This is a genomic window from Photobacterium sp. R1 (assembly GCF_054600795.1).
This window is the reverse complement of the sequence record NZ_BAAHZP010000005.1, coordinates 56427-287112: the sequence shown is the minus strand read 5'-3', so window position 1 is coordinate 287112 and position 230686 is coordinate 56427. Positions and strand designations below refer to the sequence as shown.

Genomic DNA, 230686 nt, shown 5'->3' with positions numbered 1-230686 from the left:
CGCATTCGGCCGTCTGCGGACCTGCTGTTCAAATACGGTATGAACACAATCCTCTGCCGGATAATCCGTTACTGTCTGATTCCAGGTTTCCAGTTGCAGGTGATATTCAGCCTCCGGCAGAATCTCCAGTGAACTCACAGGCAAAGCCGGTGTTTCTGACAATGCATGCGACAGCGACGTCAGTGCCTGAACCATATAACTACAGATTCGTTCCGCTTCAATTGGCTGACTAATCTGAGCCGTCAGACCCAGTGAATCTCCGCCATCTTCCACCGACATCACAAACGGGTAATTGGTCCGCTCCTCAGCACTCAACAGAGAAACGCCTTCAGGCAGAACCAGTTCATCCCCCATGTTATGCCGGTAATTCAGCAAGGCACTGAACAGTGGCGCCCCTGCAGCCATACCGCTGCAACGCTGCGCCAGAGCCAGTGGTGCATGCTCATGCAGCAGCAGGCCACTTAAGCGCTGATGCGCCTGGCGTACCGCAGACACAACATCCTGATCATCAATATTCAGACGCAATGGCAGCGTATTGATAAAGAGACCCATCGCCTGATCAGCCCCCTCACCGGCCTGCATCCGACCCAGTAAGACGGTACCAAACACCACCGCCGCTTTGTCTGTCACACGGGAAAGAACCTGCGCCCAGGCCAGATGACACAGACTTGCCAGACTCACCCCGAGATAACGGGCCTGCTCCCGCAGTGCTGCATTGAGTTCAGCCGGCACAACACAATGTGCTGTTGCAATGGCTTTGCCGTCGCCCCGAACGTTACTCAGCTCAAACGGCAACACGGGTTCCTCGATATCTGCCAGCATTTCCCGGAAGAATTCTTCATGGGCATCCTGACTCATCCCCAGACGAGTCTGAGCAATCACATTCCGGTATGGCGGTGCAATCGCGAGCGAATCCGCTTTCCCGTCCAGAATCGCCGCCACTTCGCTTTCAATCAGTGCTGAAGTGGAATGATCGCCGATCATATGATGCCATTGTTGCAGCATCAGCCACCGGCCCTGTTCATCTTTTGCAATCACCAGATTCAGGAGCGGTGCCTGTGTCAGATCCAGTCGTGAATGGCGCGGGTCAAACTGCGCCATCAACTGTTCGGCCACAGGTCCTTCTTGCGGATCCAGTGCCAGTTCGCGGACAGGCAATGTTGCTTTGCGCCATACAACCTGAACCGGCTCAGACAATCCCTGACTAAGAAAGGCTGAACGCAGGATATCGTGACGGTCCACAACAAGCTGCATGGCCGACAGCCAGGCATCAAGGCGAGTACGACTATCAAATTGCAGCATGGCAGACAACAGATAGGTATCGCCTTGCTCACTGAGCAGATGATGGAAAAGGATTCCTTCCTGCAACGGCGACAGACCATAGATATCCTGCACATTGCCGACCCCGCCCGAAACCCCGGCAACCACCTGATCAATTTCCTGCTGACTCAGATTCGCCAGTGGCAGTAACGCAGGAGTGATGTGAGTTGTTTCAGCCGTGATCAGATTCTCCGGCACCTGAACCTCATGCTGGGTACCCAGCGCCGATGCCAGCGCCGCAAGCGTGGGTGAAGAGAAAAGCGTGTTCACACCAGCCGAAAGACCGTGCCGGCGCAGTGCCGCCATCAGTTTCACCACAAGTAACGAGTGACCGCCCAGTTCAAAGAAATTGTCATGACGACCAATACCTTCCACACCGAGCACTTCAGACCAGAGTCCAGCCAGCAGGCGTTCCGTTTCTCCCTGCGGCGCTTCATACACCCGGCCAGCATCAGCATCCGGCACAGGGAGCGCACGGCGATCCAGCTTACCATTCGGGGAAATTGGCAACGCCTGCATGCAGACAAAGGCTGCCGGAATCATATATTCAGGTAAACGTGCCGACAGGAACTGTCGTAGCTGTTCGATCAGGGATGTCTGTACACTCGCTTCCTGATTGTCCTCTTCTTGTTCGAAGACTTTCGGAACAATCCAAGCCACCAGCCGTTTTTCGCCATTACTTCCGGGCAAAGCATCCACAGCCACATCACGCAATGCCGGATGTGCTGCGAGCTGGGTTTCGATTTCTCCCAGTTCAATCCGGAAGCCACGGATTTTCACCTGCTGATCATTCCGGCCCAGATATTCCAGACTGCCGTCGGCCAGATAGCGCACCATATCGCCGGTACGATACATCCGCCCACCCGGTTGGAATGGATCTGCCAGGAAGAGCTCAGCCGTCAGTTCAGGCTGATTCAAATAGCCCCGTGCCACCTGAAGACCACCGACGTACAGCTCTCCCACTGTGCCGCGAGGCACTGGCAGACCCGCTTCATCCAGCAGGTAGATCCGGGTATTGCTGACGGGTCGCCCGATGGAAGGCACCGCCGCATCCAGCGCTAACGTCGCAGACGTTGCTACGACGGTTGTTTCTGTCGGGCCATAGTTGTTCATTACGATCAGCCCTTCAGGTACCTCCAGCGGCCAATGGCGGAGACTGTCACCACCGATCAGCAATTGACGTAACGAAGGCGGCACCATCCCATTTGCCAGCGCAACTTCTGCCAGCGGCGTCACCATAAAGGAAACCTGTGCGCCACTGTGCTGCCACCAGTGCAGCAATGCTTCACTGTTCCCGGCAACCTGAGGTGGCGGCAGCAACAAGGATGCACCCAGCGACAGTGCCGGCCAGATCTCCCAGACACAGGCATCAAAGCCAAGGCCAGCCATGCAAGTCGTTTTCTCCCTCGCCTGCAGCCCGATCGCCTCTTCATGCCAGTGAATCAGATTCAGTAACTGACCGTGCTCGACCATCACCCCTTTGGGCTGTCCGGTAGAACCTGAGGTGTAGACGACATAGGCCAGATGCTCTGGACGAACCTCAACCAATGGCGCACCGACAGAGACAGGTGTCGACAAGAGCTTATCCAGTGACAGCACAGGCACATCAATGTCCCTCAGGGTCTGATCACCGATGGCTTTACAGCCGACGGAATCAGCCAGCAGCAGGGTTGGAGCACAGTCGCTCAGAATATAACTCAAGCGGTCACCGGGATAAGCCGGATCCAGCGGGACATAGGCACCACCGGCTTTCAGCACGGCCAGCAAAGCCACAACCATATCCGGTTTGCGTGCGGCGCAGACAGCGACTCGTTTTTCTGTGCCAACACCCCGGGCAATCAGGGCATGCGCCAGTCGGTTCGCCCGGCTGTCCAGCTGGCCGTAGCTCAGTACTTCATCGCCACAAACCAGTGCGAGTGACTGAGGAGAGCGCCCCACCTGTGCTTCAAACAGATGGTGGACTGCCTGATGCTTCGGATACACCCGCTCCGTCTGGTTCATGTCATTGAGTAATAGGTTACGTTCTGCTTCCGGCAACAGATCCACACGGGAAACCGGTATGGCAGAATCCGTCACCATCGCCTGAAGCACAGTTTTCAGATACTCGCTGAAGCGGTTGGCCGTGCCGGCATCAAACAAAGCGGTCGCATAGTTCAGAGCGCCCGTGATCTGATTGTCCGCTTCTCTCAGTTCCAGCGTCAGATCAAACTTCGCAATATCATAGGCCAGACCGGCCTCCGCAACAGCCAGCTCCGGTAAGCTGATGTCACGAACCGAACCCTCCTGCCAGGACAGCATGACCTGGAATAACGGTGTTCTGTCGAGCTGTCGCGGCGGGTTAATCACTTCGACCACTTGCTCAAACGGCAAATCGCTGTTTTCACGGGCGGCAAGGACAGACTGTCTGACCCGGGTCAGCAATGCACTCAATGTCGGATCATCCCGCAGATCAATATGCAGGGCCAGTGTGCTGACAAAGAAGCCCACCAGCGGTTCAACTTCCAGACGGCCACGATTTGCATCCGGCATCCCAATCACAACTTCCTGCTGACCGGCCAGACGCGAGAGGACAATCCCCCAGGCAGAGAGCACGGTCATAAACAGGGATGTTCCCTGACGCTGGCTTAACTGACGCAAGGCCTGAGTCAGCTCAGCATCAATCACAAGGGGTACTTCCGCCCCGGCGAAAGACTGCACCGGCGGACGGGGTCTGTCGGTTGGCAGCGTCAGCTGTACGGGGGCATCACCCAGTGTCGCTTTCCAGAAGCTGGCCTGTGCATCCAGTCGTTCCTGGCTGAGATGTTCCCGTTGCCAGTGCGCATAATCCGCATACTGCAAGGCCAGCGGCGGTAATGGATTAGCCTGTTGCTGGCGGAATGCGCCATACAACTCGCTCAGTTCCTGCAAGAGGATCTTCGACGACCAACCATCAGAGACAATATGATGACAAACCAGCAGGAACAGGTATTCATGGTCCGTCACCTGCCAGAGATGCGCAGCAACGAGCGGGCCATTTTCCAGATCAAACGGCGCAGCCATCACCTGACGAATCCGGGCCATGGCCAGCTCGCGGTTTCGGTTTCCATTGCTCAGCGTTTCCGTGCGCAGGTCATGCCAAACGTAAGGCATCGGTTCAACCGGAAGAATACGAACCTGAGGCTGATCGTCCTGCGTGACAAACACACTACGCAGACTTTCATGCCGTGCATAAAGCGCGTCCAGGCTTTGTCTGAATGCATCCGGATCCAGATCACCGGTCAGTTCCAGAACAAGCGGGATATGATAGGTTTCACTGTTGCCTTCCATCTGGCTCAGGAACCACAGCCGTTGCTGGGCAAACGACAGCGGCAAAACTTCATCCCGGGAAACCGGCACAATCGGTAACTGATGAACATCCTCATTCCGGTGGATCTGTTCAGCTAATGCATGAAGGACCGGCGCAGCAAACAATGCGGACAGCGAGAGTTGCCATCCGGCCTGTTCTACCCGGTTTGCCAGCTGTACCGCCAGCAACGAATGTCCGCCAAGATCGAAGAAGTTATCCTGGCGGCCAACTTTTTCAATGCCCAGCAGAGATTCCCACAGCGTTGCCAGCAGCGTTTCCCGTTCACCTCGGGGTGACTCGTAGGATTCGCGGATCCCGGCTGCGCTTTCCGGCGCAGGCAAGGCACGTTTATCCAGTTTGCCGTTGGTTGTGAGCGGCAACGCATCCAGCCAAAGATAAGAAGATGGCATCATGTAATCCGGCAAGCGACCCGCCAGGAACTGACGGAGTTGTCCTGCCAGCACCTCGCAGTCAGCCTGAGGTCCGGGAACAATCCAGGCTACCAGACGCTTGTCGCCATCCACCGCTTCCCAGGCATCCACCGCAACATTGAGAACCGATTCGTGCGCAAGAATTGCAGCTTCCACTTCTCCGCATTCAATCCTGAAGCCACGAATTTTCACCTGATGATCATTCCGGCCCAGATAATCCAGCTCGCCATTTGGCAAATAACGGGCTAAATCACCAGAGCGATACATGCGACAGCCCGGATGGAACGGATCATCCAGAAAACGTTCTGCATTCAGTTCCGGACGATTGAGATAGCCCCGGGCCACCCCTTCACCACCCACATACAATTCACCTACGGCGCCGTGCGGGACCGGCTGACCATGCGGATCCAGCAGATACACACGCAGATCCGAGATCCGGCGGCCAATCGGGCTGCCGCTGGACCGGACATCAGCCGGTGACATTGCCCTGTAAGTGACGTGAACAGTTGTTTCGGTGATCCCATACATATTGACCAATTGCGTTACATCGGCCGGATTGCGGGCATACCAGGGAGCCAGATCAGCCGGATTCAGCATTTCCCCGCCAAATACGATGGTTCTTAACTGATGCGGCGTTTCATCCTGGGCCTGAATGAAAGCTTTGAATGCACTTGGCGTCTGGTTCAGAACCGTCACGCCATGCCGGCAAATGAGCGAATAGAAATCCCGGGCCGAGCGTGCTGTCGCCTGAGGGACAACCACCAGGCAGCCACCGTGTCGCAATGCCCCCCAGATTTCCCACACCGAAAAATCAAATGCAAACGAATGGAAAAGACACCAGACATCATCTGCACAAAAACTAAATTCGGTCTCAGTCGCACTGAACAGGCGATCGACCTGCCGGTGTTCAACCATGACACCTTTCGGTTTCCCAGTGGAACCCGACGTATAAATCACATAAGCCAGACTGGCGGGCGTCAATCCGGTCACCTCCGGATTCCGGCTGTCTCCGTCAAAAGCTTGTTCAAGCGGCAACTGCAGCAGCTCTATCTCACCCAGTGCGGTACGCCCTTTTTCATCAGCCAGTAACAGGACCGGCTCAGCGTCTTCAAGGATGTACTGCAAACGATCACCAGAATAAGCCGGATCTAACGGAACATAAGCGCCGCCCGCTTTCAGAATGCCAAGCAAACCGATGATCAACGCCGGACTGCGTTCAGCACAGATTGCAACCCGGCTCTCCGGCTGAACACCCCGCTCAATTAACACATGAGCAAGCCGGTTTGCTTCGGTATTCAGCGCGGCATAGGTCAGACGTTGCTCACCACAGACCAGCGCAATCGCTTCAGGCGTTTGCACCACCTGATCTTCGAACCGCTGTGTCAGGCATAGTGACGCAGCATTGAGGGCGGGTGTCTGATTCAGTGTTTCCAGTAACAGACGAAGTTCACTGGGGGGCATCACATCCAGCTGACTGACCGGCAACTCCGGTGTCTCCGACAAAGCGTGCACCAGTAAGGCCAGCGTCTGCTCCATATAACCGCAAATGTGCCCGGCTTCAATTGGCTGACTGATTTGTGCCGTCAGTCCCAGTGAATCACCACCGTCTTCAACAGACATCACAAACGGGTAGTTGGTCCGGTCATCTACATGCAGCAGCGTGACACCTTCCGGCAGCTCCAGCTCATCGCCGTCATTGTGCCGGTAGTTCAGCAAGGCACTGAACAAAGGCATTCCGGGAATAATGCCACAGCAGCGCTGTGCTTCGGCCAGTGACGCATGTTCATGCTGCAACAATCCACTGAGTCTCTGATGCGCCTCGTGTACAGCGGCTTCAACTGTCCTCTGATTGATATCCAGACGCAGCGGCAGCGTATTAATGAACAGTCCCATGGCCTGTTCCGCGCCTTCCCCGGCCTGCATCCGGCCCAGCAGTACTGTACCGAACACCACAGCATCCTGTCCGGTCATCCGGGCAAGAACCTGCGCCCAGGCGAGATGACACAAGCTGGCCAGACTGACCCCCAGACGCCGGGCTTGCTGACGTAAATTCCGGTTCAGCTCAGCAGGCAGTTTCAGACTGGCTTCATTTATTGTCCGGCCGCCGCCCTGAACATCGCTCAGACCAAAAGGTAATGTCGGTTCGTCGATATCCGCCAGCATTTCGCGGAAAAATGCTGCATGATCACCCGTTCCGAACCGGGCCTGAGCCACTGCATGACGGAAAGGCTGTGCTGGCAGCAATGCGGCGCCCCGGCCAGACAGAATCGCCCTCACTTCCTCCATCATCAATGCCAGTGTCGAGTGATCCCCAATCAGGTGATGCCATTGCTGCAACAGACACCAACTGCCGTCTGTGTCTTGCGCAGCCGCAAACCGCATCAGCGGCGCCCGGGTCAGATCCATCCGGTTCCGCGCCGAATCAAAGCGGGCTTCAAGGGGTGAGGCAAGGGGTCTCTCCTCTGCTCCCTGTTCGGAATCCGCTTCTGAACGCAGCTGGAGGAAATCAACCTTCAAGTTGGCTTTGCGCCAGACCACCTGAACCGATTCCGACAACCCTGCACTCACAAAGGCGGTGCGCAGGATGTCATGACGATCAACCACCTGCTGCATTGCATTTAACCAGCCATCCAGTGTTGCACGAGATTCAAACCGCATCATCGCCGACAGCAGATAGGTATCACCGAGCTCATTCAGCCGATGGTGGAACAAAATCCCTTCCTGTAAGGGGGACAGACCATAAATATCCTGAATATTCCTGAGCCCCTCAGGAACCGTCGCCACAACACGATCAATTTCCTGCTGATTCAGACTGGCCAGAGGCAGCAGCTCTGGCGTAATTGCCTTCGTGTCCGGTGTGAGCTGATTCTCTGGAACCTGAACATCGTGTAATGTTGCCAGCGCTGCCGCCTGAGAAGCCAGAGTCGGAGCAGAAAACAACGCTTTCATCTCCGCAACCAGTCCATAACGGCGCAATTTTGCCAGTAACTTCACCACCAGCAGCGAATGGCCCCCCAGTTCGAAGAAATTATCCTGACGACCAATACGTTCAACACCCAGCACCTCTGCCCAGATGTCGGCCAGCAGCCTTTCCTGCTGCCCCTGTGGTGCCTCATAGCTGGCACGTTCCTGAGGATTTTCTTTGGGTTCAGGTAAAGCCCGGCGATCCAGTTTACCGTTTGGCGACAAAGGCAATGCATCGACCGCAGTCCATGTGACAGGCACCATATATTCCGGTAAACGTCCCGTCAGGAAATCCCGCAAGTCGGCCGGCACCAGCGCTGTGCCTGTTTCACACACAACCCAGGCCACCAGCCGTTTGTCACCACGGTCATCAGCACGCGCATCAACCACCACCTCACGAACCGCCGGATGAGTCGACAAGACCGCTTCAATTTCGCCACACTCAATCCGGAAACCGCGAATTTTCACCTGCTGGTCATTCCGGCCCAGATATTCAATGTTGCCATCAGGCAGATATCGAGCCAGATCCCCGGTACGATACATCCGCCCGCCGGAATGGAACGGATCAGCCAGAAACCGTTCTGCGGTCAGTTCGGGACGATTGAGATAGCCCCGTGCCACCTGAACCCCACCAATATAAAGTTCACCGGCTGCACCCTGCGGTACAGGTTGCCCGTATTCATCCAGCAGATAAATGCGAGTGTTTGCCACCGGACGACCGATCGGAACGGTCACCAGCTCAGGTTCGCGGGTACAATGCCAGGCCGTGACATCAATCGCGGCCTCCGTCGGACCATAAAGATTATGCAGTTCTGCATGAGGCATCTGACGATAAAACTCCGTCACCAGACTCGCAGGCAACGCTTCACCACTGCACATCACCCGGACAACGTGCTGACAGCGCGCAGTCGCTCCCTCAGATGCCAGAAAACTTTGCAGCATAGACGGAACAAAATGCATCGTCGTGACGTTGTCATGCAAGATGGCACAACTCAGATAATCCGGGTCCTTATGGCCTTCAGGACGCGCCATCACCAGGCGCGCACCATAAATCAACGGCCAGAAAAACTCCCAGACCGAAACATCAAAACCAAACGGTGTTTTCTGTAATACAGTATCTTCTGCAGTCAGACCATAAGTGTCCTGCATCCAGATCAACCGGTTGACGATCGCTCGGTGCTCATTCATCGCCCCTTTCGGTTTTCCGGTCGAGCCCGAGGTATAAATCACGTAAGCCAGATGATGGGCCTGCGATTGTGATAACGGATTCTGACTGCTGAGATCCGAAGAATATGCGCCATCCAGAGCCAGTACAGGCACGCTGTGTGTGCCAAGTGCCTGACGACCGGCAGCATCGGCCAACAATAGCACCGGATCAGCATCTTCCAGAATGTACTGAAGCCGCTCTCCCGGGTAAGCAGGATCTAACGGCACATAACCGCCGCCCGCTTTGAGGACCCCGAACAAGGCGACGACCATGGCCACACTTCGCTCAGCACAGACAGCCACCCGGCTGTCCGGACCAACACCGCGTGCAATCAGCACATGAGCCAGTTGGTTAGCTGCCGCGTTCAGCTCGGCGTACGTCAGACGCTCCTCTTCACAAACCAGTGCAATTGCTTCGGGTGAACGGGACACCTGCGCTTCAAACAATTGCTGCAGGGTCACATCAACCGGATAATGACGTTCGGTTTGATTTAAACCATCCAGTAACCACATCCGCTCAGTATCTGGCATCAGATTGAGTTGCGATGCAGGCTGCGCCGCATCAGACACCATCGCCAGAAGCACCTCACGCAAATAGCCGCCAAAACGCTCAACGGTAGAGGCATCAAACAGCGCGGTTGCGTAATTGAGCATCCCTTGAATCTGATTGCCCTGCTCAGCCAGTTCCAGCGTCAGTTCATACCGGGCTGTGTCATGAACCAGATTTGTTTCTTTTACCTGAAGACCTGGAACAGAAATATTCCGGACTGAACCGTCCTGCCAGGCCAGCATCACCTGAAACAAGGGTGTTCTGTCCAGCATTCTTGGCGGATTGATGGCTTCCACCACCTGTTCAAAAGACACATCATTGTTTTCTCGCGCAGCAAGTACCACCGTTTTTACCCGGGTCAGTAAATCAGCGACAGTCGGATCGTCACGCAGATCCAGATGCAGGGCCAGTGTACTGACAAAGAATCCGACCAGCGGCTCAACCTCCAATTGTCGCCGATTGGCCTCAGGGATCCCGATGACGACTTCCGGCTGCCCGGCAAGCCGAGACAGCACGATTCCCCAAGCGGTCAGCACCGTCATAAACACCGAGAGGTTGTGCTGTTCACTGAACTGACGCAGCGACGCTGTCAGTTCATCACTGAACACGACGGGGATCTGTGCACCGGCAAAGGATTGCACCGGCGGATGGGGCCTGTCGGTTGGCAATGTCAGATGTGTCGGGGCTTCACCTAACGTTTCCCGCCAGAATTGCGTCTGTTGTTCAAGCCGTGCCGGATTCAGGTGCACCTGTTGCCAGTTCGCATAATCCACGTACTGCAATTTCAGTGGCGGTAAAGGATTCACCTGTTGCTGGCTGAATGCCCCGTACAGCACACTCAGGTCTTGCAGGATGTTTTTAACCGACCAGCCATCTGACACAATGTGATGGCAAAGCAACAGGAACAGACATCTGTCGTCCGCCAGTTGCCAGAGATGCGCGCACACGACAGGGCCGGATGCCAGATCAAAGGGCTGGCCGATCACCTGAGAGGCCTGAGCCATTGCCTTCGATTCACTGTCTTGATCAGCACGCAGGTCATGCCATGTCAGTGGCATCGGCGAAACCGGCAGAATCCGGACTTCCGGCTGACCGTTTGTCGCGACAAAAGTACTCCGTAAAGCTTCATGGCGTTCATAGAGTGCATCCAGACTTTGTTCAAATGCAGATGTGTTGAGATCTCCCTGCAGCTCCAGCAACAGCGGAATATGGTAGATTCCGCTGCTTCCTTCCAGTTGCTCCAGGAACCACAAACGCTGCTGCGCAGACGACAACGGCAGTTTGCTCTCTCTGTGAACCGGTTCAATCGACTGGACAATTGCATGCTGAAGGCTTTCCAGTTGCTCAGCCTGTGCATGCAGCACGGGTTTGGCGAACAGCGCAGCCAGCGGCAGTTTCCACCCGGCCTGTTCCATGCGGTTTGCCAGTTGTACGGCTAAGAGTGAATGCCCGCCCAGTGCAAAAAAGTTATCCTGACGACCGACCGTATCAATTTTCAGGACTTCTCCCCACAACCGGGCCAGCAATTGTTCTTTCTCCCCTTTCGGTGGTTCATAGGCCTGACGGATCCCGGCTGCATTTTCCGGTGCCGGTAAAGCACGCTTATCCAGCTTGCCATTGTTCGTGAGAGGCAAGATGTCCAGCAGGACATAAGATGCCGGAATCATGTAGTCCGGCAGGCGATCTCCCAGTGCATCTCGGATTTGAGCCGAGAACTGACCCTGGTCAGCATTCGGATGCGGGACAATCCAGGCCACCAGCCGCTTGTCGCCATCCGGCGACTGCCATGCATCAACGGCCACGCTGGTCACCAGTTCATGCGCCTGAATTGCAGCTTCCACCTCACCACACTCGATCCGGAAACCCCGGATTTTCACCTGCTGATCGTTTCGTCCCAGATATTCCAGCTCACCATTTGGTAAATAGCGGGCCAAATCCCCGGAACGGTATAAACGGCTGCCCGGATGGAACGGGTCATCCAGGAACCGTTCTGCATTGAGCTCCGGCCGGTTCAGATAACCGCGGGCTACCCCTTCGCCACCGACATACATTTCTCCCACGGCGCCCAATGGCACTGGCTGGCCGTAAGGGTCAAGCAGATAGAGGCGAAGATCCGAAATTCGATGTCCGATCGGGCTGCCCGTGTTTTCAATATCTGCCGGGGACATCGCACGGTAAGTCACATGCACCGTTGTTTCCGTAATGCCGTACATATTTACCAGTTGCGGTGCATCAACAGCATTGCGTGCGTACCAGAGTGCCAGATCCGCCGGATTCAGCATTTCACCACCAAAAATAATGGTTTTCAGTTGGTGGGAAGTCTCATCCTGGGCCTGAATAAACGCCTTGAAGGCACTTGGGGTCTGATTCAGCACGGTCACACCGGTCTGACAGATCAACTGGTAAAAATCTGTCGCCGAACGAGCCGTTGCCTGCGGAACGATCACCAGCTGTCCGCCATGTCGTAATGCGCCCCAGATTTCCCAGACAGAAAAGTCAAAAGCATAGGAATGAAACAAACACCAGACGTCATCGGCACGGAAGTCAAAATCGGCATGTGTGGCATGGAACAACCGGTCAACCTGACGATGTTCGACCATCACCCCTTTCGGTTTGCCGGTTGAACCGGATGTATAAATCACATAAGCCAGATGGGCAGGCGTTAAACCTGCGACCTGCGGGTTCTGACGACTGCCTTCCAGTGACTGACCCAACGCAAACAGCGGCACATGTTGCTCTCCAACCGCCGCTTGACCGGCTTCATCGGCCAAAATCAGTACTGGCTCAGCATCCTGCAGAATGTAATTCAGACGTTCACCGGAATAAGCCGGATCCAGCGGCACATAGGCCCCGCCAGCTTTGAGAATTGCCAGAATCGCGACGATTGTATTCGGCCCGCGCTCGGTACAGAGGGCAACCAGACTGCCCGGACCGACGCCGCGCGTAATCAGATCATGCGACAGCAAATTAGCCTCGAAATTCAGTTGACCGTAAGTCACGGTTTTCTGCTGGTACACCAGCGCAATCGCCTCTGGCGTCCGGGCCGCCTGCGCCTCAAACCGGTGATGCAGACAGGCTGGCTGAACGTCATTCTGCGCTGTGACATTCCAGCGGTTCACCAGCAGATCAAACTCATCGTCAGGCAAAATTGACAACTCATAGGCCGGAATATCCGGCGTCTGCGCCAGAGCATTGACCAGTGCACCCAGCGTTTGCTGCATATAACCACAAACACGCGACGCTTCGATCGGATGAATCACCTGCGCTGTTAAGGACAGTGAATCCATGCCGTCGTCGACACAGAGGACAAACGGATAATTTGTCCGCTCATTGGCACTGACCAGACTCACTCCGTCCGGCAACGGCAGATTTTCACCTTCGTTATGGCGATAATTGAGCAATGCACTGAACAACGGAGCTCCCGCCGTCACGCCGCTGCAACTTTGTGCGAGCGCCAGCGATGCATGTTCATGGGCAAGCAACCCGCTCAGGTTCTGATGTGCCTGACGCGCAGCTTCTTCAATACTCCGGCTGTCGAGGTCCATACGCAGAGGCAAGGTATTAATAAAGAGACCCATTGCGCTGTCGGCACCTTCCCCGGCCTGCATCCGTCCCAGTAAAACGGTCCCGAAAACCACAGTGTCCTGTCCGCAGGTTCTCGCCAGTACCTGACCCCAGGCCAGATGACACAAACTGGCCAGACTGATGCCCAGCCGTTTGGCCTGATAACGCAACGCCTGATTCAGTTCCGGCGTTATTGCCAGACGGGCTTCATTAACTTGATGACCATCACTGTGAACATTGCCCAGCCCAAAAGGCAGCACCGGTTCTGAAATATCAGCCAGCATCTTGCGGAAAAATGCCTTATATTCGCTTTCGCTGACACCCAGTCTTGCCTGCGCAACTGCATTCCGGAAAGGTTGCGGGCGGCTCAGTGTCTTCTGATGGCCTGCCATCATCGTCCGAACTTCATCGACCATAAAAGCCAGTGTGGAATGGTCACCGATCAGGTGATGCCATTGTTGCAGGACGCACCAGCTGCCGTCCGTATCTTCCGCAACCACGAAATGCAGCAATGGCGCCTGCGTCAGATCCAGACGGGTATGGCGGGGATCATAACGTGATTCCAGCTGTGTACTGACAGGCCCGTCTGCGGGGTCAAGATCCAGCTCTGCCACCTGAAAGTCGGCCTGACGCCAGACCACCTGAACCGGTGATGCGGCTCCGGATCCAACAAACGCAGTGCGCAAAATATCGTGACGGTTCACAACCTGCTGCATGGCGTTCAGCCAGGCATCCAGACGAGCCCGGTTTTCAAAACGCAATGTCGCTGACAACAGATAAGGATCACCCTTTTCTGCCAGCAAATGATGGAAAAAGATCCCTTCCTGCAAAGGAGACAAGGCGTAGATGTCCTGGACGTTGGCGACACCGCCCGGGACTTTCTGAACGACGGCATCAATCGCTGGCTGACTCAGCTCAGCCAGAGGTAGCATCGCTGGCGTAATCTGCTGACTGTCTGGCCGGATCTGATTTTCCGGCACGATCACGTCATGTTGTGTGTTCAGCGTCTGAGCCAGTGCTGACAAGGTCGGCGCCGCAAATAAGGCCGGTAAATCCGTTGTCAGTCCGGCGCTTCTCAGCTTCGCCATCAGTTTCACCACCAGCAGTGAATGCCCGCCCAGTTCAAAGAAATTGTCCTGACGGCCAATACGTTCGATGCCCAGGATTTCCTGCCAGATCTTTGCCAGTAATTGTTCTGTTTCACCCTGCGGTGCAACATACTCGGTTCGGCCCCCCGTATTCAGTTCCGGCACAGGCAGTGCTCGCCGGTCCAGCTTGCCGTTCGGAGACAGCGGCAATGCGTCCAGACGAATATAAGCGGTTGGGATCATATAGCCGGGCAAGCGCTCCGCCAGAAACTCACTGAATTCTGCAGTTAAGCTCAGCCAGTCACAAGTCGCGGTCGGTACCACCCAGGCAACCAGTCGTTTCTCGCCGCTCTGGTCATCCGGGGCATCAACCACCACATCGCGGACTGCGGGATGAGCGCCCAGCTGCGCCTCAATTTCTCCCAGTTCAATCCGGAACCCCCGAATTTTGACCTGTTGATCGTTCCGTCCGAGGTATTCAAGACTGCCATCGTCTAGATACCGGACCAGATCCCCGGTCCGGTACATCCGTCCCCCCGGATAAAACGGATCATCCAGGAAACGTTCGGCAGTCAGTTCAGGCTGATTCAGATAGCCCCGGGCAACCTGTACGCCACCAACATATAATTCACCAATCGCGCCAAACGGAACGGGCTGCCTGTGCTCATCCAGCACATAAATCCGTGTATTCGAAATTGGACGACCAATCGAAGGAACAGCCGCACCTGTCTCCGGATTTCCTGACGTCGCGACAACCGTGGTTTCCGTCGGGCCGTAGTTATTCAGAAGCGTCAGCCCTTCCGATAAGGCCTGCGGCCAGCGACGGATGCTGTCTCCGCCAATCAGCAGCATGTTCAGTGCGGGCGGTAACGTCCCGTCCGCCAGTGCAATCTCTGCAAGCGGCGTCACCATAAAAGACACTTGTGCTTCACTGCGACGCCACCAATTGAGTAACGCATCGCTGTCACCCGAGACCTGAGGCGGTGGCATCAGCAGCGTGGCCCCCAGAGACAATGACGGCCAGATTTCCCAGACGCAGGCGTCGAAGCCCAATCCGGCCATACAGGTCGTGTAGTCTCCGGCTTTCAGCCCGGTTGCCTCACCATGCCAACCAATCAGATTTCGTAACTGATGATGTTCAACCATGACCCCTTTGGGCTGACCGGTTGAACCCGAGGTATAAACGACGTAAACCAGTTGGTCTGGCTGCACCTGTATCTCAAGATTTTCAGCAGACAACGTGGCAGTTAACGGGGCTTCCAGATCCAGTACCGGAATCTCTTGTTCACCCAGAGCAGACCGGCCTGTTGAATCGGCCAGCAAAAGCACCGGCTGGCAGTCGTGCAGAATATAAGTCAGCCGTTCACCGGGATATGCCGGATCGAGCGGCACATACGCCCCGCCCGCTTTCAGAACAGCAAGTAAAGCGACAATCAGGTTCGGTCCCCGGGCGGCACAGACAGCAACCCGGGTTTCAGCCTGAACACCACGCGTCAAAAGCTCACTGGCAAGACGGTTTGCCCGGTGATTCAGTTCAGCAAAACTGAATGCGGTATCTCCGCAGCACACCGCAATTGCATCGGGGGTTTGTCTGACCTGCGCTTCAAACAGCGTATGAACACCGTCCACTGCCGGGAAATCAATGGCAGTGCGATTCATCTCCTCCAGCAAGATGTGGCGCTCTTTTACATCCAGTAAACTCAATGTTCCGACAGACAATTCAGGATGGATACGGGCCTGCTCCAGAAAGTCGCGTAAATGCTTACTGAAGGTATCAATGTGCTGCGAACTCTGTACCGACTGATCATAAACCCAGCGGAATGTCTCTCCGTTTTTATCAATCTGGAACAAAGTGCTGACATGGCGTGCGCTTTCAGGGGCGGATGAAATATCGGAAATCAACTCAACCGCAAATGGCCATTGTGTGGTTTGCGTGATCAGTGCATGTAATTCTGGATGAAATGGGAGATGCGCCATCACCCGCTCACATTCACCCTTCAGCAGTTGCTGCGTACAGGTAAAGGTCTGGGTCATATCCAGAGAAATTTGTACTGGCAACACAGCATCGGGCAGAAGGCTGTTGGTTTTACGTTGCAACCAGCCAATCTGAAAATCGGTTTGCGCCCCCATCCGGGCAATGTAAACCGCTACCGCGCTCAAAAATGTCGATAAGGCCGTATGGCCCGTTGGCATCCATGCCGTGGTTTGCCAGTCTACTGCTGTCTGAGCCGCCCTTCGATGCGCCGGGAATGCAGATAACATGGGTTGTTTCAGTCGCGAATCCCAGAAAGACGCGTAACTGGCACCTTTGGCAAAGAGTTCAGCAAGTCGGGAGGCTTGTGCTTTCGTCAGAACTGGCAAGCGATGCCCAACTTCCAAATGGAACTGACGGGCAAGTTCCATCCCGGAACTGATTGCGCCCGATGCACTGAACCAGCCGCCAATACGCGCGATGCCCTGCGACGTTGCAATATCCCACCCTTGGTCATCGATATGCAGCAAAGTCCCCGGGGCTGCTTTGTGCACTTCCTCGCTCACAGTCAAATGACCTATCCCAACCACGCGATCAGGCAATGCCAGTTTCAGCGGACATCCATGAGACGGATGCGCAATCGCATAAAACAGACGTTCCAAATCCTTGGCAGGCTGATCCCAACGCAGTACACCGCCCGCATCAGGATCACGGCGGAAAACATAAAAGTTGTCATGAATGATTGCCGGGTCTTTTTCAGCGGCAATTTGCGTCAAATCCCCGAGCGTGATATCTGGCTGACGCCAACATGCCTGAAGAATAAACTGAAAGCGCTGCTGAAGATTTTCAAGCTGCGCTTTTGAATGAATATGGGGGGCATCGACAAACATCACATCCATTGCCTGCGCCTGCCGATCTTCAAAAAACAGAATCTGCAAATCACTGACCGAAATATTACCGCCGTAATGCCAGCGGGTTTTGCACTGCCAGAAACTGTCTCCGTTATCAAAAGACACGATATTGATTGCCGGGCCGAACCAGGATGCATCTGCTGTGTCTCTCTGACGGCGGATATCTTCTCCGCGATATAATTGACGGCGAACCACTTTCCCCATTTCTGCCGTCACCTGCCGGGTAAAACCGGCCAGCGTTTCCTCAGGGTTGATCTGCAGAATCAGTGGTACCACATTCGCAGTCATACCAATGCTGTTTCTTTCAAGTGTCCCGGTCACAGGCAAACTAAAGTTCAGTGCGGTTTCGCCAGTGATACTGTAAAAACAAGCAGCCACGGCGGTTGCAAAAATATGGGCACGGTGTACGCCAATCTGTGATGCGCATTGGTCAATTTGATCCAAAGCTTCCTGACCGAGAACATGCAGACTGCTGTTCATTGCGGAATATTGGACCGGCTTTTCTTTTCGGGTCAGCGTATGCGGGGCAGAAGCAATGTAATTCTTCCAAAACTGGCTGTCTTTACTGAGTCTGGTGGAAGACTGGTATTTTTTATCGTTTTCAGACAAACAGGTAAAACCACGGTTATCAAACTCTGGTGTCGGCGAATTGGAAGCCAGTGCATTGTAATAAAGGACAATCCGACGAGAAAACTCACCACCACTCAAACCATCAATCAGCATGTGGTGCGTACGGCGATAAAAAATAAACTTTTCCGGCGCTAATGTCAGTACGGCGAAATGGTATAAATCCGGATCCAGTGCGGATACGATTTTATCGGCATCATTTTGCATCCAGGCCAATGCACTTTCGAATGGCGACGTACTGGCACTGAAATCATAGAATTTTAAATGTTCAGTGGTTGATATCGCACGATATTGATAAAGTTCACCCTCTTTTTCAACAAAATGAGCTTGCATGGCAGGTGTATCATGAATAATCGCCTCTACGGCCTGACGCAATAACGCAATATTCAAAGGCCCTTCTATCGTGCCGTAACCCCAAATATTAAAGGGTTGATTTTCAGACATGCGTTCACTTAACCAAAGTTCATGCTGAGCCGTCGTTAATTCATGCAGCTCATTTTTTTCTGGAATGGTTAAAAATTGAGACTGACTTTCATTCCCATTTATTTGTTCCTGATTGTTCATTATATTCCCTATCATTTTGTCAATACGCAATAGAACTCACCGTCCGGTCTGCATACAAACAACGATGCGCCAACTGACAGACATGTGAAAAAGAAGTGTGGGATAAGATATATCCAAAAAATGACAAACGTGGTATCACGATTATTTTCTGAGATTCCTCACGTCATACACAGCGTGATAAATTGTAGAAAACAGTATTTCACTTGTCTAAATAACAAGAAGTGATAGAAGACATTTTTGCGTACGATAAGATGATGTGATGAAAATACTTGTAATTGAGAATATAGACAATTTAAAAACCAAATAAATCAATAGAGAATGTATGTTTAATAATTTTTTACTTCTCAATAAGTATTGATGAAAATTAAATCCAACTCTAACAAGCGTTTAATTTTCACTGTACCTGATGAATGGCCATAAAAAGAGTAATCACTCCAATTTTGTATGTTTGAAGCATTATATCAATTCGTTAGACAAGTGAACTTCAAACCGGTTTTTATTCACCCGAAAAGGTACTGCTGTGAAACCAGTGTTTCATGTTGAATATTTATTTATCTTAATTTAATGAAAAATAAATTTGCTCAAAAAGCAACCAGAAACAAAATGGCGAGTTTCTCACTCGCCATCTATTGATATATGTTGAAGCATCGATGAAATTTACATGAATAGAATCATCATCAACATTCCGATATTGCATTCCGGACACGTTTATCCGACACCGGATAAGGCGTGCCTAATTGCTGAGCAAAATAACTGACCCGCAATTCCTCCATCATCCAGCGAATTTCTTTCACCTTCTCCGGAACAGGCTGGCCTTTCGGGATCTTATTCAGCAACTCTTGATAGTCATGAGCCACCGACTCAATCTTCAGTATATGCATTCTGTCTTTATTCGGATCGATCGGCAGTTTCTCCATTCTGCGCTCAATCGCCTTCATGTAGCGAAGAATATCCGGCAAACGACGCCAGCCACTCTCGGTCGCAAAGCCTTTAAAGATCAATCCTTCCATCTGGGCTTTGATATCAGACAAAGCAAACGCCATCGTGAAATCGACTTTTCCTTTCAGCTTTTTATGGATGTTAAACGCTGTCGTCAGAATCGATTCAACCTGCTTGGCAATGTCAACGACAGTATCTCCCAACTCGGCACGGACATACTCTTTCAATTCCGCGAAAGCTTCCGTGTCCCAAACCAGACCGCCTTTCTGTTCAATCAGCTTATCCACCCCGCAGGCAATACAGTCATCGATCAGATCCATGACCCGTCCATACGGGTTGAAATAAAGACCTAATTTTGACTTGTTCGGCAGGTTCTCGTGCAGATACTTAATCGGTGACGGCACATTCAACAGGATCAGACGTCGCTGTCCCTGCTGCATGGCGGTATGCTGCTCTTCTTCCGTTTCAAACAGCTTAATCCCGACAGAGTCCTTGTTATCAATAATTGCCGGATAAGCTTTGACTTCAAATCCGCCACGCTTCTGTTGATAACGCTCAGGTAATGCGCCGAAACTCCAGGTCGTCAGTCCATTCTGTTCAATGTCATCATCCGCGACCTGAGACAGGGTTTCCTGAACCTTTTCTTTCAGACTCTCTTTCAGCGCATACAGGTCTTTGCTTTCACGCAATTTGCGGTTGCGGTGGTCCACAGCCCGGAATGTGATCTTCAAATGCTCTGGCACCTGATCCAGATTCCAGTCTTCACGCAAGACGGTGACACCAGTGATTCGTTTCAGTTCTTTTTCCAAAGCATCCAGCAACGGCGCAGACATCGCCTGAACACGAGCCAATACCGCATCAGCATAGTTGGGTGCCGGCACAAAGTTACGCCGTAATGTTTTCGGCAATGACTTGATCAGCGCTACGACCAACTCATGACGTAACCCTGGAATCTGCCAGTCGAAACCGTCCGGCTCAACCTGATTCAGAACAGGCAACGGCAGATGTACGGTCACACCATCGTTATCCTCGCCCGGCTCAAACTGGTAACTCAGTTTGAGTTTCAGGCTGCCCTGATGCCAGAAGTTCGGATAGTCCAGCTCCGTCACATGGCTCGCATCCCCTCTGAACAGCATATCGCGTTCAAAGTTCAGCAATTCCTTATCTTTACTTGATGCTTCTTTCCACCAGGTATCAAAATGGCGTCCTGAAACCACAGTATGATCAACCCGCTGGTCGTAAAATTCATACAGGGCGTCATCATCAATCAGAATGTCACGACGACGGGACTTGTGCTCCAGCTCTTCAACTTCACGCAGCAACTGACGGTTCTGATGGAAGAACTTGTGCTTGGTCTCCCAGTCCCCCTCAACCAGCGCGGAACGAATGAAAATCTCCCGGCTGATCACCGGATCAATCTTGCCGTAATTCACCTTCCGCTTCGGAACGATCGGAATTCCGTACAAACTAACCTTCTCAAAGGCCTGGACCGAAGCTTGTTTTTTCTCCCAATGCGGTTCACTGTAGCTGCGTTTGATCAGATGCTGTGCCAGTGGCTCAATCCATTCCGGCTGAATTTTGGCTGCAATACGTCCCCAGAGTTTCGAGGTTTCAACCAGCTCTGCCACCATGACCCATTTCGGCTGTTTCTTAAAAATGCCTGAGCCGGGGAAGATATTGAACCGGGCATTCCGCGCACCCTGATACTCATTCTTCTCCTGATCTTTCTGACCGATATGCGACAGCATCCCCGCCAGCAGCGCCGTATGTACAGCCGGATAACTGGCTGGTTCATCGTTATGACGCAATTTCAGCTCACGGACCACCTGGTGAACCTGGAAGTAGATATCCTGCCACTCACGGACCCGTAAATAATTCAGATAATCACTTTTACACTGCTTACGGAACTGATTGCCCGACAAGGCTTTTTGCTGTTCTTTCAGGTAATCCCACAGGTTCACAAAGGTCAGAAAATCCGAATCTTTGTCATAAAAACGGCGGTGTTTTTCATCCGATGCCTGTTGTTTTTCCAGAGGACGTTCGCGAGGATCCTGAATCGACAGCGCAGATGCAATAATCATCACTTCCTGCAAAGCACCATGCTTCGGCGCTTCCAGAACCATTCGTGCCAGACGCGGGTCAATCGGCAGCTTTGCCAGCTGACGGCCAACTTCCGTTAAACGCTTCCGCGGATCTTTGGCATTTGCATTGATAGCGCCCAGCTCTTCCAGCAGACGTACGCCATCCTGAATGTTGCGGTTATCTGGCGGCTCAACAAATGGAAAAGCCTGAATATCACCCAGCCCGATGGCTGTCATCTGCAGAATAACGGATGCCAGATTGGTCCGGAGAATTTCCGGATCCGTAAATTCCGGACGGGACAAAAAGTCATCTTCAGAGTACAGACGAATACAGACACCCGCTGCAACCCGGCCACACCGGCCTTTACGCTGGTTTGCACTGGCTTGCGAGACTGGCTCAATCGGCAATCGCTGAACTTTGGTGCGGTAGCTGTACCGGCTGATCCGGGCCGTACCCGGGTCAATTACATACCTGATGCCCGGAACGGTCAGTGATGTTTCAGCCACGTTGGTCGACAAGACAATCCGGCGGCCGCTGTGTGACTGGAACACCCGGTTTTGCTCGCTGGCAGACAGTCGTGCGTACAACGGAACAATTTCAGTATGTTTCAGGTTTCGTTTGCTCAGTGCATCGGCAGTATCACGAATTTCCCGCTCACCGTTCATGAAGATCAGGATATCGCCCATGCCTTCGTCACACAGCTCATCCACAGCATCAAAGATTGCCTGCAGTTGATCGCGATCGCTGTCATCACTGTCATCCATCACCGGACGATAACGGACTTCAACCGGATAAGTCCGGCCAGAAACTTCAATAATCGGCGCATTACTGAAATGCTTCGAAAAACGTTCCGGATCGATCGTCGCCGAGGTAATGATCACTTTCAGATCCGGGCGTTTTGGCAGCAGATTCTTCAGGTAGCCCAGAATGAAATCGATGTTCAGGCTGCGTTCGTGGGCTTCATCGATAATGATGGTGTCGTACTGATTCAGATACTTATCATTCTGAATTTCAGCCAGCAAGATACCATCGGTCATCAGCTTGACCTGAGTTTTATCAGAAACCTGATCGTTAAACCGAACCTTATAACCAACGGTTGAGCCCATTTCACAGCCCAGTTCCTCAGCAATACGGTTGGCAACGGAACGGGCCGCCAGGCGTCTTGGCTGCGTATGACCAATGGTACCAGTCGTCCCCAGACCCAATTCCAGACAGATTTTCGGCAACTGCGTGGTTTTACCCGAACCCGTTTCACCGGCCACAATCACGACCTGATGGCCACGGATAGCTTTCGCGATGTCGTCTTTTTTCTGACTGACCGGCAATTGTTCCGGATAAGTAATCGCCGGACAGCTGTTCCGGCGGATCTCAACGGACTGCATTGAACGTGCAATGTCCATCGCAATTTCATCGAACACGGCATGTCGGGCCTGTTCGTTCTTAATTTTTGCCGCGCCCTGCACTCGTTTGAGCAGACGGAATCGATCCCGGATCAGGCAATCTCGAATGGCGGCTTTCAATGTTTTTTCACTGTTGCGAACTTCTGTTCGCTCAGATTGAGGCGTTGTAGACTGAGTCAAGTGAATTCCTGCTTGTATCAGTAAGTCGTTCAGGTAAGGAAAACAAGAAGTAACCTGAACATGCTCTTCGTAAAACTGGCGCGATTCTACCACAGACTTCTGTATTCATCAGGCCAGCATCAACATGAAACTCAACAATCTCTTGCATTTTTTCTGACAGGGCTGCAATGATAAATAGGTAAGTAACTAAAAGGGAAATGGCTATGTTCCAGCAATTGCGTATTCTTTTTCGCCAGATCATGAATGATGGCAGTGATGATGGTGCTGTTGATACACCAGCCCTCCATCTTGCAATCGCGTCGTTGCTCTGTGAAGTTGCCAATGCGGACCATAACCGGGATCCCAACGAAGAGACTGCAAAAATCCACCTGCTAATGAAATTGCTCGAAACAGATGATATTCAGGCCAGGACATTGCTGCATGAAGCGCAGACCCGAAGCGAACAGTCGGTCTCGGTGTATGAGTTCACCAGCAAGCTACGTTCTTTATCCGCAGACGATCGCTATCGTCTGATTGAAGCTATGTGGCAGGTCGCTTTCGCAGACGGTATTTTGGATCCGCTGGAAGAAGCCGTTATCAGGCAGGTTTCAGAGCTGATTTACGTTGACCACGCAACGTTTATCAAAGCCAAATTCTCTGCCCAGGCTGGCGCCTCAGAATAGTCCCGCATTATTCTGTTGATGCGACAGAAGCAAACTGAACGGGTGAAGACAGAGTATATTTCTGACAATCACCCCAATAACCAACTGCAACGATACCAATCGACCTGAAAACAGCAAATTACCCCACCCAAGCAACATATACCGAACTTTTATTCTACAATATGGACAATTTTGTGCTGAACTTTGATTTGTTCAACAAAAGTTGAAAATGTTGATCATTTTAACAATATTTTTGAATTTTCTCTTTGAATATAGTGGTTGTTAGGACTACGATGTGCCACTCAATAAAAAGAAATGCCAAAATTTCAGCCGAAAACAGAGTCTATTACATGAAAGACGATAAAAGACCCCTATATATCCCCTACGCCGGTCCGGCCCTGCTAGAAACTCCTCTCCTGAATAAAGGAAGTGCGTTCTCAGTCGAAGAAAGAATGTTCTTCAACCTGGAAGGCCTGCTGCCAGAAGCCATTGAAAGTATTGAAGAACAAACAGAGCGTGCTTACCAGCAATACCTGAAGTTTGATAATGATATGGATAAGCATATCTATCTGCGAAACATTCAGGATACCAATGAGACCCTGTTTTATCGACTGGTTGAAAATCATATCACTGAGATGATGCCAATCATCTACACCCCGACTGTTGGCGCCGCTTGTGAGAATTTCTCCAACATTTACCGCCGTGGTCGTGGTCTCTTTATCTCCTATCCGAACCGTGATCGCATTGAAGATATGCTCAACAATGCATCCCGCCACAACGTAAAAGTGATCGTGGTGACCGACGGCGAACGAATCCTTGGTCTGGGTGATCAGGGCATTGGCGGTATGGGCATTCCGATTGGTAAGCTGTCTCTGTATACCGCCTGTGGCGGGATCAGCCCGGCCTATACCCTGCCAGTTGTTCTGGATGTGGGTACGAACAATCCGCAGCGCCTGTCTGACCCGATGTACATGGGCTGGCGTCATACCCGGATTACCGGCAAAGAATACGATGACTTTGTTGATGAATTTATCCAGGCAGTGAAACGCCGCTGGCCAGATGCGCTGATCCAGTTTGAGGATTTCGCACAAAAGAATGCGATGCCATTGCTGGAACGCTACAAAAACAAAGTCTGCTGCTTCAATGATGATATTCAGGGAACGGCTGCCGTCACTGTCGGCTCTCTGCTGGCTGCATGTAAAGCGGCTGGCAGCAAACTGTCTGAACAACGTGTCACCTTCCTGGGTGCGGGCTCAGCAGGTTGCGGGATTGCAGAAGCCATCATTGCACAAATGGTGTCTGAAGGAATTTCTGAGAAACAGGCGCGCAGTCAGGTCTTCATGGTAGATCGCTGGGGCTTACTGCTGGACGACATGCCAAATCTGGTCAATTTCCAGAAGAAACTGGTTCAGACCCGTCAGAGTGTAAGCGAGTGGGAAACCGATGACAGTAACATCTCCCTGCTTGATGTTATGCGTAATGGCAAACCAAACATTCTGATTGGCGTATCTGGTGTACCAGGCCTGTTCAGTGAAGATGTGATTCGTGAAATGCACAAACACTGTGAGCGTCCGATCATTTTCCCGCTGTCGAACCCGACCAGCCGTGTGGAAGCCATGCCTGCCGATATCATCCGCTGGACAGACGGACAGGCGCTGGTGGCAACTGGTTCTCCATTCGAGCCTGTCGTCTATAACGGCAAAACCTACCCGATTGCCCAATGTAATAACAGTTACATCTTCCCGGGGATCGGACTGGGTGTGCTGGCTGTCGGCGCACGCCGCGTCACCGATGAAATGCTGATGGAAAGTAGCCGTGCGCTGGCTGAGTGTTCACCGCTGGCGATTAACGGCACTGGCGCATTGCTGCCACCACTGGAAGATATCCAGAATGTATCTCGCCATATTGCATTTTCCGTGGCGAAGAAAGCGGTTGCACAAGGTAAAGCGCCGAAGAATACAGATGAGCGTATCAGAGAAAAGATTGAAACGAACTTCTGGGAATCCGGCTACCGTCGTTACAAACGGACATCATTCTGATAAATATGCTGCACGTTTGATGAAAAACCCGCCAATGGCGGGTTTTTTGTTGAATCGCTCACCAATCCAGCGAAATCGCCATCATGTATGACCAGATTTTTACACAACATTATCAACGGATTAAGGTACACTTAATGAAATAAATTGAGGTGATTTATGCATTTTAGACCATTATGAAGCTGCGTTCAGTTCTGCGATTTGCAGCCATCTTTCTCATCGTTCTCTTTGGATTGTTTCTGGTACTCGACCGTTGGGTAGCAGCGACAACAGCTGATCGTATCTACACAGAAACAGCGGAAGTGCCTGCACGGACCGTTGGTCTGGTTCTGGGAACCAGTAAATACATTGCCCACAACCTCAACCCTTATTACAACTTCAGAATGGATGCTGCTGTCCGGCTGTATCGGGAAAAGAAGATCCAAATCCTGTTGCTCAGCGGCGATAATGCACACCGCTCATACAATGAGCCCTGGACCATGAAACGTGACCTGCTGAAAGCCGATATTCCTGATGAAGCCATCGTCCTCGACTATGCTGGTTTCCGGACACTGGACTCTGTCATTCGCGCCAAAGATGTCTTTGAAGCCAGCAGCCTTACCTTCATCACCCAACAGTTCCATTGCGAGCGAGCCCTGTTTATTGCCGCCCACAAGAATATTGATGCTATCTGTCTCGCGGTCCCTCAGCCCCGCGGACTGGCTGGTTTTAAAATCAGACTCAGAGAAGTATTTGCCAGAGTGAAAGCCTGGCTGGACCTTTACATTCTGGACGAACAGCCCCGTTTCCCGGGTCCGAAGGAACCTATTTTCAGTCAGCCATCTTTTGCTGAACCTCAGCAAGAGCCGGCGTCACCCGAGCCAGTCCTGCCGCCGCTCCGGCAAGAGCCAGTCCCACCCGGTCAGCAACAGTAAGCGACGGAAATCGCTCAGGCTCAAGACGTTACACTTTTCGGCATGACCTGAAACAGTCAGAACCTGTCTGGCTTTCATCCAACCGGCAGCACCCCATAACTACAGTTTTGACAATAGTGGGTGGATTCCCACACATTCAAAAAACACCACGTCACAAAAGCTGCCTCTTCTCACCTGAGCGCCCACAAACGCGTTAACAAACGATTAAAAAAATGCAACATTTCACACCGACGACACAAAGTGATCACAAATTCGCTTCGTGAATAACCGACATATGATAACAACAGTCAATCTGAAGGAACCTCTATGACAGCCTTAGCACTCACACTGAAACAGTGGCTGTTTGATCGAAACAGCCTGATTCTGCTCGCAGATATCGCCCTCTTTTTTGTTCTGCTCAATACGCTGCCCGTTGATAAAAACGTCGCAATAGGTTTGAGTATTCTCGCCTTTGTCGCCGTGTTATGGCTGACAGAAGCCGTCCACGTCAGCATTACCGCTTTGCTTGTTCCCCTTTTGGCGATTGGTTTTGGCGTGTTCAACACCTCTGTTGCACTGGGTAACTTTGCCAACCCGATTATTTTCCTGTTTCTGGGTGGTTTTGCACTGGCTGCAGCACTGCGAAGCCAGGAACTGGATAAAGCCATTGCAGATAAAGTTCTGCTCATGGCAAAAGGTAAAATGTCTGTCGCTGTTTTCATGTTATTTGGTGTCACAGCCGGTCTGTCAATGTGGATCAGTAACACCGCAACGGCTGCAATGATGCTGCCGCTGGTGCTGGGTGTTCTGGCAAAGGTGGATGCTAAAAACCAGCGCAATACCTATGTATTCGTCCTGCTGGGCGTGGCGTATTGCGCAAGTATTGGCGGTATCGCAACACTGGTCGGCAGCCCGCCGAACGCGATTGCCGCAGCAGAAGCAGGTCTGAGCTTTACTGACTGGATGATGTTCGGCCTGCCAGTCACCATTGTTATGTTGCCACTGGCCGTCACGGTTCTTTACTTCCTGCTGAAACCGGATCTGAACCACACCTTCGAACTGGACCACAAACCCGTGGCGTGGACGAATGGTAAAAAAATTACGCTGGCAATTTTCATTCTGACCGTTTGTCTGTGGATTTTCAGTAAGCCAATCAATGCCATGCTGGGCGGACTCAGCAGTTTTGATACGCTGATCGCGCTGTTTGCTATTGCGCTGTTAGGTGCCTCACGGGTCGTGGAATGGAAACAAATCGAGAAAACCACAGACTGGGGTGTACTGCTGCTGTTCGGGGGTGGTATCTGCCTGAGCAATGTACTCAAACAAACGGGAACCAGTGTCTTCATGGCGAACAGCCTGAGCGGCTTCCTTGATCAGGCCGGTATGCTGTATTCCATTCTGGTGATTGCTGCTTTCGTCATTTTCCTGACCGAATTTGCCAGTAACACAGCCAGTGCGGCGCTGTTAGTCCCAGTATTCGCATCAGTCGCAGAAGCGCTCGGTGTATCTCCGGTTCTTCTCTCTGTCCTGATTGGTGTGGCTGCTTCTTGTGCCTTCATGCTGCCGGTTGCAACGCCGCCAAATGCCATTGTGTTCGGTTCAGGCCACATCAAACAGAAAGAAATGATGCGCGCCGGTGTTTACCTGAACATCGTCTCCATTGCATTCCTGACCGCCGTGGCTTACTTCTTCTGGTAACCACTTCGCATAGCATCATCACAAGATCCCCTGCCGTTTCGACGCAATCACATCGAATCGTCAGGGGATTCATACTCATGCTTTTAACAATCTCTTCGATTTCCGGTGGCCAGACGGCCACCTTTTTTAACGCCTGATTTCTATTAATCCGCTGGATAACGAACACCAATGATATCCCGGGCTTTCGTCATCACACTGTGAACAATACGGCTGCGCTCCAGTCCTGAATGCGCGTACATTTCATCTTCGATTAACTGGGCAAATGCCGCGGCTTCATACTGCATGGTATTTTTTGCCTGATATCGTGACAACGTCACCTCCGGTTCATCTTTCCGGTAAATTACGACCTTTTTGCAATCCGCGATCGCATCAATCACTAGAGTGCCCTGCTCGCCCTGAAGCTCACAAGGGAGCATACTGTCGCTGACCTTCGAGTGACTGATCACCGCATCAAAGTCGCCATAGTGCAAAACAAGTGTGCCATGCGCGTCCACTCCGGAGTCCAGTAATGTTCCCTGAGCGGTAAAACTCATCGGCTCGCCAAACAATGCAATCGCCACGCTCAATGGGTACACCCCAATATCCATCAGAGAACCATTCGAAAATTCAGGGTTAAAGGTGTTCGGATTTTCACCATTGAGGTATTTGTCATAACGGGATGAATACTGACAAAAATTAAAATAGGCTTTCCGCAGACGGCCGATTTTATTCAGACTGTTACGAATCACTTCAAAATTGGGAATATAGGTTGTTTTCAGTGCTTCAAACAGAACGACATTGTGTGCTTTCGCCAGTGCAATCAGTTTGTCCACTTCTTCAATATTCGAAGCCATCGGCTTTTCAACAATGACATGCTTCCCGGCCCGGATAAACAGCTCTGCCTGCGCGGCATGCAGTGAATTGGGGCTGGCAATATAGACGGCATCAATCAAATCACTGTTTGCCATGTCTTCAAGCTGGTCAAAGCAATGTCTGATGCCATGTTTTCTGGCAAAGTGCTCGGCATGCTCTATTGTTCTTGAATAAACAGCTGTCGGATTCAATTTTCCGGTTTGCAGCACAGCCTCAATAAAGCGGTCTGTGATCCAATTTGTGCCAATGGTGCCCACGCGTATCATGACTTCAAGGTTCCTGCTGACAATTTTATTCATTTCATTATGCATGGAAGACACTGCGCGTAAACGCCAACGCTTTGATAACGAGCACAAATCTCTGGCCTGATTGCTTGGAGTCACCCAGTGCTTGGAGTAAGATAACAAACTGCATGTAAACTCTTTCGACGATGTTCCTGCATTTTAGCGCAGAGAAGACACCCGAATTCATAATCAGGCTTATCAATTGCCTGAAACCATAATCAAAACAGAGAATCGCTATGTACCACGCTGAAATTACCGGTTGGGGCAAGTGCCTCCCTCCCGCAGTACTGACTAATGATGAACTCAGTCAGTTTGTCGATACCACTGATGAATGGATTCAGACCCGTACCGGTATCCAGGAACGTCGAATCAGTCATGTTGACACGTCCAAAATGGCCGAACTTGCAGCGACACACGCACTGGCGGCAGCTGGCCTGACTGGCAGTGACCTGGATTTAATCATCATTGCAACCTGTTCTCCGGATACCTTACTGCCAAACATTGCCTCTAAAGTCGCGCGTGAACTGGGCGCACAACGGGCTGCGGCATTTGACATAAACGCTGCATGCACCGGCTTTCTGTACAGTCTGGAAACCGCAACACGTCTGATTCAGCTGGGGAATTACCGTCATGCGCTGGTCATTGGTGCTGAACGTCTGTCCTGGCTGATTGACTGGAGTAAACGTGATACTGCCGTGCTCTTTGGTGATGGTGCCGGTGCGGTCGTCCTGAGCCGGACTGAAGAAAACACTGGTCTTCAGGAGTCGCAACTGGGCTGTGATTCTGAAGGGCGTGATGTACTGGCGATTCCAGATTTCGGGACATCCATGGATCGTTTTGATCCGGATCCGGGACACTTTACATTTAACTTTGTCGGCCGTGAAATTTTCCGCCGGGCTGTCCGCGGCATGGGCTCAGCCGCCAGCACTGTCCTGGAGCGTGCAGGACTAAGTAAAGAAGACATTGATGTTGTGATTCCTCATCAGGCGAATAAACGCATTATTGAAGCGCTCTGCGATCATACCGGCATTCCGTTAGAGAAAGCTTTTGTGAACATTCACCGCTACGGCAATACCTCTGCGGCCACCGTGCCGATTGCGTTGTGCGAAGCCGTCGAGCAAGGGTTCATCAAACCAGGTAATACGATCCTGTCTGCAGCTTTTGGTGCGGGCCTGACCTGGGGTGCCAGCATTATCCGCTGGGGCCAACGTGTCACACCAATCGCCCAGTCTGACGCGGCACTGCCGCCTTGCGAGCAAAGCGCCAGAGAAATCATGCAAAACGCAATTGATCATTGTACCGGTGTGAAATAAATCTGTTTCCGCCTCTTATAAAAAAGCCACTCAAATCTGAGTGGCTTTTTGCATGTTTCCTATCAGCATGGCACAGCCTAACGTCTTGCTGAGCGCTTGCCTCTGCCCTGATGGACTTTGAGCTGCTTCTTCATGCGACGCTTATCTGCCGAGCGTCCTTTCGGGGCATGCTCAGGCGGTGCAATCGAGGGATCCGGTTCATAGCCTGCCAGCCATTCCTGAGGCAAACGGGTATCCAGCAAATCTTCAATGGCTTTCAGCGCCCATTCTTCATCCAGACTCATCAGCGACACTGCCAGACCTTCACTGCCCGCACGGCCTGTTCGCCCGATACGATGCACGTAATCCTCTGCCTGAAACGGCAGATCGAAGTTCACGACATATGACAGCTGCTCAATGTCCAGTCCGCGCGCTGCAACATCAGTCGCAATCAGTGCACGGATCTGGCCTGATTTGAAATCATCCAACGCCCGCTGTCTGGCCCCCTGGCTTTTATCACCATTAATCGATGCCGCTTTGATGCCGTCCAGTTTCAGCTCTTTAACCAGCGCATCGGAGCCTTGCTTGGTTTTGGTAAACACCAGCACCTGATCCCAGTTTCGGGAACCAATCAGATAGGCCAGCAACTCAGCTTTACGATGCTTATCAACCGGATAAACAATCTGCTTCACGGTTTCTGCCGTGGTGTTGGCTGGTGTCACTTCTATGACTTCAGGTTCTTTCATCATCCGGTAAGCCAGTTCTTTCACGGCTTTCGAGAACGTCGCAGAAAACAGCAGTGTCTGACGCGGCGCTTTCATCCGTTTCAGAATCCGCTGGATCTCTTCCTTGAAGCCCATATCCAGCATGCGATCTGCTTCATCAAACACCAGGTATTTCACCTGACTGAGATCAAGGTTGCCCACATGCGCGTGATCCAGCAACCGTCCCGGTGTGGCAACCACTATATCCGGTCTTGCTCTCAGTGCTTTGGTCTGCACACTCATGCTGGTCCCGCCGTAGACGGCTACAGATGTCAGCGATAAATCATCGGCATAAGCGGCCAGATTATCCTGAACCTGCTGAGCCAGTTCCCGGGTCGGGGTCAGAATTAATGCCCGGACAGGTGCGGCATGGTTATCACGCTGTGGCAACTCAGACTGAATCAGCATTTGTTGCAGCAAAGGCAAACCATAAGCGGCGGTTTTTCCTGTGCCAGTCTGTGCAGCCGCCAGCACATCTTTACCTGCAAGCACCGCAGGAATCGCCAGTTGCTGCACCGGCGTCGGCTCGGAAAACCCTTGCTTTGCAATTGCAGATAAAATTTCAGCCTGAAGCCCTAACCCGGAAAACGCCATATTGCCGCCCTGAATACGAAAAAGCAGGGATTTTATCCCTGCTGGTTCAACTTGCCAATAAAAAAGCACCCGCCCGGGTGCTTTCAACCTTTACGAACTGCGATCAGGCTGTTTTGATATTCAGGAATGCCGCACCGCGAACACCACCAGCATCACCGTGTTTGGCTTTGATGATTTTCGGTACACGTGCCACAGACAGCAGATGTTTTGGCAGACGCTTCGGCAAGGCTTCATACAAATAATCAAAGTTCGACAGACCGCCACCCAGCACAACCACGTGCGGATCAAGGCCGGTCAGCAAGCCGCCCAGACAAATCGCCAGCAATTCGACAAACCGTTCCACGTGTTCAACAGCTTTCGCTTCACCTTGTCGGAAATGCTCAATGATCTCAATTGCCGGAACTTTTTCACCATAATAATGGGCATAGAGCTGTTCAAAGCCACGGCCTGACAGGTAGTTATCGATACAGCCCTTGTTATCGCAACCACAGGTGAACAACGGCGCTTTCTCACCCAAATGAAACCAGGCATCAATAGGCAGACGGGTATGACCCAGCTCGCCCGCCACATGATTCTTCCCGGAGAACACTTTACCATTGAATACGAGCCCACCGCCGAATCCTGTTCCCAGAATCAGCCCCAGCACGGATGGCTCATCACGCAGCGCTTCATCCCATGCCTCTGACAAAGCAAAACAGTTAGCATCGTTATCAATACTGACGCTACGGCCAAGACGGTTTTCCAGGTCCCGACGTAAATGACGGCCTTTGGCCGCAGGAATGTTCGACGTCAGCACCGTGCCATCTTCCGCATCTTCCATGCCGGGAATGCCGATACCAATCTGACCTTCACAGCCAAAGGTTTGATCTGCTTTTTTGATCAGCGCCACCAGCGTATCAATCAACGCTTCGTAATCATCGCCAGGCGTTGCAACACGCTCTGTTGCAACACGTTCCAATTGTTCGTTGAAAGCACCAAATTCAATTTTGGTTCCCCCAACATCGAAGCCGTAATACATTGTTGTCTCCATTATTTTACGCTGTGAAAATTATCCATACATCCGGGTCTACAGACTGTGATAGATGCCTTATTTAGTTATCAATCAATCAGCGTCAGCGCACATTTAGTGAAAGCAAGTCCTGAAAGCACGGGCAAAATTACTCCACTACCCTTGGCTGAAATTCCTGTTGTAACTGCCGGATAGCTGAATCCTCGGGTAACGGACGATTCAGCTTACCCGCCAGATAACTTTCCCGGAACACATCAAACCAGAGGTCCAGAATTCTGGCATTCTCCTGCTCACCAAAAACATCGACGATACGGGCCGCCACCTCTGCCGTTCCCAACTGATTATCTTTCACCGCTTCACGAACCTGATAACGGGACCGCGACTCCGGAGAAATTGACAGCATTAGGAATTGATTGAGATACGGACTTTTCCGGAACATCTTTTTGGCTTCCGCCCAGCTCCCGTCCAGCAGAATAAACAAAGGACGTTTTCCCGGTGCCAGCGTCACTTCTTCTGCCACACGTTCAGGCTCGCCATACTCCGCCGGAAAAATCACGTATGGCTGCCACTGCGGATCAGCCAGGACTTCAAGCATGGCCGGATCAGGCTCAGTGCGAGACCAAATGTAGGCAAATGTATCAGGAAACAGATCGGCAATCAGACGGCCAGTATTGCTAGGCTTCAGTACTTCGTCATCGTACATGATCAGCATGAAGGCAGCTTCAGATTCAAGCTGAGGCTTGAGCTCACAAATACACAGGTGCTCTCGGAGCATACAGAATTTACAGCGTGCGACCTTACCGCCCCGGGCCAGAAATGGACGGGTCGAACGCGCCAGGCGTGCGTCATAGAGGCTATGTACAGCGTGTATACGCATTGCAATATTATCCGGAAATAAAAAACGCCAGCATTCTACTGGCGTTGCTTATCCGGTGACAAGGCACTCAGAAAGGTTTCTGCGGTTGATCTTCCTGAATCTGATAACGGGTGAGCATCTGCCGTTGCTCACGGGCAATCGTGGCCACTTTGCCGGCTTCTTCAACCAGCGTCGACAATTGCTGGTTATTCAGATTCGCCTGAGCCGCAACGCCCTCTACACTACGGCCAACTTCGACAGAGGCATTTTCTTGTTGCTGCGTTGCCGCGGAGATCGTAATGACCTTGTCGGTGATTCGGGCAATCGCGCCCTGAATGCTGTGAATTGCAGATTCGACTTCACCGCTCAGCGAAATCGAAGCCGTCATTTCACTTCGGCTTTCCTGCATGGCCATATTTGCATCCCGGGCAGCCCGGTGCAGCTCTTCGATAGTCAGACGAATCGACTCCGTTTGCTGACTGGTCTGGCTGGCTAATTTGCGAACTTCATCCGCCACCACGGCAAAACCACGGCCCTGATCACCCGCCCGGGCTGCTTCAATAGCAGCGTTCAATGCCAAAAGGTTGGTGTTATTCGCAATCGCGCTGATCAGTTCGACCACTTCCGTGATTTTATTCACGTGCTCGTCCAGTGAAGACATGCAGGCTTCATTGCGCGCAAACTGAGCATCCAGCGCCTGCAAGCGATCGGTACTGCGGCTGATAATCGCCACGCCATCTTGTGCCAGCGTATTTGCCGCTTCCGCTTCCGCTTCCGACTCTGTTGTACTGAGAGCGATTTCCTTGATGGACGCTTCCAGCTCAGTAATTGCCGCCGCAATAGCACTTAACTGATCACTTTGCTGGCTCAGGGCCTGGCGCGACTGTGCTGAGGCCGTCTGACTGCGTTCCGCTGCCTGCATCAGCGTCTGGCTGTTATGATTCAACTGTGACATCGCATGGCTGTTCGTCCGGTTCGACTGATTCAGCAGACAGGCTAACTCTGCAAATTCGCGCGGTGCGTTCTCATCGGCAACGGCCGTCAAATCTCCCTGACTGTTTGCTTTCACCACATCATCCAGTCGCTGCAGTGACCGGTGCACGGTTTTACTCACCCAGACCCCACTGGCAACAGCAATCAGCAAACCAGCGACACTCAGCATGACAAAAATCAGTTTGGCATTTTCTCCCGCAGTCAGAACACCCTGTTCGCTTTGCTGCATCATCCGGGCTGCACCATCCTCCAGCGTATTCAACTGCTGCATGATTTGGCTGACCTGAGCTTTCGCCTGTCCTGCTTTCTGCGATTGTTCCTCAATCAGCCTGAGGGTTTGAAGCTTTAACGCAACCATACCCTGTTCTGAAAACAATCCCTGTACCATCTCGAACGGCACCGTCAGGCTGGCATATTCCGCGATTTCCGGGTTGACGCGATTGAGTTCTTTCCAGGCAAATTGCATCCCGGATAAGTTGGTACGTTTCAGATCCTTCGCAAGGTTTTCTGCTTTCGTCAGATCATTCTCAAAGAGTAAAGCAACCATGTTGGTTCCCATCTCCTGAGAATGATTGATAAAATTCGTGACATGCCCCATGGCCAACTGATCACCGGCATACAAGCCAATGCTGATCCGGCTCATTTCGGAGCGGACCGATGTGATCGCGTAGTTCATGGTCGCTTTGTCAGATTCTAATTTCGACTGGTTGGTAAGAATTTGTTGCTGGGTCTGATAAACCGAATCGACCAGCAGATGAAATGCAGCCAGATCCTTCCTGAAATCTTTTACATTATCAGACAGCCATTCAATGCTGTTTTCCGTTGCCAGGTTTTCCAGCTGAGCCACTGCGTCTTCAACTTTCTGTTCATGAGAATTCAAAGCTGCCAAAGCGGTATCCAGATTTTCCAGCGAAGTACTGTTCATCAACTCTGTAAGACTTTGCGCAGAAGCCAGCGAACCTTTCACCATTTCTGCATTTAATGTTGCAACTGGTAATGCCTGCTGGCTCAGCAGCCCAAACTGGGCTGAAACACGATTCAGACCCTGATTTCCGAAAAAAGACAGCAATCCGCCGATGATCACCAACAGCAGAAAAACTGACTGAATTAAAAACACGACAGACAGCCTTGCCTGATGTGAACGTTTTCTTGTCATGATGAACCTTTGTCGATGTCAGAATTGCTGGCTGTTCGCTTCTGGTGCATCACACGGCATCGGCCAGACAATTGTGATCTTATTCTCATTTATTCCCGTCGATAAAATACGCAGGGAATATGACAAACTCATGTCAACTGACAAAAAAGTACAATAAGCACGGATAGTTAGGACTTTGATAAAACAGAAAAAAGCAGCACTTGGCTGCTTTTTTGATACGTTTCTTAACAAATACGAGGAAAGATTTCAGGCGATTGAAGTTTGCTCACTGATGACACTGTCAAACAGGTTTTTCACCAGGCTGATATAGTCTTCCAGGAATGTAATCTGCTCAATACCCGGATGCTTGAGCCACAAGCCCCCCAAAATTTCTGTCATATCTTCCAGAACAGCATCCGCTTCCTGCATCAACTTGAACCGAAAATCTGGTTTCAGATCTGGGTTCTGGCCAAAAACAGCCATGAGGTTGGTAGCGATCAGATCCGTGACAACATTTTCTACGGTTTCTTCACACACATCCGTACCTGACGCTTCAAACACACTCAGGTGCTCCGTAAAGTACTCGATTAATGCGTGATAACCTTCAGACTCAACAACCATATTCTTTGCTTTGTTCATCCAACACTACCCCGGATCATAGTGTCTCTTCTCCTTTTTTCAAGCTTGCTGATGTCAACTGTGCACAAGTTAACTATTTTAATTATCAGTAAGAAAAGGCTAATTTAGCTGGCACAGAAATCATCAACAGAACGAGTAATTTCCCGTCCAATTCGCCAATACTTTGACACTCTCCGGCAGGTTTTCCCGACTCATTTACCCGGATGACGTAGCCGTGCGCATTGAGATACAATCCCGGCTTCAAAATCAGAACCACAGAGAAGTACAACACGATGAAAATGATTCGCTGGATTCTTGGCCGAGTGATCCTGTTACTCAATGCCCTCTTTTCCCCGAAAGCAATGAAACGAACACAAGCTGAGCAACAGTCCGTCAATCAGGCTATGGAACAGCTTCACCTGTATCAGTTTGACGCCTGTCCGTTTTGCGTCAAAGTCCGCCGTCAGGCAAAACGGCTGGCTTTACCGCTGCAAACCCGTGATGCCAAACAGCCTGAAATTGAACAGGAACTGGTCAATGGCGGCGGTAAACGAAAAGTGCCTTGCCTGCGTATCGAAAAAGAAGATGGCCAGATTGAATGGATGTATGAATCAAACGATATTATCCGCTATCTGGAACAACGCTTCGCCTGAACCTATTTATCCCGGCTCCTGGCCGGGATGAACTGCCACAGTTTTGACATCAGTCTGATACGTCCCCACCCGAACTTCAGTATTATTTCTTATACATTCAACCATTAGCAGTTTGCTACACTCAATTTGCCACGATGACTAGTAAGGAGTCCCCATGCGATTACATCGTATAGCCTGCTTCTTCGCCCTTTTTCTGAGTTCTGCGATCACGACGCCGACTTTCGCAGCACAGGATGAAAAAGCCGTATCAGAAACTTCCTCTCAGGCTGCAAGCGATGACAACGCAGAAAAAAGCATCAAGGTGGGCGATGTTCTGAGCGTGAAACTCGACGAAATTCTGCCAACACAGCCGGTTCTGGCCTACGACAGAATTTTTGCCAGTCTGGGACGCTATGAGGCACGTCCTGCGCAGCTTTATGATGACCTTTGTTTGACCAATGGCGGACAAGGCATACAAAGCTGGGATGATAATTCCAAACCCACAGATCTGGAGAGCTATCACTGTAAGAAACCGTTCGGCAGTCAGGAAGATGCCCTGCCGACCGTGCTGGTCGCGCCAGACGGAAAAACACTTTATCTGCTTTCCGGCCATCATATTCTCTCGACCTTCTGGGATATGCCCAATGGTGGAACCAGTGTTCCGGTGCTGGTCAAAGTGACACATAATCTGGCCGGGGATGATATTGATGAGAAATGGGATGCCATGAAACAAGCCGGGCAAATCTGGCTCTATAATACGCGCGGTGAACAAATCAAGCCTTCTGATCTTCCCCAGTACCTTGGAATGAAACAGCTAAAGCATGATAAATATCTGTCACTGGTGTTTTTCCTGCGCAATATTGCCTATAACGACCCAGATAAAGACTATCCGACCGTCAACCCGCTGATCCGGCCGATGTCGATCCCATACCTTCAGTATTACTGGGCACAGTACTTACAGAAGAAAATGAAAATTTCTCAGTATGATCTTGATGATCCTGAAGAATATGCCGAAGCGTTAAAGAAAGCAGCACACATCATCGTGAATACGCCGGCTGATGAAGATATTGCTTCCTCAGGAAAAACGGCCAAAGCACTGGGTAAATTTGATGAAGTGAACACGAAAGTTCTGGATTCCCTGCTCTCCCGGCCATCATCCAGCTGGGGTTACGCCATGGCTTACCGCTTAAGAGTGAAAGAAGAATCCACACCTAAGCGTGTACTGGAAGAGCAAAAAGCGAAAAAGGAAAAAGCTGCTGGCACTCAAAAGAACCCCGCAGAGAGTCAGTGACAATCCGGATAAGGCGAAGCATTCTTCGCCTTTTTCATTTTTCTGAAGTCAGGAACAACACTGTCATTAAGATCATCCCGATTAATACCGCAACAGAGGCAAGTGCAAGCACAGGATCAATGACTTCTATTGCAATGAAGTTCCCGTACAAAAGAAACAGGCCCACCACCAGCACCAGAACCCCAACCTGGTGAATCAGAAACTGAATTTTGGCTAATCTGCCGGATCCATTCGTCAGCCATAACCGGTGACATAAACCGTAAATGAAAGAAACCACGAAAGCTGCAAGCATGATGTGGGCATGAGTCACCATCTGACCATGATTATTGGAAGCTGCCATATAAATCCCCAGACTCATGCCCAGAATTGCGTATATCAAACCTGAAATCACATATTTTCTGTCCATCTTACCTCCGCCTATTCACCACAAGACGTACTCAGAAGCGCTCTGTTTTCCTGATACAGCTTAGATAGAAAACAGGACGCAGGCTGACTAATTTTTGATTCAAAAATCAACCAAACAGGTGGAACACAGACTAGGTTTCTCAGGACAGAAGCTTCAGAACGAGCGGTTAAAGCTTTCCTCAGAGAGGATGGGCTAAGTTAAGGCTGGTAAATATAAGGCACCGTTTCAGCAATCAGAGAAAAGCCATATTTTTCAACGATTGGCTTGCTCATTGGAGACGCATCGATCGTTAAATATCGTTTTCCACGTTTTTTTGCATCCTGAATCCGTTTTTGCAGTAAAGCGGTGTAGTAACCTTTACCCCGGCATACTTCCAGGGTGCTTCCTCCCCAAATACCAGCAAACGGGCTATCGTCATTAAAGATAATCCAGGCGGAGCTGACAGGAACACCCTGCTCATAAATGACATATATAGAAACGGTATCAGGTTGCGTCTGCTTCAGATAATGCAGGTTAGCCAAATGATGGCTCTGATCAGTTTTCCAGACCTTTTCCTGGACGGCCATTGCATCCTGAATCCCTTCAAGTTCATGCACTTCTGTAATGATATTTTGTGCACTATCCGCCACATTCACGGCAGCCAGATCCAATACCATGAAAGCCTCTGAGGTTTCACGCTGAAATCCATGCGTAATCAGGTGTTCACCGATATTCGCAGGCGTATCCGTGCTGTAAGTCTTCCATTCAAACGCAGCTGAATACTGTGAAAAATAAGCGACTTCCCTCTGAATGACGGTATCCAGTTCAGCTTCCGGTAAATCATAAAAAGAAATAAACCCACCCTGACCGGTATCGGAACGAAATCTGACCACACCATGAGATGAGGATTTGATAAACCCCGGTATCTCAATATCAATCCGCTCGCACTGATTGTAAACCGACATCACTTCCTTTGAATCCATAGCAACTTCCGTCATGCTTTTCTCTGAAAATGTTCACGCCAATCACCCCATTGAATGTATCGAGTCAGGAGGCAATAAAGCGGAGTAACTTATCCATGTCGTGATAATCATTAATCATCTGGGCATGTTTTACTTTTTGCCCGACAATCACTAAATTCACCCCCAGTTCCTGACAGGCTTTCAGATCCCATACCGCGTCACCAAAATAGGTCAGTGGTAAATCGTCTTTATCCCCTGCTTTTTCTCTGGCCATCAGCATAATCTGCGTGCGGGCATAATGATCATTTGAAGAAGCCAGATGCAGATTCTCTGTGTAAAAACCGGCAGATTGCAATTTCAGTAATGCGGTTTCCCCCCAGCCGCCCGTGGCGACGGACACCAGAAACCGCTCGTCTGCCAGCAAATGATGAAAGAATGCTTTCGCCCCACTCACTTCCTGCGCCGGACGATGATTCAGACGAGACTGAACGTTTTGAATGAATTCCACCTTCACTCGCTTTTCCAGGCTGATTAATTCTTCTTCCGGTGCCTGATTTGCAATGAATGTACGCAGAATACCCCGGTCTGTGATATGCGGATAGTTCTCCCATCTGCGGTTCAAATCCAGCCCGGTGACCGTTTTCACAGCCATCAGAAAGCAGTGCTCATCGAACTCACAAGACTGAATCAAAGTTCCGTCTACATCAAACATCACATGATACATACAAACAACAATTATCCTTATTTCACGCTGCATTCCGCGCTTGTTTATTCCGGGGCATATTCTAACCAGGTTACAGCGTCCTCCCGCTGATCCCGGCTGAATGCTTTAATCGTTAACCCGGGCATCAATGTGCCTTCCAGCTCACTGATTTTTTTGACCCAATTCTGATCAGACAACACTGCAGCCCGATCGAATTTTCGGATGAATCCCATCATGGCAGGAATTCGGGACAGTTCGACACCAATGGCACCCAGGGAAGGCAAATGGTAATCCACAACATCAAACAACATTTTACCGTGTTCAATTTCAGCAGATTTGTCCAGGAGCTCATCCAGTGCCAGTCCCATCGTCTGGGAATCCAGCTTGCCGCTCATTGCAATGTCCAGCCGATCATTCCCGACCTTTTCCACACTAAACATGCTGCACCTTTCTGTGGCTGTGAATTCAGTAAGTATGATTCATCACCACAAATCAGGCTATCGCTGACGCGTGAAAAACAAATTCCAGCCGATACAACGGCTTCAGGCTCAGGAATCAGATCTGACGTTGTGAATACCATTGTTTTGCCAGCAAACCAAATAATGCCGAGTCGGAAACCCGGCCATCGACAATCCATCTCTCAGGTAAATATCCTTCTTGCTCAAAGCCAAGTTTTTCTAGCAATCTGGCCGAGCCAATATTTTCCGGATCAATCTCTGCTTCAATCCGATTCAGTTGCATTGCCTCAAATCCGAAATGCAGTAACGCTGAAACAGCCTCAGAGACGACCCCTTTCCCCCAGGAGGATTGTGCAACACCGAAACCCACTTCTGCTCGGCGAGACGTGGGGTGGATATTAAATAACATGCATTTTCCCAGCAAATGATGATCCGATTTATCACAAATACCAAAGACCAGTTTTTCCGGTTCATCTAAAGAAGCTTTCGATGCCAAGATATAGTCATGCGCTTCTTCAATGGACTGCCATGGACTGCCATCCCAGTATTTCATAACTTCAGGGTCTGAAAAAATATCAAACAAAGGACCCGCATCACTCATGGTCAGCGGACGCAGCACCAATCTTTCCGTTGTTAACTGAAGCATTCCCTATGTCCTTCGCTCTATTTCTCTGTAAGGTGGTTTCTTACGGCTCAAAAATGAAACCTGTTGTATATCACAGAAGTATATTCAGCCTCAATTATCTGGTTCAAAAATTAAAGCTTAGCGAGAAATAAAAATATTGATGCTGCTGAAGTACAAAAAAACCGGAAGAGAAGATGTTGATCAACATTTCTCTTCCGGTTCTCGAAAATTAAAAGGCAATTTTAGAAAGTAAAGCCCAGATTCAGACCAAACCCACTGCCGTCATATGAAAGATCTGTGTCTTTTACTTCATAATCAATCTGGGTATAACGAGCGCCTATTACGAAAGCATTGTCATTTTCCAGAGGAACCCGGTATTCATAATGGACAATAAAGCCAAGGCTATCTTCAAACTCAACCGTACCATTTGAGCCAAAGCCATAACTATTTACATCCCACTCGTATTCAACACCCGTGTGGTAAGTTGCGCCAACACCAAACTGGTGCCGCCCGTACCCTTTTAACAGCAATAAATCCAACGGAAAACGGTCGAACGTGATATCACCATTTGACGCACTGGCACTGGAAAATTTATAGCCAATGGTTCCACGTAATTTCAGTTCATCTTGCAAAAAGTAATCTACGCCACCAAAAATTGACAGGCCTTCACCTGTTTTTACCTTGGTTGAATCACCATTGGTATAATAAGCTTCAACCAAGGTCTCACCACCAAAGTCGTAACCGGCTCCAATGATAAAATCAACTTTTGCCATGGATTGACTGGAAACCATGAACGCAGACATGCCGAGAGCGGCAATGAAAATATTTTTCTTGAGCATTGATAACCACATTTAAAATCATGAAAAAGATATAACCTGCTTGAAGTGTACTTTCCATAATATCCAGCATAAAATCCAGATACACCGCAAACACAAGCCCCGCTATTCTATCAAGAAACGAATATTTCAATCGTAATCATGATTAAAAATGTGGGTGTGCTCAAACATGCATAAAATACATTCAACATTCAGGCGCAAGTTATTTGCAGCCTGAATAAATCTTGTGAGCTATTATTTGTTTTTCGCAAGAAAACTATCAAGCTTGTTTGCGAACTGCTGACGGTCGGCCTGACTGATCGGTGCCGGGCCGCCAGTCTGAATACCACTGCTGCGCATGGTTTCCATAAAATCCCGCATTTGCAACCGCTGTTTAATTGTATCTTTCGTATACATTTCACCGCGCGGATTTAACGCATGTGCTCCTTTGGTGATAATCTCATCTGCCAGTGGAATATCTGCTGTAATGACCAAATCCCCCGGCTCGGTGTGCTGAACAATATGATTGTCAGCGACATCAAAGCCAGACATCACCTGAATCGCCCGAATATGAGGCGATGGCGGCACACGAATCGCATGATTTGCCACAAGCGTCGTAATGACACCAACACGGTTTGCTGCCCGAAAAATGATCTCTTTAATCACATTCGGGCAGGCATCTGCATCAACCCATATTTTCATGTCAAATCCTTACATCTTTTGTCTTGATTTGTCAGCATAGAAAAAAGCCGCCAACGCTGGCGGCTTTTTCATAATATCTTTTACTCAGCTCTCGATGCCTTGCTTGCGCAGGTACTCATCGTAAGTCCCGTGGAAGTCATTCACGCCTTCCTTGGTAATTTCGATAATACGGGTTGCAATCGAGGAAACAAACTGACGGTCATGAGAAACAAACATCAGTGTGCCTCGATAGTTTTCCAGAGCCAGGTTCAACGATTCAATAGATTCCATATCCATGTGGTTGGTTGGTTCGTCCATCAGCAGGATGTTTGGTTTTTGCATGATCAGTTTACCAAACAGCATACGACCCTGCTCACCACCTGAAATCACACGAACAGACTTTTTAATGTCGTTCTGGGAAAACAGCATACGACCCAAAATGCCGCGAACCGTCTGCTCATCATCCCCTTCATTCTTCCACTGGCTCATCCAGTCCAGCAGGTTGATGTCCATATCGAAGTCAGCAGAATGATCCTGTGCGTAGAAACCGATGTTGGCATTCTCAGACCACTTCACCATACCAGCCATTGGCGCCATCGCACTTGCCAGTGTATTCAGGAAAGTAGACTTACCGATACCATTCTCACCGATGATCGCAATACGCTCACCGACTTCAACCATCAGGTTAACACCATTGATCAGAATGTTCTCGCCGTAGCCTTGTTTCAGGCCTTCCACTTCCAGAGCATTCCGGAACAGTTCTTTTTCCTGCTCGAAACGAATGAATGGGTTCTGACGGCTTGAAGCTTTTACTTCTTCCAGCTGAATCTTATCAATCTGTTTCAGACGGGAAGTCGCCTGTTTCGCTTTCGAGGCGTTTGCAGAGAAACGGCTGACGAAAGTATTCAGTTCAGCAATCTGAGCTTTCTTCTTCGCATTGTCTGCCAGCAGACGCTCACGCGCCTGAGTTGCTGCGACCATGTACTCATCGTAGTTACCCGGGAACGTACGCAATGCACCGTAATCCAGATCCGCCATGTGAGTACACACCGTATTCAGGAAGTGGCGGTCGTGCGAAATGATAATCATGGTGCAGTTACGCTGCATCAGGACCTGCTCTAACCAACGAATCGTGTTGATGTCCAGGTTGTTCGTCGGTTCGTCAAGCAGCATGATTTCCGGGTCAGCAAACAGAACCTGAGCCAGCAGAACACGAACTTTCAGGCCCGGTGCGACTTCACTCATCAGACCAAAATGCAGATGCTCCGGAATCCCCAGACCCAGCAGCAGTTCACCTGCACGTGCTTCCGCGGAGTAACCGTCCATTTCTGCGAATTCAGTTTCCAGGTCAGCAACACGCATACCGTCTTCTTCTGACATTTCTGGCAGCGAGTAAATACGGTCACGCTCGGCTTTGATTTCCCACAGCTCTTTGTGACCCATAATGACGGTATCAACCACTGTGAATTCTTCAAATGCGAACTGATCCTGACCCAGCTTTGCCATGCGCTCGTTCTGATCTTTATTGACCACACCAGCCGAAGGCTCCAGCTCTCCACTCAGAATTTTCATGAACGTCGACTTACCGCAACCATTCGCGCCAATCAGACCGTAACGGTTACCCTCGCCGAATTTGACGGAGATGTTTTCAAACAGTGGCTTATCGCCAAACTGCATGGTGATGTTCGCTGTTGTGATCAAAATAGGTTCCTACAACAAAAAATCAGACATGAAAAAAGCTGCCAGATCGCCGGCAGCTTTTTGTTGGAAATTGGCGCCATCTTAACAGATGACGTGAGTTTTATCACGCTTTGTCTTCTTCAACTGAATCTTCCGGTGATGACCCAAAAGAACCAAAAACGAAACCAACTGAATATGAGCCGCTTGAAACGCTTCTTTTGCGTCTACATGGTGAAAAACCACCCAGGCAAACGATACCTTCAGTGAATTTTGCGACAATTTTCCCTTGTCTTGCAGGCTGCGACTGAAACAAGCTCATTTTTTTGTAAAAGAACTAACTTTTGTAAAGGATTGAGCGAGTGAAACCAATTTTTCTTGTTTTATTACAATCATCCTAATAATCCGCTAAAAATAAGTAATTTCTGACATCACAGTTTTTTCAGCATATCCCACTGCGTTAATGATAAAGATCACAAGTTACAAAAGATCAGGATCACAATTACAAGCAATTAATTTTACTAGGATAATAATGTAACGACCGTTACAATCCCTGCCCATAAAAACGATAACAGTTCACAGGATAAATCCCTGTTTTTCTTCCCTATATGTGAAAGGTCCTAAGTAAAGATGAGTCCGGAAAAATACCTCCTCGACTGGCAAACCAGCCAAACAAATGCTGAATCCATCTCACCAATTCTTGGCCAGCTATACCGGCAAAAAGGCGTCGAAGTTCTGTTGTTCGGTCGTCAGATCGTCAATGCTTCTGTCATTGAACTGATTAAAGCCCACCGTATCGGTAAACGTTACACAGAAACAGAAATTTCGCCTTCCCTGACTCTGCCAATCATTGAAAAACTCAACCATCTGGACCTGTCCCCTTGCCGTATTGATGTTGGCCAACTGGCGAGCACTTACTGGAAAGAACACCAGGATGAAAATGGCCTGGATGATTTTCTGCAAGCGGCTCTGGCTGACTCGCTAAGCAGCACAGAATCTTTGCAGTCACGCGATGTCGTGCTGTACGGTTTTGGCCGTATCGGCCGCCTGCTGGCGCGTCTGCTGATTGAAAAAAGCGGTGCAGGATATCCGCTGCGCTTACGTGCCATTGTGGTTCGCGGCGGTAAAAACGGTGACCTGGAAAAACGTGCCAGCCTGCTGCGTCGTGATTCAGTTCACGGCCAGTTCAACGGCAGCATCACCGTGGATGAAGAGCGCAAAGCGATCATTGTCAACGGTAACTACATTCAGGTTATCTATGCGAACAGCCCTGCAGAAGTGGATTACACCACTTACGGCATCAATAATGCGCTGATTGTTGATAACACCGGTATCTGGCGTGATGCTGAAGGCTTGAGCCAGCATCTGAAATGCCCGGGAGCTGCGAAAGTGCTGCTGACGGCGCCTGGTAAAGGTGAAATCAAGAACATCGTCTTTGGTGTGAATGAAACTGACATCCTGAGCGAAGATACAATTATCTCTGCGGCAAGCTGTACCACCAACGCAATTACTCCTGTCCTGAAAGCAGTCAATGACAAGTACGGCGTTCTGAACGGCCACATCGAAACCGTTCACTCTTACACCAATGACCAGAACCTGATTGACAACTTCCACTCCGGCGAGCGTCGCGGCCGTTCTGCGTCACTGAACATGGTTCTGACCTCAACAGGCGCAGCAAAAGCCGTTGCGAAAGCACTACCTGCGCTGGCTGGTAAACTGACGGGTAACGCGATTCGCGTGCCGACCCCGAACGTTTCGATGGCTGTTGCAAACCTGAACCTGAACACTGATGTGTCTGCAGAAGAACTCAACATCTATCTGCGCAATGTTGCACTGAATTCTGCCCTGTCAGGTCAGATTGATTACACTCAGTCCACTGAGATTGTCTCCAGCGATATCGTCGGTTCCCGCCATGCTGGTGTTGTAGACGGTGCTGCAACTATTGCTCAGGACAAGCGCTGCGTACTTTACATCTGGTATGACAATGAATTCGGCTATAGCTGCCAGGTCGTTCACTGTATGGAACAAATGATGGGTGTTCGCTATCAGACCTTCCCTGCACTGAAATAACGTATTCTACCTATAATAATTATTTCTCTTGCTGAACATTTGCCGCCCGGGATGAACTCACCCAGGCGGTTTTTTTTATTTCTGTTTAAAAGAAACACTGCCTGATTACCCTGAAAAATCTGCCAAGACCTTTCTATATCTGCTGTCCTATTTAATCTGAGCTGTTCAATCTGAGCTATCATCAAGAATATTTTCAATGTCTGGATTTCTTCCCTGTAAACCAGCATTTTCTGCAAGTATAAAATGCAGTGGTGCTGGTTTGTAGCTTGGGACCAGCCACTGAATATCACCGCGATAAACCGCCAGCTCGATTAATAAAAGAGCCTCAGCTTTACTGCTTTTTTGAAAATAGAAATACAAAAAAACCGCCCGGCATAACCGGGCGGTTCATTATTAAGACCTTCAAGTCGAACTGGCCTTAGAACTTCACCTGATAGTTCACAGTGTAAGTACGGCCACGGCCTTTATAATCAAAGATTTCAGCTGGGCCATAGCTGGCATACAAACCTGATGCACGCTGTCCCCAAATCGTACTGTATTCACGATCCAACAGATTCTGAATACCAAAACCCAGGCTACCGACAGGCAACTGATAACTACCAACCAGATCCAGGGTGGTGTAACCGTAAATTTCTTTGCCTGCGTCATCCTTCAAATTAAATGTTGTCTGGCTTTGCAGTTTCAGTGCATAGCTATCTTCGAACCAAGCCAGCCATGCACCTGCTTTCGAAGAGCTCGCATAGTTAATGGATTGTTTTACCCAATCGTCATTCGCATTCTGCACTTCAGATTTAACCAGGTGTCCATTCACACCCGCTTGCCAAGCATCACTCAACCAGTAAGAAGCCTGACCTTCCCAACCATAGACACGCGTCTTATCATCAGAAATTTCAATATTCAGCGTCTTCTTATTGGCGCTGACTTTCTTATCAGATTGTGAGTAATAAACGGCTGTCTGGATATTCAGGTCGCCGCTGTCATGACGATAACCGACTTCATAACTGTTGGTTTTAATCCCAGACAACCTGGAATCATCCACATTGATGCTGCCGGTCAGATTGTAATGACCATTGGCATCAGGGCCAGAATACGTGCCGACACCGTAATATTTTGCTGGATCAGACAGATCAAAGCCCTGTGCGAAGTTAGCCCAAACCTGATCCGTATCAGTCAGGTGATAGATAGTGCCTAAGTTCAACAAGCCAATATCGTAATCTGTTTCACCGCCGGGAACCGGATCAGCAGAAGTACCCGTGCCATGCGCAATAGCAACCTGCGTACCGGTAGCAACAAAGTCATCTACTTTATTCTTCATATACTGGAAGCGATAACCACCTTCCACACTCCAGTTTTCGGTGATTGCATAATCCGCCTGAACGAAACCAGCAATAGAAGACACTTCGGTGCCCGGATAACGGCCAATCATAGACGCTTTCTTGTTCACCAGACCGCCAGAGTTATAGCTCGTCTGACGATCGAACAGCATCTGATTACTATCTAGCTTGTCGATGTAACCGTCGACACCATAAGTTAGCGTCAGGTTTTCCAGCGACTTGATCATCGCCGCACGCAGACTGATCACGTCCGTTTCCTGCTCAGATGCCGCTAAATAGGTACTATAGATGAAAGGAATAAAGCTCAAAGTTTCATGACGGTATGATGCCTGAACCAGTAACTCGTGGCCCAGGAAATCCGAATGAATGTAGTCTGCATTGAGCATCCAGCGTTCTGTTGAACCTTGGCGATCCGACTCAAACCCATCCCGGACTTCAATCAGGCTCTTATCACCAGGATTCCCGGTAATATTTTTATTTACACCAGCCAGATCCTGACCAAAGTAAATACCATACGGGCTGTCTTGCTCGCTGCTGTAGTATTGCGCCAGCAGATTGATGGTCTGAGTGTCTGTCGGCGTGATAGACAATGTACCCAATACATCAATGACTTCATTAAACTGAACAGAACCCTGAGTAATGTCCGGCACAACGATATCGCCATTCGCGTCGTAATAACCTTGGGTTTCGCCATAAACCACAGAGGCACGACCTTTCACCAGATCATTGCCACCGCTAACTGACTGAGCCAGTTTGTAATCGAAATCATCACTGCTGTTAAAGCCAGATGTGGTGTTGACATAACTTTCAAATTGCAATTCAGTGCTGTCTGCTTTCTTCGTGACGATGTTAATCACACCGCCCGTCGCGCCTGCACCATAGATTGACGTTGCACCTGAAAGAATTTCGATGCGATCAATATTGAACGGATCGATAGAATCTAACTGACGGCTGATCAGACGGGAAGAGTTCAGAGAAACACCGTCAATCATGACCAGCATCGGACGACCACGCAGGTTTTGTCCGTAGTTAGTCCGGCCCTGGCTGCTGACATCCATTGACGGCACGGCTGCGGCAAGAATCTCACCCAGGTTTTTACCGCCCCGATATTCCTGTTCGATTTGCGCGCTGTCGACATACCAGACAGTGCCCGGAATATCGCTGATCGCTTTTGGTGCGCGGCTGGATACCACGACCATTTTCTCTTCGGTTGTCTTGTAGTCTTGAGCAAATACTGAACTGGAAACAAACGCTGAAGCGGCCACCGCAGCGGCCACTGTCGTCAATTGAAACATCCCTTTTTTCACTGCCATTGTAATCACTTTATATTTTTAGATAAGGTTTAAACAAATAAGTTTGATAATAATACTCATTTGCCACTTTATTTCCATATCTGACGTTAAAAAAGTTCAATTTATTTGTATGTTTTTAAGGCCTTATCTTTTATATGGTTATCAATAAGGCCTAAGCGTTTCTTAAGACGCTTTGGCATACTCAGTCACCAGGCTTTCTGTCACCCACTCAATCATGCCCTTGTCGCTGCCGATATCGAATACCGGTTTCTGGCAAAGCTGGTTGATGATTCGTGCGCTTCGCCACGCCATCAAACTCAGTTGAGGTTCTGCAATACCGTGGCTGTGCATACCGGCATTCACAGCAAAAATCTTGTTTTTCGCGCTGCCTTCCCACTTCAGTTCAAAGTTTTCCGTCATGCCATAGCGGCCATTTTCATCCAGTTCCAGCAGCGGCATGATGGATTTCAGGCACTGCGGGTATGGCGCACTAAAACCGGTAGCCAGAATGATAATGTCGGCTTCGTGCATTTCTGCCTGCTGACTCAGGGCATTCAATGCCTGAACAGAGAAACCACCCGCATGACTCTCCAGTGCACTCATGGAACGATGCGGCAGCAGACGCACCCACTTATCTTCTTTCAGAACATCAAATCTGTGGTAAAGCTCGCGGTAAATCGACAGTAACGCAGCTTGCGTAATGCCATCTGACGTCAGTTTTTGTGCGTCAATTTCTGACCGCTTCACAGAAGTATCTAATCCCACGAAAGTCTCGACGTACTCCGGCGTGAAAAACTCATTGGTGAAAGCAGCTTCATCCAGCGGCTGGAAGTTTGAGCGGCGAGACAGCCAATCCAGGCTTTTCACTTTGCCCCACTTACCATTCAGGACATTCAGGAAGATATCAGCGCCACTCTGGCCACCGCCGACAATCATCACGCGTTTTCCGGTAAAGTCGCGATCGCGCAAACCCATTTCCGCAGCATGGAACACTTTGTCACTGATGTGTGGCTTGGCGCATTCAGGAATCGATGGCACTTTCCCGGTACCAATACACAGGTTTTTTGCCAGATACGAGCCCTGACTGGTCTGAATTTCGAACGCTTCTCCGATGTACTCAATGTGCTCTACGCGAGAATCGAACTGAACATTCGACAATTGATGGGCTGCCCAGGCCAGGTAATCAGAGAACTCATGACGGCTGATACAATTCAGTTCGGCAGACAGGAAACGGTAAAACTTCTTCTGACTCACAAGATATGACAGGAAAGAATACGGACTTTGCGGATTCACCGCAGTCACCAGATCTTTCAGGAACATGGTCTGCATATTGGTGTTATCCAGCAGCAGTCCCGGATGCCATGAGAATGATTCACGACCTTCGAAAAAGCAGGTATTCAGATGCGTATTTGTCTCCAGCAGTGCCGCGACACTCAGGTTAAACGGCCCGACACCCACACCCGCCAGATCCAGACATTCTTTGTGATTATTCAGTTCCATGGTTCATTCCTTATTGTTCTTGGGCCAAAAATAGAGGGTTATCCAGCATGTCATCCATGTCCGGCAACATACGGGAAGCACTGCTGTCGGTGCTGTGTCTGAACTTTGCCAGATTCAGACCGATACGCAGGATACGCGGCTTAAACAGATCCAGTCGTTCAAACCGTTCTGCAAGTTCTGGGTGCTGGTTGATATGAGACTGAATCCGGTCACCCAGCAGGCGATAGAATTGCTGCTCGGTGAAACCAAGTTTTTCTACCAGTGGAGAGATAAACCGCAGCACAGTCACAAAGTGGCCTGTCTGAAGATCGTGAATAATCAGTTCTTCCGGCAGACGAACGGTGGCGGCTTTCACTTGCGGATGCAGTGATGCCTGCTCCGGCAATTCCCTTTCCACCAAGCGCATATCACCCTGGAAATCTTTCAGCAGAATGCGTTTCGGGGCATGATTTTCCATCACAATCGTAATGTTCTGACCATGCGCAATCAGCGAAACACCATACTTGGTCAGTAAGTGGTAGAACGGGATCACCACAGCATCAAACAGACGGGTCAGCCATGCTTCCGCAGAGAGTCCAGACGCCGCAATGTACTCACCAATCAGTGGATTCCCCTGTGAATCCGACTCCATCAGGGCTGCCATCAGAATGGCTGACTCGTTTTCTTTGAGTTTGGAAGCCAGCGATTCACGCCAGATCACACCCAGCAATTCATGGTAGCGGTAAGGCGCTTTTTCCAGTTGCCGGTAATCCACCTGAGCGGCATAAGCCGATGCCGGTTCCTGCAATACTTCAGCACCTTTGCTGACCAGTAGCGGATCCGTTTGGAAGACCTGATCAATCCAGTCAGACGCCAGCGGCCCCGCCAGAATATAACGACCCGGAATCCCGCGATAACAGGAAGTATTCATGATGGTCAGCGGCAATTTGATGTCATACCCCTGAGGGCGGGACACATTGCTCAGCGTCCGAATCGAGAGCTGCGGCAGGAAATAATCCCCGAACTCCCCCAAATAAAGCAGCGCTTTCTCCGCGATTTCACGAATAAACAGCAGAGAGAGTTTCTGAGACCATTGCCACGGGTGAACCGGGATCAGGGTATAGTTCTGCGGATTCACTTCAAACGCACTGAATGCCTGAGCCAGTTTTTCCTGCTCAACTTCAGTCATGGCTGAATCAATCAACTGCTCCCAGCGCGTCGTTTCATTGGTTGACTGCTGTAAAACAGACTGATGAACAGCCACCCAGCCCAGTTGAAATGCACGCTGTGATTCTGGCGCGTACAAATCCAGATCGTCGGTACCCCATCCTCTGCGGCCTTTATTGAAGGCGAATTTCGGATGACCGTTGAAATAAGTCTGCTGCAATTCACAACTCAGATTTGCCAGATCCTTGGCGGTCATGGCCTGCTTTTTCACGGCCAGTTTGCAATCACCCAGTAAAGTCGCATTCAGATCTTCAAAGTGTTCCGCCATGGCTTCATCCGGCATATTCAGCAATTGCTGAATATCCATCATGAACTGAGTTGCCAGTACCGGTTCGGTTGCAGGGAAACGGGTGACCGATTCAGGTTCAATAACAATCTGTCCCCAGATATTCGCTTTCCCCCGGAATTGATAGCTGACACCTTCATCCAGATTCAGCACAAAGCCCTGTGCCGTCTCTTCAAAGCGGAATGCCTGCTCGTATGCAAATTCACTGATCATTTTCGCCACAATCGCCCGGTTCGCCTGCGGCCAGTGTTGTTGTAATGCCTGCTGAATCATCACCACTGCTCCCCAAAGAATGCGCCGCGCTCCAGCATCAGAAGTGCCGAACGTTTGTGGGGGAAGTTGAACTCAAACAGCTTCCGGTAGCCGACGGCCTCAATACGGTTAAACAAGCGCTGGTTATCCGCACGGGGCTCCAGAACAATTCGGGTTGTACGCACATCATCAATGAACAGGTAATGGCTGATCGCACGCATCCAGCAGTTGAAAAAGCGCGGACCACGGAACTGTTCCTCACCCACAAGCAGGTGAATGCCCCGGTCATACGGCTGCACATCATAGTAAGGTGCCAGCCGGTCTTCGCTCACCCAGTAGGCTTCGATATAACCAAAGGCTTCTCCATTGAACTCACCAATCAGCGGAATAATATGCGGATCGTTCAGGCGCGATTGTGCGAACTCAGCCAGTTTTTCTTTGCTCCATGCCTGCTCCCAGAAGTGTGCAACCCGCGGATCATTCATCCAGCGGACAAACACATCCAAATCTCTTTCCATATCAAAGACCCGGAAAGACACTTCTGCATCGGCCTGATGGTCAAACCGCTTATAAACCGTCCCGGCCGGCATTTCGGGACGCATCGGATGGTGGCGATGCTGATTGTTCGACTGCACTTCAACAAACGGGAACCGGCTCGAAGGTGTATGCAGATGCCATTGCTCCGGCATCTGATAAAACACCGATTTGTACAGTAGATTGCCTTCACACAACGGCAGGATCGCCGACAACTGAGCCTGCAAATCCTGCGGTGCTTCCAGCAGGAAACGATCACGTTCCGGCTGGTGACTGAACTCAGCGTCCAGATCGGTCAGCAGTTGTGCTAATGCCTGAGGATTCTCCAGATCATGCGCCGACAATGTCAGCTGCAGGCTGTGCAATTTCTCCTGTCCTAGTTCTTCCATGACCTGAAATGTTTTTGCCTTAAACATGGATCGCTTCCTTTACGTTGATCAGTGGGTTTGGCAGGTCAAAATAAATCACCGCCGGATCCGGAATAGAGTTTTCATTGAAATTCTGCAGATAGCAGAAGAAGTTCCCTTTACAGCACAGGCCTTCATCATTCAGAACATAATCAAGACAGGCAGAATCGCGAACACCCCCTGCTTTCAGCGCTTCTAGTTGTTCGCGCAGAATGGCAACCAGTGCCATTTCGTCCACACCGGTACCGGCACAGATCGAACCAATCACGTTGAAGGTTGAATTGATGATCAGGTAATAAGCGAAATAACGGCGGACTTTATCCTGGTTCCAGTAGTTTTCGATATCCTGTCTGGTTTTATTGATCGAAGCATCGTTCAGGGAATCAGCAAATCGCTCAAACGCCAGATCGGTATAGCCAGTTCCCTGACAATCGCGGTAATACATACCCACCGGGAAACCGTTTTTCAGTTGCATCACGATATTCTGCTGATGCGCCAGAAACACCACACCGTAGTTTGCCTGAAGGTCAAACAGTGAAACGACACTGTGCTGACAGTAAGCGCTGAACCAGTCTTTGGCTGCCCGCTCTAAACTGATGCCCTGGCCTGCAGCATAATCAGACACACGTTTTGCCAGCAGACTTTGTCCGCCAAACGGGTTCTGCTGTGCCAGTGTTGCCAGCACCACAGCCTCTTCATCGGCCTTGGCAGCCAGCGGGTTATCGCGGAAAGCAACCAGAGATTCATCAATGGCTTTGCCGTTTTTGTCCACCAGTCCCAGATAAGCCGGTTCCTGCATCAGCTGGAAACCCTGGCCGTTACCCAGCACCTGCTGAATGTCTGTATCAGCAAACAGCTGATTCAGGCGGGTACCACGAATCACTTCTTTCACCGACAGGTTGCGGATGGAGTTGGTCAGTTTGACGCTCAGGGAGAACTTCAGCATATAAGGCAATGCTGGCGCGTACAGAGATCGCGTAGAAGACGTCGGGTACCAGTCACTACCGGCTTCACCCAGATCCTTGATCAAACCCTGTTCAAGATATTCGATCACATCCGGATACTGACTGAACACCTGCCACTGCCACGGGTGAGCCGGTAAAAGCACCTGATTTTCAGTTAGCTGCGAGACCAGCGTATTATCGAAAGCCGTATCTGCCTGCAGCAACTCCGCCATACGTTCAATCACGGTTTTATCTGCAGAACTGCCGGACACCAGAATTGATTTATCAACGGCCAGCCACCGCAGCGGGAAATGACTGCCAAATTCAGGAGAAAACTTCTTCGCATCTTCAGCGCTGAACTGTTCACGGCTTTTCGGTGCCGGATGGAATGAATGACCGATCAGCAATCCCTGCTCAGCCTGCTGGAAATTCAGCGCCTGATTAAACAGCGTTTCACCATACGGGCTCTGACTGACTGCACTGTAGGTGTTGTAATGACTTTCAAGCACACGATTCGTGAAAATCTGTTTCTGCTCTTCCGTCACCAGGCCTGCCAGAGACGGCTCTTCAAGAATGCGGGCAACCAGCTCCGGGTAGCTGAATGTGACTGACGTATCAGCCTCCAGAAAGGCCGGGAACTGATACTCGTGAACACCCAGAGAAGAAAAGTAACGCAATGGAATACGAATCCGTTCCTGATTCGCAAACGGGATCAGATAGCTGGTCCCCTGCTCGTCTTTCTCAAACTGAATCGCCGGACATTCCCGGGCAAGGGCATTGAAAAAACACGCCGCTGCAACATCATGTTGACCCGCTGGCGTAACAAAAGCGTGGTTCTGCGTTTCCATAGTTAACTCATTGCATCTGATAATTGCGTCAAATGCTAATGATTCTCATAAACATAATCAATAGCCTTTTGTTAATTCTTCTTTAAATAGTGAATATTTGATGTAAGTCAGTGGTGTGATTCCGTTACATTGCATAAAAAAAAGCCAGCGACAAATCGCTGGCTGAAAAATTTATGCGCAGATATGGCCTGCCGGTTACTTTCTCATCAGATACAGGAAATAACCGCCGCCGATGACAGACGCTAACAATCCTGCGGGAAATTGCCACGGAAACCAGAGGTTTCGTCCAATCCAGTCCGCAATCACCATCAGGCACCCACCAAGCAGTGATGCGACGATCAACTGCCTGCGTGCTGAGTACTGATTCAGCGTGCGCGCCATATGTGGCGCAAGCAAGCCGACGAAGCTCAGCGGACCAATCACAATTGTGCAGAGGGTCGTCAGGGCTGCAACCAACAACAACAGGACTTGTCGGACCCGCCTGCAATCCAAACCGACACTGGTGGCACTGACTTCACCTAACCCAATCAGATCAATCCACCGACTAAGTGACAGGGTCACAAGTAACAAGATCCCGACACCGACGGCCAAGAGCCCCACATCCTGCACTGACACCAGATACGTGGAACCAGAAAGCCAGGTCAGCAGCGCCCGGACGTTGTCCTGTCCTGAAGACATCGCTATCCGCAAAAAGGCATCCAGACCCGCACTAAGTGCGATTCCCGTCAGCAAGGTCTGTGTCGGTGCAAACTGATGTTTCTTGCCCATCAGCCAGATCACCCCGGTCGCAAGCATGGCACCTGCCGTCCCCAGCAACACCTGCTCATGGCGCTCTACGGAAACACCCAGCAATGCGCCAATCACTAATGCCAGTGCCGCACCTGAGCTGATCCCCAAAACTTCCGGGCTGGCCATCGGATTGGTTGTAACACGCTGAATCATCGTTCCGGCCAGTGCCAGCCCAATCCCGGCAAGCAGGGCGACCAGCACCCGGGGAAAGCGGTATTCCCAGATATGCTCAGACAGCGAAAAAGCCCAGCCCTGCTGACTTTGACCCACCGTCACCGCTAGGACGAAACAAACCAGTACGACCACAGTTAAAGGCCAAACCGTTTTTTTGAAGTCACGATGATGATAATGCGGTACGCCTTCTTCCCGGGCACGCAGCTCTGATTGCAGGGTCTTCCGCCTCAAGAGCCAGAGTAAAAAAGGCGCGCCAATCAGCGCCGTCATCGCCCCGGTCGGCAGCATTTCCCCGCCAACGCCGGAAAACGGCTGGATCAGTAAATCGGCAAACAACAGCATCAATGCACCAACCAGCCCGCTGTTCAGCAGATGCCGGTACAACTTGCGTGTCCCCATCATGCGGGCAATCGCCGGCGCAACAATCCCGACAAAACCAATCAATCCAACTTCACTCACCACACTGGCTGTCATGAAGATAGCCAGCCCGAGGCAAAGCACCTTGATTTGTTTCACATTCACGCCCAGCGATTTGGCAACGCCCTCCCCAAGCTGCAAAGACGCCAGCGGCCGCTGCAACAACAGCAAAATGGCCAGCGGTATCAGCGTCATCGGCAGTAATGCCTGAACGGTTGCCCAGCCATTCTGATTCAGTGTTCCCGCCCCCCAGACAAAAACTGAAGACAGCTTCTGCTCATGCAACAGCAGCAACATGGTATTGATGGAACCGAAGAACAGGCTGATGACCATGCCCGCCAGCACCATATGTACTGGGGCAAACCCGCGTTTTGCCGAGAGCAGGAACACCAGTGCCGTTGCCAGAGTGCCCCCCAGAAATGCAGGAACGAAAGACGACACCGAGACAGACGCTGGTAACAGCAATATCCCCAGTACCATCCCCAGTTCAGCACCGGAAGCTACCCCCAGTGTGGTGGGCGATGCGATTGGGTTGCGCAGAACGAACTGCATCACAGCCCCCGCAACCGCCAGAGAAAAACCGCAGAGAATCGCCACAGTCAGACGCGGCAGATAAGTCAGATGCACAATCAGATGCTGATAATTCGCCGGATCATAGTGGAACAAGGTCTGCCAGAGCAGCTGCAGCCCCTGTGCATAGGGAACCGTCCAATTGATCAGAGAACCCACGACGGCAATCAGGATTGCAAAAATGAAAAACGACCGGGCTGTCTGGCCCGATCGTGCGAAAGGATTGATTGATGAAACTTGGGACTGCATTAGTTCTGTATCAGTTGCTGGGTAATATGATCGCTGAAACGCTGAGCGGAAATCAGGCCGCCAAAGGTCCATATAGCCGGTAATTCATAAACTGAATCCGAACGGGTAAAAGCCATAGCCTGCCAGAGGGGTGAAGTCGTCAGTTTCTGGCGTTCTTCGGCCTTTAGCGGGCCAAAGATCATCACGTTACTGGACTGGTGTTCCGCCATTTTTTCAATGCCTGCCGTCGTGAAGCCCCATAAGTTGGTCGGTTCACGCCAGTCATTTTTCAGCCCCATGGCAGCGATCGTGTCTTGAGCCAGAGAGCCTTCACTATGAATGCGCAACGTTTTATCGTTAATAAAACGCACAAACATCAAGGGTTTCCGTCCCGCAGCAGATGCCAGCACTTTTTCACCATTTTGTTTCAGGCGCGCTGTCGTTGCTTCAATCACGGCTTTCGCTTGAGATTCCTGGTTCAGCACCTGACCTAACTGCTCGGTCACCGACACCGCATTTGCCATTGGTGTCTTGCTCTCGCTGTAAATAGAATACACCAGGGTTGGCGCAATCGCGTTGAGTTGCTGATAAACCGGGCCCATGTGTTTACTGATCAGAATCAGATCCGGCTTCATTTCCGCCAGCAATTCAAGATTCGGCTCCCGGCGGGAGCCGACATTCACCGCAGATTCAGGAAGCTTGGGCTCGCCAACCCAGGTACGATATCCGTCCTCGTCCGCAACCCCTTCCGGCGTCACCCCCAGGCTCAACACGGTTTCTGTGAGTGCCCAGTCCAGCGCGACCACTTTCTTCGGGGTTTCTGTCAGTTCCGTTTCGCCCAGCTCATGCTTCACTATCATTGCCTGACCCGGCAAGGCCAGTGCGGCCAAAAGAAATGCGATCAGTTTCTTCACAATCTTTCCCTGTACATGTTCTTATGGAATGTAGCTGATTGGCTGACCCGTTTGCGGATGAGCGAACAGCGCCAGTTCCATACCATAAATATTTTTGAGGACCTCTGGAGTCATCATGGATTCTGGTGTGCCTTGTGCAATCACCTTACCTGAATGCAAGGCAATCAGATGATCACTGAATTTGGCCGCCATGTTGACGTCATGCAGCACCATAATGACCGTCAGCCCTAAACTTTCATTCAGTTCCCGGATCAAATGCAGCAGTTCATACTGATGCGCCACATCCAGTGCGGAAGTCGGTTCGTCCAGCAAAATACACTGGCTCTGCTGAGCAAGCAGCATCGCGACCCAGGCTCTTTGTCGCTCACCACCAGAGAGTGTCGCCACAAAGCGATCGGCAAATGGAGTCAGACCAACCCGTTCAATGGCCTCATCCACCAAATCATAATCTTCCCGGCTGTAGCGGCCAAAAGCGCCCTTCCAGGGATAACGACCGAAACACACGAGCTCCCGGACAGTCACGCCATCGGTGATCGGCGGATGTTGTGGCAGATAAGCCACATTGAGCGCGAACGCTTTACTGTCGAGTTGATGAACCGGCTGATCATTCAGCAAGACCTGGCCGGACGCAGGCACATTCTGTCGGCTGAGCAGCTTCATCAGGGTGGACTTGCCGCAGCCGTTATGGCCAAGCAAGGTCGTGACTTTTCCGGTTTCAAACATCAGTGAAGTGGGATGGAGAATCCTTTTCCCTTCCACATCAAAGGCGACATCAATGAGTTGGTACATGAATGCGGTAATGTGTTGCACAACAAAGTGCACGAACTGTACCACAGCCTACTGTGAATGATAATAGTTTTCACAATCATTATTTCGATGTAGGATACCCGTCACTTCTTTTGGTGAGAACACGAATAGTTCTCTTTTGTTTCATAAATCTCTGATTTTCCAGCCAGGAAGGGACCATGACCCACGATGCCAGCCGTACGCCACATCGACTTCATCTGACACTGATCGGACTCATCGCAGCCTTGATGGGCATCGGGCAAAACGGCCTGCTTGTTTCACTCCCCTTTCTCGTTGAACACTCAGCGTTTGGCTTACCCACCTGGTCGATCGTGATTGCAATCGGCAGTTTCCTCTTTCTGCCCGCTGCGCCGTTCTGGGGCAGTTTCAGTGACCGGAACGGGCCAAAAACCGTTGTTCTTCAGGCACTTGCTGGGATGGCGGTCAGCTTCCTGTTGCTGCTGGTCTTCACTGCCCTCAGCAACGAATTCAGTGAACAGACTTATCTGTGGCTTGCCGGGCTTGTCGTTGCCCGTATCATTTATGGTTGTACCGTGGCTGGTATGGTGCCCGCCAGTCAGCACTGGGCAATTTTACTCTGCGGCAGCCAGAATCGCCTGCAGGCCATTACGTCAGTCAGTATCGGGTTGAGCACAGGCCGTTTGGTTGGCCCACTACTGGCAATGGGCGCTCTGAAACTTCATACCTACGCCCCGCTGATGCTGATGGTCGCATTTCCGGTCATTGCTTTACTTGGTGCCTGCTGGCTGCCGAAACCAGCTTTCACTCCGAAAACAGCCCAGACAACAACGGAACAGAAAACCCGCAAATTGCCTGACCTCACCCTAGTGCCGTTTCTCCTCACGGGATTGCTGCTCTGCGCCGTTGTGGCTTTACTGCAATACAGCCTGTCGCCCCTGATTGGTTCAATTACCGCATGGACCACAGATGAGATCAGTCAGGCCATTGGTTTATTACTGACGTTGAGCGCCGCATTTACCCTGCTGACACAGGTGCTGGTGATCAAAAAGAAAAAGCTGGACATCGAATCGATGTATCGTTTGGGCGGTATTGCCTTGCTGATCGGGTTTGTGCTTTTCCTCAACACCTCATTCTGGATCTTTACCATCGCTATGGTCGCCTCGGCTATTGGCGCAGCCTTGCTGGTACCCGCCTACACCTCCATGGCAACCCAGACCAACCCGGATCAATCAGGTAAAATCGCCGGTTTGATTTCGATGTCACATACCCTGGGTTATGGTCTGGCCTCTCTGCTGGCGAGTACTGTGGTGATTTCTCCACAACTCCCGGTTTGGGTCTGTCTCGGGTTTTCAGTTCTGGTCACCGGGATTGCCTTTACCCGGCGGAAGGAAAAAGCCGTGGTGCGTGTGGTTGAGGAGCGGTGAAATAAAACAATTAAATGAAACTTCAAATAAGTGCCATCCCCGCGCCTGCGGGGATCTAGTTGAAATGCTCAAATTTCGAAGTGAGGCTTGGTGATTTCAGCCGATAATCTTTTGAAAAAGGCAGTTTGAACTTTGCCTTATTTGGATTCCCGTTTTCGCGTGAATGACATTTAACGCTACATTGAAGCGATTTAATAAAAATTAACTAAATATATTCATTTTCAATTGAAGGTAAATGTAGCACTCTCAATATCAACATAATTGTAATCACCTTCATAATCATCTTTTGAATCATGAAGAGATAAGATACTTCTTTGCGTTGGAACATTCCTCCCAATGTAATCCCCACTATTAACGCCATTCCCCCAATAAAAAGCACGAATTGAGATGGGTGTGTTTCCATTAATGGATTTAACTAACCGCTCATATTCACTTACAGTAGTATCCATTTTTTCTTTTCTTTCAGATGAATCAAACTCAACCAATTCCAATTCATTAAGTATCTTAAATGTGAATACTGACTTCCCATCTTTCTTTGATAAATTAGAATACCCTAAGGTTGTGACCGGGAAATTTAATTCTGAGCCAATTTCTGCTTCATCAGTTAACCTATATTTACCAATACTAACAAAGTTTTCTTTCTCATTTTCATCAATAATTGTCGTAAAAAACAGGTCCCCTTCCTCATAAAGGTTTACATCACCTGAGTTATTCAAATCAAATAAAAACTCGATCCGAAATGCTCTCCCATTCTCAAAAGATGGGATCTCATTATAAAACTCAACCTGAACATTCAATCCTGCCGGTTTAGCAATTTCTTTAACCGCTTTTTTATCGTCGTCCGAGCCACAGCCAAACAGACCCAGTGATACCAGCATGACAACGGATAGTTTCTTTTTAAACATCTTTCTCTCTCGAAATGCAATGATTGAATAAAATCAGCAGAATACGCCTGCTGATGCACATAGGGTTTCACTGAGCAGATTGCATATCAATCTAGTACTTTTACCCTATGCATAAGGATCACACCGCTTAGATAATAAGTGTGATACCAAGGAGGGGATTTGCAGATAAATAATTGATAATAAATATAAAATGATGAATATTCACACAACTCTGATGCCTTGCTAGATGCAAGAAATCGATCACCGATACAGTCCAGTCATGCAATCTCATGACTTCGATGACTTTTAAAACACCCTCTGCATGATAAGCCTGTAAGCAAATAAGCCCGTATTTTCGGGCTTATTTTCACAATCACAAATTTAAATTAATCGAAACTGAAAGTAAAACGCTCGATATCAGCGTAATTAGCATCTTGTTGATAATCATCTTTCGGATCAAAGATGCTGTTAGAGTTCAACTGTACCACTGCGTCACCATTGATGAGATAATCTTCAGAACCTACTCGTGATGAATAATCTCTATAGCTTACTCCTGCATTCATCGCTGGCGCTTGTTTTGCTGCAGCTACTCTCGTCAGGTATTCATTCAGGGCTCGATCATCTTTATTAGAACCGATCAAAACATCCGTTTCTTTATCCTTCTCTGTTGCTAAAACTGGCTGTGGTAAAATATTGATGCTCACAACAGATTTACCATCAATCGTTTCTAACTTTGCCGTCCCCAGTTGTTCTACAACATAGTTTGAAGAAGAATCACCTTTCTTTTCTCTTATCGATGAATACTGATCAATACCAAACTCTATGCTAGATTTTTCGTTTGTAAATTTAGCAGTAATAGTAAAATCTTTTTCCGTTTCAATGAATCCTGAATTATCAATGTCAAAACCAAACCCAACCACCAGCTCTTGACGTTCAGTCAACAACTCCGGAACTTGATTATAGAGCTCCACCTGAACATTCAACCCTGCCGGTTTAACAACTTCCTCAGTCACATTCTCTTCAACCGCTTTTTTATCGTTGTCCGAGCCACAACCAAACAGACCCAGTGATGCCAACATGACGACGGATAATTTCTTTTTAAACATCTTTCTCTCTCGAAATGCAATTATTGAATGAAATCAGCAAGATCCGCCTGCTGATGCACATAGGGTTTCACTGAGCAGATTGCATATCAATCTAGTGTTTTTACTCTATGCATGCGGATCACATTGCTTAATCAACAAGTGTGATATCGAGGGAAAGATGAAATGATAAGTGATTGATAAGTAAAAGTAATATGATGAAAGATTGAACGCTCAGGATGCCTGTTTTCACAAGCATCGAAACTATTCATATAGAACGATGTATATCGAAACAATGCACATAGAAACCATGCATTCAACGATGACTTGAGTGACAAAAAAGCCCGCGACTGGCGCGGGCTTTGATTCTTTATTTCAGCTTAGCTGACTTGTGCTTATTTCTTACCCAAGTGCAGCCAGGTTTCAACCACGGTATCCGGATTCAGGGAAACAGAGTCAATGCCCTGCTCCATCAGCCAGTCAGCCAGATCGTCATGGTCGGACGGGCCCTGACCACAGATGCCGACGTACTTCCCGGCTTTACGCGCTGCTTTAATGGCCATCGACAGCATGGCTTTCACCGCTTCGTTGCGCTCATCAAACATATGGGCGATTTCACCGGAGTCACGGTCCAGACCCAGCGTCAGCTGCGTCATATCGTTTGAACCAATGGAGAAACCATCGAAGTACTTCAGGAACTCTTCCGCCAGAATTGCGTTTGATGGCAGCTCGCACATCATGATGACTTTCAGGCCATTCTCGCCGCGACGCAGGTCGAATTTCGCCAGCAGGTCAATCACAGATGCCGCTTCGCTCACGGTGCGTACGAAGGGAATCATGATTTCGACGTTGCGCAGACCCATGGTGTTACGCACACGTTTAATGGCTTCACATTCCAGTGCAAAACAGTCCTGGAACTGAGGTGACACGTAACGAGAAGCGCCACGGAAACCAATCATCGGGTTTTCTTCAACCGGTTCAAAGTTCAGGCCGCCAACCAGATTGCGGTATTCATTCGATTTGAAGTCGGACATCCGAACGATCACGCGCTTCGGCCAGAATGCTGCAGCCAGCGTTGAGATCCCTTCGGTCAGTTTCTGAATGTAGAACTCTACCGGATCCGAGTAGCCCGCAATACGACGCTCAATTTCGGCTTTCAGCTCATCCGACTGCGCATCGTAATTAAGCAGTGCTTTCGGGTGAATACCGATCATCTTATTGATGATAAATTCGAGACGCGCCAGGCCAACACCTTCATTTGGAATACAGGCAAAGTCGAATGCACGATCCGGGTTACCCACGTTCATCATCACTTTCAGCGGCAGTTCCGGCAGGTTATCGACTTCTGAACGACGGATTTCAAAATCCAGTTCGCCTTCGTAGATATAACCGGTTTCACCCTGTGCACAAGAAACGGTGACGGTTTGGCCATCCTTCAACAGTGACGTTGCATTGCCACAACCCACCACCGCCGGAATACCCAGCTCACGCGCGATGATCGCAGCGTGGCAGGTACGGCCACCGCGGTTGGTCACAATCGCAGCGGCTTTCTTCATCACAGGTTCCCAATCCGGGTCGGTCATGTCTGCCACCAGCACATCGCCAGGCTGAACCTGATCCATCTCGTCCAGATCGTTCACCACGCGAACCACACCAGTGCCGATGCGCTGGCCGATTGCACGACCTTCAACCAGAGACTTGCCCTGACCGTTCAGATGGAAGCGCTCCATCACGTTGGCGTCATCACGGGAACGCACAGTTTCCGGACGCGCCTGAACGATCAGCAGCTCACCCGTGATCCCATCTTTCGCCCACTCGATGTCCATCGGACGACCGTAGTGTTTTTCGATGATCATGGCTTGTTTTGCCAGTGATTCAATTTCGTCGTCAGTCAGCGAGAAGCTGTTTTGCTCAGCTGATGTGGTGTCCTGAATGACAACCTGAGTGCCCAACTCTTTGCCTTCGCCGTAAACCATTTTCTGCATTTTCGAGCCGAGTGTACGGCGAACAACAGCAGGGTTTCCGGCTACCAGCGTTGGTTTGTGCACATAAAATTCGTCCGGGTTGACTGCGCCCTGCACGACCATTTCACCCAGACCCACAGATGAGGTGATGAAGACAACCTGATCGAAACCAGATTCGGTATCCAGGGTGAACATGACGCCAGAAGACGCTTTGTCAGAACGCACCATGCGCTGAATACCGGCAGACAGTGCAACACCTTTATGGTCGAAGCCCTGATGCACGCGGTAAGAAATGGCACGGTCGTTGAATAGAGAAGCAAAAACGTGTTTCACAGCTTCGATGACAGACTCGATGCCGCGCACGTTGAGGAAAGTTTCCTGCTGACCGGCGAAAGAGGCATCCGGCAGATCTTCTGCAGTTGCTGAAGAACGAACTGCAACAGACAGCATGTCGTCGCCTTCACCTAACTCCACGTAGCATTTGCGAATTTCCTGCTCCAGTTCAGCTGGCAGCGGAGCTTCGTAAACCCATTTACGAATCGTTTCACCCGCCTGTTTCAGCGCATTCACATCATCAACATCCAGCGTATCCAGCAGATCGTAAATGCGATCATTCAGGTGATTGGCTTCCAGGAACTGGTTGAATGCATAAGATGTTGTTGCGTAACCATTCGGTACTTTCACGCCTGCATTCGCGAGGTTAGCGACCATTTCGCCCAGCGATGCGTTCTTACCACCAACTTTATCAACATCATTCATCGATAAAGCGTCATACCAAACAACATTCTGTTGCACGGGAAGTCTCCTTGTATTGGATCAGCTGTATTGTGTGGGCAAACTCTCAACGAAAACGATTGCTTTAGCATTCAAAAAAAACTTGCTTCAGAATAGATTCCGTTCGAGACAAACTACTGGCAAAAGCTTGCTCAGCAGAACACTTACCCTGTAGGGTTATAGTTATAAATTGTTTGTCAGCCCCAATCGTTACAGGATCATTTAAAGGACTCAACTTATTATGCGCCGCAAATCTGATTTTCGTGATGTATTTTACGTTTCTGACGGCACAGCGATTACTTCTGAAACACTTGGTCATGCTGTACTGGGTCAATTCGATCTGGAGATTCGTCAAACGACCCTCCCTTTTGTAGAAACGATTGAACGCGCCCAGCAAGTAAAAGACAAAATTGATGCCGCCTACCGGGAATCCGGCATTGAACCGCTGGTGTTTTTTTCCATTGTGCTGCCCGACGTCAAAGCGGTCATCAACCAAAGCCAGGCAAAACTTTACGATGTGCTGGACGCACTGGTACAGCCGCTCAGCCAGGATCTGAACATGATGCCGAATGCCATGCTGGGTCGTTCGCACAGTATCAGCCGCGATGCGGCAAGCTACCAGGATCGGATTGCTGCGATCGAGTATACACTCGCCCATGACGATGGAATCTCTCTGAATAACTTGGAAAAGGCAGATATTATTCTGCTGGGTGTTTCCCGTTGCGGTAAAACACCAACCAGTCTTTATCTCGCGATGCAGTTCGGGATCCGGGCAGTGAACTATCCCTTCATTGCAGATGACATGAACAGCCTGAAACTGCCGAAAGAAATCGAACCTTACCGTTACAAAACCTACGGCCTGACCATTGATACCGAACGTCTGGTTACCATTCGTAATGAGCGGTATGCCAACAGTCAGTATGCCAGTGAAGATCAATGTGAGAGCGAGCTTGCTAAAGTAGAAGCCATGTTCCGCCGGGAAGCCATCCCCTATCTCAATACCACTTCGCTGTCAGTTGAAGAAATTTCAACCCGCTTACTGGACATCAGCGGTCTCAAACGCCGCATGTGTTAACAAAGTGATATTGATAATGTTATAAAATTAACGAAGCCATAGACTGCAACTATGGTTTCGTGATTCTCTTTGTTCGTTCGCCATTCCCTATCCACCCACCAAACATCCGCTTTTTCTCTTGCCGATTGGGCTTGTCTCAGCTTTGAGAGCCAAAAAACCTCAAGAATTGAACTAATTAATGAAAACTTTTCTGACACCACTGAAATCCTCAAAAAAGCGCCATTCGTTGAAATATGCTTACTAATAAAAGAATAAATTAATCCCATTAGAGGTGGCAGACGATGAAGCCATTTTGGTGTTTCACTTTAAGTCTGGGGATTGCGCTCACAGTTTCAGCTTGTGGTGGTTCTGGCGGTTCGGGCAATGATGCAACCGGCAGCAGCAGCCAGCTGGATAAGCAGGCAAGACTGACATTTGTGAATACTGCGCGCGATCAGATTGATGTTTTTGTGAAAAATGGTTCTGATTCCGCGATTGCGGAGCTGTTCACGCAAGCCAATCTGAAACTTGGCCCGGTCAGTAACGAGTCCCATCGCGAGTATACCCATCAATGGGGCGGCAGTTCTGCTCTGGATATCAGCATCGGAATCTGGGACAGCAAATACCGGCTTGATGAAGAACCGGCACAAACCAATACCCTGCTGAACAGCGGTGAAGACTGGTGGGCTGTGGTCTGGCTCAACGGAGAAACCACCAACAGTTTTCAGGTGACATCCGTCCGCCGGGACCATGATGACGTCCCTGCCGACCAATACCGGTTCAGGGTCTTTTCGAACACAGATATTAAAATTGATTATGAATCCGCGACGGCTTCTGGTGCAACGAATGTCACGGCAGGCAAGGTTTCATCACCCATTTTGATGGCGAGCTGTAATGATCAATTTGAAATTTCGGCGACCAAAGGAGAAGCCGGAACCGGTCTTGAGCCCGTGCAGCTGGATTTGTGCGGCATACCGGATTTACAACCCGGCGATGCCTACCTGCTGATTACCAGTGATGATGAAATTCTCTATGCAGTCCAAGAATAAAGCGTAAAGCAGTCATCGCATCGCAGGGGTATCAAGAGTCTATACAACAACATCAATGCATCACCGATGACATTGAGTGAATAATAATAATTGGGAAACATTGCGCATTCGCCTGACCGGCGACGTTTCATCGCACGGAGAGCCTACACAAAATAACGCGGTTGGTGTGCAAAGCTGTTCTGGATTGCGTTTTATTTGGGGATAACAGAATAGCAACGCAAGCATATCAAGCCCACAGATTCAGTAGGCAGCGGTGGCAAGCCCCGGGCATTCAATGCCCGGGGCTCTTTTATTTTCGAATCTTGCAGCAGCAAGTGGTTTGCCGCTTTCTTTATGCTGTCGCTAACTGTGCTTCTTCCGTCCGTTTCAGGAAAGCATAAGTTACGCCGGTCAGAATCGTCCCTGCTGCGATGGCAACCAGGTACATCAGCACAGGTGTGATCGCATTCGGGATAAAGAGGACGAACAGACCGCCGTGGGGCGCCATCAGTTTTGCACCAAACAGCATCGATAATGCGCCTGTCAGCGCACCACCAGCCATACAGCTTGGAATCACCCGCATCGGATCACGTGCTGCAAACGGAATGGCACCCTCTGAAATGAAGCACAATCCCAGCACAAATGAAGCTTTACCCGCTTCCTGTTCAGGCAGACTGAACTTGCGCTTCGCCAGAAAAGTTGCCAGTCCCATGCCCAGCGCAGGCACCATGCCCGCAGCCATGACCGCAGCCATCGGACCATATGTTTGCGATGCCAGTAAGCCGACACCAAAAGTGTACGCCGCTTTGTTCACCGGGCCGCCTAAATCAAAGCACATCATGCAGCCCAGCAAAATTCCCAGCAGCACCGCGTTCGCAGATCCCATGTTATTCAGAAACTCTGTTAAACCTGTCATCGCCGCTGAAACCGGACCACCGACAATATAAATCATGACCAGACCAGTGATCAGACTGGCGATCAGCGGAATAATCAGAATCGGCTTTAACGCTTCCATGGATGACGGCAAACGAACCTGTTCCGCCACCAGTTTGGCACTGTAACCCGCCAGGAAACCAGCAACGATCCCGCCAAGAAAACCAGCTCCGGTCGAACTGGCCAGCATACCGCCAATCAGACCCGGTGCCAGACCCGGACGGTCGGCAATCGAATAAGCAATATAACCCGCCAGCACGGGAATCATCAGGGCAAAGGCCGAACCACCACCGATTTTCATCAGCGCTGCAGCCAGTGTGCCTTCTTCTTTAAATGCTTCGATACCAAAGACAAACGACAATGCGATTGCCAGACCGCCGGCAACCACAAGCGGCAGCATATGGGAGACCCCGGTCATCAGGTGTTTATAGGGTCCGGCTTTTTCTTCTTTCGCGGGTTGTTCCGATGATGAACCAGACGCTTTGCCCTGATACACAGCAGCCGAGGCAATTGCGTTATCGATTTCATGCCGGGTTTTCTTCAGCGCAGCCCCTGTACTGGTTTTGTATAATTTTTTGCCCTGAAAACGATTCAGATCGACCTCGATATCCGCGGCGATAATCACCAGATCGGCTGCAGAAATATCCGCTTCAGTCAGCTGATTTTTTGCACCCACGGAGCCACGGGTTTCAACCTTGATGTCATATCCCTGACGTTTGGCTTCTTCTTCCAGCGCTTCTGCAGCCATAAACGTATGCGCAACACCGGTCGGACAAGCCGTAATGGCGACAATCCGTTGTGTGGCGGACGCTGAAATCACGGTATCAACTGAAGCGACGACAGGTGCCTCTTCCAGCACAGTTGCACTGGCAACGGCCTGTTCAAGAAAACCTTTGGGATCGGCCAGACAGGCGGCCATTCCGCCCTGGTACAGTTTTTTACCCACAAACCGGTTCAGATCGACCGGGCAATCGGAGACCACCACCACAGCATCGGCCTGCGCAACCATTGCATCAGACAACACCTGTACCGGAAGGATACCGGACAGACACTCAATCTCTGCCTGCCAGTTCAGGTCTTTTGCCGCTTGTTCCATCAGTCCCGCCGCAATCACTGTGTTTGCGATCCCGCTTGGGCAAGCGGTCAGTATTGCTATCTTCATGTCGTCACCTTTGTCATTCAACGTTCACGTTTTGGCCAACAGGCTGCTCGTTAAAAATCCGAACACTTTCCAGCGTTTGCTGCAGCACAGCCGCATCCGGTACGCCCACCCCAATCTGGGTAACTGCCAGCGCGGACAGAGCCGTTGCAAACTTCAGTGTTTCTTGTTTATTCCAGCGATTGAGTTCTCCCCAGCACAAACCAGCCACCAGGGTATCCCCCGCACCGACCGTACTGACGACCGTCATTTTTGGCGGCTGCGACTGCAACCAGCCCGATTCATCCAGCCACATCACCCCGTCTGCACCCAGGGACACCACAACATTGCGGATATCCTGCCGGTGAATGATTTCTGCAGCGGCCTGCAACTGAGACGGGGTTTCCAGCGCTTTCCCGCAAAGCGCAGACAACTCTTCATCATTGGGTTTCACCAGCCAGGGCGAAGCAAGGACGCCTGCTTTCAGCGCGTCATTACTGCTGTCAAAAAATACTTTTTTTCCCTGTGATTTCAGTACTTTAATCCATTGCGCACAGGTCTCCGGACTCAAACCAACCGGCAGGCTTCCGGCAATCACGAATACCTCGTGCTGCTCAGCCAGTTCGAACAGTTTTTGCCCCATGGACGCAACATCATCTTCTGTCACCACGACACCCGGAAAATTGATGTCACTGACACGACCGCTGGCTTCAACCAGCTTGACGTTGATCCGGCTTGAACCCTGCACGCGGACAAAAGCATCTTCAATGCCAAACTGAGCAAAAAGCTCACAGAAGGGATCCTGATTCTCCGTGCCCAATAGTCCCGTCACGGTTACTGCGGCGCCAAGTTCAGCCAGAACCCGGGCCACATTGACCCCCTTTCCGGCCGGATGCAGAGAGCTTTGCGCGATCAGATTGACTGTGCCCGGCTCCAGCAAAGCAAGGTTGCCGGTTAAATCCAGCGCCGGATTCAAATTCACGGCCACGACTTTGGGCTTCGCTGCGGTTTTAGTTGTCTGGGTGTTCATTGATTTGCCCTCTCTTATTTGCCTTCACCCAGACCCGCCGCAATAGCATCACCAATCGCGTTCAGCGCCTGAGTTGCATCCGCACCGTCTGCAGTGAACTCCAGCTCATGACCATGTTTCACACCCAGCGCAATCACTTTCATCAGGCTTTTCGCATTCACAGCAGCCCCGTCCCCCTGAAGATTGCGAACCTGTATCGCCGACTCAAATTTCTTGGCGACGCTCACCAGCATTGCACCCGGACGGGCATGCAGACCATGCGCGTTGCGAATTTGATACACCGCGGAATTTGCATCCTCACCCGCCTGAACCCCGGATTCAGTGACTTCAGATTCAGTCAGGAGGAAAGGCAGTTTCGCAGCTTCGGTTTCAAACAAAACTTGCAGCTGCTGCTGATACAGCCATTTCGAAATCAGCTTCAGCGGCTTTTGATAAGTGCCGTTTCCGGCAGCAATCATCAGCAGACCTTTCACTGGCTTGTCCTGATGTGCTGTATCTTGTGACAGCGTCACAAATGACAATGTGGTGCGCGAAACATCCTGACTGCTTTTTGCCAGCCACAATCCCTGCCCCAGATACGACGGGTCACTGGCAATCACATCAGCCACGAATCCATGGCCCGCGGCCTGACGATTTTTAATCAAACCTGCTGCGACCGCTGTCAGCTGAAGTAAATCAGTCGCCGGAAAATTCAGCGCAATCAACCCGGCATCAAAATCCGCTTCAAGCTGAGTTTCGCCATTCAGCAAGGCAATCAGGGCATCTTCACTGCTGCACTGCTGAATTTGTTCAGCAACCCCATCGGCCGACAGCACCTTGGTCAGTTGCTTCAGAATGCCGAGATGTTCATCAGACTTCGCCGCAATCCCAATCGCCAGATACACAATGTTACCGTCTCCCCAATCGACCCCCTGAGGGAAATGGTGAATTTTCACTCCGGTCTGATTGACCAGAGCACGGGTATCGGTTGTGCCATGAGGAATCGCAATGCCGCTGCCCAGAAATGTGGAATTCTGGGCTTCACGGGCCAGCATACCTTTGACATAGCCCTCGGCCACCAGCCCCTGTCGGGTCAGTTCGCCCGCCAGGGCAGAAATTGCAGCGGTTTTATCATTGGCTGACTGATTCAGCGCAATGTCTTGTCGCGTCAGTGACAACATCGGTTCACTCCCCTCGTTTGCTGACCGGCTCTGTTGACCGGATTTACTGAGTGCTTCGCTTGAATCCACCGGAAGCTGAAACGATTCAGCAAGCCGGGAAATAAAAAGTTTCAGCGATGTACCAGTGAGTATAGAATAAGCTTGAATACAGTGCTGAAACCTTTCAGCTATCATGCTGGATCGATTCAGCAAGAATTGCAAACAATGGACTTTCGATCCGGTTTCAATCTATGATCCAAACCACACTTTCCCTGATTTTTCGAGTAAATACACAAGATGAAGCTAGATGAAATTGCCCGGCTGGCGGGGGTTTCCAAGACCACGGCAAGCTACGTGATCAATGGTAAAGCCAGTCAGTACCGGATCAGCGAGAAAACCCAGCAGAAAGTGATGGCTGTAGTCGAAGAACACAATTTCAGGCCGGATCACGCCGCCAGTGCCCTTCGGGCAGGCAGCTCCCGTTCTCTGGGCCTGATCATTCCGGATCTGGAAAACAGCAGTTATGCCAAACTGGCAAAGCTGCTCGAAAGAGATGCCCGTAAAGCTGGCTATCAGCTGATGATCAGCTGCTCCGATGATGAACCGGAGACAGAAATGAAAGTGGCCCAGACGTTAGTCGCCCGCCGGATTGATGCGCTGATCGTTGCCAGTAGCCTGCCTGCTGACCATCCCTTCTATCGCGAGATACAGACTGCCGGCGTGCCGGTGATCGCCATTGACCGGGGACTGGATGATGAGTTCTTTGCCTGCGTGATCAGCGAAGATCACGACGGTGCTTATGCACTGACCAAACAACTGATTCAACCACACACTCAATCCATCGGTCTGATCGGCGCCGTGCCCGAACTGGGCATTTCTCAGCAACGTGAGCTGGGGTTCAAAGCCGCCATCCGGGATCTGGGCAACACAGCGCTCTCGGCGAAAACCCTGTATGGCGAGCACTTCAGTCCGGAAGAAGGACAGCGCCTGTTACAACAGTGGATTCAGGAAGATGCCGTCCCCGACAGCATTCTGATCACCTCTTACACCCTGTTTGAAGGCATGCTGGACTGCTTGCTGTCTCACCCGGAGCTCATGAAAACCACTCAGCTGGCGACCTTTGGTGATCACCGCCTGCTGGATTTTCTGCCGATGCGGATTCATTCTCTGCCCCAGCAGTTCGAAGACATTGCCGACAGTGCACTGGAACTCGCCCTGAATGCCACGGCAGGACGTTACCGCGCCGGTGTGGAAGTGATTCCGCGCCAGTTAAAAGTGCGTTAAGTTTTTTCATCAGTAGCCCGTCAGCTCCATGAACCCCTGCCCGGTGTGACTGCCGGTTACCGTCACCGGGCCTTCCCAGTAGGGAAAAAGAAACGGCAGCAGCTGATCGTCGCGCCGGGCCTGAACATCCAGCTCGATGTGTTGTTCGGGCACCACCAGATGCCAGCGCACCGGAAATTCACGTTCAGTCTGGTTGTCGGTTCCCGGCGTTTCGGCGCCTTGGATTTCAGTTCCTTGGCTTGCGCTTCGTAATGTCGCCATTCGTATTGGTGTCATGCGGGCTTTTCCCTGAGTGATCCGGATGCTTCGGCCATCAGGCCAGCTCAGGCTGCCAAACACAAAAGGCGGATGTTTGCGACTGCGTAACTGATAGAGCATCAGTGCTCTGCCATCGTCCAGATGAATTGAAAACCAGTCCCAGCCCTGCTGGTGTTCAGACATCGCCTGGCTGCTCCACTCGCGGTCGAACCACCCTTCCCCTTTCACTTTGTACAGCTCGCCATCCAGGCGAATCTCACCATCGATGTTCAGAAAAGGCATACTGTAGTAGTAAGAAGCCAGCCGCGGATCTGCCGGATCTTTCTGGCTGTAACCGGCATCCCCTTGCAGGACCCGATTGCCAAAGCTGCGCATTTTCAGCATCACATCCATATTGTGATCACGGAAAGTTAAAGTCCCCGGGAACGGCGATGCCGCCTGTCTTTTCCCCTGTTCTTGCCCCTGCCACCGCCAGTTATCGAGCCACAAGGTGAATGGCTCCGCCGTCACACCCGCCTGCCCGATACCGCCGCGTGCAAAGCGTTCCGCCTGCCAGCGTTTCTGCGCCGTCGTGACCACAGCATGGGCCATAAATCGCTGCGGACTCTGCCATCCCGTCGCCTGGACATCGCCCTGATTCGGCCGGGCTGACGTCCGGAACAACGTCCATTGCACTGCGATCCACTGGCCGGAATCAGACATCAGATTGGCCGTCAGGTACCACCATTCCGTCCGGAAGCCGGGATGGCTGAGATGATCCTGAGGGAAAATCAGCGGCTTCCCTGGGGTCACCTGCTCAAATCCTGCATCGTTCTGCTGAGACAGTATGGCCAGTGAATTGTTTTTCCGGGAATCAGGCTCACAGCCGAACAATAACAGGATCAACAGGAACAGGCTCAGCAACCCGAACATATAACGCCTCAGCCAGATTCTCAGTCTCGGCATCAGAATGCCTCCCGCAACGATAACATGGCAGAGCGTCGCACCAGCCGCCAGACGGGCCACGCGCCAGCCAGCAGGAGAGCTGCCAGTGCGGTGCCAAGCGAAAACAGATACTGCAAAGGGAAGAAGCGAACCGGCATGGTCCAGCCAAAGGAATATTTCAGCACCACATCAATCAGCAACTGGGCCAGGAGCAAACCCAGCGGCAAAGCAATCAGCGCTGTCATGGCACCAATCGCCAGCAGCTGTCCACCCCCCAGTAATGCCAGTTCTTTGCCGGTCATGCCCATACAACGCAGTAAAGCAAACTGCCGTTGCCGGGAAATTTCACCCGCAATTGTGGCGATGAACAAACCGCCCACAGCAACGAACAGCGTCAGTTTGCCCAGCGTTGCTGTCACAATAAAAGTCCGGTCAAACACCGCCATGGCCTGATTCATGATCTGATTGTTATCACGCACCTGACTGGCCTTCAGACCGAAGCGGCCCAGAATGTGATTCATCACGCCCTGAATCTCTTTCTCGTTGTGAAGATGAATTGCCAGACTGACTTTCCCCTCTCGTTGAAACAGGGTGTGCCACACAGACTCAGCCACCACAATCTGCCCATAAGGGTTACCGTAATCGTAATACACGCCTGCGAGACGCCAGCCCAGCCCCAGTCTTGGTGGTAAATCGACGGTCTGGCCGGGCACCCACTGATTTCTCAGTGCAAGCGATTCGCTGGCAAGAAAGATTTTATCCGGTCCCTGACGGTGCAGTAACGACCAGTAATCATCCAGTGCCGCTTTGACTGGCAGAGCCTGTTTTTCTCCAGCCGATGACCCGATACTGAAGATCTGCAACGGTTGTTCATAGCGGTCCCCGGTGATTTCCTGACGCCATCGCCACCACACGGCTTTGACCTGTGGTTGTTTGACTGCCCAGCGGGCAATTGAAGCGGCCTGATGTGTGGACGGCTGAATATAAAGATCAGCGGCCAGCCGTTGCCCGAGCCAGTTTTGCGTTGCCAGCCGAAAACTGCCCACCATAGTATCCATCCCGATCGTGGCAGCCAGCGCCAGCATAAATGCCATGGCTGCGACGCCCCGGTAGCTCAGACTGGCTGCAGCATCACTGAAAAACCAGCGGACCCGTGGTGAACGAAGCCATTTCGCCAGCCCTTTAAACACGGCCCATAACAGAAATGGCATCAATAGTCCGGCCGCCGCCAGCAGACAGCCAATCAACGCAAACCCGGCGAACTGGTTGTGTTCCAGAAAATAAATCATCACAGCAGCCATGATGAACAATGCTGCCATCAATGCCTGCCAGATGAATTCACGCCAACTGCCTCTGACCATCGTCATATGTGCCGTCAGCCGGGCCGGTTGTGTGCGGATCAGCCGCACCAGTGGCCAGCCGCAGGCCAGCACAGTGCCGCCAAGGGCAATCACCAGACTGAGCGCCCCCCATTGCCAGTGCCATCCGGTCGTTAACGCAATATTGGCCTGATAAAGGTCGCTGAGTGTTGCTGCGACCGACGGCAACAGCTTCTGCGCCAGAAACAAGCCCAGCACATTCCCGCCCACCACACCAATCACCAGCCAGAGCATCAGCTCAATACACAAGGCTTTCGCCAGTTGCGAGCCGGATACGCCGTTCTGACAAAGCAGACCGACCAGAAACTGACGCTGCGTGAGTGACAGCGACATGGCCTGATAAAAGATAAACAAGCCCACGATGAAAGCCAGCATGCCCATGGCAAATAAGTTGAGATGAAAAGCCCGGGTCAGAGGTTCCAGATGCGCATGATCATTTTCGGTCAGGATCAGCCCGCCCGGCAGCAACTGACTGATGTCTTGTTGCTCATCCTGCGTTAACTGACCGCAGAACACGGCGGTAAACCCTGAGCGGGGAAACAACTGCCGCACCAGCCCCATGTCGGCCAGCAGACGTGCGCCATGAATCCGGTCATCATTGACAATCGCCAGCTGACCGACCTCACGCCCCGTATTCAGCGTGAGCCGCTGACCGTTGGTTAACTGTTTGATTTGTGCCAGTTGACGGCTGATCCAAATCTGCCCCGGCGTCTGACTCAAAGCGACAGACTGAGCCGATTCGCTGCGCGACGAAGCAAACGGCATCATGACAAAAGGATCAATGCCCACCAGCGTCAGGGGACCGGCTTCGGCTGTCTCGATGCGGTGCATTTCATAGGGCACGCATTGGGTATAGCCCATTCGCCGCAGTTGAATATACAGCCCCTGCGGCACTGTCATCCCGGCCTGCTGATGGCGAATGGCATACCGGAACGGCGTTTTGAACAGCATTTCTCCGGCCCGGTAACTTGTTCTGGCCTGCTGGTTGACCGCCAGTACCCCCACCAGCAGTGCAATCCCCATGACCAGTCCGAGCAGGAGCAGCACCATCTGCAAAGGATGACGCCGGTAATGGCCCCAGAGTGCATTAAAGACCGGGTTGCGCATTCAGCACGCCCCCTTTCAGCATCACCCGGCCATTCATGTAAGACGCCACCTGATGACTGTGCGTCACCAGTAGCAAAGAACAATTCAATTGCCTGGTCAGGCCCGTCAGCAGCCGCATCACCGCCTGTGCATTCCGCTCATCCAGGCTGCCGGTCGGTTCATCAGCCAGCAGAATATCCGGCTCCATATACAATGCACGGGCAATCGCGGCCCGTTGCTGCTGTCCGCCTGACATCTCTTCCGGATATCGCTTGAGTAAGGGTTTCAGATCCAGTGCCGACACAATATTGCGCCAGAGCTCCGGCTGATCCGGCAGTCCCTTCAGCTGGCGGCAAAACTGAATATTGTCCTGTGTGGTTAAGGTGGGCAGTAAATTAAACTGTTGAAAAATCAGCCCGATATGATGCCGACGGAAAGCCGTCCGGGCCCGTTCTGAGATTGCATGCAGCGGGGTGTCCGCCAGCCAGATTTCGCCCTGATCGACCCGATCCAGCCCGGCAATCAGATTCAGCAGCGTACTCTTGCCGGATCCGCTCTCGCCCATCAGCGCCACCTGTTCTCCCCGGTCGAGCGTCAGCGCAGCTCCCTGAAGTACGGAGTGAAACTCGTTGCCATCCTGATACCCTTTACAGAGATCAACAAGTCGTAGCATGCCCGCCTCCGTGGATGAAACAAAGATCGCCCTTTAGAACAAAGCTGCGGCTTATCAGCCTGAAATCCATGTATTTTCAGATAATTATTTTAGAACAGAAGGTTCAGGAAATAAGTGTAGTCCATCGCCTGATGCTCCGGCGGGCGATTGGGTCCGTAACATCTGTGCCCAGGACACTGATTCACAGCTTGTCTCACAGGCTCGACCGCATCCTCACGTTGAAGCCAACTATCCTTATACAGCAACTTCGGTATTCCAGATGAAATGACATCGACGCCGCCAGGCTGTATCAGGGGAAAGCAGAGATGGCTGTTCCGATTATCAAAAAACCAGCAAATGCCGCGACTGCCAATCTGGCCGACTATCAGCAATGCTGCAGCGAATTTACCGATTTCTGTTCGGACAATGCCGCTTCAGGTGGACCACAATTGAAAACGCTGCCGGGCGGCGGGCTGAATATCTGTTATCAGGCGCTAGACAGCCACTTGAACAGCCCGTTGGCAGACAAGCTGGCCATCCGATGGATCAGCAAAAATGATGAGATTCTTGATTACAGTTACCGCGATCTGTGTCAGCTCACCAGCCGTTTTGCCAGCATTCTTCACACGTTAAATTTACCAACCGGCGCACGTATTTTCAGTTTGCTCGGTCGCCGGCCGGAACTTTATATCGCCGCGTTGGCCACATTAAAAGCAGGCTGTGTTTTTACCCCACTGTTCTCGGCCTTCGGCCCCGAGCCGATTCAATCCCGGATGGACATCGGGGAAGCCCAGCTTCTGCTGACCACCCGCAGCCTGTACCGGAAAAAGGTAAAATCGTGGCGGCAATCCCTGCCAAGTCTGAAAGCGGTCATCCTGATTGATGGCGAACCGGATGACGAACCCGACTGTCATTTATGGTCCGAGCTTATGCAGCAGGCCGACCCTGACTTCCCTTGTGCGGAAACCCAACCTGAAGACATGGCGCTGCTGCACTTTACCAGCGGGACAACCGGTCAGCCCAAAGGGGTCATCCACGTCCATCAGGCGGTGGCCTATCATCAGTTATCCGCCTTTTGGGCGCTGGATCTGAAACCCTCAGACACCTACTGGTGCACCGCCGATCCGGGCTGGGTCACCGGTACTTCTTACGGCATCATCGCGCCGCTGTGTTTAGGCGTCACGATGATCATCGATGAAGCCGAATTTGACGTCGAGCGCTGGTATCGCCTGCTCCAGCAACAGCAGGTGACCGTCTGGTATACCGCGCCGACGGCCATCCGGATGCTGATGAAAGCCGGACTGGCGATCCGGAATCAGTACGATCTGTCCGCGCTGCGCTTTATTGCCAGTGTCGGGGAACCACTTAATCCTGAAGCGGTTCTGTGGGGACAAACCGCTTTCTCAATACCTTTTCACGACAACTGGTGGCAAACCGAAACCGGCGGCATCATGATTGCCAACCTGGCCAGTCAGGACATCAAACCCGGTTCCATGGGGCGCCCTCTGCCCGGGATTCAGGCCGCCATCATCGGCCACAAGGACGATGGCACCAGCCAGATCATCACCGCACCAATGCAGGTCGGTGAACTGGCACTGAAACCCGGCTGGCCCGCCATGTTTCGCGGTTACCTCCATCAGGAAGAAAAATACCGCCACTGCTTTGCCAACGGCTGGTACCTCAGCGGCGATTTAGCCATGAGAGATGAAGACGGCTACTTCTGGTTTGTCGGACGCAAGGATGATCTCATCAAGTCATCCGGACATCTGATTGGCCCGTTCGAAGTAGAAAGTGCGCTGATGGAGCATGAAGCCGTGGCTGAAGCCGGAGTAATTGGCAAACCCGATCCGGTTGCCGGTGAAATCGTCAAAGCCTTTGTCACCCTCAAACCCGGGTTTACGCCCGATGAAACCCTGCAAAAAACCTTACTTGGTTTTGCCCGCCAGCATCTGGGGGCGGCCGTTGCGCCCAAAGAGATTGTTTTTCGTCGCAACCTGCCGAAAACCCGCAGCGGTAAAATCATGCGCAGGCTGCTCAAAGCCCGTGAACTCGGCTTGCCCGAAGGTGATCTTTCAACTCTGGAGAGCGACGAACAATGACCAGCAGACTCCATATCAACCGCGCCCACTTACTGCGTCAGCTCAAACAGATGTTGCGGATCCGCCGCTTTGAGGAAAAATGTGCCGAACTGTATGCGCTGGAAAAAATTCGCGGCTTTCTGCATCTCTATATCGGCGAGGAAGCCATTGCGGTCGGGGTCATGAGTGTGCTCAGTGCCGATGATCAGGTCGTTGCGACCTACAGAGAACACGGCCACGTGCTGGCCCGCGGCGTCAGTATGGGCAGTGTTCTGTCAGAAATGTATGGCCGGACCACAGGATGCAGTCGCGGACGCGGCGGATCCATGCACCTGTTTGACCGCGCAACGCATTTTTACGGCGGAAATGCCATTGTCGGCGGTGGCCTGCCGCTGGCAACCGGGCTGGCACTGGCAAACAAAAAAATGCAGCGCACCGCCCTGACCGCCTGCTTTTTCGGTGAGGGTGCCGTTGCCGAGGGTGAGTTTCATGAAAGCCTGAATCTGGCAGCGTTGTGGCAGTTACCGGTGCTGTTTATCTGTGAGAACAACAACTATGCCATGGGCACCGCACTGACCCTGTCTGAATCGGAAACCAATATCGCCAGAAAGGCCGACAGTTACGGCATCGCCGCCGCACAGGTAGATGGCATGAATGTGGTGGATGTGGAAGCCGCCACCCTTGAAGCAACTGAGTACATCCACACACAACAGAAACCTTATCTGCTTGAATGCAAAACCTATCGTTTTCGGGGCCACTCCAGCTTCGACAGCCAGCTCTACCGTGCAAAAGAAGAAGTGGCGCTGTGGGAAGAAAAAGGCCCGGTCAGACAACTGGTGCAATGGATGAGAAACAACAGTCATTTGCTGGACAGTGAGCTGGATGACATCGAAAAAGACGTCGACAAAGAGATTCAGGCTGCGGTCCGTTTTGCTGAAGCCGGTGAGTGGGAACCGGTGGAAGATTTGTCCCGGGATGTCTACAGCCCCCGTCAGACCCACCGTTAAGTCGATTTACGGGAAGGACATTTATGGCTTCAGAAACCATGAGCTACCGCGAAGCATTACGTGCCGGTCTGGAAGAAGCGCTGAATCAGGATCCCCGGGTCTTTCTGATGGGCGAAGATGTCGGACGTTATGGCGGCTGTTATGCCGTCAGCAAAGGGCTGCTGGCCCAGTTTGGAGCCGAACGCATCATCGACACCCCGCTGTGCGAGTCCGGCTTTGTCGGCGTCGGCATCGGTGCCGCGCTGGGTGGTATGCGTCCGATCGTTGAAGTCATGACGGTCAATTTCAGCCTGCTGGCGATGGATCAGATCGTTAATACCGCGGCTACGCTGCGCCATATGTCCGGCGGTCAGTTCCATGTCCCCTTAGTGATCCGCATGGCCTGTGGTGCAGGCAGGCAGCTGGCGGCCCAACATTCACACAGCTGGGAGAACTTCTATGCCCATATTCCCGGTCTCAAAGTTCTGAGCCCGGCCACGCACAGCGACGCCCGGTACATGCTGGAACAGGCACTGGCCGATCCGGATCCGGTCCTGATTTTCGAACACGTCATGCTGCTCAATGAACCCGGCACCGTGCCGGACAAACCGGATGCCCCGATGGAAACCGCGCTGATCCGCCGTCCGGGAACGGATATCAGTCTGATCACCTACGGCGGCAACCTGCCGAAAGCACTGACGGCTGCCGAACAGCTGCAACAGGACGGCATTTCTGCGGAAGTGGTTGATCTGCGATGCCTGCGACCGCTGGACAAGCCGACGCTGCTGAACAGCGTCCGCAAAACACACCGGGCGGTTCTCATCGATGAAGGCTGGCAGACCGGCAGTCTGGCCGGAGAAATCAGTGCCATCATCATGGAAGATGGATTCTGGTCTCTGGATGCGCCAGTCAGACGGGTGTGCAGCGCGGAAGTGCCCATCCCCTACCCCCGCCACCTCGAACAGGCCGCACTGCCTCAGGTCGAACAGATTGTCACCACGGCAAAAGCCGTGATGGAAGGTCGCTGATGGCTCGCCAGTCCTTCGACATTGTGATGCCATCTCTGGGGGCAGACATGCGCGACGGCACGCTCACGGAGTGGCTGGTTGCTGAAGGCGATCACGTCAGCAAAGGCGACAGTATCGCCGTGATCGAAACCAACAAAGGTGCCATTGAGATGGAAAGCTATTATTCCGGCACCATCAGCCGTCTTCTGGTCCAGCCGATGCTGACCCTGCCGGTCGGCGCGATTCTGGGGACCATTGATGCAGATTCAATTACCGAAACAAAAGCCGCCGCTGACATTGTGACAGACAATGAGCAGCCGGTGTCTCAATCCATATCGCCCCCGATACACCATGAACCGCCGATTGTTCCGGTCGTCTCAACGGCTCCTGCAACTGAAACCAGCGTTCGCGCTTTGACATCACAGCGCCTGGCTTCACCGATTGTCAGAGCGCTGGCGCAGCAACAACAGCTGGACCTCCAGGGCATCTCCGGATCAGGCCCTCAGGGGGCTATTTTACTGAAGGATATAAAAACGCTTCTTCAGGCCCAGTCCGCGGCTTCCAGCCCATCGGAGGCATCGACAGCAGCGCCTTTATCAAAAGCAGTGGCACCCAAAACAGCCACCAGTAGCCGTGATTCAAACGCGATGCGAGAAGCCATTGCTGCCGCCATGGAGAAATCCAAACGTGAAATCCCGCACTACTACCTGAGCCATGAGATCGATCTCAGTGTCGCACAACAATGGCTGAGCCAGGAAAATGCCGGACGGGACCCCGACGATCGCCTGCTGCTCACAGCCCTGCTCATCAAAGCCGTCGCAATCCTGCTGCCGCGTTTCCCGGCCCTGAACGGGCACTATCTGGACGGCCGATTTGAACCGGCCCCGGCCATTCACATCGGCACGGTGATCAGTCTGCGGGAAGGCGGCCTGATGGTGCCCGCCATTCACCATACGGACCAGCTTTCGCTCAATGACACCATGCTGGCGCTTCGGGATATCAGCCAGCGCAGCCGGACCGGCCGCCTGCGCAGCTCTGAACTGACTGATGCCACCATCACACTCACCCATATCGGGGATCGGGGATCAGACAGCGTCTTCGGCGTGATCTATCCGCCACAGGTCGCCATCCTCGGTTTTGGCCGGTTACGCCAGTCCCCGCTCGTCAAACAGGGACAGATCAACATTTGTGACACGATGACGGTCACGCTCAGCGCAGATCACAGAGTCAGCGATGGTATCCAGGGCGCGAAGTTCCTCCACGCGTTATCCCAGCAATTACAGCAACCCAAGCTGTTATGAATGAAGCCGCTATAAATCAGTTACCCATAAAACAGTGATCCATCAAACAGCGATAAACGGAGCAGCAATGAATCAAGACGACATCAGAGCCTTAGTGATCACCGCAATACAAAGTGTGGCACCGGAAATCACAGCGGAAGACATTGAACCGGATGAGGATTTACGCGACACCTGCGATCTCGATTCAATGGACTACCTCAATCTGCTCAGCGCGTTGAAAAAAAGCTGCGGTGTCAATATTCCGGAAACGGACTATCCCAAGGTCAGGACCTTCACGGGGATGGTCGACTATCTGAATGAACATCTGACCTGATGGCACGACTGATAGCACTGATGATTGAATCATGGCACCTGATGTCCGGTGTGCATCTCGCGCAACAACAAGCGGAGCCGCTTTTCGATTTCGATGATCGCAAAAAACACGATGCCAACCACCACGATCATCACCCCGTCCCAAAATGGCACAGCGACAGTCGCAAACAGTGCCTGTAAAGGGGGAAAATAGGTGATGGCGAACTGCGCGGCAGTGACGCAAATCACCGTCAGCCAGACAACCTGAGTGCCGACAATCAGCTCCCACTTCAGTGACGTCCCGTAGATATTCCGGATAAAAAACAGATGGAAGATTTCCATCACGACTAAAGTATTCACGGCCATGGTTCGTGCCAGTTCAATCGAATAAGACTGATCGATCGCATAGGCGTAAATACCGAACACCCCGCCCAGCAGTAACACCGAAACAAAGATGATCCGCCAGGCCAGTTCGCCGGTCAGCAGCGGTTCGTCCCGGCGGCGGGGCAAACGCTGCATGCTCTTGTGTTCCGTCGGTTCAAAGGCCAGTGCTATCCCGAGCGTGATCGCGGTAATCAGATTGATCCAGAGAATCTGAATCGGAGTGATCGGGAGTGTCATCCCAAAGAGCAGTGCCACCACAATGGTCAGTGCCTCCCCGGCATTGGTCGGCAACGTCCAGCTGATCACTTTTTTGATATTGTCGTAAACAGTCCGCCCTTCCCGCACCGCCGCAACGATGGATACAAAGTTATCATCCGCCAGTACAAGGTCCGCGGCTTCTTTTGCCGCTTCACTGCCTTTCAGCCCCATGGCAATCCCAGCATCCGCCCGCTTGAGCGCCGGTGCATCATTCACCCCATCGCCCGTCATCGCAATCGTCATCCCGTGAGATTGCAATGCCATCACCAGACGCAGCTTATGTTCCGGACTGGTGCGGGCGAAAACATCGGTTTCAACCACAGTCGCAGCCAGCGTTGGATCGTCCATCTCATCCAGATCAGCGCCCGTCAGCACCCGCTCAGTATTTTGCAGAGCGAGCTGTTTCGCGATCGCCACGGCGGTGCCTTGGTGGTCGCCGGTGATCATTTTCACGCGAATGCCAGCCGCATGACATTCGCGGATCGCGTCAATGGCTTCGGGACGCGGCGGGTCGATCAATCCGGCCATGCCAATCAGTGTCAGATCCTGCGCCACATCCGTCAATTCAAGCACCGTATGCTCAGGCGGCACCGGTTTGACCGAAAACGCCAGGACACGCTGCCCCAGCGCCGCAATCTCTTCGGCCTTTTCATGCCAGTACCCCAAGTTAATCGGTTCGATGTCTCCGGCGACCGTTCGCTGAAAAACACACATCGAAAAAATCTGTTCAGGCGCCCCCTTCACTGCGATAAACGCATGATTTTCGTGGTCGTGATTCAGGGTCGCCATGAACCGATGCTTGGCATCAAACGGAATCACGTCTGTCCGCACCCATCCGGCCAGTTCTTCTTCAATCGCCAGACCCAGCTTACCGGTCAGCGTCAGCAAAGCGCCCTCCATCGGGTCACCCACAATTTCCCACACGCCTTCGTGATGATGCAGCGATGCGTCATTGCACAAGGCCGCTACTCGGCCAATTTCCGCTAAAATGGCATGCTCACTGGCGCTGACAGCAACATCATTGAGCCGGATTTCCCCTTTGGGTTCATACCCGGCACCGTCCAGTGAGAACGCATGGGATTCAGTGACCACGGATGCCACCATCATCTCGTTACAGGTCAGCGTGCCTGTTTTATCTGTGCAAATCACCGACACAGCGCCCAGCGTTTCAATGGCGGGCAAACGCCGGACAATGGCATTGCGTCTTGCCATCGCCTGCACGCCCACCGCCAGGGTGATGGTCAGGACTGCCGGAAGTCCTTCCGGAATCGCCGCAACGGAGAGGCCCACCACGGCCATGAACATCTCAGTAAAATCGAAATGGGCGACAAAATATCCGAAGACCAGCAGCACCACGGCAATCAATAAGATCAACACCGTCAACCACCGCGCAAATATATCCATCTGCCGAAGCAAAGGTGTGGTCAGTGTTTCAACTGTCGACAGCATGCCGCTAATCCTGCCGATTTCTGTCCCTGCACCCGTTGTTACAACGACACCCAACCCCTGCCCCCGGGTCACCAGCGTGCCGCTGTACGCCATACATGCCCGATCACCAAGCGTTGTATGCACCGCAACAGGCTGCACACTTTTCCTCACCGGCACAGATTCGCCGGTCAGGATTGATTCCTGAACCTGGAGTCCGTTCACCTGCAACAGCCGCAGATCAGCCGGAACTTTATCGCCGGCTTCAAGCAAGACGAGATCACCGGGCACCAGCAACTCACCGGCAATCTGGTGACGAGTCCCTGCCCGGATCACCGAGGCTTTCAGCGCGAGCATATGCCGGATAGCATCCATGGCTGCTTCTGCTTTCCCTTCCTGAATAAAGCCGATGATTGCATTGACAATCACAACCGCCAGAATCACCAGCGTATCGGACCCATGTCCCAGCAGTGCGGTCATGGCCGCACAACCCAGCAGCACGTAGATGAGGATATTGTGAAACTGCCGCAGAAAACGAATCAGCCGGTGCTCCTTCGGCGGATCCGGCAGCCGGTTCGGTCCGCAGGTTTGCAAACGCGTAGCCGCTTCTTCAGCAGACAGGCCGTCCTGACTGGCATGCAGCGCATGAAGCACATCTTCTGATGTCATTTCATGCCATGTTTTTTCTGTTCGGTTTTGCATGATCGAATGACACCCCTCCTTTCAATTCAGAGCTATAGACCTCAAATCTGATCAGTTCAAAAAAGCACTCGATGCATTCCCCGGGAAAACCCTCATGACTCTTCCGGATAAGCATAGACAGCAAAATCCGTCCTCCCTGTCATTCTTTCCGGCCTGTGATGTCCGACAAAACCGGACCGACTTTTCTGGCTGCACAACAATTCACTTCTAAAATAAATTGAGTCCCGCCTCTGAGTTTTAAATGACTTCAGAGTCAGCGAAAGGAGAACTGTATGACTTCTGATCCTCAGCGCCCTGCCAGTCCGATCATCTATTGGTATCACCAGTTACGCACCACCGACATCCCCTGTGTTGGCGGTAAGAATGCCAGTCTGGGAGAAATGATCAGCCAGTTGAAAGATGCCGGTATCCGGGTTCCATCCGGGTTCGCCACCAGTGCCCAGCTCTTTCGTGACTTTCTGCATCAGAATCAGCTGGATGAGCCGATCGCACGGCTGCTGGCAGCGCTGGACGACGGTTCGGCCACACTGGCAGACACCGGTGCTGCGATCAGGCACTTAATCTCACAGGGCACCTTTACGGACGCCCAACAAGATGCGATTGTCGATGCCTATCAGCAGCTGTGTGATGAATTGGGTCACAGCAATGTCAGCGTTGCAGTCAGAAGTTCTGCAACCGCAGAAGATCTGCCGGATGCCAGCTTTGCCGGTCAGCAGGAAAGCTACCTGAATATCCGTGGCCGGGAGCAGGTACTGCACGCCTGTAAGCAGTGTTTCGCCTCACTCTATACCGACCGGGCCATTGTCTACCGTCAGGAAAAAGGCTTTGCTCACCAGCAGGTGGCGCTGTCTGTCGGGGTGCAGCAGATGATCGAATCTCAGGCAGCGGGCGTGATGTTCAGTTTAGATACGGAAAATGGATTTCCGGATGTGGTGATGATCAGCGGTGCCTGGGGACTTGGCGAAACCATTGTTCAGGGCAGCGTGACCCCGGACCGTTTTATGGTGTACAAACCTTTGCTGGAAATCGCCGGGAAGCGACCCATTATCGAAAAACAACCCGGCAATAAGCAGCAGAAAATGGTGTATGCGACGGACGTTCTGTCTAAAGCCTCTCCTCAGAGCACGTCTGAAAGCACGCCTGAAAAGCTCCCCTTCATCGGCAGACAAACCGTCACGCTGCCGACGACCGAACAGGAACGCTGCTCACTAGTACTTTCTGATGAAGAGATCCTGCAACTGGCCCGCTGGGCGGTGCTCATTGAACGTCATTACGGCTGCCCTATGGACATGGAATGGGCGAAGGACGTTCAGGGGCTGTATCTCGTTCAGGCCCGCCCGGAAACCGTCGAATCTCAGAAAGAACAGGCGGTGCTGGTCAATTACCGTCTGAAAGAAACATCCACCCTGCTGCTGGAAGGTGCCAGTGTCGGAAGTGCCATTGCCACAGGCCCCGTTTTTCAGATCAATGATCCGCACAATACCGAGGCGTTTCCGGATGGCGCCATTCTGGTGACCGAAAGAACGGATCCGGACTGGGTGCCCCTGATGCGCAAAGCCGCCGGGATCATTACAGACACCGGCGGCCCCACCAGCCACGCGGCCATTGTCAGCCGTGAGCTGAAAGTCCCGGCGATTGTGGGCACTGAACATGCGACCCAAGCCCTGACCCAAGGTCAATCGGTCACCTTAAGTTGCGCGGGCGGCGCTGTCGGGAAAGTGTATGAAGGCATCCTCAAGTACGAGACTCAGCAAGTGAATCTGGATGAGATCCCGCGCACCCGAACCGCCGTGATGATTAACGCAGCGATGCCTGACGGTGTCTTTCGCTGGTGGCAGCTGCCAGTTGCCGGGATCGGACTGACCCGGATCGAATTTATCATCTCCAGTCAGATTCGCGTTCACCCGATGGCGTTGATCCACCCTGAGAAAGTGGCCGATCCATCGGTTCGCGAGTCCATTAGCCACCTGACCCGGAACTATGCCCACCAGCCGGACTACTTTGTCGACCTTCTGGCGCTGGGCGTGGGCAAAATTGCAGCATCACAATACCCGAAACCAGTCATCGTGCGCATGTCAGACTTTAAATCCAATGAGTACCGGGGGCTGCTGGGTGGTGAGTTTTTTGAACTCAACGAAGAGAACCCGATGCTGGGACTGCGCGGTGCGTCACGCTATTACCACCCGCTGTACCGGGAAGCCTTCAAGCTGGAATGCCAGGCCATCGTCAAAGCCAGGCAAGCGATGGGGTTTGACAACATCATTGTGATGATTCCGTTTTGCCGCACCACCGGTGAAGCCGACAAGGTGCTGGACGTCATGGCAGAAGCGGGCCTGAAACGCGGCGAAAATGGCCTGCAAGTTTATGTGATGTGTGAGATTCCCTCGAATGTCATTCTGGCCGCCCGCTTTGCACAGCGCTTCGATGGGTTTTCAATCGGCAGTAACGATCTCACACAACTGGTGCTGGGAATCGACCGGGATTCAGCCGAGCTGAAACCCTTATTTGATGCCAGAGACGATGCGGTGAAAGAGATGATCGCTGAAGTGATCACCGTGGCACACCAATATGGCTGTAAGGTCGGGATTTGCGGACAAGCCCCCTCCGATCATCCTGAATTCGCTGAATTTCTGGTCAATTGCGGAATAGATTCGATTTCCCTGAATCCGGACTCGGTCGCCAAAGGCTGCGAGCAAGTCGCACTGGCAGAACTCAAGTACCAGATCAACACGGCCGGTTACGAGTAACCGGCACCTGAGGGCGTCAGCATAACTTTGTGATGGGCTTGATTCGTCATGGACTCTGGGGGATGTAGGCTTGCAGTACATCCCAGCGGAAAGTCGGACCATCAGAACAGATATACTTGTCTTTCAGATAACAATGCCCGCAGGTTCGAACCCCGCAGTGCATACGGCGCTCAATGGACAAATAAATTCCCTGTTCAGAAACCCCGCTGGTCACCAGATGTTTTGCCGCCGCAAACATCATGGCTTGCGGCCCGGCCAGCAGCACCACATCCGGACCCTGTTGAAACTGACCAAGTACCATCGGCAGGAGATCGACCGGCGTGCCACTGAATTCATTCTGACCCGGCTCAAGATCGCCGTCTTCAATGGCGTTAAACACCGGGATCGCCTGCTGCCACTGCCTGCGCTCCGGCGTCAGCATTCTCGCCTGACGACTGCGGGCACCATACACCACCATCAGCTGTGCGTAATTTTTCTGCGCGACTAGCTGGTTCACCACACCAACCAAAGGCGCCAGACCACAACCGCCACCGACCACCAGAATGCTTTTGTTGATCACCTGATCCATCGGCCAGCCCTCGCCATACGGCCCTCTGGCACCCAGAATCTGCCCCGGTTCCAACTGGAACAGCGCTGACGTGACCTGCCCCATTTTCCGGACCAGTGCGCGAAAATACCCTTGCTGGTCAGGCACCTGTGTGAATGTGAAAGGCGCTTCCCCGACCGCAGGCAGACAAAGCATGAAGAACTGTCCGGTTTTGGCCTGCATCCAATCATGATGTACAGCAGTTGCCCCGGGATCAGTATTGAACAATTGAAACCGGAAATGACGGGCATGCTCACCATCATCGTAAAAGTCAATCAAACGGATGGCCGTTGGCGTCAGGTTATGCATCATTGACAATCCTTTTCATGATCGAATGAACACCAATCACGCCCGGGCAAGTCTGCTCACAACGCCCGCACCCCACACAGCCATACCGGCCAAATTCCGGCAAAAAGTCGTTGCTGAATTTGTGATACCAGAAACGCTTCACCCGCTCACCGGCCTGCGCCGAGGGATTGTGGAAACTGGCTTCACGCTGAAAGCCTTCGTATAAACAGGAATCCCAGAACCGAACCTGCCGGGCTTTTGGTGTCCTCGATGAATGTGTAGCCTGACAGCCGGAAGCATCGTCTGTCGCAAGCGCTGTCTGCTGCGTGCCGTAACAGGAACAGGTCGGACAGAGTGTGGTGCAGCCGGAACAGGCAATGCACTGAATCGCCACCTGTTGCCAGAATTCAGCCGACGGCTGATCGCGATTGAGTTTTTCAATGCCTTCCAGAATATAGGTCTGATCCTCAAACTCTTGCTCGCAATGGCTCAGATTATCCCAGCGCGAATGCTTGTCCTGATCCGCAGCTGGCGTCAGTGTCAGCCCTTGCAGCGATGCCTTGCCCGTGTCCGTCACCGCGATCAGCAGCCATTGTCCGTGTTCAAGCGGATGTAGAATCAGGTCAGCCGTGGTATCTCTGACACCCGGTCCGGCATTCACCAGATGGCAGAAGCCCTGCGCACACGGGTGAACACAATCCACGCCCACCAGTAAGGCTTGCTGCCGCCGCGCCTGATAATAAGGATCCTGTTCGAAAAAAATGTCCTGATAATGAATCGCCATCAGGTCGCAGCTTTGAACGCCGAATAACACAAAGGGCTCGGGTGCCGGAATCGTTTCGCGGAAAAACTGACCATCGAACACATACAGACTTTCCTGCTCAGCAAAGAAGAATCCTTTCGCCGAACTGAGGGGTTGCTGCGACGTCAGCGCAGGAAACGGCCCTAGCGGGACATGCTGCCAGAAGGCCTCACCTTCACTTTCCACCACTTGATAGAACTGCCGCGCCTGGGACAGGTGCACTTGCAGCGCCTGTAATGATTCCAGCACATACTGCTGCATCTTATGGTTCCTCCCGTAACTGGTCGATATCCTGGGGTTCCTGACCCGGCGGTAACGGCGACACTGACACTGCGCATGCCTTCAGTTCAGGCATTTTCGTGACAGGATCCTGCGCGGTATTCGTCAGCTGATTCGAAGGCGCTTCCCTGAAGTGATACGGCATGGCGACCAGCCCCGGCGGCACATCCTCGGTGATCATGGCCCGCGTCTCAACATATCCCCGGCGCGAGCGAATACCCACCGGCGAATAACGCTGAATCTTCAGTGCTCGGGCGTCTGCAGGGTTGATAAACAACAGTCCGGCCGGTATTTCCCGCTCCAGCAAAGGTGATTTCCGGGTCATCGAGCCGCAGCCATAATGGAAATGAAGCCGGTTGGTGGTCAGCAGCAACGGGTATTGTTCATCCGCAGGTTCATCAATTTCAATCTGATGCACCGGAATCAACCGAGCTTTGCCAATCGGAAATGTGGTCTGATGCAAAATCGCGGTCCCTTCAGGCGCGCCGGAATGACAAGGCCACTGTAAGCCGTGCGCACGCATGATGCCCGGATAAGACATCCCCTGATAAGACGGCGTCAGCACCGCCATTTCATCAAACACGGCTTCACTGTCTGACCAGTTCAGCACATCACTGCCTAGCTTCGCGGCCAGTGCTTGGAGCCACTGCCAGTCACCCATGGCTGAACCCGGCGGTTGCAGCGCCTGTGCCACGTGCTGGACCCGTCGCTCACAGTTGGTAAACGTCCCTTCTTTTTCCGCGAACGAAGCCGCAGGCAAAATAAAATCGGCCAGTTTGGCGGTTTCTGTCATCGTCAGTTCCGCGACCACCAGCAAATCCATCTCTTTCATTGCTGCACGGACATGATTCTGATCCGGATCGGTCACGACCGGATCTTCTCCGAAAATGATCAGAGCCCGAAAATCGCCCGCCAGTGTCGCTTTAGTCATCCCCAGCGACGTGAGACCGGGCGTGGTTGCGACTTGTGTTCCCCAGGCCTGGGCAAATTTCTGTTGCACAGACGGATCATCGACCGCCTGGTAACCGGGATAGACATTCGGCAGGCATCCCATGTCGCAGGCACCCTGCACATTATTCTGACCCCGCAACGGATTGATTCCGGTCCCGGGACGGCCGATCTGTCCACACACCAGCGCCAGATTCGACAATGCAATGACATTCTGGGTACCGCTGACAAACTGGGTAATTCCCATCCCGTACAGGATCATGGCTCTTTGGGCCTGTCCGTAAAGCATCGCGGTTTGACGGATCACATCAGCACTGACGCCGGTACAGGATTCAACCGACTCCGGGGTGATGGTTGCCACGTTTCGAGCCAGCGCATCAAACCCATCACACCGCTGACTGATAAAAGACTGATTGTGGAGATTCTGTTTGAGGATGACATGAAGCATCGCATTGATGAGCGCAATATTACTGCCCGGTTTGAGCTGAACATGAATATCCGCTACTTTCGCCAGCCGGGTGACGCGGGGATCAATCACCACCAGCTTCGCCCCGCGCTGCTTCGCTTCAAAAATCTGTCCACCAAAAACACTGTGATTTTCAGTCGGATCCGCGCCGATCACTACGATCAGCTCGGTTTCAAAAATATCTTGGGTGCTGTTGGTCATCGCCCCGGAACCCAGCGTTTGCTTGAGTCCGGCCACTGTGGGACTGTGACAAATCCGGGCGCAATGGTCGATGTTGTTAGTTTTCAGGACGGCACGGGCAAACTTCTGGGCAGCATAGTTATCTTCATTGGTGGCGCGGGCGCTGCTGATCACACCCACCGACTCAGGGCCGGATTCTGCCAGAATGTCTTGTAAGGTCTCGCTGATAGTGTCCAGTGCCTCATCCCAGCTCACCGGATAAAAACGATCATGAATACGTTTTAAAGGCTCGGTAATCCGGTTATCCGGCCGGATGGCATAGGCCGTGCTCCAGCCTTTTTCGCACAACTTACCGCGACTGACAGGATGACTGCGTTGCGGTTCAACGCCCGCCAAATTTCCCTGCGCGTCAACTTTCAGATTGATCCCGCAGCCGACGCCGCAAAAAGGACAGACAGTTTTCACGATTGAAGAAGCCATGGTCATGCACAATCCAACAGCGGGTTCTGGCATTCAGTATAGCAATCCCGGTCCGTGTGACTTGAGGTGGTCGGCCATTTCTCTGTCTCAACTTTTGGCTTTCACGTATAGCCAGATGAATTAAGGCTTTTCAGCGCCTGAAGCGGGTTTTCTCAGGTAAATCACATAATACACCAGACCAACCAGCACACTTCCCCCGACCAGATTACCCAGAATGACCGGGATCAGATTCCCGATAAACCCCAGCCAGGTGACTGAATCTGTCCCTGTAGCCGTATCCGAAAAGGTCTGAATCAGCATCGCCAGCGGAATGAAGAACATGTTCGCAATACTGTGCTCAAACCCGGCCGCAACAAAGGCAGAGATCGGAAAAACAATTGCAATCGCTTTATCCACCACACTCCGTCCGGCCATGGCCATCCAGATCGCCATGCAGACCAGAATATTGCACAGCACCCCGCGGAAAAAAGCGATCCAAAATGGCAAGCTGCATTTGGCCGCCGCAATCTGAAGATACCGCTCCGCAATCTCCCCCTGATTCAGCGCGGTGTGCCCTGAGAAATACACCAACACCGCCAGCCCTGCGGCTCCGACAAAGTTAGAACCACACACCACCAGCCAGTTTTTCAGCAACTCAGCCGACGTGATTTTTTGATCCGCCCAGGCCATCGCGAGCAAGTTATTCCCGGTAAACAACTCAGCCCCGGCCACCACCACCAGCAACAAGCCCAGAGAAAATGCCACGCCTCCCAGCATCTGACTGGTGCCGAACCCCAGATTCGCATCCGACTTGATCAGAACAAAATACAGCGCGCCTAAGCCAATAAACGCCCCTGCCAGCACCCCCAGCATCACCATCGACAACAGTGGCAAACGCGCTTTCATCACGCCGACATTGTCCACCTTTTCAGCGATTTGCTTCGGTGAAAACGCATCAAACCCAAAAAGATCAGCCATGGTTCACTCCGGTCAAAGGCGTTTGGTCAAACAGGGTCAACGGAAATACAAAGATGACTTATCCGTCTGAAACTGAGGTGGTTTCAGGCGGGATGATCTGGGGTAAGTGTAGTACAGGGCGATAAAGAAGAAGTTGAGCGTAGAAGTGCTCAACGGGGGATGACGGTGACAAAACCAGATCAGTGCCCCCAAAAGGTATCACCCTCACGCTTGATACAAGGGAAGTCTCCTCGGCTGACTCATCCGCAGTCATGAAATGGATCGAAAAGTGATGCAAATGATAGGTCGATTTATCTGCCACAATATCGATCGCTCGTGAACTTGTCTCCTCACCACTTGAGCGAAGACCATTGCCGTTTTCAAATCATCTCCTTGCACGAAACCACTTGTACGTAATGTGGCGTACATAATGTATAGGTTGAACGATGGGATTCAAAAACGTCAAAAAGCAAGTCATTACATGCCTTGAAGCAGGTGCCTATGACCACGAAATCAGAAACAACATTGACGTCAAGAATCTGTTCCAATGCGGTCAATTGTCCGACGAGTATGTGATCGAACTCATCAAACAAACCCGTGGAAATGAATATGACGTGAGTCCCATCATCGAGCCCCCGAGATTGATGTTCACGTGTTCAAACCACATAAAGACGGGCGTACTTGGCACATAAAATTTTACTTTGTTGGAACCCGATGTCGTATTCATCAGCGTACATGAGAGCGAAATCTAAGATGAAAATCGTGAAAGAAGGTGACAAAAGACAAGTGGTCTGTCCGACCTGTGGCTTGTCGCATGCAACATACGCACTTCGTGACATCGCATTCAGTGACCAATCGGGAACCGTCAGCAATGTGCTGGCGGCAGTTTGCGATTCGTGCCACCAAGTTGTCAGTCTCCCAAAGCAATCAACCGCAAAAGTCCGGGCTGAATACAACAAGAGCCGAACCTCAATTGATGTCAGACTTCCGGCACATTACTTAGACATTCTGACTCTGGCATCCCAGAAGATTGATCCAACCTTAACCGAAAGCTTTCATAAACCACTGATTCTCTTTTATCTTCATGCATTAAGCTGTGGAAGATACTCTGCACAGAATTTAAACGCATTACTCCATTCAGATTTAGCGAAAGCAAAAGCCTCAAAAAGGCTTTCACTCAAACTCAATCCGGATCGACTGTCTGAAATCGACGCTTTAATCACCGCACAAGGCTTCAAAACGAATACAGATGTCTTTCGGTCTGTGATTTTGAAAATCAATGAAGATATTGTTCAGCAGGACAAACCAGCGCACTTACCTGAATTGCAGAATTTAGCAGCCGCATTTGCCTAGCACCTGACAATCAAGGCCTGAGAGCCATTCGCCGACCACATTAGTGCCTTCATGAAACGATTCAAAAGTGCCTCCTTCAGAAGGCGCTTTCATACCATCACCTGATTTTCAGGTACTATTTTCCAACAACTGATTATCTATCCGTCGAAAAATACTCTGAACGCTTCGATGCTTCAGGTCTTTCTAATAAAATGGGGGCTTCAACAACCGTTGGCTGATTTTCAATCCAATCTTTGACAAAGTTATCTTGTTGATGATCGGTTAAAGCGCGCCACTGTTCTGCCGCCGTATTATCAATGCCATCTCTTTGATAACCTTCCTGTTGTTTTACCCAAGGTTTAAGCCAAGTCATATTTTTTACACCAGGAAAGGTAATGTTAATCTTATTAAAATCTTTAAAGACTTCAGAAAATGAAAGATCATTTTGTGTTATATTCACAGATAGTTTCACTTCATCACTTTTCAGAACACAACCAAATGGTCTCAGCCCTTTCACTTTTAATCCAGTTGGTGAGGTATAAGAGATTGGTACTTCCATTGCGTATACTGCATAGGTTGATTTCTTATCCAGCTCTGCTTTATCACGCAATGCTAACCTGATAAATGAATCTAATTCATCGCTATTATTCCCCTTCACCTTATCTTTATTCGTGAACTCCCAATAAGCTCTGAAGCTAGGCTCCGAAGTGGGATTAAAGACATAATCCCCCTGATAATATGCAAATGATTTATATGTAGGACCAGGCGTTTTTTTGTCATTTAGCACCTTTGCTGCATCCACAGTTGCTGAACCAGGTGGTATTGCTTTCACACCGATAGATACAGCAACATTATCGTCAACACTATCAACAAAAGTATCTAATACACTATCATCTGCAATTTCCAGTTGTAGATTCATTGCAACTTTTTTCCAGTCCAAGCGAGAAGTTTCGTAAAAGCTGCGATTTGTTTTTTGGGAGAGAAATAAAATATAAAAAGACTGTGGATTTTCTTCAGACTGTTTATGTTCTCTACTGCTTTCATCCGACCAGATACCTTTATTATATTTACCAGAATTTGAAAAAACTCTAATTCCTGATGCTGCGGTTCTGAATCCTAGGCAATACTTATCGATACTATCAACAATAGGAACCACATGCTTTGATTTTGTATCGTTTGCTAATGTGAAAGATTCATTCAACAAATCTTTTTCACGGAGAATCATCGCTTTTTCTCCAAAACTTGTCGGGATGGTTACGGTAGAACTGTTTTCCCCATGGACACCATATTTCAATTCAGGTTCAAAATCATCAAAATCAACCATCCGATGATTCACTTCAGAATAAAATGGCGGAAGCTCAATTGAAACAGCCCCCGTCTTCATCCATAAAGTGTATTGCATTTCACGAAACCCACCGGATTTCACATACCAATCAAATTCATCAACCGGCATTTCATATTGCTGATCAAGAACTAAGTCATAATAAATTTTCTTAATAAAGCCAATAGGGTAATTAATAATTTCTTTCGCTATTCGAGTTTTACTTGTCAAAGGTTTCATACCATGAATCTTGGCCTCACCAAATTGATAAAATGGTACAAACTCAAAACCGAGTAAAGTCTCTTCATTCCTGTGTTTATAATATTCTTTTATGCGTTCGTAAGGATCAGATGAAAAACTGTCAACTTTCATCGGTACAATCAGAGCCTCAAACTTTGGCCCGCTTACATTGATAATACCATCAATTCTATCATAACCTAGCTTGGCTGAAATCACTTCATTATAATTTGACTTCAAAATCACCTGGGCTTTAACCTTATGGAAAGGTGTAATTCTGTTCGTTCGATATGGATTTCTCCAATAATCATACTCTTTCCAATCGTCACTATTAGGTTCGGCAACTAAAATACGACAAAACCCAATATCATTTTTCCTAATCGTTCGTTCTATGACAGAAAAATTGTTTGCGAACTCTTCAAATAAGCTTTCTTTCCCATTTTCAAACAATTTTGTTTGAATTGGAAACACTCGATTAAATTTTGCAGATATATTATCTTCGAAAAACGCCCCTAAAATATTCATTGGTAATGGCATTGTACGGTTATATTTATCATAGGGGTTGTATAAATCATCTACAGTAAACTCACGGGCATTCAGCCAGTCCAGCCCTAAGTTCGTTGTTCCGATTGTATTCAACACCCAATCATCTTTCATCACATAAGTTTCTAAATAACCACTGACATCATACTGCTCCAGAAGCTGGTGAGAAATCGTATTATGCTTCCCTTTTACCCATGCCAGGATGTACATCAGACCATTCAGTGCAACTGAACGAAGATTATATCGCTTCAGTAGCTCCATCTTCGTGCTATCTTCATTCAGGAAATTAATCATGTCCTGATATTTTTGATGAGCCTTATCTATCTGTACATTCACAGAATTGTATTCTTTCAGTAAATCAATGTTGATAAATGACAGAAAATGCAGCTGATAAAGTTTCTTAAAATTATCCCAATATTCATTCACTGCATGCTCAAAAAGCAATGAATCCAATACAGTCAATGCAGATTTAGCAACACCAGCGCTCTCTTTTGCCACTAGAATGCCACGCGCAGCGGGTGCAATAACAGGCATGTGGGACGCGACCTGAAGTAACCCATCAAAAATCGCGAGTATCATATCGACTTCGGAATCATATTCTTTCTTAATCGATGCAAGTGTCGCAAGTCTTCCTCGTTCGAGTGCCTGTGAACCAGAACGGCTGGGATTGAAAACAACATCAAGTGACGAAATATAAATGCGGATTTCCACACGCCGGTTATCTTTTAACCTCGGATTACTTCGGTTAATTTCACTTTCATCCTTAGGTCTATATAAAGGGACAGCGTCTCCAAAAGCTCTCACAATAATCGAGTCATGCAAAGATTGTGGAAACAAGTCCTTCGCATTCATTGCTCTTTCATGTGAAATTTTCAAGTTAATTTCTGGCATACCAACCTGACAAGCATGCCCTTCAATTTCAATTCTCAGTCTCGGTTCAAAAAATAGTGCATCTGTCAAAACCTGAATAATCCCTTGGTTCTGGCTGAGTACTGTCTCTCTGGCATTGAAGTTAAACAGGACTTTTATTCCCGATCCTCTTTCATCAGTCAACAAAGATACATTGCCACCCCCATGGGTGTTTTGGCTTAATATTTCTTTTGACTTGAGAATCGCTGCATCAATTTTAGTTGATTCTTCAGATAACGACTCACGCCACACAGGGATATTTTTCAAATAATTAAATGCAATTAGATCGAGTTGTTCTTTCGTTCGTGTTGTTTCTTTCTTATTTTTTATCACTTGACTCGAGGTGTCATAAATTTTATAGACTGCCTCAGTCGTTTCGACGAAACCAGCACCACGACTTCCCCAGCCCGCTGTACCGCCGGACCAGGTTTCTGACAAACGACCAGACAGAACAGTCCAATGTCTGTTCCTTATATCGTGTGAAAAACTGCCTAAGTACTTTTTAAACTCTGCTACATCAAGGAATTTCTCACTGAGAAATGACTTCAAACCGATTTTTCGCTTCATTGCATCAGTTTCTTTGAAGTATAAATCGAATTGCGCTTTGGCATCTGCCACTGCAAACAGTCCGTAATATAACTCCCCTGTTGCTTTCATTGCTTCAGGTAATTCAGTATTTATATTCTGCCAGACCAACTTGCTGACTGTATTAAATGTTTTGAGTTCACCTTCTTTTTGAATCATCTGGCTCCAGGTACCCGATGCATAACCACCTGCAATTTGAGAAGTCGTTACAGCAACTGATTTCAGCGTCATCAAACTCTTCATGGCAGGGCTGGAAATACCCTCTAAATCATACTGACCCGACAGATATTTCTTCATACGCCCCATGTATTGTGGGAACTGATAGATCAATGACTCTTCAAGTGAGATCATATCCCCACAGACGATCGCAAACTTACCTAAAGGGTTATTATCTATTACCTTGATATACTCTCTTAATTCATATTGATATTTCTTATTAACCTCATCTCCAACAAAAGAGATATTCGCTTTGGATATAAATTCTGGTATTCTCCCATTTGGCATTTCTATTTCGTCGAAAACGACACGAATGCTATAATACCCATCATCGAATAACTCTGGATCTAAATGAAAATTCGCGCAAGGCTTATCATTATGGTCTACATTATTATTTTCATCTGGAAACCTAACTGGCGATACTAATTTACCCTTTAATAATTCATTTCCATTCTTGTCATATTTTTGCAATGAAACTATTGCATTCAAATACTCTCTATTAGAAAATACCACCACACAAGTGGCGACACTAGGCACAAGAAATCCCTTAATGTTTTTTTTCTCTTTTAAGACACGCTCTCGCCAGGAATTATATTTTTCTTTTTCATCCGTTAGGTTTCCTTGATCATCCTTTGCATAAGCCGGGGCCAATTGTGATGGATGAATTTCAGTCACTGCAAATTCAATCGATTCTGATGAAACCTTGTCAGAGATCCCTTTTATTTCCTTGCACAATTTTTCATATGTTTTATTCCCTTGTGCTAATCTCATAAGCATGTCAATTGGTGGGAATGTAAGCTTATAATGACTTTTCGCCAAATGATGAACTGGGCTAGTATGATTTAATATACTTATTGATTTCGACTCACTTATTTGACTTCCATGGCTTAAAGAGCACAGTCTATAATTATAATCCGTTGCCCAAATTTCTCTTTCACCATCATCTGATTCTGAAATAACTGGAATAAAAGATAATGGTCTAACATTTTTCAATCTAACGTTTTCAGTATTATTTAATATTTTATGATATGATTCATATTTTTTACCGATTTTAGTTCCTTCTTTATCAGAAGACAATTCAGAACTAGATTCGACTTCCTCAGCAGACAATTCAATTTCAGAACTGGATTCACTTTTTTCAAAGAATGCAGAAAATATATGATAATCCGATGATAGCTCTAAAAAATCATTCATTTTAACACCTCAACGCTCTTAAAAAAATCACCTCTGTTGGCAAAGGCGTTATATAACAGCCCCTCTGATGCACTATGGCCGGTACCGACTTGGGACCACTTCAGGAAACTTCCATCATATTCTTTTTTGTCATTCAGCTTAAATACAACTGTTGTTCCTGAACCAAGTTTCACATAATTAGCACCTAAGCCAATCATATCAAAATGACTATATTTCCCAGTTTTGTTTTCAATTATATCTTCTGTTTTGAAAGTCTGATTGTAAGTATCGATTAAATATCTTTTCGTCCATGTTTCAACCCAAACATATTGCCCGGTTGGACTGATTGTTCTTTTCCTAAATATTCTTGATTCTATATCCCCATCCTTATTGGGTATAACTGAAGATATTAGTTTATTCCTTTTCTCATCATAAATACCTACACCAAGAGAATCGACAACATATCTTTTACCATCATATATGATGGATGCCTTGCTGAAATTCACATCAACCTTTTCTAATTTTTTTGTGGGTACGGTATATTTCCACTTTTTCCATTGATCACTAAAATAAAGATAGCTACTATCTTCTGCCCATAAAAAATCAGTTGTTTCTCGATATTTCCCAAGCTCGGTATATTCTCCAGTTTTCAAGTCCTTGATGACTTTGAGAACACCTTCCTCTGCACCATATGACAGTGCCAAATATCGGTTATTGGGGGACATTTTTATCGATTGAATTCTTCCGTAAAATTCATCAGCAACTAAACGTAAGTCGGTGCCGTCAGTTTTTATACTCCACACTTTATCTTTACGCTCATAGCGATCATCCTCAGGAGAGTCATCTCTCGCTCCATTATCCCATCGAAAAACGACGCGAGGTAAATCATAAGAAGAATGATTGTTTATATCTTCTTTCGGCCACTCTTTCGCCTTGTATATATAATATGTTGGCTGACTACTTCCATCTTGATATCTAATATAATTGTGCTCGGTGATGTAAATTCTGCCATCATCCCAATACTGTGCATTTTTTTGCTCCACAATACTCATTGGTTTTGCGGGTATTCTTTCTATGTACGTACTCTTCGCTGCTAAATCATGCCTGGGATTCGAACGTGAAACCGATTCCTGATCACATCCGGACAGCAAGATTCCAATTAATACACTCAAAATTAGCTTTGTTTTCATTTTTCACCTAACCGACTCAGCCAGTAAACTAGCTATGGACACTTCTTTATAAATCACAACTGGATCGAATTTTTGGTTTCGATCTGAACTTCTTATCAGGCTGACTTTTTCAACTTTCTCGTTCCACCCTGAAAAACATATCTCTCTGTATTGGCTTTCATCACCAATAAAATCACAGCTTCGCAGGTATTTTCTCTGTGACCACTGCCCTTCTATATCTTTTAGCTCAAAATAATCATCCGGTTGATCGATATGTTCATTCACATAATATTTAAAACGAAGCTCTATTTCAGGTGAATTTAAAAACACCTGTGCGACATTGCAACCGAGCTGTTCCTTCAAAATTGTAAACCGGATATCCTTTTCATTGATAGAATCAGGAATGTTCAATTCTTTCACGGCAGTATCATCTGAAATGAAGCACTTATTTTTGCTGTATGAGTCTAAGCCTGTGATTTCAACGCAGGAGTGCTTGTAATCTTTTTCCAGATTTTGCAATTGGCTAGCCGTTTGTTGATGAATAAAATGTGCGGCATGAAGCGTTTCAACAGTGCCATTCACTTTATAAGGCAACCAGATGTGAGGCATGATTCTGCCATCTGGCTCTCGCTTCGTTGCTTTTCCAGCTTTGCGTGGGCTTTCTTTTGTTGCAAAGGTGAATTTCCTGGCTGGTTCATAAGTTGGAAGAACCACCTCGACTTCTTCTGAAGTCAATTTTAGAACTCTTAAATTCCCCATACTATCTAATCTTTTCTTGGCTGTTAAGCTTCCATTTTCATAGATTTCCACCAAGTCATAAGAATATCTTGAACCCGATTCTTCATTCATTAAAGAGATATCAAGATGTCGAGTCGCTGTACTCTCTATGCTCGCTAAATCGCTTTGAATCAATAAATTGACTTCACTAAAGTATCCATTTGAATTCACTTTAATTTCACGCCAAACCTTACCACTGCGTAAAATATAGATATATCCCTCATCATACATTTTCGTTTTCACAAGATTTTTTTCGTCGGATACAGAATACATCGGGATGACTGGGACCAAAACTGTATCCCATTCGGGCATGTCGTACCCTTTTGATACAGGTATAATGTTTTCAGCCAACAACAAATTCACGGGTGTTTTTCCTGCCTCACCCGGAATAATCAGATACAGATTCTTCGCTTCATTCTCAAGCCTGTCAAACTCAACAATACTCCGATGATCCGTCTTCAAATCCGTCTGAGGTTTCTGAATTTTTTCGCTTTGCATCTCTGTTTTTGAGAGATACAAATAAGCACTATTTTCTGGCCATTGTCCTGCCAGTTCAACGACGATTTTATGTTCCGGTTCAATCTCACAAGTCTGGGTGATCACTTCCTGAAACTGCGACTGTGTATAGTCTTCAATTGGCGGATAATACGCTTGGGGATAAATCTGTTTTTCCATCTAACTCTTCTCGTTTTTTATTGCAATGATGAAACTAAGTTGCTTTGGATTCAGGAAACACTATGCGCAAAACAAAGAGCTTCCTGACAGTTCGCATGAAGCAACAGATGCATTGTCCGGTGGAAAAAGCACCAGGAGCCATGTTGCTTGGTGTGAGAAAAGAGTTCGATAATCTGATTGGCGAGTCAGGATCTGTGAACAGTACATCATGATGACAGTATTCGCTGCGTTTAACATGTATTCATGGTGGCTGTAGCTTGCGATATCAGATTCACGACGACAGCAGCCAGGGTTAACTTTTTGATTGTCTGTTCAGAGAATGAACAGCAAGTACGGTCATCCAGACGTACAGCGAAAAACCCTAACAGATTGAATGACCTAATCAACTGATTTAATAAGTTGCCCGTCGTCAAAAATACCACTTTGTGGTATTGAGTCAAAAATTATGGCTTTTTCTTCTCACACAATGAGTTCGCTACTTAAAGCGCTATCTGCATTCACCTTAGATTGAGAAAGCTGTGATGCTCACAAGGGTTACTAAAGCTGATGCGTAAGCAACATCTCATCGAGGCGACCTCAACTGCCTCAAAGATAAACCCTATGATGATCCACATGAAATCCATCAACCAGATGTTCAAATTCTCTTCATTACCTTTTATCGGGATTTATCAGCAGGCTGAAAAGCTGAGTGGAGGCAAGAATTTTTTAAAGACGTCAATCAGTGGTGAGTGATTTATTGGGGTGATGATATTCAAAAGCGCCTCACTTCAGAAGACGCTTTCATACTATCACCTGATTTTCAGGTGCTATTTCTCAAACAACTTTTTTCTGGTAACTACTTCCCGGACAACTTATCTGCCAGATCCTGTGCCAGTGCGACCATGGTGAGTGTCGGGTTCCAAGAGCCGCCCTGTGGCCAGAGTGCACCACCAGTGACGTATACGTTGTTGGCGCCTTTGAACCGGTAGTTCAAATCAACTGGTGCGTCTGGCTGAGCACCGATGTGCAACGTCGAACTTTCATGGACCGGGGCATCGACACGAATCGCTGTTGAGCTGGGACGCGCCGATGTCCAGTCCCCTTCATCCGGAGCGCCATGCCAGTATTGCACCGCGTCTTTGCCTTTCGGGGAGAGCACGGTTTCCAGAATACTGAAGGTGGCTTCGTCCATCGCGGTCCAGGTTTCTTTGTCTTTGCCGTTTTCCTCAATCTGAAGCAGTGAGTTGGTGGTGATGTTGCGATCATCCGCATTGCCTTTAAACCAGCTGCCCGGATTGGTGTAATCCAACTCACCCAGCACGGCACAAACGAACACCACATAGTCTTGAGAAGACAGCAATTGCGCCATCGAGGCTGTCGCCACCACATCCGGCATATACCGCAGCGCTGTGGCTGAATTCACAATCGGGTTGTCATCGGACAATGCCGACAACTGAATATGATATTGCTGTTCGAAACTGTTGTTCGCAACGCCAGCCACGTAGCAGGCGCCTAATTCCAGATTGCCCCAGTCACCGTTTGGATCCAGATCCGCCTTCGGCACGCGCGCAACAATTGAGCTGATGAAATGTGCAGAGAAACGATCGCCCAGTCCTGGATAATCCGGGAATGAATTTCGCAATAAGGTCGTTGGCGGCAATGTACCCATAGCGAGGATCAGCTGTGCCGATCCCAGCGGTAAAACACCTCGGGAAGTTTGCAGCGCTGTGGCTTGCGGCATGCCATCTACTGATTGCTGAATAATCTGCTCAACAATGCAGTCTGTCACGATATCCAGTTTTGCGCCCGTTCCGGCCTTACTGCGCGCGGCCTGAACTTCAGCCAGTTCCAGAAGACTACCCGGTGTCGAGAACTTCTGGAAATCGATACCGTTCACCCTTTCAGATGCCGAAGCCAGCGGTGCAGCTTCCGTGCGGTAAATACCGTTTACTGAAGTACCGGACTGTTCAAGTAACTGCTGAATTGTCCGTTGCAGTTCACCGTACACCGGGCGGTTATCCGCAATGAAAGCCTGCTCAGCTTTACTGCGGCCCGCATCAATCTGATCAGCCGGTTGGACTCTGAGCAGAGTTTCAGCCGAGTCGAAATTCCTTCTGGCCGCATCAATCGTTTCCTGCGGCCACCCGGCAAACTCCTGATCATTGGGTCTCGGACACCAGGCACTCCACAAGGTAGAACGCCCACCAAAGAAGGGTACCATGCCATGCTGCCAGTGAATGGTTCCGGCCTGTCCCAGCTGATTTTTGGCCGACATTGTCCAGGGGAAGGTCTCCGACAATCCGCCTAAAGTATTTTTAAACGGCAGTGGCAGATTCTGGAAATGCTCAGGTAAAAAGAACGGGCCACGTTCGATCATCAAAATCCGGGCGAAGGGATTATTCTTCAGGGCACGCTCAGCGAAAGCCAGCGCACAGAAACCCGTGCCGATCACGACAAAATCATAATCATTTTCTTCCCGGGCCTGTTTCCATTCGGCATTCGACAGGAAAAAGACATGATCCATCACTTTTTGTCCGGTCGGGCTCTGTGGCCCCGGCGTCGGATATCCGTATTGCAGTTTATTACTTGCGGCAGCTGTTCCCATGGAGAAAGTCCTTCTTTGAATTGTCAGTCAATCACAGATGACGAATGACAGGTGAACAGAAATGTCATGATGATAAATACAGCCAGCAAAGCATGCCGACAGTGCATCATGAATAGACAAGGAATCTGAAGAAGGACAATTTAAATACGCAAGCCGGACTTCGGTTTCATGAAAATGAAACCTTGGTTCTATCGCCAGGAAATACGTGAATAAAAAGTTACACCGAAGCGTGAGGCCGGTATTCGTTTTGGCTGTCTCCGCTGAAATCGTCTCAGCCCGTATTTTGCGTCCGTTGCAACAGCTCAATCACAGCAGGAAGCAACTGCGGGGTGATATCAATCGCGTTCGTCGGGTGCGGAACGGTATTGGTTGTCACCAACTGACTGAGCCCGGCGACAATCAGCGCTTTGTCTGAATCATCGGCAAAAATACCATGGACTGCGACGCACTGAATCTTGTCGATTCCGCGGGACTGAAGCGCCTGTACACACTGCAAAATTGTCTGACCGCTGGAAATCACATCATCAATAATGACAGCAGTTCTGTCCCGGTATACTTCGATATCCGGCAAAATCACTTCGACATGCCGATCGCCGAAACGGTGCTTCTCGCCAATCACATAAGGATGCTGACTGAGCCCGGCGATGCTCGAGACCCACTGCTCACTTTCACTATCCGGACCAACCAGCAGCAGATTGTTCTTTGTCGTCAGCCACTGTGCAAGCGCGGTTGCGCCCTGCACCACCCGACTGGGCACTGTATAAATTTCGTCTAAGGCATGATAACGGTGCAGATGCGGATCAACCGTCACCAGCCAGTCAATATGCCGGGACAAAGACTGCGCGAATATCCGCGATGTGATGGCCTCGCCGTCTGCAAACCGGCAATCCTGCCGCATATAGCTCAGATAGGGCGCGATTAATCCGACCTCAGACGCCCCGAGTTCACGCAGTGTTTCCAGCAAAAAGATCAGCGGTAAATACTTTTCATCCGGATGCGACAAATCAGCAACGACGACACAACGCCTGTTTTCAACGGTTGAACATACCCGCAGATAAAACTCACCGTCGGGAAACTGCCGGGATTCAAGATGACCTGGCTGTGCATCCAATGCAACGGTCAGCGGTTCAAGTAGCGGATGTGGTTGCTGGGAAAACACCCATGGTGCTTCTGCATTCGGCGTTACTCTGTCACTCATTTCGCGGCCTCGATGGTAAAAATTTCCGACTGACGATAATACGACATGGCGTATTGCTGCTCTCCGGCGGTATCCGAATATAAGGTAAACAACGGATCACCATGTTCCACTCTGTCGCCTACCCGTTTATGCAGTCGCACCCCGGCTGCAGGTGTGGCTGGTGCCCCGGCCAGTTTTGCCAGACGGGAGAGTTGCCGGTTATCAATCGCAACCAGTCTTCCCTTCACATGCGCCGTTTCCGTATGTTGAAAATGAGCTTGCGGCTGAGTTTTCATCCCGCCTTGCGCAGCCAAAATTCGCTGAAACTGCTGCCAGGCTTTGCCTTCATCCAGAATCGATGTTGCCCTTGTGAGCCCCGCTTCGTAGTCCTCATCAAAAGCAATCGAAAACAGATGTGCCGCCAGAAATAAAGCGCGTTCTCTCAGGTCTTGCGGTGCGGTGTCGCTGCACTGTAACACCGCCAGTACATCACGCGCTTCCTCGACCGGACCGATTCCTGCTCCCACCGGCTGGCTGCCATCGGTGATCAGACAACGGATGTGGATGCCGCAAGCTTCTCCGACCCGGGTAAATAATGAAACCAGCCGATCCGCATCTTGCTGAGAGCGGACTTTAGCTGTGGGACCCACAGGAATATCAATCACAACATGGGTCGAACCCGCGGCTATTTTTTTCGACAGTACAGAAGCAATCAGCTGCCCTTCCCCATCCAAATCCAGTACACGTTCAATACGAATGAGCAGATCGTCCGCCGGACTCAGATTAACCGCCCCTCCCCACGCCAGACAGGCATGCGTTTTTGCGACTACGCGCTGAATGTCCGCCAGATCGAGATTCACTGTGGTCAGCGCCTCCATCGTATCGGCCGTCCCTGCCGGGGATGTAATCGCGCGTGAAGACGTTTTCGGAATCGTCAGCCCCGCCGCACTGATAACAGAAACCACCAGCGGTGAGGTCCGGTTGCCCGGCAAGCCGCCAATGCAATGCTTATCAAAGACTTTAGTCTGACCCGGCCAGTACAGCCGCTTCCCGCATGTCACCATGGCCTGCGTCAGGCCGATAATTTCATCGACATCAAGGCGGCTCCCTGCGCACACACTCAGAAAGCTGGCAATTTCTATATCCGAATAACGGTGAGCGCTGATGTCTTCAACGACATCCTGAATCTCCTGATGACTGAGCTTGTGACCAAAAATCTTTTTCCTGACCGCTGCCAGTGAGGTATTCACCGGCGCATGACTGACTTGGATCGCAACACCGTCAATCGCATTCAGGCGATGCATGGCGATTTTAGATAAACCGGCACTTTTCGGGGGCAGTACCTTATCGTCCACCACGTTCAGGGTGGCGATGATGCTGTTTTTGCCATGAGTCAGCAGAACCCGGCTACTGGCCGTAAAACCTTCTGCTCGGCAGATATGACAATCGCTCCGCATATACGCCACCGGCTCCTGGTGCGTGTCGATCCCCATATCGATCACATAAAGCTCATGCGTCTGACTCATGATTTTCCCCTGTTCAATACTGACTCTGGATTGATGTTGAAATGGCCAGTGGTGACGGATGACGCCATTTTCAGGAAGCCTTGTTTTCAGGAAGCACTGCTGCTTTCCCTGAGGTCTATAGGCTCAGTATAGGCCGCAACCCCAAAAACACTTCAAACCGCTGTTTCTTCAGCACAAACTCTGACCCATCACACTCAGAATTCACTGAATCCATGTCGCCAGTATTCAATAGACGATAAATCAAAAAAAGGACAATAAAGTGCGCGTCACACAACAGTGAAATGTCTGAAATGGAAAGCTGATTCTGCCAGCAGGAAATATGTGAATGAAAAATTACACGCGAATGTGAAACCTGCGATGACTTCAAGGCGCTGCATTCAGAATTAAAACCCCCAAAAACAAAACAACCTGCATCATGCAGGCTGTTTTCGCTTCATTCATGAACATGACAGGATGTCAGGCTGGCGTACTTTGACTCTCGTTTGCCACCAGGTTATTCATCCAGGCTTTGGAACGAATCCGAATCACTGAACCGATAATTTTCACGCACTCTTCCAGCATCAGCATGGCGTATATCCACTCCAGGGGCAGTTTCAGGACCAATGCACAAAATGCCGTCAGCGGAATCCCGATCACCCATTGCGCCGCCAGATCCTGATAAAAACAAAACCGCATGTCACCGCCAGCCCGCAGGACACCGACAATCATCGTCATCGGCAGACTTTTCACAATCATCCCGGCACAGAAAATCAGGAAGAAGTTTTCCGTCAGCGCCCGGGTCTCCGGGGTCATTGCAGCAAACAGGTTTAAAATCGGATCGCGGATCAGCAGCATCAATCCTGCAATCACCACAGCACAGGCCAGATTGATCACCGATACTGCCCAAGCCTGACGGTACGCTGCCTCCATCTGGTTTCCGCCAAGCTGATTTCCAATCAGCACTGCTGAAGCGTTGGAAATACCGATCAGCATCGCCAGCGCCAGCGATTCAATCGGGGTCATGACCGACAATGCGACCAGACCATCCACACCCGACTGACCGATAATCACATGGTACATAAAAATACCACCCGACCATGCCAGTGCATTCAGAGTTGTAGGCAACGACAATTTCAGAAAACGTTTGATCAGGGCGGCATTCATGACTTCCGGATAAACGGACCATTCGAATGCAACAATATGCTTTTTCAGGTGCAGATAACCAAACAGCAGCGCAATTTCGACCAGCCCGCTGATGGCTGTTGCCCAGGCTGCACCAGCGATGCCGTAAGCCGGCATCCCCAGATGACCGAAAATCAGGACCCAGTTCAAAAACAGATTCAGGGCAATCCCCACGGCACTGAAAAAAGTACTGATACTGGGCTGGTGCATGGCTCTCAGCCCTACAGACACACTGCTGCCCCATGACACGGCAAACAGACTGATGGCTGTAATTTGCAGATATTCAGCCCCCCGTTGGATGACTTCCGCATCATGCGTCGCCAGACCAATCACCTGCTCTGGCATCAACCCGAAAATCAGCGCGGCACACACAGCAACAATCGTTGTCATGAGCATAGTCAGTGCCACACTCTGTTTCATGCCATGCTGATTTCCGGCGCCCCAGTACTGGGCTGCCAGCATTGCGCCGCCGGTAGTCACGCCAAACAGCATGATTGTCACGACAAAAAGAGCTCTGCCCGCAATACCGATTGCTGCAACATCCAGCTCATTGAGCTGACCCAGCATCAGAATGTCCACCAGACTCCGGCTGGAAAACAACATGATTTGCAAAGCAATCGGAAAAGCGATTGCCATCAGGCGACGAACAAAGGCGCCGTCGATAAACGCTGGCGCGGAGGAAGAGATACTCATGATGGATAACCGGTCGGAAATATGCTGAAAACGGAAACAATTTTATGTTGAACTGTTGAAATCACAAGCTAAAACACACTGATTTACTTGATTTTTTTCAATATCATCAAACAACTCACTCTTCTTTGAAACTGAATTGAAACATCCTGTTGACCCATAAAAAAATACAGCCTTTCGGCTGCATTTTTCTCAATCATCAATCCCGGGACAAGGTGGGCAATTCCGGCAGATGACTACCAGCATTTGCCGGCTGCAGAATATATTCACCATGGTATTTCACTAAAGATTTATAATCGGTCACTTTATACAGCAACAATCCGTTCTCATAAGCCAGATCGATGCATTGCTGGCTGTTCCCCCGGACATACACCGACAGCGGCTTGATCAGCACACCCTCTTCACTGAATGCCGCCTTTGCCTGTGTTGCACAAACCACCAGAGAAGCCTGACCATCGGTATGATGCGTCACTTTACGGTTCACTTCATAACCCGTTGTGACCATCCACCCGGCAGCTTCCAGCGCCTGATAAAACGCATGCACACCATCGGAGTCCACCGGACGATTCAGCCCGCTTTCAGTCTGAACACCAGACAGGGTCCATCGGATATGCTCAAATTTCTGTTTCAGTTGCGCCTGTTTACCCAGACTGCGGGCCTGTTGCTGCCAGGCAAGCAGCGTTTTCGCAACACAGTGATCATATCGCTGCTGCTTAATCACTCTGGTAATCCAGGCACTTAAAAAATGTGTTTCACTCACCGGGTTATTCGGTGTTTTTCCGGCAGCGACAGAGCCATCTAGTTCAGACAGACCATCGCTCACCAGTTGGTGCAGCTCTTGATAAAACTCAGCCATATATTTCTTTTCTTGACGATTACTTACGACAATCAGGCATCTTTCGACAGCGCCCAGTAGAACAGTGACGAAAGCACCGAACAGGCGGCGGTCGTCCCAGCCAGTGGCCATGCAGATGTGTCCGGCATCATTGCTACAATACCGCCCACAACCGTACCGGTTCCGAAGCGCATTGTACCAGCCAGAGACGATGCCGTACCTGCCATATGCGGATATTTGGCTAATAAACAGGCCATTGAGTTACTGGCAACTGTAGAGATCGCACCGACAAAGAGCATCACCGGTACAACAACGCCCCACAGCCCCAGCTCAAAGACCTGACCGGCAATCAACCCGACCCCAGCAATCAGCTGTACATTCAGACCCAGGCGAAGCATAAAATGCGAGCCCATTTTACGGACCAGTTTGCCATTGAGTGTGGTCATCACAATCAGACAGACCACATTCAGGCCAAACAGATAGCCGAAATTTTCAGTGCTGACATGATAAAGATCGATGTAAACGAATGAACCGACGGTCAGGAAGACAAACATCCCTGCAAACGAGAACCCGCTGCTGACAACCAGACCCAATGCCGGAGCAGATGTTAACATCCGCGCGTAGTTTCTGAGCGTGGAACCGAGATGAAACGGCAGACGTTTTTCAGGCGCCAGAGTTTCCGGAATCATCTTCATCACCGCCAGAATCACAATGACCGAGAACAGCGCAAGTGACCAGAAGATTGAACGCCAGCCCAGCCAGACCGACAAATAACCACCGATCAAGGGTGCTGCCAAAGGTGCTACCGTCATCACCAGCGTCACAAAAGACATGGTTCTGGCAAACTCTTCACGTTCAAACATGTCTCTGATGAGCGCCTGAATAATCACCGCGGCGGATGCTCCCGCGAAACCCTGTGCGGCACGAATCCAGGTCAGTTCAGTAATGTCATGACTCACGGCACTGACCACTGCCGCCAGCGCGAACAGCACAACGCCAATAATCAGAACAGGACGACGACCATAACTGTCTGATAAGGGCCCATGAATCAACTGGCCGATAGCAAAACCTGCCGTATAAGCCGTGAGCGTGACCTGCACAGCACTTGGAGTGACAGCCAAATCTTTCGCAATGGTTGGCATTGCGGGTAAATACATATCGATGGCTAGCGGCGTTAATGCTGCGATTGCACCGAGAATCAAAATTAAGGAAAAACTCAGACCAGGACTGTCAGATTTACTCATAAACCACTTATTAGTAGATAAAGGGGAAAGAAAGTGATTGTACGACAATTTTCGCTGCGCGAATCTTTCCTAACAGGAAATGATAACTTTCTTTTTTAGGTATACTAGCAAAAAATTGTGACTCACATCAGCAGACAGGTCAAAAATGAGCCACCGAAAACCACAGTTATTGCCTGAGAGTGAAGTTTTACAATTTGTGAATCAACGGTGCAATCTGCGGCAAGTAATAGGGAAAACTGAGCCTTTCCTGACAATTCCGCCCCGCTGCATACAAAAACGGCGCTGATATCCGTTTGATCGTCAGCGCCGTCTTTCTTTTTTTCCGATTATTCGCACTTCTGTCAGAAGCTGGCGATTTCCTCTTCGGTTAAAGGCCGGTATTCGCCGGGCTCCAGCGCTTCGTCCAGCTCAACAGTGCCAATATTTTCACGGTGCAGCGCCTCAACTTTGTTGCCAATCGCCGCAAACATCCGCTTCACCTGATGGTATTTGCCTTCTGAAATCGTGATCAGCGCTTCTCGCTCGCCCAGAATTTCCAGTTTTGCCGGGCGCGTCAGTTCTTTTTCTCCGCGAAGCTGAACCCCTTCCGCAAACTCGGTGACCGCAGATTCCGGGATCGGATCAGCCGTTTCCACGTAGTACACTTTCTCACACACATGACGCGGAGACGTGATCCGGTGAGACCACTGACCGTCATCTGTCAGCAACACCAGGCCGGTGGTATCGGCATCCAGACGACCGGCCACATGCAGTTTCTCAGGGCTGACTTCGTCGAGCAGTATAAAAACTGTCGGATTAAAATCGTCGACGTGTGAGCAGACATACCCCTGAGGCTTATTCAGCATGAAATACTTCGGGCCCGTCATATGCAGCGAACGGCCATCAAATTCAACATCACAGTCTGGGGTGATTTTCACCGCCCCATTCCGGACAACCTCGCCATTCACTTCAATTCTTTTATCTTTTAATAACTTACCGGCTTCTTTGCGCGTAATTCCCAAGGCCGTACTCAAAAACTTATCAAGCCGCATGGCTGGCTCCAAGTGTTGCAAAACCGCCATTATATACCCAAGTCACCTGAAGATACTCAATTCTGAAAGATTTGTACGATAGATACCTGTCCTCAGCCTTCCCTGAAGGGGTATCACTAATTGCAACCCCTGATCACAAATTTTTACATCGCATTATCTGAACTGCCACTAAGCTCAAAAAGTAGAACATTTATCCATTTTCACGGTCTTCACTTATAGACAGAAGACATGGGTTATCCGTATAAACACCTGAAGCGAATTACGACCATGTCATGACAACACCGAACAACTAAGGTTGACTTATGAACATCTCACTTGTAGCGCCTGGCCTGTCTTCTGCAGACATGTTGCTTACACTTGTTGGGGAACTCTTTGAATATGAAGTCCTGCCGCAAAAGCGCGAGCAAACGACACAGGCAGTTCACCAAATACTCAACAATCCGGAACTGGGCCAGGTTTGGTTCATTGAAGTGAACGACAATGGCAATCAAATGATTGCCGGTCATATCATCCTGAGCTACAGCTTCAGCCTTGAATACGGCGGCCGGATTGCACTCATCGACCAGTTCTACCTGAGACCCGAATGGCGTCAGCAAGGGATCGGGACTGAGCTGATGCCGCAAATTGAAGCCCATTGTGCTGAAGCGGGCGTACATGCACTGACACTCGAAGTCAATATCGGGAACAAAGGAGCCCGCAGTTTCTACGAGAAACACGATTTTATCCCGCGGCGCCAGTTCTGCATGATGACCAAAACCATCAAACCAACGAAACTACCGCTGAACATGGCTTCGTGAACATAACTTCATGAAGCTTCATCAATGTCGCGTCATGAACACAACCATTCGCAGGGCCCGCAATTCCGGGCCCTGATTATTACAACCGCCCCGATACTTGTTTCCCACAGTTCAAAGCCGTTAAACTCCCCCAGCGCTGTTCATCAACCGAATCAAATTCATGTATACACTTCGCCCATATCAGCAGGACTGTGTGAAAGCCACGGTTCACTACTTTCGTCAGCACAGCACGCCTGCCGTCCTGACCTTGCCCACAGGTGCCGGTAAAAGTCTGGTGATCGCAGAATTAGCCCGAATTGCGCGCGGTCGGGTGCTGGTGCTGACCCACGTCAAAGAGCTGGTCGAACAGAACCACGCAAAATACGAAAGCTACGGTTTAAAAGCTTCCATTTTTTCTGCAGGGTTGGGTCGTAAAGAAACCGATCAGCAAGTGGTTTTTGCATCGGTCCAGTCGATGGTCAACAGTCTTGACCAGTTTGACGCAGAATTCTCCCTGCTGGTCATCGATGAATGTCACCGGGTGCCGGACGATGAAAACAGTGCCTATCAGCGGGTGATCAAACACTTGCAGTCAATCAACACAGGGATCAAGATTCTGGGGCTGACCGCAACGCCCTATCGTCTGGGCATGGGCTGGATTTACAAATATCACACCCGGGGTCAGGTTCGTACCGAGCAGGAGCGATTTTTCCGGGACTGCATCTTTGAACTGCCTATCCGTTACCTGCTGGACGAAGGGTTCCTGACAGAACCCAAAATCATGGATATGGCCGTGATCGGCTATGACTTCTCCGGCCTGAAACCGGCCAGTAACGGCCACTACCGGGAATCGGATCTGGATGCTGTGATTGCGAAATCTTCCCGGGCAACCCCGATGATTATTGAACAGGTCATTGATTACGCTAAAGACCGGAAAGGCGTGATGATCTTCGCCTCAACGGTCAACCATGCCAAAGAAATCATGGGCTATCTGGCCGAAGAAAACGCGGCACTGGTTGTCGGAGACACGCCGCTGGAAGAACGGGATCGCATCATCAATGCATTTAAAAATCAGCAAATTCAGTATCTGGTCAATGTGTCGGTTCTCACCACGGGGTTTGATGCACCGCATGTCGATTTGATTGCTATTCTTCGTCCGACGGAATCAATCAGTCTGTATCAGCAAATTGTGGGCCGCGGTCTGCGCCTTGCTGAAGGCAAAACAGATTGCCTGGTTCTGGAGTATGCCGGGAACTGCTACGACCTGTATCAACCGGAAGTCGGTGATCCCAAACCGGACAGCAGCAGCGAAGTGATCATGGTGCCCTGCCCGGCCTGCGGCTTCAAAAACAGCTTCTGGGGCAAACTCGACCCGGCTGGCTTTTTGATTGAACACTATGGCCGTCGCTGTCAGGGTTACTTTGAGGACGATGACGGCGAACGGGAGGAATGCGGCTACCGCTTTCGGGCCAAGTTCTGTGAAGAATGCGGTGCAGACAACGACATTGCAGCGCGACGCTGCCATCAGTGCGATGCTGTCATGGTCGATCCGGATAAAAAGCTCAGAGATGCTTTAAAGCTGAAAGACGCCATGATCATGAAATGCACGGAGATGAAGCTGGAAGCCGGGAAAAACCAGTATGGCAAGCCTCAGTTGAAAGTGACCTATTTCAGTGAAGACGATGGTCATATCAGTGAAACCTGGCAACTGACGAACAAAACCCAGAAAACCGAATTCCTGAAGAAGTTCATCAATCCGCATCTGGTTGACCGCCATCGTCCCTTTACTGAGACGGCCCCAACCAAGGTTGCCGGCAATGAACACCGGCTGCGTCCGCCGGAAATCATTATTGCCCGTAAAAGCGGTCGCTTCTGGGCCATAAGGGATAAGTTGTTTGATCTTGACCAGTATCAAAACATCAATGCAAACAAAGTGTCATCAATCAAGTGAATCGCCAGCATCAAGCTGGCGCAGACGCTGACTTAGTGGAATGCCCCATTGAAGAAACGTTCGAGTTTGTCGAAAGGAATCAGATCCGTTTTGTCATACAGATCAACATGATTTGCGCCAGGAATCACCAGCAGCTCTTTTGCCTCACCTGCCATTTCAAAAGCATCTTCACTGAAATATCGTGAGTGTGCATGTTCGCCAATCACGAACAGAATTGGACGCGGCGAGATCCACTGCAGGTGATTCAAAAGCGCGAAATTGATGAACGACGGCGCGCTGCTCATCGTAAACTGAGTGATTGAGTTGTGATGGTAGCCACGCGGACGTGAATAAAACGCACCAAATTCGCGGCCGATTTCATCGGTTTCACTGCCAATATCCATCGGTGCACCCCGCGGTGTCATCGCAGGGGCAGCACCGGTAAATTCTGCATAACGCTGTTCGGCAATCATATCCAGCCAACCGTTTCGCTCTTCATCAGTCAGCGCATCATGAAAGCCTTTCGCATGGTAGCGGGAAATATCATACATACTGACGGTCACAACGGCTTTGATACGGCGGTCCACCTGAGCTGCACTCAACCCAAAGCTGCCACTGCCACAAATGCCAATCACACCAATTTTGTGGCGGTCAACAAACGGACGAGTCCCGATAAAATCGACGGCTGCACTGAAATCTTCCACAAACAGATCCGGAGAAGAGAGGTGGCGAACTTCACCGCCACTGTAACCATTAAACGACGGGTCAAAGGTCAGAACCGTAAAACCGCGCTGTGCCATTTCATTGGCGTAAACACCAGGCCCCTGCTCTTTCACGCCACCGTAAGGTGCCCCAACAATCAAAGCTGGCAAGGTTGCCAGATCGCTTACAGATTTTGGCCGATAAAGATCCGCTGAAATCGTCACGCCATAACGGTTTTTATAGGACACTGACTCGCGTGTCACCGCGTCACTTAACGTGAAAATATAATTATCGATCGCTGGCATAAGATGCGCCTGAATGAAGTGATTGAAGAAATTCAGGCAACAGAAATCCCAAAAGCCCGGTTTCAGACTTCCAAGTGAATACCTGATATTGATGAAAAATTAATACTGAGAATATCCAAGGCAGTCGCTCACGAATATTCCCGATAAACGCTTTAGTTCAGTGCGTTATATTCTTCGTCTGACACGGGTTCACACCATTCATTGCTGGCACCTTCCGCCGGAATTTCAATCGCGACATGCGCAAACCAACTGTCTTTCGCCGCGCCGTGCCAGTGTTTGGTGCCCGGTGCAATATGAACAACATCACCAGGATGAAGCGCACGGGCCGCTTTACCCGCTTCCTGGTACCAGCCACGGCCGCCCGTCACGAGCAATATCTGTCCTCCTAGATGATGAATATGCCAGAAGTTGCGACAGCCCGGCTCAAACGTGACGTTCGCTACGATCAGCCCCGGCTTATTCAGCAGAGCCAGATAGCTGGTGCCGGTAAAATAATCCGCGTAGGCAACGTTCTCTTCACCAAAATCAAAAATACCATGACCTTTAAATACGCCCGCTTTCAGCTCTTCCGGGATCAAATTTTTTATTTCATGACTCATCATCAGCTCCAAAAATTCTCTTTTGTGGCATTTGCAATTCAAATGGGAAAACAGGCTGAATTCAGCACCGTATTCAGGACGTCGGCTGCATTTAAGGCAACGTAATCATGCGCTTATCGCTGGCTGTTGACGCCTGACAAACTTGCCTGTGCAATCCAGCCAGTTTAGCTGTAGTGACCTGCTCTCACTCCTCCCAATTCAGGACTTCACTTTGGAAAATGTCACCCAACCATGAAACAAATTTACACCCGAAGTGCGAAATGTCGTTAGCCTATTCAACGCTAATTCTTGCCCATTTTTCCAATTCACTTTTTATCCGGGGAAATTAGGACAATGTACCGGACAGACTGACATCGCCAAGAAAAAACAATCAAGATACTGATAAGTAAAGTCTTTTTATTCGAACCCATTCAGATTTTCGCATTAATGACGGTGCACATATCAGCGGTCACGCAGACTGAAAGCAAAATCGTATCTTGCCTGATATTCTTTACATACACCGAGATAATGTTATAACGACAGCATCTTGCAGCAACGACATGACCGCTTGAGTCACATGTGGAGCCTCGATGGACCATTCAAATTCCATGGCAACAGCAACCCTGACCTTCGCCCGGCAAATCGAGCAATGGACCCGGAATACCAATCAGTTTGATACGGCCATTCCGGGTGTTCGTCTGAGTTACTGGAAAACACCGACTCCACCAACAAGCTATACACACAAATCCAGTATTTGCCTGATTGCACAGGGTAAAAAGCGGGTGATACTCGGTGAGGACAGCTTTGTTTATGATGCGAACCACTTCCTGATTTCCTCAGTCGATCTCCCGATCATCGCCAACATCATGGAAGCCAGTCCGGACACGCCTTATCTTGGCCTGGTGATGGAACTCGACCTTCAAGAGATCTCACAACTGATCGTCGACAGTGAACTGTCATTTAACTCAGATAAAGAAGCGCACAAAGGGATTGCTGTCGGTGAACTGTCCAAGCCTCTGCTGGATGCATTTGTTCGTTTGTTGGCACTGCTCGATGAGCCGGCAAGCATCAAAATTCTCGCTCCGGTGATCAAACGAGAAATCTTCTATCGCTTACTGACTTCCGAACAAGGCGGACGTTTGAATCAAATCGTCACCGCAGGCAGTCACAGTCATCAGATTTCAAAAGCCATCGACTGGCTGAAAAACAACTTTGTGAAACCACTGAGCGTAAGTGAACTGGCCTCATACACCGGGATGAGTAAATCAGCGTTTTACACTCACTTTCGTGCCATGACGTCCATGACGCCGCTGCAATTTCAAAAGAAACTGCGTTTAAGTGAAGCGCGTCGATTGATGCTGACTGAAAATCTCGACGCCATGGCGACAACCTTCCGCGTTGGATACGAAAGTCCATCCCAATTCAGCCGTGAATACAGCCGCCTGTTCGGTGCACCGCCTTCAAAAGACATTAAGGCGCTGCGTGAGGCAGATATCTCCTGAAGTGAGCCTTTCGGGCAATGCGATGGGCTGATTGTTCTTCAGGTACCCTCACGCTGACTGCCGCATACCCACAACACGTTCATACGATTCATGAGTTTTTTTCATAAACTCATTATGTTTAAGCCGATTATTCAATGAATCGTTCTTTGCTAATCTCTTCCTTACCTTCCCGTTTGAACAACTTTTATGTGGACGCTATGAACAGCACAGTTTCTCTTTCAGAAAGTCCCTCGGTGGCCTCTGGCATTCTTTTCATGTTGATTCTCGGGGCATTCATGGCGTTTACCTCATTGTCTACAGACATTTATCTCCCGGCCATGCCAACAATGGCAACTGAATTACAGGGCGATGCAGAACTCACCGTCACGGGCTTTCTGATTGGCTTTGCGATTGCTCAGCTTGTCTGGGGGCCAATCAGCGATCACATCGGGCGCCGTATTCCGCTCTTTATCGGGATGGTGTTATTTGTAATTGGCTCAGTCGGCTGCGCGCTGTCCCAAAGCATTGAACAGATCGTTTTCTGACGCGTCTTTCAGGCGCTCAGTGCGTGTACCGGGCCGATGCTTGCCCGCGCGATGATTCGTGATCTATTCACCAGCAGTAAAGCAGCGCACATGCTGTCGACTTTGGTGATTATCATGGCAGTCGCACCCATCATCGGGCCGCTACTCGGTGGTCAGATGATCAAATTCAGCACCTGGCACGCCATCTTCTGGCTGCTTGCTGTGATTGGAACCCTGATGTTTTTCTCGCTGTTCCTGCTGCCGGAAACCCTCAGTCACGACAAGCGAGCGAAGGCCTCACTCGGCTCAGCCTTTGGCAACTATGTTGAGTTATTCAAAAATCGACCCTTTATGTGCTACACCCTGAGCCTGACCTTTTACTATATGGCAGCGTACGCGTTTGTTACCGGCTCTCCATTTGTTTACATCGATTATTACGGCGTCGAACATCAACACTACGGCTGGCTGTTCGCGGTGAATATTCTCGGTTTGATGGGGTTGAGCTTTGTAAACCGTCGTCTGGTGCACCGTTTTCGCCTTGAGAGCTTGCTCAATGCGACCACACTGGTTGCCACTCTGAGTATTGCGGTCATGGTGGTCACAGTGAAAGCGGAGATGGGCGGGATCTGGATGATCGTCGTGCCGATATTTGTCTTCTTTTCCATGAACGGCATCATTGCCGCTTCATCAACGGCTGCGGCTCAGGATGAAGTCGAGAGCCATGCCGGCTCAGCATCAGCCGTGATCGGCGCGCTGCAATACGGCAGCGGCATCATTTTCACTCTGTTACTGGCCCATTTTCGGGACGGTACGCCGTGGACCATGACCTGGATTATCGCGCTGTTTACTACGATCAGCGCCCTGCTGCTCTTGACCAAACGCTCCCGCAACCGGGCATGACATCCTCCACTTGGTCGCGACACACCTCGCGCGCGGCCAAGGATCAGCGAGCAACCTGAGCCAGAACCGGGGGTGAGCATCAATTCTGACATCCGATTCACTGCGTTCATCATTCCCGCGGGTAGCGAAGTGCCTCAACCAGCAGCTTAAAGGCCGGAGATGAGAGCTGACGATTGGCGTAGTAAAGGTAGTAGCCGTCAAAGGGTGCGCACCAGTCATCCAGCACACGTTCCCGTCGGCCGCTGTCGAGATGAGTTTGCACGAGATCTTCCGGTATGTAGGTCACCCCAAGGCCAGCCAACGACGCTTCGAGACGCCCCTGTGAGCTGGTCATGACCACCTGGCCTTTGACGTTCACATTGATGACTTTACTGCCTTTCTCGAATTCCCACGCATATACCCCGCCGTAGGTTGGCAAACGAATGTTGATACAGTTGTGATTGACCAGTTCACCCGGCGTTTGCGGTTTACCGGACTTTTTCCAGTATTCCGGCGTAGCAACCACCGCCATTCACAATTGCGGAGAAATGGGAACTGAGATCATGTCCTGATCAAGACTTTCCCCTAAACGAATGCCCACATCAAAGCGTTCAGACACAATATTGACCAGACCATAATTAACGCTGATTTCAACGTTGATTTCCGGATATTCGAGCAGCAGTTCGGGAACTTTAGGCCATAAAATGGTATTCACTGCGTGCTCAGCAGCCGTGATGCGAATGGTTCCGGCGGGACGCAGCTTAAACTCGTTGATCAGCTCCAGCTCCTGATCAATTTCAGAAAGCTTTGGCGCAATGGCGTTCATCAACCGTTCACCCGCTTCGGTTGGCGATACACTTCACGTTGTGCGATTGAGTAACCGGACATCCAGCCGCTGCTCTAAACCCCGAACGGCGTGACTTAACGCGGACTGAGACACACCCAGCAGCACGGCCGCCTTTGTCAAACTACCTTCACGAGCGACGGTCACAAACGCCAGCAGATCGTTATCGTTTTTATTCATATTGGTAATGGACTTGATGAAATTGAGAGCGCGATAAAGGAATTCCCCAACCATTCTAACGAAGCATTCCGTCCCCATAATCATAGAAAGCCAAACACCCTTATGAAATGAATTCATCAAGCACCGTAAATACTGTGATGCCGCCTTAGTTGAACCGGGTCATCAGCTCACAAAGGAAACGGAATCAAAAAAGCCGCACGAGAGTGCGGCTTTGAATCACAAACAGATATTCATATATTTTAGAAAGTGTATTGCGCCGACAGTCGGAAAGAACGCCCTGGCTGATAGACCTGATTCCATGCAATGCGATAGTTTTCATCAAACGCATTCGCGACGGTGAAATCGACTTTCAGGCCATCCAGACTCGACATCGGCTCCCAGCTCGCATAGAAATCCGCCGTTTGATAACCCTGATAAGTCTCACCTTCTTTCACACGGTCCTGATCGCTGACAAACATCACCCGTGTACCAACGTTGGTATCAATTTGCCAGAAACCATATTCAAGCTGAGCGACCCATTTGTCAGCCGGGACATTCTCCAGCCATGAGCCATCCGCTTTATCTTTACCGCGTGTCTGGCCATAAGACAGACCCGCCGTCAGATTTTCAATCTGATAAACCGCCGACAGTTCATAACCTTTCAGTTCTGCACGATCCACGTTGACAGAACGGCTCGTCCCGGCACAGCCAATCCCTGAGCCACTTCCCATGATGCAACCCATCATTGCCTGATTGCCGGGTACGTCAACTTCCAGATTGATGAAATCTTTCACCTCATTGCGGAAAACCGCAGCTGTCAGGCTCAGTTTGTCTTCAGCCAACAGGTTTTCGAAATCAAATTGACCTTTCAACTCAATATTCTTCGCTTTCTCGGGTTTCAAATCCGAGTTTGGAATGAAGGTGTTTGTAACCGGCCCAATCCCCGGAATGCTGAACATCGTAAAGTGAGTGCCGTCGGTAAAGAGTTCTGTGGTGCTCGGTGCACGGAATGCCTCATCATAACGCAAAGACCACTGCATCCAGGAAGCGGCCTGCCAGCTGATACCGGCAGAAGGTGACAGCGCGGATTCGTCGTTGTCCTGATAACCATCCGCTTCAGAGGTAAAGGTGTCGTAACGTAAGCCGGCATCCAGGCCGATGCTGTTCGTCAGTGCATAATTCACATAAGCGAAAGCACCCAGTGTTGTGGTTTCAGCACCGTCCGGGGGTGTCGGACGTCCTTGCTCTCCTTCGCCTCGTTTGGCATTCAGTTTATCCTGATAGCCGTCAAGCCCGGTATAAAGCTGAACATCCCCTGCCTTCGACTGGTTCGTCACGTTAAAGCCGAGCGTGGTGATCTTACTCAGGTCTTTCCCGTTCCCCGTGGTGGCGGTTTCAGAGATCTCGGACAGATTATGGTACACACTGACGTCCAGATTGATCAGCTCGCTCGACGGGTTCAGGTTGTAACTCAGGGTGATATTCTGATCCTTCGTATCACGATCAATCAGTGTGTCAGCCGCAGCAGGATCGGTCGAGCCCACAACCGGCGGGTGTCCGTCTCGATCAGAATAGCGCAGACTGAGACCAAGGCGATTGGCTGCATTTGCCTGCCAGTTCAGTTTCGCCAGACCTGTCGTATCTTTCGACTCAGTCCCGTACAGTTTGTGACCGTTACCCTGCTCCATTGCACCCGTGTCACGTGTGCTTCCGGCCAGCAGCCAATCGATGCGGTCAGACTGACTGGCAATCGCAGCAGCGTTTGTCCAGACATCCCCATTGTCCTGATAACCGGTTTTAATTCGGCCACCCAGCCCCTGACCATCAACAATATCCGCAGCATTGATCGTATTTTGAATCACCACGCCGCCAATTGCGCCGGAGCCATACAGGGAACTGATCGGGCCCTTAATCACTTTCACTTCACTGAGCAAAGAAGGATCCAGGAAATAAGATGGTCTGTGGTCAAAGCTGAAGTTCTGGCGGTTGCCATCAACGACCTGCAGGATTTTATTATCCTGTAAGCCACGAATGTTCACCGACTGATTTCCCGGTACATTGCCGCCGACCACAGAAACATTGGGTTCAAATTTCAGTGCATCTGCGACTGAAGTCGGCTGGATTTCAGCCAGCTTTTTCTGATCAACCACGTCAATCGAACGTGTTTTCTCTTGTTGTGTGGCTTCCAGCCGCGATGCGGTCACAACAATCGTTTCGTCAGCCGCCGACGTTTTTTCCTGAGCATGCAATGTAGGTGAAAGTGCCAGCAAAACAGCGCTGGCAATCAGTGACAACTTTTTATGATTCATATTCCCTGCTATCAATTCTTTTATCAGTGAGATGATTTTCTGGAACGGATTATACAAAAGCAAATGATAATTACTATCAATATCATTGTTATCCAGATCACAAATTCAACCAGAAATAAGATCCATTCGCATTTATTGATATCTTTCAGCAAGGAGGGTCTTGAGGGGCTTACCGTACAGATCGCTGAACGATTGCTGGCTTTTTAACACCTTAGAAAGCGCTTGAAAGAAATATGCTTGTCAGTTTGATGGATGGGTGCTAGTATCCGCGCTCGATTTGACGGTATTCAGTAAGGTCGCATTACGGAATACCTTTTCATTCACTCAATTAAGAGTAAATATCATGAAATTTGAAGCACAAGTACGTTCTGACCTGGGTAAAGGTGCGAGCCGCCGCCTGCGTCACACTAACAAGTTCCCTGCAATCATCTACGGTGGTGAAGAAGCGCCAGTTTCTATCGAACTGAACCACGATGACGTGATCAACCAAATGGACAAAGCTGCGTTCTACGAAGCAATCACTCTGGTTATCGACGGTAAAGAAGTGAACGTTAAGCCACAAGACATCCAGCGTCACCCATTCAAGCCAAAAGTTCAGCACATGGACTTCATCCGCATCTAATTGCGGTCTGGCTGAAAACGCTGAAGAAAAAGCGCCTCTCAAGGCGCTTTTTTTGTATCTCGGATCCTGATACTGCCATCAGAACAAACTTTGTTGCGGATTGTCAGCTTCCTGGGCAACTCCCGCTTCCAGTTCCCGCTTCCGTCTGAGCAATCGCTGATACCGCTGCTTACACAGTTTAATGACATGGCGTTTCTGGTCATTGTTCATTTCCTGCCAGTGGAATCGCTCTTCCCGGCTTCGCAGACACCCTTTGCAGTATCCCCGATTATTGGCCTGGCAAACACCAATACACGGACTGGGGATCGTAAAGAAATCTAACTGCTCCATTCTCAGCCCCCAATCTTTGATTCTGATCAATAAATATACACTGAGATAGTAACGAGTTCATGGTTTGAATACCAGTACGCTTTCCCACCGATCTGTCGCTGATTCAACCTATGAGCACAGCGTTTCATCAGTGAGCCACTTCACAGTCATTACAAATAATTAACAAAATCACGGACAGCCCGTCATACGTAATCACCGCATCAGCTGGCTGGCCTGACATACTTTTCTTCTTTGAAAAACAGATCCTTATCGGTGCGATACCGATGATATACGTAAAAGTACTTAATACCTTGGTCTTACAAATCCTGTCGGGGCATCTTTAACCCTCCGTGTTATTGCGCTTGTTCACGCCTATCCTTTGTTTAATGCTTTGAATGCATAGGGTTTATCCCGCTATCACAATAAAAATGAGGACGTGAAACATGAGTCTGGTAAAACGCACTGTACGCAACGCGCTGGTTGCCGCCGGCACCGTTGCGGTTTTACTTTCCAGTACCGCCGCTTATTCCGCAGAAAAAGTCTATCGCCTGAAACTGGCTGAAACCTGGGGTGCAAACTTCCCGATTTTCGGGGATACCACCAAAGCGATGGCGGCAATGGCTGAGAAAATGTCCAATGGCCGCCTGCAGATCCGGATTGATTCCGCGAACAAACACAAAGCGCCGTTCGGTGTGTTTGATATGGTCAAAGCCGGTCAGTATGACATCGGCCACTCCGCTTCTTATTACTGGAAAGGCAAAGTACCGAACACCCTTTATTTCTCCACGATGCCATTCGGTATGGTTGCCGCTGAACAGTACGCCTGGTTCTACCACGGCGGTGGTATGGAACTGATGGAAAAGGTATACGGCCCGCACAATCTGCTGTCGTTCCCCGGCGGAAACACGGGCGTTCAGATGGGAGGATGGTTCCAGAAAGAAATCAAATCCGTTGATGACCTGAAAGGTCTGAAAATGCGTATTCCTGGTTTTGCGGGTGAAGTTCTGGCCAAACTGGGAGCCAGCCCGACCAATATCGCCCCCGGTGAGCTCTATACAGCACTGGAGCGTCGTACCATTGATGCGCTGGAGTGGGTCGGCCCGGGTCTGGACCTGCGAATGGGTTTTCACAAAATCGCCCCTTATTACTACACCGGCTGGCATGAACCGGCCACAGAGCTGCAATTCTTAGTCAACAAACGCTCTTGGGAGCGCCTGCCAGAAGATCTTCAGGAAATTCTGCGCGTTGCGATGCGCCTGTCTGCCTACGATATGTATATTCTGAACACCCATGCCAGTGCAGAAAACTGGTCAACCATGAAAAAAGAATATCCAAATATCAAGGTGATGCACTTCCCGGATGATGTCATGGCGGCAATCCGCAAAGCCAATGACGAGCTGCTGGCTGAGCAGGCTGCAAAAGATCCGCTGGCGAAAGAAATCCTGGAATCACAAGCGGCTTATCTGAAGAAAGCCCGTGAATGGACCCTGATTGCCGATAAAGCTTACCTCGACAGTCAGGCTCAGCAGGAATAATACGAGTCGATGCGCCGGAAGTTCCGGCGCATTTCTCTTTTTCAGATATGTTGCCTCGCAACGGAGTCCTTATGCGAAGCCTGTTAGCCTTTGAGAGAATCATCAACCGGTTTTCCGATCTGCTTGGCTGGATTGCCAGCACCTTATTTATCATTCTGATGTTCAACGTCTTTTATGATGTGATCATGCGTTATGTCTTTAATTCCGTTTCTATCGCAATGCAGGAAATGGAATGGCATTTATTCTCCGCGGTTTTCTTGCTGGGTGTTCCCTTTGCACTCAAAGCCGGCGGACACGTGCGTGTGGATGTGTTCTACGAGCGCTTCAGTCCGAAAACCTGCGCCATCATCGATTTACTGGGCTCTGTTTTCTTTCTGCTGCCTTTTTGTCTGATGGTGTTCTGGTACGGCATTGATTTTGCCAAAGAGTCCTATGCGCTCGGTGAATCCAGTGGCGACCCGGGCGGCCTGCCCTACCGATGGCTGATTAAAAGCATGATTCCCATTTCTTTCCTGTTCATGGCGATCTCGGGGATCGGGATGATCCTCCACAACATCAACCGCCTGGTTAACCCAAGCCTGTCCCACGCAAAATAAGGAGTGTTCCGTGGTTGGTATTATTATGTTCGTCGTCGCCCTGTTTGCACTTCTGCTGGGCTTTCCTGTGGCATTTACCTTTGGCGGGATTGCCCTGCTGTTCGGGATCTGGGCTGAAGGTCCTGAAATCTTTGCCTTCATGCCTTTTCGGATCATGAGTATCATGCAAAACACGGTCTTAATGGCCGTACCGCTTTTTGTGTTCATGGGCCTTGTTTTGCAGAAAACCCGCCTTGCCGAACAATTGCTGGAATCCATGGGGAAACTCTTTGGCAGCGTGCGCGGTGGACTGGCGATTTCCACGGTACTGGTTGGCTCCTTGCTGGCAGCATCAACCGGGGTTGTCGGCGCTTCAGTCGTTGCCATGGGTCTGATTTCTCTGCCGGTCATGATGAAATATCAGTACAGCAAAGGACTGGCAACCGGAACCATCTGTGCTTCAGGGACACTGGGACAAATCATTCCGCCATCGATTGTGCTGATCCTGTTAGGCGATGTGCTGGGTATTCCGGTCGGTGATCTGTTTCAGGCAGCGATCTGGCCCGGGATTGCGCTTGTCTTGGCGTATATTGTTTACATCGTGATATACAGCTGGCTGAATCCGGAAGCTGCACGTCCGATGGACAGGGATCCCAACCAGTCCCGCCAACAGGAAATCTTCATTGCCCTGAAAGCGGTACTGCCACCGCTGGCGCTCATTATCGTGGTGCTGGGCTCCATCTTTGCAGGTATTGCAACCCCGACTGAATCTGCAGCGCTGGGTGGCATGGGTGCAGTCGTTCTTTCCGTCCTTTATCGCCAGTTTTCCTGGCGCATGCTGTACGACAGCGCATTCGAAACCGTTAAAGTCACCGCCATGGTCTTTGGTATCTTGCTGGGCGCGACCGCCTTCTCCATGGCCTTTACCTATACCGGCGGGGATTACCTGGTCGAAGAATGGATGATGGCTTTGCCGGGTGAGCAATGGAGCTTCCTGATCCTCACCATGCTGATCATTCTGATCCTGGGCTTCTTTATCGATTTTGTTGAAATCTGTTTTATCGTCGTGCCGATTCTGGCACCCATCGCCGATACCATGGGCATCAACATGCTCTGGTTCGCGATTCTGATTGCGATGAACCTGCAAACATCGTTCCTGACGCCGCCATTTGGTTTCAGTCTGTTCTATCTGAAAGGCGTGGCACCTGAAGGCATATCGACCCGGGACATCTACAAAGGCGTATTGCCCTTTATTTCAATTCAGATCCTGATTTTAGCGACAGTGTTGCTCTTCCCGGGCTTCTACGGCCTGTAACCATCCATGAAAACAGACAAATATAGAGCTGGCTGGCACTTTTCTCACAAAGTGCCACCTTTTTTTCTTTGTTCCTGTATACAAATTGTTAACATTCAGGGCATCCCGAAAACCGCTGACCAAGCAGGTGCTGGTAACCATGCCACTGAAAGTGAAGCTGATTCTTCTCACGCTCCTCCCCTTACTGCTGATCAGTGCTGCCATCAGCTGGATCGCGATTCATCAAGCACAGTCTCTTGGCCAGAAAGAAATCGCGACGTTTCGGGCAAACCTGATTGCTGCAAAAGAGCAGGCTCTGAAAGATACGGTGGATCTGGCACTCGACAGCATCCACCATCTCTATCACAACGCCGGACCTGATGATGAAAAAGCCAAGACCGAAGTCAAGCGGATACTGAACGATCTCCGCTATGGCGACGATGGCTACTTTTTCGTCTACCACGAAAACGGAACCAATCTGGCGCACCCGGTTCTGCCTGAACTGGTCGGCAAAAACCTGTTGGATCTGCAGGATAAGAATGGGGATTACCTGATTCGGGCACTGATCAACACTGCCAAATCAGGCGGAGGTTTTCATCAGTACCTGTGGCATAAACCATCAAGCGATCAGGTTGTCACCAAACTCAGCTATGCCGCCTGGCTGCCTAAATGGCACTGGATGGTGGGCACAGGGCTCTACATTGAAGATGTTGCCCACCAGATGACACGGGTTGAACAAAGCGTACAAGCCAATATCCGGACGACGTTCATTTCCGTGATCGTGCTGGTTGCCATCACGACTTTACTCATTCTGATCACAACCCTTGCGATTAACCTGCATGAACACCGGCTGGCCGACAGTCGGCTGAAAGAGCTGGCTCATAAAACTGTGATGTTTCAGGAAGAGGAAAAAAAGCACGTTGCCCGAGAACTGCATGACGGCGTCAATCAGCTGCTGGTATCAGGAAAGTGCCACCTTGAATTACTGAAAGACAAAATGACTCAGTCTGATGTTGAGCAGGCTTTAAGTCACCGGGCTTTAAGTGAAAACGCTATTTTGCAGGCAATTTCCGAATTAAGACGAATTTCACACAATTTACGACCCAGTTCATTGGATGATATTGGGCTGGCCGCTGCACTGGAGCATCTGCTGAATGACTTTTCTGCATCGACTGGCATTCAGGTCAGTCACGCTCTGGAGCTCGGGTCACTGACATTACCCACAGATGTGATGACAACGTTGTATCGTGTGGCTCAGGAATCTCTGGTGAATATCAGTAAGCATGCCCACTCAGACCGGATTGAGATGACATTATCCGTAATTCAGAAAAACCTGCAGTTTATCATCCGGGATCATGGTGTGGGTTTTCATGTTCAACAAGCCATGAATGGCAAGGGCATTGGTCTTCGTAATATGCGGGAGCGACTGGAATTTCTGGGCGGTGAACTGGATATCAGCAGTGAACCCGGTGAAGGCACGGAAATTCTGGTCAACCTTCCGCTTCAGGGAATAGAAAGTTATGGCAAAGATCCAGGTGTTACTGGTTGATGATCACCAGGTGGTCATGGAAGGCTTTAAAGCCAGGCTGGACAACGAAACCAACATTGAAGTCGTGGCAACCGCTGTAAACGGCGCCGAAGCCCTGAAACAGGCTGCCCGGCACCGGCCTGATGTCGTTCTGATGGATATCAGCATGCCGGAAATGAACGGTATTGAAGCGACCCGTTTCTTCCGACGCGATTATCCGGACATTAAAGTGCTGATCCTGACCATGCACGATAACCGGGAGTATATTCTTCAGGTAATGCAGGCCGGGGCCAGCGGTTACATTCTCAAAGAAGTCTCCGCGGAAGAAATGGTCCAGGCAATTGAAGCCGTTCATCAGGGAGGCAGTTATTTTTGTCGTCTGGTGGCTGAAACGTTGTTTTCTGCGCCCATCGAACAGTCAGCGCCTGCCGCAATGGCAGTCACAGCGCTCAGCCGCCGGGAAGAAACCATTCTCAGGCTAGTTGCTTTAGGTAAAAGCAGTAAGAAGATCGCTCAGGAACTGGGGATCAGTACCCGTACGGTAGAAACCCATCGCCAGAATATCAAACATAAACTCAACATGAGTTCTACGGCTGAACTGACTGCGTATGCGGTCAAAGAAAATCTGATTTAGAACAGCCCCAGCTGCGGGGCAATGATGTCATCAAAATGCTGGCCGATAAAAGGCAGAATCCCGTCCGCGATTGGTTTGAGCTGTTTCTCAATGTAATGGTCATAATCAATGGGACTTTGTCTGGCTTCCACGGGTTCAGGACCGTGCGTTGTGATCACATATTCAATCCATCCGCCGGTTTGATACTGAAGCGGTCGGCCCAGTTGCTGATTCACTTCATCGGCCCGGCGTGCAGCACGCACATGAGGCGGGACATTCTTTTGATACTCAGATAAGTGACGTCGTAACCTTTTACGGTAAATCAGCTTGTCATCAAACAGTCCCTGCCCGGTCTGCTCAACGTACTGGCGTACATATTCTTCGACATCTTCCTGGTGAAAAACCTTTCGATACAGCGTCTGCTGAAATTCCTGTGCCAGTGGCGTCCAGTCGGTGCGAACCGTTTCCAGTCCCTTAAATACCATTTCTTCCACACCATCCCGGATCACAAGACCGGCATACCGTTTTTTGCTGCCGGTTTCCTGTCCCCGGATCGTTGGCATCAGAAATTTGTGGTAGTGCGTTTCATATTCCAGTTCCAGCGCTGATTCCAGGTGATAGGTCTCTTTGAGATACGCGGTCCACCATTGATTCATCTCCGCCACCAGCCTGTGACCAATCGCATCCGCTTCTTCACCACTGTGCGCTTTCTTCAGCGACACAAAGGTTGAGTCCGTATCTCCATAAATCACCTCAAACCCTTGTTCCTCGATGCGCTCACGGGTCATTTTCATGATCTCATGACCCCGCATGGTGATTGAAGAAGCCAGACGATGATCGAAAAATCGGCAACCGGAAGAACCCAGAACGCCATAGAAGGAATTCATGATGATTTTGATGGCCTGAGAAAATGCTTTTTCACCGTCACGTTTCGCCTGATCCCGGGCCGCCCAGAGTGCTTCAATCATCTCCGGCAGGAAATGTTTCTCACGATGGAAACGACCGCCCCGGAAACCGGCAATCGCCTGATCATCCGCCTTGCCTTCTTCCAGCAGCAAGCCTTCAACCAGCCCCATCGGATCGATCCGGAAGGTACGGATAATGGAGGGATACAGCGATTTAAAGTCCAGCACCAGTACGGAATCATACAGGCCCGGTTTGGAATCCATCACATAGCCGCCAGGGCTCGCAATCCAGTTTTCACTTTCCAGATTCGGCGCCACATACCCGGCACGATGCAGTTGAGGCAGATACAAATTGGTAAACGCTGCAACAGAGCCTCCGACTCTGTCGAGCTCCACCCCGGTCAGACGGCTTCGTTCTATCGCAAACGCCAGCAAATGGGTTTTCTCAAATATCCGGGTGACCAGTTTGCAGTCCTGCAAGTTGTAACGGGCCAGTGAAACTTTGTCTTCACGGAACATCTGATTGATTTCAGCCATTCTGTCGTACACATTATGAATGGCTTTCCCTTCACCCAGCAGCTCCTGAGACACAGATTCCAGCGACCAGGAACGGAAGTTATACGTTGCGGTCTTCAGGGTATCAATGCCATCCATCACAACCCGGCCCGGAATCGAGATAAAGCCTGAATTCGGATTCTGGCTGGACTGCCGCCAGTGCGGGGTCTGCTGACCGCGGCCGATACGAAACGGCAGTTTATGCCACTCAGCCCGCTTCATCAGCAGACGGAAGTCAAAATCAATCACACTCCAGCCGATGATCACATCCGGATCATACTGCGTAAACCAATCCTGAAGCGCAAGCAGTAAGGCCTTTTCATCACTGACCCACTGAATCCAAGCCAGCGCAGATTCATCCGGGCTCGCGGGCTGACCCACCATGATCACCCTGCTGTCCGAGTCACTGTGCAGACCGACGGAATACAAAATGCCTTTTTCGGAACATTCAATATCCAGCGACACCACTGAAAGCGAAGGCTGATAATCCGCCGCTTTGGCTTTCACCTGATGAAATTCCCGATACCCGTTTCTGGTGGTCATCTGCCCCGTAAAAGCAATTCCTCCCCGGATAAAGCGTTCCATTAAATAGCGATCGGCCAGACGAATATCATCTTCGTAGACCCGGATGCCTTCCGCAGCCAGCAAAGTTCCCACCTGCAAGCCGGCACTGATCGTCAGGGTATAGCAGGCCGACATGGTCTGATGCTGAAAATTCTGCATCTCCAGGGTTCGCCAGGCGACCATCACACCCTGTTGCGCAAGAATCTCCTCTGCCCGTGGCTGATCCGTGGCTGAAATGAAACAAACCGGTTTGTCCCCTTCCACAATCAGCTGACAAGGGCCCTGCTCTGTCTTTACCCAGAGTGTAATTTGCGTTTGTCCGCGGACATCTCTGCTTTGACGGGTCAGTACGAAACCTGCATCTTGCTGGCTCTGGCGGGTAAAACTTGAATTCATCTGCGTTCTGTCTGTTGGATCAGCCGATCTTACGTTCAATTTTCTGCCACTCTTCGGCCAGCCATAGACCAAAATGCTGCATCAAAAAGAGCGTCGCTTTTTTAGGGACCTGGGTGCGATTTGCCAGCATGGCTGCCCGCTCTGCATCCAGAGCTTTGTCCGGATAAACTTTCAGAAAGCAGGCCGTCGCGTCTTTCAATGACAGTGGCAGTGTTTTTTCCCGGTGCATGACCAGCGTGAACCCGGTCCACAGCATTTTCTTTCCGATATATTCACAGTAGTCAAGATAATGCGCCATCACGCGGGTTTTCGTAATTTTCTGCCGGTACTCAGTGAGTATGGGTTCGAGCGGACCATTGAAGGATTTTGCCGCATCCCAGCTGGGTTCAAAATCACCAAAACTGTCTGATAAATCCTGTCCGCTGATACAGATGCAGCAGTGCCGGAGCCAGATGCCCCACTGAAATATCCCTTCCAGAGACAACACTTCACTGCGCAATGCCTGTCTGATATCAATTCGGGTCACGGCTTTATGCCGTCTGGCAATGTGCCAGCTCAGGCTGTGTAACCGGCTGCTTTCCTGCTCAGTCAGCGGCCGTTCGAGAACCAGTGTCAAATTCAGATCAGATTTGCCCGGAACAGCTTCCCGCCGGGCCACACTGCCCGACAGATACACACTGTGCAAAACGCCTTTAAACAGCACTTTGAGATGCTGGAGCATTTCATGAAGGCAAGGCTGAAACACCGGTTGAAACGGTTGACGATTATCAAGAATGGGAAGAAGAGAAGCCAAAAATCTGTTTCCTGAATCACAACTCAATCTGCCAGCATCATAGCATGAAAGTCGTTCAGGGATGGGGATATAGCGATTCAACCGCTGAAATCAGCAGCGCCTTCACGGTTCTGTCCGCAGATCAATCTTTCTCGCAGATAGCCTTTCCCCTGTGGAGCTTGTTATACTGCGCGTTCCAATGAACTAAGATTGACCGATACATGAATAATTCAGAACTGATTTCATACGACGATGTCATCGAAGCCGCTTACGATATTTTTCTCGAAATGGCGCAAGACAGCCTCGAACCCGCCGATGTCCTGCTGTTTACAGCACAATTTGATGACCGTGGTGCAGCCGAAGTTGTCGAAACCGGCAGTGACTGGCCAGAACACGTCGGCTTCCCCGTTGAAGGCGAAGAATATGCTGAAGTACGCATCGGTCTGGTCAATGAAGCAAATGACGAACTGGATGACGTGTTCGCCCGTTTGCTCATCAGCCGCGACCCGGATCATAAGTTCTGCCACATTTTGTGGAAACGCGACTGAGTCCGAAACAAATCATATAAAAACGGCGCTGATTTCAGCGCCGTTTTTATTTCAGTCAGAGTCCGGGAATTCTCCGGACAGGCAGAGTTACACCAGAACCGGGGTTTCTTCCTGTGGGCTGCGTCTCACCCAAATGAGGCTGGCCACTGCAACCATCACCATTGCCACCATAATCGCACCCAGGCTGAACTGATCTTTTGCACTGAGCATGGATGCCACCAGTGCTGCGATACCAGCACCCAGGTTTTGCAAACCGCCGAGCACCGCTCCCGCCGTACCGGCATGGTACGGGAATGGCTCAACCGCAGCAGTCGTGGTTACCGGGAAAATCACACCCGAGCCAATAAAATACAGGAACGCACCGCCAATCAGAGAACTGACTGTCACCATACCTGCCAAACCCGGCAACAGAATGGTCAGAGCCCCGAAGCCCAGTGCGGCAAGTCCCAGATACAGCACGCGTTGCTGACCCATACGGTTGACCAGCTGTGAAGACAGCCAGGAGCCAAGCATATATCCCGGCAAAGGCAGCACAAACAACCAGCTGACCGTGGTTGGATCTAATTTCAAAACGTTACCGAGTAAAACACCCGCTGCCGCTTCAAAGACAGCTAATCCTGCAAAGGTTGCCACCAGACAAAGCACATACCCCTGAAACTTACGATTTCCAAGCACATATTTATAGCTGGTCGTCACACGTTCAACCCGACGCTTTTCCTTTGGTAGTGTCTCGGTGAACTGGCTCAGGACGATCAACGTCACTGCCGCTCCCAGAACCAGTAGGAACAGGTAACTGGCAGACCAGCCAAAAGATTCGGATAAATATCCGCCCAACACCGGAGCAATCAGCGGGGAGAAAATAACCCCCATACTGACCAGACTGTTGACCCGGTGCAGTTCTGCCCCTTCATAACAGTCACGGGTCACGGTCCGGCACATCGCTCCGCCACAACCAGTGCCCATTCCCTGAATAAAACTTGCCAGCAGGAACACCTCAAAAGTCGGCGCAAAGAGCGCCATTAAAGTGCCTGCGATAAAAATGCTCATGCCTGCCAGCATCACTGGCTTGCGTCCGATCCGATCCGACAATGGCCCGTATACAAACTGAGATAAACCATAAGGAATCAGGTAAGCCGCCATGACAGCCTGCAAGAATGCCGGTTTCACCGTGAAGGCCGCTGCCATTTGAGGAATAGCCGGCACGTACATGGTTTGGGTCATTTGCCCGACCGCGGCCAGAATAATAATCAGGAACAGTATTTTTGCCACACCGGCAGAATAAGATTGCCCGTTCACAACCTCACTCCTTACATGAATTCGAAGAGATAATGATAAATACAGGTCATCATAAAACGGCTGGGCTGAAAGAAGATTGAGAGATGGATTCAGAAATCACCATCGTCCACGAGCGCCGCTATGACAACATTTCGAGCGGGATATTATAGGCAGGCCGGCAGAACAACAAGTAAATACTGAGTTTGTCAGCACGATAGTTTATTATGATTAGGATTAGAAAAAGTAACCCAAAACCAGTGGATTTCAGGATAAAAAAAGCGAGCTCAGAAGCTCGCTGTTCACAACGTGGTCATCAACAGAGTCAGTCAAAATGGAAACGGTGTTTACCGCGGCTTGCTTTGGCACGCAGGTAATTTTCATTCCCCTCTTTCAGGTGCGCTTTCGTTCCCACCACTTCAGTGATCGAAATACCTAAAGCTTCCAGATCCTGAATTTTTTTCGGGTTATTGGTGATCAGCCGAATCGATTCAACACCGAGCGCTTTCAGCATTTGTGCAGCTTCCGTGAAATCACGCAAGTCATCGCCAAAACCCAGGTGATTATTCGCTTCATACGTATTCATGCCCTGACTCTGCAGCAGATAGGCATCAATCTTGTTATACAGCCCGATACCACGCCCTTCCTGGCGCAGATATAGCAGAATACCGCCTTCTTCAGCCATGCGTTCAATGGTTTCATCTAACTGCTCACCGCAGTCACAACGGGAAGAATGAAAAACATCTCCGGTCAGGCATTCTGAGTGCATTCTGACCAACGGTGTCGCGTTCTGTTTGTCCGCATTTCGAAAGACGAGAGCAACGTGCTCTTTACCGGAAGCAAGGCCTTCAAAAGAGAGAATATCGGCAGGGATATGGCTGTTTACACCGACTTTAAAGGGGACTCTGGCCCTTACATTTACCATCTTGTTCTATTACCTCTCACACAATCATGGTCTGGCGACGGATGATTGCTCAGTTATCTACCGACTCAGCTCATCACACAACTGACTTCAATGCGCTGCTGGTATGGATGTGTACTGATAATATCTAAAATTATGACACTAAAACAGTCATCACCCATGACTTCTGTCGTCAGTCAACGACAATCAGTTGTTATAACATAACAAAATCATCAAAGACAACCTCAATCTCCGTTGATACAAGGGCATCAATACCAGCCTGCCCTTGCCTGCCAGGTCAGCTGTTAACGATGAGGCGAATCCTGTATTTCCTGAGTCATACGAATCAGGGTATCGAGAATCCGCTCGCCATCAGCGCGCAGACCGTTGTGCTCATATTCATTGGTCATCCAGGCCCGGCTGTTCGGCATGTTTGCCAGAACCTGGCGACTGTAATCAAATTCTACATACATGTCTTCGACGTAAACCGCTGCGGCTAGCGGCACTTTGTTTGCGGCCAGTTGGCTCGCATCATATAAAGCAGGCCAGTCCGACTTCTCAGCAAGCATGTTGGCGGCTTCCTGTAGAGGCTTCAGGGTTTCCAGCTGCTCAAACATCCACGGATAAACCATTTCACCGGTAAAACAGAAATCCCGGCCAGACTGATAATGGCACTGCGGAAATTCATCCCGTACCCGATGCGCCGACCAGCGTGACGCTTCATGCTGGCAATAAATAGATTCATGGAGAATCGCATAGATCGGATTGGTCTGATAAGACTGCTCAGCCAGCATGGCATTGAGGAAACTGTAACTCAGCTCAGACTGCCCGTTTACATCAACAAAGGCATTTTCCAGCTGATAATACAAATCTAAATCACCGCCGCTGCGGCCCAAATGAATCCCAATCAGCTGAAACTGTTCAACCGTAAACCGCTGACCATTGTGCAGCCTGACCTCGTTCTCCAGCAAATGATCTGCAATCCGGTTACACAGCACCTGTGCATCAGGAAAACGTCGGAAAAACGCAGCGTTTTTATCCAACAGGCGACGATATGTTGCCCTGTAGACCACATCGGCATGACCTGAAACCGGTGGGATCCCCCCGGTCACATACGCCCTTGTCAGACTTTCAGGATAATAAGACAGATAATGCAACGTACAAAAACCGCCAAAGCTCTGGCCTAACAGCGACCACTGCTTTACGCCCAAAGCTTCACGGATGGCTTCCGCATCGCGCACAATATTATCAGCACGAAAATGACTGAGGTATTCTGCCTGCTCCAGCGCCGTCAGATCCGACAATGTTTGTGCATGAACCGGCTGACTTTGCCCTGTACCACGCTGATCCAAAAGCAACACACGGTATGTTTTCAAGGCCCGTTTCAGCCACCCGCTCTCGGCATCCGGGCGCGGAGATGGAAAACCCGGCCCACCTTGCAGGTAAACCAGCCAGGGTAAATCTGAGTGCTGCTTATCTCGGGCAACCACTTCCCGGGCAAACACCTGAATGCGGGCACCATTGGGTTGCTGATAGTTCAGCGGCAACTGAAAAAAATGCGGCTGACAATACATATCGCCGATAAAGAAACCTTGTTGCATTGATCCTCCATGATTTGGGATGAGAGTAACGAGCGCACTGTATCAGATTTCACTAAATATTGTCATTTCAGACACATCTGGTGTGGTCATGCAGCGAGTTGACTTCATATCATGCTTTCAGAACGGGAGTTTACCGATCGAATCTTTTGCAAAAAGACACGATGATAATGAGATCAGAAATTCAAACTATCTGTCCGCACTGCTATACGATGACTTTTCCATCATTATTGAATTTCCGCGTCGTAGATTCCGGCCGTATTAAAAAAGAAATGTCCTGCCTGCAACTTCAGCATACAGACCCATGCCCTTCTATTCGTGATTGAAGGACATGGGTTGTGTCATGCGTTCCCGGATGTGGCGCAAAACTTACCTGACACTTGTGTGCCGGTTGAGGAGATCAGCAAAACACTCAAGAAATTCGCGACCAACCTGACGGCCTTGCTGATAATCCAGGTCAAGGTCCTGACGGCTGCTGAGCAATGCTTTACTTTGCAGGTTTTTTTCCGGAGCCAGCTGAATCACCTTTAACGATTCCGGCGGATGAATCAGAAATTCATTGTCGGCTTTATAGCTCTGATAATACTTATTGAGCATATCGAGCACTTCCGAACGTTTACCGGTCAGTGACAGGAAACGCTCCACGTTCAGTCCGCTCAGCCACTTGCGGTAACCATTCACCGCTTTCTTATCCTCAGAAAGCTCCTGATTCAGCGCATCAGCTGCCTGAATCCCCGCCTGCTCTTTGTCCCGCCAAATGCTTTTCCAGAGCTCAAAGTGGTCCGTGAAATCCTGACGTATCGCCTTCACTTTATCCAGAGACTCATTCAGGCTGAAACGCTCTATATATTCCGGCAGTGCCTGTTCAATCCGTTCTCGCCAGTCATCAAATACCCCGGGTGTTTGCTGCGGCAGTTGCAATGGCTCAGTGCGGATGACAATCACCAGTTCCGCGCCCCGCTTCCATGCTTCCTGCACAGGCACTGCAGCACTGACTCCACCATCAACCCACTCCAGATCGTGTAAGTTCACCGGCAAGTTATACAGTAAAGGAATCGCACAGGTCGCCCGCAGCACATCGCGCCAGTTCTCCTGGTACATTGGCAGGTAAATATCCTGCAAGGTATCTTTGCGAGTCGCGCAGGCCAGCGCCTGGCGATAAGTTAACACCCGACGGGCAGTCGCAATGTCGAGGGGCGTATGTCCGTCCTGTTCAATTTGACTGAAAGCCCAGTCCAGATTCATCGGTTTTTGCTGGCTGAGATACTGATAAAGATTAAAAAACTCATTCTGAGTCGTCAGATTTGTGATGAAGTCATGGCCAAACTTATGCTGACGGCTGATATATGACGAAAGGTTTAAAGCACCGGCAGAGGTGCCAATATAAAGTTCAAACGGGTCAAAACCCGCTTCGAGAAATGCATCAAAGACGCCTGCTGTAAAAATACCCCGTTGACCGCCGCCCTGAACAACGACAGCAATTTTTCGCTTTTTTACGCCTGTTAACTGTGCGGCAAAAGTTTCAACCAGGTTGAGATCTAAATCTCCGAGGCTAAAAGGCAAGTGATTCATATGTCTTACTCACTCTGCAAAAACATAAACTCCCCTCTATTCTCTTATTTAAGCGCAAAGCTCGGCAGTAAGAGTCAAAAAATAGACAGAGTGATGATATCGATTAATGCGTGATTGCCGTCAATCCGAATCCGAAAAGGACTATCATAATGATGAATGCGACGGCTAAAGCAATTTTAAATTCAGGGGTTAGATGATTCATATAAACTCCAAATTTACTGCCGCTACGGAGGCCACATTTCGCCATCCTAACGGCAACTGTTTTAAAAATTGTAGCCTCGCCTTGAACCTTTGACCATTTAGAAAACATGGTTTTAGGGTGATAATCACAATTCTCCCAACTGGCATAAGGATGAATCAATGTATTTATATAACAAATACTTACTACCTTTAATTGTCATTTTCAGCCAGCTTTATCTCCCAGCGGCTCAAGCCAATACGAGTCAACCTGTTTACATCACGCCCTACTGGGGCTACACATTTCCTGACAACATTGATGCTAAAGGAGGAATCAAAATCTCTCCTGAAAAATCAGACCTTATTGGCATCACAATTGAAAGCGACTACGGAAAACAAAGAGATTTCAACGGCCGGATTGGCTTCACGACCCAACACCTGAAAACAAGCACCAAAAACTTCAGCGGCGACGACAGCTTTACCTTTTTTCATTTCCAGGCCAGCAGCCATTACCGCATCGTCTCAAAGCTGACCAGTTTTGTCGGCCTGAGCCTTGGCGGCACCCTGACGGATGCCAGCTGGTCAAACCAAGATGTTTTACTCTCTGGTGGCGGATTCTTCGGTTCCGACTTCTTTATTAACCCAAATATCAGAATTCGTTTGGAAGCTCGATGGCTGGCAAGTCGTGTTGATGGAAAAACAAGCACCCGGTGCAAGACCGACTCAGGCACGCAGGACTGTGAAATCAATATAGATAATGACTGGCTCAGCTTTTACCAGACCAATCTTGGGATCAGTTTTGTATTTTGAGTAAAAACACTAAAGATTATTGTGTATGAACTTGATAGTGACAATGTTGCAAAAGTCTAATTTTTGACTATTTGTTAGTCATAGGTACCAATTTGTTAAATAAAATAAAATACTCAATAAGAAGACGCGCATAGTTAAATCTTCTATACATTTCCTTAACATCTTACGATTCTCACAAAACGGAGGAAAATACCCACAATAAAGGCTGAGTAATGCCAATAGCACAAAAGTTACTGTCTATTGCGCTAGTAAGTATCAGTGGTTAATCTCAACTCAACTGCGTGGGGTTTCAATCCAAATTCTGCGCAACAGGAAGTAAATACTTAGAATAAAAAACTTAAATAGTGCTGTTTCATAGAGAATAGCAGTACATAAGGAGATACTTATGAAACGCGAACAATGGGGAACCCGAGCCGGTTTTATCCTGGCTGCTGTGGGTTCTGCTATCGGGTTGGGGAATATCTGGCGTTTCCCATATATGGCTTATGAGAATGGTGGTGGCGCATTTTTTATTCCTTACCTTTTCGCCATGCTGACCGCCGGGATTCCATTCATGATCATGGAATTCAGCCTGGGTCATAAACTGCGTGGTGCCGCGCCAAGGGCATTTGCCAAGCTGGGAGGCAAACTTGAGTGGCTGGGCTGGTTCCAGGTATTTATTGCCGCTGTCATTGCAGTTTACTACGTCGCTGTGATTGGCTGGGCCATTTCGTATATGGGCTTTGCCTTTACACAAAGCTGGGGAACTGACACCAATGCATTCTTCTTCAGTGAATACCTGAAACTGGGAGACAACTCACCAAGCAAACTGGGAAGTTTGCAACTGCATATTGCCATCCCAATGGTCATCGCATGGGGGATTGCTTTCGCTGCCATCTTTACCGGTGTGAAAGGCGGGATTGAGCGCGCCAGTAAAATCATGATGCCGCTGCTGTTCATCATGGTGCTGGCACTGATTGCGCGAGTCATTTTCCTTGAAGGTGCAATGGATGGTCTGAATTACCTGTTCCGTCCTGATTTCACCAAGATTCTGGACGCCAAAGTGTGGTCTGCTGCTTACGGACAGATCTTCTTTACCCTGAGTGTCGGCTTCGCCATCATGATTGCCTACTCCAGCTATCTGCCAGAGAAATCTGACATCAGTAACAACGCCTTTATGACCGTACTGATCAACTGCGGATTCTCTATGGTTGCGGGTATCCTGATCTTCTCCGTCCTGGGCTACATGGCTCAAGAACAGTCAAAACCACTGACTGAGGTTGTGTCTGCCGGTGTTGGTCTGGCATTTGTAACCATTCCTGCAGCAATTAACCTGCTGCCTGCACCATACATTCTCGGCCCAGTTTTCTTCTTGGCTTTGGTTGTGGCCGGTCTGAGTTCACACATCTCGATTCTGGAAGCTGTCACTTCTGCAGTCATCGACAAGATGAAATGGTCTCGTAAAAAAGCCTCTACCGTTGTCTGCGGACTGGGCTTCCTGATTTCAATGGCCTTTGCAACAAACGGTGGTTTGCTGCTGCTTGACCTGGTGGACTACTTCATTAATAACGTTGCCCTGCTGGCAAGCTGCCTGGTGGAGCTGCTGGTGATTGGCTGGCTGCTGAAAGTGTCTGATATCCGGGCTTACGTTAACAAGATTTCTGAGTTTTCTATTGGTATCTGGTTCGAAATCTGTATCCGTTTCATCAGCCCGATCATGCTGGCGATTATTCTGGGTAAAAACCTGTTGAACACAGTCGACCAGGGCTACGGCGGTTATGCAATGTCTGATCTGCTGATCCTGGGTTGGGGCCTGGTTGCAGCTATGTTCGTTGTTGCCGTTATCATCAATGTGAGCTCTAAACCACAAAACGGAAGTGAGGTGTAAGTATGACAGCTGGTGCTATTATCATGATGCTGTTTGGCCTGGGGATCACCTGGGGAGGCGCAGCCTACTGCATCTCCGTTGCCATGAAAAATAAAGCATAACCATGACAAGAGGCCTTCGGGCCTCTTTTTGTTTTACCCGCCTGCGGACCCGAACTTTTTGACACTTTTAACTTTAAGAACAAAGAATTGAGTCATGTTTCATACTCTTTACACTCGGGTCATGTTTCCTTGTAAGATTTCTTTCCTTTCGCTTGCTTCTGCCGCTACAATTTGACAAATAATCCTGATGTCACGGTACTTTATGTCAATTGTGCCGGTATGTATTACTAAAAATCATTCAAGGAAAAACCATGAAGTATTCAGCTCTTGCTCTTTCATTAGCCCTATTACCCGCTTCTGTACTCGCCGCCACAGAAAGTTGTGAAAGCGAGAAATACCACAAGTATGTTGATGCTTCTCTGAACTGGTATCAAAACCTTGTTCAGCTTGCCGTACAAAAAGATCCGAACCTGCAAGAGGTCGGTGACTGGTTTCTTGAAGGCAGAACGCATCACTTTGAACTGAAACGTGAGGCTGTAGACTGGTATCTGACCCATGATGAAAGCCATCTTGATTTGTCTCAGTCGATCGAATCGTGGCTGAAGCTGAGCCAGCAAGATATTAAAACGCTTTCAGAACAGAAAGGTGCTCTGGGAGATTACGCCAAAAAAGTTTTTGAAGATCGCCAGGGCGCACCTCATCCCAAAAATTACGAACTGCGCAGTGCATTTGCTGAGTTACTTACACACCCAGATGACATTGATAAGCCTCTGAAAGAATACAACCAACAAATGAGTGCTATTGCCTCGACTGAGTGTAAATAGTCGATTTTTCCTCACGCCGGGCGATCCTCGTCCGGTGTCGTTTTCGAATTTTCCCAAGACAATCACGCACATTTCCAGTACATTAGCTGGATTTGCCGACGTTAACTAAAAGTAACAATTCATTATGGCAGTGGAAAACAGACAAGCTGAAGCATCTCTTGAGACCCTGCACCGTATCTTTACCGTGCCAGAAGCGCCCGATTCGACTCTGGGCCGGATCGAAAAAGAGATCTCCGAAAACCTCAATGCCTTTTTGCAAACGCACATTGCTGCGCAGGAAAAGCCGCTGACAGAAATTGAAAAGGATTTTTCCTCCGCCTCAGTGCCGGAAAAGCCCTGCTTTGTATCAGATCACACGCATTTTCTGCTGAATAAACTAGTTGCACAGTCTGTGCATACTTCAGCACCAACCTTCATCGGTCACATGACGTCGGCACTGCCCTACTTCCTGATGCCACTCTCTAAGATCATGATTGGTCTGAACCAGAATTTGGTGAAAATCGAAACCTCCAAAGCATTTACACCACTAGAGCGTCAGGTATTAGGTATCCTCCATAACCTGATTTATGGTGAAACCGATGCCTTCTATCAACGCTGGATGCACAGTGCTGAACACTCTTTAGGTGCCTTTTGTTCAGGTGGAACCATCGCAAACATCACAGCGTTATGGGTTGCCCGCAATAATTTGCTGAAACCTGATGGCGATTTCAGAGGTGTTGCGCAGGAAGGTTTGTTCCGGGCCATGAAACATTACGGTTATGATGACCTGGCAATTCTGGTTTCAGAACGCGGCCATTATTCGCTGAAAAAGGCGGCCGATGTTCTGGGTATTGGCCGGGAATGTCTGGTGGCGATCAAAACCGACGAGAACAACAAAATTTGCACCGATGATCTGAAAGCCAAAATCGAATCTCTGAAAGCCAGAAATATCAAACCATTTGCGATTATTGGCGTTGCCGGCACAACAGAAACCGGTAATATCGATCCGTTAGACGAACTGGCTGATATTGCGCTGGCGCACAACTGTCATTTTCACGTTGATGCTGCCTGGGGTGGCGCCACGTTGATGTCAAACAAATACCGGACGCTCCTGAAAGGAATTGAACGCGCCGACTCTGTCACCATTGACGCTCACAAACAATTGTACATCCCTATGGGTGCAGGCATGGTGATTTTCAAAAATCCGGCCCTGATGTCCGCGATTGAACATCATGCTGAATACATTCTCCGGAAAGGTTCCAAAGACCTCGGCAGCCACACGCTGGAAGGTTCCCGAAGCGGTATGGCAATGTTGCTGTTTGCCAGCCTGAATATCATCAGCCGTCAGGGTTACGAACTGTTAATTAATAACAGCATTGAAAAAGCCTGTTACTTTGCTGAGCTCATTCTGGCCGATGCCGATTTTGAACTAATTTCGGAACCGGAACTTTGCCTGCTGACCTACAGGTATGTGCCTCAGGAAACCCAGAAAGCACTGGCAATTGCGAATGACGAAGACAAACAGGCCATTCATGAGGCGCTGAACGATTTAACTCAGTACATTCAAAAACGTCAGCGCGAATCCGGAAAATCATTTGTCTCTCGGACCCGCCTCATGCCCGAACAGTGGGACCGACGCATCACCACAGTCTTCCGCGTCGTGCTGGCCAATCCGCTGACGACGGCGGATATCCTGAAAGATGTTCTGGAAGAACAAAAACAACTGGCTCAAACCAGCCTGCAAAGCCTGCCGAAAGTCAGAGCGATCACAGCCCGGATTCTGGCTCAGTCATCTGAAGAGATCCGCGATTAAATCTGCGTGCTGACAGGAAGCAAACATAAAAAACCGGACATTTGAATGCCCGGTTTTTTTATTACTTCAGAACGAATTAAGCGGATTTCACATCCTGGTCCTCATTCATCCGTCGGTGACCTTCTGTCAGATGAACAAAATCGACCAGGTCATCTCCTGACACCTGGAAAGCCTGACCAAAACCTTTCACGAACAACCCTTGTGTCGGCTCCAGACGGAACAGATTAAAATCTTCCAGCCCACTCAGCCCATCCACAATCTCACCAAACCGGACTTTCAGTGCTTCAATACCAGCCTGCCAGCGCTCAGTGTGACGTTCAACCAACACCACATCCGCTTCAAATGTTAGTCTCATCCGTGCAAAAATGGCTTTTGATTCTGCTTCATCTTCGATCATCATCAGCGAAACCTGAGGGTTTTCAAGCAGGTTACGCGCATGACGAGCAATTCGGGAAATCAGAATATAGTAACCATCTTCAAGAAGAGCGAATGGCGCATAACTGACATTCGGCTTGCCGTCTGCATCGACCGTTGCCAATTGCAGTGTCTGGCAAGTTTCACGAAATTCCTGGATCTGTGGGCCCAGACGATTTTGCAGTCGTTCTTGTTTCTCTTGGCTCATGACGCATCTACTCCAACAAAAGCTTATCCAACAAAAGCTTGCTTTAATGCATTAAACTTCTCGACCTGCTGAGGGATGAGCTGACGTTTCTCATCACGGCCAAGATAAATCTTAAAAATACATTCACCGTTTTCAGCCAAAAAACCAATGAAGTAACTTTCATTTCCGCGCATCGGTTTACTCACCAATACGACATCTGATACCCGGTCCAGTTTCAGATGACCATGCATCTCACCTGGTTTTCCCATCAAATTGTAAAAACCGCGGGCTTCTTTACCTTTCGGAAATGGCGCCTTCACTTCAAAGATAGACCCCATTGAATGCACAATTGTCGTCATCACGCCCCACTCCGGAAGCATTTCCAGAATTGACTGTGCGTGATTTCCGCTGATTCGCGTGACAAGTTCATCAGGTAACGCCATGATGATCTCGCCTTCCGTCACTTCCAGTGTTTCAGCCATCAATACCGCATGCAGATTTGGATTTTCTTCCAGCATAGTGCCGACTTTCGTTTTCAATTCCGCAAGACTGAATTTTTCAAACACGCGCTGCGCTCCTTCCTGATCCATCACTTTCTATAGTGATGAATGAGAATTAATCTTATTTCATGAAATGATAAGGAGAGATTTGCTCTTTTGCAAATGATAATTGATATTATTTGAAAGCCATGGATAATATGCTCAAGCGATAATAATTATCACTTCCTATAATGCAATAACTTGTTTGGGAAGGCGAAGACTGTCTTTTCTACGCAATGAATATTGTTCGTTTTAGTTCATCCGGTGATAACACTGGAATTTCCCAAAATAAAAAACAAGGAGTTATCATGAGACGAGCGGCACTTTCTGCTGTTTTTCTTCTGACTGCCGCGACTGCCTGGGCAGGCGATCGACTGATTAGTGCGGGTTCAGGCATTACTGAGCTCGTTTATGCGATGGGGGCAGAAGATCAACTTGTCGCTGTTGATATAACCAGCAAGTCCTATGTTCATGATGACATACCAAAGTTGGGATATCATCGGCAGCTCTCTGCCGAAAGTATCATTGCCCTTGCCCCTGATCACCTTTTGGGCTCCGAAGAAATGGGCCCGGAGTCAGCACTCTCTCTGTTACGTCAGGCCGGCATTCAGGTCGATATTCTGAACTCAGGTGAAACCATTGCTGATCTGATGCAACGGATTCAACAAGTCGGTCAGCTGACCGGAAAAACACAAAACGCAGAAGCGTTAGCCGCTGAGGTTCAGCATCGGATTTCTGTGATTGAGCAGCGGCTTGCAAACCAGAAAAGCAGAAAACGTATCCTGTTTCTGACCATTCACGGCGGAAGAGCACCAATGGTCGGTGGCAGCAACACAACAGCAAATACCCTGATTCAGCTCGCAGGCGGTTTAAATCCAGCCGCGATCCAAATTGATGCTTACAAGCCACTGTCATCCGAAGCAATGGTTGAAATGCAACCCGATGTGATCCTGCTCAGCACGCATACCAGTCAGTCAATTGGCGGCAAAGATGGCTTGCTGAAAACACTGCCGCTGCTTGCGGCAACACCTGCCGGCCAAAACAAAGCCATTATCACAGTGGATGGTACCGCACTCATCGGCGGGTTAAACCTCAAAACTCTCGAAGAAGCAGCGCGGCTGAATCAGACACTGTATGGCCAGTAAACTTATGACAACAACTTTGAACCGCAGCCGTACCTTTACCAGACAGCGTTTGCCAGTCACTGCCTTACTGCCCGCCGTTTTTGCCATGCTGTTACTTGCCATTGCCTCTTCCATCGTTGTCGGCCCCATGTCAATCAGTTACGCCGATGTCTGGCTGTCACTGCTTCCGGGACAGGATCATGTCGCACCGCACATTGCGCTCATCATTCAGCAAGTCCGTTTACCACGCACACTGCTGTGTATCGCGATTGGTGCAGTTCTGGCGCTCTGTGGCACAGTCATGCAGGGACTGTTTCGGAACCCGCTGGCCGATCCGGGCATTATCGGAGTCGCTGGCGGTGCAAGCCTTGGTGCCGCTTCGGCGATTGTTCTGTTCAGCTCAATGGCAGCATCTTTTCCATTACTTTTAACGCTGGGGACAGTACCGGTTTTTGCTTTTCTGGGTGGCGCCCTGACAACCTGGATCGTATACGCCCTTGGCACAGATAAGACCGGCACTTCCGTGACGGTGATGCTGCTGGCAGGTGTTGCAATCAGTGCACTCTCAGGTGCGGCACTGGGACTGCTGAATTTCTTTGCGGACGATCAGGCGCTGCGCGACCTGTCACTCTGGTCCATGGGTTCTCTGGCGGGTGCTACCTGGCCGGGCATCACGCTGGCATTTTCTGCCCTGGCGTTCCTGTTCTGGCAATTTGATCGCAGATCCAATGCACTCAACGCTTTATTACTGGGCGAAGCAGAAGCAAAACATCTCGGCATTCAGGTCCAGTCTTTAAAACGATTGCTGATTTTATTTTGCGCGGCTGGTGTGGGTGTCGCTGTCTCCTTATCCGGCGTGATTGGCTTCGTCGGTCTGATTGTGCCGCATCTCGGCCGTATGCTGGCTGGCCCGAATCACAAAACATTATTGCCACTCTCGGCTTTACTGGGGGCACTTATCTTGCTGGTTGCCGACATGCTGGCCCGTGTTATTGCCGCACCAGCCGAACTGCCGGTCGGTATCATCACCGCTTTACTGGGAGCCCCGTTCTTTATTGCTCTGCTACTGAAACAAAAAGGCCGTTTACAATGATTCATCATATCGTTCGCCCTCTTCGCCCCCGGCACGAAAAACAGCAATCACCGGTGCTTTCAGCCGAGGGTTTATCACTGCAACTTGGCGGTAAAACGTTACTGGATCAGCTGAACATCAGTTTCCGCAGCGGAGAGTTAACAGCTTTACTCGGCCCGAATGGTGCCGGTAAAAGTACTTTACTCAAAGTGCTTTGCGGTGAAATCAGTGCCAAAGGCAATGTGTACTATTTTGGTCAAAAGCACAGCGACTGGCAGCCATCCCTGCTGGCCAAACACTTGGGTGTACTCCCTCAGCACAGCAGCCTGTCTTTTGGTTTTACTGCGCAGGAGGTCGTTGAACTTGGCTGTATGCCACTTGGTTTGAAGCGCACAGATTGTCTCCGAATTACCCGGGAATGCATGACGGCTGTTGGGATCTGTCACCTGAGCCAGCGTCAGTACCCCACCCTCTCAGGCGGCGAGAAACAACGTGTTCATTTTGCCCGTGTACTGGCTCAGCTCAGCAATGCGGAAGACCAGTGCATTTTAATGCTGGACGAACCGACCTCAGCTTTAGACCTTGCCCATCAGCACAGTTGCCTGAAACTGGCAAAAGATATGGCCCGTAAAGGAGCCGCCGTCATCCTGGTCATTCATGACCTCAATCTTGCAGCTGAATACGCAGACAGACTGGTATTGCTGAATAAGGGGAAGATACAAGCAGACGGTGATGCCTGGCATACCCTGACCACTGAGAATATCAGTTCCGTTTATGGTTCCCCGGTGATCATCGAATCTCACCCCCGCGGGCACTTTCCGATCGTCCTTTCAGCCTGAACCTCCTGCAAGGGCATCGCTGAGCCGTTGCCCTTGCACAGTACTTACAATGTAAAGACTGAAACAACTTTCAAGTTGCCAGTATTCTTGAGCTGCATCAAGATTCCCCCCACATTTCAAGAGAAACGTTGCACTGTGCGTGAGTCCTTGTAGAATGTGAGCGCAAGCGATTAACCGATGAAATAAATAGCAATAGAAAGTCAGACTTCATATCGGTGTAAGGTATTGTTACCACTCGGCCTGAGCCACTCATTTCCCGCCGCTATCCTCGCAGAGAAGCGGCGTTTTAGCGTCTGGCAAATATGAAAAGACCCTGTTCAGGGCCTGAAGACTAGAAGAACAATTATGGCAACCATTAAAGATGTTGCACGTATGGCAGGTGTATCTACTACCACAGTCTCACACGTGATCAACAAAACCCGCTTTGTAGCGGAAGCAACACAGAAAAAAGTGTTGGCGGCAGTTGAAGAATTGAACTACGCGCCAAGCGCCGTCGCGCGCAGCCTGAAATGTAATACAACCAGCACCATCGGCATGCTGGTGACAAAATCGACCAACCCATTCTTTGCCGAATTGGTGCATGGCGTTGAAGAGTACTGCTATAAATCCGGTTATACGCTGATTTTATGCAACACCGAAGGTAATCTGGCCAAACAGAAGGATTACCTGCGCATGCTTTCTGAAAAGCGTGTGGATGGTCTGCTGGTGATGTGTTCTGATCTGGATGATCAACTGCTGGAACAGTTAGAGCGACAGCCTGATCTGCCCATGGTTATCATGGACTGGGGTCCTGCACGCCCAAAAACAGATAATATTCAGGATAATGCAGAACTTGGTGGTTATCTTGCCACTCGTCATTTTATTGACAATGGACACACTAAAATTGGTTGTCTTTCCGGCCAGAAAGATAAATCTACCTGCCGTGAGCGGCTGAAAGGTTTCCATAAAGCCATGAGCGAAGCTGGTCTGACGGTCAATGAAAACTGGATCATTGAAGGTGATTTCGAATGTGAATCTGCCGTAGATGCAGCCAATGCTTTTATTGCCATGAAAGAGCGTCCAACTGCTATTTTCTGCTTCAATGACATTATGGCAATGGCCTTAATCAGTACATTTGAACAAGCAGGGATCAATGTACCAAATGATATTTCAATTATTGGTTATGACAATATTGATCTGGCCCCGTACTTTTCACCACCTCTGACAACAATCCACCAGCCAAAACGCCGTTTAGGCAAGACTGCTGTGGAAATCCTGATGGAACGCGTGAAAGATAAAAACCATGAATTTCAGACTTTTGAGATCAATCCTGAGCTCGTGGTTCGCCGTTCCGTCAAAAAAATAACACATCCATAAAAAACGATATTAACCTACATATATTGATAAACAGCCGATATAAACACCCATATCGGCTATGTTTATATGGAATATTACTACGCTACAGAGGAATTGATGGGATAATCAGTTAGTTTCTGTAAAATTTATACGATTTTTATTGCGAAGAGTATCACAATTTTTTGTGCGATCGATATCAAATTTGTCTTATTGATATATGATTAAACAGTCACGAACAAGGCAAACCATCTGAAAGGATGGGACGCAAAGCTTCCGGCCTAAAAGCAATGACTTAGTGATAAAGTTATTACTCATGGTAGCGGGGTTGCCGATGGATGAAGTGAAGTTTATGGGACACTTTTGTCATTCTTATGACAAAAGACTCATAATCTTATGCACAATTGAATCCTCGCTCCGTTGTTTGGTGACTTCTTTTGTTGAAATTTCTAACCGAGAAAAGAAGCATGGACAAACCACTACTGAAAGATTCAATTCGTTTATTTGAGAAATTTGGCCAGATTAAATCTCGCTCAATGTTTGGCGGTTTTGGCATTTTCGCAGGTGAAACGATGTTTGCTCTAGTTGTTAGCGACAAGCTGCATCTGCGCGCTAACGCGAAAAATGAAGAAACCTTTAAACAAGCTGGCCTCAAACCGTACGTTTATCAAAAACGCGGTTTTCCTGTCGTCACAAAACACTATGCCATTCCGGAAAACTGGTGGGAAACCCCAGAAGTCATTCTGGAGCACGCTGAAGTTTCTCTTAATGCAGCACAGGCTGACAAAGAGAAAAAAATGCAGGCTAGCCCTAACCGCATTAAAGATCTGCCAAATCTTCGCCTTGCCAATGAGCGTATGCTCAAGAAAGCAGGCATCAACTCTGTAGATCAGCTGTTTGAAGTTGGTGCTATCGGTGCTTTTCAGGCGCTGCAGGAATCTCATCACGAGTCATTGAGTCTGGATTTGCTTTGGGCGTTAGAAGGCGCAGTCAGTGGAAAACACTGGTCTGTGATTACCCCACAACGTCGAAATGAGCTCCTGTCCAAACTAGAAGTCAATTCTGGCGCTCATCACTAAGTATTCAGATTATTTTGCCAGTGCAGCGATTTGCACTGGCTTTAAATAACCTGCTTTAGCCCTGGCACCCTGTCAGGGCTGTGTAAAAAACAGACAAACCTCACAAACATTAATAACAATTCCATCAGTTAACTTTTCTTCAGCTTCGCCGCCTTTAGAATGTATGTTTTGCATCAGAAAGGAGGTCATATGCGCTCATCTACGCCGTTTCCGGGCCAGACTGACACAATTTTCAAAGATAAATTCCACAAATGGCCAAAACTGATGCGCTACCTGGTCTTTATCAGTTTGCTTCCTTCTGCCGTTCTGCTCATCTTTGCGCACACACCAACCGGCACGGAAAGTAACCTGCTTCCCTCTTGCCTGGTTGCCTCTGTAATCAACATTCTGCTGATTAGCTGGGGCCTGATCCTGAAAATCAAAGCCCGTAAATACTGGTATCGAAACTATCACATTGGCAAAACCATCCTGCTTGCCCTGTTGCCGCTCATCGCCAGTACATATCTGGTGCTGGATACCAATACTCGCAGCTCACTCACCAATCAGCCGGTTGCGCGTACTGTACAACTTTCAATCAACTGATCACAAAAGCTAAATCAATCTCCCCATTTCTGAAATTTGTCCGGATCTGAACGGTCGGTATGATAAACCGCTTTCTCCGGAGAACTTCCAGTGCGTGTACCGGCAAAAAAACGCTACTCCATTTTAATCCGTCCCCTGCTCTGGCTGCAAAAACGCCATTTCGGACAGCCGCTGAATCCGGCTTTACTTTGGGGACGCCGACCCGTCTTGTTTTACCTCGTGGCCAGTTTCTTTGGTTACTTAGACAGAAAACGATCACCGTTGTCTGATGTGATGCGATCCCTTGTCTGCGTCCGTGTTTCTCAGCTCAACGACTGCGCGTTTTGTGTCGATGCCAACGGCATGAGACTGGCGCAACGCTGCCAATCAGTCGAAAAAATACAAGCCCTGACTCGATGGCAGGAAAGTCCGCTGTTTGATACTCAGGAAAAAGCAGTACTGGCCTATACCGAAGCAATGACAGTCACCGGTAATCGTGTAACTCAGCAGATGGTTGATAATCTGAAACAATGGTATGACGAAGATGCTCTGGTCGAGCTGACAGCGTTAGTCAGTTTCCAAAACCTGTCTGCAAAGTTTAATACCGCTTTGGATGTCCCTTCGCAGGCATTCTGCTCGATTCCTCTGAATCAGCAACCGGCACCGAAACAAAACGATACCAAACGTGATCAGCCCACTCACCAAGCAGATAAGCACCGATGAACCGATTCAAAAAACCTTTGTTACTGGCTTTCATTGCCGTCGCCTTTATCGCCTGGTTCGCTTTCGATCTGGGCAACTATTTCACGCTTGAACAAGCAAAAGCCTACCAGCATTCCCTGCAGGCAAGCATTATTGAGCACCCCTTACTGTCGAGTACGCTATTTTTCGCAGTTTATGTTGTAATGGCTGCCCTTTCCTTCCCGGGCGCTGCGGTCATGACTTTACTGGGTGCGGCGCTGTTTGGTTTCTGGTGGAGTTTGCTGGTCGTTTCATTTGCCAGCTCGCTGGGTGCGACACTGGCATTTCTGGCGAGCCGCTTCCTGCTGCATGACTGGGTACAACACAAGTTTGGACGACGCCTATCTGCTGTGAACCGGGGTGTCGAAAAAGATGGTCCCTTTTATCTCTTTACATTGCGTTTAATTCCCGTCTTTCCGTTCTTTCTGGTCAACCTGCTGATGGGCCTGACTCCGATGCGTGGCCGTACTTTCTATTGGGTCAGCCAGTTGGGGATGCTGCCCGGAACCATGGTTTACCTCAACGCGGGTACCCAGTTAGGAGAAATTGAATCTCTGTCCGGCCTGATTTCACTGCCGGTCCTGATCTCTCTGGTGCTGTTGGGGATTTTTCCATTCATTGCGAAAGGTATCATGGGTGTCATTCAGCAACACCGCATCTATCAGCACTGGCAACGTCCGACGCAATTCGACCAGAATATGGTGGTGATCGGTGCTGGCGCCGGCGGTCTGGTCAGCGCCTATATCGCTGCAGCCGTGAAAGCAAAAGTTACACTCATTGAAAAACACCGGATGGGCGGCGACTGCCTGAATACCGGCTGTGTCCCCTCAAAAGCCCTGATCCGCGCGGCTCACACCATGCACACCATCACCCGGGCACCCGAGTTTGGCATTCAGACAAACACACCTCAGATCGATTTCACTGCGGTGATGCAACGTGTACATCAAGTTATCCGACACATCGAACCGCACGATTCTGAAGAACGCTACAGCAAGCTCGGCGTGAACTGCATTCAGGGAGAAGCACAAATTTTGTCGCCGTGGGAAGTGGAAGTAAACGGCGAACGCATGACCACCCGAAACATTGTCATCGCCACCGGAGCCCGCCCTGTTGTTCCGCCAATTGAAGGTATTGAACACATTAACTATCTGACGTCAGATACCCTCTGGTCAATCAGGGAACAACCCAAACAGCTTCTGGTCCTGGGGGGCGGCCCTATTGGGTGTGAACTGGCACAGAGTTTTCAGCGACTGGGCAGTCAGGTCACACTGGTTGAAATGGCCGATCAGTTGCTGATTCGTGAAGATGCTGATGCCGCGGCTCTGGTACATCAAAGCCTGATCAAGGATGGCGTCGAGATCAGACTGAAACAAAAAGCCATCAAATTTGGGACCAGAAAAACGGCTCAGGGAGAAACGACACAGTTTGTCATCCTGGAAGGCCCCCTGGATGAACGTCATGAAATCACGTTTGACACCGTGATTCTCGCCTTAGGCCGGGTCGCGAATGTCAGTGGATTTGGGCTGGAAACACTGGGTATCGGCGTTAACGAACGCGGAACCGTCGCAGTCAATAAGTATCTGCAGACGCAATATCCCAATATTTATGCTGTGGGTGATGTCGCCGGTCCATTTCAGCTGACCCATGCCGCTGGCCATCAGGCATGGTATGCGGCTGTCAATGGCCTTTTTGGCAAGCTGAAAAAATTCAAGGCTGATTATCGCGTGATGCCCGCCGTCACCTATACCTCCCCCGAAGTTGCGCGCGTAGGGCTCAATGAGAAAGAAGCAGCCAATCTGGGCACAGAAGTCGAAGTGACCTGCTACGGGATTGATGATTTAGATCGCGCAATTGCCGACGGAGAAGACTATGGTTTTATTAAGGTATTGACCCCGAAAGGGAAAGATACCATTCTCGGCGCGACCATCGTCGGGAACCAGGCCGGTGAACTGCTTGCAGAGTTTACGCTGGCGATGAAGTATGGCCTGGGTCTGAACAAAATTCTGGGGACCGTCCACCCTTATCCGACGATGAGCGAAGCGAACAAATATACAGCTGGGGTATGGAAACAGGCGAACAAACCAGAACGCATCTTGACATGGCTGAAGAAGTATCATCGCTGGCAGCGAGGTGGCTCTGCCCATGATAAGAAAAAAACAGATATTGCTGATCATCCGACGAACTTGCAGGAAAAATAAGGAAATAATCATCATGAAATTAACATGGATGGCGCTTTGCCTGACGTTGGCAGCGTCCCCGCTGATGGCAAGCGAAGCTCAGAATCAACCTGCAATGAGTGACATGAGCTGGAAAGACATTCAGCAGCGTGCACGCGGACAAACCGTATTTTTCAATGCCTGGGGCGGGAGCCAGCCTATCAACAGTTACCTGCGCTGGGTTGCCCGTGAGGTTAAAAGCCGCTACGACATTACGCTGAATCACGTCAAAGTCGCCGACATTGCCGAGACATCCCAACGCTTACTTGCGGAAAAAACTGCCGGGAAAAATACAGGCGGTAGTGTCGATATGGTTTGGATCAATGGCGAAAACTTCCGCACGATGAAAACCAACGAACTTCTGGATGGTCCGTTTGTGGCTCAGCTTCCGAACTGGAAACTGGTCGATAAACGTTTGCCTGTTTACGAAGATTTTACGGAAAGCACTGATGGCCTGGAAGCGCCCTGGGGAGTCGGTCAGCTGGTGTTCATTCATGACAGTCAGACCCTGAGCAATCCGCCCGCAAGCTTTGCAGAACTACTAAGTCTCGCGAAAGCATTCCCGGGGAAAGTTACTTACCCGCAGCCACCAGCCTTTCATGGCACCAGTTTCCTGAAAGCGGCACTCATTGAGCTGACCAATGCTGCCCCTGCCCTTTATGAACCGATCGATCCGGAAAAAGAGAAGGCAAAATTTGATCAAATCACGGCGCCGCTGTGGCGTTATCTGGACCAGCTGCATCCGGTTGCCTGGCAACAGGGGAAACGTTTCCCGGGCAGTGCTACTGAAATGATGCAGCTGCTGGATGACCGGCAGCTTCTGGTCGCGATCACTTTCAATCCGAACGAAGCAAAAGCGGCTATCGAACGGGGGGATTTACCGGCCACTGCCAAAGCTTTTGCTTTTGAACAGGGCGCATTATCGAACATTCACTTTCTGGCGATTCCATGGAATGCGAGTGCCAAAGAGGCCGCCCGTGTCGTGATTAATTTTCTGATGAGCCCGGAAGCACAGGCCCGCAAGTCCAATATTCAGATTTGGGGTGACCCGGCCATTCTGACCCCGGAAGCCTTGGGTTCTGGAGAAGAAACTCAGGGCTTCCAGCTTTATCAGGCAATTGCCGAGCCTCATCCAAGCTGGCAAACCGCGCTGGAGGCTGCATGGCAGCAGCGCTATGGACACTAATTGTGGCCAGAACCTGACTGTACATCATCGTGTTTTTGAATAAGTGACGTCGCAATATGTTGTATTTGTTGTTTATTGCTTCGCTGATCATCTGCTGTTTGCCCCTGGTGCCGGGATTGGTGGGAATTTTATTACCTGCCCTGTCCTGGCTGCCGATGGCAGGGCTGAATGAACCCGGTTTTCAGGCTTTTGGGCAGGCGTTTTCCTGGCCGGGTATTCAGTCATCGGTCTGGCTGACGTTGTTTACCGGCGTCCTCAGTACGTTGTTGGCTTTAATTTTCACGTTCCTGATCCTGCAAAAAAGCTGGGGCTCCCGCCGATGGCATACCGTTGAGTCCTGGTTATCACCCATTCTGGCTATCCCGCATGTGGCGTTCGCGATTGGGTTCGCCTTCACCTTCTCTTCAACCGGAATGATCGCCCGTCTCATCACATCACTGGGTGGCGATCCGGGCCAGTTTTCACTGCTGCAGGATCCTTATGGTCTGGGCCTGACACTGGCTTTAGCCATTAAAGAGACCCCCTTTCTACTGTTAATGAGTCTTTCCGTCCTGCAGCAACTCAATGTCAGTCGCTTAATGGCTGTCGGCAGCGGACTGGGCTATAACCACGCGGCAACCTGGATCAGCGTGATCCTGCCGCAGTGGCTGCCCAGGATGCGGCTGCCCATTTTCGCAGTGCTGGCATACGGCATCTCTGTCGTCGATATGGCCATGATTCTTGGCCCCACCCGCCCGCCGACATTCGCCGTTCTGGTCTGGCAGTGGTTCAATGACCCGGACATCAACCTGATGCCGAGAGCTGCGGTTGGCGCTCTGCTGCTGTTATTGCTGGGTCTGGCACTGCTGGCACTGTTTCGCGTATTTGAATGGCTCATCTGCCGGGGCTGGCAGCAATGGCAGTACGCCGGACATCGTCAGCATCACCTGCCGGGCCGCCATCTTCACTGGCCGCTGATACTGGTGCCGATGATGGTCATTCCGGTGCTAATCACCTGGTCTGTTGCCCTGCGGTGGCGCTTTCCGGACTTACTTCCCAGCCGTTTCAGCCTGCAATTCTGGCAACAGGAAACAGCTTTCGTGACAGAGCTGATTGCCACCAGCCTGCTGATCGCAGCCATCAGTACGCTGATCGCGCTGATTCTGACGATTGGATGTCTCGAGTACCGGGAAAAAACGGGAATCGGCCTCCCCGGCTGGCTCATTGCAATGCCAATGGTATTGCCACAGGTCTCATTACTTTTCGGAATTCAGGTCACCACCTATCTGGTGCCGGGCCAGCATCATCTGCTCTGGGTGGTCTGGAGCCATGTGCTGTTTGTGTTTCCGTATCTTTATCTCGGGTTGGATGGTCCCTGGCGCAGTTTTGACCGCCGATATACCCAGACAGCCAGCAGTCTGGGCCTGTCTGCACTGGAAGCCTGGTGGCGAGTGAAGCGCCCCATGTTAATGCCCGCAATATGTCTGGCAATCGCCGTCGGCTGCAGCGTGAGTCTGGCACAGTACCTGCCAACCCTCAGCCTGGGTGCTGGACGGGTGAGTACGCTGACCACAGAAGCCGTTGCCCTGGCCAGTGGTCAGGACAGACGGGTCAGCGCCATATATGGCCTGCTGCAGGGACTGGTACCTTTCCTGCTCTTTATCATAGCAATGCTGGCAAGCCGCTATTATCAAACGAAAATGACCGCTGAAAAAACAACAAGGAATTCCGAGCCACATGTGCTTATCCGTGAAAAACCTCACTATAAATAACGGGGACCAGAGATTACTGACATCGCTGAGCTTCTCGGCAGCACGCGGGGAAATACTCACCATCATGGGCCCCAGCGGCTGCGGTAAATCGACGCTGCTGGGTGTGATTGCCGGTCACACTGCACCTGACTGTCACTATCAGGGCCAGATCAGTCTGAATGATCACCCGATTGATACTCTCGAACCGGACAAAAGGCGGATTGGCCTGCTGTTTCAGGACGACCTGCTCTTTCCTCATCTGAACGTCTGGCAAAATCTGGCCTTTGGTTTACCGTCGTCAGTGAAGAAAAGTGAACGCAAAAAACGCGCTTACGAAACACTGGCAGCATTAGGCCTGTCGGATCTGGCCTGCCAGAGCCCCGGCCAGATCTCCGGCGGACAGCGTGCCCGGATCAGTCTCATGCGCAGTCTGCTGGCAGAACCGGATGCAATTTTGCTGGATGAACCGTTCAGCAAGCTCGACAAAGACCTTCGGATACAGTTCCGGGACTTTGTTTTCAGCCAGATCCGACAGCAGAATATTCCGGCCTTAATGGTTACCCATGATCAGGACGATGTCCCGCCTGGCGGACAACTCCTGTCATGGCCTGAACCATCGGGGGAGACCAGCGATGCTTGACCGTTATGCCATTCAGTTGCTCAAGGCCCCTGTCAATGGCCTTGGACGGCTTCTGGAAAAATCCCCTTTCAGTGCCAACCAAATGACCGTCACCGGTTTCATCATTGGCCTGCTGACTTTGCCCGCACTGATCTATAACCACTATCTGCTGGCATTGTTATTTATTGTATTCAACCGGATATTTGACGGCCTGGATGGTGCACTCGCCCGCCGGAGAGGCATCACAGACTGCGGGGGATTTCTCGATATCACGCTGGATTTTCTATTTTATTCGCTGGTGCCTTTCGGATTTGTGCTGGCTCAGCCGGATCAAAACGCCGTTGCCGGTGCATTTCTGATATTTGCCTTTGTCGGAACAGGCTCCAGCTTTCTTGCTTTTGCCATCATGGCAGGGAAACGGCAGATCGATAACCCGGTATATCAGCACAAGTCACTGTTTTATCTGGGAGGACTGACGGAAGGGACTGAAACGATTGCCTGTTTTGTACTTTTCTGTCTGTTCCCGGAGCACTTTGCCCTCATCGCCTGGATATTCGGATCCTTATGCTGGATCACGACTGCGACCAGAATATGGGCCGGTTACCAAACCCTGAAAACAACAGATTACTGACACAACACGTCAAATTGTCTTTAAAAAAACAGCTGCTCAATTGAGCAGCTGAGGGTTCAGTTAACTGAATGCCGGCAACTGTTGATTCTGTTTATCCAGCCGGCTGTGGAACTTATTAATTTCAATTTCAATTGCGTTATAACTGCTGCTCATCAATTCCCCTAAAAAAGCAGGGGTATCCGGGTGCTGACTTTGCAAAAACGCAGCCAGCAATTTGACATCATCCGGTCTGGGGCGATAGCTCAGATTAGGGAACGCGTTATAGATATAGTCGATAGCACTAGCCAACATGCCATGATTGCCTTGCTTATTCTGTTGAGTCTGAGACAACTGATTATTCTGATTCATCATCATTGGATTACGTTGTATTGAATTTGACGACAGGCATCCTAAAGATTCTGAATGAAAGAATTATGACTTCGCACAGTGTTTATGTTGATTTTCATACCACTGCACGCATTTCAAACGACTTTGAGACTGCCCGCTCGTTTCTCCCCCTTGTAAGCGAACAATACGCTGCCAGCATTAAGTATTACCGCATCCATTCTCTGTGAAGTTGCTCACTATCTCCCAAATAATCTAATAACCAGCTCAGCGCCGGATTTAAACTCGCTTTATTCCAGGCCAGGCAACAGGGACTGACCGGTGTCGGCGTTGCCAGCGCGCGGGTGATTAATCTGCCGCTGTTTAGTTTTGGCGTGGCCATATGTTCTGGCACCACCCCGATGCCTAAGCCAGCTTCCAGGCACTGAAAAGCGCTGGACCAGTCCGGCACCATAATCCGCCGCTGATTGTTCATCAGCCAGGTGGTTCGCTTTGGCAATGCCCGGGAAGTATCTTCCAGGCAGATCGCGGGGTACCTGGCCAACGACGTTTCTTCCAGAGTAAGGTCGTGATTTGAAAGCGGATGACCCGGCGACATCACAAACAACCAGTTCAGACTGCCCATATCCCGGTAATCAAAATCCCCACTGACCGGTATTGCTGCGGTTGCACCAATCACCAGATCAGCCCGACCATCAGCCAGCGCATCCCAAACACCGTTATAAACTTCCATAGTCAGATGCAGCTCTACATCCGGAAATGCCTGATAAAAATCCCGAACCATGGTACTCACACGGCTTTGCCTGACCACTGTATCCAGGGCGACAGATACATTTTTCGCCCAGCCATTGGCCACGCGCTGGGTCTGAAGCTTGATCTGATCCATTTGCTTCAGCAGCTGACGCGCTTCTTCAACAAAATACTCCCCTGCCCGCGTCAGCGTCACCTGACGGTGCTGTCGTTCAAAAAGCTCCACCGCGAGTTTTTCTTCGATCGACCGGACGGTATAGCTGATTGCACTGGGCACCTTGTGTAATTCTTCGGCAGCTGAAGAAAAACTTCCCCGACGAGCGACGACGTCAATCACCTGTAAATCATTAAAAGAGAACATAAAACCCCCAATTTTGATGAAAAATAACTCACATCAAATTTTTTGAAACCAGCATTGAAATTTTAGCGTTTCACAGCATAAATCACCACGATTACAATATGAAACTTGAATTATTTACTGGTTATCCAACAATGACGACAAAACCAACAACAATGACGCTTGTGTGGTTTGCATTTCTCAGCATGCTGGGCTTTCTGGCAACAGATATGTACCTGCCTGCTTTTACCGCAATGCAAAATGACTTGAACACATCTTCAGGCCTGATCGGCATGACTTTGAGTATTTTCCTGCTGGGTATGGCGATCGGACAGCTGATTTACGGACCCCTGTCTGATCGGCTGGGCAGAAAGAAAGTCCTGCTGGGCGCCATGCTGTTATTCAGTCTGGCAACGCTTGGCTGTGCCATGGCACCGAGTGTAGAAGTTCTGCTCACCTTCCGTTTTCTTCAGGCTTTAGGTGCCTGTAGTGCAACCGTTTTGTGGCAGGCCATTGTAATTGACCGTTATCAGGGAAAAGTCGCTGAGAAAGTTTTCGCCACCATTATGCCGCTGGTCGCGCTCTCACCAGCCCTGGCACCACTGGTTGGCGCAGCGATTCAGTCCCATTTCGGCTGGCGGACAATTTTCCTGAGCCTGATTGCCCTTGGGGCTGTGCTGGCTGTGATGACAGCCTGTCAGCCGGAAAGTGCTGCTCAGCAAAAAAATCAGGAAGACGACTCCCAAAATATGCTGACTGAAATGGCCGTGAATTACCAGCAGTTGCTCAAGTCAAAAAAATTCATCGGTAATATGATGATCTTTGCCGCGTGTTCCGCCGCATTTTTTGCCTATCTGACCGGCTCACCTTTTGTCATGTCAGCGATGGGTTATTCAAGTGAAGACATTGGCCTGAGCTATATCCCTCAAACCATCGCATTTCTGGTGGGTGGTTATGGCTGCCGTGCATTATTGGAACGGACAGAGGGCAGAAAACTTCTGCCATGGCTGCTCAAGCTTTTCATTTGCAGTGCGCTGGTCATTCTGGTCGTCACTATCCAGACGCAGCCGGATAATATCTGGCCGATCCTCATCCCGTTCTGTTTTATTGCCGTTGCAAACGGTGCGATTTACCCAATTGTGATCAGCAAAGCGCTGGAAGATTTCAAACATTGCAGCGCAACGGCTGCCGGTTTACTCAACTTCCTGCAAACACTGGGCTGTTTTGCAGCCAGCTCGCTGGTTGCCGCTTTTGCAGATCAAGGATTAGAGATCGTAGCTTACGGTATTGCCGGAACCTGTCTCTTTGTCCTGGCTGGTTTCGCCCTGGTTGTGAAAAGCAAACATTCAGAGCCTGCCGTCGCCGCTTCATCAGCAAACTGACTTTGTCATCTGGTCTGAACTCATCAGACTCAGATTGCGCCGCTGAAATACAGGCAATTCCTGAGAATTGCCTGTATTTTTTTCCTATTGCGAAAAATCGTCTATTGTCATCCGTAATATCAAGAAATTCCTAATATGAATGAACAGTTGGCTATGCATGCCCAGAAACTCGTCACTATACTGAATATCTGGGGAGTCGCTCAGTCATGGATGATTTATGAAGAGAAACCTGATCCGTTCGTGGAAATTGCTGACTGTATTGCTGCCCGTATTCCTGATTGTCAGCCTCCTGATGACTTCTGACCTTTCCTTTTGGGGTGATACAGAGAACACCACAGCGACACCATCAGCATCTCAGCAAACCAACACCGACGCTCCCCTCCCGGCAAATGCACCAGGCCTCTCAACAACCGAGTTTCAGCACATTGCCGAACGCTGGGAAAGCGCAAATTATTTACACTCGCTACTCAGCCACCTCAGTATTAATCACTTTATCTTTAACAACCTGTACACTCTCGAAAAGCTGGAAAAGTTCACGCTGTTTTCACTGGTGACATTTGGCTTACTGATCGGGTGTCTGGTTCTGGCCTGGCATCTGCATAAATTGCTCAGACATGAGCAGCGATTAAAGTCTGAATTGCACGATATGGTGAAAAAATACAGTCACGTGCTGAAACATGCCCCGGACGGTATGGTCGTTCTCAGGCAGGACAACACCATTATCGGACTGAATCAGTCCGCTTGTCAGATTCTCGATACCACGACGGAAGAAGCCCAGACACGTCTTATTGCTGATTTAGTCGTTTATGACCAAGCCAGAGATGAACTGTCGGAATTGCTTGAACAGGTGCATACCTCGATGAGCCAGGGGGAAAGTCAGCCGATGAGCATACTCATCACCAACAAAGTTGAACCGCCTCAGCATCTGGAAATCATTGCGACGGAAACCGCTTACAATGATGGCAATGAAGTTTTGCTCAACATCCGGGATGTCACCAACTGGGTCGAAAGAGAAGAGAAACTCAAAAGTTTGTCCCGTGCTTTAGAACAGAGTGATGACTCCATCATCATTACCAATGACCGGGGTATTATCGAGTACGTTAATCACAGCTTTGAAGAATTTAACGACATGAATGCCAATGATCTGATTGGCAGTGATGCCGCACATCTGATTCTGGCGACGCTGCAAAATCCTGCCGAACTGGAAAAACTGCAACACCAGCTGAGACGCGGTCACACCGTCAATCGCATCATTTCGCACCGTAAAAAAGATAACAGTCTGATGTATATGGAGAAACGGATTTCTCCGATTCGAAACAGCCGGGGAAAAATCAGCCACTATATTACGACCGGCAAAGACATCACGGAGAGAGTGCTTTTTGAAAGCAAACTCAAGCGCCTCGCTCATTTTGATATGCTGACCCAATTGCCAAACCGGCTGATGCTGCAACAGCAGATCGAGCTTTTGCTGAAGCAATCCCCGCGTCCTGAGCTGGGTTTAATGACGCTGAATTTAGACAGATTCAAACAAATCAATGATTCTCTCGGACATGATACCGGCGATCAGGTGCTCATTGCGGTCAGCAAGCGATTACAGCAAATCCTGCGTGAAAATGACATTCTGGCCCGGCTCGGCAATGATGAGTTCGCAATTTTAGTGGTTTCGGACAACCGGCTGCCCGTCCTCGAAGATCTGGCTGAACGCATTCTTCGTCATCTGAGTCATCCAATCGCTCTGGATAACAAAGAAGTTGTGGTCAGTGCCAGTATCGGGATTACTTACTGCGGAGAAGAAGAATCCACCAGCGAAGCACTGCTCCGCCAGGCCGATATCGCCTTATACAAAGCGAAAGACAATGGTCAGCAGCAACAATACCGGGTCTACAACCGGCAAATGGGGGTCAACAGCGTTAAACGCCTGGAAATGGAAGCTCAGCTCAGACAGAGTTTTGGGTCAGACCGCTATCAATTTTTCTATCAGGGTCGTTTTGAAGCCCGAACGCGAAAACTCTGTGGCGTTGAAGCACTGTTGCGATGGTATGACGATGACGGTGTCCTTCAGTCGCCTTCAGAATTTGTTCCAATTCTTGAGACAACCGGCCTCATCATAGATATCGGTGAGCGGATGATTCGAAAAGCCTGCCAGCAACTGCGCCAATGGCAGCTTCAGGGACACAAACTTCACTTTGCCATCAATATCTCGGCCCGGCAGCTGCTTAACTCTGATATCGTCAATACGGTTCAGCAAGCCATCCAAAGCAGCCATTGCGACCCAAGCTTCCTCGAGCTTGAAATTACGGAAAGCGTTGTCATGTCTGATGTGAAGCTGGCACTGAACCGGTTACGCCAGCTCAATGCACTGGGAGTCAGGATTGCCATTGACGATTTCGGCACCGGCTATTCTTCTCTGGCCTATCTGAGCCGTTTCCCGATTCAGATTCTGAAAGTCGATCAGGAATTTGTCCGTGACCTGCCGGTCAACAAAGAATCGGTCACCATCACCAATGCCATCGTTGAACTGGCCCATAATCTGAATATTCGGGTGGTGGCCGAGGGCGTCGAAAACCAGGCTCAGGCTGATTTTCTGAGCAGCATTGGTGTAGAGGAATTTCAGGGATTCCTGTATTGTAAGCCCCTGTCTATCTCTGATTTCGAATCTGCTTTTTTACATTCAGAGATTGATATCAAACGCCAGTCAATGCGATGACACTGTAACAACGTCCCGTCAATCTATGTGAGGAAACCAAGATGGACTTTAGTGATTACCTCGATAACGTCCTCAAGCAGCGTCAGCAGCAGGCAAGCCAACCCGCAAAACAAAAACAACAGCCCCACTGGCTGCAACAACGCCAGGAAGACAAAACCAGCCAGAGTCTTGCGCGTGATGCCATGGCAAAAGCGCAGGAAGACGCAGCTTTACGTGCTGAACATGAAACCAAAGCGCAGCACATCAGAATGAATGGCCGCTACATGACAGAAGAAGAAGCCCAGGCAAAAGTCCAGTTACAAACTGCGGCTGCCCCGGCAAATCCTGATCGAATCGCTTACATTCAGAGCCTCAAAAAATCATTACGCAGCAAAAAGTATCGGGCATCGTAAAACAGTCCATCTGAGTACTTTGCACCACCCGCACCGTGACAACGTCACACATAATTTTATGCTGCTCGTAGCATTTTCGCTGTCCCCCTGCTTGAAAATCACAACATTCGACTATGCTTAAACAAGGGTCAGTTGACCTTTGTGGTTCATATTTGTCCGGAATGAAAGCATTTTTACCTGGCTGCAGGACACGCCAATTCGGGCTCAGAATGCATTGCCCGCAATTCGGAAATGCACTTTTCACCGGAAGACATCTGATGCCACGCTTTAAACTGCCGGAAGTGCAGAATGCAGTACCACTCTCCATACAATAAAATCCGTACAGCGTGATAGAACAACAGGAGAAAAAAGCAGGGCTTTCATTCACGTAAACCTATGGAGTGACAGATATGTTAGGTGAAAATCACGCACTCTTCATTGAGTTCCCCGAAATGCACGACAAAATCAAAGAGTTGAAGTCACAAGACGAAAACTTCAAGGCGATGACAGACAGGTACCATGAATTAGATCACAAAATACGGGGATTAGAATGTAACAACATTCCAACCGAAGACCTACACTTCACCCAACTGAAAATGGAACGATTGCAGCTCAAAGACAAAATACACAGTATCCTGATGAACTGATGGTACAGCCATGATGATTGGCTCCCCCTCCCACAGTTCTGAGGATGGAGCCAATCACTGCCAGCAGGCTCTCGACTCCCTCTTCACCATCCATTTGTAACAAAGTTTTTCCTCACGATATTTCTTAAAAATTTATTGATAGAATCCGCGCCCTCCATAAGAAGTGCATCTTTTTTTGATTCAGATTAAGAAAAGTTTAAAAAACAAATCAAGACCGCTACGGTGTTAGAGAGGCGTATGAAAACATTCGATCGTGCTAAGCAAATCTTGCTGGCTGGCTTTTGTATAAACTTGTGTATGGGCATTCTGTATGCCTGGAGCGTCTTCAAGAAAGCGCTGGTTGTTGATCTGGGGTGGTCTAATGCTGATGCATCCCTGCCCTACACGGTCGCCATCATTACCTTTTCACTGTCTCTGTTACTGGCCGGTATTCTTCAGGATAAAATCGGTCCGCGTAAAGTCCTGCTGTTAGGAACGACGATGGTTGGGCTGGGGATGATCATTTCCAGCTTTGCGACCAGCCCGCTGCTTTTGGTCCTTACTTTCGGCGTACTGACAGGCAGCGGCATTGGCTTTGGATATGCCTGTCTGAGCCCATCGGCGATGAAGTGGTTTCACCCGTCTAAAAAAGGAATGGTGAATGGTCTGATTGCCGCTGGTTTCGGTCTGGCGGCGGTTTATCTTGCCCCTCTGACTGCATCTCTGATTGCTGACTTCGGGATCAATCAAAGTTTTCTGATTCTTGGCATCGCAGTTCTGGTGGTCGCTGTTCCGCTGGCGTGCACTATCACAAACCCGCCGGAAGACTATGTGCCAGCCGCGCCCACTGCAACGACCGCAAAAGCTGCGCAAACACCGAGTGTAGATGTCAGCTGGCGTGTGATGATCCAGACCCCGCAGTTTTATTCGCTGTGGATCATGTACGCGTTCGCTTCAGCTGCCGGTCTGATGATCATCGGGAACATTACTTCAATCGCGGCCACACAGGCTGATTTATCTGACGCCGCTTTCCTTGTGGTGATTCTGGCTGTCTTTAACTCGGGTGGCCGGGTCGTCGCAGGAATGCTCTCCGATAAGATCGGCGGCGTGAAAACTCTGCTGATAGCCTTCGTCATGCAAGCCATCAACATGGTGATGTTTGCAACTTTCGACAATGAATTCAGTCTGATGGTCGGTGCCGCAGTTGCAGGTGTCGGCTATGGCACACTGCTGGCCGTTTTCCCGTCGATTACTGCTGACTTCTACGGCCTGAAAAATTATGGTGCCAACTACGGTGTCCTGTATACAGCCTGGGGAATCAGTGGCTTCATCGGCCCTGTCGTTGCTGCTGTCGCAGTTGATATGACCGGTACATACACATTGGCGTATACGCTGTGTTCCGTAATGCTGGGAGTCGCCGTTTTGCTTGCCTTCATGACCAAGCCCGTCAATATTCAGGCACTTCAGAACAAGCTGGCAAACGCCTGATTTCAGCACGCCAGTCAAGAATAAAAGCACAGCTTTCCGCTGTGCTTTTTCATGTTCAGTACATAAAAAAAACCCGATACCAAAAAGATACCGGGTAAACAAATAGTGGTGAAAATGTTCCTAATGGGAACAGGATATGCGCTATTGCGTACCGCTTGGGAAGACTGTGTGATTGGCTTAACAACAACCTTCACGGTACTCAGGTAGCAATAAATTAAAGCGTCCGTATTTTTACTGATATTAAATCTATGTATAAAAATATTCAGTATTGTCTGCCCCGTAAACATACCAATTGCATATTAGAATTTAATAGGAAACAAGTCTGATAAATGCATTCAGCAAATACATGAAAAGGCACAAATCATACACATATTAATTGTATAGTCCTGCATGCTTAAAGAAGTTGATTAATATGTCTGCACCCCGTTCAGTCGATATGCTTTCAGGATGAAACTGAACCCCTTCGATCACAAACGCTTTATGTCGAATACCCATGATGTAGTTGTCATCAATAGATTCAGAGGTAATGACTAATTCCGAATCCGATTTAATATCGTCTCTTGATGCAATCAGTGAATGATATCGGGTGACTTTTAAGGGTGACTTCAATTGCTGGAAGCAGCCCATTTGATCATGTTCAATCAAACTCACCTTTCCATGCACACGGTTTCCAGCCGGTTTCACTGAAACACCATAAAACTCCGCAATCGATTGCATTCCAAGGCAAATACCAAAAATCGGAATTTTTCCTTCCACCCGCCTGATGATATCCAGGTAACCACTCTCACATGGGTGTCCGGGCCCAGGCCCCAGAATAATAGCATGATAGTCATTCAACGATTCAAGATTGACTTTATCACACCGAACGACATCAGTTTGAAAGCCAATCACTTCAATATAATTTTTGACGATATAAACAAAGCTGTCATACGCATCAATTAACAAAATCTTCACTGATTAAATCCTTGTTGGTGATTGCAAAGTAAGTCGAACTGAGTTTGCTGATTGTTTCAGACCACTCGCCATGGCTCAGGGAATCTTCAACGATCCCTCCGGAAGCACGAATCGTATAGACACCATTTCTGTAAACTGCCGTCCGAATACAAAGTGCAGACAAAATTGTGTCATTAAACCCTAAATACCCCACACACCCTGCATAAATGCCTCTTGAGGTCCTCTCCGTGTCCTCAATAATTTCCGTTGCCTTTATTTTTGGTGTTCCCGTCATCGTGCCTGCAGGAAACGTAGCGGCTAAAGCATCGTATTTATCAAATTGTTCTGAAATCTTCCCAATAACATTAGAAACAATATGAATCACGTGTGAGTATTCTTCTGTAATCATCAATTCATCAACAAATAGTGAAACAGGTTCACAAATTCTGGAGATATCATTTCGACAGAGATCAACCAGCATCAAATGCTCTGCATTTTCTTTTTCATCCGAGAGCAGCTTATGAATATTTGACTTTTTCTCATCTGGATCAGACGAGTTTCTGATTGTACCCGCAATTGGTCTCATCACAATTTCACGGTCATCGGTTAAAGTCACAAACATTTCCGGACTTGCTCCAATCACATGAAATCCATCAGATGTTTTAAAATAATACATATAGGGTGATGGGTTAAATTGACGCAATCGCAAGTAAACATCAAATGGCATTATTTCTGACGTTATATTTATTTCATGCCCCAATTGGATTTGATATATATCACCAATATCGATATGACTTTTGGCTTTATCAAACCAGGTCGTATACATCTCTTTATCGACGGTGGGGGATGAAATACTATGACTGGAAAAATTGTGGTTAAACTCATAATGAAATGGCGTCTTAATGAGATTTTTCACTAATGAAAGATCGAAACTTTGAAAATAATTGCTCTGATTTCGGGTTAAATGTATGGTGTGACTTTTGATATCAATATTGATGACGCCTGAAAATATAGTCAGATTAATCGTAGATAAATTTTTATCTCTTGATATTTTTCTCTCGATATCCTCTATGAGAAAAATAGTATCGTATCCAAAGTAACCCCAGAATCCGAAGTTTGTACTTGTACTCACCCCTTCATCAACGACATGAAATAATGACTCAATACTTCTTAAGAGTGAAATCAGATCGTTAAACGTCTGAATCTGAATGGAGTACTCATCCAGGAACTCAAAAGATGATAATTTATCACTCACTCTCATCAAACCAAGAATATCTTCATTCCCAGATAAAGACAGGACATTATCATTGAGTTTCAAGTTAAAAATAGGTTCAAACGCAATGATTGTATTTTTGCAATCTTTTTCTGGACCAGTCATTGACTCGAGCAGAAACAACTCATCTTCATGATATTTCTTTCGCAACTGGTTATAAATACAGATCGAGTCATTGTCTGAGATGACTTTTTCAGTATGGCTGATAACTTCAATTAACCCTTTCACTATCTTTCTCCATGATTTCTTTTAGCTTTCTTTCATTTGGATGATTAAAATTTAATGCATTCACATTCACAAAACTTCGGATTTCAACTAATCTGTCAACCATTTGCTCCAAAGCAACACTCTCCTCAATGTCTGTAATTCCCTTCGTTTTTTCACAGCCATGGATAAGCACTGGAAATCCAGCACCAGGAATAATCATTCGATTTAATAGCATGTTATTTATGATTTGATCATGTGCACTGCCTAAACTATATTTCCTCCCAACAATGACGCAGCCACCAATTTTATTCACGAGAGGCCGATCAAACCTCAGATATCCGACACCAGCTCTTTCAAGAAAAATCTGCATTAAGTGACTAATCCCGAAAGCATGAACTGGACATGTGTAAATAATAATATCTGACTCGCACATCATTTTAATAATATGTGGCATGTCATCATATTTTTCACAGGGAGACTGTCTATAGTTGCAACCATTGTCACCACCACAGCCATCACAAGCAGATATTTTCTGATCGCACAGATATATAACATTTACATGGACATTTTTCTCATACAACTTATCCTGAATAAGTTCAGAAACATAAGCGGTAACACCATTTCTTCTTTCTGAACCTGATATGATTACAGCTTTCATTTTGACCTCAACATGAAAAAACTCAACAATTTGAGAAATTATGTGGGCCAACAAGTAAAACTTTTTGAATACCTAAATAGACATCAGCCAATAAAGAATTGGTTAAGATAAATTTTAATAATTCGAGATAAGCATATTTGAATGTCTGATACTACACTCAGCGATTGAACCAGGCCAATACTTGTCAATCAAACTTTTCAACTCTTCAATGACTGGCAAACTCTCATTATTTTGGAGTGGAGATAAAGCCTCTATAATAATAATTGCATTTTTGGTGCTGTTCCTAACGACAGATAAACCACTTTGCTTATGAGACCACTTTCTGGCATGCGCATTATTTTTCTCATCGATAAATGAAACTTCATTAGAGGGCATTAAAATTTCATTCCCATTAAAATCTAAATAACGCTCACCTCCCTTTGTATAGGAAACCCATAAATTTCCGTTGATTTCATCTGTATCCAGCACAGCAATAGGTAAACAATGCTTAACTGACAATGCATTACAAATTAAAACTAACGGGTGTAATGTTTCAGGTAAATTACCTTGCTTTCTGAGCCGTCTCAGTAATGATTCAGCTGCCATTCGAAATTTTGTCGGCTCTATCCCTGCTTTTCTGTAAGCTCGACGCCAGTGACTGATAGAGTCAATTGCGCTTTCTGTCTGCAACTTATCGATTGTTTGCTTTGCAAAAACAATATTTTTATTCACAGAATCTGTCACATCAACACGATCATGAAGATTCTCAATTCGAAGACAGCAAACATGCAGTTCAGGTAAAAGGTCAACGATATCTTTTGAGTAATTAACCATTGATGTCATGATTGATAAGTCCCTTTTTGATCAGCTGCATTTGTGTTAACTCATGAATGATTACCTTATAGACAGATTCAATAAACTTATCATCCCCGTGAAAATTCAACGCTAATTCTCTCACTTTACTTAAAACGATCTCTACTCGTCCTTTTGCTTCTACGACATCAACACTATTCCGCTTTTGATCTGCTATCTGTAATGCAACATTCGCTCTTTTTACCAGTAGTTCTACAAGCTGAACATCTATCTGATTGATTTCTTCACGAAGAATTTCTAACTGATTAATTTCCATGATTCACCTTTATAATATTTGCTGATACCGAACAAACCTGTTTGATATTTTCAATGGCTTGGTTAAGTCATATAATGTCAAATCACTTTCTGGATCTTTTGAATTCATATAACCGGTGTATTGAGACGGGTCCATGATAAAGCCCGGCACTTTTCTCAAGTAAGTATCTTGCGACACCTGAAACCTGGTTGTCATTGCCCATAAAAAATCCTCACTTGACAAGTGATCGATGTCGTCATCAACAACATATACATGCTTACAAAGCGGATGGTGCTCGTAAATAAAATCTCTTAATTCTGAAAATGGAATGAAATGTGACTTTCTCCGGATACTTAAGATGACTGACAGCTGCCCGCCACCATAACTGGGACAATACACATCCATTAAATCAAAAAATTGATCGAATTCTTTCCTGACAACTTCTTTCAAAGAGATCTCAGTCGGAATCGCAAGCAGCTCTGACTGTTCTTTTCCCGGACCTAAAAATGTTTGATAGATCGGATTTTCTCTGTGGAAGATGCCTGTGATTTTAACGAGCGGAAGATTTTCTTTTGCCTCCCCCATGTAGCCAAGAAACTCCGGCATTGAGTATGCCTCTGCTTTTCTATTGCTTTCATTACAAGTTGTCGTTGTCATTTCCCCTTCAATGACAATCTCACTGTCTGCGTAACAATAAGCTGCATTTGTAACGTTTTTCGCAATTCGAATGGCCTGGCCAAGTACTTTACTCATCTCTTTCAGTTTGCAGATACCTGATGAGAATCTGGCTGTCGATAATGAAGTAAGCAAATAGTATACAGGGGGTATACCAATACAAATCGAGATTGGCAGAGTTTTATTTTGTCTCAAAGCTTCCTGATAACAGCTGAAAAGCCCACTCCCAGGCCGTAGGGCTAAAGTCACATGACTTTTATCTACAACTTTCAATCGATGAATAGAACTGGTATAGGCACCGGTTTTATGGTGCCTTGCACAAACGACACCTGATGTAAAAAATGCGCCTGCATCCTGTGGTGTTACTTTAAGAGCAGGTAATGAGAGCAAATCTAATTGAGAATGACTTTCCTGACAGACAGGCTTATCAACCCATACCGGACTTAAATCCTTACGGTGTAAACTGTCATCTCTGAAACAACTTTCGGACAGAATCTTTCGATTGATTTCACTATTCCCAAATAACCCCATTAACACCGGAAATTGAGTGCCGTTATTGGTGTATATGTAAGCTTGCTCATGACCTGTTTTTCCTGAACCAGGTACGGTTGCTGCGTTATTCATATAATGGCCAGGTATCTCATAAGTTGGTGACATGAAATCACCAACCGTCTTGATGCTGACACCTGAGTCTTCCAATTGATTCAGCACAGCCCGCAGATCGAAACTCATTTCACAACCCAATTTTATGAAGCACAAAATCGATATCTTTATCACCTCTTCCTGAAAGATTCACCAGGATGGATTCTTTAGACGATAAATTTTTAGCTTCTTTTGTTGCCCATGCAATCGCATGAGAACTTTCTAATGCGGGGATGATTCCTTCATATTTGGACAAAGTTAAAAAGGCTTCAATACATTCATCATCTGTAATTGAATGATACTCAACCCGCTGAGCATCTCTTAAATAACAATGTTGTGGACCGACACCGGGATAATCTAATCCTGAAGCGATGGAATGGGCATCCATCGGAGTACCATCCTCTTCTTGCAGGTACAAACATTTAAATCCGTGCATTGTTCCGAATTTACCTGCTGTTAGGGTCGCGGCATGTTCTCCTGAATCTAATCCTTTACCCGCAGCTTCAACTCCCACTAACTTCACGTTTTCATCTGACAGAAAACCGCTGAATAAGCCTAATGCATTTGAGCCGCCACCGACACAAGCCGCAACGATTGTCGGTTGTTCATTTGTCATCTCCAGAAACTGGGCAGATGCCTCTCTTCCAATGACAGATTGAAAATATTGCACCATCTCCGGGTAAGGCGCTGGACCGACAACGGAGCCAATAGCAAAAAAGTTATTCTGCATATCATCCAGATATGCCGAAAATGCACTATCGACTGCTTCTTTTAAAGTCGCCTTACCCGAAGTTACAGGAACAATTTTGCATCCCAGCAATTTCATTTTATTCACATTAGGGCGTTCTTTTTCAATATCGACCTGCCCCATATGGATTTCACATGCCATGCCCATCAAAGCACAAACAGTCGCAAGAGCAACACCATGCTGTCCTGCACCCGTTTCAGCTAATATTTTTTTCTTGCCCATTTTCTTTGCAAGCAGAACTTCACCAATACAGTGGTTAATTTTATGGGCACCCGTGTGATTTAAATCTTCACGTTTCAGGTATATCTTTGCTCCGCCAATTCTCTCAGAAAGGTTCTTTGCAAAGTAAATGGGACTTGGTCGTCCGATATAGGTTTTACGTAACCGTGTCATTTCTTCATTGAATAAGTCATCTTGAATGATGTGATAGAATGCTTCTCTGACCTCATTCATCGCTGACTTTAATTCTGAGTTTTCGGCTTCACCGCCGTAGACGCCAAACATTCCATTTTGATCTGGGATTAAATTGGCAAAAGCAGGGTTTTTCATCTGTCGCTCCTATTGAATATCATCAACAACGAAAACTGTCGTCACTTCATTCTCATCCCCTTTCGAACGGTGAGGCACACCATCCGGGATTGAGAAAAAATCACCTGGGTGACATTTATTTTCGGTACCCTCAACAAAAATAGTGAAACTTCCGGTCAGAACATATCCCTGATGACCAATCTCACAAAGATGGTGCTCATCAAACCCAGCTGGCAATTCAAGCATTCTTAAGCGCTTTCCGTTTGAATTGAAAATTTTCACCCGGCCATCAGCGCCCGGCTTTGACCATTTTTCCCAATCTTGATTTGCCGCTTGATATACAACCTCGTCATAGGTCTTCATCTTTTTTCCTCTCAAATTCCATTCAATACAGAGTCAATGTGATGACGAACACAACTCGTGTTTCACGTTCTGCGGAATACGCTGACGTCTGCCAGCAGATGTGAAAACAAAATCAATGTTGTGAGACTCATCGAATTAAAACTAGCGAACTAGTTCACTAGTTTGATTTGCGTTCATAGTAGGGATATCATCGTTGCCGTGTCAAGAATTTTATGCAACCATGTGCTATGCGTTTGATTTGTTAAACTTTGACTCAATTTGATGCCTGACATTGCATAAATGATTCAAATTCACTTGGAGTATTCTTCCATCATGGTCAGTACATTACTTCTATATTGCATCGCTTCATTTACCGTGACCGTCATTCCGGGACCGACCATGCTGTTGTCTCTGTCGAACGGTGTGAGTAAAAACAAGAAAATTGTACTTTATGGCATTTTAGGGGCTGCTCTGTCTGACGCGATTCTGATCAGTGCTGCCGGACTGGGACTGGGGGCATTAATGGCGGCTTCTGAAACCCTCTTTCTGACCGTCAAATATTGTGGCGTTGCTTACCTGCTGTGGCTGGCATACCAGTTGTGGCGCAGTACACCTTCAGTCAGCGCGTTGACAGCAGACAAACTCAAAAGCGCACAAGTGCACAGCCCTGCAGCAGCGTTCCGGCGCAGCCTGTTCGCGGCCCTGTCTAATCCGAAGGGGCTCCTGTTCTTCGGCGCTTTTCTGCCTCAGTTTCTGGATTTAACCGCGCCGGTTTTGATGCAATACGTTCTTTTCGCAATTGCTACCATCGTGATTGATGTCGCTGTGATGCTGGTTTACGCAACTGCAGGTTTCCAGGCGGCAAAGTATTTATCGGTCAGCCGCCTGAAATCGCTAAACAAAACCTGTGCTTCCGTGTTGGTCGCGATGGCATCTGGGTTAGCATTCTATAAAGAAGCGGCCTGAAGTTTTTTACTTCAAAAAATAAAAGCGCCCGAGGGCGCTTTTATATTGACTGTAATATCATGATTTAAATAGATTAAATAAGAATGCTGCCCACATAATGCCCACATGTGATATCCCTACTAACCCCTTCAAAATTTTCATACTTCTGCCAAATGTATAATACTGACATTTGGGATTGACTTGTGCTGCGTCACATCATGCTGTCAGAGCGATAGTAAAAGCTTGAGGAGTGCGGACTTGTGGTTTACTCAGGAAAGATGCAAGCCGCCTTTTTGAACACGATACAGCATCGTAGATGTGGCACAAGTAACGTGACACCGAAACATTCTTTAGCAGGTGTGCACGCAGTTACATCCGCATAAGTTCCATAAGCAGTATAAATTTAAAGTTTCCTGCAGGATTATTCATTGCCAAAAAATAAAAAGTTTGCTATCGAATAAAAGGAAGTTTTGAAAAACCTAAAATATAAGTTTAATCAATATGAACTTATTGAATATTCAATAATTAAATAAGGCTGAAATTATGATTACTAGTGTTAAACCTCGCATTCCTTTTAATCATCTATATGCTTGGATTAATTCTCTGTTTTTTGACCATGGTCACTCAATTGATGAAATAGTTGAAATACTCACAAAAGACCAAGGGTCGCAGACTTCACCGCCAAAAACGCAAGAGGAAGTAGAGCAAGAAAAATCTGAATTCAAATTAATTGTAAATCATTGTTTGGGAAAAGTTTCTGATGATGAGATCAGACACCTTTGTCCGCCAACAGAGCCTAAATCGCTTGAATATTTAAAGCCTGTCCGTGAGGGCCACTTGTGTATTGCAAAAGGAGCAAGCTCTGGTGACTTTTCTGTATTGATTCAACTTGAAAGAATGAGTGAAGAAGATATGAAGAGTCTAATAGATAAGCATAATGAAACATTAACTTTTTTAGCATACAAAAAAGCACATGAAGGCTATCCATACGGAATCGCAGGTCAAAACGAGCCAGCCAAATGTGGTATCAATCGTAAAGATTTATTCAACTTTGATCTGATCTAATTATGTTTACCCGCCATTGGCGGGTAATGTATTATTTCAGGCGATTACGCTTAACAGTCTCACTCTTCGCTTTCACCACCCGGCCGCCTTTCGCAAAGCGATAGCCTTTCTTCAATGTGCCGTTACTTTTCAGTCCTGTCTTAGCCATTCTTTTTCCCCAGTTGTACGTTCGTTTCCAGTATTGTTAAACGCTTGTCCTGCTTGTACAGGACGATGAGCAGCGCGATCATGGTCGGCGGTAAACCCATCGCCGTCAGTTGTTGCAGTATTTCTATCAAGTCGGTTTCCCTCTGAATTTGTTTGAGAAGAATTCCAGCAGGTAGCGCACCATAGAGCGCATCCCCAGTACATCCACGACGATGGCCCCGACCACGTACCAGTACGGCTCTGGAATGTTACGCAGCGCCTGAAAGCCTGCATCCACATACACCGCATAATCTGGCACGAAGCACAGCACCAAGGGCGTGAACACAACCAGCAGGATAAATTCATCTTTCCAGCCCCGGCCCTTGAGACTCAGCTCGTCCAGATTGGCCGCTTGTTCGTCGCCGTACTCCAGCCGCTTGAGCCGGGCGGCATGCTTGGCTTGCTCCAGCTCGTCTTTACGCTTCAAGGCTTCCGCCTTGTTCTGGCTGTGCTGCTGCCAAGCCGCCACCCCACCCGTAATCAGGCTCAAGATTGCACTCAGCATTACGCCGCCTGAATGCCTGCATTCAGCACCCGGTCACTGTAGGGCTGCATGCCGTTTTCATGGCGGATAATCAGAGGCACTAAGGCCATGGTTTCTGCCTCTGACAGCGACATATCCGGAGACACACCCAGCGCCCCGGCGACGTGGTTCACATAGGCCGTGGTGTCATTCTCCACAGGCGGCGCCCAGCGGTTGATAATGCCCCGCACCGTCGTCAGGCCGTGGCGGTTGCGGTAGGTCTTCAGCGTCCGGGCCAGTGCCCGGATGCCGTTCTCCGGTCTGTCGAAAATCACAAAGCGGCCATCGCTGCCGACTCGGCCCTGCCATGCGGTGCCGTTGTCCTCGATGTTGCCCGGATTGTTGTTACGAATGCCGCGCGGCTTATAAAACGTCATGGTTCCCATCCCCAATAGAATCAAACTCAGTATCAATAGGCTCTTGCTGCTCATTGCGTGCCGCTTCCTCTGCTGCTTCCTGTTCGGTCATGGCCGTGACATAGCGTTTGTGCTCGTCAATCAGCCACGCATAGGCCGCATCAAACACGGCACTGTTAATGGTCTGGTTCGGGCGGTTATCGGTGTATTCGATATGACCCAGCCCGGTCAGGGTGTTGTAATCAATCGCCCACTCGCCCTGGCGCATGGCAAAGCCGCCCATCTGGCCGAGGAACGCAGGCACGCCATCAATGACGATGAGCTGATCCTGTGTAATTGCTGTAATTCTCATAACTTCATAATCCAGATGACGGCCACCGACTGCTGACGCACGTCGACGTTGCCATGGTTGTGAGACTGCCCGCCGCCCGGTGTGCTCACATGGGTACTGGCATTGTGCAACCGTAAACCCAGTGTCCGGGGCGAAGAGCGTCCGGTCTCCGCGTAAGCACTCCAGCCGTTATTCGGAATAGACCGATTGGCGACCCCCGCATTGGTGATGCCGGAGATTTGAAAGTTACTGGTGCGCTGATAGGTCATGGACGAGCTGGGCAACTGGGTGGATGACAGGGTGTGATTCCCTGTCCCCCGGCTGTCCGCCCCGAAAGTCTGGTTCGGACTGTAAGCCCGGCCCGCCCCGACCACCGCCCGGTCGCACATATCCGGTGTCCCGTTTTCACCGTCACAGAGCACCCAGCCCAACGGGATAGACGCAACGGTGCCGTTGTGAATCTTGATATCGCCGCTTTTCCAGCTCCCGCCGCTGCCACCGTGTAACCTAGCCATGACGCACCTCCGCCAGTGTTCGGACTGTGGCCCCTTCCACCGCATAGGCGAACACTGCCGCCCCGGTTTCCAGCGTCATGGACTCCCCGGCGGCGATGTAAATCCCGCTCTGGTTGTCCACGCCTTCCCCGCCGATATATATGCTTCGGTCGGTCTGAACCAGCACCGACTGACGCTTGCTGTCTGCGTCAATCAGTTGGGTACTGACCGCCAGGTCTAACGTGGTTGCGGCACTGACCAGCCTGTCACTGCTCGCTACCGCAACCAGCCCGCTGACCTGCTGCACCTGCGGCAGATTGCCAATCTCCACCTGACCGCTAACGGTTTGCACCGCGGGCAAATTGGTGATCGCCACCTCCCCTTGCACCGCCTGCACATCCGGTAAATTGCCTACGACTACCTTTCCGCTCACAGGCTGCACCGCGGGCCAGTTCCCAACGGACACCGGGGCCGAAAACGACACAGGCACCGTCTGCTGAATGGCATCAATGGTCACGGGTTCGCGGATGCTGTGCACCTCGACCGCGCCGCTGATTGCCACCGCGTCAGACTGGGTGTTCACCGGGATATCGGTCAGCTGATACTTGAGTGTGACCGCCGCCTGATGGTGGTTGTACAGCTCGATGGTCTCGAAGCCACCCAGCGGCACCACATCGTTTTTCTTCAGCTCCGTCCCGACTTCCCGGTTCTGGGTTTTCGCCAGCAAGGTGACGGTGTGGGAGCAGTCACGGATTAACAGGTACTGGCTGACAGCCGAGATAATTTTCTCTCCGGCCTGTAGCTGTACTTCGATGATTTTCTGTGTCTGATACATCCGTTACCTCTTGAGCAAAACAACCAGCAGCACCAAGCCAATGACCGCCGCAAAGGCCATCATGACGCGGGTGTTCAGTTGCCCGATATCACTGGCGCCCCCGGTGTTCGCGCTGGCGTTGATGCTGTTCGCCAGCTGCATGGACTGTGTCGCCAGATTGCTCTGGTTTGATGCCATGCCGCCGAGGGAATTCAGCGCCCCGTTGAAGGTTTCAAGCCCGAAAGTGAAGGCATCATTCAACGCGGAACTGTTCGCTGCCAACGCATTCGAGCCAAGGGTCATGGCATCACTGGCCATTTCCCCCGCCGCTTCCATGGCCCCGTGATCCGTCATGGTCAAGGTGCCACTGATACCGCTGAGCATCATCCCGCTGTTGTCACCGCTCACGCCCATGCTGTTGGAGGTGTTGGTGCTCTGGTTAATGTTCTGGTTGGTACTCTTTTTTGAACTGAGGAGACCCATATCAGCGCCCCTTCATGTAGAAAAACAGCAGCACCATGGCGGCAATCGCGACCACAATCAGGGTGTAGTTCGTGGACTTGGCCCCGAAGGTTACGCCCCCCGCCTCAAAGTTCATTTCAACCGGGCCGTTGGTCGTAGTCATCGGCCCACTGTCACTTACCGACTCCAGCGCACCAAACGCCCCGGACATATCCATGCCGGGAAAGCCCATACTGGCCCCGGCGGCCGTCCCGGCCAGACTGGCTAAACCGCCTCCTGAAGATGCATCACTCACAACACCCCCTTCTTACGAAAATAAATAAACGCCAGTACCAGCACGATGACCCCCACGGCCACAACACCTGCACTCAGGTACTTGGTTCCGTCGGCGGCGGTATACCCGAGGGAGCCGCCCACAAGGGCACCGCTGCCCCACAACACCCCACCGCCGATTAATAGAGGGACTAATGGCATGTCTACCTCCGCATAATCAGAACGATGACCAACAGCAGGACCACCGCCCCGCCGATGATCCAGCCATAAGACATTGACTGGGGTTGGGGCTGGGTGATTTTGGCCGTATTGCCCGTCTCGTTCGCAGCCGGGTCTTGGGTGCTGTTCGGGGTCGGTTTGCTGGCAAGGTATTCATTCCACCAATTGCCCGCAAAGTCCGTCGTGTCGTCCCATGCTCCGCCCAGCATTTCACTGCCCTTATCGACAGCATTATTCAGCCAATCCAGCATTCAGCCCCCTTAGCCCGCAACCTGTGCCGCCGTGCGCTCAACGTCCAGATATTCCGTAATCACGGTCACGCTGCCCGCAGGCTTGCTGGTCTTGAAGGTGAACAGCAGCTCTTTAGCCCGTGCCGTCGGGAACATTTCATTGCGGATGAAACCACGCATCAGAAAGTCCAGATGGAACATACCCTGCTGCCACATCAGATCATTGCGGTTCGCCATGTAGCACTCACGCCATGCGGTGGTCTCATAGGCCACGTTGTCATCGCGCTTGATTTCCAGCTCTTCGATGGCGTCGGTCATGAAGTGCATGCGGCGAATGCTGCGCTTCATGTCGTTCGGCAGGGTGTTAAAGGTGTTGGTGCCCTGCGCTGGCATATCAATCTGCAAGCGCTCGATACGCGGCAGGTACATACGCACCGCCTGCGGGGTGTTCACCTCAGCAATCACTTCGAGGGTCGGCATTTCCGGGTCGCCGTCCTGCTTCGCACCGATATCCACCTGAATCTGAAGGGACTCGCCCAGCATGGTGACCAGTGAGGTCAGTTGCTGGCCGTCTTTCAGCTTCAGGGACAGGTCGGCAAAAGACACGATGAAGACCTGCTCACCCTGCGGCGCAAGGGCTGCGGGAACGTCCATCTGCTTGTACTGCTCCAGCGTCTGGAAAAAGGTCGCCGGAATACCACTGATAAAGGCGTTACTGTTCAGGCGAAATGTGATTTCCAGCCGTTCAAGCGGCAGGTTGGTGTTAAACATGAACGCATCAAACGTCTGGCCTGTCGGCACTGTCAGCGTTGAGCGGCCGTTATAGGTCACACCGCTGAAGCTCGACAGCTTCAGTTTCTTGACCCCTTGGTATTTGTAATTGGCAATAGCTTGCGCCTGCGCTTCTGGCGTTACTGCAACAACACTCATGATTAAAACCACCCGTTACCGTAGATTGTTTCTTTGATTTTTTTCAGACTGGAGACGTTGTTGATCACTGCGATAATCACCAGCGTGACCAGTACCGTCATCAGCAACACTTTGTGCTCTTTTTTCATAGCGTTCCTTTGTGTGGTTGGAAGATAGCGCCGTAATGGCAGGGCTATGAAAACGACTTTCGGCAGGATTGAAAATGAGAAGAAACCTATAGGTTGGGCGAGTAACCTATAGGTTTAGATGAGAGGTAGGTCACACAGATTTTTGGCTGTTTTTCCGGTAGGTCAGGGAAACTTTCCGGCCTGTCTGGCAGTTCAGTGCCCCTTTGCGGTAGTTCCCCACACCGTCCTCAACGTGGATGAAATCCGCGATCGGTTTGTTGATTTCCAGCTTGTTCATTTTGGCCGAGCGCAAGGCCGCAATATCTGCCACAGGCACGGATTTCGCATCCGATAAATACTTCGCATCATTCATCGAATTGACCGCGCACAGATACCACGTCGGGGACTGCGTGGTGATGGTTTTCGGCACCTCCTGCCCCCGCTGGAATACCGTCGTCACGATACCGCCATACTGACGGGCGCCGCGCAACAGCTCCCCGGTTTTCCCCTTCAGGGTGCCCGCCGTGGGCGAGCAGGACGCCAGCTCTTCAATGCAGATTTCAAGGGGCGCTTTGCGGCCATCCAGCACCGACCACACCGCCGCCGAGAAGAATTCCAGCTCATCAAACACCAAATCCGCCGGGATGTAGGCAATCTTAAAGGCGCTTTGTCCCTGACGGGCTTTCACCAGTGCCTTGAGGAAATCCGCCTTTGAGTGGAAGCCTCTGACCTGCTGGCCCTGAAAGGGCTTCCCGGCGTAGTTCTCATAAGGGTCAAAGAACAACGCCTGCGCCTTGGCGGTGATGAATTTCCCGTGCTTGACCAGTGAGGTTTTTCCGCTACCCGTGCCGCCGATAATGACCCGGTGCAACGGGTCAAGATGGGTGTTGGAATTCTTAGGCCGCGGCAAGTTCAGGATCGGCTTTTTCGCCATCGTCCACCTCCTGCTGTTCCTGCGCTGCGGCCAGTTGGGCGCGCTTCTCCGCCCGAAGCCCTTTCACCTGACGGGCCGTGACGCCGCCCAGACCGACCACGGCTACCAAGAAGAGGATTTCTTCTTTGTACTGGCCGAGCCAGTTCAGCCACGTTGCCCCGTGTTTCTGCATCAAAGGCCCGGCAGCCTTGAGCACTTTACCCTTGGCTTTCTCGTCGTATTCAAAGTCCATGCCGATGGCAAAGCTGATCGCCTGCTCAGACAGGACAAAACCCAAGTCCAGCAAATCCACCGCCGCTTCTGCCGCGTCGTCATCGTTGGCTGCATCCTGAGCCACGTCATCCGGCTCCGGGGTTTCCTGTGATTCAAGCTGCTGAATCGCCGCGCCCCAGTCCGACCAATCATCCACTGTGGGCTGCTCTTCCGGGAGATCGAACATCTCAGTTTGTTGCAAGTTTTCCGCTGTCGCTGTCATCTTTCTTTCCTTTACTCAGACCAATCAAAATCATTACCAGTACAAATAACCCGATGAACCACGGATACAGGGTTTTCCAGTGGATTTTCGGGGCGTTTTTCTCAGGCTCTGTTAACGCTGGAAACCCGTCATCACTGGTTTGGGAAACGCTCACGGGGAGCGTTTCGATAACGGTTTGAACCGACTCTTTTGCGGTTTCCCTGACGGTTTCAATGGGCGTTTCCCCCAGTTCCTGAACCGTTTCCACTTTGTGCTTTTCAATGTATTCATGCATGGCACTGCTGTTTGTACTGTTCCCGCACCGGGGGCAGCGATAATAGAGCTTGCCGATGTTGCGAGGGTTCTTCGGCGGCTCGCCGGATTCCATCAGGCGGTGCTCTCCGGTCATGTGAACCGTGCAGACCTCGCCACAATCCGGCACGGTGCAGCGGATATAGCCGCGGGTCGGGTTCTTACTCATCTTCGCCCCCGGCCAGTTGTGCCAGGCGGGCTTGCACTTCGGCCCGATAGCCGGCACGTGCTTTCGCGCTGATCCCGTCGAGTATTTCCAGCTTTTCGAAGAAATCACCCGGCAGGCCGATGGCCTCCAAGCTCAGGGAGCCACCGCTGAACATCACGGCAGACACCTTTTTCACCAGCACTTTCATATCCAGCGCCTTGAGCTTTTCTATCTCCCCTTTCACTTCCACAGACAGGGCTTCAGCGGTCTCAATGGCTTTCTCAGCATGGCGTAGCTGTTCGGCGGTCATGGTTTGAATCATCACAGTTCTCCTCTGGTCATCACGATTCGATTGTTTGCCAGCTTGAGCTGGCAGTCTTTATCAATTGGCACTTTGGCCCCGGCCAACAGGGGATTTATCAGGCACTGCACCCCGGCAAGGCTCCATCCGGTCACCCGTTGAAGGTGCTCTCCGAGCTGGGAGTTACAGTTATTTTCAGTGCTCCAAGGGGAGCCGCTCCGCGACTCTAAAAGCGCCCCCAACTCAGACTTTTTCACGAGTCGGTAAGTCTCGCTGCAGGTCGCAATGAAGGTGCTCACCCCTTCAGAGAACCAGTGAAAGCCGATGGCTTTCTTCACGGTTTCGCCGTACTGGTTTTGTTTTTCTTCATAGGCCAGCCGGGCATCGGTAGCGAGCTGGCAAAACAGCGACCACTTGGAGGAATCCGCCGCCTGTCGCAGGGCTTCGAGTTTCGGGTCAATGCGGGTTTGTTCTTCAGTAGCCCGGCGCAGATGACGCCACAGGGACACAGGTTCGCCGCCGAACTGCTGAAACTGGCGGATACGGTGAACGGACGCCCACGCCCGAACCCGAAACGCGCTTTCTTCGGCTTCGGTTTCCGGCATGTGCTGGCCGTTGATGTTTTTGGAGACGTACTTCGCGATGTAAGCCGTTGCCCCACCCTTGGCCGGGTCAGCTTCCTTGACGTCAAAGCGCGGGGAAATGTCCTGTCCCAGCTCATCCCGGTCTTCAGCGGTTGCGACGCCGGAAATGATGTTAATCAGGGTGTCTTTGTCTTTCGGGTGGCAGAACAGGAAGTAATGGCCGTGACTGGTGCCGTCCTTGTGCGGCTCTGCCACGCGAAAGCCGAAGTAATGAATGTCTTCTTTGGCTATCAGGGCACGGGCCTGCGCCCACTGCTGCATCAGGTTACCGTGGCCTTCTTTGACACTCGCGCCGTTCCACTTCTTCGAGTTGCGGTGATATTTGCTTGGCAGCGTCCATGTCAGGAACAACGCCGTATAACCTAAATCCAGCGCCAGCTCTTCAAAGCCACGGGAGCGCACCATCATTTCAATCCGGCGGTTTTCCGGGTTGGCCGTGGTGCGTTTAATCACTTCTTCAAGGTCGAAGTGCTCCCCGGTGGCCTCGTTGTAAACGACGGTACTCTGGACGAACCGCTCCGCTTCACGCTGCTTGTTCTTCCAGTTCTGGAACGACGGATAGGAAATGTATTTCGACTGGTGCCCCTTGTCGCCAACGCGCTCAAGGGCAATCTGTGCGTACTCGATGTACTGGGAACGCAGGTGCATCAGGCGGCGCTCAATCCATTCTTCAGACTGCATTTTCAGCACTGAAGCCGTGAGTTCTTGCTCGGCCCGTTCTTCTTCCATCTTGTCGCCCGGCATGACTGGCGGGTTGACGGAAATGGCGCGAAGGTTCTCAGCCAAGACCGCATAGATGTGCTTCATCGCAGACAGAAAGCTGTCAAAAACCTGCGGGTCAATGTCCTGCATTGCCTGCATATTCTCATCAGCGACCAGACGGGCCAGCTTACGCACCGCCTCATCTTTCATCAGGATGTGGTGGGTCAGGCGCTCGGACTTGACCCGGTTGCGGAAGTCCACAAAGGAAAACTTGTCTTCAATGAAGGGCGCGACTTTCAGACCGAACTTGACCGCCTCATCGGCGAAGCGGTCGAGATTGTCACGGGTAGCCCCGCCGCGCTGCTGGCGGCTGGCTATTTTGGTGCGGATATCCTGACGGACGATTTGCGGAAGACGCTTTAAGAAATGACGAGTAAAAACAGTACCGTGTTGCATTACTCTTGAACCTCATAACAGCCGGACGGCGTACATTTGTAATTCAGTGGGCGGGGTGTGTAGCTTCGCTTTCGTATCCCGTGCTTTTCCCGCAATTTGCCCAGCAGGAACCGGGCACGCTGGCGTTTCTTCGGGTCAGGATTGACCATGCCAGCCATGTCGGGACAAGGGGCGTGAATCGGATCCATGGTTGCCCCCTTAAATTGCTGATTTCCAATCTTGATATTTTTCAGCTTGCTCTAAAGCCAATAATTCAAGCGCTCTCATGTTGATGAAGTTCAAGCCTCGTTCGTGCCGTTCCCGTTTCAATAAAGGCAACATGCCCCGTTTTATCTGGCCTCGAACAGCATCAAGTGTCTGCCCGGTTATCTCTGCATACATCTGAGGGGTAACAAATGGCGCAGAATGTTGACGGATGTTGTTTTCTGATTTCATTTTTTCACCTATCATTGACCTTTATTGCTAACAAAGTCACCTTGTTTTCCTTAGTTGCCATTCATAATAGATCCTAAGGAAAACAGAAGTCAACAAAAAAGGATTGCGAATTATGCGAGAGTGGTTTTTGTCAACAGAACTAGTTGAGATAGAAGGCATGCCTAGCAGCCGACAAGGAGTGAGCGTAAAAGCAAATAGAAACAACTGGTTAAAAAGAAAAGCGCAGGGTAAAGGGAGTGCAGTTGAGTACCATATCTCTAACTTTCATGAGAATGCGCAAAAAACTTTAATTGACTTGCATGGTTCAGAGTATGAAAAAAAACACTTACCGGAAACAATGGCAAGCCTAAGGAAAACAGGCGACAAATACAGAGAGCTTGAGTACAAGAAGCCTTCATTGTTTGACTCAAAAGAACCCAATGCTTCAGCAATTTTTGAAGCTTTACCTGTTCATGAAGCAGACACTATAGACATTCCAGAATTTAACGTACAAGCAGCCGCTGGAGCTGGCTGTCTTAGTAATACCGAGTATCAAACTAGCGTGTTTACTGTATCTACAGCCCTTGTTCGAAGCCTTGGCCTTCTCCCTGAATATTCCGCAATCGTATTTTGCTCGGGTGAAAGCATGTTGCCGACAATGGACGATGGTGATCGAATTCTTGTTGACACCAGAGAGTTAACTGAACCTGTCAAAGACGGGGTCTATGTCATTCGCATTGATGAAATGGTTTATGTGAAACGACTAAAGTGGAACATCTTGAAGCAAAGTTACACCGTAGTATCAGACAACCCGGACTACGAAAGCTTCGAAATGGCGGGTGATGATCTCAAGCGCCTTAAAATCATTGGCCGTGCTGCAATGGTGATGAGATCACTATGAGCATCAAAAAAGATGGAAATAAATGGCTGGTCGATATCAGGCCAGCCGGGAGGGACGGCAAACGCTTCAGACGAAAATTTGATAAGAAGTCCGAGGCATTAGCTTACGAAAAACATATTCTTGCAAGGGCACATAATAAGGAGTGGCTAGGCACCCCCATTGATAACAGAAAACTATCTGAACTTATTGAAATTTGGTGGAAAAAATCTGGCCAGTTTAAGAGAAGCGCTGATGATTACCTTGAAAAGCTTCAGTTGATATGTGCTGAATTAGAAGACCCGGCGGTCAATAAAATTGACTATAAGTTTCTGTCTGACTGGGTGCACTATCGACTTGAAAAAGGGAACAAATCAACAACAGTTCGCCGTTTGATAAGCACTGTCAGCAATGTGTTCACTGTTCTCATTTCGACTGGTGATTACACTGGTACTCACCCTATTAAAGGGTTTAAGCTGCCCAAAATAATTCCTTGCGAAATGTCTTTCCTAACTGAAAGCCAAATCAGTCAATTACTGGATGCTGTGAAACATAATGATGAACTGAGAAAAGTTGTTGAAATATGCTTGGCGACAGGTTCAAGGTGGCGAGAAACAGTCACATTAAAAGCAACTAACCTGTCCCCTTACCGTATCCGGTTTACTAATACAAAAACAGGAAAACCGAGAACAGTTCCTATCAGTAAAACTTTGTATGAACGCATTTATCCTAAAACAGGTAGTCATGTTTTTTCATACGACCCACAGTCAGAGCTATATGAGATCTTGGAAAAACTTGATTTTGGCTTACCCAAAGGGCAGAAAGCGCATGTCTTAAGACATACTTTTGCAAGCCACTTTGTCATGAAAGGGGGAAACATTCTCACACTACGTGACATACTCGGCCACGCGAATATCTCTCAAACCATGACCTATGCTCATCTGGCACCCGATCATCTCATTGATGCAGTGCACCTTAACCCACTCAGTCAAATAGAAAATCAGACGTCCACATAGTGTCCACCTTTATAACCTTAAATAGACCTTAGTGACAATTAACATGATTAATTATCACTTTAAATCAATAAGATAACCCATCATCGACCTTGAAGAACCTTAATAAAAAGCGCCCGAGGGCGCTTTTTAGATGGATGGACGTTTGTATCTGGCGTTGATCAAATCTTCAATAAACTTTTGCTCTTTTCTGGCCTGCTCATACCGTTGTTTAGCTTTCCAGCGTTCCATGACGGTTTCCAGACCTTTCACTTTGATCTGGCTTTGCTCCAGCGCTTTTTTGGTCCGCTGACTTTCTGCATGCATCAGCGCCATTTCGTGCTGCTGATGAGCGATCAGGCGATTGAGCATTGCATTGACTTGCGTGGTGTTTTGCAATGCAATCGGGTTGACCCCGCCGACTCCTTCCGGAAGACTGCCGGATTTTAAGTCAGCCAGTGCTTCCAACTGTTGAGCAAAGAAACCAACCTGCTCTTGCTGACGGGCTAAATCCTGGCCCTGACGGTCTCGCTGCTGCTCAGCAATTTGCTGAAGCTGGCTGACAGCTTTCAGTTTTCCTTTCATTGCCCGCTCCTTGTCAACCTTGCTGTGTCTGGGTAAATAATTCGGCCAGACGAACCAGCGACTGCTGGTAATCCGTCACTTCATCCACCTGCTGAACCAAAAAGTCTTTCAGTAACGGGAACATCCGCACCGACAGATCCAGTTCAGGATCCTGCCCTGGCTGATAACCACCCAGCGGCAGCAATTCTTTCACCTGAAGATAATTCGCATTCAGCTGTCGAAAACGGTTTGCCACCGTAACATGCGAAGTTTCGGTACAACTGCTCATACAGCGGCTGATCGATGCATTAATATCAATCGCCGGATAGTGCCCCTGCTCTGCCAGTGAACGCGACAACACCACATGGCCATCCAGAATAGCCCGGGCAGAGTCGACCACAGGATCCTGCTGATCATCCCCGTCCGCCAGAACGGTATAAATAGCCGTCAGACTGCCGTCCGGGTGTTCACCGTTACCGGCACGTTCCAGTAATTGCGGTAACTGACCAAAGACTGAAGGCGGATAACCCCGGGAAGCCGGTGGTTCGCCCAGAGACAAAGCAATTTCACGCTGCGCCATGGCATAACGGGTTAGCGAATCCATCAACAACAGGACGTCTTTCCCTTTATCCCGGAAATATTCGGCAACACGATGGCAAAGCTTGGTCGCGCGCAGGCGCATCAGAGGAGATTCATCCGCAGGCGCAGCAATCACCACCGCACGCTTCATCCCTTCTTCACCCAGATTCCGCTCAATAAACTCCCGAACCTCACGCCCCCGTTCACCAATCAGTCCGACCACGACAATGTCGGCTTTGGTGTTTTTGGTGATCATGCCCATCAGCACACTCTTACCTACACCACTGCCGGCCATCAGACCGATGCGCTGACCTTTACCCAGCGTCAGCAGGCCGTTCATGGCGCGAATACCCACATCTAAGGGGGTATCGACCATCCGGCGCTTCATCGGGTTAATCGGCTGAGGATTGAGAGAAACTTTCTCGCCCCCTTTCAGTGGGCCCAGATCGTCAAAAGGCTCGCCAAGGCCATTCACGACCCTGCCGAGCCAATGCTCGCCCAATGCAACTGTACTGTCGCCATCAAGCGGAATGACTTTGGCGCCGGCATATAAACCGCCCAGCTGGCGTACCGGCATCAGATATGCGACATCCCGGTCAAAACCAACGACCTGAGCTTCGATTGCTTCTCCGTCATCGGTTTCGACCAGACAGCGTTGTTCCAGTCTGAATTTGCAGCCAACGGCCTGAAGCATCAGACCGTTGACTTTCACCAACCGCCCGGTCACCCGGGCAATCGGTATGGATGACATCGACGCAATCGCATCATTCATACGTTCATGAAATGCGCTGTCACTCACTGACTTCCTCCACACGCTCTGTGGCAGATACCTCTTCTGACTTCACATCGGTCACTAATTGCGAACCATTTGTGGATTCCAGAAGATGTTCACGGAGGGTTTCCATACAGGCTTCCAGCCGTGCATCGCTGCTGGCGTCTGCTTCAGCCTGGTCAGTCACCAGCTGCACACCGCCGATCGGCATTTCTTTATCCGCTACCAGTTTCCAGCTCGGATGCAGCTTCGGATTCAGGTTGTTGATCCGCTCCAGATCCTGCGGGTTCAGGTGCACAATCACCTTGTCCGTGTTTCCGGGCATGCTATCGAGCGTCTCATCGACCAGCGCCAGGATCTGCTGCGGCATTAGTGTCAGCTCGGCACGAATGACCTGCTGAGCGACTTTCTGAACCAGGGAGCAAATCTGCTCACGCTGTGCGTGCTCACGCTCGTCCTGCCATTGCTGAATATGCGCCTGCAGCGCATGCAGCGGGGCCATCACAGATTCATACTTATCACGGCCCTGGCTTTCACCTTTGGCATAACCTTGCTGAAAGCCATCCTGCTGCCCCAGATTGAAACCCTGCTGGCGGCCCTGCTCTACGCCCTGACGAAGACCTTCTTCATGACCCTGCTGCAACCCCTGCTGGAAACCATCTTCCAGACGTTTCTGCAACGCAGCCTGATGCTCCTGGGCATTAAACTGAGGCTCTTCAGCCAGATGATTCAGGTCCTGAGATTCATCATCGGTGCCCTGAATCATTGGCTTGACCATCGGAGGAAAACGATGAGAGCGGTATTCACCCGGATTCAGGCGCATCACTTTAACTGAACGCATCGCTTACTCCACTGTTTGTTCCTGGTACAGACTCAGTTCGATTTCACCGGCATCAGCCAGTTCACGGACGATCTGCATGATCTCCTGACGAGCCTTCTCAACACGGGAGAGCGGCATGGCACCACGCATGGCCATTTCGTCGTCCAGCGAGTTTGCCATCCGTTGTGGCATCGACTGTTTGATCGCCATCTGCAGTTTGAGATCTGCACCTTTGAGTGCGGTTGCCCACATATCGATTGAAATTTCCTGAACCAGACGGTCCATGGTTGCTTCGCGCTGACGGGCAAGAATCACGAAGTCGAACATGTTCTCTTCGATCTCGCTGACCACTTTCTCGTCGTGCAGCTTCAGCATTTCCATCAACTGAGCACGATCACCTTCAAAGCGGTTGATAATGTCAGCAGCCTGCTTGGCACCCATCACCGACGCACCATGTCCGCCAGACACCTGCTGGATACAACGGTCGATCAGCTGATGCAGATCCTGCGCGATTTCATGATCAATCTCATTCAGGCGTGCCACCCGGTAAATCAGCTCATCATGCTGCTCCGACGGCAGTTTCGCCAGTACTTCAGACGATGTTTCCGGCGGCAGATAAGCCAGGAAAATGGCCTGCATCTGCGGGTGTTCCTGACTGATGAACTTCGCAATGACGTCAGTGTCGACCCACTGCAGACGCTGCATATTGTTCCGCAGTTCATCGCCATAAATACTGTTCAGTACACCTTTTGCCAGATCATTCCCCAACGCTTTCGACAGGGTATTCGACAGATAATCTTTCGAAGCACCCCGGATACCACTGTGGGCACGAAAATCATCAAAAAAGCGCTGAATCACAACTTTGGCATTTTCACTTTTAATCCCGGTCAGTTTGGCCATTGAACGGGTGACGCGTTGTACTTCTTCGCGGGAGAAGTAACGCAGCACCTGCGCGGCTGCGTCCTCTCCCATCCCCAGCAGAACCAGTGCTGTTTTATCCACACTGCTCAGGGTTTGCATGTCTGCCGGATTAGTTGTCTCGGTTTTGCTCATTTCCATTCACCCATTGTTTGAGGACTTCAGCAACACGCTGTGGCTCTTCGCTGGCAATCAGTGTCAGGTGCTTCAGCTGGATGTGCAGAGGCGAACCAGAAGGCGGCAACATCATTTCAGCATCAGCGTCCAGACCATTGGTGGTGTGGCTCAACCCTCGGTCAGACAGACGACGGTTCAGCTCATTTTCCTGTGCCTTCTCATCCAGTTCTTTACTCAGGATGTCATCCGGCAGGCTGGCAATTTCCATCTCACGGCGTGCTTTATCCACACCCGTCAGATGACGGATTAGCGGACGCAGGACAAAGAAGATCATTGCCAGTCCCAGCAGACCGCCGATGATGTAACGCAGCGGTTGTTGCAGCGCGGTATCCTGCCACCAAGGCATTGGCGCAACCGGGTCGATACTCAGCGGCTTAAAGTTAAAGCTCATCAGGCTCAGGCTGTCACCACGGACATTATTCAGACCTACGGCTTCAGAAATCATCTGGCTGATTTCAGCCTTCTGGGCATCATTCCAGGCCTTTTGATCTGGAGCCACTTTATCGTTCAGCAGCACAGAAACATTCAGTTTTTTGATTTGTCCCTGCTGGAACTGGGTATGACGCACGCTGCTGCCAAGGGCATACTGACGATTCACTTCAGAGCGCTCACTGGTATTTTTCGGCGAGTCTGTTTTTTTATCGTCTTCAACCGTTGGCGGCTGATTGCTCAGAGAGCCTGGTACACCCAGCGCAATTTTATCGACCGAGTTATTTTCGATACTGTGTTCAGAGCGTACAACCGGATTGTTATCAACCATTTCACGGGTTTCTTCAATACGGTTGAAATCCAGATCCGCAGCGACCTGAATCCGGAAGTTGCTCGGACCCAGCAATGGGGTCAGCATGTCAGAAGCACGCTGGATAATTTGTTTCTCCAGGTTTTTCTGATATTCCAGATACTTGGTGTTCATGCGGCCATTGGTCTCAGAACCAATGTCTGCACTCAGCAGACGACCGAACTGATCAACCACTGAAACCTGATCGGCGGCCATCCCCGTCACACTGCCAGACACCAGATTCACGATGGCTTCCACCTGCTCCGGCTTGAGATCCTCACCGGATTTCAGTTCAACCATGACGGAAGCCGTTGGCTTTTCACCGTTCTGACGAACAAACAGAGTCTGACGCGGAATCGCCAGATGAACGCGGGCGTTGTTCACGGCATTCATAGAAATGATGGTACGAGCCAGCTCACCTTCCAGTCCGTGACGGTAACGTGCCGTTTCCATAAACTGGCTGGTTCCCAGAGAAGAATCTGTCTGCAGTGACTCCAATCCGGTTGGCAGTTTGGCTTTGACACCTTTCGCTGCCAGCAGCATCCGCACTTCAGCAACTTTTCCGTCTTCAACCAGCACCTGACCGTTTGTTTCCTGTAAACGGTATGGAATGCCTTCAGCTTCAAGCACTGAAATAATTTCGCTGGTATCAAAACGCTCTTGCTGACTGTAGAGCGGACGATAGCTTTGTGTTGAGGTCCACAAAGCAACCACAATAATGGCTGCAACAACTGCGGCCAGAGCCGCAGACAGCACCAGATTTCGCTGACTGCTGTACCAGGCTTGTTTCGCCCGGTTCAGCAAAGAGTTTTCAGAACGGTCAGATGCGGTCAGTTCAGCTGCCGTTGCTTGAGTAATCATGGTCATAACTTACACCGGCATCTTCATTACATCTTCAAACGCACCGACCACCTTGTTTCTCACCTGCATCAGCGCAGAGAAAGACAGACTGGCCTTCTGACTGGCAATCATCGCACCAACCAGATCATCACTTTTGCCGGTTTCAACCGCAGTCATTTTTGCGCTGGCAACCGCCTGATGACCATTCACCAGGTCAAGCACTTCAGTCATCGCTGAAGAAAAAGAAAGCGGCTTGACTTGCTGGTCTAAAGGGTTGGCTTTCACAGTCACATCCTGCCCGGCCTGAGCTTGCATGAGCTGCATTTTTTCCAGCATAAGTTGCTGGGCTGTTGTTGTCTGCGTCATATTCGTCGCAAGCATGTGTGTCTCCTAATCGTTATGCTGCTGAGCCAATTTGTGAAATATCAATGCCTTGCTCACGCATTGCCGCTAATTTGTATCGCAGTGCCCGGGTCGTTACACCCAGTGCTTTTGCTGTCATGGTTCTGTTGCCTTCATGCTGTTTCAATACATCGAGCACATACTGAAATTCAGCCTGTTTTTTTGCACCAATATGCCCTTGCTCAGTCCCCATCGCGACTGGCGCAACCGGCATGTATTCAGGTTTAATAGCCTGAACCTTGCTGGTGTCGACAGGCAGCATCAGATCCTGAGCTGTGATGAAATCACCGTGCCGCATTACCAGTGCACGCTGAATAATGTTTTCCAGTTCACGAATATTGCCGGGCCAGTGGTACTGCAACATCATTTGCTGCGCATCTGATGACATCTGACAGGCACTGCCCTGCTGATATTTACTGATAAAGAAATTTGCTAAAGGAAGAATATCTTCAGGACGTTCACGCAGCGGCGGCCAGTGGAGCGGCAATACATCCAGACGGTAGTAAAGGTCTTCACGGAAAGTGCCATCCTGAACGGCCAGACGCAGGTCTTTATTGGTTGCAGCAATCACCCGGATATCCAGCTTGATTGTCTTATGGCTGCCGACCCGTTCAACTTCACGTTCCTGCAGTACCCGCAGGAGTTTGGCCTGAAGCGCAGGAGACATTTCTGCAATTTCATCCAGCAGAATGGTGCCGCCGTTTGCTTCTTCAAACTTACCGCTCTGACTGCCGGTCGCACCGGTAAATGCGCCTTTCACATGACCGAACAACACCGCTTCAAGCATAGATTCAGGAATGGCTGCACAGTTCACCGCAACAAAAGGCATTTTGCTGCGCGGTGACTGCTGATGAACGTAACGAGCCAGCACTTCTTTCCCTGTACCGGATTCTCCGGTAATCAGAACACTGGCATGGGTGCAGGCTGCGCGGTGAGCCAGTTGCAGAATCTGTTTACTGCGCCAGGACTCCGCCACAATATCTGACATGGGTTTCTGTAAAGCTTCAACGCGGGCGATCAGACTCAGCAATTGTGCAGGTTCAAAAGGTTTCAGAAGATAATCTGTCGCACCGGCTTTCATGGCTTCAGCAGCCAGCAAGCCTTCATGCTGATCAACAATTGCGATGGCAATCCGGCGCTGCTGAGGATCAGCAACGGTCTGGCTGAAGCGAACCCACTCGGTCAATGCCATATCTGGTAAAGCGGAGCTGACCAGAGTGATAGCAGCACGGTGAGATTGCAATCCGGCTTTGCCGGAAGTCAGATAATCTACCTGATAACCAGCCTGCTCCAGCACCTGTATAACTTGCTGAGCCTGCTGCCTGTCCGGTTCAATGAGCTGAATCGTTTTCGTTAACATTACTGAACCCTGCTTTTATCATTGTTATCAGCACGCAAAACCCTCACCGTTACCCTGCGGTTCAACGCCTGGCCCTGTGCTGTCTTGTTGTTCGCAATCGGATAACGCGCGCCATGTGCCCTGATCTGAATCAGATTATTTTTGACACCGGCTTCACGAAGAAAACTCGCGATATCATCCGCACGTACTTTCGAAACCTGAATATTGCCAAGGTTGGAACCCACAATGTCGCTGTGCCCGTCAATCAGCACTTTACTGACAGATTTATCCAGGCGAATGTATTCGGCCAGCTTAGTCAGGGTTTCCTTTTGTTCCGGGGATACGGTGCGTTGTCCCATCTCGTACTGGAACACCATATCTCTTGCCTGACGGTACGACATTGCAGGTAAGCGGGAACGGCAGGCACTGAATTCAGCTAATGCATCTGACATATTGACGCTGGACAGCATCAGATCGACCGGCGAATTGGTGTTCTGGTAAGTTAAAGCGATTCTTGCCCACTGCCCCGCGGTCATGCCATCCAGCAATGTGTCAACGGCACCGGTACCGGTAAATCTCACTTCCGTCGGATCCACCTGCTTACCCGGGCTCAGGGAAGTCTGCTTAGGTGTTTCAACCCAAGGGCCATCCTGAAGGTATAAACCTGCGCGGTCGAACTGAGCGAGAGGACGCATCGGTTTCACTTTAAGAATCAGATTTTCGCCCGCGTCTGCCACGAAACCGACTTCACCGAAGTTTTGCACCTGCTGATTTAATGAGCAGTGAAACGTACCGCCCCGGTATTTCCATTCGACAAGATCCATTGGCGTAGAAACAACTTTTGCTTCAACAGAACCCGCCGCAAGAGCAATTAATAAGAATGTGTATTTCTTGTTGAATGAAATTAACATTTTACCCTTCTCAGATTTTTGGTGATACCAAAATTCAATTATGTCCGAGGAACCAACTTAGCCAAAATTATTAAACAACCAAATTGCTTTTTTATTTCTATATATCTTTTCCTTGCTCAAAATCACTTTAATTCGATTAAGGTGATCTCGATTCAATTTATATTTGACGCACCAATGACACTAAATTGACACAGACATGACATTGCTCCCACTGTTTGATTTAACTTGATATAGCTTCAAAAACAGCAACTTGAGAGCAATATCAAATGAATAAAATAGTGCGTCTTTTTAAAGCGGGCATAAAAGTCTCATCAATTCATATATAAGAAAACCCTGTATATGAAGTTATAATCAACATGTGGACTAACATCACAAATTTAAAATCAATAACTAAAACACAAGAATTAGCTCAGGCTAGACTTAGCGGAACTAATAGTGGTTAAAGCCAATTCGAAGTAAATAACAATCGCAACCTTAATTTGTTGCATATGAGTTCTGACGGATATGCCATATGAAAAAAATTGAGTTAAACAGTGCTCAACATTTCCCCAAACTGAATGTTGAACATTTAGGGCGCCCTATTCATGTCATTCGGGAAGAATTACAAAAAACTTTCTCGCAGGCAGATTCGTCAATCACTCAGGATCTACAACGCTGGGTGAAAGACAAAAACCTGAGCTTCAGACTATCGGATATTCAGCTGGCCAGCAGACAACCAGCCGATCTTGATGAGCACGCTTCTGTCATCCGCCATCAGACTGGCGGCATGGTTCAGGCTCAGTTGGATATCAGTATGCTTCTGGCGCTGTCGGACAAGTTCTATAACGCCGATATCGACCGCAGTCATATCAGCGATGCTTCAAACAAACTGACTGCCAGTGACCTGCGTTTACAGCAGCGACTGCTGGAACGTCTGTGTGCACTGATTGCAGAGAGCGGGCAATGGACAATGACAGATGATGCGATGCGTCATGGCATTGGGCTGCTGGCCACCTTCACAGTCAGTTACCGTAAAAAATCCGCTGACTTTACCCTCTACCTGGATGAAACCATGTTGCAGTCTCTGATGGATGACATGGCCATTCATACCAATGACCAGTTAGACGAAGGTTTCCGCAAAGTACTGGAGAGCACGCCGGTGACTCTTCACGCCACCCTTTGCCAGAAAAAAATGCCTTTAGACGATGTACTCAAACTGCGTCCTGATGACGTATTGAATATCGATCTGCTCACTAATGTTCCGGTTCGTATTGGCCAGGAGCATTTATTTAACGGATGCGTGGCCGACAAAGATGGCCAACTCGTTCTGATTCTAAATGATAAATAAACTACACAGGACCCCAAAATGACCGATTTGAATGAGATGACTGACGTAAACGCATTCAGCGAAGACGATCTGAACTTTGATGATCTGGATCTGGATCAGCTGGATGATGACGTTGAAGCCAGTCAGGAATCCGGTACTGCCTCCCCTTTCATCCCTTACGATGAAGTACCGTCCAGAGATATTAATTTCTTCAAGAAAATTCCTGTCACGGTCACACTGGAAGTTTCCAGCACCGAAGTCTCTCTCGGCGAACTGATGAAAGCCGGTGAAGGCAGCGTGATTGAACTGGACAAGCTCAATGGTGAACCACTGGACGTCAAAGTGAACGGTTCTCTGATGGGCCACGCTGAAGTCGTTGTGGTCAATGACAAATACGGCCTGCGTCTGATTGATATCGTGGACTCACCGCTTAACTCCGTGGAATCCTGATAATGCTCCGCAGTCTCTGTCGTGTTTTAGCCCGCGCCGGCGGGCTATCCTTAGCCGGTTTTCTGATATTGACGCTTTCTTCACACCCGGCATTCGCTTCTGATACGGGTGGCCTGACGCTGATGACAGTTTCAGACGGCACCTCTAATCAGGAATACAGTGTCAAGCTTCAAGTGCTGCTCCTGATGACGGCACTGAGTTTACTGCCTGCATTTCTGCTGATGGCAACCAGCTTTACTCGCATCATTATTGTACTGGCCATTCTGCGTCAGGCCCTCGGCCTGCAGCAGAGTCCGCCAAACCGGGTACTGGTGGGGATTGCGCTGGCGCTGACGCTACTCATTATGCGTCCGGTATGGACTGATGTGTATGAACACGCCTTCAAGCCCTATGACGCAGGTCAGATCACGCTGATGGAAGCTTTCTCTGTGGCAGAAAAACCCGTCAAGGATTTCATGCTCAGACAAACCCAGCAAACGTCTCTTGAGCAGATGCTGCATATTGCAAACGAGCCTCTGGATCAGAAAGCAGAAGATCTGTCCTTTGCCGTGGTGCTGCCGGCCTTTGTGATCAGCGAGCTGAAAACAGCCTTTCAGATTGGTTTTATGCTGTTCATTCCGTTTCTCATCATCGACCTGGTTGTGGCCAGCGTGCTGATGGCCATGGGGATGATGATGCTTTCACCACTGATTATTTCGCTGCCTTTTAAACTGGTCGTATTTGTTCTGGCCGATGGCTGGACCATGACAGTCGGCACACTGTCGGCAAGTTTCGGCTAGGAGAAAAACCATGACACCGGAACTCGTCGTCACCCTGTTTTCAAATGCTGTCTGGATGATCATCACCATTGTGATGGTGCTGGTCGTGCCCGGCCTGCTGGTTGGTCTGGTCGTTGCGGTCTTTCAGGCCGCGACCCAAATCAATGAACAGACCCTCAGCTTTCTGCCCCGATTGCTGGTCACTCTGCTGATGGTCATTTTTGCCGGTCACTGGATGCTCAGAAAACTGATTGACCTGTTTACGCAGTTGTTTCACAACATTCCGGGAATGATTGGCTGATGGATGTCACTTTCGCGCAAATCACAGCCTGGCTCGGGCAAGTCTGGTGGCCATTTTTCCGTCTGGGGGCCGCATTTGTTGCCATGCCTTTCTTCGGCGATGGCGCCATTCCGCTTTGGGTGCGTCTGCTGTTTGCCCTGTCCATCAGTATCCTGATTGCGCCTCTCATGCCGGCGATGCCTGCAGTCGATCCCCTGTCACTCAAAGCACTGGTACTGGCGTTTGAACAAGCGATCTGGGGGGTCTTTTTCGGCTTTATTCTGCATCTGCTCTTCACCACCATGACCATGCTGGGCCAGATTGTTTCCATGCAGATGGGCCTGAGTATGGCCATCATGAATGATCCGGTAAACGGCATGTCTGTTGCGCTGTTGGGCCGGATGTTCCTGATGTTCAGCACCCTGCTGTTTCTGGCCCTGGACGGTCATTTAGTGGTGATTGATATTCTGGTTCAGAGTTTCCATGTCTGGCCGGTCGGCTCCGGGATTAGTGAAGCCACACTTCAACAGGTCATTTCCATGGCCAGCTGGATGTTTGCTTCCGCGCTGGCACTGGCATTACCGGCCATTATTTCGATGCTGCTGGCAAACATCAGCTTTGGTGTGATGAACCGTGCCGCACCGAGCCTGAACGTTTACGCGCTGGGCTTCCCGATGACGATGTTACTGGGTCTGTTCAGCATGCTGATTGCAATCAGCGGCGTCCCGACACGTTACACCCAATTTGTTCATACCACTTTGCAGGCACTGACCAGCTACGTCGCAGGAAACGGCATATGAGTGATCAGAGTACTCAGGACAAAACAGAAAAGGCCACGCCCCAGAAAATCCGCAAAGCACGGGAGCAGGGGCAAATTCCCCGTGCAAAAGATCTGACTGCTGCGGTAATTTTCCTGGTTGTGGTCTATTTCTTTTCGATTCAGATCAGCACCATCTGGGACGCCATGAGCGGCGTCTTCCGTTTCAATATGCAACTGACCCGTGATGATCTGCAGTCGCCCTGGCAGGGAATTGAACACGTGGGCCAGAGTCTGGCCATTGTGATTGAGTTGCTGCTGCCGCTGTTCATGGTGATTTTACTGGCCGCGATAGGCGGCAGCCTGCTCCTGGGCGGCTGGCTGTTTTATCCGGCAGGCGTGATGCCTAAGCTTTCAAAAATCAGTCCGCTGTCAGGTATCAAGCGTATGTTTTCAACCCGCTCGCTGGTTGAGCTGCTGAAATCGTCGCTGAAAGTCACTGTGCTGCTGATGCTGCTTTATCTGTATCTGGATGCTCATCTGGCTGAGCTGCTGGCCATGCAAAACCAGCCGCTGCGTCAGGGCGTTGTTGCCATTATGCAAATCCTGTTCGACGGCGTTCTTATCATGGGTGTTGCCCTGCTTGTCTTCGGTCTGCTGGATGTTCCCTATCAACGCTGGGAGCACATGAAGCAACTGAAAATGACCAAGCAGGAGATCAAAGAAGAATTTAAAAACAGCGAAGGCCGCCCGGAGGTAAAACAACGGATTCGTCAGATTCAGCAGCAGTTCGCCCGGCGAAAAGTGGAGAAGACGGTGCCGCAGGCCGATGTCGTCATCACCAACCCGACGCACTACGCCGTTGCAATCAAATACGATCCGGCAATGTATGACGCGCCCTTTGTTGTTGCGAAGGGGGTTGATGAAATGGCCCAGCATATTCAGCGCATCGCCCGTGAGAACAATGTCGAAGTGCTGAACTCGCCTCCGTTAACACGGGCCATTTACCATACCACGCAGCTGGAACAGGCCGTGCCGAGCCAGTTGTATATCGCCGTGGCACATATTCTGACTTATGTCATGCAGCTGAAAGCCTTCCGTACCGGCAAAGGCGGGCAGCCACAGCCATTACCGACTTTTGTTATCCCACGCCACTTACAGTATTAAGGCAGGAGAGAGATCAAACCCATGCTAAACCGGCTACCTCAACTGAACCATTTTAAGCGCAGCTATATCAGCATTCCTGCTGCGCTGCTCATGATACTGGCGATGGTCATGTTGCCTTTGCCGCCCATGCTGCTGGACGCCATGTTTACGTTCAACATTGTGCTGGCAATCATGGTGCTGCTGGTCAGCACCACGGCAAAACGACCGCTGGATTTCTCCGTATTCCCGACCATTCTCCTGGTTGCCACCCTGCTCCGCCTGACACTGAACGTTGCGTCGACCCGCGTCGTCCTGCTGGAAGGTCATCAGGGCGGCGATGCTGCCGGTAAGGTCATTCAGGCCTTCGGTGAAGTCGTGATCGGCGGTAACTATGTCGTCGGTATGGTTGTGTTCGTCATCCTGATGATCATTAACTTTGTCGTGATTACCAAAGGTGGCGAACGAATTTCCGAAGTGGCCGCTCGCTTTACACTGGACGCCCTGCCCGGTAAGCAGATGGCCATCGATGCCGATCTCAACGCCGGTCTGATCGATCAGGAACGCGCCAAGCTGCGCCGGAAAGAAGTCGCCAACGAAGCCGACTTCTACGGCTCAATGGACGGTGCATCCAAATTCGTCCGGGGTGATGCGATTGCCGGCCTGCTGATTCTGTTCATCAATATTATTGGTGGTGTCAGCATCGGCGTGTTCGAATACGACATGACCGCAGCCGAAGCATTCAAAACTTTTGCCCTGCTGACTATCGGTGACGGTCTGGTTGCTCAGATCCCATCTCTGTTGCTGGCAACCTCTGCAGCCATCATCGTTACCCGTATCAATGACAGTGATGATGACATGGCAGATGCCATGCGCAACCAGCTGTTGGCTACACCTGCAACCCTCTTTATCGCTGCAGCCATTATGGCAATTGTCGGCAGTGTACCGGGCATGCCGCATCTGGCGTTTTACGCGTTCGCCGCAGTCCTCGGCTATGCCGGATGGCGTCAGGCCAAATCGCCGCAGCATGATGAGCAACTCGATCAGGTCGAGCAGTTAAGCCATGCGATGCGCCGTGAAAGTGAGCAGGCACTTGGCTGGGAAGACATCCCCCACATTCACAGTCTGTCTCTGCAGCTGGGCTTCCGTCTGGTCCACCTGGTCAATAAAGATCAGGGCGCACCACTGACCCAGCGCATCCGTGGGATCCGGAAAACCCTGTCAGAACAGGTGGGTTACCTGCTGCCTGAAGTCAGTATTCAGGATAATCTCAGCCTTCGTCCGAATCAGTACACCATTGCAGTCCACGGTGAAATTATTGAGCAGGGTGAAATCGAGCCGGATCGTCTGATGGCGATTGCCGTCGGTGAAACCTACGGTGAGATTGACGGTATTCTGGGTACCGATCCGGCTTACCAGCTGCCGGCCGTCTGGATTGAACCAAGCGACAAGGCTAAAGCCCTGAACATGGGATATCAGGTGATTGACGATGCAACCGTGATCGCAACTCACCTGAGCAAAATCATGAAGAACAATCTCGCTGATCTGTTTACGCATGATGATGTCGAAAACATGATGCAGCGACTGGCGTCACAAGCGCCGAAACTGGCTGAAGCTCTGGGCAATGCCATTACTCCGGCCCAGCAATTAAAAGTGTTCCGCCACTTACTGCAGGATCAGGTGCCGGTGAAAGACATCCGCACCATTGCGAACACCATGCTGGACAGCGTTGAAAACACCAAAGACCCGATTCTGCTGGCTGCCGATGTCCGTTGCAGCCTGCGCCGGACGCTGGTGAACCTGATTAATGGTGACCGGAAAGATCTGAACGTCTATACACTGGCTGATGATCTTGAACAAATCCTGCTGCAATCCCTGCAGCAAGCACAGGCAAATGGCCAGGTCGTTCTGGACAGTTTCCCGGTGGAGCCAAATATTCTCCAGCAATTCCAGCAGAATCTGCCACTGGTGAAACAACAGCTGAAGCAACAGAATATGCCGCCTGTTTTGCTTGTTATGCCGCAACTTCGTCCACTTCTGTCACGTTATGCGCGTACATTTGCGCAAGGTCTGGCTGTCTTGTCATATAATGAGATTCCAGAGCATAAGCAAATCAACGTGGTAGGAAACCTTGGCTAAGCTGTTTACCGACACCGCCTTAGGCGAACATACAAGAGGGCTGCTGATTCAGGCAGCCCGGACTCCGGATGATTTCATTCTGTTAGAAGCGATGCAGCATAATGATATTCGCCATGCCTGCCAGCCCATCCGACATACCGAATCCAATGAAGTGACTTTTCAGCACCTCACCCTGCGTTTCGGCAGTAACAATGAGCAAAGCGTCTACCGTTTCGATTTGTCTGATGAGATGCGCTACGCCCTGGACCTGTTTGGCCTGCTTCTGGCGATCAGACATATCAAATTTCAGCAGGAAACCATTCTCCCCAGCCTGATTAACCCGTTGGTTGTGCCACTGCAGGCGGAAACACTGCTGAACTGGGAGCCGGGTCATCAGTTTCTTGCCGCGCTGTATGATTACCATGGCTCAGCCATGCGCGATATCGTTCCCTGTATTCAGTTGTTTCAGCCCGATTTAAACCAAACGCGGCTCAATGAGTTACTCAGCTGGCTGCATGATGCCAGCACAGCCGTCTGGGTTGATCTGCGGTTACCGACCCCCTATTTGCCTTTGCTGGAAAAAACGTCACCGGCGGCCATTAAAGTGGCCCAGATGAATGAAGACACCAGTTTCAAGCAGGGTCTGTTACCCGTCATCCGCTTTCTCCGGCAAAACGACATCGATTTTGTAGCTGGTCGTGTTGCCACTCAACATGACCTGATCCGGTTCAGACGATTAGGTGCCGGATATTATTTTGGTTATATCAGTGATATTCCGACTTCCTTTTCTGCCCCCCGGAAACTAAAACTTGTAAAATAATCAATTCAAATTAAATAAAAAAACGCCAGCCACACCAGCTGGCGTTTTTTATTTATCTCGCCAAAACATAATTTTTTATAAATCCGCGGTTTTACAGAACGAAACTGCCTGTCTGATCGGATAAAAATGTCGGTCAATAACTCATCAATCCAAAAAATTTGGATTCACTCTAGAGACAATTTTCCCTGATTCAGGTCATTTTATTATTTTTTTCACCTGATACTTTAGAATTTTAGAAATCAATCAAGTGATTGTTTCTAAATGACTTATCTCAGAAAAAACGCCAGTGAAGACATCCGACCAATGTGAAAATATCATTTTTTTTCACTTCGATGATTAATCTTTTCAGAGCCTTTTCCGCCTCATATTAGCGAGTAGGAATGACAGCCATACGGAACAACATACGAAATTGTGTGGCGTCAGAAAAAACCAACATGAAGATGTATAACTAAGGAGAACTTTCATGGCTCTATCAATGCACACCAACTACGCATCTCTGGTAACGCAAAACACCCTGAACGGCACAGGTAACATGCTGAACAAAGCCATGGAGCGTCTGGCGACTGGCTACCGCATCAACTCTGCTGCTGACGATGCAGCTGGTCTGCAAATCTCTAGCCGCCTGCAAGCACAAACTCGTGGCATGTCAGTTGCAATGCGCAACTCACAAGACGGCATCTCTATGATGCAAACTGTTGAAGGTGCACTGGACGAAACTGCAAACATCCTGTACCGCATGAACGACCTGGCAACTCAGGCTGCGAACGGTACAAACTCAGTAAACGACCAGGAAGCTCTGTACGCAGAATTCACTGAACTGACCAGCGAGCTGGGCAACGTAATGGCAAACACTAAGTATGCTGGTGAGACTGTATTCGACGCAGCTGGTGTGAAAGGCGGCGGTATCGTTCTGCAAATCGGTGGTTCTTCTGCTGAGCAGCTGAGCTTCGCAACTTCTATCGATACTAAAGTTGGTGCAGCGGTAACTGCTCTGCAAGCAGGTGGTACTATCGCATCTCTGACGACTTTCGGTGACACTGGTGCAACAGTAGCAACGAACCAAACCAATGCTCGTGCAGCAATGGACGCGATTACTGCATCTCTGGACACCATCGGTGGCGCTCGTGCAGCACTGGGTGCGAATATGAACCGTCTGGAGCACACCATTACTAACCTGGGTAACATGGTTGAGAACACCACTGCTGCGAAAGGCCGTATCACTGATACCGACTTCGCTGTAGAAACTTCAAACATGACTAAGAACCAGATGCTGATGCAAGCCGGTACGAACGTACTGTCTCAAACTAACCAGCTGTCTGGCATGGCAATGTCTCTGCTGCGCTAATCCCCGGATTAGACTCAGAAACATCGACCTAAGTCACTCCAATTTAAAAAGCCCCGGTTTCGGGGCTTTTTTTTCGTTATAGCTCGCAAAAACAGAAGTTCGTTGATCATTTCCTCCCCTATTTCTTTCCACCTTAATTAATCATTTTAGCTATAGATAACTCTGAAAATTCAGGATTCAGCAGTTTTAAGTGGCGAAAAAACAGACACCGCAAATTAATTACCACCCTATTGATAACTTTGTGACAACTTTTCATTACGCATTGAATACAAAGAAGAATTTCGCTTTTCTCTGGAACTGACTTAAGTTTTGTTGATTTAACAAAAAAATAACAGGGAGAACATATGAAAAACACAACAACGGCTCTGGCACTGATCATTTCTGCGGTATGCTCACAAGCCTATGCAGCCGAAGAAGATAAGGTCTGGATTTCGATTGGTTCTGATGCCACCCAAACGCTGAAGTCGGTGATGCAGTCACAGGCGCAATCAATCCTGCCGGATTCACTGGCGAGTAACGGCAAGGCATGGGTCGGTCAAGTCAATTACAAACAATTAGCCGAGTTAACACACCAGATGCACGAAGATCATCACCGTTGCGGCGGGTATATGGTGCATTCTTCAGCAGAAAGTGCGATGGCAGCCAGCATCATGCCTGAAACACTTGCAGCATTTCCGATTCCGGATATCACACAGCAGGATAAAGTGAATGCCTGGTTACCTCAGGTCAGCGCATCAGAGATTACCGGCACCATCAGCTCGCTATCCAGTTTCATCAACCGTTTCTACACCACCACTTCTGGTGCTCAGGCATCCGACTGGCTGGCAAATGAATGGCGCTCACTCACGAATTCTCTGCCCAATGCAGATGTCCAGCAAGTTTCACACGCTGGCTATAACCAAAAATCAGTCGTTCTGACAATCACAGGCTCCGAAAAACCGGATGAGTGGGTGGTGATCGGCGGCCACCTGGACTCAACCATCGGATCAAACACAGGTGAAAACAGTGTTGCACCCGGCGCGGATGACGATGCATCAGGGATTGCCAGTGTCACCGAAATTATCCGGGTCCTGTCTGAAAATAACTTCAAACCTAAACGCAGTATTGCTTTCATGGCCTATGCCGCAGAAGAAGTGGGTCTGCGTGGTTCTCAGGATCTGGCCAACAAGTATAAATCAGAAGGAAAAAATGTTGTTTCAGCCCTGCAGCTGGACATGACCAACTACAATGGTTCTCCAGAAGATATCGTCTTTATGACCGATTATACCGACAGCAATCTGACCACTTTCCTGGCCCGTCTGGTGGATGAATACATTCCGTCGATCTCGTATGGGTTCGACCGCTGTGGTTACGCCTGTTCTGACCACGCTTCCTGGCATAACGCTGGCTTCCCTGCTGCCATGCCATTTGAATCGAAGTTCAACGATTACAACCCCAGAATCCACAGCACGCAAGACACCCTGGAAAATTCCGATCCGACTGGCGCACATGCGGTGAAATTCTCCAAACTTGGACTGGCCTATGCCATTGAAACGGCGAACGCAACCGGCGGCACCACCCCACCGCCAACAGGAAATGTACTCAAAGATGGTGTCCCTGTGACAGGCTTGTCAGGTGCAACGGGCAGCCAAGTTCGTTACAGTTTTGAACTTCCGGCTCAGAAAACACTGCAAATCAGCACCAGCGGCGGCAGCGGCGATGTCGATCTGTATGTCTCTTTCGGTTCTGAAGCCACGAAGCAAAACTGGGACTGCAGACCTTACCGTTACGGTAACAATGAAGTCTGTACTTTCTCTGGTGCCACACCCGGTACCTACTCCATTCTGCTGGACGGCTATTCTCAGTACAGTGGCGTCACTCTGAAAGCCTCAACACAATAATCCGCCGCAACTGGCTGGCTTGCTCAATGCCGGCCAGTTACTTTTCTGCAACAAACCGGGAACTGAAAGGTTTCCGGTTTTTCTTTTGAAACATGCGCTTCAGCCCGTCATTCCCCAAATTACCTTAATGCCCTCTGCCAATATGCCGCCCTAATTCGTTGGGATGTTACATAGTCGATACAAACCGCTGTGCAATGAATCCTAAGGGAATATATATCGATTCCAGCTGATACGGTCTGGTTTTCCGCACTGGAAACGAAGCTGGAGAGCCGGAAGGTCAAGCGGAAACCTGATCGGAAACACCGTTTCCGCCAATCGGAGCCTGAACAGATAAATCCCTTTAAACTCAACAAATTAACTTAATGGCACACTATTTGCTTTAGTAGCAATAAATAAAGGAGTTTTTCCATGAGTTCCATTGATCCGATCAGTATGGCGCAACAGCTTGCCACTTATGAGGTACAGCCATTCCAGAATCGTTATCAGACTCAGTCTGATAAGTATCAGAGCCAGATTACTGCCTACGGCAAAATCGAGTCAGCCCTGCGTGCGTTCCGTACTGCTGTGGAAGACATGAATGGCCTGAATGACAGTGTTGTTAAAAACAGCGCGACCTTCTCTCAGGAAGGAAACCTGAGTGCAAGCGTGAACGGTAATGCACTGGCGGGTGAATATCAGGTCTTCGTTGAGCAGGTTGCGACCGCGCATCAGATGAGTGTTGATCTGGGCGCAGGCACAACGTCATCATCACCAGTTCCGGCAACGGGCACCATGATGATTACGATGGATGGCAAAACCCTGAACCTGGATCTGGCCACTGTTGATACCGACAGCGACGGCACAGCAACCGTTCAGGAACTGGTTAATGCCATCAATAATGATGAAAACAACCCGGGTGTGAACGCCACACTGGTCCGCGCAAATGGCGAAACGCACTTTATGCTGTCCGGTAAAGAAACTGGCTCAGCCAACACTATCTCTGTCAGCGCAACGGGTACCGGTGATGCAAACTTTGAAAATGCATTCGCTACCGCGACCGACATCAGCACTCCTCAGGATGCGATCATCTGGCTGGGTGCTCAGAACACGGGCCTGAAACTGACAAACGCTTCAAACACTTTTGAAGGCGTGATTGACGGGGTCGACCTGACTGTCACCAAAGCACAGCAAAGCGGCGACCAGCCGGTTGGCATGTCTGTGGGTGCTGATAAAGAATCAACCAAAGAACAGCTGAACAAGCTGGTTGAAAGCTATAACGCCCTGATGTCTGAAATCGACAAATACACCAAAGTCGGTTCAGAAGATGAAAAACGCGGCGTTCTGGCTGGTGACGGTACCCTGCGCTCACTGGAAAGCCAGATCAGTTCTCTTTTCCGTCAGAACTACAACGGCCAGAGCCTGTACTCCGTGGGTGTCAGCATCGACCGCCACGGCAAGCTGACCGTCGATAACGAGAAGTTCGAAGCGGCACAAGCCAGTAACCCTGCAGCGCTGGGCGAGATGTTCAACGGTACAGATCAACTGTTCGATTCACTTGAAGCGACAGTGAAACCTTACTTGTCCTTCTCAGACGGCGTATTCAAGAGCCGTAAAGACAGCCTTCAGCAAAACATCAGCCGGATCGACGACAAACTGTCGGGCCTGGAGCGTAAATATCAGATGTCTTATGACCGTTATCTTGCGCAATTCACCCAGATGAACCAGCTGATGACACAAATGAACCAAACGAGCGGATTATTCTCGATTTAAAGGAGCGACTCATGCTAATGCAAAACTCGGGCTTTGATTCTTATCAGAGCGTTGATCTGGATGCCCAGGCCGCATCGGCAAACCCACATCAGCTAGTACTGATGCTGATCGATGGTCTGTTGGATGAACTCATCCGGGTCAAAGGTCACATCGAATCCAAACGTTTGGAAGCCAAAAGTAAAGGGATCAGTAAGTGCATGAACATCCTGATTGGCCTGGACAGCGCACTGGATATCGAAGCAGGTGGCGAACTTGCTGCCAACCTGCATGACCTTTACGAGTTTTGCATTGGCGAGCTCTTCAAAGCGAGCTCTCAGAACAAAGCTGAACATCTCGATTCAGTTGAAAAAGTCATGACAAACGTTCGGGAAGGCTGGGAAGGATTCGGACAGCATGCCTAACATCACAGTCACTCAACTCCTGAACCTGAAGCAGAATATTGACCGGGCAGTTGCAGAGCAAGACTGGAACCGTTTGCAGCAGCTGGACCAGACGCTGCAAAAGGTACTGCTGAGTTTACAGAAAGAAACATTCAGCGATGAGCAGATTCAGGCTTTAAGTCACCTGAAAAGCAGCCATCTTGCTGCAATCAGCGCCGTCAGAGAAAACAAAGACAAACTACAGCAAGAAATGAATGCCGTCAGTGAAGGAAAAGAAGGACTTTTGGCATATCAGATGGCCATGAACATGGAGCTTTAATGAATACTATCGTCTCAAATTCCAAACTGGCTAACAGCAACAGTGAAACCGGGGACATCGGCAGCGGTATTGTGAAACCGTCTCAGGATGATAAAGCCTCCAGTTTCACCGACTCGCTGCAGAGCAAAACGCCGCGGGGCAATGCGGGAACTGAGCGCGCCCGATCGGCGGATGAGCCAAATGATATCGCAGCATCAAGTGCACAGACTGAACAGGATGACAACACTCTGACGCCAGCAGTCGCAGCGGACATCATCGCAAACCTGCTGGCTCAGGCTGAAAAACAGCTGGGAACAGGCGCAGCCCTTCCGGGCACCTCATCAGCAGAACAGATGGCGATTGGCGCAGCCGGAAAAGCGGGCATGCAGGCTAACACCGCATCCGTCCGCGACGCACAGCTGATGCAATCCGTTGCCAATGGCGAGCGCCAGACTACGGCTGCAACGTCTGCAGACAATGCCCGCCTTTCAGTACTGATGCAGCAAACCCAGTCTGGTGTGCAGCAGGAAACCACGCTATCCGGCCTCGGCGAAAACCGTCTGGCGAACAGTACCGCTTCTTTACAGACACTTCTCAATGGCCTGTCGGCAGAGAACACCTGTCCGGCACACGCTCAATCGGCTTCCGCACCAGCCTCTGCTTCCGCAACCACTCAGGTTGAGTGGGCCAGTGTCAAGCTGCCTCAGGGGCAGCAAAGCAAATGGGGCGAACAAATGATGCAGGTCTTGCAGGACAGAGTGCAGTTACAGGCCAGCCAGAATCTCCAGGAAGCCCGCATCCGTCTGGACCCGCCTGATCTGGGCAAACTGGATTTAATCGTTCGCATGGACGGGGATCGCCTCAGTGTTCAGATTCATGCGAATCAGGCTGCTGTCCGGGATGCGCTGGTTCAGGTTTCTGAACGTCTGCGTGCCGAACTGCAGGATCAAAATTTTGTTCATGTTGATGTAAACGTCGGCGACGGCCGTCAGGGACAACAACAGGAACATTCAGAAGAAGACTCACAACCTGTCATCTTTGCCAATCAACACACAGATGACCACCAAAATACAACAACAGATTCAGGCCATTGGCTGTCAACCAGAGCCTGATAGGAGCTATTTTCATGACCCAGCGTAATCTCGTCCTGATCATTATCATCATGCTGATCACCAGCGTACTGGTCGCTGCAGCCAGTGTTGGCGGTACCCTCTGGTACGTTAAGAGCCATCAGGGCCAAGGCGGTAACAGCATTAGCCTCCCCTTCAGCCAGCCGGATAATTTAGACCCTGTATTCCATCCGCTGGAAAAACTGGTGCTGTCTGTGAAAGGCGAACGCCAGACACATTTCATCATGATGGAACTGGCACTGGAAACCCGTCGTCCGGAAGCGATTGAAGGCATTGATAACTTCATGCCTGTTGTTCGAAATGCGCTGCTGAAACTGTTCAGTAACAAAACTTACGAAGAGCTTCAGAACCAGCGCACGATTGATGAGCTGCAGGAAGAAGTCAAAAGCACCCTGTTGGATGCATTTGGCAAAACCCGTTATGCCCACGCTATCGACAACGTATTGCTGACCAAATACGTCATTCAGTGAGGCGCTTATGCTTGATATCAACCCGACTGAACATTACGACAGCGAACAGGAAACCGGGCGAAACAGCCCGGTCATCAACGAAGATAAGCTGATCCGTGATCACCTTGTATTAGTAAAACGTGTTGTCAATCAACTCCGCAGTCATGTCAGCACCCATTGCAGTCTGGAAGATATGCAGCAAATCGGTCTGATGGGACTGCTGGAAGCCGGTCGCCGTTACGGCAATGTCGAAGACCCGAATTTTCCGTCTTTCGCAGTCTGCCGTATCCGCGGCTCGATTCTGGATGAGCTTCGCCGTCTTGACTGGCGTTCACGCCAGACCCGTCAGCAGGCGCATGAGCTGAATGACGTCACCCGCGATTTAATGAAAAAGCTCGGCAGACAGCCGACGGAAGCTGAAATTATTGAAGCGCTGGGAACCGACCAGGCGGACTATCTGCAACGCCTGAATGCTTCCATGGCCAGCGAAATGCAAAGCCTGGATCAGCTTCTGGAAAGTGGCAACGATTTCTCAATGACGAATGACGGCGGTGAATCTGTCCGTCATGAGCATATCCGCCGCACCTTGGGTGTGGCACTGGGTAAGCTGAAAGCTCGTGAACAGCTGCTGCTTACTCTGTTCTATCAACATGATATGAACCTGCATGAGATTGCACTGGTGCTCAACCTGACACCGCCACGCGTGTGCCAGCTTCATAAGCAGGCCCTGAAACAACTGAATCAATATCTTTGCTGATAGGAGCAAACTGAAATGCAAAAATTTACCGGCGCAATCGTCATTTTGTTATGTGTTTTCGGCGGTTTCAAATGGGCTGGTGGCGACATTTCTGCCATCTGGCAGCCTGCTGAAATTCTGATTATTGTTGGTGCAGCACTGGGATCCATCATTGTCGGCAACCCGCCCCATGTGATCCGTGAAATGCGCATCCAGCTTCGCCATATCGTCAAGCCGCGTAAAAATGAGCAAGAGTATTACATGCAGCTGATGGGCCTGATGCAACTGCTGCTGGAAACTATCCGTAACGGCGGTTTCAAATCCCTCGACAGCCATATTGAAGATCCGCAGAACAGTGAGCTCTTTGAACGTTATCCGCTGATCAAAGAAGACAGCCACTTAGTGGCTTACATTACCGATAACCTGCGCCTGATGGCGATGGGTCAGATGTCACCACATGAACTGGATGCCATGCTGGAGCAGGAAATCATGGCGATTGAAGACGATCTGCTGCTGCCTTCCCGCTCACTTCACCGGACGGCCGAAGCGCTGCCTGGCTTTGGTATTCTGGCCGCTGTTATGGGGATCATCATCACGATGCAATTCCTTGATAAAGGTATCGGTCTGATTGGTGTAAAAATTGCTGCTGCGCTGGTCGGTACTTTCCTGGGCATTTTCGGCTGTTACTGTGTATTAGACCCAGCGAGTAATGCCATGTCTCAACGCGTGAAGCGTGATATGTCTGCGTTTGAATGTGTTCGCGCAACACTGGTCGCTTATGTGGCGAAGAAACCAACCCTGCTGGCGATTGATGCCGGCCGTAAGAACATTCAGTTAGACATCAAGCCAAGCTTCAACGACATGGAAAAATGGCTGTCTGAACAGGAGGCATGATGCAACGATACAATCAGATCATCATCAAACGCAGACGCCAGAACGACCATGATGTCGGACATGGCGGTGCATGGAAAGTTGCTTTTGCTGACTTTATGATCGCCCTGATGGCTCTGTTTCTGGTGTTGTGGATTCTGGCGATTGTGGACCAATCAGAACGGAAAGCTATTGTTGCGCACCTCAACAGCTCAAGCCTGTTCGATCAGGGAGTCGGCAACCCGTTTGACAGCTCCACCAGCCTGTCCCCGATTGACTTAGGTGGTGAAGCCTCTGATTTAAGTTCTCATAACGCAGCCGTGACGGTCACCTCTTTCTATGATGGTAACGGCGATGGCCAGTATACAGAATCTCTGGTTCAGGGCACTTATGACAGCCAGGAACAGCTCAAAGTGCTGGCGAAAGTCGTTGAAGAACTGGCAAAACAGGCTTCTGCAGAAGGAAATGTGCATGTGGATGTCACCCCGCAGGGTCTTCGGATTGTCCTGCAAGACGACTTCCGCGAAAACATGTTCCACCGCGGCAGCAGTCAGCTCACCCCATTCTTTGAGGATTTACTGTTAGCGCTGGCCCCGATTTTCAAAAAGATTGAGAATCCATTGATTATCAGTGGTCATACCGATGCCATCCGCTACAGCCGTTCCATCAGTGATAAAACAAACTGGGAACTGTCCGCTTCCCGTGCCAATGTGGCCCGCCAGACCCTGATTGCAGGTGGCGCACCTGAAAAACGTGTACTGCAGGTTGCAGGCATGGCTGATAAGGCGCCTCTGAATCCGGAAACCCCAAGTGCCAGCGAGAACCGCCGCATTGAGTTGTTCGTACTGACAGCTGCGGCTGCGCGTATGGTAGAAACCCTGTTCAGAGGCCCGGCGAAACATGAAGACGGCCCGGTGCTTCAGCAAGCACGCAAGGAAGCCGAATTTAACCAGCCTGTGATTCGACAGGATTTCGTCAAAGCGTCTTAACCTGCAGACGGCAAAGGCATCCCCTTTGCCGTCTGCTCACCATTAGCGAAAGAAACCAATGAAAAAAGCTGCATCTTCTTCTGTTGTTGACCCTCGGGTACGCCGACCAGACGGACTGCAAAAGTTATTTCTCTGGCTGATCGTCCTGGATTACTTCCTGCTCAGCCATTTTCTGCTGAGGATGCATCAGATGACTCTGAATGCAGGGACAACAATCAGTCTGTTACTGTTTGGCTACAACGGGCTGCTGGTTTACCTGTGTTTCAAGCGAGCCCGGCGTGGTGGTGACTACTACATCATTTACCCGACGCTTGCTGCCATACTGCTGGCTTTTATTCTTTTTTTGTATTTCTTCTTTCTGGTTGCTTAATGGGACATCGCCGCAGGATGCGAAGCAGGAAACTTATGCCACAGAGCACAATTTTACATCACCATTTCCTGATATAAGTTAATTCTGCCAGCCGCTTGTCGCCTAAGCCTTAGAGATAGCGAATGAGCTTAGCGTAATGAAAGATCAACTCACAATCTCGATATCAACAATTAATGGTTCATACCATTTTCAGTTAGGAAAGTATCTGCGACGCAACCTGGTTGCCACTTTTCTGCTGTTTATTGTCACTGTCATCGTGATGGCTTTTTCCATTCAATATTTATGGACAACCGTCAATCAGACAGAACAGGAAAAAACGCAGTTAAGTCGTCATGCGACGGAACTGAAAGATGAAATTTCAACCCTGGAAAGCGACAGACAGTCGCTGGAGCAGAATCTGGCTGATCGTCGTTATGAACTGGAGCAGATTACAGGGCGCGTTAATGACCTGGAAAACGTCCTGGGCATTGACACTGAAGATGAACAACCACTGAATGACCGGCTGGATACGGCGGCGCTGAACTCCGCGGTTCGAGTTGCCATGCTGAAGGTGATTCCGAACGGTAGTCCGATGGATTATCGTCGCATTTCATCCAGCTATGGCTCCCGTAACCACCCGATTTTCGGGAACAAACGCCGTCATTTAGGGATTGATATGAGCGGGAATTCCGGCACACCCATTTATGCACCGGCTGATGGTGTGGTTGAGCTGGTCCGACCGAGCAAAAAAGGCTATGGCAATCTGATGAAAGTTGATCATGGCTATGGCTTTATGACCTTGTATGCGCACTTAAAGACATTCAAGGTCAAAACCGGGGATTTCGTCCGAAAAGGCGATTTGATTGCCCTATCAGGCAATAGCGGTACTTCTACCGGCCCCCACCTCCATTACGAGGTACGTTTTCTGGGTCGGGCACTGAACCCCAAATTTTTCATCAACTGGGGACCCGATAACTTTGACTATCTGTTTAACCATGAGAGGAGCATCCAATGGGACTCTTTAGTAAAAGTGCTGGAAACACAAGTAAGCACTCAACTGCAACTATCATTGCACAAGGCTGTTCCATCAAAGGGGATATCGAATTAAGCGGTAATATCCAGGTGGATGGCTATATTGAAGGGCGTATTCGTACGGAACAGACACTGTCAATCAGTGCAACCGGCCGGGTATCCGGTGAAATCTTCGCCAACAAAGTCGTGATTAACGGTCTGCATGAAGGTGCTTGCCACGCGGCCAGCATTGAGATTCTGGAGAAAGGCAAAGCCAAAGGTGTCATCTATACCAACGACATTTGCATCGAGCGTGGCGGCTGCTTCCTGGGTCAGACCCACCCGGCTGATGAAGAAAAAGTCGTGACACTGAATAAAGAAGAAGCGGCGAAAGCCAGTGCTGATTCAAAGGGAAGCCAGAAAGATGCGGCCCCACTGACACCGCCGACTCAGCTGAAACCAGCAGAAGCTGCAGGCAGTACTGATAAAAGCGCTGCTGCAGGCACTGCGTCAGTTGCAGCCAGCAAACCCGGGGCATCTCCCGCCCCTACCGCAGCGGCAGTCGACAATAAAAAGCAAGCCAACGCGAGAAAATAATCCCCAAAAACCGGAACATCTCGTTCCGGTTTTTTTCGCTTTATCTTCCCTTACTGCTCATCGCTGCCTGTTCAAACTGTTAGCTGTCTCTAAAAATTTCAGCTTGCTTTACTGCCTGCAAGCAAAGCCCTCTGTTGAATACGATAATGGGTGCATCCATCATCGAACATAGGGAACATGTATGAAATCAACACTCTCCTTGGCTGCGGCACTATTGGGCAGCCTGAGTCTCACCGCCTGTACAACGACCACGCACGAATCCAGACAGACAAATGTTGCCAATGCAACCCAGGAAATCCTTGCTGCTGAAAACTGTATTGGTTCAACCGAACCTCCCGTGGCATGGGCCAGCAAATTGATAGCTGACGACGACCCGCAGCTTCTGACGAATTCACTGGGTGAGCCAAACCAGGGCAAACTCTGTCAGGGGCAGGTGTACAAAGTCAAAGACGGAGAAGCACTGACGATTTACCGCGCCTGGAACAGCACCAACCCGAACAGTCAGTATGGGGCCTGGTGGGCGACCAGTCAGCCAGACGGCAAAGTCGCCCATTATCGCGCAGGCTATGAGATTTGCTATCAGTGGTCGCCATTAGACAAAATGACACGTTGCGAACTGAAACCGGGCAGCAAGCTAGTGATCGGGAACGGACAGAGTGCCCAGTGCTCCCAATGGCTCACCTACCCTGTTTCCGCTGATCAGCAGCTTTATCTCGAGAACACTGAGTCTCTGGTCGGTAATTGTCAGACATACGATGCCGTTTTTGGCTGGGAATAATCAGCAAAGAATATAAGCTGAGAAAAAGCTGCGGAAATATTCAATCGATTTTCTACTGCGCACTGTCAGCCAAGGCTGCAATGGCCTTAGAAAAAGTGGGAAAGGAAACCTTCGCGGCACAGCATGCGCCCTGGCAGGACTGATGAGACTGAATCAGCGTAATCATTTCCGCCAGGGGCATTTGACGTTCTGCAGATAAATGCCAGATGCTGTCTCTGGCCTGACTTTCCAGACAAAAAACCTGACCGTCTGAGTCAATCAGCACATCACCTGCCTGGAATCCAAAGCAGTGCAAATCGGCATCCGATTCCCATACCACTTGATCAGCCAGATAAACCAGCTCCGGGTCACCGTCATATTTCAGTACAGCTGGCCAGATAACCATGAACACCCATCCTTCAAAAAATTTTGACTCATGATGCCTGTCAACAGCGTACTCTGGCAAGCAGACATCAATCAGACTTCCACGGCAGGACCTTCTGACGGAATACGCAAATACAACAGAGAACTCAGGATTAACAGGCCACCACAAATCATCCAGTTCATACTGATACCATACACTTCAGAGATATACCCAAACAGCAAGGAAGACGCCATCCCGCCCAGCATCATGGTAAAAGAGCTGATTGAAATCATGGTGGATCGGTTTTCATCCTCGGTGTTTTCATTGAGCAGAACACGCTCTGAGTTAATCCCCATGGTGAAAAAGAAGAAAAAGACCAGATAGCTGACAGCAAACGCTTCAAGTGTTTTCGTCATCGCCAGTGCGAGCAGCACCCCACCGGCAATGATTCTGGTGGCAAGCAATAACATTCGGTGCGACCCGGCAAAAGCCCTCAAGAACTTCACAGAAAATAAAGAGGCTGCTGCCGCCATCAGAAAATAAAGTGCCGACACCACGCCGAAGAAAGACGTGCCATAGTCGCTGCCTTGAATAATTGAGGCTAAAAAAGGCTGCCAGAAGTTCTCAAGACTGCTGAGGACCACACCAAAAATCAGCATTGTCTGCATCAGTGGCTTCAGTACATCTTGGGTCATCGAAGCGCGCAGCGCTTTTTTCATTTGTCCCCTATAGCCAGGTTGCTTCTTTGCATCTGACCCTGTCATAGAGCTTCTGCAGACATCTTCCTGAATCAACAAGACCGTAAACAGGAACAGACAGAGCGTCGCGCCACCCACAACCAGCAAGTTGATATTGAACTGACCGGTAAAATCAAAAGGCTCAGACTGAATCGTATCCGGTAACCATCCGCCAAGAAAAGCACCCGCCGCAAGCCCGACCGTCACACAAATATTCACCACTGAGAGCGCCTGATAATAGGTCAGATGTCCATCAGCCCGCTGAAAGGAATCGTAAAACCATGCGTCTAACGTTCCGGAATAAATTGCACGTGCGCTCCCGAGTAAACAGGCCGCAAGTAAAATCAGGCCGAGTCCGGAAGCAAAATAGAGTGCAACCACGCCTGCCAGGTTCACGACCAGTGACCACAAATATGTAGATTTTCGGCCATACCGGTCAGCAACACCACCTAATGGAATTTCCAGCATGGCGGTACTGCCAACCCAAACCGCCATCACGAGACCAACATCCTGAAGATTGAGCCCCCGGGACTGAAACAGCAGTACCAGAACGGGGAGCATGATCCCGACGATCAACGAGTGAAAACCCTGCTGACTGGCAAAAAGGATCATTAATTTTTGTTTGTTCATTCCACATCCATGTGTTGAAGCCCAAATCCGTCTTCATTACTTGCTTAGTGATTCCTCTCACCAGGCATGCACTTTCCCTTCCCAGGTATAAAATTGACCGCTCATCTCTGGCGACAGTCTGTCCACCAGCTTCACGATCCCCGAGACACTTTCCTGCACAGTGATTTCAGCTCCCTCGCCGCCCATATCAGTTTTCACCCAGCCCGGATGAATCGGACAAACCGTGATGCCATCCTCACGCAAGTCTATTGCCAGTACTTGCATCACTTTGTTCACGGCAGCTTTCGAACTTCGGTATGCATACATACCCGTTCCTTCGCCATTGAGTGAACCCATCATACTGGAGACAGTCACAATTCTGGGGCGTTCCGAACGTCTCAGATTAGGCAGAAATGCCCGGCTGACAATGAACGGTGCGATGGTATTCACGGCAAACGTTTCCAGCCAGCCTTTCTCTGTCAGAGTTTCCAGGCTTTGTGCTTCCGGTCCGATCACACCGGCATTGTTGATTAAGATATCGACATGATCAGCAATCGACGCTGCAAACGCATTCACTGCTTTTTCATCGGTGACTTCTAAAGGATGCAAATATAAATTGGATGATATCGCCAGATCATCCAGCCCCTTGCCAGGCTGACCACGGTATGTGGCGATCACTTTATCTCCCCGTGCAAGAAACTGTTTTGTCAGTTCAAGACCAATGCCGCGCGATGCGCCGGTAATCAATACATTTTCCATCGCAAAACTCCATTATGCTGAGATGAATTCTTCACTCTTTTGACGGTAAGGCCGCCATGTCCATCCACACCGCTTCCCAGACATGCCCGTCCGGATCAGCCAGATTACGGTTATACATTTTCCCTTTTGAATGAACAAAATAGGTACGAACCCACTAAGGCTAGCAGGCCATCTCATTCTCGCCAGAAAGATGCAGACAGAAAATATGTTGCGGACCAGCAGGCCCACCATGATACAACTCACCTGTATCACGAAATCCTGGCTTCAAATAACACGGATAAGCAGGCATATTGCGGCAATTCATGGTGAGATACAGTGCCTGCACATCCGGATAATGAATGCTGACATACGCTGGCAATGCGCTTATCCCCTGACTGGTAATGCCTTGTCCCTGAAATGTTTGATCGATCAGTAACGATCTCACACCCAATGCGCCTTCGGGACAAAAACGATACGTCTCGGCATAGTCTGTATCCAGAATAAAAATCCAGCGACCGGACGATTCACTGTAATTAAACAAGCGTGCTCATGAGATTGTAATTTCGCCAGGATTTCTGGCATTCTGCCAATGGTAAATTCAGCCTGGTCAGCTTTTACTGTGAGTGCACCGGTTTCCTCTTGACGGTCGTCGGTATATTGCTCAATTCGAATCATTCCTTTTCCTTGTGTTATACGGCATGAACTAATGTTGAAACACATTTCCTTGTCTGCCCTTGTTCATCCGGCTCCATTCAATCGTACACACGGAATCACCGGAGAAAAGTCAGACGCCAACAACCCATTAAAAAGCAGCCAGATAATAAGCACTCATCTTCGGGTCGGATTCTGCAGGCTTTTTGAAAATAAACTGCTGATTACTCAGCCAGATAAATTCCTTCGCCCACCACATTGTCAGATATTCATGCTCTTGATTCCCGTAAACCGACTTCCAGCGTTCATTCACTTTTTCCTGCAAATAGTGTTCACTGTCCTGACCATTGTAATAATCAATATATCTGTAACGGCCATTGGTGAAGCCACTCCGGTACATCGTTCGCAATATCATCCGCAGAAGCCGGTGTTCAGAGGAGCCTCTCTGTCACAATCGCTCGACTGGTTTCCATTCACATATCTCCTGCAAGTGATTCATAGTCAGGCAGTTTGGGGACTAGCATCTGATAGACGCCCAACTTTTCCATACAAAGAAACATCTGATACTTTTGATAGCTGTACTTTTTATTCGCATAGGCTTCATAACCGCAGACCTGCTTTGCCGCTTTCACTGCCAGCGGGTTTGCTTGATTCCCCGGTTCATCAACCCACATATAATGACCCTGATAGTTTGATAATAAAGCATCAGCCCCAGCCGTATGCGCACATCCAGTCAATATCATCAGAAACAGGCCCGGTATAACCGCGCCTTTCAGATTGCGAAAAATCATGATTCTTTCCCTGAAAATTTTGATTCACAACTTGAGATCACTCGGAGCCGTCACCTTTAAAAATCAGTCTCACCTTAGCACTGAAGCCAATTGATTGACAGATTCCCGGATTTCATCTTCATTTAATGCACCAAAGCCAAAACGAATATGATTCAGTTCGCTTTTTTCACCCGCATCACATCGTTCGAATTGATATTGTTTCAGCTCTGAAATATTGAACGATTGATCAGCAGTCAGTTTTGAAATATCTATCCATAAAGCCATTCCGCCCGCCGGTAAATCAAAACGGACTTGATCGCCAAACACCTGCTGAAACATCCGGGCTGCAAAGTTCCGCCTGCTTTCATAACATTTCCGGACTTTCCGGATATGCTTTTTCACCTCGCCCGCTTCCATCAGATCGGAGACCGCCAATTCTGTCAGTGTATTTCCCTGCCGGTCTATCAGCATCACTTCCTGAGCCGCTCTGTCAATCCACCTTTCATCCGCGACCAGATAGCCCAACCGAAGGCCGGGGGCGAACACTTTTGACATCGAACCAATGTGAATCACATTCTCTGAACCGGGTAAGCTGGCAAGCGGAGGAATCGGTCTGGATTCAAAATGAAACTCATGGTCATAGTCATCTTCAATCACAGCGAAGTGATGAATTTTAGACAATTTTAACAGCATCAACCGCCGCTCCATCGACATCGTCACTGTTGTCGGATACTGATGATGGGGCGTGGTAAAAACACCCGCGACTTGATGGTGCTCAAGTATCCGCTTCAGCGCTGTTGTATCCAGACCATGTTTATCCAGTTTGCAACGGACGATCTGAAATCCATTCGATTCAAAAGCAGCCATTGCCGGCGGGTAGCACCTCTCCTCAAAAACCATGACACCATTTTCAGGATTCAAGAGCCTTGAGGAGAGATAAATGCCCATCTGGCTGCCACGGACAATGCAGACCTGGGCCATTGAAACCTTCATGTATCTGTCCATCGTCAGCATGTTCCGCACGGCACTGCGCAGCTCAGTGGTTCCGCGAGGATCACCGTACCCCAACTTTGCCAGCCGGCTCGCATGAATAATTGCTCGCCGGTAAGCCCGCGATAACACTTCATAAGGGATTAGCCGGTCATCCGGTATCCCGTCGTTCGCAACCGGTACTCCATATTCAGCTGTCATGGCTACCTCAGACATCGAGCGCATCAGCGCTGATGGCAACCGGGGTTGCGTTACGCCGTTCACCAATGCCAGATTTTCTGCCGATAAATCCTGCTCTGGTAATACACAGGCGACAAATGTGCCGCGCCTTGGTTTTGTCACCAGCCAACCTTGCGATTCCAGCTCTTCATAAACAAGCTGAACGGTTTTCCGGTTTACCCCCAGCTCCGCAGCCAGAGCCCGTGATCCCGGCATCATGGTATCGGGTTGTAATCTGCCTGCCTGAATGTCCCGCACCAGCTGATTTGTCAGCCTTCGGTGGAACGACTGTCCTTGGCTCTCTTCCAGCCAGTATTTCATCTGCCAGGGTCTTTGCATGTATTCCCCCCTCCATCTGGACCATTACATATTTTAAATCTGGATGTTATTTCTGGTCCAGATGACCGTTAGTATCCCGGGACAAATGACGTGATGCAACAAAAGGAGCCGATAATGAAAACTGCTACGCTTCCCAAGCAGGAACTCATGCGAACCGCACAGGAACGTATGACCGACCTGATTGAAGATGCCGCCCTCACTGAACGGCAAAAGCTCGCACTCACATGCCGCATTCTGTTTGATAAAGGTCATGACGCCGGTCTGGCCGGACAGATCACCTGCCGCCGGGAACCCTCCGAGACTTTTCTTACGCAGCGGTTTGGACTGGGATTTGATGAAATAACAGCTGAGAACCTGCTTGAGGTTGATCAGGACCTGATCCCGCTGGATGGTGAAGGCATGGCCAACCCGGCAAATCGATTTCATACCTGGATTTACAAAGAGCATCCGGACGTCAACTGCATTATCCATACACATCCGACACACGTCGCGGCTCTATCGATGCTGCGGATGCCCCTGACCATTGCTCAGATGGATACCTGTGGTTTGTATGAAGACTGTGCTTTTCTCAGCAACTGGCCGGGCGTGCCTGTCGGCAATGAAGAAGGCGTCATCATCTCCAAATCACTGGGCAAAAACCGCGCCGTATTACTGGCACACCACGGACAACTGGTTGTCGGTAAAACCATTGAAGAAGCCTGCAACCTGGCCATTCTGATTGAGCGCGCTGCACAGCTGCAGCTGCTCGCGATGTCTGCCGGGCAAATTCAGCCCTTGCCACAGTCCCTGGCGCGTGAAGCCCATGACTGGGTCTCCACGGATAAGCGAAATAAAGTCAATTTTGCTTACTACGTCCGACAAGCACTGAAAAATCACCCTGATTGTCTTTGAGGAAAATACGATGCAACTTTCCGGTATTATTGCTTACCCAATTACGCCCTTCAGTCATGACGGGGAAAAAATTCAATTTGATGTGCTTGGTCAAACACTGGAAAACCTGATCGATCAAGACTGCGATGCGATTGCGCCACTGGGCAGCACGGGCGAAAGCGCCTATCTCAGCCTGGATGAATGGAAGCAGGTTGCTGAATACACAGTGAAAACGGTGAACCAACGGGTTCCGGTGATGATTGGTATTGGCGAGCTGACCACCAGCCAGGCCATCCTGAAAGCACGGTTTGCTGAATCCGTGGGGGCAGATGCCATCATGGTCATTCCCGCCTCCTACTGGAAGCTCTCGGATACAGAGATCTTTGACTATTATCAGGCGATCGCCGCAGCGACATCTCTGCCAATCATGGTCTATAACAATCCGGCCACCAGTGGCATTGATATGTCCCCTGAACTACTGGTCAGGATGTTCCGAACGATTCCGAATGTTTCCATGGTGAAAGAAAGTTCAGGCGACATTCAGAGAATGCACCGGCTTTATGAACTGTCTTCTGGAGAGTTACCCTTTTACAACGGGAGTAATCCTTTAGCGCTTGAAGCCCTCTGTGCCGGAGCCAGTGGATGGTGTACCGCTGCGCCTAATCTGCTGGGCAGACGACCCAAAACTCTGTTCCGGCTGGTTTCTTCAGGTGAGCTCGCAGCCGCACAGGACATTTTCTACCGGCAGTTGCCGCTTTTAAGATTGATGGTCACCGCGGGTATTCCGAAAGTGGTGAAAGCCGGACTGGTCATTCAAGGCATGAATGCCGGCATGCCAAGAAAACCACTTCAGGGCACAACAACAGAAGAACAACTTGTCTTAAGGAACCTGTTGGCGGAGTTCAACCGATAACCAAACAAGATGACGAGCTTTACGCTCGTCATGTCATTGTTGTAGGTTGCACCTTTTACACATCAAACTGACATCACAATCAAATCTTCAGGTAAATATTTTAATTTCACGGTGTCCCCTTCGATTTCAACCACGTTATCTAAACCAGTCATTTTACCTTCAGACACCACAAAAACGCGCTCTTCTCTCAGAGACTCCAGATACTCACGAAATTCTGCCAAATGATTGGGGTGTGCAATATCCGGATCGCGGCTGTATTTATCAAGCCGTCGCCAGAGTTTAGGGAAAATGGGTTTCATCGTTGAAAGTGACGATTCACCAGAGTAAACCGCCCCTTTATTGGTCATATCATCAGCCCAGATATTCTGGCGAGTCGCTCGGGTTTCGACGACCGCCTGTGCTAACGCGATCCGCAAATCGTCAAACAGCGTATCGTAAAATAAAGGATATGCATGGCCTCGAGTAATCTGTTGATAATTCACACTCTCTTTCATGCGATCAACGTTTAAATACACTTGAGAACCGTCGGGTTCAACTGGGTCACCCAGATACACAAACGCAATGGGGCGTCCGTTCGGGCCAATCTGATTGGTTAAAATATACCCTCGTGCAGTCCCGACACCTTCAGGCACACCACATAATTCAAGATTGCTGACTGTCGCATTCGATGAAAAAGGTGTGGCCGCCTTTGATTCCATCGTATCAATTCCCTCAAACCGCAACTGAATCGTCCCGGTGCTGGTACTGATTCTGGGTGGTCTGCCCCGACGTTTGAGTTGGAACAAGGGAGTCGGATCATCCGGCCGAAAACGGATTGAATCCCCGTCCGGTCTGCCAGCTTGCGGAACAAATTCACCTTTAATCACTGTAAAAGACATACGATTTCTCCTTACCGCTTTAACAGTTGAAGTGTTCGGATGTAGCTATTTCCAGATAAAACTAGCCCTGATTTCAGGGAAAGGAACCGGCAGACAAGGGAAAATAAGGTACGTTGATCACATCCCGGAAGAATAATACCCGGCTGTTGTTCTCTGAGCCAATGAACAACCAGCCGGGTATCGTCAGAAAGCTTTCATGGCAGGCAACGACTCAGCAGTCACAGGAGACCCAATAACGGGCGATCGGTTCGGGAAACACTTTTCCCATCACCACATTTTCAAATATTCCCCCGTTATTTTCGATCACCTTCCGGGATGCAATATTATCTTCATCCGCAGTGATCAGTGCCTTCCGGATACCCAATTCGCTGGCTTTGGGCAACACCAGTTTCAACATCTTTTTTCCATAACCCCGGCCACGATAAGACGGTGCAACATCGAAACCAATATGTCCGCCCTCCAGAGCCAGAAAATCATTCTCGATGTGATGACGCACCCGGATTGCTCCCAGAATCACTGCGTTCTCAATCAGCCAGAAATGGCTGCACGGGACATAACCTTCTGGCAGGTTGATGCCTTTCTCCTCATCTCGTAATTGCTGAACATAAGCCGAGAAGTTTTCTGTCCCTTGCTAATAAAAACCGGCATTTTCAGGATCGTGATTCACAAAGTCGTGATAGAAGTCGGCAAATGCCGCTTCTAAATCAGAAGAGAGCAAAACTAATTCCATGCTTAACCTTTATATTCCCTTTGTTCAAAATGACATCTTTCGATAAATACCAGAAAGTTACGCTTAGACATGAAATAATATGAAATACATAAGCAAGTCCACATCTGTCTCTGTTGAAAGTGTATAACGCTCTCCGACAATACTGTGCACTGCAGACTTCCAGAATGTCAGTGCGGGTGTGTTTTCAAGTAACACACGAATTTGCCATTGTCCGGGATGGCGGTTGACAATACATTGCAATGCTTGCCTGCCGACACCTTGCCCTTTGAACTTTCGGAGAACAAAAAACTGTTCAACATCGTACGCAGACTGAGTACCGGGGTATAAACGCACCAGCGCAAAACCTGCTAGTTCATCCCCTTGAAAAATAAAGTATGGAGAATGGTCTTCCCTTTCCCAATACTTGTGCAGGCTCAGCGCATTAAACGGATATACACCGTCGTCATTCGGGTTCCACTTCAAAAAAGCTGACAGTTCATAAAGATAATACTGAAAAAGGTTTTCGAGTGTTGGACGCTCTCGGATTGTAATATCTCTGAGCGTGACCTTTATTTCTTGTTTATTCATCAAGCTAGATTCACCAAAAGACTGATTACCTGTCATTCAGGCCCTTCCCATCCAAAATCTGAGGAATACATTGTTCAACTCTGGAGGAACGGGTCCGGGATTGTTTGGCGCCGGAAAAATGTAAAAGATAAGCTCTCTGCCGACCCGGCGTCAGAGCCTCAAACGCTTGCTTCAGCTCGGGCATTTCCTCGAGTTTTGTCTGAAACTCCTCGGGCACCTCAAAAGCCTCAGTCGTCTTAAAGTCAAACTGAACCCCTGATTTTTCAATATCAATGGCCTGACTGATATAGCGGCTGAGTGTATCCGTATGCCGTTTGACCTCATCCAGACCAGTAAACCGCGCCCTCCGGGCTAACTGTGTGTTCTCACCCGGCGCTTCCAGAATTTCAGCAGAATCATCCAGTAATGCCCCTTTCAAAAAGAGCACACAAAAAGATGCCTTAAATCCCTGCAAGATAACAATATTATTCCCCTGACAGGTATAACAGGGCTTCCCCCACTTCAGGGTTTCCGTCAACTCGCAATCCAGGGCGATCTTTCTCACCAGAAGAATTTCATCCTGCCACTGGCTGGTATTTTGGATATAGCCGTCCACTTTCGGGTGAGTCTGCCCCTTATGATGTTTGTTCATCAGTGCTTCCTTTTCTGAAAATAAACGATAGTCCTTCGTCTGAAGTCAGACGGGTTTGATATCAGCCGGTTCACCCAGATCGCATTTCTTACAATTCAAAAGGAATCCCAGCTGCTCCTTCCGGCGCGCTGCCGTTGTGACCCAGGGCCGACATATAAACGGCGGACGATGTCTGACATGCTGAAAATGGCCACAGCCAAGTTCCGCAACCCAGTCTCCCTCTTCATCCTGATGATAGCCCACAATCGGTTGTTTCAAATGTCATTCCTTTTGAGATGCACGGCGAATACAAGGTTTTCGGCTTTTTTTTGATGTACGGTACATGAGCATTCACAGTGAGCGCTTTAAATCCTTTTCCGCATCTTATCCAGCAACGCTAAACAGCCTTGCATGAGCAAGACTTCCATTTCCCGGTCGCTGAATAACGGCCGAATCCCAAAAAATCCGCGGAAGGTGAAAAACTTTTTAACAAAAGCAGACCATGGCACGGTTTGAGAAACCTCGAATGTTTCTTTCGTTTGTTTCGACCGGGCATAACATAACCGGGAAACCAGTTTGATCTTGGGTCTGTAAAACACAGAGAAAAAAAGTCCTTCCCCGGACCAGATATCGATGAAATTCCCATTCTGTAATTTCACAATGACAACATCCAGAATCAGATCGTTTTTTTGAAATTGTGTATCGGATGTAGCGCGCTGAAGACAAAAGATCTCCTCCAGCTTCACTTGCATCTCGTCTTCCATCTGATAATCCGTAACGTTCAACCATCGCTCGAATTTATTGATGTTCCCATTCGGTGCGACCGCGAGTGTACCCAGGTAAACCGCGGGCTTTTCTTTCTGAAAGAGCGTTGAAAACACAATCTGTCCTTTTCAAACTTTCGACACAATTTCACCAGATATGACGACAGGAATAGCGGTCATGAGATGGCCTGAATCTCACTATCCCACTTTCCATTCATACAAAATATCCGGCATGCCCTCTTCATTTTCACTATCACCGCCTATTGCAACGAAACCATGTCTTTCATAAAAGTTTCGGGCATTGACGTTCACCTCGAATGTCCGCAATTTTAAGGAACCCTTGGCATTTTTCTTTGCAAGATTGAGCAGTTGACGCCCGATACCAAGAGACTGGCTATCCGGATGTACATATAATTGACTGATTTCCTGATCATTTGCAGCCATAAACGCGACGGGAATTCGTGATTCTTCAATACATGCAACATAAAGAACATGAGTCTTTGCCAAAATTTCTTTCAGGAAATATGCCTGAGACTCAAAAGAATGAATTGCCGGAATACCTGTCGCACGCTGCATCGACATACGCCATAATTCAGTCACAGCAATAACATCACCGGCTTCTAATTCATCAATTGTGATATTCACGCTTCACTTCCGATATGACCCAGAATTCATCCCTGCTTTTAAGATGAATCATAATTGAATCACCTCACTGAAAAAAGAAAAAAGCCACGCATCGATCTGCGTGGCTTTTGTGACATCATGAACAAACATCAAATGATTATTGACGGTCCTGATCAAAGTCACCGTGGAAGTGGCCGTGGTCAGAATGACTTTCTGCCGCTTTCAGCTTCTCACCAATACGCAGTTTCTGTACTGGCTCAGAGACACCTTGCATACGCGTCATTGATTTCGCAGCCGGTTCTTCTTTTGGCGGGAACAGCGGCTTACTGAATGCGTAATAAGTCGTGACATAAGCCAGCGCCTGAGTATTGGTATACAGAGCTTCCTGACTAATGTTATTCAGATCATCACAAGCCTGGTGATAGCACTTGTCATAAGCAACGTCGATCTCACCACCAAATTTCTCAACTTCCTCTGCAGTCTTCACTTTCTCAGCGCCAGTGAACAGACCACCGAACGCAACCCCCCAATCCGCAAAACCTGCATAGTCAGAGCGTTTGGAAAGTGCTTGCGGAATGGTTGATTCAGACTTGGCGCCGAAGAACTGATTGAAAATAGACTCGATATCCGATGTACCATAAGGCGGTTTGAAATCACCGGTATAGGCATTATCCGGGCTGTCTTTCGTATCAGACAAGTCACCATCCATCACGCCATAGATATAGTTTGGCGAACCGATCATGTCGAAGTTCAGATACAGTTTCACTTTATTCAGTTTGCTGTAACGCGCTTCAACCATCTCAATCTGTTCTTCTGTCAGCTGACTTGGATCTTCCAGTCCGAGTTCTTCCAGAATTTCTTTCTGTGCCTGATCGTAAATCGGTGCGAACAGTTCATTCGTGTAGTATTCAGAACCAACCAGACCCGCTTCTTCTGCAGCCCACCAGGCAAAACGAACCTTGTTCTTCACAGGTGCTTTCGTTTCAGCCAGCGTCACCGCATATTCCAGCAGACCCGCAGTACCTGAACCATTGTCGTTAATCCCCGGGCCTTCAGGAACAGAGTCCAAATGCGCTCCCAGCATCACAACCTGATTCGGATTTCCGCGCTTGGTTTCAGCAATGACGTTTTGCGTGACAACCATTTCATCCTTCACATTGACGGACAGTGCAACAGGTACCGCTTGCGTAACACTTAAATCAAACCACTGCTTACCCAAGTCATACCGCGCACCATATGCAGGAATTGCGGCAGCTGTATCACTACCCAGTGTGCCGTTGACGACAGCCTTACGGCCTTCGCTGTTCCCCTGGTTGAAGACAATCACTGCTTTCGCACCAGCATTCTGGGCGTTGACAACCTTATCGCTGAAAGAACAGCCACCGCGCTGAATCACCGCCACTTTTCCGACCACATCTTTACCGGCAAAGTCTGTCGCTTCACAGCCATCCGTGTCATCGTAATCAGGTGAACCAAAGTTGAAATCTGGCGTCACAAAAACAATAGGTCCAGTCAGCTCGCCATTCGAATTACCGGAGTAAGACATCACCGCATAATCCGGTTCTACACCTTCCCCGGCTTCACGAGTGCTGATCAAATCAACACCATTAACATTCAGCTTCGTGCCGCTTAATTCTTCCCATGCACGGAAATCAAATTCCTGAGTAGAAACACGATAGCCATGCTCTTTCATGACATCGATAATGTAATCCACCGAGTACTGGTAACCATCGGTTCCCGCAGCACGTGTCACTGAATTGCCGTCTGTCGTTTTCGAAGCACGAGCTTCAAGTTCTTCCAGATGTTCAACGACAGCGTCACGTTCAATCTCGCTGCTCACATATGCTGCAGCGCTCGTTGGATCTTTCCAGTAGCAACCGGTAAGCATCGTTGCACTAATCACTGTCGCGAGCAGTGTCTTTGTTGTTGTCATGCATACTTGCATTTGTGACTCCTTGTTTTTAGCCAACAATTAAGAAGCGATTTAACGCACACATTGTTGACTAAACACAAGGTTAAAAAAATGTTAAATCAAATGGCTTGGCAAACAAAGGAATCAATATCAAACTACATGCGCAAAATTATGCAACAATGAACATAAAACTGGCACCTAATCACACTTCGTGCAAATATTCTTAAGGTATTGTCTTATTGATAAAAATATACACTAAAGGTGGGTTTGATATCGTCACAGTGATCGCCAATTGTTACACGCCCGCACAAGCAAAACGTATAAACAAAAGGCATCACTGCCTGAGCGGTTCTGACGGCTCAGTTGATTGAGACGCCATCGATCCCATCAGGGCTGTTGATACTCAGCAAAAACATTGGCGTTTTCCGGAAAAAAACGCATAGAAAGGGAAATACGAAAGGTTTCGTTGAACGCTTCATGAATAGTGATGAGCAGCTTTCCGCAAAGGTTATGCCTTATTTTTGTTGGCAGGTATTTCATCGCATGGTATTTCAAAATCAACATGATAATGATCATCATGCCTGACCCATGAACGTCGTTTTGAAAACTGAATATGCTTTTTCAAGTAATCACCATACTTAGTCTGAAACAGGTATGGTTGCAGATCAGGATCGAAAATCACCCGCCAAAGATCATATCCTCTTTTGATGGCTTCCTGATGTAACTCGATAAGATGGGCACCCATCGCCTCATAATCGATGGTCAGTGTTTGATAATGCCCCTGAAGGTCGAATTCAATATGATATCCGAATTTATTCAACGGATGAGTTGGCAAATGTACCGACTGCCCTTTCTGATTGACAACCGGCGTCATAAAGTCAACAGACAGACCATTTCGGTGAGTTTTGTGCGGATAAAATTTCCCGCCAGATTTGAAACCTGTCTCAGCATATTTAAAGACCTTGCCGGGAGCCTTTTTCTCCAGACCTGAATACGCATCCAGAATGATACTGTAAACTTCTGAATGAACATAAGTCCGCCCCAGCAACCTGGCAATATCACTATATCCAACAAAGTTTGGCCCTTCCGCCGGTAACTGCTTGCCATTTTCCAAATGACCGTTCGACGTTGTTCCAAAACACACACTTTCTGCAGCAGAAGCACCAAAAGAAAAACAGCACAGTAACGCAATTATTTTGTTCATGATCATTTATATCAAACGCATTTCCAGCCATGGGGCCACTGAAGCCCCGCAAAAATATCATTTCACTTGATGCGGCTGAGCATCTCAGAATCGTAATTTTTTCAGCAAATAACCGGATAACAATATGGCTGATGCTTTACAACATCGGTCGCGTCAATCCAAAAATTCAGATTCATCCAGTCCGTCAACAGGCGACTCTTTACTTACGGGGAATTTGCTGCAAACTATCTATCGTCTCCTGTGATGCCGTCAGCCATATCTGCACCGGGAACGATTCCAGAACAGTCACATCCTTCACCAGGCCATTTTTCTCAAACACCTCCACCTGTGCCAACACAGGATCATTCGCCTCTGCACTTCCCAAAATCATGACTCGCTTCCACGAGTCTGTCGCCGTACATGCCTGCAGCAGCATCAGAAATATTATCGCAACGTATCTCATCATGTTTCCTCATGAAAGAGGCCCAACATCGTTGAGCCTCCCTCGTTTTATGATTTATGGGTTGATTAAGGATTCTTCGCGATCCAATCTTTGAGCGTGTTATAGACGGTGCTTGTAATTTGAGTACCACAGTTTCTTGTTGAAGAACCTGTCGTATGCACACCCCTGACATAATTGTTGCTATCTTTAATGCCACTACCGCTCTGACCACCAGCCGTATCAAGCGTATAGCAAACACGACGGGAAGAAATAGCATCGGTTGAACCGGAATCTGTCCACATCGTGCCAAAAGGCTTATCACCCGGATAACCGGTTACGCTGTGCGTACCGCCAGAATAGGTTCCCCAGCCCGAATTACCGCCGTTAGGCTCACTGTTCAGTACAATGATGGCGTAATCATAGTTTGTATCGCCATTATTGTGCCATGCCGTCGTTGTGACCGCATTTTTCCAGGTTGCAGTTCCCCAAGGCTTATAGGAGCCATTTTGACCTGCAGT

General features: G+C 49.7%; 198 protein-coding genes, 3 pseudogenes and 1 riboswitch (2 of these 202 only partly in view). Of the genes and pseudogenes, 82 read left to right on the top strand and 119 right to left on the bottom strand.

Features of this window, described 5'->3' with window-relative positions; translation table 11 throughout:
* Positions 1-18522: the 5' portion of a non-ribosomal peptide synthase/polyketide synthase gene (locus tag ACYP03_RS10970; protein WP_459779779.1), read on the bottom strand. Its footprint begins 2553 nt before the window's first position; only the first 18522 of its 21075 coding nucleotides appear in the window; its start codon is at positions 18520-18522; the stop codon falls past the left edge of the window.
* A gap of 677 nt (positions 18523-19199) precedes the next feature.
* A complete protein-coding gene (gene hrpA, locus ACYP03_RS10965; RefSeq protein WP_459779777.1) occupies positions 19200-23123 on the bottom strand; it encodes an ATP-dependent RNA helicase HrpA in 3924 nt (1307 codons plus the stop codon).
* A gap of 203 nt (positions 23124-23326) precedes the next feature.
* On the opposite strand from hrpA, the gene ACYP03_RS10960 reads away from it, so the two are divergent.
* From ACYP03_RS10960 to ACYP03_RS10945, 4 genes are all read left to right on the top strand, one after another.
* Positions 23327-23785 (top strand): tellurite resistance TerB family protein, encoded by a 459-nt coding sequence (locus ACYP03_RS10960; RefSeq protein ID WP_248140355.1) that lies wholly within the window; start codon positions 23327-23329, stop codon positions 23783-23785.
* A 329-nt stretch (positions 23786-24114) separates the two neighbouring features.
* Positions 24115-25803 carry an NAD-dependent malic enzyme gene (locus ACYP03_RS10955; RefSeq protein WP_248140356.1) on the top strand — a complete coding sequence of 563 codons (1689 nt, stop codon included), beginning with the start codon at positions 24115-24117 and terminating at the stop codon, positions 25801-25803.
* Positions 25804-25976: 173 nt separating this feature from the next.
* Complete coding sequence (locus ACYP03_RS10950; RefSeq protein ID WP_330959534.1) at positions 25977-26714, top strand: SanA/YdcF family protein; 738 nt, start codon at positions 25977-25979, stop codon at positions 26712-26714.
* Between the two features lie 306 nt (positions 26715-27020).
* A complete protein-coding gene (locus tag ACYP03_RS10945; protein ID WP_248140358.1) occupies positions 27021-28391 on the top strand; it encodes an SLC13 family permease in 1371 nt (456 codons plus the stop codon).
* Between the two features lie 143 nt (positions 28392-28534).
* On the opposite strand, the gene ACYP03_RS10940 is transcribed toward ACYP03_RS10945, so the two are convergent.
* The gene (locus tag ACYP03_RS10940; RefSeq protein WP_330959536.1) at positions 28535-29509 is read right to left on the bottom strand and encodes a Gfo/Idh/MocA family protein; all 975 of its coding nucleotides are present in this window, start codon (positions 29507-29509) and stop codon (positions 28535-28537) included.
* Positions 29510-29757: 248 nt separating this feature from the next.
* On the opposite strand from ACYP03_RS10940, the gene ACYP03_RS10935 reads away from it, so the two are divergent.
* A complete protein-coding gene (locus tag ACYP03_RS10935) occupies positions 29758-30840 on the top strand; it encodes a beta-ketoacyl-ACP synthase 3 (RefSeq protein ID WP_459779856.1) in 1083 nt (360 codons plus the stop codon).
* 77 nt (positions 30841-30917) lie between these two features.
* On the opposite strand, the gene ACYP03_RS10930 is transcribed toward ACYP03_RS10935, so the two are convergent.
* From ACYP03_RS10930 to ACYP03_RS10910, 5 genes are all read right to left on the bottom strand, one after another.
* Positions 30918-32177, bottom strand: a complete 1260-nt coding sequence (locus ACYP03_RS10930; protein ID WP_459779774.1) for a DEAD/DEAH box helicase — start codon at positions 32175-32177, stop codon at positions 30918-30920.
* Between the two features lie 103 nt (positions 32178-32280).
* The gene (gene nagK, locus ACYP03_RS10925) at positions 32281-33195 is read right to left on the bottom strand and encodes an N-acetylglucosamine kinase (protein ID WP_459779772.1); all 915 of its coding nucleotides are present in this window, start codon (positions 33193-33195) and stop codon (positions 32281-32283) included.
* A 139-nt stretch (positions 33196-33334) separates the two neighbouring features.
* The gene (locus ACYP03_RS10920) at positions 33335-34063 is read right to left on the bottom strand and encodes a tRNA-uridine aminocarboxypropyltransferase (RefSeq protein WP_248140362.1); all 729 of its coding nucleotides are present in this window, start codon (positions 34061-34063) and stop codon (positions 33335-33337) included.
* A 67-nt stretch (positions 34064-34130) separates the two neighbouring features.
* Positions 34131-36191 carry a methyl-accepting chemotaxis protein gene (locus ACYP03_RS10915; protein WP_459779770.1) on the bottom strand — a complete coding sequence of 687 codons (2061 nt, stop codon included), beginning with the start codon at positions 36189-36191 and terminating at the stop codon, positions 34131-34133.
* A gap of 246 nt (positions 36192-36437) precedes the next feature.
* Complete coding sequence (locus ACYP03_RS10910; protein WP_248141645.1) at positions 36438-36791, bottom strand: DUF3802 family protein; 354 nt, start codon at positions 36789-36791, stop codon at positions 36438-36440.
* Positions 36792-37081: 290 nt separating this feature from the next.
* On the opposite strand from ACYP03_RS10910, the gene ACYP03_RS10905 reads away from it, so the two are divergent.
* Together ACYP03_RS10905 and ACYP03_RS10900 are read left to right on the top strand one after the other, a co-directional pair.
* Positions 37082-37441 carry a glutaredoxin family protein gene (locus tag ACYP03_RS10905; RefSeq protein ID WP_248140364.1) on the top strand — a complete coding sequence of 120 codons (360 nt, stop codon included), beginning with the start codon at positions 37082-37084 and terminating at the stop codon, positions 37439-37441.
* A 154-nt stretch (positions 37442-37595) separates the two neighbouring features.
* The gene (locus ACYP03_RS10900; protein WP_459779768.1) at positions 37596-38711 is read left to right on the top strand and encodes a ParB/Srx family N-terminal domain-containing protein; all 1116 of its coding nucleotides are present in this window, start codon (positions 37596-37598) and stop codon (positions 38709-38711) included.
* A gap of 34 nt (positions 38712-38745) precedes the next feature.
* Here ACYP03_RS10900 and ACYP03_RS10895 read toward each other — a convergent pair whose 3' ends face one another.
* The 8 genes from ACYP03_RS10895 to ACYP03_RS10860 form a co-directional block, all read right to left on the bottom strand.
* Positions 38746-39117 carry a TonB-dependent receptor gene (locus ACYP03_RS10895; RefSeq protein ID WP_459779767.1) on the bottom strand — a complete coding sequence of 124 codons (372 nt, stop codon included), beginning with the start codon at positions 39115-39117 and terminating at the stop codon, positions 38746-38748.
* A gap of 197 nt (positions 39118-39314) precedes the next feature.
* Positions 39315-40079, bottom strand: a complete 765-nt coding sequence (locus ACYP03_RS10890) for a GNAT family N-acetyltransferase (protein ID WP_459779765.1) — start codon at positions 40077-40079, stop codon at positions 39315-39317.
* Positions 40080-40143: 64 nt separating this feature from the next.
* Complete coding sequence (locus ACYP03_RS10885; RefSeq protein ID WP_248140368.1) at positions 40144-40782, bottom strand: HAD family hydrolase; 639 nt, start codon at positions 40780-40782, stop codon at positions 40144-40146.
* Positions 40783-40826: 44 nt separating this feature from the next.
* Positions 40827-41201 (bottom strand): SpoIIAA family protein, encoded by a 375-nt coding sequence (locus ACYP03_RS10880; RefSeq protein ID WP_330959543.1) that lies wholly within the window; start codon positions 41199-41201, stop codon positions 40827-40829.
* Between the two features lie 115 nt (positions 41202-41316).
* Positions 41317-41838 (bottom strand): GNAT family N-acetyltransferase, encoded by a 522-nt coding sequence (locus ACYP03_RS10875; RefSeq protein ID WP_459779762.1) that lies wholly within the window; start codon positions 41836-41838, stop codon positions 41317-41319.
* A gap of 248 nt (positions 41839-42086) precedes the next feature.
* Positions 42087-42695 (bottom strand): hypothetical protein, encoded by a 609-nt coding sequence (locus ACYP03_RS10870; protein ID WP_459779760.1) that lies wholly within the window; start codon positions 42693-42695, stop codon positions 42087-42089.
* Positions 42696-42914: 219 nt separating this feature from the next.
* Positions 42915-43361, bottom strand: a complete 447-nt coding sequence (locus ACYP03_RS10865) for a YaiI/YqxD family protein (protein ID WP_459779758.1) — start codon at positions 43359-43361, stop codon at positions 42915-42917.
* Between the two features lie 84 nt (positions 43362-43445).
* Positions 43446-45041, bottom strand: a complete 1596-nt coding sequence (locus tag ACYP03_RS10860) for an ABC-F family ATPase (RefSeq protein ID WP_248140373.1) — start codon at positions 45039-45041, stop codon at positions 43446-43448.
* Positions 45042-45647: 606 nt separating this feature from the next.
* Between ACYP03_RS10860 and ACYP03_RS10855 the strand changes: the two genes are divergently transcribed.
* A complete protein-coding gene (locus ACYP03_RS10855; protein WP_248140374.1) occupies positions 45648-47087 on the top strand; it encodes a glyceraldehyde-3-phosphate dehydrogenase in 1440 nt (479 codons plus the stop codon).
* Positions 47088-47252: 165 nt separating this feature from the next.
* On the opposite strand, the gene ACYP03_RS10850 is transcribed toward ACYP03_RS10855, so the two are convergent.
* The 9 genes from ACYP03_RS10850 to ACYP03_RS10810 all read right to left on the bottom strand — a co-directional run bounded on the left by ACYP03_RS10850 (position 47253) and on the right by ACYP03_RS10810 (position 59571).
* Entirely contained in the window at positions 47253-47447 is a 195-nt protein-coding gene (locus ACYP03_RS10850) for a hypothetical protein (RefSeq protein WP_459779756.1), read from the bottom strand.
* Positions 47448-47505: 58 nt separating this feature from the next.
* Entirely contained in the window at positions 47506-49734 is a 2229-nt protein-coding gene (locus ACYP03_RS10845) for a TonB-dependent receptor (RefSeq protein ID WP_248140132.1), read from the bottom strand.
* A 162-nt stretch (positions 49735-49896) separates the two neighbouring features.
* On the bottom strand, positions 49897-51213 hold the full coding sequence (locus tag ACYP03_RS10840) for a lysine N(6)-hydroxylase/L-ornithine N(5)-oxygenase family protein (RefSeq protein WP_459779754.1): 1317 nt from the start codon (positions 51211-51213) through the stop codon (positions 49897-49899).
* Between the two features lie 10 nt (positions 51214-51223).
* Positions 51224-52978, bottom strand: a complete 1755-nt coding sequence (locus tag ACYP03_RS10835) for an IucA/IucC family protein (RefSeq protein WP_459779854.1) — start codon at positions 52976-52978, stop codon at positions 51224-51226.
* On the bottom strand, positions 52978-53907 hold the full coding sequence (locus ACYP03_RS10830) for a GNAT family N-acetyltransferase (protein ID WP_459779752.1): 930 nt from the start codon (positions 53905-53907) through the stop codon (positions 52978-52980). Before ACYP03_RS10830 ends, ACYP03_RS10835 begins: the two co-directional genes overlap by 1 nt.
* Positions 53900-55690 (bottom strand): IucA/IucC family protein, encoded by a 1791-nt coding sequence (locus ACYP03_RS10825; RefSeq protein WP_459779750.1) that lies wholly within the window; start codon positions 55688-55690, stop codon positions 53900-53902. The genes ACYP03_RS10830 and ACYP03_RS10825 overlap by 8 nt, the downstream gene beginning before the upstream one ends.
* 195 nt (positions 55691-55885) lie before the next feature.
* Positions 55886-57889: a Fe(3+)-hydroxamate ABC transporter permease FhuB gene (gene fhuB / locus ACYP03_RS10820; protein ID WP_459779748.1), complete on the bottom strand. Its 2004-nt coding sequence runs from the start codon at positions 57887-57889 to the stop codon at positions 55886-55888.
* Positions 57889-58782 (bottom strand): ABC transporter substrate-binding protein, encoded by an 894-nt coding sequence (locus ACYP03_RS10815; protein ID WP_459779746.1) that lies wholly within the window; start codon positions 58780-58782, stop codon positions 57889-57891. Before ACYP03_RS10815 ends, fhuB begins: the two co-directional genes overlap by 1 nt.
* 21 nt (positions 58783-58803) lie before the next feature.
* Positions 58804-59571, bottom strand: a complete 768-nt coding sequence (locus ACYP03_RS10810) for an ABC transporter ATP-binding protein (RefSeq protein ID WP_248141636.1) — start codon at positions 59569-59571, stop codon at positions 58804-58806.
* 176 nt (positions 59572-59747) lie between these two features.
* Between ACYP03_RS10810 and ACYP03_RS10805 the strand changes: the two genes are divergently transcribed.
* Positions 59748-60974 carry an MFS transporter gene (locus ACYP03_RS10805; protein ID WP_459779744.1) on the top strand — a complete coding sequence of 409 codons (1227 nt, stop codon included), beginning with the start codon at positions 59748-59750 and terminating at the stop codon, positions 60972-60974.
* 221 nt (positions 60975-61195) lie between these two features.
* Here ACYP03_RS10805 and ACYP03_RS10800 read toward each other — a convergent pair whose 3' ends face one another.
* From ACYP03_RS10800 to ppsA (ACYP03_RS10790), 3 genes are all read right to left on the bottom strand, one after another.
* Positions 61196-61879: a hypothetical protein gene (locus ACYP03_RS10800; protein WP_459779742.1), complete on the bottom strand. Its 684-nt coding sequence runs from the start codon at positions 61877-61879 to the stop codon at positions 61196-61198.
* A 365-nt stretch (positions 61880-62244) separates the two neighbouring features.
* Positions 62245-62964, bottom strand: a complete 720-nt coding sequence (locus tag ACYP03_RS10795) for a hypothetical protein (protein ID WP_330959557.1) — start codon at positions 62962-62964, stop codon at positions 62245-62247.
* Between the two features lie 371 nt (positions 62965-63335).
* Positions 63336-65699 carry a phosphoenolpyruvate synthase gene (gene ppsA / locus ACYP03_RS10790; protein WP_459779740.1) on the bottom strand — a complete coding sequence of 788 codons (2364 nt, stop codon included), beginning with the start codon at positions 65697-65699 and terminating at the stop codon, positions 63336-63338.
* A 220-nt stretch (positions 65700-65919) separates the two neighbouring features.
* Here ppsA (ACYP03_RS10790) and ppsR point away from each other — a divergent pair, with 220 nt between their 5' ends.
* Together ppsR and ACYP03_RS10780 are read left to right on the top strand one after the other, a co-directional pair.
* Positions 65920-66753: a posphoenolpyruvate synthetase regulatory kinase/phosphorylase PpsR gene (gene ppsR, locus ACYP03_RS10785; protein ID WP_330959559.1), complete on the top strand. Its 834-nt coding sequence runs from the start codon at positions 65920-65922 to the stop codon at positions 66751-66753.
* Positions 66754-67034: 281 nt separating this feature from the next.
* Complete coding sequence (locus ACYP03_RS10780; protein ID WP_248140112.1) at positions 67035-67781, top strand: hypothetical protein; 747 nt, start codon at positions 67035-67037, stop codon at positions 67779-67781.
* Positions 67782-68112: 331 nt separating this feature from the next.
* Here the strand turns inward: ACYP03_RS10780 and fruA are convergent, their stop codons facing one another.
* The 3 genes from fruA to fruB are packed head-to-tail and all read right to left on the bottom strand — an operon-like array spanning position 68113 to position 72021.
* Positions 68113-69855, bottom strand: a complete 1743-nt coding sequence (gene fruA, locus ACYP03_RS10775; protein WP_459779737.1) for a PTS fructose transporter subunit IIBC — start codon at positions 69853-69855, stop codon at positions 68113-68115.
* A 13-nt stretch (positions 69856-69868) separates the two neighbouring features.
* On the bottom strand, positions 69869-70861 hold the full coding sequence (gene pfkB / locus ACYP03_RS10770) for a 1-phosphofructokinase (protein WP_459779735.1): 993 nt from the start codon (positions 70859-70861) through the stop codon (positions 69869-69871).
* A 14-nt stretch (positions 70862-70875) separates the two neighbouring features.
* Positions 70876-72021: a fused PTS fructose transporter subunit IIA/HPr protein gene (fruB, locus tag ACYP03_RS10765; protein WP_459779733.1), complete on the bottom strand. Its 1146-nt coding sequence runs from the start codon at positions 72019-72021 to the stop codon at positions 70876-70878.
* Between the two features lie 276 nt (positions 72022-72297).
* Between fruB and cra the strand changes: the two genes are divergently transcribed.
* Entirely contained in the window at positions 72298-73284 is a 987-nt protein-coding gene (gene cra / locus ACYP03_RS10760) for a catabolite repressor/activator (protein WP_248140104.1), read from the top strand.
* Positions 73285-73293: 9 nt separating this feature from the next.
* On the opposite strand, the gene ACYP03_RS10755 is transcribed toward cra, so the two are convergent.
* From ACYP03_RS10755 to ACYP03_RS10745, 3 genes are read right to left on the bottom strand one after another with little or no spacing between them, the layout of a single operon-like run.
* Positions 73294-74487 (bottom strand): lipocalin-like domain-containing protein, encoded by a 1194-nt coding sequence (locus ACYP03_RS10755; RefSeq protein WP_459779730.1) that lies wholly within the window; start codon positions 74485-74487, stop codon positions 73294-73296.
* The gene (locus tag ACYP03_RS10750) at positions 74487-76952 is read right to left on the bottom strand and encodes an ABC transporter permease (RefSeq protein ID WP_459779729.1); all 2466 of its coding nucleotides are present in this window, start codon (positions 76950-76952) and stop codon (positions 74487-74489) included. Before ACYP03_RS10750 ends, ACYP03_RS10755 begins: the two co-directional genes overlap by 1 nt.
* Positions 76933-77604 (bottom strand): ABC transporter ATP-binding protein, encoded by a 672-nt coding sequence (locus ACYP03_RS10745; protein WP_248140098.1) that lies wholly within the window; start codon positions 77602-77604, stop codon positions 76933-76935. Before ACYP03_RS10745 ends, ACYP03_RS10750 begins: the two co-directional genes overlap by 20 nt.
* A gap of 305 nt (positions 77605-77909) precedes the next feature.
* On the opposite strand from ACYP03_RS10745, the gene acsA reads away from it, so the two are divergent.
* The 5 genes from acsA (at position 77910) to ACYP03_RS10720 (ending at position 83268) form a co-directional block, all read left to right on the top strand.
* Positions 77910-79682, top strand: coding sequence for an acetate--CoA ligase (gene acsA, locus ACYP03_RS10740; protein ID WP_459779726.1), 1773 nt, complete (start codon positions 77910-77912; stop codon positions 79680-79682).
* Positions 79679-80668, top strand: coding sequence for a pyruvate dehydrogenase (acetyl-transferring) E1 component subunit alpha (gene pdhA / locus ACYP03_RS10735; RefSeq protein WP_459779724.1), 990 nt, complete (start codon positions 79679-79681; stop codon positions 80666-80668). Before acsA ends, pdhA begins: the two co-directional genes overlap by 4 nt.
* Before the next feature lie 23 nt (positions 80669-80691).
* The gene (locus ACYP03_RS10730) at positions 80692-81675 is read left to right on the top strand and encodes an alpha-ketoacid dehydrogenase subunit beta (protein ID WP_459779722.1); all 984 of its coding nucleotides are present in this window, start codon (positions 80692-80694) and stop codon (positions 81673-81675) included.
* Positions 81675-82955 (top strand): dihydrolipoamide acetyltransferase family protein, encoded by a 1281-nt coding sequence (locus ACYP03_RS10725; protein ID WP_459779720.1) that lies wholly within the window; start codon positions 81675-81677, stop codon positions 82953-82955. The genes ACYP03_RS10730 and ACYP03_RS10725 overlap by 1 nt, the downstream gene beginning before the upstream one ends.
* A 67-nt stretch (positions 82956-83022) precedes the next feature.
* Positions 83023-83268, top strand: coding sequence for an acyl carrier protein (locus tag ACYP03_RS10720; RefSeq protein WP_459779718.1), 246 nt, complete (start codon positions 83023-83025; stop codon positions 83266-83268).
* Positions 83269-83297: 29 nt separating this feature from the next.
* On the opposite strand, the gene ACYP03_RS10715 is transcribed toward ACYP03_RS10720, so the two are convergent.
* Positions 83298-86015: a cation-transporting P-type ATPase gene (locus ACYP03_RS10715; RefSeq protein WP_459779716.1), complete on the bottom strand. Its 2718-nt coding sequence runs from the start codon at positions 86013-86015 to the stop codon at positions 83298-83300.
* Between the two features lie 272 nt (positions 86016-86287).
* On the opposite strand from ACYP03_RS10715, the gene ppsA (ACYP03_RS10710) reads away from it, so the two are divergent.
* Positions 86288-88762, top strand: coding sequence for a phosphoenolpyruvate synthase (gene ppsA, locus ACYP03_RS10710; protein ID WP_459779714.1), 2475 nt, complete (start codon positions 86288-86290; stop codon positions 88760-88762).
* A gap of 46 nt (positions 88763-88808) precedes the next feature.
* On the opposite strand, the gene ACYP03_RS10705 is transcribed toward ppsA (ACYP03_RS10710), so the two are convergent.
* From ACYP03_RS10705 to ACYP03_RS10690, 4 genes are all read right to left on the bottom strand, one after another.
* Positions 88809-89660: an FAD/NAD(P)-binding protein gene (locus ACYP03_RS10705; protein WP_459779712.1), complete on the bottom strand. Its 852-nt coding sequence runs from the start codon at positions 89658-89660 to the stop codon at positions 88809-88811.
* Positions 89650-90699, bottom strand: a complete 1050-nt coding sequence (locus ACYP03_RS10700; RefSeq protein WP_459779710.1) for a 4Fe-4S dicluster domain-containing protein — start codon at positions 90697-90699, stop codon at positions 89650-89652. Before ACYP03_RS10700 ends, ACYP03_RS10705 begins: the two co-directional genes overlap by 11 nt.
* A gap of 1 nt (position 90700) precedes the next feature.
* Positions 90701-92791: a formate dehydrogenase subunit alpha gene (gene fdhF / locus ACYP03_RS10695; protein ID WP_459779708.1), complete on the bottom strand. Its 2091-nt coding sequence runs from the start codon at positions 92789-92791 to the stop codon at positions 90701-90703.
* Between the two features lie 120 nt (positions 92792-92911).
* Positions 92912-93748 carry a formate/nitrite transporter family protein gene (locus tag ACYP03_RS10690; RefSeq protein ID WP_459779706.1) on the bottom strand — a complete coding sequence of 279 codons (837 nt, stop codon included), beginning with the start codon at positions 93746-93748 and terminating at the stop codon, positions 92912-92914.
* 741 nt (positions 93749-94489) lie between these two features.
* On the opposite strand from ACYP03_RS10690, the gene ACYP03_RS10685 reads away from it, so the two are divergent.
* Positions 94490-95080: a hypothetical protein gene (locus tag ACYP03_RS10685; protein WP_459779704.1), complete on the top strand. Its 591-nt coding sequence runs from the start codon at positions 94490-94492 to the stop codon at positions 95078-95080.
* Between the two features lie 133 nt (positions 95081-95213).
* Here ACYP03_RS10685 and ACYP03_RS10680 read toward each other — a convergent pair whose 3' ends face one another.
* Genes ACYP03_RS10680 through ACYP03_RS10670 form a run of 3 tightly spaced genes read right to left on the bottom strand, consistent with a single transcriptional unit; the run spans position 95214 to position 102664 of the window.
* Entirely contained in the window at positions 95214-100064 is a 4851-nt protein-coding gene (locus ACYP03_RS10680) for an OmpA family protein (RefSeq protein WP_459779702.1), read from the bottom strand.
* Complete coding sequence (locus ACYP03_RS10675; protein WP_459779700.1) at positions 100061-101233, bottom strand: Tricorn protease domain-containing protein; 1173 nt, start codon at positions 101231-101233, stop codon at positions 100061-100063. The genes ACYP03_RS10680 and ACYP03_RS10675 overlap by 4 nt, the downstream gene beginning before the upstream one ends.
* A gap of 3 nt (positions 101234-101236) precedes the next feature.
* A complete protein-coding gene (locus ACYP03_RS10670; protein WP_459779699.1) occupies positions 101237-102664 on the bottom strand; it encodes a hypothetical protein in 1428 nt (475 codons plus the stop codon).
* A gap of 62 nt (positions 102665-102726) precedes the next feature.
* Between ACYP03_RS10670 and ACYP03_RS10665 the strand changes: the two genes are divergently transcribed.
* Entirely contained in the window at positions 102727-102876 is a 150-nt protein-coding gene (locus tag ACYP03_RS10665; RefSeq protein WP_459779697.1) for a hypothetical protein, read from the top strand.
* Positions 102877-103210: 334 nt separating this feature from the next.
* The gene (locus ACYP03_RS10660; RefSeq protein WP_459779695.1) at positions 103211-103396 is read left to right on the top strand and encodes a hypothetical protein; all 186 of its coding nucleotides are present in this window, start codon (positions 103211-103213) and stop codon (positions 103394-103396) included.
* 103 nt (positions 103397-103499) lie between these two features.
* On the opposite strand, the gene ACYP03_RS10655 is transcribed toward ACYP03_RS10660, so the two are convergent.
* From ACYP03_RS10655 to rsuA, 7 genes are all read right to left on the bottom strand, one after another.
* Positions 103500-105248 (bottom strand): GMC oxidoreductase, encoded by a 1749-nt coding sequence (locus ACYP03_RS10655; protein WP_459779693.1) that lies wholly within the window; start codon positions 105246-105248, stop codon positions 103500-103502.
* Positions 105249-105519: 271 nt separating this feature from the next.
* On the bottom strand, positions 105520-106446 hold the full coding sequence (locus ACYP03_RS10650; protein WP_459779691.1) for a ribose-phosphate diphosphokinase: 927 nt from the start codon (positions 106444-106446) through the stop codon (positions 105520-105522).
* Positions 106443-107951 (bottom strand): thymidine phosphorylase family protein, encoded by a 1509-nt coding sequence (locus ACYP03_RS10645; RefSeq protein WP_330959579.1) that lies wholly within the window; start codon positions 107949-107951, stop codon positions 106443-106445. Before ACYP03_RS10645 ends, ACYP03_RS10650 begins: the two co-directional genes overlap by 4 nt.
* 456 nt (positions 107952-108407) lie before the next feature.
* Complete coding sequence (locus ACYP03_RS10640; RefSeq protein ID WP_459779689.1) at positions 108408-109805, bottom strand: MATE family efflux transporter; 1398 nt, start codon at positions 109803-109805, stop codon at positions 108408-108410.
* A gap of 196 nt (positions 109806-110001) precedes the next feature.
* Positions 110002-110658, bottom strand: a complete 657-nt coding sequence (locus ACYP03_RS10635) for a DUF2913 family protein (RefSeq protein ID WP_248140066.1) — start codon at positions 110656-110658, stop codon at positions 110002-110004.
* Positions 110659-110690: 32 nt separating this feature from the next.
* The gene (locus tag ACYP03_RS10630; protein ID WP_459779684.1) at positions 110691-111881 is read right to left on the bottom strand and encodes a Bcr/CflA family multidrug efflux MFS transporter; all 1191 of its coding nucleotides are present in this window, start codon (positions 111879-111881) and stop codon (positions 110691-110693) included.
* A 341-nt stretch (positions 111882-112222) separates the two neighbouring features.
* Positions 112223-112912: a 16S rRNA pseudouridine(516) synthase RsuA gene (gene rsuA, locus ACYP03_RS10625; RefSeq protein ID WP_459779682.1), complete on the bottom strand. Its 690-nt coding sequence runs from the start codon at positions 112910-112912 to the stop codon at positions 112223-112225.
* 302 nt (positions 112913-113214) lie between these two features.
* Between rsuA and ACYP03_RS10620 the strand changes: the two genes are divergently transcribed.
* Together ACYP03_RS10620 and ACYP03_RS10615 are read left to right on the top strand one after the other, a co-directional pair.
* Positions 113215-113709 carry a GNAT family N-acetyltransferase gene (locus ACYP03_RS10620; protein ID WP_248140060.1) on the top strand — a complete coding sequence of 165 codons (495 nt, stop codon included), beginning with the start codon at positions 113215-113217 and terminating at the stop codon, positions 113707-113709.
* Between the two features lie 160 nt (positions 113710-113869).
* Positions 113870-115639, top strand: coding sequence for a DEAD/DEAH box helicase (locus ACYP03_RS10615; RefSeq protein ID WP_248140058.1), 1770 nt, complete (start codon positions 113870-113872; stop codon positions 115637-115639).
* A gap of 32 nt (positions 115640-115671) precedes the next feature.
* Here ACYP03_RS10615 and ACYP03_RS10610 read toward each other — a convergent pair whose 3' ends face one another.
* Positions 115672-116625, bottom strand: coding sequence for an alpha/beta hydrolase (locus ACYP03_RS10610; protein WP_248140056.1), 954 nt, complete (start codon positions 116623-116625; stop codon positions 115672-115674).
* Between the two features lie 152 nt (positions 116626-116777).
* Complete coding sequence (locus ACYP03_RS10605; protein ID WP_248140054.1) at positions 116778-117224, bottom strand: cupin domain-containing protein; 447 nt, start codon at positions 117222-117224, stop codon at positions 116778-116780.
* A 569-nt stretch (positions 117225-117793) separates the two neighbouring features.
* Between ACYP03_RS10605 and ACYP03_RS10600 the strand changes: the two genes are divergently transcribed.
* Together ACYP03_RS10600 and ACYP03_RS10595 are read left to right on the top strand one after the other, a co-directional pair.
* Entirely contained in the window at positions 117794-118705 is a 912-nt protein-coding gene (locus tag ACYP03_RS10600) for an AraC family transcriptional regulator (RefSeq protein WP_330959585.1), read from the top strand.
* A gap of 134 nt (positions 118706-118839) precedes the next feature.
* Positions 118840-120108, top strand: a pseudogene (locus ACYP03_RS10595) (multidrug effflux MFS transporter).
* Positions 120109-120217: 109 nt separating this feature from the next.
* Here the strand turns inward: ACYP03_RS10595 and ACYP03_RS10590 are convergent.
* From ACYP03_RS10590 to ACYP03_RS10580, 3 genes and pseudogenes are all read right to left on the bottom strand, one after another.
* Positions 120218-120913, bottom strand: a pseudogene (locus ACYP03_RS10590) (LysR substrate-binding domain-containing protein).
* 33 nt (positions 120914-120946) lie between these two features.
* The gene (locus ACYP03_RS10585; protein ID WP_459779678.1) at positions 120947-121165 is read right to left on the bottom strand and encodes a LysR family transcriptional regulator; all 219 of its coding nucleotides are present in this window, start codon (positions 121163-121165) and stop codon (positions 120947-120949) included.
* Between the two features lie 185 nt (positions 121166-121350).
* A complete protein-coding gene (locus tag ACYP03_RS10580; protein WP_459779676.1) occupies positions 121351-123399 on the bottom strand; it encodes a TonB-dependent hemoglobin/transferrin/lactoferrin family receptor in 2049 nt (682 codons plus the stop codon).
* 343 nt (positions 123400-123742) lie between these two features.
* Here ACYP03_RS10580 and rplY point away from each other — a divergent pair, with 343 nt between their 5' ends.
* Positions 123743-124021: a 50S ribosomal protein L25 gene (rplY, locus tag ACYP03_RS10575; RefSeq protein WP_459779674.1), complete on the top strand. Its 279-nt coding sequence runs from the start codon at positions 123743-123745 to the stop codon at positions 124019-124021.
* A gap of 78 nt (positions 124022-124099) precedes the next feature.
* Here the strand turns inward: rplY and ACYP03_RS10570 are convergent, their stop codons facing one another.
* Positions 124100-124351: a DUF1289 domain-containing protein gene (locus ACYP03_RS10570; protein WP_330959588.1), complete on the bottom strand. Its 252-nt coding sequence runs from the start codon at positions 124349-124351 to the stop codon at positions 124100-124102.
* A gap of 422 nt (positions 124352-124773) precedes the next feature.
* Between ACYP03_RS10570 and ACYP03_RS10565 the strand changes: the two genes are divergently transcribed.
* The 5 genes from ACYP03_RS10565 (at position 124774) to ACYP03_RS10545 (ending at position 129896) form a co-directional block, all read left to right on the top strand.
* Positions 124774-125865 (top strand): TRAP transporter substrate-binding protein, encoded by a 1092-nt coding sequence (locus ACYP03_RS10565; protein ID WP_248140045.1) that lies wholly within the window; start codon positions 124774-124776, stop codon positions 125863-125865.
* Between the two features lie 71 nt (positions 125866-125936).
* Positions 125937-126461 (top strand): TRAP transporter small permease subunit, encoded by a 525-nt coding sequence (locus ACYP03_RS10560; protein ID WP_459779672.1) that lies wholly within the window; start codon positions 125937-125939, stop codon positions 126459-126461.
* A 10-nt stretch (positions 126462-126471) separates the two neighbouring features.
* Positions 126472-127755 carry a TRAP transporter large permease gene (locus tag ACYP03_RS10555; RefSeq protein ID WP_330959591.1) on the top strand — a complete coding sequence of 428 codons (1284 nt, stop codon included), beginning with the start codon at positions 126472-126474 and terminating at the stop codon, positions 127753-127755.
* A gap of 139 nt (positions 127756-127894) precedes the next feature.
* Positions 127895-129283, top strand: coding sequence for a cache domain-containing protein (locus ACYP03_RS10550; protein WP_459779670.1), 1389 nt, complete (start codon positions 127895-127897; stop codon positions 129281-129283).
* On the top strand, positions 129255-129896 hold the full coding sequence (locus ACYP03_RS10545) for a response regulator transcription factor (protein WP_330959593.1): 642 nt from the start codon (positions 129255-129257) through the stop codon (positions 129894-129896). Before ACYP03_RS10550 ends, ACYP03_RS10545 begins: the two co-directional genes overlap by 29 nt.
* Here the strand turns inward: ACYP03_RS10545 and ACYP03_RS10540 are convergent.
* Both ACYP03_RS10540 and ACYP03_RS10535 read right to left on the bottom strand, forming a co-directional pair.
* On the bottom strand, positions 129893-132295 hold the full coding sequence (locus ACYP03_RS10540; RefSeq protein ID WP_459779668.1) for a DNA polymerase II: 2403 nt from the start codon (positions 132293-132295) through the stop codon (positions 129893-129895). The genes ACYP03_RS10545 and ACYP03_RS10540 overlap by 4 nt on opposite strands.
* Positions 132296-132314: 19 nt before the next feature.
* Positions 132315-133088: a nucleotidyltransferase family protein gene (locus ACYP03_RS10535; protein ID WP_459779666.1), complete on the bottom strand. Its 774-nt coding sequence runs from the start codon at positions 133086-133088 to the stop codon at positions 132315-132317.
* Positions 133089-133288: 200 nt separating this feature from the next.
* Between ACYP03_RS10535 and ACYP03_RS10530 the strand changes: the two genes are divergently transcribed.
* The gene (locus tag ACYP03_RS10530) at positions 133289-133615 is read left to right on the top strand and encodes an HI1450 family dsDNA-mimic protein (protein WP_248140031.1); all 327 of its coding nucleotides are present in this window, start codon (positions 133289-133291) and stop codon (positions 133613-133615) included.
* Positions 133616-133702: 87 nt separating this feature from the next.
* Here the strand turns inward: ACYP03_RS10530 and emrD are convergent, their stop codons facing one another.
* From emrD to ACYP03_RS10510, 4 genes are all read right to left on the bottom strand, one after another.
* Entirely contained in the window at positions 133703-134911 is a 1209-nt protein-coding gene (gene emrD / locus ACYP03_RS10525; RefSeq protein ID WP_459779664.1) for a multidrug efflux MFS transporter EmrD, read from the bottom strand.
* Between the two features lie 301 nt (positions 134912-135212).
* Positions 135213-135812, bottom strand: coding sequence for a GTP cyclohydrolase II (locus ACYP03_RS10520; protein ID WP_248140027.1), 600 nt, complete (start codon positions 135810-135812; stop codon positions 135213-135215).
* Between the two features lie 281 nt (positions 135813-136093).
* On the bottom strand, positions 136094-137389 hold the full coding sequence (locus ACYP03_RS10515; protein WP_459779662.1) for an alpha/beta fold hydrolase: 1296 nt from the start codon (positions 137387-137389) through the stop codon (positions 136094-136096).
* A gap of 366 nt (positions 137390-137755) precedes the next feature.
* Entirely contained in the window at positions 137756-138958 is a 1203-nt protein-coding gene (locus ACYP03_RS10510; protein ID WP_248140023.1) for a patatin-like phospholipase family protein, read from the bottom strand.
* A gap of 360 nt (positions 138959-139318) precedes the next feature.
* Between ACYP03_RS10510 and ACYP03_RS10505 the strand changes: the two genes are divergently transcribed.
* The 5 genes from ACYP03_RS10505 (at position 139319) to panP (ending at position 144469) form a co-directional block, all read left to right on the top strand.
* Complete coding sequence (locus ACYP03_RS10505; RefSeq protein ID WP_459779659.1) at positions 139319-139945, top strand: hypothetical protein; 627 nt, start codon at positions 139319-139321, stop codon at positions 139943-139945.
* A 385-nt stretch (positions 139946-140330) separates the two neighbouring features.
* Complete coding sequence (locus ACYP03_RS10500) at positions 140331-141812, top strand: sodium-dependent transporter (protein ID WP_248140019.1); 1482 nt, start codon at positions 140331-140333, stop codon at positions 141810-141812.
* A 2-nt stretch (positions 141813-141814) separates the two neighbouring features.
* Positions 141815-141913 (top strand): MetS family NSS transporter small subunit, encoded by a 99-nt coding sequence (locus ACYP03_RS10495; RefSeq protein ID WP_211648342.1) that lies wholly within the window; start codon positions 141815-141817, stop codon positions 141911-141913.
* Between the two features lie 251 nt (positions 141914-142164).
* Positions 142165-142677, top strand: a complete 513-nt coding sequence (locus ACYP03_RS10490) for a hypothetical protein (protein WP_330959600.1) — start codon at positions 142165-142167, stop codon at positions 142675-142677.
* Positions 142678-142801: 124 nt separating this feature from the next.
* Positions 142802-144469 carry a pyridoxal-dependent aspartate 1-decarboxylase PanP gene (gene panP / locus ACYP03_RS10485; protein WP_459779655.1) on the top strand — a complete coding sequence of 556 codons (1668 nt, stop codon included), beginning with the start codon at positions 142802-142804 and terminating at the stop codon, positions 144467-144469.
* 76 nt (positions 144470-144545) lie between these two features.
* On the opposite strand, the gene hutZ is transcribed toward panP, so the two are convergent.
* Together hutZ and hutX are read right to left on the bottom strand one after the other, a co-directional pair.
* The gene (hutZ, locus tag ACYP03_RS10480) at positions 144546-145091 is read right to left on the bottom strand and encodes a heme utilization protein HutZ (RefSeq protein WP_459779651.1); all 546 of its coding nucleotides are present in this window, start codon (positions 145089-145091) and stop codon (positions 144546-144548) included.
* Between the two features lie 23 nt (positions 145092-145114).
* Positions 145115-145588, bottom strand: coding sequence for a heme utilization cystosolic carrier protein HutX (hutX, locus tag ACYP03_RS10475; RefSeq protein ID WP_459779852.1), 474 nt, complete (start codon positions 145586-145588; stop codon positions 145115-145117).
* A gap of 329 nt (positions 145589-145917) precedes the next feature.
* Between hutX and ACYP03_RS10470 the strand changes: the two genes are divergently transcribed.
* The 12 genes from ACYP03_RS10470 (at position 145918) to ACYP03_RS10415 (ending at position 158739) form a co-directional block, all read left to right on the top strand.
* On the top strand, positions 145918-146754 hold the full coding sequence (locus ACYP03_RS10470; protein WP_459779649.1) for a heme/hemin ABC transporter substrate-binding protein: 837 nt from the start codon (positions 145918-145920) through the stop codon (positions 146752-146754).
* Positions 146755-146839: 85 nt separating this feature from the next.
* Positions 146840-147826: a FecCD family ABC transporter permease gene (locus tag ACYP03_RS10465; protein ID WP_248141631.1), complete on the top strand. Its 987-nt coding sequence runs from the start codon at positions 146840-146842 to the stop codon at positions 147824-147826.
* Positions 147823-148644 carry a heme ABC transporter ATP-binding protein gene (locus ACYP03_RS10460; RefSeq protein WP_459779648.1) on the top strand — a complete coding sequence of 274 codons (822 nt, stop codon included), beginning with the start codon at positions 147823-147825 and terminating at the stop codon, positions 148642-148644. The genes ACYP03_RS10465 and ACYP03_RS10460 overlap by 4 nt, the downstream gene beginning before the upstream one ends.
* Positions 148645-148989: 345 nt before the next feature.
* Complete coding sequence (gene purR / locus ACYP03_RS10455; RefSeq protein ID WP_248139989.1) at positions 148990-150000, top strand: HTH-type transcriptional repressor PurR; 1011 nt, start codon at positions 148990-148992, stop codon at positions 149998-150000.
* Between the two features lie 208 nt (positions 150001-150208).
* A riboswitch (cyclic di-GMP riboswitch) is annotated at positions 150209-150312 on the top strand.
* 131 nt (positions 150313-150443) lie between these two features.
* The gene (locus tag ACYP03_RS10450) at positions 150444-151055 is read left to right on the top strand and encodes a TfoX/Sxy family DNA transformation protein (RefSeq protein ID WP_248139987.1); all 612 of its coding nucleotides are present in this window, start codon (positions 150444-150446) and stop codon (positions 151053-151055) included.
* Between the two features lie 189 nt (positions 151056-151244).
* Positions 151245-151637 carry a hypothetical protein gene (locus tag ACYP03_RS10445; RefSeq protein ID WP_330959606.1) on the top strand — a complete coding sequence of 131 codons (393 nt, stop codon included), beginning with the start codon at positions 151245-151247 and terminating at the stop codon, positions 151635-151637.
* Between the two features lie 90 nt (positions 151638-151727).
* Positions 151728-152339, top strand: coding sequence for a carboxymuconolactone decarboxylase family protein (locus ACYP03_RS10440; protein WP_459779644.1), 612 nt, complete (start codon positions 151728-151730; stop codon positions 152337-152339).
* Positions 152336-154555 carry an FAD-dependent oxidoreductase gene (locus ACYP03_RS10435; RefSeq protein ID WP_459779642.1) on the top strand — a complete coding sequence of 740 codons (2220 nt, stop codon included), beginning with the start codon at positions 152336-152338 and terminating at the stop codon, positions 154553-154555. Before ACYP03_RS10440 ends, ACYP03_RS10435 begins: the two co-directional genes overlap by 4 nt.
* Before the next feature lie 13 nt (positions 154556-154568).
* Complete coding sequence (locus ACYP03_RS10430; RefSeq protein ID WP_459779641.1) at positions 154569-155759, top strand: ABC transporter substrate-binding protein; 1191 nt, start codon at positions 154569-154571, stop codon at positions 155757-155759.
* A 56-nt stretch (positions 155760-155815) separates the two neighbouring features.
* Complete coding sequence (locus ACYP03_RS10425; protein ID WP_459779639.1) at positions 155816-157510, top strand: ABC transporter permease; 1695 nt, start codon at positions 155816-155818, stop codon at positions 157508-157510.
* Positions 157476-158129: an ATP-binding cassette domain-containing protein gene (locus tag ACYP03_RS10420; protein WP_459779637.1), complete on the top strand. Its 654-nt coding sequence runs from the start codon at positions 157476-157478 to the stop codon at positions 158127-158129. The genes ACYP03_RS10425 and ACYP03_RS10420 overlap by 35 nt, the downstream gene beginning before the upstream one ends.
* Positions 158122-158739 carry a CDP-alcohol phosphatidyltransferase family protein gene (locus ACYP03_RS10415; protein ID WP_248139976.1) on the top strand — a complete coding sequence of 206 codons (618 nt, stop codon included), beginning with the start codon at positions 158122-158124 and terminating at the stop codon, positions 158737-158739. The genes ACYP03_RS10420 and ACYP03_RS10415 overlap by 8 nt, the downstream gene beginning before the upstream one ends.
* A 60-nt stretch (positions 158740-158799) precedes the next feature.
* Here the strand turns inward: ACYP03_RS10415 and ACYP03_RS10410 are convergent, their stop codons facing one another.
* Positions 158800-159030 (bottom strand): hypothetical protein, encoded by a 231-nt coding sequence (locus ACYP03_RS10410; protein ID WP_459779635.1) that lies wholly within the window; start codon positions 159028-159030, stop codon positions 158800-158802.
* A gap of 241 nt (positions 159031-159271) precedes the next feature.
* On the bottom strand, positions 159272-160174 hold the full coding sequence (gene punR, locus ACYP03_RS10405) for a DNA-binding transcriptional activator PunR (protein WP_248139972.1): 903 nt from the start codon (positions 160172-160174) through the stop codon (positions 159272-159274).
* Positions 160175-160305: 131 nt separating this feature from the next.
* Between punR and punC the strand changes: the two genes are divergently transcribed.
* From punC to ACYP03_RS10380, 5 genes are all read left to right on the top strand, one after another.
* Positions 160306-161532 carry a purine nucleoside transporter PunC gene (punC, locus tag ACYP03_RS10400; RefSeq protein WP_459779850.1) on the top strand — a complete coding sequence of 409 codons (1227 nt, stop codon included), beginning with the start codon at positions 160306-160308 and terminating at the stop codon, positions 161530-161532.
* Positions 161533-161749: 217 nt separating this feature from the next.
* Positions 161750-164239 carry a putative bifunctional diguanylate cyclase/phosphodiesterase gene (locus tag ACYP03_RS10395; RefSeq protein WP_459779633.1) on the top strand — a complete coding sequence of 830 codons (2490 nt, stop codon included), beginning with the start codon at positions 161750-161752 and terminating at the stop codon, positions 164237-164239.
* Between the two features lie 41 nt (positions 164240-164280).
* Positions 164281-164631, top strand: coding sequence for a hypothetical protein (locus ACYP03_RS10390; protein WP_248139966.1), 351 nt, complete (start codon positions 164281-164283; stop codon positions 164629-164631).
* A 389-nt stretch (positions 164632-165020) separates the two neighbouring features.
* Positions 165021-165257, top strand: coding sequence for a YdcH family protein (locus ACYP03_RS10385; RefSeq protein ID WP_036752522.1), 237 nt, complete (start codon positions 165021-165023; stop codon positions 165255-165257).
* A gap of 237 nt (positions 165258-165494) precedes the next feature.
* Positions 165495-166724 (top strand): L-lactate MFS transporter, encoded by a 1230-nt coding sequence (locus ACYP03_RS10380; protein ID WP_459779631.1) that lies wholly within the window; start codon positions 165495-165497, stop codon positions 166722-166724.
* A 372-nt stretch (positions 166725-167096) separates the two neighbouring features.
* On the opposite strand, the gene ACYP03_RS10375 is transcribed toward ACYP03_RS10380, so the two are convergent.
* The 8 genes from ACYP03_RS10375 to ACYP03_RS10340 all read right to left on the bottom strand — a co-directional run bounded on the left by ACYP03_RS10375 (position 167097) and on the right by ACYP03_RS10340 (position 173838).
* Positions 167097-167678 carry an anthranilate synthase component II gene (locus ACYP03_RS10375; RefSeq protein ID WP_459779629.1) on the bottom strand — a complete coding sequence of 194 codons (582 nt, stop codon included), beginning with the start codon at positions 167676-167678 and terminating at the stop codon, positions 167097-167099.
* Positions 167659-169158, bottom strand: coding sequence for an anthranilate synthase component I family protein (locus ACYP03_RS10370; protein WP_459779627.1), 1500 nt, complete (start codon positions 169156-169158; stop codon positions 167659-167661). Before ACYP03_RS10370 ends, ACYP03_RS10375 begins: the two co-directional genes overlap by 20 nt.
* Positions 169142-169795 carry a flavodoxin family protein gene (locus ACYP03_RS10365; protein WP_459779626.1) on the bottom strand — a complete coding sequence of 218 codons (654 nt, stop codon included), beginning with the start codon at positions 169793-169795 and terminating at the stop codon, positions 169142-169144. The genes ACYP03_RS10370 and ACYP03_RS10365 overlap by 17 nt, the downstream gene beginning before the upstream one ends.
* A 114-nt stretch (positions 169796-169909) precedes the next feature.
* Complete coding sequence (locus ACYP03_RS10360) at positions 169910-170617, bottom strand: B3/B4 domain-containing protein (RefSeq protein ID WP_459779624.1); 708 nt, start codon at positions 170615-170617, stop codon at positions 169910-169912.
* Positions 170601-170903 (bottom strand): chorismate mutase, encoded by a 303-nt coding sequence (locus tag ACYP03_RS10355; protein WP_248139954.1) that lies wholly within the window; start codon positions 170901-170903, stop codon positions 170601-170603. The genes ACYP03_RS10360 and ACYP03_RS10355 overlap by 17 nt, the downstream gene beginning before the upstream one ends.
* 9 nt (positions 170904-170912) lie before the next feature.
* A complete protein-coding gene (locus tag ACYP03_RS10350) occupies positions 170913-172289 on the bottom strand; it encodes a UbiD family decarboxylase domain-containing protein (protein ID WP_459779621.1) in 1377 nt (458 codons plus the stop codon).
* Position 172290: 1 nt separating this feature from the next.
* Positions 172291-173496, bottom strand: coding sequence for a tryptophan synthase subunit beta (gene trpB / locus ACYP03_RS10345; RefSeq protein WP_330959617.1), 1206 nt, complete (start codon positions 173494-173496; stop codon positions 172291-172293).
* Positions 173497-173505: 9 nt separating this feature from the next.
* Complete coding sequence (locus ACYP03_RS10340; RefSeq protein ID WP_330959618.1) at positions 173506-173838, bottom strand: cupin domain-containing protein; 333 nt, start codon at positions 173836-173838, stop codon at positions 173506-173508.
* A 312-nt stretch (positions 173839-174150) separates the two neighbouring features.
* Between ACYP03_RS10340 and ACYP03_RS10335 the strand changes: the two genes are divergently transcribed.
* Positions 174151-174783, top strand: coding sequence for a LysE family translocator (locus ACYP03_RS10335; protein WP_459779618.1), 633 nt, complete (start codon positions 174151-174153; stop codon positions 174781-174783).
* Between the two features lie 522 nt (positions 174784-175305).
* Positions 175306-175827 carry a hypothetical protein gene (locus tag ACYP03_RS10330; RefSeq protein ID WP_459779616.1) on the top strand — a complete coding sequence of 174 codons (522 nt, stop codon included), beginning with the start codon at positions 175306-175308 and terminating at the stop codon, positions 175825-175827.
* 140 nt (positions 175828-175967) lie between these two features.
* On the opposite strand, the gene ACYP03_RS10325 is transcribed toward ACYP03_RS10330, so the two are convergent.
* From ACYP03_RS10325 to ACYP03_RS10235, 19 genes are all read right to left on the bottom strand, one after another.
* The gene (locus tag ACYP03_RS10325; RefSeq protein WP_202601876.1) at positions 175968-176105 is read right to left on the bottom strand and encodes a hypothetical protein; all 138 of its coding nucleotides are present in this window, start codon (positions 176103-176105) and stop codon (positions 175968-175970) included.
* Positions 176102-176518 (bottom strand): hypothetical protein, encoded by a 417-nt coding sequence (locus ACYP03_RS10320; protein WP_459779613.1) that lies wholly within the window; start codon positions 176516-176518, stop codon positions 176102-176104. Before ACYP03_RS10320 ends, ACYP03_RS10325 begins: the two co-directional genes overlap by 4 nt.
* Positions 176518-176913, bottom strand: coding sequence for a structural protein (locus ACYP03_RS10315; protein ID WP_459779611.1), 396 nt, complete (start codon positions 176911-176913; stop codon positions 176518-176520). Before ACYP03_RS10315 ends, ACYP03_RS10320 begins: the two co-directional genes overlap by 1 nt.
* Positions 176900-177244, bottom strand: a complete 345-nt coding sequence (locus ACYP03_RS10310) for a hypothetical protein (RefSeq protein WP_459779608.1) — start codon at positions 177242-177244, stop codon at positions 176900-176902. The genes ACYP03_RS10315 and ACYP03_RS10310 overlap by 14 nt, the downstream gene beginning before the upstream one ends.
* Positions 177241-177738, bottom strand: a complete 498-nt coding sequence (locus ACYP03_RS10305) for a hypothetical protein (protein ID WP_459779605.1) — start codon at positions 177736-177738, stop codon at positions 177241-177243. The genes ACYP03_RS10310 and ACYP03_RS10305 overlap by 4 nt, the downstream gene beginning before the upstream one ends.
* Positions 177731-178552: a hypothetical protein gene (locus ACYP03_RS10300; protein ID WP_459779603.1), complete on the bottom strand. Its 822-nt coding sequence runs from the start codon at positions 178550-178552 to the stop codon at positions 177731-177733. Before ACYP03_RS10300 ends, ACYP03_RS10305 begins: the two co-directional genes overlap by 8 nt.
* A gap of 3 nt (positions 178553-178555) precedes the next feature.
* Positions 178556-179014 carry a hypothetical protein gene (locus ACYP03_RS10295; protein ID WP_254589091.1) on the bottom strand — a complete coding sequence of 153 codons (459 nt, stop codon included), beginning with the start codon at positions 179012-179014 and terminating at the stop codon, positions 178556-178558.
* Between the two features lies 1 nt (position 179015).
* Positions 179016-179288, bottom strand: a complete 273-nt coding sequence (locus tag ACYP03_RS10290; RefSeq protein ID WP_254589092.1) for a hypothetical protein — start codon at positions 179286-179288, stop codon at positions 179016-179018.
* Positions 179285-179467 (bottom strand): hypothetical protein, encoded by a 183-nt coding sequence (locus ACYP03_RS10285; protein ID WP_254589093.1) that lies wholly within the window; start codon positions 179465-179467, stop codon positions 179285-179287. Before ACYP03_RS10285 ends, ACYP03_RS10290 begins: the two co-directional genes overlap by 4 nt.
* A gap of 2 nt (positions 179468-179469) precedes the next feature.
* Entirely contained in the window at positions 179470-179736 is a 267-nt protein-coding gene (locus tag ACYP03_RS10280) for a hypothetical protein (RefSeq protein ID WP_459779597.1), read from the bottom strand.
* Positions 179737-179745: 9 nt separating this feature from the next.
* A complete protein-coding gene (locus ACYP03_RS10275) occupies positions 179746-180645 on the bottom strand; it encodes a major capsid protein P2 (protein ID WP_459779594.1) in 900 nt (299 codons plus the stop codon).
* Positions 180646-180647: 2 nt separating this feature from the next.
* Positions 180648-180773: a hypothetical protein gene (locus tag ACYP03_RS10270; RefSeq protein WP_256549311.1), complete on the bottom strand. Its 126-nt coding sequence runs from the start codon at positions 180771-180773 to the stop codon at positions 180648-180650.
* 130 nt (positions 180774-180903) lie between these two features.
* Positions 180904-181686 carry a hypothetical protein gene (locus tag ACYP03_RS10265; protein WP_459779591.1) on the bottom strand — a complete coding sequence of 261 codons (783 nt, stop codon included), beginning with the start codon at positions 181684-181686 and terminating at the stop codon, positions 180904-180906.
* Positions 181649-182161, bottom strand: a complete 513-nt coding sequence (locus tag ACYP03_RS10260) for a hypothetical protein (protein ID WP_254589117.1) — start codon at positions 182159-182161, stop codon at positions 181649-181651. The genes ACYP03_RS10265 and ACYP03_RS10260 overlap by 38 nt, the downstream gene beginning before the upstream one ends.
* The gene (locus ACYP03_RS10255; protein WP_459779587.1) at positions 182127-182621 is read right to left on the bottom strand and encodes a hypothetical protein; all 495 of its coding nucleotides are present in this window, start codon (positions 182619-182621) and stop codon (positions 182127-182129) included. Before ACYP03_RS10255 ends, ACYP03_RS10260 begins: the two co-directional genes overlap by 35 nt.
* Complete coding sequence (locus tag ACYP03_RS10250; RefSeq protein WP_459779584.1) at positions 182614-182922, bottom strand: hypothetical protein; 309 nt, start codon at positions 182920-182922, stop codon at positions 182614-182616. The genes ACYP03_RS10255 and ACYP03_RS10250 overlap by 8 nt, the downstream gene beginning before the upstream one ends.
* Complete coding sequence (locus ACYP03_RS10245; RefSeq protein WP_459779582.1) at positions 182922-184703, bottom strand: replication endonuclease; 1782 nt, start codon at positions 184701-184703, stop codon at positions 182922-182924. The genes ACYP03_RS10250 and ACYP03_RS10245 overlap by 1 nt, the downstream gene beginning before the upstream one ends.
* Positions 184703-184891: a hypothetical protein gene (locus tag ACYP03_RS10240; RefSeq protein WP_459779579.1), complete on the bottom strand. Its 189-nt coding sequence runs from the start codon at positions 184889-184891 to the stop codon at positions 184703-184705. The genes ACYP03_RS10245 and ACYP03_RS10240 overlap by 1 nt, the downstream gene beginning before the upstream one ends.
* Before the next feature lie 10 nt (positions 184892-184901).
* On the bottom strand, positions 184902-185138 hold the full coding sequence (locus tag ACYP03_RS10235; RefSeq protein WP_459779577.1) for a hypothetical protein: 237 nt from the start codon (positions 185136-185138) through the stop codon (positions 184902-184904).
* 112 nt (positions 185139-185250) lie between these two features.
* On the opposite strand from ACYP03_RS10235, the gene ACYP03_RS10230 reads away from it, so the two are divergent.
* A complete protein-coding gene (locus ACYP03_RS10230) occupies positions 185251-186018 on the top strand; it encodes a helix-turn-helix domain-containing protein (protein WP_459779575.1) in 768 nt (255 codons plus the stop codon).
* On the top strand, positions 186015-187010 hold the full coding sequence (locus ACYP03_RS10225; RefSeq protein ID WP_459779573.1) for a phage integrase: 996 nt from the start codon (positions 186015-186017) through the stop codon (positions 187008-187010). Before ACYP03_RS10230 ends, ACYP03_RS10225 begins: the two co-directional genes overlap by 4 nt.
* 126 nt (positions 187011-187136) lie before the next feature.
* On the opposite strand, the gene fliJ is transcribed toward ACYP03_RS10225, so the two are convergent.
* The 8 genes from fliJ to ACYP03_RS10185 are packed head-to-tail and all read right to left on the bottom strand — an operon-like array spanning position 187137 to position 195086.
* Positions 187137-187571: a flagellar export protein FliJ gene (gene fliJ, locus ACYP03_RS10220; RefSeq protein WP_248139943.1), complete on the bottom strand. Its 435-nt coding sequence runs from the start codon at positions 187569-187571 to the stop codon at positions 187137-187139.
* A 13-nt stretch (positions 187572-187584) separates the two neighbouring features.
* Complete coding sequence (gene fliI / locus ACYP03_RS10215; RefSeq protein ID WP_459779848.1) at positions 187585-188901, bottom strand: flagellar protein export ATPase FliI; 1317 nt, start codon at positions 188899-188901, stop codon at positions 187585-187587.
* Between the two features lie 19 nt (positions 188902-188920).
* A complete protein-coding gene (gene fliH, locus ACYP03_RS10210; protein WP_459779570.1) occupies positions 188921-189742 on the bottom strand; it encodes a flagellar assembly protein FliH in 822 nt (273 codons plus the stop codon).
* A gap of 3 nt (positions 189743-189745) precedes the next feature.
* The gene (locus tag ACYP03_RS10205) at positions 189746-190774 is read right to left on the bottom strand and encodes a flagellar motor switch protein FliG (protein ID WP_248139939.1); all 1029 of its coding nucleotides are present in this window, start codon (positions 190772-190774) and stop codon (positions 189746-189748) included.
* The gene (gene fliF / locus ACYP03_RS10200) at positions 190752-192461 is read right to left on the bottom strand and encodes a flagellar basal-body MS-ring/collar protein FliF (RefSeq protein WP_248139937.1); all 1710 of its coding nucleotides are present in this window, start codon (positions 192459-192461) and stop codon (positions 190752-190754) included. Before fliF ends, ACYP03_RS10205 begins: the two co-directional genes overlap by 23 nt.
* Before the next feature lie 3 nt (positions 192462-192464).
* On the bottom strand, positions 192465-192815 hold the full coding sequence (fliE, locus tag ACYP03_RS10195) for a flagellar hook-basal body complex protein FliE (RefSeq protein WP_248139935.1): 351 nt from the start codon (positions 192813-192815) through the stop codon (positions 192465-192467).
* A gap of 16 nt (positions 192816-192831) precedes the next feature.
* Complete coding sequence (locus ACYP03_RS10190; protein WP_248139933.1) at positions 192832-194196, bottom strand: sigma-54-dependent transcriptional regulator; 1365 nt, start codon at positions 194194-194196, stop codon at positions 192832-192834.
* Complete coding sequence (locus tag ACYP03_RS10185) at positions 194196-195086, bottom strand: MotY family protein (RefSeq protein WP_459779566.1); 891 nt, start codon at positions 195084-195086, stop codon at positions 194196-194198. The genes ACYP03_RS10190 and ACYP03_RS10185 overlap by 1 nt, the downstream gene beginning before the upstream one ends.
* A 511-nt stretch (positions 195087-195597) precedes the next feature.
* Here ACYP03_RS10185 and ACYP03_RS10180 point away from each other — a divergent pair.
* The 22 genes from ACYP03_RS10180 (at position 195598) to ACYP03_RS10075 (ending at position 215279) form a co-directional block, all read left to right on the top strand.
* Positions 195598-196413 carry a FliM/FliN family flagellar motor switch protein gene (locus ACYP03_RS10180; RefSeq protein WP_248139929.1) on the top strand — a complete coding sequence of 272 codons (816 nt, stop codon included), beginning with the start codon at positions 195598-195600 and terminating at the stop codon, positions 196411-196413.
* Between the two features lie 27 nt (positions 196414-196440).
* Complete coding sequence (gene fliN / locus ACYP03_RS10175; protein WP_371929400.1) at positions 196441-196842, top strand: flagellar motor switch protein FliN; 402 nt, start codon at positions 196441-196443, stop codon at positions 196840-196842.
* Positions 196843-196964: 122 nt separating this feature from the next.
* Entirely contained in the window at positions 196965-197621 is a 657-nt protein-coding gene (gene fliP, locus ACYP03_RS10170; protein WP_371929399.1) for a flagellar type III secretion system pore protein FliP, read from the top strand.
* A gap of 10 nt (positions 197622-197631) precedes the next feature.
* Entirely contained in the window at positions 197632-197901 is a 270-nt protein-coding gene (gene fliQ / locus ACYP03_RS10165) for a flagellar biosynthesis protein FliQ (protein WP_459779563.1), read from the top strand.
* Positions 197901-198680, top strand: coding sequence for a flagellar biosynthetic protein FliR (fliR, locus tag ACYP03_RS10160; protein WP_248139920.1), 780 nt, complete (start codon positions 197901-197903; stop codon positions 198678-198680). Before fliQ ends, fliR begins: the two co-directional genes overlap by 1 nt.
* Positions 198677-199804: a flagellar biosynthesis protein FlhB gene (gene flhB / locus ACYP03_RS10155; RefSeq protein WP_248139918.1), complete on the top strand. Its 1128-nt coding sequence runs from the start codon at positions 198677-198679 to the stop codon at positions 199802-199804. Before fliR ends, flhB begins: the two co-directional genes overlap by 4 nt.
* A 21-nt stretch (positions 199805-199825) precedes the next feature.
* The gene (gene flhA, locus ACYP03_RS10150) at positions 199826-201919 is read left to right on the top strand and encodes a flagellar biosynthesis protein FlhA (RefSeq protein ID WP_256549376.1); all 2094 of its coding nucleotides are present in this window, start codon (positions 199826-199828) and stop codon (positions 201917-201919) included.
* Positions 201912-202718 (top strand): EAL domain-containing protein, encoded by an 807-nt coding sequence (locus ACYP03_RS10145; protein WP_248139916.1) that lies wholly within the window; start codon positions 201912-201914, stop codon positions 202716-202718. Before flhA ends, ACYP03_RS10145 begins: the two co-directional genes overlap by 8 nt.
* A gap of 463 nt (positions 202719-203181) precedes the next feature.
* Positions 203182-204063, top strand: a complete 882-nt coding sequence (gene lafA / locus ACYP03_RS10140) for a lateral flagellin LafA (protein ID WP_248139914.1) — start codon at positions 203182-203184, stop codon at positions 204061-204063.
* 344 nt (positions 204064-204407) lie between these two features.
* Complete coding sequence (locus ACYP03_RS10135; protein WP_459779558.1) at positions 204408-205943, top strand: M28 family metallopeptidase; 1536 nt, start codon at positions 204408-204410, stop codon at positions 205941-205943.
* Positions 205944-206351: 408 nt separating this feature from the next.
* On the top strand, positions 206352-207692 hold the full coding sequence (fliD, locus tag ACYP03_RS10130; protein WP_248139910.1) for a flagellar filament capping protein FliD: 1341 nt from the start codon (positions 206352-206354) through the stop codon (positions 207690-207692).
* An 11-nt stretch (positions 207693-207703) separates the two neighbouring features.
* Complete coding sequence (gene fliS / locus ACYP03_RS10125; RefSeq protein ID WP_248139908.1) at positions 207704-208093, top strand: flagellar export chaperone FliS; 390 nt, start codon at positions 207704-207706, stop codon at positions 208091-208093.
* Positions 208086-208391, top strand: coding sequence for a hypothetical protein (locus ACYP03_RS10120; RefSeq protein ID WP_248139906.1), 306 nt, complete (start codon positions 208086-208088; stop codon positions 208389-208391). The genes fliS and ACYP03_RS10120 overlap by 8 nt, the downstream gene beginning before the upstream one ends.
* Positions 208391-209482 carry a flagellar hook-length control protein FliK gene (locus tag ACYP03_RS10115; protein ID WP_459779555.1) on the top strand — a complete coding sequence of 364 codons (1092 nt, stop codon included), beginning with the start codon at positions 208391-208393 and terminating at the stop codon, positions 209480-209482. The genes ACYP03_RS10120 and ACYP03_RS10115 overlap by 1 nt, the downstream gene beginning before the upstream one ends.
* Positions 209483-209496: 14 nt before the next feature.
* Complete coding sequence (locus ACYP03_RS10110) at positions 209497-209970, top strand: flagellar basal body-associated FliL family protein (RefSeq protein WP_248139902.1); 474 nt, start codon at positions 209497-209499, stop codon at positions 209968-209970.
* Between the two features lie 7 nt (positions 209971-209977).
* A complete protein-coding gene (locus tag ACYP03_RS10105; RefSeq protein WP_248139900.1) occupies positions 209978-210706 on the top strand; it encodes a FliA/WhiG family RNA polymerase sigma factor in 729 nt (242 codons plus the stop codon).
* Positions 210707-210721: 15 nt separating this feature from the next.
* Positions 210722-211579: a flagellar motor stator protein MotA gene (gene motA, locus ACYP03_RS10100; protein ID WP_248139898.1), complete on the top strand. Its 858-nt coding sequence runs from the start codon at positions 210722-210724 to the stop codon at positions 211577-211579.
* Positions 211579-212544, top strand: a complete 966-nt coding sequence (locus ACYP03_RS10095) for a flagellar motor protein MotB (protein ID WP_248139896.1) — start codon at positions 211579-211581, stop codon at positions 212542-212544. The genes motA and ACYP03_RS10095 overlap by 1 nt, the downstream gene beginning before the upstream one ends.
* Positions 212545-212602: 58 nt before the next feature.
* Entirely contained in the window at positions 212603-212914 is a 312-nt protein-coding gene (locus tag ACYP03_RS10090) for a hypothetical protein (protein WP_051642023.1), read from the top strand.
* Between the two features lie 136 nt (positions 212915-213050).
* Positions 213051-214001, top strand: coding sequence for a M23 family metallopeptidase (locus ACYP03_RS10085; protein ID WP_248139894.1), 951 nt, complete (start codon positions 213051-213053; stop codon positions 213999-214001).
* 14 nt (positions 214002-214015) lie between these two features.
* Positions 214016-214501, top strand: a complete 486-nt coding sequence (locus tag ACYP03_RS10080; RefSeq protein WP_459779550.1) for a bactofilin family protein — start codon at positions 214016-214018, stop codon at positions 214499-214501.
* A gap of 181 nt (positions 214502-214682) precedes the next feature.
* The gene (locus ACYP03_RS10075; RefSeq protein ID WP_459779547.1) at positions 214683-215279 is read left to right on the top strand and encodes a hypothetical protein; all 597 of its coding nucleotides are present in this window, start codon (positions 214683-214685) and stop codon (positions 215277-215279) included.
* 52 nt (positions 215280-215331) lie between these two features.
* Here ACYP03_RS10075 and ACYP03_RS10070 read toward each other — a convergent pair whose 3' ends face one another.
* The 8 genes from ACYP03_RS10070 to ACYP03_RS10035 form a co-directional block, all read right to left on the bottom strand.
* On the bottom strand, positions 215332-215664 hold the full coding sequence (locus tag ACYP03_RS10070; protein ID WP_459779545.1) for a DUF4144 family protein: 333 nt from the start codon (positions 215662-215664) through the stop codon (positions 215332-215334).
* 71 nt (positions 215665-215735) lie between these two features.
* The gene (locus tag ACYP03_RS10065; protein ID WP_459779543.1) at positions 215736-216989 is read right to left on the bottom strand and encodes an MFS transporter; all 1254 of its coding nucleotides are present in this window, start codon (positions 216987-216989) and stop codon (positions 215736-215738) included.
* Positions 216990-217046: 57 nt separating this feature from the next.
* Positions 217047-217727 carry an SDR family oxidoreductase gene (locus ACYP03_RS10060; RefSeq protein ID WP_459779541.1) on the bottom strand — a complete coding sequence of 227 codons (681 nt, stop codon included), beginning with the start codon at positions 217725-217727 and terminating at the stop codon, positions 217047-217049.
* A gap of 160 nt (positions 217728-217887) precedes the next feature.
* Entirely contained in the window at positions 217888-218151 is a 264-nt protein-coding gene (locus ACYP03_RS10055) for a hypothetical protein (RefSeq protein ID WP_459779540.1), read from the bottom strand.
* Positions 218148-218381, bottom strand: coding sequence for a hypothetical protein (locus ACYP03_RS10050; protein WP_459779538.1), 234 nt, complete (start codon positions 218379-218381; stop codon positions 218148-218150). Before ACYP03_RS10050 ends, ACYP03_RS10055 begins: the two co-directional genes overlap by 4 nt.
* 127 nt (positions 218382-218508) lie before the next feature.
* Positions 218509-218772 carry a hypothetical protein gene (locus tag ACYP03_RS10045; RefSeq protein ID WP_459779536.1) on the bottom strand — a complete coding sequence of 88 codons (264 nt, stop codon included), beginning with the start codon at positions 218770-218772 and terminating at the stop codon, positions 218509-218511.
* Positions 218773-218830: 58 nt separating this feature from the next.
* Positions 218831-219148, bottom strand: coding sequence for a hypothetical protein (locus ACYP03_RS10040; protein ID WP_459779534.1), 318 nt, complete (start codon positions 219146-219148; stop codon positions 218831-218833).
* 69 nt (positions 219149-219217) lie between these two features.
* Entirely contained in the window at positions 219218-220675 is a 1458-nt protein-coding gene (locus tag ACYP03_RS10035) for an aminotransferase-like domain-containing protein (RefSeq protein ID WP_459779531.1), read from the bottom strand.
* Between the two features lie 114 nt (positions 220676-220789).
* Between ACYP03_RS10035 and ACYP03_RS10030 the strand changes: the two genes are divergently transcribed.
* On the top strand, positions 220790-221566 hold the full coding sequence (locus ACYP03_RS10030) for an aldolase (RefSeq protein WP_248139873.1): 777 nt from the start codon (positions 220790-220792) through the stop codon (positions 221564-221566).
* 10 nt (positions 221567-221576) lie between these two features.
* A complete protein-coding gene (locus ACYP03_RS10025; protein ID WP_459779529.1) occupies positions 221577-222458 on the top strand; it encodes a dihydrodipicolinate synthase family protein in 882 nt (293 codons plus the stop codon).
* A 62-nt stretch (positions 222459-222520) separates the two neighbouring features.
* Here the strand turns inward: ACYP03_RS10025 and ACYP03_RS10020 are convergent, their stop codons facing one another.
* The 11 genes and pseudogenes from ACYP03_RS10020 to ACYP03_RS09970 form a co-directional block, all read right to left on the bottom strand.
* Entirely contained in the window at positions 222521-223336 is an 816-nt protein-coding gene (locus ACYP03_RS10020; RefSeq protein ID WP_248139870.1) for a hypothetical protein, read from the bottom strand.
* A 211-nt stretch (positions 223337-223547) separates the two neighbouring features.
* Positions 223548-224066 (bottom strand): annotated as a pseudogene (locus ACYP03_RS10015) (GNAT family N-acetyltransferase).
* A 63-nt stretch (positions 224067-224129) separates the two neighbouring features.
* The gene (locus tag ACYP03_RS10010; RefSeq protein WP_371929384.1) at positions 224130-224669 is read right to left on the bottom strand and encodes a GNAT family N-acetyltransferase; all 540 of its coding nucleotides are present in this window, start codon (positions 224667-224669) and stop codon (positions 224130-224132) included.
* Complete coding sequence (locus ACYP03_RS10005; protein ID WP_330959634.1) at positions 224659-225264, bottom strand: YdeI/OmpD-associated family protein; 606 nt, start codon at positions 225262-225264, stop codon at positions 224659-224661. The genes ACYP03_RS10010 and ACYP03_RS10005 overlap by 11 nt, the downstream gene beginning before the upstream one ends.
* A gap of 45 nt (positions 225265-225309) precedes the next feature.
* Positions 225310-225522, bottom strand: a complete 213-nt coding sequence (locus ACYP03_RS10000) for a DUF3565 domain-containing protein (RefSeq protein ID WP_459779526.1) — start codon at positions 225520-225522, stop codon at positions 225310-225312.
* Between the two features lie 86 nt (positions 225523-225608).
* The gene (locus ACYP03_RS09995) at positions 225609-226124 is read right to left on the bottom strand and encodes a hypothetical protein (protein WP_248139862.1); all 516 of its coding nucleotides are present in this window, start codon (positions 226122-226124) and stop codon (positions 225609-225611) included.
* Between the two features lie 81 nt (positions 226125-226205).
* A complete protein-coding gene (locus tag ACYP03_RS09990) occupies positions 226206-226652 on the bottom strand; it encodes a GNAT family N-acetyltransferase (RefSeq protein ID WP_459779521.1) in 447 nt (148 codons plus the stop codon).
* A 136-nt stretch (positions 226653-226788) separates the two neighbouring features.
* Positions 226789-228576, bottom strand: coding sequence for a M28 family metallopeptidase (locus ACYP03_RS09985; RefSeq protein ID WP_459779519.1), 1788 nt, complete (start codon positions 228574-228576; stop codon positions 226789-226791).
* A gap of 475 nt (positions 228577-229051) precedes the next feature.
* On the bottom strand, positions 229052-229747 hold the full coding sequence (locus ACYP03_RS09980) for a penicillin-insensitive murein endopeptidase (RefSeq protein ID WP_459779518.1): 696 nt from the start codon (positions 229745-229747) through the stop codon (positions 229052-229054).
* Positions 229748-229946: 199 nt separating this feature from the next.
* On the bottom strand, positions 229947-230189 hold the full coding sequence (locus ACYP03_RS09975; protein ID WP_459779516.1) for a hypothetical protein: 243 nt from the start codon (positions 230187-230189) through the stop codon (positions 229947-229949).
* 65 nt (positions 230190-230254) lie between these two features.
* Positions 230255-230686, bottom strand: the 3' end of a protein-coding gene (locus ACYP03_RS09970; protein WP_459779515.1) for a trypsin-like serine peptidase. The gene runs 573 nt beyond the window's last position; 432 of the gene's 1005 nt are visible here — the last part of the coding sequence; its start codon lies beyond the right edge, outside the window — the gene reads right to left on this strand; the stop codon is at positions 230255-230257.

What these genes read in the sequence shown, in the direction of transcription:
- ACYP03_RS10930 (WP_459779774.1), bottom strand. Translation starts at nt 32,177, where the DNA reads ATGGCGTTTTCCGGGTTAGGGCTTCAGGCTGAAATTTTATCTGCAATT.
- fruB (WP_459779733.1), bottom strand. Translation starts at nt 72,021, where the DNA reads ATGTTGTCACTGACGCGACAAGACATTGCGCTGAATCAGTCAGCCAAT.
- ACYP03_RS10615 (WP_248140058.1), top strand. Translation starts at nt 113,870, where the DNA reads ATGTATACACTTCGCCCATATCAGCAGGACTGTGTGAAAGCCACGGTT.
- ACYP03_RS10940 (WP_330959536.1), bottom strand. Translation starts at nt 29,509, where the DNA reads ATGATACGCGTGGGCACCATTGGCACAAATTGGATCACAGACCGCTTT.
- ACYP03_RS10225 (WP_459779573.1), top strand. Translation starts at nt 186,015, where the DNA reads ATGAGCATCAAAAAAGATGGAAATAAATGGCTGGTCGATATCAGGCCA.
- ACYP03_RS10390 (WP_248139966.1), top strand. Translation starts at nt 164,281, where the DNA reads ATGGACTTTAGTGATTACCTCGATAACGTCCTCAAGCAGCGTCAGCAG.
- ACYP03_RS10580 (WP_459779676.1), bottom strand. Translation starts at nt 123,399, where the DNA reads ATGAATCATAAAAAGTTGTCACTGATTGCCAGCGCTGTTTTGCTGGCA.
- ACYP03_RS10515 (WP_459779662.1), bottom strand. Translation starts at nt 137,389, where the DNA reads ATGCAACAAGGTTTCTTTATCGGCGATATGTATTGTCAGCCGCATTTT.
- ACYP03_RS10065 (WP_459779543.1), bottom strand. Translation starts at nt 216,989, where the DNA reads ATGAACAAACAAAAATTAATGATCCTTTTTGCCAGTCAGCAGGGTTTT.
- ACYP03_RS10545 (WP_330959593.1), top strand. Translation starts at nt 129,255, where the DNA reads ATGGCAAAGATCCAGGTGTTACTGGTTGATGATCACCAGGTGGTCATG.
- ACYP03_RS10640 (WP_459779689.1), bottom strand. Translation starts at nt 109,805, where the DNA reads ATGAGTATCTCTTCCTCCGCGCCAGCGTTTATCGACGGCGCCTTTGTT.
- ACYP03_RS10955 (WP_248140356.1), top strand. Translation starts at nt 24,115, where the DNA reads ATGAAAGACGATAAAAGACCCCTATATATCCCCTACGCCGGTCCGGCC.
- ACYP03_RS10010 (WP_371929384.1), bottom strand. Translation starts at nt 224,669, where the DNA reads ATGACAGGTAATCAGTCTTTTGGTGAATCTAGCTTGATGAATAAACAA.
- ACYP03_RS10605 (WP_248140054.1), bottom strand. Translation starts at nt 117,224, where the DNA reads ATGAGTCATGAAATAAAAAATTTGATCCCGGAAGAGCTGAAAGCGGGC.
- ACYP03_RS10800 (WP_459779742.1), bottom strand. Translation starts at nt 61,879, where the DNA reads ATGTTTAAAAAGAAACTATCCGTTGTCATGCTGGTATCACTGGGTCTG.
- ACYP03_RS10185 (WP_459779566.1), bottom strand. Translation starts at nt 195,086, where the DNA reads ATGTTAATTTCATTCAACAAGAAATACACATTCTTATTAATTGCTCTT.
- ACYP03_RS10340 (WP_330959618.1), bottom strand. Translation starts at nt 173,838, where the DNA reads ATGAAGACCTATGACGAGGTTGTATATCAAGCGGCAAATCAAGATTGG.
- ACYP03_RS10425 (WP_459779639.1), top strand. Translation starts at nt 155,816, where the DNA reads ATGTTGTATTTGTTGTTTATTGCTTCGCTGATCATCTGCTGTTTGCCC.
- ACYP03_RS10330 (WP_459779616.1), top strand. Translation starts at nt 175,306, where the DNA reads ATGATTACTAGTGTTAAACCTCGCATTCCTTTTAATCATCTATATGCT.
- hutZ (WP_459779651.1), bottom strand. Translation starts at nt 145,091, where the DNA reads ATGAGCCAAGAGAAACAAGAACGACTGCAAAATCGTCTGGGCCCACAG.
- ACYP03_RS10270 (WP_256549311.1), bottom strand. Translation starts at nt 180,773, where the DNA reads ATGAAAAAAGAGCACAAAGTGTTGCTGATGACGGTACTGGTCACGCTG.
- hutX (WP_459779852.1), bottom strand. Translation starts at nt 145,588, where the DNA reads ATGCTGGAAGAAAATCCAAATCTGCATGCGGTATTGATGGCTGAAACA.
- purR (WP_248139989.1), top strand. Translation starts at nt 148,990, where the DNA reads ATGGCAACCATTAAAGATGTTGCACGTATGGCAGGTGTATCTACTACC.
- ACYP03_RS10910 (WP_248141645.1), bottom strand. Translation starts at nt 36,791, where the DNA reads ATGGTTGTTGAGTCTGAAGGTTATCACGCATTAATCGAGTACTTTACG.
- ACYP03_RS10260 (WP_254589117.1), bottom strand. Translation starts at nt 182,161, where the DNA reads ATGACAGCGACAGCGGAAAACTTGCAACAAACTGAGATGTTCGATCTC.
- ACYP03_RS10885 (WP_248140368.1), bottom strand. Translation starts at nt 40,782, where the DNA reads ATGTATCATGTGATGTTTGATGTAGACGGAACTTTGATTCAGTCTTGT.
- ACYP03_RS10280 (WP_459779597.1), bottom strand. Translation starts at nt 179,736, where the DNA reads ATGCTGGATTGGCTGAATAATGCTGTCGATAAGGGCAGTGAAATGCTG.
- nagK (WP_459779772.1), bottom strand. Translation starts at nt 33,195, where the DNA reads ATGTATTACGGCTTCGATGTTGGGGGAACCAAAATTGAATTTGGTGCT.
- ACYP03_RS10520 (WP_248140027.1), bottom strand. Translation starts at nt 135,812, where the DNA reads ATGGTAAATGTAAGGGCCAGAGTCCCCTTTAAAGTCGGTGTAAACAGC.
- ACYP03_RS10095 (WP_248139896.1), top strand. Translation starts at nt 211,579, where the DNA reads ATGCAACGATACAATCAGATCATCATCAAACGCAGACGCCAGAACGAC.
- ACYP03_RS10310 (WP_459779608.1), bottom strand. Translation starts at nt 177,244, where the DNA reads ATGAGAATTACAGCAATTACACAGGATCAGCTCATCGTCATTGATGGC.
- ACYP03_RS10135 (WP_459779558.1), top strand. Translation starts at nt 204,408, where the DNA reads ATGAAAAACACAACAACGGCTCTGGCACTGATCATTTCTGCGGTATGC.
- ppsR (WP_330959559.1), top strand. Translation starts at nt 65,920, where the DNA reads ATGCGCCGCAAATCTGATTTTCGTGATGTATTTTACGTTTCTGACGGC.
- ACYP03_RS10035 (WP_459779531.1), bottom strand. Translation starts at nt 220,675, where the DNA reads ATGCAAAGACCCTGGCAGATGAAATACTGGCTGGAAGAGAGCCAAGGA.
- ACYP03_RS10085 (WP_248139894.1), top strand. Translation starts at nt 213,051, where the DNA reads ATGAAAGATCAACTCACAATCTCGATATCAACAATTAATGGTTCATAC.
- ACYP03_RS10060 (WP_459779541.1), bottom strand. Translation starts at nt 217,727, where the DNA reads ATGGAAAATGTATTGATTACCGGCGCATCGCGCGGCATTGGTCTTGAA.
- fliS (WP_248139908.1), top strand. Translation starts at nt 207,704, where the DNA reads ATGCTAATGCAAAACTCGGGCTTTGATTCTTATCAGAGCGTTGATCTG.
- ACYP03_RS10660 (WP_459779695.1), top strand. Translation starts at nt 103,211, where the DNA reads ATGCGTAAGCAACATCTCATCGAGGCGACCTCAACTGCCTCAAAGATA.
- ACYP03_RS10490 (WP_330959600.1), top strand. Translation starts at nt 142,165, where the DNA reads ATGAAGTATTCAGCTCTTGCTCTTTCATTAGCCCTATTACCCGCTTCT.
- ACYP03_RS10650 (WP_459779691.1), bottom strand. Translation starts at nt 106,446, where the DNA reads ATGAGTGACAGAGTAACGCCGAATGCAGAAGCACCATGGGTGTTTTCC.
- ACYP03_RS10410 (WP_459779635.1), bottom strand. Translation starts at nt 159,030, where the DNA reads ATGTTGGCTAGTGCTATCGACTATATCTATAACGCGTTCCCTAATCTG.
- ACYP03_RS10470 (WP_459779649.1), top strand. Translation starts at nt 145,918, where the DNA reads ATGAGACGAGCGGCACTTTCTGCTGTTTTTCTTCTGACTGCCGCGACT.
- ACYP03_RS10630 (WP_459779684.1), bottom strand. Translation starts at nt 111,881, where the DNA reads ATGAGTAAATCTGACAGTCCTGGTCTGAGTTTTTCCTTAATTTTGATT.
- flhA (WP_256549376.1), top strand. Translation starts at nt 199,826, where the DNA reads ATGCTAAACCGGCTACCTCAACTGAACCATTTTAAGCGCAGCTATATC.
- ACYP03_RS10600 (WP_330959585.1), top strand. Translation starts at nt 117,794, where the DNA reads ATGGACCATTCAAATTCCATGGCAACAGCAACCCTGACCTTCGCCCGG.
- fliR (WP_248139920.1), top strand. Translation starts at nt 197,901, where the DNA reads ATGGATGTCACTTTCGCGCAAATCACAGCCTGGCTCGGGCAAGTCTGG.
- fliP (WP_371929399.1), top strand. Translation starts at nt 196,965, where the DNA reads ATGACAGTTTCAGACGGCACCTCTAATCAGGAATACAGTGTCAAGCTT.
- ACYP03_RS10620 (WP_248140060.1), top strand. Translation starts at nt 113,215, where the DNA reads ATGAACATCTCACTTGTAGCGCCTGGCCTGTCTTCTGCAGACATGTTG.
- ppsA (WP_459779714.1), top strand. Translation starts at nt 86,288, where the DNA reads ATGACTTCTGATCCTCAGCGCCCTGCCAGTCCGATCATCTATTGGTAT.
- ACYP03_RS10610 (WP_248140056.1), bottom strand. Translation starts at nt 116,625, where the DNA reads ATGCCAGCGATCGATAATTATATTTTCACGTTAAGTGACGCGGTGACA.
- ACYP03_RS10235 (WP_459779577.1), bottom strand. Translation starts at nt 185,138, where the DNA reads ATGAAATCAGAAAACAACATCCGTCAACATTCTGCGCCATTTGTTACC.
- ACYP03_RS10360 (WP_459779624.1), bottom strand. Translation starts at nt 170,617, where the DNA reads ATGACATCAATGGTTAATTACTCAAAAGATATCGTTGACCTTTTACCT.
- ACYP03_RS10715 (WP_459779716.1), bottom strand. Translation starts at nt 86,015, where the DNA reads ATGCAAAACCGAACAGAAAAAACATGGCATGAAATGACATCAGAAGAT.
- ACYP03_RS10780 (WP_248140112.1), top strand. Translation starts at nt 67,035, where the DNA reads ATGAAGCCATTTTGGTGTTTCACTTTAAGTCTGGGGATTGCGCTCACA.
- ACYP03_RS10110 (WP_248139902.1), top strand. Translation starts at nt 209,497, where the DNA reads ATGACCCAGCGTAATCTCGTCCTGATCATTATCATCATGCTGATCACC.
- ACYP03_RS10720 (WP_459779718.1), top strand. Translation starts at nt 83,023, where the DNA reads ATGAATCAAGACGACATCAGAGCCTTAGTGATCACCGCAATACAAAGT.
- fliQ (WP_459779563.1), top strand. Translation starts at nt 197,632, where the DNA reads ATGACACCGGAACTCGTCGTCACCCTGTTTTCAAATGCTGTCTGGATG.
- motA (WP_248139898.1), top strand. Translation starts at nt 210,722, where the DNA reads ATGCAAAAATTTACCGGCGCAATCGTCATTTTGTTATGTGTTTTCGGC.
- ACYP03_RS10635 (WP_248140066.1), bottom strand. Translation starts at nt 110,658, where the DNA reads ATGGCTGAGTTTTATCAAGAGCTGCACCAACTGGTGAGCGATGGTCTG.
- fliF (WP_248139937.1), bottom strand. Translation starts at nt 192,461, where the DNA reads ATGACCATGATTACTCAAGCAACGGCAGCTGAACTGACCGCATCTGAC.
- ACYP03_RS10725 (WP_459779720.1), top strand. Translation starts at nt 81,675, where the DNA reads ATGGCTCGCCAGTCCTTCGACATTGTGATGCCATCTCTGGGGGCAGAC.
- ACYP03_RS09980 (WP_459779518.1), bottom strand. Translation starts at nt 229,747, where the DNA reads ATGAACAAAATAATTGCGTTACTGTGCTGTTTTTCTTTTGGTGCTTCT.
- ACYP03_RS10040 (WP_459779534.1), bottom strand. Translation starts at nt 219,148, where the DNA reads ATGATTTTTCGCAATCTGAAAGGCGCGGTTATACCGGGCCTGTTTCTG.
- ACYP03_RS10810 (WP_248141636.1), bottom strand. Translation starts at nt 59,571, where the DNA reads ATGTACCAACTCATTGATGTCGCCTTTGATGTGGAAGGGAAAAGGATT.
- ACYP03_RS10020 (WP_248139870.1), bottom strand. Translation starts at nt 223,336, where the DNA reads ATGTCTTTTACAGTGATTAAAGGTGAATTTGTTCCGCAAGCTGGCAGA.
- ACYP03_RS10845 (WP_248140132.1), bottom strand. Translation starts at nt 49,734, where the DNA reads ATGGCAGTGAAAAAAGGGATGTTTCAATTGACGACAGTGGCCGCTGCG.
- ACYP03_RS10070 (WP_459779545.1), bottom strand. Translation starts at nt 215,664, where the DNA reads ATGGTTATCTGGCCAGCTGTACTGAAATATGACGGTGACCCGGAGCTG.
- ACYP03_RS10115 (WP_459779555.1), top strand. Translation starts at nt 208,391, where the DNA reads ATGAATACTATCGTCTCAAATTCCAAACTGGCTAACAGCAACAGTGAA.
- ACYP03_RS10920 (WP_248140362.1), bottom strand. Translation starts at nt 34,063, where the DNA reads ATGCGTATACACGCTGTACATAGCCTCTATGACGCACGCCTGGCGCGT.
- fdhF (WP_459779708.1), bottom strand. Translation starts at nt 92,791, where the DNA reads ATGGCTTCTTCAATCGTGAAAACTGTCTGTCCTTTTTGCGGCGTCGGC.
- ACYP03_RS10435 (WP_459779642.1), top strand. Translation starts at nt 152,336, where the DNA reads ATGAACCGATTCAAAAAACCTTTGTTACTGGCTTTCATTGCCGTCGCC.
- ACYP03_RS10275 (WP_459779594.1), bottom strand. Translation starts at nt 180,645, where the DNA reads ATGAGTGTTGTTGCAGTAACGCCAGAAGCGCAGGCGCAAGCTATTGCC.
- ACYP03_RS10265 (WP_459779591.1), bottom strand. Translation starts at nt 181,686, where the DNA reads ATGGCGAAAAAGCCGATCCTGAACTTGCCGCGGCCTAAGAATTCCAAC.
- ACYP03_RS09985 (WP_459779519.1), bottom strand. Translation starts at nt 228,576, where the DNA reads ATGCAAGTATGCATGACAACAACAAAGACACTGCTCGCGACAGTGATT.
- ACYP03_RS10465 (WP_248141631.1), top strand. Translation starts at nt 146,840, where the DNA reads ATGCTGTTACTTGCCATTGCCTCTTCCATCGTTGTCGGCCCCATGTCA.
- ACYP03_RS10870 (WP_459779760.1), bottom strand. Translation starts at nt 42,695, where the DNA reads ATGTGGTTATCAATGCTCAAGAAAAATATTTTCATTGCCGCTCTCGGC.
- ACYP03_RS10560 (WP_459779672.1), top strand. Translation starts at nt 125,937, where the DNA reads ATGCGAAGCCTGTTAGCCTTTGAGAGAATCATCAACCGGTTTTCCGAT.
- punC (WP_459779850.1), top strand. Translation starts at nt 160,306, where the DNA reads ATGACGACAAAACCAACAACAATGACGCTTGTGTGGTTTGCATTTCTC.
- ACYP03_RS10795 (WP_330959557.1), bottom strand. Translation starts at nt 62,964, where the DNA reads ATGTTTAAAAAGAAATTATCCGTCGTCATGTTGGCATCACTGGGTCTG.
- fliD (WP_248139910.1), top strand. Translation starts at nt 206,352, where the DNA reads ATGAGTTCCATTGATCCGATCAGTATGGCGCAACAGCTTGCCACTTAT.
- ACYP03_RS10240 (WP_459779579.1), bottom strand. Translation starts at nt 184,891, where the DNA reads ATGGATCCGATTCACGCCCCTTGTCCCGACATGGCTGGCATGGTCAAT.
- ACYP03_RS10960 (WP_248140355.1), top strand. Translation starts at nt 23,327, where the DNA reads ATGTTCCAGCAATTGCGTATTCTTTTTCGCCAGATCATGAATGATGGC.
- ACYP03_RS10025 (WP_459779529.1), top strand. Translation starts at nt 221,577, where the DNA reads ATGCAACTTTCCGGTATTATTGCTTACCCAATTACGCCCTTCAGTCAT.
- ACYP03_RS10355 (WP_248139954.1), bottom strand. Translation starts at nt 170,903, where the DNA reads ATGGAAATTAATCAGTTAGAAATTCTTCGTGAAGAAATCAATCAGATA.
- ACYP03_RS10730 (WP_459779722.1), top strand. Translation starts at nt 80,692, where the DNA reads ATGGCTTCAGAAACCATGAGCTACCGCGAAGCATTACGTGCCGGTCTG.
- ACYP03_RS10655 (WP_459779693.1), bottom strand. Translation starts at nt 105,248, where the DNA reads ATGGGAACAGCTGCCGCAAGTAATAAACTGCAATACGGATATCCGACG.
- ACYP03_RS10335 (WP_459779618.1), top strand. Translation starts at nt 174,151, where the DNA reads ATGGTCAGTACATTACTTCTATATTGCATCGCTTCATTTACCGTGACC.
- ACYP03_RS10705 (WP_459779712.1), bottom strand. Translation starts at nt 89,660, where the DNA reads ATGATGCATAACCTGACGCCAACGGCCATCCGTTTGATTGACTTTTAC.
- ACYP03_RS10445 (WP_330959606.1), top strand. Translation starts at nt 151,245, where the DNA reads ATGCGCTCATCTACGCCGTTTCCGGGCCAGACTGACACAATTTTCAAA.
- fliJ (WP_248139943.1), bottom strand. Translation starts at nt 187,571, where the DNA reads ATGAAAGGAAAACTGAAAGCTGTCAGCCAGCTTCAGCAAATTGCTGAG.
- ACYP03_RS10305 (WP_459779605.1), bottom strand. Translation starts at nt 177,738, where the DNA reads ATGGCTAGGTTACACGGTGGCAGCGGCGGGAGCTGGAAAAGCGGCGAT.
- ACYP03_RS10905 (WP_248140364.1), top strand. Translation starts at nt 37,082, where the DNA reads ATGAAAATGATTCGCTGGATTCTTGGCCGAGTGATCCTGTTACTCAAT.
- ACYP03_RS10830 (WP_459779752.1), bottom strand. Translation starts at nt 53,907, where the DNA reads ATGTTTAAGGCAAAAACATTTCAGGTCATGGAAGAACTAGGACAGGAG.
- pfkB (WP_459779735.1), bottom strand. Translation starts at nt 70,861, where the DNA reads ATGAACACCCAGACAACTAAAACCGCAGCGAAGCCCAAAGTCGTGGCC.
- ACYP03_RS10180 (WP_248139929.1), top strand. Translation starts at nt 195,598, where the DNA reads ATGAAAAAAATTGAGTTAAACAGTGCTCAACATTTCCCCAAACTGAAT.
- flhB (WP_248139918.1), top strand. Translation starts at nt 198,677, where the DNA reads ATGAGTGATCAGAGTACTCAGGACAAAACAGAAAAGGCCACGCCCCAG.
- ACYP03_RS10230 (WP_459779575.1), top strand. Translation starts at nt 185,251, where the DNA reads ATGCGAGAGTGGTTTTTGTCAACAGAACTAGTTGAGATAGAAGGCATG.
- ACYP03_RS10500 (WP_248140019.1), top strand. Translation starts at nt 140,331, where the DNA reads ATGAAACGCGAACAATGGGGAACCCGAGCCGGTTTTATCCTGGCTGCT.
- ACYP03_RS10300 (WP_459779603.1), bottom strand. Translation starts at nt 178,552, where the DNA reads ATGTATCAGACACAGAAAATCATCGAAGTACAGCTACAGGCCGGAGAG.
- ACYP03_RS10540 (WP_459779668.1), bottom strand. Translation starts at nt 132,295, where the DNA reads ATGAATTCAAGTTTTACCCGCCAGAGCCAGCAAGATGCAGGTTTCGTA.
- ACYP03_RS10550 (WP_459779670.1), top strand. Translation starts at nt 127,895, where the DNA reads ATGCCACTGAAAGTGAAGCTGATTCTTCTCACGCTCCTCCCCTTACTG.
- ACYP03_RS10750 (WP_459779729.1), bottom strand. Translation starts at nt 76,952, where the DNA reads ATGCGCAACCCGGTCTTTAATGCACTCTGGGGCCATTACCGGCGTCAT.
- ACYP03_RS10880 (WP_330959543.1), bottom strand. Translation starts at nt 41,201, where the DNA reads ATGTTTAGTGTGGAAAAGGTCGGGAATGATCGGCTGGACATTGCAATG.
- ACYP03_RS10645 (WP_330959579.1), bottom strand. Translation starts at nt 107,951, where the DNA reads ATGAGTCAGACGCATGAGCTTTATGTGATCGATATGGGGATCGACACG.
- ACYP03_RS10825 (WP_459779750.1), bottom strand. Translation starts at nt 55,690, where the DNA reads ATGGAAACGCAGAACCACGCTTTTGTTACGCCAGCGGGTCAACATGAT.
- ACYP03_RS10315 (WP_459779611.1), bottom strand. Translation starts at nt 176,913, where the DNA reads ATGACGTTTTATAAGCCGCGCGGCATTCGTAACAACAATCCGGGCAAC.
- ACYP03_RS10945 (WP_248140358.1), top strand. Translation starts at nt 27,021, where the DNA reads ATGACAGCCTTAGCACTCACACTGAAACAGTGGCTGTTTGATCGAAAC.
- ACYP03_RS10105 (WP_248139900.1), top strand. Translation starts at nt 209,978, where the DNA reads ATGCTTGATATCAACCCGACTGAACATTACGACAGCGAACAGGAAACC.
- ACYP03_RS10690 (WP_459779706.1), bottom strand. Translation starts at nt 93,748, where the DNA reads ATGGCTGATCTTTTTGGGTTTGATGCGTTTTCACCGAAGCAAATCGCT.
- ACYP03_RS10430 (WP_459779641.1), top strand. Translation starts at nt 154,569, where the DNA reads ATGAAATTAACATGGATGGCGCTTTGCCTGACGTTGGCAGCGTCCCCG.
- ACYP03_RS10460 (WP_459779648.1), top strand. Translation starts at nt 147,823, where the DNA reads ATGATTCATCATATCGTTCGCCCTCTTCGCCCCCGGCACGAAAAACAG.
- ACYP03_RS10050 (WP_459779538.1), bottom strand. Translation starts at nt 218,381, where the DNA reads ATGATTCGAATTGAGCAATATACCGACGACCGTCAAGAGGAAACCGGT.
- punR (WP_248139972.1), bottom strand. Translation starts at nt 160,174, where the DNA reads ATGTTCTCTTTTAATGATTTACAGGTGATTGACGTCGTCGCTCGTCGG.
- ACYP03_RS10295 (WP_254589091.1), bottom strand. Translation starts at nt 179,014, where the DNA reads ATGGGTCTCCTCAGTTCAAAAAAGAGTACCAACCAGAACATTAACCAG.
- ACYP03_RS10255 (WP_459779587.1), bottom strand. Translation starts at nt 182,621, where the DNA reads ATGAGTAAGAACCCGACCCGCGGCTATATCCGCTGCACCGTGCCGGAT.
- ACYP03_RS10385 (WP_036752522.1), top strand. Translation starts at nt 165,021, where the DNA reads ATGTTAGGTGAAAATCACGCACTCTTCATTGAGTTCCCCGAAATGCAC.
- ACYP03_RS10745 (WP_248140098.1), bottom strand. Translation starts at nt 77,604, where the DNA reads ATGCTACGACTTGTTGATCTCTGTAAAGGGTATCAGGATGGCAACGAG.
- ACYP03_RS10915 (WP_459779770.1), bottom strand. Translation starts at nt 36,191, where the DNA reads ATGACAAGAAAACGTTCACATCAGGCAAGGCTGTCTGTCGTGTTTTTA.
- ACYP03_RS10755 (WP_459779730.1), bottom strand. Translation starts at nt 74,487, where the DNA reads ATGCCGAGACTGAGAATCTGGCTGAGGCGTTATATGTTCGGGTTGCTG.
- ACYP03_RS10205 (WP_248139939.1), bottom strand. Translation starts at nt 190,774, where the DNA reads ATGAGCAAAACCGAGACAACTAATCCGGCAGACATGCAAACCCTGAGC.
- acsA (WP_459779726.1), top strand. Translation starts at nt 77,910, where the DNA reads ATGGCTGTTCCGATTATCAAAAAACCAGCAAATGCCGCGACTGCCAAT.
- ACYP03_RS10895 (WP_459779767.1), bottom strand. Translation starts at nt 39,117, where the DNA reads ATGGACAGAAAATATGTGATTTCAGGTTTGATATACGCAATTCTGGGC.
- ACYP03_RS10005 (WP_330959634.1), bottom strand. Translation starts at nt 225,264, where the DNA reads ATGAACAAACATCATAAGGGGCAGACTCACCCGAAAGTGGACGGCTAT.
- ACYP03_RS10510 (WP_248140023.1), bottom strand. Translation starts at nt 138,958, where the DNA reads ATGAATCACTTGCCTTTTAGCCTCGGAGATTTAGATCTCAACCTGGTT.
- panP (WP_459779655.1), top strand. Translation starts at nt 142,802, where the DNA reads ATGGCAGTGGAAAACAGACAAGCTGAAGCATCTCTTGAGACCCTGCAC.
- pdhA (WP_459779724.1), top strand. Translation starts at nt 79,679, where the DNA reads ATGACCAGCAGACTCCATATCAACCGCGCCCACTTACTGCGTCAGCTC.
- ACYP03_RS10570 (WP_330959588.1), bottom strand. Translation starts at nt 124,351, where the DNA reads ATGGAGCAGTTAGATTTCTTTACGATCCCCAGTCCGTGTATTGGTGTT.
- lafA (WP_248139914.1), top strand. Translation starts at nt 203,182, where the DNA reads ATGGCTCTATCAATGCACACCAACTACGCATCTCTGGTAACGCAAAAC.
- fliI (WP_459779848.1), bottom strand. Translation starts at nt 188,901, where the DNA reads ATGAATGATGCGATTGCGTCGATGTCATCCATACCGATTGCCCGGGTG.
- ACYP03_RS10415 (WP_248139976.1), top strand. Translation starts at nt 158,122, where the DNA reads ATGCTTGACCGTTATGCCATTCAGTTGCTCAAGGCCCCTGTCAATGGC.
- ACYP03_RS10395 (WP_459779633.1), top strand. Translation starts at nt 161,750, where the DNA reads ATGAAGAGAAACCTGATCCGTTCGTGGAAATTGCTGACTGTATTGCTG.
- ACYP03_RS10120 (WP_248139906.1), top strand. Translation starts at nt 208,086, where the DNA reads ATGCCTAACATCACAGTCACTCAACTCCTGAACCTGAAGCAGAATATT.
- ACYP03_RS10450 (WP_248139987.1), top strand. Translation starts at nt 150,444, where the DNA reads ATGGACAAACCACTACTGAAAGATTCAATTCGTTTATTTGAGAAATTT.
- ACYP03_RS10680 (WP_459779702.1), bottom strand. Translation starts at nt 100,064, where the DNA reads ATGAATGATTTTTTAGAGCTATCATCGGATTATCATATATTTTCTGCA.
- ACYP03_RS10495 (WP_211648342.1), top strand. Translation starts at nt 141,815, where the DNA reads ATGACAGCTGGTGCTATTATCATGATGCTGTTTGGCCTGGGGATCACC.
- ACYP03_RS10665 (WP_459779697.1), top strand. Translation starts at nt 102,727, where the DNA reads ATGCGCAAAACAAAGAGCTTCCTGACAGTTCGCATGAAGCAACAGATG.
- ACYP03_RS10865 (WP_459779758.1), bottom strand. Translation starts at nt 43,361, where the DNA reads ATGAAAATATGGGTTGATGCAGATGCCTGCCCGAATGTGATTAAAGAG.
- ACYP03_RS10365 (WP_459779626.1), bottom strand. Translation starts at nt 169,795, where the DNA reads ATGAAAGCTGTAATCATATCAGGTTCAGAAAGAAGAAATGGTGTTACC.
- trpB (WP_330959617.1), bottom strand. Translation starts at nt 173,496, where the DNA reads ATGAAAAACCCTGCTTTTGCCAATTTAATCCCAGATCAAAATGGAATG.
- rplY (WP_459779674.1), top strand. Translation starts at nt 123,743, where the DNA reads ATGAAATTTGAAGCACAAGTACGTTCTGACCTGGGTAAAGGTGCGAGC.
- ACYP03_RS10840 (WP_459779754.1), bottom strand. Translation starts at nt 51,213, where the DNA reads ATGGAACTGAATAATCACAAAGAATGTCTGGATCTGGCGGGTGTGGGT.
- ACYP03_RS10900 (WP_459779768.1), top strand. Translation starts at nt 37,596, where the DNA reads ATGCGATTACATCGTATAGCCTGCTTCTTCGCCCTTTTTCTGAGTTCT.
- ACYP03_RS10890 (WP_459779765.1), bottom strand. Translation starts at nt 40,079, where the DNA reads ATGGATTCAAAGGAAGTGATGTCGGTTTACAATCAGTGCGAGCGGATT.
- ACYP03_RS10700 (WP_459779710.1), bottom strand. Translation starts at nt 90,699, where the DNA reads ATGCAGCAGTATGTGCTGGAATCATTACAGGCGCTGCAAGTGCACCTG.
- ACYP03_RS09975 (WP_459779516.1), bottom strand. Translation starts at nt 230,189, where the DNA reads ATGAGATACGTTGCGATAATATTTCTGATGCTGCTGCAGGCATGTACG.
- ACYP03_RS10380 (WP_459779631.1), top strand. Translation starts at nt 165,495, where the DNA reads ATGAAAACATTCGATCGTGCTAAGCAAATCTTGCTGGCTGGCTTTTGT.
- ACYP03_RS10245 (WP_459779582.1), bottom strand. Translation starts at nt 184,703, where the DNA reads ATGCAACACGGTACTGTTTTTACTCGTCATTTCTTAAAGCGTCTTCCG.
- cra (WP_248140104.1), top strand. Translation starts at nt 72,298, where the DNA reads ATGAAGCTAGATGAAATTGCCCGGCTGGCGGGGGTTTCCAAGACCACG.
- ACYP03_RS10350 (WP_459779621.1), bottom strand. Translation starts at nt 172,289, where the DNA reads ATGAGTTTCGATCTGCGGGCTGTGCTGAATCAATTGGAAGACTCAGGT.
- ACYP03_RS10835 (WP_459779854.1), bottom strand. Translation starts at nt 52,978, where the DNA reads ATGATTCAGCAGGCATTACAACAACACTGGCCGCAGGCGAACCGGGCG.
- ACYP03_RS10045 (WP_459779536.1), bottom strand. Translation starts at nt 218,772, where the DNA reads ATGATATTGCGAACGATGTACCGGAGTGGCTTCACCAATGGCCGTTAC.
- ACYP03_RS10950 (WP_330959534.1), top strand. Translation starts at nt 25,977, where the DNA reads ATGAAGCTGCGTTCAGTTCTGCGATTTGCAGCCATCTTTCTCATCGTT.
- ACYP03_RS10585 (WP_459779678.1), bottom strand. Translation starts at nt 121,165, where the DNA reads ATGGTTGGGGAATTCCTTTATCGCGCTCTCAATTTCATCAAGTCCATT.
- ACYP03_RS10090 (WP_051642023.1), top strand. Translation starts at nt 212,603, where the DNA reads ATGAAAAAAGCTGCATCTTCTTCTGTTGTTGACCCTCGGGTACGCCGA.
- rsuA (WP_459779682.1), bottom strand. Translation starts at nt 112,912, where the DNA reads ATGCGGCTTGATAAGTTTTTGAGTACGGCCTTGGGAATTACGCGCAAA.
- ACYP03_RS10670 (WP_459779699.1), bottom strand. Translation starts at nt 102,664, where the DNA reads ATGGAAAAACAGATTTATCCCCAAGCGTATTATCCGCCAATTGAAGAC.
- ACYP03_RS10250 (WP_459779584.1), bottom strand. Translation starts at nt 182,922, where the DNA reads ATGATTCAAACCATGACCGCCGAACAGCTACGCCATGCTGAGAAAGCC.
- ACYP03_RS10285 (WP_254589093.1), bottom strand. Translation starts at nt 179,467, where the DNA reads ATGCCATTAGTCCCTCTATTAATCGGCGGTGGGGTGTTGTGGGGCAGC.
- ACYP03_RS10855 (WP_248140374.1), top strand. Translation starts at nt 45,648, where the DNA reads ATGAGTCCGGAAAAATACCTCCTCGACTGGCAAACCAGCCAAACAAAT.
- ACYP03_RS10805 (WP_459779744.1), top strand. Translation starts at nt 59,748, where the DNA reads ATGACCCACGATGCCAGCCGTACGCCACATCGACTTCATCTGACACTG.
- fliE (WP_248139935.1), bottom strand. Translation starts at nt 192,815, where the DNA reads ATGCTTGCGACGAATATGACGCAGACAACAACAGCCCAGCAACTTATG.
- ACYP03_RS10320 (WP_459779613.1), bottom strand. Translation starts at nt 176,518, where the DNA reads ATGCTGAGTGCAATCTTGAGCCTGATTACGGGTGGGGTGGCGGCTTGG.
- ACYP03_RS10420 (WP_459779637.1), top strand. Translation starts at nt 157,476, where the DNA reads ATGTGCTTATCCGTGAAAAACCTCACTATAAATAACGGGGACCAGAGA.
- ACYP03_RS10030 (WP_248139873.1), top strand. Translation starts at nt 220,790, where the DNA reads ATGAAAACTGCTACGCTTCCCAAGCAGGAACTCATGCGAACCGCACAG.
- ACYP03_RS10505 (WP_459779659.1), top strand. Translation starts at nt 139,319, where the DNA reads ATGTATTTATATAACAAATACTTACTACCTTTAATTGTCATTTTCAGC.
- ACYP03_RS10075 (WP_459779547.1), top strand. Translation starts at nt 214,683, where the DNA reads ATGAAATCAACACTCTCCTTGGCTGCGGCACTATTGGGCAGCCTGAGT.
- ACYP03_RS10190 (WP_248139933.1), bottom strand. Translation starts at nt 194,196, where the DNA reads ATGTTAACGAAAACGATTCAGCTCATTGAACCGGACAGGCAGCAGGCT.
- fruA (WP_459779737.1), bottom strand. Translation starts at nt 69,855, where the DNA reads ATGAAGATAGCAATACTGACCGCTTGCCCAAGCGGGATCGCAAACACA.
- ACYP03_RS10565 (WP_248140045.1), top strand. Translation starts at nt 124,774, where the DNA reads ATGAGTCTGGTAAAACGCACTGTACGCAACGCGCTGGTTGCCGCCGGC.
- fhuB (WP_459779748.1), bottom strand. Translation starts at nt 57,889, where the DNA reads ATGCAGTCCCAAGTTTCATCAATCAATCCTTTCGCACGATCGGGCCAG.
- ACYP03_RS10530 (WP_248140031.1), top strand. Translation starts at nt 133,289, where the DNA reads ATGAATAATTCAGAACTGATTTCATACGACGATGTCATCGAAGCCGCT.
- fliH (WP_459779570.1), bottom strand. Translation starts at nt 189,742, where the DNA reads ATGCGTTCAGTTAAAGTGATGCGCCTGAATCCGGGTGAATACCGCTCT.
- ACYP03_RS10675 (WP_459779700.1), bottom strand. Translation starts at nt 101,233, where the DNA reads ATGAAAACAAAGCTAATTTTGAGTGTATTAATTGGAATCTTGCTGTCC.